General features: G+C 69.8%; 182 protein-coding genes, 1 tRNA gene, 1 other RNA gene and 3 pseudogenes (2 of these 187 running past the window's edge). 85 read left to right on the top strand and 102 right to left on the bottom strand.

Annotation, left to right across the window (positions count from 1 at the left end):
- From B9P64_RS03125 to B9P64_RS03160, 8 genes are all read left to right on the top strand, one after another.
- Positions 1-580 carry the end of a phage tail protein gene (locus tag B9P64_RS03125; RefSeq protein ID WP_085314801.1) on the top strand. 2,603 nt of this gene lie to the left of the window's left edge, so only the last 580 of its 3,183 coding nucleotides appear in the window; its start codon lies beyond the left edge, outside the window; it ends in the stop codon at positions 578-580.
- 21 nt (positions 581-601) lie between these two features.
- Positions 602-3,190, top strand: a complete 2,589-nt coding sequence (locus tag B9P64_RS03130; protein WP_085314802.1) for a hypothetical protein — start codon at positions 602-604, stop codon at positions 3,188-3,190.
- A 1-nt stretch (position 3,191) separates the two neighbouring features.
- Positions 3,192-4,517, top strand: coding sequence for a hypothetical protein (locus tag B9P64_RS03135; RefSeq protein ID WP_085314803.1), 1,326 nt, complete (start codon positions 3,192-3,194; stop codon positions 4,515-4,517).
- 67 nt (positions 4,518-4,584) lie between these two features.
- Positions 4,585-6,594, top strand: coding sequence for a hypothetical protein (locus B9P64_RS03140; protein WP_085314804.1), 2,010 nt, complete (start codon positions 4,585-4,587; stop codon positions 6,592-6,594).
- A gap of 10 nt (positions 6,595-6,604) precedes the next feature.
- Positions 6,605-8,767, top strand: coding sequence for an ATP-binding protein (locus B9P64_RS03145; protein WP_085314805.1), 2,163 nt, complete (start codon positions 6,605-6,607; stop codon positions 8,765-8,767).
- A 57-nt stretch (positions 8,768-8,824) separates the two neighbouring features.
- Positions 8,825-12,319: a phage tail protein gene (locus tag B9P64_RS03150; protein ID WP_085314806.1), complete on the top strand. Its 3,495-nt coding sequence runs from the start codon at positions 8,825-8,827 to the stop codon at positions 12,317-12,319.
- A gap of 25 nt (positions 12,320-12,344) precedes the next feature.
- The gene (locus B9P64_RS03155; protein WP_176256703.1) at positions 12,345-16,409 is read left to right on the top strand and encodes a glycosyltransferase family 9 protein; all 4,065 of its coding nucleotides are present in this window, start codon (positions 12,345-12,347) and stop codon (positions 16,407-16,409) included.
- Positions 16,410-16,498: 89 nt separating this feature from the next.
- Entirely contained in the window at positions 16,499-16,960 is a 462-nt protein-coding gene (locus B9P64_RS03160) for a CopD family protein (RefSeq protein ID WP_034410458.1), read from the top strand.
- A gap of 219 nt (positions 16,961-17,179) precedes the next feature.
- Here the strand turns inward: B9P64_RS03160 and B9P64_RS03165 are convergent, their stop codons facing one another.
- The 3 genes from B9P64_RS03165 to B9P64_RS03175 all read right to left on the bottom strand — a co-directional run bounded on the left by B9P64_RS03165 (position 17,180) and on the right by B9P64_RS03175 (position 21,213).
- Positions 17,180-17,851: a glutathione S-transferase family protein gene (locus tag B9P64_RS03165; RefSeq protein WP_028310505.1), complete on the bottom strand. Its 672-nt coding sequence runs from the start codon at positions 17,849-17,851 to the stop codon at positions 17,180-17,182.
- Positions 17,852-18,132: 281 nt separating this feature from the next.
- Entirely contained in the window at positions 18,133-20,247 is a 2,115-nt protein-coding gene (locus B9P64_RS03170) for a thioredoxin domain-containing protein (RefSeq protein ID WP_051378018.1), read from the bottom strand.
- A gap of 177 nt (positions 20,248-20,424) precedes the next feature.
- Positions 20,425-21,213, bottom strand: a complete 789-nt coding sequence (locus B9P64_RS03175; protein ID WP_051378020.1) for a YggS family pyridoxal phosphate-dependent enzyme — start codon at positions 21,211-21,213, stop codon at positions 20,425-20,427.
- 38 nt (positions 21,214-21,251) lie between these two features.
- Here B9P64_RS03175 and B9P64_RS03180 point away from each other — a divergent pair, with 38 nt between their 5' ends.
- Positions 21,252-22,295: a type IV pilus twitching motility protein PilT gene (locus B9P64_RS03180; RefSeq protein ID WP_028310507.1), complete on the top strand. Its 1,044-nt coding sequence runs from the start codon at positions 21,252-21,254 to the stop codon at positions 22,293-22,295.
- Between the two features lie 34 nt (positions 22,296-22,329).
- Positions 22,330-23,493, top strand: coding sequence for a PilT/PilU family type 4a pilus ATPase (locus B9P64_RS03185; protein ID WP_028310508.1), 1,164 nt, complete (start codon positions 22,330-22,332; stop codon positions 23,491-23,493).
- A gap of 90 nt (positions 23,494-23,583) precedes the next feature.
- On the opposite strand, the gene B9P64_RS03190 is transcribed toward B9P64_RS03185, so the two are convergent.
- Positions 23,584-24,654, bottom strand: coding sequence for a DUF2891 family protein (locus tag B9P64_RS03190; RefSeq protein ID WP_051378022.1), 1,071 nt, complete (start codon positions 24,652-24,654; stop codon positions 23,584-23,586).
- A gap of 109 nt (positions 24,655-24,763) precedes the next feature.
- Entirely contained in the window at positions 24,764-27,532 is a 2,769-nt protein-coding gene (locus tag B9P64_RS03195; protein WP_139826116.1) for a M16 family metallopeptidase, read from the bottom strand.
- A gap of 174 nt (positions 27,533-27,706) precedes the next feature.
- On the opposite strand from B9P64_RS03195, the gene argJ reads away from it, so the two are divergent.
- From argJ to B9P64_RS03210, 3 genes and pseudogenes are all read left to right on the top strand, one after another.
- The gene (gene argJ / locus B9P64_RS03200) at positions 27,707-28,933 is read left to right on the top strand and encodes a bifunctional glutamate N-acetyltransferase/amino-acid acetyltransferase ArgJ (RefSeq protein WP_028310509.1); all 1,227 of its coding nucleotides are present in this window, start codon (positions 27,707-27,709) and stop codon (positions 28,931-28,933) included.
- Positions 28,934-29,001: 68 nt separating this feature from the next.
- Positions 29,002-29,853 (top strand): annotated as a pseudogene (locus B9P64_RS03205) (ATP-binding protein); the annotation flags it as partial.
- A 296-nt stretch (positions 29,854-30,149) separates the two neighbouring features.
- On the top strand, positions 30,150-31,133 hold the full coding sequence (locus tag B9P64_RS03210; protein WP_268877132.1) for a Nudix family hydrolase: 984 nt from the start codon (positions 30,150-30,152) through the stop codon (positions 31,131-31,133).
- 37 nt (positions 31,134-31,170) lie between these two features.
- Here B9P64_RS03210 and B9P64_RS03215 read toward each other — a convergent pair whose 3' ends face one another.
- From B9P64_RS03215 to B9P64_RS03250, 8 genes are all read right to left on the bottom strand, one after another.
- The gene (locus B9P64_RS03215) at positions 31,171-31,359 is read right to left on the bottom strand and encodes a DNA gyrase inhibitor YacG (RefSeq protein ID WP_028310510.1); all 189 of its coding nucleotides are present in this window, start codon (positions 31,357-31,359) and stop codon (positions 31,171-31,173) included.
- Positions 31,360-31,372: 13 nt separating this feature from the next.
- Positions 31,373-32,128, bottom strand: a complete 756-nt coding sequence (gene zapD, locus B9P64_RS03220) for a cell division protein ZapD (protein WP_028310511.1) — start codon at positions 32,126-32,128, stop codon at positions 31,373-31,375.
- Between the two features lie 123 nt (positions 32,129-32,251).
- Positions 32,252-32,854: a dephospho-CoA kinase gene (coaE, locus tag B9P64_RS03225; RefSeq protein WP_028310512.1), complete on the bottom strand. Its 603-nt coding sequence runs from the start codon at positions 32,852-32,854 to the stop codon at positions 32,252-32,254.
- A gap of 10 nt (positions 32,855-32,864) precedes the next feature.
- The gene (locus B9P64_RS03230; RefSeq protein WP_176256704.1) at positions 32,865-33,725 is read right to left on the bottom strand and encodes a prepilin peptidase; all 861 of its coding nucleotides are present in this window, start codon (positions 33,723-33,725) and stop codon (positions 32,865-32,867) included.
- A 1-nt stretch (position 33,726) separates the two neighbouring features.
- Complete coding sequence (locus B9P64_RS03235; protein WP_028310514.1) at positions 33,727-34,950, bottom strand: type II secretion system F family protein; 1,224 nt, start codon at positions 34,948-34,950, stop codon at positions 33,727-33,729.
- 24 nt (positions 34,951-34,974) lie between these two features.
- A complete protein-coding gene (gene pilB / locus B9P64_RS03240; protein WP_034410462.1) occupies positions 34,975-36,708 on the bottom strand; it encodes a type IV-A pilus assembly ATPase PilB in 1,734 nt (577 codons plus the stop codon).
- Positions 36,709-36,911: 203 nt separating this feature from the next.
- Positions 36,912-36,988 (bottom strand) — tRNA-Pro (locus tag B9P64_RS03245).
- A gap of 6 nt (positions 36,989-36,994) precedes the next feature.
- The gene (locus B9P64_RS03250) at positions 36,995-37,963 is read right to left on the bottom strand and encodes a polyprenyl synthetase family protein (protein WP_028310516.1); all 969 of its coding nucleotides are present in this window, start codon (positions 37,961-37,963) and stop codon (positions 36,995-36,997) included.
- Positions 37,964-38,181: 218 nt separating this feature from the next.
- On the opposite strand from B9P64_RS03250, the gene rplU reads away from it, so the two are divergent.
- The 4 genes from rplU (at position 38,182) to proB (ending at position 41,121) form a co-directional block, all read left to right on the top strand.
- Complete coding sequence (gene rplU / locus B9P64_RS03255; protein WP_028310517.1) at positions 38,182-38,493, top strand: 50S ribosomal protein L21; 312 nt, start codon at positions 38,182-38,184, stop codon at positions 38,491-38,493.
- Between the two features lie 33 nt (positions 38,494-38,526).
- Positions 38,527-38,790 carry a 50S ribosomal protein L27 gene (rpmA, locus tag B9P64_RS03260; protein ID WP_028310518.1) on the top strand — a complete coding sequence of 88 codons (264 nt, stop codon included), beginning with the start codon at positions 38,527-38,529 and terminating at the stop codon, positions 38,788-38,790.
- 97 nt (positions 38,791-38,887) lie between these two features.
- On the top strand, positions 38,888-40,006 hold the full coding sequence (gene cgtA, locus B9P64_RS03265) for an Obg family GTPase CgtA (protein ID WP_028310519.1): 1,119 nt from the start codon (positions 38,888-38,890) through the stop codon (positions 40,004-40,006).
- Positions 40,003-41,121 (top strand): glutamate 5-kinase, encoded by a 1,119-nt coding sequence (proB, locus tag B9P64_RS03270; protein WP_028310520.1) that lies wholly within the window; start codon positions 40,003-40,005, stop codon positions 41,119-41,121. The genes cgtA and proB overlap by 4 nt, the downstream gene beginning before the upstream one ends.
- 157 nt (positions 41,122-41,278) lie before the next feature.
- On the opposite strand, the pseudogene B9P64_RS03275 reads toward proB, so the two are convergent.
- Positions 41,279-41,824 (bottom strand): annotated as a pseudogene (locus B9P64_RS03275) (RNA pyrophosphohydrolase); the annotation flags it as partial.
- A 201-nt stretch (positions 41,825-42,025) separates the two neighbouring features.
- On the opposite strand from B9P64_RS03275, the gene B9P64_RS03280 reads away from it, so the two are divergent.
- The 3 genes from B9P64_RS03280 (at position 42,026) to B9P64_RS03290 (ending at position 45,269) form a co-directional block, all read left to right on the top strand.
- A complete protein-coding gene (locus B9P64_RS03280) occupies positions 42,026-43,768 on the top strand; it encodes a proline--tRNA ligase (protein ID WP_028310521.1) in 1,743 nt (580 codons plus the stop codon).
- A 107-nt stretch (positions 43,769-43,875) separates the two neighbouring features.
- Positions 43,876-44,550, top strand: a complete 675-nt coding sequence (locus tag B9P64_RS03285) for a lytic transglycosylase domain-containing protein (RefSeq protein WP_139826118.1) — start codon at positions 43,876-43,878, stop codon at positions 44,548-44,550.
- A gap of 170 nt (positions 44,551-44,720) precedes the next feature.
- The gene (locus tag B9P64_RS03290) at positions 44,721-45,269 is read left to right on the top strand and encodes a hypothetical protein (protein ID WP_235839880.1); all 549 of its coding nucleotides are present in this window, start codon (positions 44,721-44,723) and stop codon (positions 45,267-45,269) included.
- A gap of 42 nt (positions 45,270-45,311) precedes the next feature.
- Here B9P64_RS03290 and B9P64_RS03295 read toward each other — a convergent pair whose 3' ends face one another.
- Together B9P64_RS03295 and ffh are read right to left on the bottom strand one after the other, a co-directional pair.
- Positions 45,312-45,761 (bottom strand): SWIB/MDM2 domain-containing protein, encoded by a 450-nt coding sequence (locus B9P64_RS03295; protein WP_028310523.1) that lies wholly within the window; start codon positions 45,759-45,761, stop codon positions 45,312-45,314.
- Positions 45,762-46,233: 472 nt separating this feature from the next.
- Positions 46,234-47,646 carry a signal recognition particle protein gene (gene ffh, locus B9P64_RS03300; protein WP_028310524.1) on the bottom strand — a complete coding sequence of 471 codons (1,413 nt, stop codon included), beginning with the start codon at positions 47,644-47,646 and terminating at the stop codon, positions 46,234-46,236.
- Between the two features lie 241 nt (positions 47,647-47,887).
- Between ffh and B9P64_RS03305 the strand changes: the two genes are divergently transcribed.
- On the top strand, positions 47,888-48,739 hold the full coding sequence (locus tag B9P64_RS03305) for a PPK2 family polyphosphate kinase (protein WP_051378026.1): 852 nt from the start codon (positions 47,888-47,890) through the stop codon (positions 48,737-48,739).
- A gap of 118 nt (positions 48,740-48,857) precedes the next feature.
- Here the strand turns inward: B9P64_RS03305 and B9P64_RS03310 are convergent, their stop codons facing one another.
- Genes B9P64_RS03310 through B9P64_RS03320 form a run of 3 tightly spaced genes read right to left on the bottom strand, consistent with a single transcriptional unit; the run spans position 48,858 to position 51,159 of the window.
- Complete coding sequence (locus B9P64_RS03310; RefSeq protein ID WP_051378030.1) at positions 48,858-49,703, bottom strand: ChbG/HpnK family deacetylase; 846 nt, start codon at positions 49,701-49,703, stop codon at positions 48,858-48,860.
- Positions 49,700-50,098 (bottom strand): GtrA family protein, encoded by a 399-nt coding sequence (locus tag B9P64_RS03315; RefSeq protein ID WP_028310525.1) that lies wholly within the window; start codon positions 50,096-50,098, stop codon positions 49,700-49,702. The genes B9P64_RS03310 and B9P64_RS03315 overlap by 4 nt, the downstream gene beginning before the upstream one ends.
- An 8-nt stretch (positions 50,099-50,106) precedes the next feature.
- A complete protein-coding gene (locus tag B9P64_RS03320) occupies positions 50,107-51,159 on the bottom strand; it encodes a glycosyltransferase family 2 protein (protein ID WP_051378032.1) in 1,053 nt (350 codons plus the stop codon).
- Between the two features lie 357 nt (positions 51,160-51,516).
- On the opposite strand from B9P64_RS03320, the gene B9P64_RS03325 reads away from it, so the two are divergent.
- Together B9P64_RS03325 and B9P64_RS03330 are read left to right on the top strand one after the other, a co-directional pair.
- Entirely contained in the window at positions 51,517-52,407 is an 891-nt protein-coding gene (locus tag B9P64_RS03325) for a DUF3047 domain-containing protein (protein WP_084544748.1), read from the top strand.
- A gap of 390 nt (positions 52,408-52,797) precedes the next feature.
- Positions 52,798-53,550: a GNAT family N-acetyltransferase gene (locus B9P64_RS03330; protein ID WP_407919676.1), complete on the top strand. Its 753-nt coding sequence runs from the start codon at positions 52,798-52,800 to the stop codon at positions 53,548-53,550.
- 766 nt (positions 53,551-54,316) lie between these two features.
- Here the strand turns inward: B9P64_RS03330 and treY are convergent.
- From treY to cas3g, 9 genes and pseudogenes are all read right to left on the bottom strand, one after another.
- The gene (gene treY, locus B9P64_RS27200; protein ID WP_028310528.1) at positions 54,317-57,649 is read right to left on the bottom strand and encodes a malto-oligosyltrehalose synthase; all 3,333 of its coding nucleotides are present in this window, start codon (positions 57,647-57,649) and stop codon (positions 54,317-54,319) included.
- On the bottom strand, positions 57,646-59,967 hold the full coding sequence (gene malQ / locus B9P64_RS03340) for a 4-alpha-glucanotransferase (protein ID WP_211238031.1): 2,322 nt from the start codon (positions 59,965-59,967) through the stop codon (positions 57,646-57,648). The genes treY and malQ overlap by 4 nt, the downstream gene beginning before the upstream one ends.
- A gap of 52 nt (positions 59,968-60,019) precedes the next feature.
- Positions 60,020-62,083: a malto-oligosyltrehalose trehalohydrolase gene (gene treZ, locus B9P64_RS03345; protein WP_084544752.1), complete on the bottom strand. Its 2,064-nt coding sequence runs from the start codon at positions 62,081-62,083 to the stop codon at positions 60,020-60,022.
- 1,109 nt (positions 62,084-63,192) lie between these two features.
- Positions 63,193-64,674 (bottom strand): annotated as a pseudogene (glgX, locus tag B9P64_RS30665) (glycogen debranching protein GlgX); the annotation flags it as partial.
- 106 nt (positions 64,675-64,780) lie between these two features.
- Positions 64,781-66,934, bottom strand: coding sequence for a 1,4-alpha-glucan branching protein GlgB (gene glgB / locus B9P64_RS03355; RefSeq protein WP_051378037.1), 2,154 nt, complete (start codon positions 66,932-66,934; stop codon positions 64,781-64,783).
- 4 nt (positions 66,935-66,938) lie between these two features.
- On the bottom strand, positions 66,939-70,643 hold the full coding sequence (gene treS / locus B9P64_RS03360; RefSeq protein ID WP_084544754.1) for a maltose alpha-D-glucosyltransferase: 3,705 nt from the start codon (positions 70,641-70,643) through the stop codon (positions 66,939-66,941).
- Positions 70,644-72,629: 1,986 nt separating this feature from the next.
- A complete protein-coding gene (gene csb2 / locus B9P64_RS03365) occupies positions 72,630-74,045 on the bottom strand; it encodes a type I-G CRISPR-associated protein Csb2 (RefSeq protein WP_028310531.1) in 1,416 nt (471 codons plus the stop codon).
- Positions 74,045-75,091, bottom strand: coding sequence for a type I-G CRISPR-associated RAMP protein Csb1/Cas7g (gene cas7g, locus B9P64_RS03370; RefSeq protein ID WP_051378039.1), 1,047 nt, complete (start codon positions 75,089-75,091; stop codon positions 74,045-74,047). Before cas7g ends, csb2 begins: the two co-directional genes overlap by 1 nt.
- The gene (gene cas3g, locus B9P64_RS03375; protein ID WP_034410472.1) at positions 75,064-78,555 is read right to left on the bottom strand and encodes a type I-G CRISPR-associated helicase/endonuclease Cas3g; all 3,492 of its coding nucleotides are present in this window, start codon (positions 78,553-78,555) and stop codon (positions 75,064-75,066) included. Before cas3g ends, cas7g begins: the two co-directional genes overlap by 28 nt.
- 220 nt (positions 78,556-78,775) lie before the next feature.
- Here cas3g and B9P64_RS03380 point away from each other — a divergent pair, with 220 nt between their 5' ends.
- The 4 genes from B9P64_RS03380 to B9P64_RS03395 are packed head-to-tail and all read left to right on the top strand — an operon-like array spanning position 78,776 to position 81,265.
- Positions 78,776-79,039 carry a type II toxin-antitoxin system TacA family antitoxin gene (locus B9P64_RS03380; RefSeq protein WP_028310532.1) on the top strand — a complete coding sequence of 88 codons (264 nt, stop codon included), beginning with the start codon at positions 78,776-78,778 and terminating at the stop codon, positions 79,037-79,039.
- On the top strand, positions 79,036-79,542 hold the full coding sequence (locus B9P64_RS03385; RefSeq protein WP_034410475.1) for a GNAT family N-acetyltransferase: 507 nt from the start codon (positions 79,036-79,038) through the stop codon (positions 79,540-79,542). The genes B9P64_RS03380 and B9P64_RS03385 overlap by 4 nt, the downstream gene beginning before the upstream one ends.
- Positions 79,543-79,586: 44 nt before the next feature.
- Positions 79,587-80,591, top strand: a complete 1,005-nt coding sequence (locus B9P64_RS03390) for an ROK family protein (RefSeq protein ID WP_084544831.1) — start codon at positions 79,587-79,589, stop codon at positions 80,589-80,591.
- On the top strand, positions 80,588-81,265 hold the full coding sequence (locus tag B9P64_RS03395; RefSeq protein WP_028310534.1) for an SAM-dependent methyltransferase: 678 nt from the start codon (positions 80,588-80,590) through the stop codon (positions 81,263-81,265). The genes B9P64_RS03390 and B9P64_RS03395 overlap by 4 nt, the downstream gene beginning before the upstream one ends.
- Before the next feature lie 57 nt (positions 81,266-81,322).
- On the opposite strand, the gene B9P64_RS03400 is transcribed toward B9P64_RS03395, so the two are convergent.
- The 5 genes from B9P64_RS03400 to B9P64_RS03420 all read right to left on the bottom strand — a co-directional run bounded on the left by B9P64_RS03400 (position 81,323) and on the right by B9P64_RS03420 (position 86,916).
- Positions 81,323-83,470: an alpha-1,4-glucan--maltose-1-phosphate maltosyltransferase gene (locus B9P64_RS03400; RefSeq protein WP_085314807.1), complete on the bottom strand. Its 2,148-nt coding sequence runs from the start codon at positions 83,468-83,470 to the stop codon at positions 81,323-81,325.
- Between the two features lie 223 nt (positions 83,471-83,693).
- Positions 83,694-84,170, bottom strand: a complete 477-nt coding sequence (locus tag B9P64_RS03405) for a ferritin-like domain-containing protein (protein WP_085314808.1) — start codon at positions 84,168-84,170, stop codon at positions 83,694-83,696.
- A gap of 180 nt (positions 84,171-84,350) precedes the next feature.
- Positions 84,351-85,358, bottom strand: a complete 1,008-nt coding sequence (locus tag B9P64_RS03410) for a DUF6976 family protein (RefSeq protein WP_085314809.1) — start codon at positions 85,356-85,358, stop codon at positions 84,351-84,353.
- The gene (locus B9P64_RS03415; RefSeq protein WP_139826120.1) at positions 85,355-86,158 is read right to left on the bottom strand and encodes a hypothetical protein; all 804 of its coding nucleotides are present in this window, start codon (positions 86,156-86,158) and stop codon (positions 85,355-85,357) included. The genes B9P64_RS03410 and B9P64_RS03415 overlap by 4 nt, the downstream gene beginning before the upstream one ends.
- Before the next feature lie 194 nt (positions 86,159-86,352).
- Positions 86,353-86,916: a histidine phosphatase family protein gene (locus B9P64_RS03420; protein ID WP_176256705.1), complete on the bottom strand. Its 564-nt coding sequence runs from the start codon at positions 86,914-86,916 to the stop codon at positions 86,353-86,355.
- Between the two features lie 65 nt (positions 86,917-86,981).
- Between B9P64_RS03420 and B9P64_RS03425 the strand changes: the two genes are divergently transcribed.
- The gene (locus tag B9P64_RS03425; protein WP_085314812.1) at positions 86,982-87,728 is read left to right on the top strand and encodes a YoaK family protein; all 747 of its coding nucleotides are present in this window, start codon (positions 86,982-86,984) and stop codon (positions 87,726-87,728) included.
- 77 nt (positions 87,729-87,805) lie between these two features.
- Here B9P64_RS03425 and B9P64_RS03430 read toward each other — a convergent pair whose 3' ends face one another.
- The gene (locus B9P64_RS03430; protein ID WP_085314813.1) at positions 87,806-88,537 is read right to left on the bottom strand and encodes a riboflavin synthase subunit alpha; all 732 of its coding nucleotides are present in this window, start codon (positions 88,535-88,537) and stop codon (positions 87,806-87,808) included.
- A gap of 94 nt (positions 88,538-88,631) precedes the next feature.
- Between B9P64_RS03430 and B9P64_RS03435 the strand changes: the two genes are divergently transcribed.
- From B9P64_RS03435 to B9P64_RS03460, 6 genes are all read left to right on the top strand, one after another.
- Complete coding sequence (locus B9P64_RS03435; RefSeq protein ID WP_085314814.1) at positions 88,632-89,258, top strand: sigma-70 family RNA polymerase sigma factor; 627 nt, start codon at positions 88,632-88,634, stop codon at positions 89,256-89,258.
- On the top strand, positions 89,252-89,452 hold the full coding sequence (locus tag B9P64_RS03440; RefSeq protein ID WP_085314815.1) for a zf-HC2 domain-containing protein: 201 nt from the start codon (positions 89,252-89,254) through the stop codon (positions 89,450-89,452). Before B9P64_RS03435 ends, B9P64_RS03440 begins: the two co-directional genes overlap by 7 nt.
- A gap of 175 nt (positions 89,453-89,627) precedes the next feature.
- A complete protein-coding gene (locus B9P64_RS03445) occupies positions 89,628-89,888 on the top strand; it encodes a BufA1 family periplasmic bufferin-type metallophore (protein ID WP_176256706.1) in 261 nt (86 codons plus the stop codon).
- 8 nt (positions 89,889-89,896) lie between these two features.
- Positions 89,897-91,579 carry a multinuclear nonheme iron-dependent oxidase gene (locus B9P64_RS23505; protein WP_176256707.1) on the top strand — a complete coding sequence of 561 codons (1,683 nt, stop codon included), beginning with the start codon at positions 89,897-89,899 and terminating at the stop codon, positions 91,577-91,579.
- Positions 91,545-92,003 carry a DoxX family protein gene (locus B9P64_RS03455; RefSeq protein ID WP_085314817.1) on the top strand — a complete coding sequence of 153 codons (459 nt, stop codon included), beginning with the start codon at positions 91,545-91,547 and terminating at the stop codon, positions 92,001-92,003. Before B9P64_RS23505 ends, B9P64_RS03455 begins: the two co-directional genes overlap by 35 nt.
- Positions 92,004-92,071: 68 nt before the next feature.
- The gene (locus tag B9P64_RS03460; protein WP_085314818.1) at positions 92,072-94,273 is read left to right on the top strand and encodes a PhoX family protein; all 2,202 of its coding nucleotides are present in this window, start codon (positions 92,072-92,074) and stop codon (positions 94,271-94,273) included.
- Positions 94,274-94,360: 87 nt separating this feature from the next.
- Here the strand turns inward: B9P64_RS03460 and secA are convergent, their stop codons facing one another.
- Positions 94,361-97,120, bottom strand: a complete 2,760-nt coding sequence (gene secA / locus B9P64_RS03465; protein ID WP_085314819.1) for a preprotein translocase subunit SecA — start codon at positions 97,118-97,120, stop codon at positions 94,361-94,363.
- 220 nt (positions 97,121-97,340) lie between these two features.
- Here secA and B9P64_RS03470 point away from each other — a divergent pair, with 220 nt between their 5' ends.
- From B9P64_RS03470 to B9P64_RS03510, 9 genes are all read left to right on the top strand, one after another.
- Positions 97,341-97,805 carry a hypothetical protein gene (locus B9P64_RS03470; RefSeq protein ID WP_085314820.1) on the top strand — a complete coding sequence of 155 codons (465 nt, stop codon included), beginning with the start codon at positions 97,341-97,343 and terminating at the stop codon, positions 97,803-97,805.
- A gap of 86 nt (positions 97,806-97,891) precedes the next feature.
- On the top strand, positions 97,892-99,007 hold the full coding sequence (locus B9P64_RS03475; RefSeq protein WP_085314821.1) for a hypothetical protein: 1,116 nt from the start codon (positions 97,892-97,894) through the stop codon (positions 99,005-99,007).
- 29 nt (positions 99,008-99,036) lie between these two features.
- A complete protein-coding gene (locus tag B9P64_RS03480; RefSeq protein ID WP_085314822.1) occupies positions 99,037-100,239 on the top strand; it encodes a toxic anion resistance protein in 1,203 nt (400 codons plus the stop codon).
- Positions 100,236-101,807, top strand: coding sequence for a vWA domain-containing protein (locus tag B9P64_RS03485; RefSeq protein ID WP_235839881.1), 1,572 nt, complete (start codon positions 100,236-100,238; stop codon positions 101,805-101,807). Before B9P64_RS03480 ends, B9P64_RS03485 begins: the two co-directional genes overlap by 4 nt.
- Positions 101,807-102,457 (top strand): hypothetical protein, encoded by a 651-nt coding sequence (locus tag B9P64_RS03490; protein WP_085314823.1) that lies wholly within the window; start codon positions 101,807-101,809, stop codon positions 102,455-102,457. The genes B9P64_RS03485 and B9P64_RS03490 overlap by 1 nt, the downstream gene beginning before the upstream one ends.
- 10 nt (positions 102,458-102,467) lie before the next feature.
- The gene (locus tag B9P64_RS03495) at positions 102,468-102,683 is read left to right on the top strand and encodes a CopG family ribbon-helix-helix protein (RefSeq protein WP_176256708.1); all 216 of its coding nucleotides are present in this window, start codon (positions 102,468-102,470) and stop codon (positions 102,681-102,683) included.
- Between the two features lie 7 nt (positions 102,684-102,690).
- Positions 102,691-103,059 carry a PIN domain-containing protein gene (locus B9P64_RS24895; RefSeq protein WP_085314825.1) on the top strand — a complete coding sequence of 123 codons (369 nt, stop codon included), beginning with the start codon at positions 102,691-102,693 and terminating at the stop codon, positions 103,057-103,059.
- Positions 103,060-103,317: 258 nt separating this feature from the next.
- Positions 103,318-105,240 (top strand): MerR family transcriptional regulator, encoded by a 1,923-nt coding sequence (locus B9P64_RS03505; RefSeq protein WP_139826122.1) that lies wholly within the window; start codon positions 103,318-103,320, stop codon positions 105,238-105,240.
- A 10-nt stretch (positions 105,241-105,250) separates the two neighbouring features.
- Positions 105,251-105,835 carry an RES family NAD+ phosphorylase gene (locus B9P64_RS03510; protein ID WP_085314827.1) on the top strand — a complete coding sequence of 195 codons (585 nt, stop codon included), beginning with the start codon at positions 105,251-105,253 and terminating at the stop codon, positions 105,833-105,835.
- 30 nt (positions 105,836-105,865) lie between these two features.
- Here B9P64_RS03510 and B9P64_RS03515 read toward each other — a convergent pair whose 3' ends face one another.
- From B9P64_RS03515 to B9P64_RS03545, 7 genes are all read right to left on the bottom strand, one after another.
- The gene (locus B9P64_RS03515) at positions 105,866-106,987 is read right to left on the bottom strand and encodes a hybrid-cluster NAD(P)-dependent oxidoreductase (RefSeq protein WP_085314828.1); all 1,122 of its coding nucleotides are present in this window, start codon (positions 106,985-106,987) and stop codon (positions 105,866-105,868) included.
- Positions 106,988-107,003: 16 nt separating this feature from the next.
- Complete coding sequence (locus B9P64_RS03520) at positions 107,004-108,272, bottom strand: aromatic ring-hydroxylating oxygenase subunit alpha (RefSeq protein WP_085314829.1); 1,269 nt, start codon at positions 108,270-108,272, stop codon at positions 107,004-107,006.
- 55 nt (positions 108,273-108,327) lie between these two features.
- Positions 108,328-109,107, bottom strand: a complete 780-nt coding sequence (locus B9P64_RS03525; protein ID WP_235839882.1) for an electron transfer flavoprotein subunit beta/FixA family protein — start codon at positions 109,105-109,107, stop codon at positions 108,328-108,330.
- Positions 109,100-110,260 (bottom strand): electron transfer flavoprotein subunit alpha/FixB family protein, encoded by a 1,161-nt coding sequence (locus B9P64_RS03530; RefSeq protein WP_085314831.1) that lies wholly within the window; start codon positions 110,258-110,260, stop codon positions 109,100-109,102. Before B9P64_RS03530 ends, B9P64_RS03525 begins: the two co-directional genes overlap by 8 nt.
- Positions 110,257-112,200: a DUF3483 domain-containing protein gene (locus B9P64_RS03535; RefSeq protein WP_085314832.1), complete on the bottom strand. Its 1,944-nt coding sequence runs from the start codon at positions 112,198-112,200 to the stop codon at positions 110,257-110,259. The genes B9P64_RS03530 and B9P64_RS03535 overlap by 4 nt, the downstream gene beginning before the upstream one ends.
- A gap of 1 nt (position 112,201) precedes the next feature.
- On the bottom strand, positions 112,202-114,265 hold the full coding sequence (locus tag B9P64_RS03540; RefSeq protein WP_085314833.1) for an NADH:flavin oxidoreductase: 2,064 nt from the start codon (positions 114,263-114,265) through the stop codon (positions 112,202-112,204).
- Between the two features lie 617 nt (positions 114,266-114,882).
- Complete coding sequence (locus tag B9P64_RS03545; protein WP_085314834.1) at positions 114,883-115,824, bottom strand: GlxA family transcriptional regulator; 942 nt, start codon at positions 115,822-115,824, stop codon at positions 114,883-114,885.
- Between the two features lie 191 nt (positions 115,825-116,015).
- Between B9P64_RS03545 and B9P64_RS03550 the strand changes: the two genes are divergently transcribed.
- Genes B9P64_RS03550 through B9P64_RS03560 form a run of 3 tightly spaced genes read left to right on the top strand, consistent with a single transcriptional unit; the run spans position 116,016 to position 119,475 of the window.
- A complete protein-coding gene (locus B9P64_RS03550) occupies positions 116,016-116,777 on the top strand; it encodes an SDR family oxidoreductase (RefSeq protein ID WP_085314835.1) in 762 nt (253 codons plus the stop codon).
- 47 nt (positions 116,778-116,824) lie between these two features.
- Positions 116,825-117,325 carry a (2Fe-2S)-binding protein gene (locus B9P64_RS03555; protein ID WP_085314836.1) on the top strand — a complete coding sequence of 167 codons (501 nt, stop codon included), beginning with the start codon at positions 116,825-116,827 and terminating at the stop codon, positions 117,323-117,325.
- Positions 117,322-119,475: a xanthine dehydrogenase family protein molybdopterin-binding subunit gene (locus B9P64_RS03560; protein ID WP_085314837.1), complete on the top strand. Its 2,154-nt coding sequence runs from the start codon at positions 117,322-117,324 to the stop codon at positions 119,473-119,475. Before B9P64_RS03555 ends, B9P64_RS03560 begins: the two co-directional genes overlap by 4 nt.
- A gap of 347 nt (positions 119,476-119,822) precedes the next feature.
- On the opposite strand, the gene B9P64_RS03565 is transcribed toward B9P64_RS03560, so the two are convergent.
- The 9 genes from B9P64_RS03565 to B9P64_RS03605 all read right to left on the bottom strand — a co-directional run bounded on the left by B9P64_RS03565 (position 119,823) and on the right by B9P64_RS03605 (position 130,527).
- The gene (locus tag B9P64_RS03565) at positions 119,823-120,344 is read right to left on the bottom strand and encodes a DUF5943 domain-containing protein (RefSeq protein WP_085314838.1); all 522 of its coding nucleotides are present in this window, start codon (positions 120,342-120,344) and stop codon (positions 119,823-119,825) included.
- A gap of 2 nt (positions 120,345-120,346) precedes the next feature.
- Entirely contained in the window at positions 120,347-121,315 is a 969-nt protein-coding gene (locus B9P64_RS03570; protein WP_085314839.1) for a dipeptidase, read from the bottom strand.
- Positions 121,316-121,332: 17 nt separating this feature from the next.
- Entirely contained in the window at positions 121,333-122,610 is a 1,278-nt protein-coding gene (locus B9P64_RS03575) for a serine hydroxymethyltransferase (protein ID WP_085314840.1), read from the bottom strand.
- A gap of 52 nt (positions 122,611-122,662) precedes the next feature.
- Positions 122,663-124,264, bottom strand: coding sequence for an L-serine ammonia-lyase (locus tag B9P64_RS03580; protein ID WP_085314841.1), 1,602 nt, complete (start codon positions 124,262-124,264; stop codon positions 122,663-122,665).
- Positions 124,261-124,905, bottom strand: a complete 645-nt coding sequence (locus B9P64_RS03585; protein WP_085314842.1) for a sarcosine oxidase subunit gamma — start codon at positions 124,903-124,905, stop codon at positions 124,261-124,263. The genes B9P64_RS03580 and B9P64_RS03585 overlap by 4 nt, the downstream gene beginning before the upstream one ends.
- Positions 124,898-127,924, bottom strand: coding sequence for a sarcosine oxidase subunit alpha family protein (locus B9P64_RS03590; RefSeq protein ID WP_085314843.1), 3,027 nt, complete (start codon positions 127,922-127,924; stop codon positions 124,898-124,900). Before B9P64_RS03590 ends, B9P64_RS03585 begins: the two co-directional genes overlap by 8 nt.
- Positions 127,921-128,223: a sarcosine oxidase subunit delta gene (locus B9P64_RS03595; protein WP_085314844.1), complete on the bottom strand. Its 303-nt coding sequence runs from the start codon at positions 128,221-128,223 to the stop codon at positions 127,921-127,923. Before B9P64_RS03595 ends, B9P64_RS03590 begins: the two co-directional genes overlap by 4 nt.
- A 43-nt stretch (positions 128,224-128,266) precedes the next feature.
- Positions 128,267-129,520, bottom strand: a complete 1,254-nt coding sequence (locus tag B9P64_RS03600) for a sarcosine oxidase subunit beta family protein (RefSeq protein WP_085314845.1) — start codon at positions 129,518-129,520, stop codon at positions 128,267-128,269.
- 539 nt (positions 129,521-130,059) lie between these two features.
- Positions 130,060-130,527 (bottom strand): nuclear transport factor 2 family protein, encoded by a 468-nt coding sequence (locus B9P64_RS03605; protein WP_028310564.1) that lies wholly within the window; start codon positions 130,525-130,527, stop codon positions 130,060-130,062.
- 107 nt (positions 130,528-130,634) lie between these two features.
- Here B9P64_RS03605 and B9P64_RS03610 point away from each other — a divergent pair, with 107 nt between their 5' ends.
- The 3 genes from B9P64_RS03610 to B9P64_RS03620 all read left to right on the top strand — a co-directional run bounded on the left by B9P64_RS03610 (position 130,635) and on the right by B9P64_RS03620 (position 133,163).
- Entirely contained in the window at positions 130,635-131,282 is a 648-nt protein-coding gene (locus B9P64_RS03610) for a TetR/AcrR family transcriptional regulator (RefSeq protein WP_084544762.1), read from the top strand.
- A gap of 120 nt (positions 131,283-131,402) precedes the next feature.
- Positions 131,403-132,251: an SPFH domain-containing protein gene (locus tag B9P64_RS03615; protein ID WP_139826124.1), complete on the top strand. Its 849-nt coding sequence runs from the start codon at positions 131,403-131,405 to the stop codon at positions 132,249-132,251.
- A gap of 150 nt (positions 132,252-132,401) precedes the next feature.
- On the top strand, positions 132,402-133,163 hold the full coding sequence (locus B9P64_RS03620; protein WP_028310567.1) for an SDR family oxidoreductase: 762 nt from the start codon (positions 132,402-132,404) through the stop codon (positions 133,161-133,163).
- A 744-nt stretch (positions 133,164-133,907) separates the two neighbouring features.
- Here the strand turns inward: B9P64_RS03620 and B9P64_RS03630 are convergent.
- The 5 genes from B9P64_RS03630 to B9P64_RS03650 are packed head-to-tail and all read right to left on the bottom strand — an operon-like array spanning position 133,908 to position 138,738.
- Positions 133,908-134,657, bottom strand: coding sequence for an ABC transporter ATP-binding protein (locus B9P64_RS03630; protein WP_085314846.1), 750 nt, complete (start codon positions 134,655-134,657; stop codon positions 133,908-133,910).
- Entirely contained in the window at positions 134,654-135,451 is a 798-nt protein-coding gene (locus B9P64_RS03635) for an ABC transporter ATP-binding protein (protein ID WP_085314847.1), read from the bottom strand. The genes B9P64_RS03630 and B9P64_RS03635 overlap by 4 nt, the downstream gene beginning before the upstream one ends.
- Entirely contained in the window at positions 135,448-136,644 is a 1,197-nt protein-coding gene (locus tag B9P64_RS03640) for a branched-chain amino acid ABC transporter permease (protein ID WP_085314848.1), read from the bottom strand. The genes B9P64_RS03635 and B9P64_RS03640 overlap by 4 nt, the downstream gene beginning before the upstream one ends.
- Entirely contained in the window at positions 136,631-137,551 is a 921-nt protein-coding gene (locus tag B9P64_RS03645; RefSeq protein WP_085314849.1) for a branched-chain amino acid ABC transporter permease, read from the bottom strand. The genes B9P64_RS03640 and B9P64_RS03645 overlap by 14 nt, the downstream gene beginning before the upstream one ends.
- 11 nt (positions 137,552-137,562) lie before the next feature.
- Positions 137,563-138,738 (bottom strand): branched-chain amino acid ABC transporter substrate-binding protein, encoded by a 1,176-nt coding sequence (locus B9P64_RS03650; RefSeq protein WP_085314850.1) that lies wholly within the window; start codon positions 138,736-138,738, stop codon positions 137,563-137,565.
- A 199-nt stretch (positions 138,739-138,937) separates the two neighbouring features.
- Here B9P64_RS03650 and B9P64_RS03655 point away from each other — a divergent pair, with 199 nt between their 5' ends.
- Positions 138,938-140,143 carry a GlxA family transcriptional regulator gene (locus tag B9P64_RS03655; protein WP_085314851.1) on the top strand — a complete coding sequence of 402 codons (1,206 nt, stop codon included), beginning with the start codon at positions 138,938-138,940 and terminating at the stop codon, positions 140,141-140,143.
- On the opposite strand, the gene B9P64_RS03660 is transcribed toward B9P64_RS03655, so the two are convergent.
- From B9P64_RS03660 to B9P64_RS03675, 4 genes are all read right to left on the bottom strand, one after another.
- The gene (locus B9P64_RS03660) at positions 140,035-140,979 is read right to left on the bottom strand and encodes a choline ABC transporter substrate-binding protein (protein WP_085314852.1); all 945 of its coding nucleotides are present in this window, start codon (positions 140,977-140,979) and stop codon (positions 140,035-140,037) included. The genes B9P64_RS03655 and B9P64_RS03660 overlap by 109 nt on opposite strands.
- A 181-nt stretch (positions 140,980-141,160) precedes the next feature.
- Positions 141,161-142,435: a GlxA family transcriptional regulator gene (locus B9P64_RS03665; protein WP_085314853.1), complete on the bottom strand. Its 1,275-nt coding sequence runs from the start codon at positions 142,433-142,435 to the stop codon at positions 141,161-141,163.
- Between the two features lie 245 nt (positions 142,436-142,680).
- Complete coding sequence (locus tag B9P64_RS03670) at positions 142,681-143,607, bottom strand: ABC transporter permease (protein ID WP_085314854.1); 927 nt, start codon at positions 143,605-143,607, stop codon at positions 142,681-142,683.
- Entirely contained in the window at positions 143,600-144,808 is a 1,209-nt protein-coding gene (locus tag B9P64_RS03675) for a quaternary amine ABC transporter ATP-binding protein (protein WP_085315090.1), read from the bottom strand. The genes B9P64_RS03670 and B9P64_RS03675 overlap by 8 nt, the downstream gene beginning before the upstream one ends.
- A gap of 288 nt (positions 144,809-145,096) precedes the next feature.
- On the opposite strand from B9P64_RS03675, the gene B9P64_RS03680 reads away from it, so the two are divergent.
- From B9P64_RS03680 to B9P64_RS03695, 4 genes are all read left to right on the top strand, one after another.
- The gene (locus B9P64_RS03680; protein ID WP_085314855.1) at positions 145,097-145,921 is read left to right on the top strand and encodes a TorF family putative porin; all 825 of its coding nucleotides are present in this window, start codon (positions 145,097-145,099) and stop codon (positions 145,919-145,921) included.
- A gap of 7 nt (positions 145,922-145,928) precedes the next feature.
- Complete coding sequence (gene betB / locus B9P64_RS03685; protein WP_176256723.1) at positions 145,929-147,392, top strand: betaine-aldehyde dehydrogenase; 1,464 nt, start codon at positions 145,929-145,931, stop codon at positions 147,390-147,392.
- Between the two features lie 63 nt (positions 147,393-147,455).
- Positions 147,456-149,126: a choline dehydrogenase gene (gene betA, locus B9P64_RS03690; RefSeq protein WP_085314857.1), complete on the top strand. Its 1,671-nt coding sequence runs from the start codon at positions 147,456-147,458 to the stop codon at positions 149,124-149,126.
- Positions 149,127-149,216: 90 nt separating this feature from the next.
- Complete coding sequence (locus B9P64_RS03695; protein WP_085314858.1) at positions 149,217-150,065, top strand: SHOCT domain-containing protein; 849 nt, start codon at positions 149,217-149,219, stop codon at positions 150,063-150,065.
- 30 nt (positions 150,066-150,095) lie between these two features.
- Here the strand turns inward: B9P64_RS03695 and B9P64_RS03700 are convergent, their stop codons facing one another.
- Positions 150,096-151,565 carry an O-linked N-acetylglucosamine transferase, SPINDLY family protein gene (locus B9P64_RS03700; RefSeq protein WP_085314859.1) on the bottom strand — a complete coding sequence of 490 codons (1,470 nt, stop codon included), beginning with the start codon at positions 151,563-151,565 and terminating at the stop codon, positions 150,096-150,098.
- A 154-nt stretch (positions 151,566-151,719) separates the two neighbouring features.
- On the opposite strand from B9P64_RS03700, the gene B9P64_RS03705 reads away from it, so the two are divergent.
- Positions 151,720-152,202, top strand: coding sequence for a hypothetical protein (locus B9P64_RS03705; protein ID WP_085314860.1), 483 nt, complete (start codon positions 151,720-151,722; stop codon positions 152,200-152,202).
- 22 nt (positions 152,203-152,224) lie between these two features.
- On the opposite strand, the gene lpxC is transcribed toward B9P64_RS03705, so the two are convergent.
- The 17 genes from lpxC to rnpB form a co-directional block, all read right to left on the bottom strand.
- Entirely contained in the window at positions 152,225-153,154 is a 930-nt protein-coding gene (gene lpxC, locus B9P64_RS03710; protein WP_085314861.1) for a UDP-3-O-acyl-N-acetylglucosamine deacetylase, read from the bottom strand.
- A 294-nt stretch (positions 153,155-153,448) separates the two neighbouring features.
- Positions 153,449-154,663 carry a cell division protein FtsZ gene (gene ftsZ, locus B9P64_RS03715; protein WP_085314862.1) on the bottom strand — a complete coding sequence of 405 codons (1,215 nt, stop codon included), beginning with the start codon at positions 154,661-154,663 and terminating at the stop codon, positions 153,449-153,451.
- 79 nt (positions 154,664-154,742) lie between these two features.
- Positions 154,743-155,984, bottom strand: coding sequence for a cell division protein FtsA (gene ftsA, locus B9P64_RS03720; protein ID WP_085314863.1), 1,242 nt, complete (start codon positions 155,982-155,984; stop codon positions 154,743-154,745).
- Positions 155,985-155,997: 13 nt separating this feature from the next.
- Positions 155,998-156,807: a cell division protein FtsQ/DivIB gene (locus B9P64_RS03725; RefSeq protein ID WP_085314864.1), complete on the bottom strand. Its 810-nt coding sequence runs from the start codon at positions 156,805-156,807 to the stop codon at positions 155,998-156,000.
- A 4-nt stretch (positions 156,808-156,811) separates the two neighbouring features.
- A complete protein-coding gene (locus B9P64_RS03730; RefSeq protein ID WP_085314865.1) occupies positions 156,812-157,819 on the bottom strand; it encodes a D-alanine--D-alanine ligase in 1,008 nt (335 codons plus the stop codon).
- Positions 157,816-159,219, bottom strand: a complete 1,404-nt coding sequence (gene murC / locus B9P64_RS03735) for a UDP-N-acetylmuramate--L-alanine ligase (protein WP_085314866.1) — start codon at positions 159,217-159,219, stop codon at positions 157,816-157,818. Before murC ends, B9P64_RS03730 begins: the two co-directional genes overlap by 4 nt.
- A 64-nt stretch (positions 159,220-159,283) precedes the next feature.
- Positions 159,284-160,363: an undecaprenyldiphospho-muramoylpentapeptide beta-N-acetylglucosaminyltransferase gene (gene murG, locus B9P64_RS03740; protein ID WP_085314867.1), complete on the bottom strand. Its 1,080-nt coding sequence runs from the start codon at positions 160,361-160,363 to the stop codon at positions 159,284-159,286.
- Positions 160,360-161,652: a putative lipid II flippase FtsW gene (gene ftsW, locus B9P64_RS03745; RefSeq protein ID WP_085314868.1), complete on the bottom strand. Its 1,293-nt coding sequence runs from the start codon at positions 161,650-161,652 to the stop codon at positions 160,360-160,362. The genes murG and ftsW overlap by 4 nt, the downstream gene beginning before the upstream one ends.
- Entirely contained in the window at positions 161,646-163,268 is a 1,623-nt protein-coding gene (locus B9P64_RS03750; protein WP_085314869.1) for a Mur ligase family protein, read from the bottom strand. Before B9P64_RS03750 ends, ftsW begins: the two co-directional genes overlap by 7 nt.
- A 4-nt stretch (positions 163,269-163,272) precedes the next feature.
- Positions 163,273-164,427, bottom strand: a complete 1,155-nt coding sequence (gene mraY, locus B9P64_RS03755; protein WP_085314870.1) for a phospho-N-acetylmuramoyl-pentapeptide-transferase — start codon at positions 164,425-164,427, stop codon at positions 163,273-163,275.
- Position 164,428: 1 nt separating this feature from the next.
- Complete coding sequence (locus tag B9P64_RS03760; RefSeq protein WP_085314871.1) at positions 164,429-165,865, bottom strand: UDP-N-acetylmuramoyl-tripeptide--D-alanyl-D-alanine ligase; 1,437 nt, start codon at positions 165,863-165,865, stop codon at positions 164,429-164,431.
- Positions 165,859-167,430, bottom strand: a complete 1,572-nt coding sequence (locus B9P64_RS03765; protein WP_085314872.1) for a UDP-N-acetylmuramoyl-L-alanyl-D-glutamate--2,6-diaminopimelate ligase — start codon at positions 167,428-167,430, stop codon at positions 165,859-165,861. The genes B9P64_RS03760 and B9P64_RS03765 overlap by 7 nt, the downstream gene beginning before the upstream one ends.
- Positions 167,430-169,172: a peptidoglycan D,D-transpeptidase FtsI family protein gene (locus B9P64_RS03770; RefSeq protein ID WP_085314873.1), complete on the bottom strand. Its 1,743-nt coding sequence runs from the start codon at positions 169,170-169,172 to the stop codon at positions 167,430-167,432. The genes B9P64_RS03765 and B9P64_RS03770 overlap by 1 nt, the downstream gene beginning before the upstream one ends.
- On the bottom strand, positions 169,169-169,450 hold the full coding sequence (gene ftsL / locus B9P64_RS03775) for a cell division protein FtsL (protein WP_085314874.1): 282 nt from the start codon (positions 169,448-169,450) through the stop codon (positions 169,169-169,171). Before ftsL ends, B9P64_RS03770 begins: the two co-directional genes overlap by 4 nt.
- Positions 169,447-170,433, bottom strand: coding sequence for a 16S rRNA (cytosine(1402)-N(4))-methyltransferase RsmH (gene rsmH, locus B9P64_RS03780; RefSeq protein ID WP_085314875.1), 987 nt, complete (start codon positions 170,431-170,433; stop codon positions 169,447-169,449). The genes ftsL and rsmH overlap by 4 nt, the downstream gene beginning before the upstream one ends.
- Before the next feature lie 3 nt (positions 170,434-170,436).
- Positions 170,437-170,865, bottom strand: a complete 429-nt coding sequence (gene mraZ / locus B9P64_RS03785) for a division/cell wall cluster transcriptional repressor MraZ (RefSeq protein WP_085314876.1) — start codon at positions 170,863-170,865, stop codon at positions 170,437-170,439.
- A 433-nt stretch (positions 170,866-171,298) separates the two neighbouring features.
- An RNA gene (gene rnpB, locus B9P64_RS03790) (RNase P RNA component class A) lies at positions 171,299-171,607 on the bottom strand.
- Positions 171,608-171,731: 124 nt separating this feature from the next.
- On the opposite strand from rnpB, the gene B9P64_RS03795 reads away from it, so the two are divergent.
- Positions 171,732-173,876 carry a protein kinase domain-containing protein gene (locus B9P64_RS03795; RefSeq protein ID WP_085314877.1) on the top strand — a complete coding sequence of 715 codons (2,145 nt, stop codon included), beginning with the start codon at positions 171,732-171,734 and terminating at the stop codon, positions 173,874-173,876.
- A gap of 11 nt (positions 173,877-173,887) precedes the next feature.
- A complete protein-coding gene (locus B9P64_RS03800; protein WP_139826125.1) occupies positions 173,888-174,691 on the top strand; it encodes a response regulator in 804 nt (267 codons plus the stop codon).
- A gap of 17 nt (positions 174,692-174,708) precedes the next feature.
- Here B9P64_RS03800 and B9P64_RS03805 read toward each other — a convergent pair whose 3' ends face one another.
- Positions 174,709-175,680, bottom strand: a complete 972-nt coding sequence (locus B9P64_RS03805; protein WP_085314879.1) for a 5'-nucleotidase — start codon at positions 175,678-175,680, stop codon at positions 174,709-174,711.
- 216 nt (positions 175,681-175,896) lie between these two features.
- On the opposite strand from B9P64_RS03805, the gene B9P64_RS03810 reads away from it, so the two are divergent.
- Positions 175,897-177,828 carry a PAS domain-containing sensor histidine kinase gene (locus tag B9P64_RS03810; RefSeq protein WP_085314880.1) on the top strand — a complete coding sequence of 644 codons (1,932 nt, stop codon included), beginning with the start codon at positions 175,897-175,899 and terminating at the stop codon, positions 177,826-177,828.
- Between the two features lie 104 nt (positions 177,829-177,932).
- On the opposite strand, the gene B9P64_RS03815 is transcribed toward B9P64_RS03810, so the two are convergent.
- The 16 genes from B9P64_RS03815 to B9P64_RS03890 all read right to left on the bottom strand — a co-directional run bounded on the left by B9P64_RS03815 (position 177,933) and on the right by B9P64_RS03890 (position 197,482).
- Entirely contained in the window at positions 177,933-178,118 is a 186-nt protein-coding gene (locus B9P64_RS03815) for a CsbD family protein (RefSeq protein WP_085314881.1), read from the bottom strand.
- A gap of 49 nt (positions 178,119-178,167) precedes the next feature.
- Positions 178,168-178,506: a BON domain-containing protein gene (locus B9P64_RS03820; RefSeq protein ID WP_085314882.1), complete on the bottom strand. Its 339-nt coding sequence runs from the start codon at positions 178,504-178,506 to the stop codon at positions 178,168-178,170.
- 259 nt (positions 178,507-178,765) lie between these two features.
- A complete protein-coding gene (gene epsI, locus B9P64_RS03825) occupies positions 178,766-179,479 on the bottom strand; it encodes an exosortase-associated protein EpsI, B-type (RefSeq protein WP_085314883.1) in 714 nt (237 codons plus the stop codon).
- Positions 179,476-180,360 carry an exosortase B gene (gene xrtB / locus B9P64_RS03830; protein ID WP_085314884.1) on the bottom strand — a complete coding sequence of 295 codons (885 nt, stop codon included), beginning with the start codon at positions 180,358-180,360 and terminating at the stop codon, positions 179,476-179,478. Before xrtB ends, epsI begins: the two co-directional genes overlap by 4 nt.
- Positions 180,357-181,376, bottom strand: coding sequence for an EpsD family peptidyl-prolyl cis-trans isomerase (locus tag B9P64_RS03835; protein ID WP_085314885.1), 1,020 nt, complete (start codon positions 181,374-181,376; stop codon positions 180,357-180,359). Before B9P64_RS03835 ends, xrtB begins: the two co-directional genes overlap by 4 nt.
- A gap of 30 nt (positions 181,377-181,406) precedes the next feature.
- Positions 181,407-182,873 carry a magnesium transporter gene (gene mgtE / locus B9P64_RS03840; RefSeq protein WP_085315091.1) on the bottom strand — a complete coding sequence of 489 codons (1,467 nt, stop codon included), beginning with the start codon at positions 182,871-182,873 and terminating at the stop codon, positions 181,407-181,409.
- A gap of 214 nt (positions 182,874-183,087) precedes the next feature.
- Positions 183,088-183,645, bottom strand: coding sequence for a MotA/TolQ/ExbB proton channel family protein (locus tag B9P64_RS03845; RefSeq protein ID WP_085314886.1), 558 nt, complete (start codon positions 183,643-183,645; stop codon positions 183,088-183,090).
- Between the two features lie 10 nt (positions 183,646-183,655).
- Positions 183,656-186,016: a TonB-dependent receptor gene (locus B9P64_RS03850; RefSeq protein ID WP_085314887.1), complete on the bottom strand. Its 2,361-nt coding sequence runs from the start codon at positions 186,014-186,016 to the stop codon at positions 183,656-183,658.
- A 53-nt stretch (positions 186,017-186,069) separates the two neighbouring features.
- Positions 186,070-186,819 (bottom strand): energy transducer TonB, encoded by a 750-nt coding sequence (locus tag B9P64_RS03855; protein WP_085314888.1) that lies wholly within the window; start codon positions 186,817-186,819, stop codon positions 186,070-186,072.
- Between the two features lie 4 nt (positions 186,820-186,823).
- Entirely contained in the window at positions 186,824-187,249 is a 426-nt protein-coding gene (locus B9P64_RS03860) for an ExbD/TolR family protein (RefSeq protein WP_085314889.1), read from the bottom strand.
- Between the two features lie 27 nt (positions 187,250-187,276).
- Positions 187,277-187,891, bottom strand: coding sequence for a MotA/TolQ/ExbB proton channel family protein (locus B9P64_RS03865; protein ID WP_085314890.1), 615 nt, complete (start codon positions 187,889-187,891; stop codon positions 187,277-187,279).
- Positions 187,892-188,082: 191 nt separating this feature from the next.
- Entirely contained in the window at positions 188,083-190,626 is a 2,544-nt protein-coding gene (locus B9P64_RS03870) for a TonB-dependent receptor (RefSeq protein WP_176256709.1), read from the bottom strand.
- A 332-nt stretch (positions 190,627-190,958) separates the two neighbouring features.
- A complete protein-coding gene (locus B9P64_RS03875; RefSeq protein ID WP_085314892.1) occupies positions 190,959-192,824 on the bottom strand; it encodes an ABC transporter ATP-binding protein in 1,866 nt (621 codons plus the stop codon).
- A gap of 10 nt (positions 192,825-192,834) precedes the next feature.
- The gene (locus tag B9P64_RS03880) at positions 192,835-194,265 is read right to left on the bottom strand and encodes an ABC transporter permease (protein ID WP_085314893.1); all 1,431 of its coding nucleotides are present in this window, start codon (positions 194,263-194,265) and stop codon (positions 192,835-192,837) included.
- Between the two features lie 7 nt (positions 194,266-194,272).
- On the bottom strand, positions 194,273-195,250 hold the full coding sequence (locus tag B9P64_RS03885) for an ABC transporter permease (protein WP_085314894.1): 978 nt from the start codon (positions 195,248-195,250) through the stop codon (positions 194,273-194,275).
- A 3-nt stretch (positions 195,251-195,253) separates the two neighbouring features.
- Positions 195,254-197,482 carry an ABC transporter substrate-binding protein gene (locus tag B9P64_RS03890; protein ID WP_085315092.1) on the bottom strand — a complete coding sequence of 743 codons (2,229 nt, stop codon included), beginning with the start codon at positions 197,480-197,482 and terminating at the stop codon, positions 195,254-195,256.
- 166 nt (positions 197,483-197,648) lie between these two features.
- On the opposite strand from B9P64_RS03890, the gene B9P64_RS03895 reads away from it, so the two are divergent.
- Positions 197,649-198,911, top strand: a complete 1,263-nt coding sequence (locus tag B9P64_RS03895; protein WP_085314895.1) for an MFS transporter — start codon at positions 197,649-197,651, stop codon at positions 198,909-198,911.
- 68 nt (positions 198,912-198,979) lie between these two features.
- Positions 198,980-199,477: a ribonuclease E activity regulator RraA gene (gene rraA / locus B9P64_RS03900; protein ID WP_085314896.1), complete on the top strand. Its 498-nt coding sequence runs from the start codon at positions 198,980-198,982 to the stop codon at positions 199,475-199,477.
- Between the two features lie 77 nt (positions 199,478-199,554).
- Here the strand turns inward: rraA and moeA are convergent, their stop codons facing one another.
- Positions 199,555-200,874, bottom strand: a complete 1,320-nt coding sequence (moeA, locus tag B9P64_RS03905; protein WP_085314897.1) for a molybdopterin molybdotransferase MoeA — start codon at positions 200,872-200,874, stop codon at positions 199,555-199,557.
- A 168-nt stretch (positions 200,875-201,042) separates the two neighbouring features.
- On the opposite strand from moeA, the gene B9P64_RS03910 reads away from it, so the two are divergent.
- Positions 201,043-201,978, top strand: coding sequence for a transglutaminase-like domain-containing protein (locus B9P64_RS03910; RefSeq protein ID WP_085314898.1), 936 nt, complete (start codon positions 201,043-201,045; stop codon positions 201,976-201,978).
- 12 nt (positions 201,979-201,990) lie between these two features.
- Here B9P64_RS03910 and moaA read toward each other — a convergent pair whose 3' ends face one another.
- Entirely contained in the window at positions 201,991-203,103 is a 1,113-nt protein-coding gene (moaA, locus tag B9P64_RS03915; RefSeq protein WP_085314899.1) for a GTP 3',8-cyclase MoaA, read from the bottom strand.
- A 155-nt stretch (positions 203,104-203,258) separates the two neighbouring features.
- Between moaA and fumC the strand changes: the two genes are divergently transcribed.
- Positions 203,259-204,656 (top strand): class II fumarate hydratase, encoded by a 1,398-nt coding sequence (gene fumC, locus B9P64_RS03920; RefSeq protein WP_085314900.1) that lies wholly within the window; start codon positions 203,259-203,261, stop codon positions 204,654-204,656.
- 69 nt (positions 204,657-204,725) lie between these two features.
- Here the strand turns inward: fumC and B9P64_RS03925 are convergent, their stop codons facing one another.
- On the bottom strand, positions 204,726-208,097 hold the full coding sequence (locus tag B9P64_RS03925; RefSeq protein WP_085314901.1) for an Rne/Rng family ribonuclease: 3,372 nt from the start codon (positions 208,095-208,097) through the stop codon (positions 204,726-204,728).
- Between the two features lie 714 nt (positions 208,098-208,811).
- Between B9P64_RS03925 and B9P64_RS03930 the strand changes: the two genes are divergently transcribed.
- The 4 genes from B9P64_RS03930 to B9P64_RS03945 are packed head-to-tail and all read left to right on the top strand — an operon-like array spanning position 208,812 to position 211,890.
- Entirely contained in the window at positions 208,812-209,828 is a 1,017-nt protein-coding gene (locus B9P64_RS03930; RefSeq protein ID WP_085314902.1) for an RluA family pseudouridine synthase, read from the top strand.
- Positions 209,821-210,498: an HAD family hydrolase gene (locus B9P64_RS03935; protein ID WP_085314903.1), complete on the top strand. Its 678-nt coding sequence runs from the start codon at positions 209,821-209,823 to the stop codon at positions 210,496-210,498. Before B9P64_RS03930 ends, B9P64_RS03935 begins: the two co-directional genes overlap by 8 nt.
- Complete coding sequence (locus B9P64_RS03940) at positions 210,495-210,899, top strand: Rieske (2Fe-2S) protein (protein ID WP_085314904.1); 405 nt, start codon at positions 210,495-210,497, stop codon at positions 210,897-210,899. The genes B9P64_RS03935 and B9P64_RS03940 overlap by 4 nt, the downstream gene beginning before the upstream one ends.
- Positions 210,892-211,890 (top strand): S49 family peptidase, encoded by a 999-nt coding sequence (locus B9P64_RS03945; protein WP_085314905.1) that lies wholly within the window; start codon positions 210,892-210,894, stop codon positions 211,888-211,890. The genes B9P64_RS03940 and B9P64_RS03945 overlap by 8 nt, the downstream gene beginning before the upstream one ends.
- Before the next feature lie 7 nt (positions 211,891-211,897).
- Here B9P64_RS03945 and B9P64_RS03950 read toward each other — a convergent pair whose 3' ends face one another.
- Both B9P64_RS03950 and B9P64_RS03955 read right to left on the bottom strand, forming a co-directional pair.
- Positions 211,898-212,641 (bottom strand): SAM-dependent methyltransferase, encoded by a 744-nt coding sequence (locus B9P64_RS03950; protein WP_085314906.1) that lies wholly within the window; start codon positions 212,639-212,641, stop codon positions 211,898-211,900.
- Positions 212,638-213,252: a Maf-like protein gene (locus B9P64_RS03955; protein ID WP_085314907.1), complete on the bottom strand. Its 615-nt coding sequence runs from the start codon at positions 213,250-213,252 to the stop codon at positions 212,638-212,640. The genes B9P64_RS03950 and B9P64_RS03955 overlap by 4 nt, the downstream gene beginning before the upstream one ends.
- A gap of 14 nt (positions 213,253-213,266) precedes the next feature.
- On the opposite strand from B9P64_RS03955, the gene B9P64_RS03960 reads away from it, so the two are divergent.
- The 19 genes from B9P64_RS03960 to nagZ all read left to right on the top strand — a co-directional run bounded on the left by B9P64_RS03960 (position 213,267) and on the right by nagZ (position 229,224).
- Complete coding sequence (locus B9P64_RS03960; RefSeq protein ID WP_085314908.1) at positions 213,267-213,821, top strand: YceD family protein; 555 nt, start codon at positions 213,267-213,269, stop codon at positions 213,819-213,821.
- Between the two features lie 143 nt (positions 213,822-213,964).
- Complete coding sequence (gene rpmF, locus B9P64_RS03965; protein ID WP_085314909.1) at positions 213,965-214,141, top strand: 50S ribosomal protein L32; 177 nt, start codon at positions 213,965-213,967, stop codon at positions 214,139-214,141.
- 50 nt (positions 214,142-214,191) lie between these two features.
- Positions 214,192-215,277 carry a phosphate acyltransferase PlsX gene (gene plsX, locus B9P64_RS03970; protein WP_085314910.1) on the top strand — a complete coding sequence of 362 codons (1,086 nt, stop codon included), beginning with the start codon at positions 214,192-214,194 and terminating at the stop codon, positions 215,275-215,277.
- A 25-nt stretch (positions 215,278-215,302) separates the two neighbouring features.
- On the top strand, positions 215,303-216,277 hold the full coding sequence (locus B9P64_RS03975) for a beta-ketoacyl-ACP synthase III (protein WP_085314911.1): 975 nt from the start codon (positions 215,303-215,305) through the stop codon (positions 216,275-216,277).
- Positions 216,278-216,307: 30 nt separating this feature from the next.
- Entirely contained in the window at positions 216,308-217,237 is a 930-nt protein-coding gene (gene fabD, locus B9P64_RS03980; protein WP_085314912.1) for an ACP S-malonyltransferase, read from the top strand.
- A 14-nt stretch (positions 217,238-217,251) separates the two neighbouring features.
- Positions 217,252-218,016 (top strand): 3-oxoacyl-ACP reductase FabG, encoded by a 765-nt coding sequence (fabG, locus tag B9P64_RS03985; RefSeq protein WP_085314913.1) that lies wholly within the window; start codon positions 217,252-217,254, stop codon positions 218,014-218,016.
- Between the two features lie 141 nt (positions 218,017-218,157).
- Positions 218,158-218,394, top strand: coding sequence for an acyl carrier protein (acpP, locus tag B9P64_RS03990; RefSeq protein ID WP_085314914.1), 237 nt, complete (start codon positions 218,158-218,160; stop codon positions 218,392-218,394).
- 162 nt (positions 218,395-218,556) lie between these two features.
- On the top strand, positions 218,557-219,789 hold the full coding sequence (gene fabF / locus B9P64_RS03995; protein ID WP_085314915.1) for a beta-ketoacyl-ACP synthase II: 1,233 nt from the start codon (positions 218,557-218,559) through the stop codon (positions 219,787-219,789).
- Between the two features lie 3 nt (positions 219,790-219,792).
- Complete coding sequence (locus B9P64_RS04000; RefSeq protein WP_085314916.1) at positions 219,793-220,248, top strand: hypothetical protein; 456 nt, start codon at positions 219,793-219,795, stop codon at positions 220,246-220,248.
- Positions 220,249-220,499: 251 nt separating this feature from the next.
- Positions 220,500-221,144, top strand: a complete 645-nt coding sequence (rpoE, locus tag B9P64_RS04005; RefSeq protein ID WP_085315093.1) for an RNA polymerase sigma factor RpoE — start codon at positions 220,500-220,502, stop codon at positions 221,142-221,144.
- Positions 221,141-221,698 (top strand): RseA family anti-sigma factor, encoded by a 558-nt coding sequence (locus B9P64_RS04010; protein WP_176256710.1) that lies wholly within the window; start codon positions 221,141-221,143, stop codon positions 221,696-221,698. The genes rpoE and B9P64_RS04010 overlap by 4 nt, the downstream gene beginning before the upstream one ends.
- Before the next feature lie 109 nt (positions 221,699-221,807).
- Positions 221,808-223,601: a translation elongation factor 4 gene (gene lepA / locus B9P64_RS04015; RefSeq protein WP_085314918.1), complete on the top strand. Its 1,794-nt coding sequence runs from the start codon at positions 221,808-221,810 to the stop codon at positions 223,599-223,601.
- A gap of 4 nt (positions 223,602-223,605) precedes the next feature.
- Positions 223,606-224,490 (top strand): signal peptidase I, encoded by an 885-nt coding sequence (gene lepB / locus B9P64_RS04020; protein ID WP_085314919.1) that lies wholly within the window; start codon positions 223,606-223,608, stop codon positions 224,488-224,490.
- 4 nt (positions 224,491-224,494) lie between these two features.
- Positions 224,495-224,848 (top strand): DUF4845 domain-containing protein, encoded by a 354-nt coding sequence (locus B9P64_RS04025; RefSeq protein ID WP_085314920.1) that lies wholly within the window; start codon positions 224,495-224,497, stop codon positions 224,846-224,848.
- A gap of 10 nt (positions 224,849-224,858) precedes the next feature.
- The gene (gene rnc / locus B9P64_RS04030; RefSeq protein WP_085314921.1) at positions 224,859-225,614 is read left to right on the top strand and encodes a ribonuclease III; all 756 of its coding nucleotides are present in this window, start codon (positions 224,859-224,861) and stop codon (positions 225,612-225,614) included.
- Complete coding sequence (gene era / locus B9P64_RS04035) at positions 225,611-226,516, top strand: GTPase Era (RefSeq protein WP_085314922.1); 906 nt, start codon at positions 225,611-225,613, stop codon at positions 226,514-226,516. The genes rnc and era overlap by 4 nt, the downstream gene beginning before the upstream one ends.
- Entirely contained in the window at positions 226,503-227,336 is an 834-nt protein-coding gene (recO, locus tag B9P64_RS04040; RefSeq protein ID WP_085314923.1) for a DNA repair protein RecO, read from the top strand. Before era ends, recO begins: the two co-directional genes overlap by 14 nt.
- Positions 227,333-228,082 (top strand): pyridoxine 5'-phosphate synthase, encoded by a 750-nt coding sequence (gene pdxJ, locus B9P64_RS04045; RefSeq protein WP_085314924.1) that lies wholly within the window; start codon positions 227,333-227,335, stop codon positions 228,080-228,082. Before recO ends, pdxJ begins: the two co-directional genes overlap by 4 nt.
- Positions 228,083-228,213: 131 nt before the next feature.
- Positions 228,214-229,224, top strand: coding sequence for a beta-N-acetylhexosaminidase (gene nagZ / locus B9P64_RS04050; RefSeq protein WP_407919674.1), 1,011 nt, complete (start codon positions 228,214-228,216; stop codon positions 229,222-229,224).
- 121 nt (positions 229,225-229,345) lie between these two features.
- Here nagZ and efp read toward each other — a convergent pair whose 3' ends face one another.
- Together efp and earP are read right to left on the bottom strand one after the other, a co-directional pair.
- The gene (gene efp / locus B9P64_RS04055; RefSeq protein WP_085314926.1) at positions 229,346-229,906 is read right to left on the bottom strand and encodes an elongation factor P; all 561 of its coding nucleotides are present in this window, start codon (positions 229,904-229,906) and stop codon (positions 229,346-229,348) included.
- 67 nt (positions 229,907-229,973) lie between these two features.
- Positions 229,974-230,686, bottom strand: partial view of an elongation factor P maturation arginine rhamnosyltransferase EarP gene (earP, locus tag B9P64_RS04060; RefSeq protein ID WP_085314927.1) — the 3' portion only. 370 nt of this gene lie beyond the right edge of the window; only the last 713 of its 1,083 coding nucleotides appear in the window; its start codon lies beyond the right edge, outside the window; it ends in the stop codon at positions 229,974-229,976.

Below are 230,686 nucleotides of genomic sequence, written 5' to 3' on the forward strand. Positions count from 1 at the left end.
CACCGACTGGACCGCCTACCTCGCCGCCAGCGCGCCCTGCGCACCGCTGCGCCGCCGCTGGCAGGACTTCCTCTCGCGCCGCTGGCGCCGCATCTCGGCGCTCAACGCCGCCTGGGGCACGCGCTGGCGCGACTTCGACCGCATCCCGGCGCCGGTCGCGCTGCCGGCCAGCGACGCCGCGCTCGCCGACTGGCACCGCTTCGAGTCGCGCGTGCTGCGCGGCCTGACCGGCGCGCACCGCTTTCGCGTGGTGCTGCCGCTGCCCGATACCGGGCTCGATCTCGACGACCTCGCGCGCCGCCGCGACGCCGTGCTGCGCGCGGTCGAGGCCGAGAAGCCCGCGCACACCGTGGCCGAAGTGCGCTTCGGCTTCGACCTGTTCCGCATCGGCGAGGCCCGCCTCGGGCTCGACACGCGGCTCGAAACCGGCCTCGCGCGCCGGCCCGAACTGGCCGCGCTCGGCTGGGGCGGCGGCAGCGTCGCGCCGGCCGTGCTGGGCCGCATCGACCTCGGCGGCGCCCGCCTCGCCCCGATCCGCCCCCTGCCGCCGGCCGATCGCATCGGCCTCGACCGCGGCTGAGCAACTTCACCGGAGACCCACATGGGCTGCTGCACTGGCTACAACTTCGCACCCGCGCCCGACGCCGCGCTCGACCCGGCCCAGCGCGTCAATTTCAGCTTCGGCATGGTGCTCGGCGTGGACGACTTCCGGCAGGAGCACGCCTACCTCGCCGCCCGCGACGAGCGCGCCCTGCGCGAGCTGATCGGCTACGGCGCCATCACCGGCCTGGGCGTGAGCACCGCCGTGACCGGCACCCAGGTTGAGGTGCGCATCGCGCCCGGCCTGGCCCTGCTGCCCGACGGCAAGCTCGTGGGCGTGGCGGTCGACCAGTGCGCGCGCCTCGACGAATGGCTGGCCGGCCCGGGCAAGGAAGGCGCCAGCGGCAAGACCGGCGCGGCGAGTGTGTACGTGGTGCTGCGCGCGGTGGAAGTGACCGGCACGCCGGTGCCGATCCCCGGCGAGCCCTGCCGCGACGAGGACTCGCTGGTCGCCGATTCGCGCATCGCCGACAGCTTTGCGCTCGACTTCGCGTGGACGCCGCCGGCCCAGACCGAGGACGCCGCGCTGCGCACTTTCGCCGCCTGGCTGCGCCGGGTGGAAGTGCGCGACGCGCCAGTGCCGGCGCCAGAGCTGGCCGACTTCCAGGCCGCCGTCGAGACGCAGGTGAAGGCCGCCATCGCCAATGCGGCGGCGGCCTTCGCCAATCCGCCGCTGTCGGCCACGCCCGCGCCCGACCCCGATCCGCAGCCCGACGAAGGCCCGCGCCTCGTCATCCCGCGCGAGCGCTATGCCGAGTTCATCGCCGCCGCCTTCGACGTGTGGACGCGCCGGCTGCGCGCCGATGCGATGGCGCATTTCGGCCCGGTGCCAGCGGCCGAAGACACGGCCGAAGCCGGCCTGCTGCTCGCCGCCATCGACATCGCGCTCGACGCCGGCAACCTGCAATTCCCGGCCGAGGCGGCCGACACCGCGGTCGCGCGCTGGCTCGGCCGGGCCGAGCTGGTGCATCTGCGGCTGTTGCAGGAATGGCTCATCACCAACGTGGAGAACGACGCGCCGCGCGAGGCCACCTATGTGCTCGGCCGCTTCGACGCGCGGCTGCCCAATGCCCAGGCGCTCGACCTCGACTTCTCAGCCCACGACCATGCGCTGACGCGCATCGACTTCATCGACGCGCCGACCCTCGACGACCCGACCGCGCGCAAGGCGGTGCTGCATCCGGCGGTCAAGTGGCCCGGCACCGCCGACAGCGACGTGGGCGGCCCCGACTACTACGGCCCCGGCATGAGCGCGCCGATCCCGGTCTCCGATGGCGGCACCGGCCAGAGCGCGGCGCCCGAGCGCGGCCAGCTGCTGGTCGGCGTGCCGGTCAGCGATGCCGGCCCGGCGCACTTCGAGCTGGGCCGCCTCGTGCCGGTCACGCACACGCCGACCGGCACCGATGCGCTGACGCAGAACCTCGTCGTCGACGTGGACAGCGCCGCGCCCGACATCCTGATCGACACGGTGCAGAACCTGGGCCCGCTCGACAGCCCCGAGTTCGCCGGGCTGACGGTGACCGGCGCGCTCGCGGCGGATTCGCTCGCGGTGACGGGCGACGGCAGCTTTGGCGGCACGCTGGCCGTGACCGGCGATGCCAGCCTCGGCAGCACGCTCGCGGTGACCGGCGATGCGACGGTCGGCGGCGCATTGGCCGTGACCGGCGCCACCAGCCTCGGCGGCGAACTCGCGGTGACCGGCGCCGCCAGCGTGGGCGGCGGTCTGGCCGTGACCGGCGACGAATCGGTCGGCGGCACGCTGAGCGTGACCGGCGCCACCAGCCTCGGCTCGGGTGTCACCGTGACCGGCGACATCGGCGCCAGCGGCGCGCTGGCCGTCGGCACCGATGCCAGCGTCGGCGGCGCGCTCACCCTCGGCACGCCGCTCGCGCCGGCCCAGGGCGGCACCGGCCTCGCCACGCCGCCGGCGCCGTTGCAGGTGCTGGTCGGCGATCCCAATGCCGCCGGCAACTACCTGCTCGCGCAATTGGTCGACAGCCCGACCGTGAGCGTGAACCTGAGCCAGATCGAGGCCAGCCCGCCCGAGCCCCAGGGCTGGCAGCTCAGTTTCAACGCCAGCGGCGGCAGCGGCCTGAGCCTGCCCATCACGCCGGCCCAGGGCGGCACCGGCCAGACCGGCGTGCCGGCGGCCGGGCAGATCCTCAATGGCGACGGCGCCGGCGGCTATGCCATCGGCGCGCTGCGGCCGGCGCGCGCCGGGCGTCACATCGCGGTGGCCAAGGTCGGCGACGACCTCACCGTCGACACCACGCCGCAGACCCACTGGGCGATGCGCGTGGTGACCGACATGACCAAGGACAACAAGCTGCTGCCGACCGACCATGTCGTCGTCATCCAGGCCGAGGGCGAGAAGCTGGCCTTCGACCTCGGCGCGCCCGAGGATCAGCGCGTGGTCATCATCAAGTCGCTCGCCACCAAGTCGGCCGTCACCGTGGTCGGCGACGGCATCAACGTGCTGCGGCCCAACACGCTGATCGACAACCAGGCCAGCCTGACGCTGGCGCCGCAGGCGGCGGTGACGCTGATCGGCCTGCGCAAGACGCAATGGCTGGTGATCGGAAGGGGCTGACATGACGACCACGCTCGGGCTCGACCAGCCGCGCATCGCCAGCGGCGAGGCACGCACCTATTTCTTCAACGGCCGGCTGCTGTCGGCCGAAGACCTGCAACGCGAGCAGACCGCGCGCGAGGCCGGCCAGCGCCGGCTGGCGCGGCTGGCCGGCTGCGGCATCGAGCGCGGCCTGGGCCTGCGCTGGCAGGGCGGCAGCCTGCTCACCATCGAGGCCGGGCTCGGCGTGACGCCGGCCGGCGACGTGGTCGAGACCGAAAGCTTCGAGCTCGACATTGCCGGCAGCGTGGCGGCCGGCGCGAGCGGCGGGCGATTTGGCGATTGCGCGGCGCGCTTCGGCAGCCTGGGCGCGCTGGCCGGGCTGCATCTGCTGGTGCTGACGCCGGGCTGGATCGGCGACGGTCGCGCGCCGACGCTGCTCGGCGAGGTCGGCGCCTGCAATCGCAAGCTGGAACTGCCCGGCGTGCGCGCCCGGCTGGTGGCGCTGCGCGCGCCGGCCGGCGCCAGCGCGACCGATCTGCGCAACCGCGTGGCGCATGCGCTGGCCGCGACCGCCGGCCTCGATGCCACGCGGCTACTGGGCTGGTGGCCGGCCACGGTGGCGCCCACGCTGCGCGCCGACGATCTGCCGCTGGCGGTGCTGGCCATCGGCGCCGGCGGCGCGATCGACTGGATCGATGTCGATGCGGCGCGGCGCCGGCTGGCGCCGCCGCCCGGTGCCGAGTCGGATGCGCTCTGGCCGCGCAGCGAGCGGGTGGCGATGGAAGCGCTGGCGCGCCAGTGCGCCGCCCAGCTGCGCGACAGCGCCACGCTCGCGCTGGCGCGCGCCGCCGAGGCCACGCCGGCCGCGTTTGCCCTGCTGCCGCCGGCGCTGCTGCTGGACGACGCGACCGGCGCGCGCTGGCAGGCGGTGTTCGCCGACGAACTGCCGCTGCCCGACGAGATCGCGCTCGGCCGGGCCGCGTTTGCCGCCGCGCTCGACCAGGCGCTGGCCGATGCGCCGGTGCCGCGCGACCGCGCCAGCCTGCGGCTCTACCGGCTGTGGCAGGCCGACGAAACCGCCGCGCCGCAATGGCTGCTGCGGCTGCGCGATGCCGACGCGCCCGACACCGGCGAGATCGATGCCGGCAGCAACTGGTGCGGTGGCGCACCGACCGCGCTGGCGACCGGCGAGCGCAGCTCGGCGCGGGTGGCGGCGCTGGCCGGCCGGGTGCTCGGCAATCCGCAGACCTCGGCCGAGGAACGCAGCCTGGCCGGCTCGGTGCTGACCCAGGCGCCCGACAAGCTGCGGCGGCCGGCGCGCAAGCGGCCCGGCAAGCCGGGCTGAGCCGGGTCGCCAGCGATGCACCTGCCGCCCAGCCGCCCGCGATGAACTCACCGCCCGCCCGCCGCCGATGAGCGCGCCGCCCGCCCTCGCCATCGCGCGGCTGCGCGCGCCCGGCGCTCCGCGCGACGCAGTGCTGGCGCGGCTCGCGGCCGAGACGCTGGCGGCCGAGGTGGCCGATGCGCTGCCGCCGTTGCCGCCGCAGGCGCTGCTGCTGCTGCGCCGGCTGGCGCTCGATCTGCCGCGCGCCGCGCTCGACCGTCTGCCCGACGCGCGGCTGCGGCTCGCGGTGGCGGGCCTGGCGCGCGGCGCGATCGCGGACGCGGCGGCGGTCGCGGCGCGGCCGGCGCTCGGCGCGGTGTCGCCGCAGGCGCAGGCGGTGCTGTTCGGCGACACGGCCGAGCTGCTCGCCTGCCTCGCGCGCGACGCGCTCGACGACCGGCTCGATTGCTGGTGGTGGCGGCAATGGCTCGGGCGCGCGCATCCGGACTGGACGGCGGGCTGGCGCGAGCAGGCGACGCATGCCGAGGCCGCGCTGCGGCTGCTCGCGCGCGCCGGATTGGCGGAGGCGGTACGGCCGGCGCTGGTCGCGCGCGGCGTGCTGGCTCCGGTGGCGGGCGACGGCGCCGCGCGACGCGGGATGCCGCCCGCCATGCGCGCCAGCTCTGTCCCGGTGGCGGAAGCGGGTGGCCGGCCTGACGCGCCGACCGGCTTGCCGCCCGATGCCGGCAGGCGCGCGGCCGCCGACACAAGCGCGGGCGGCACCACCGGCCTGCGTACCTCCTCGCCCTGCGACGAGACTGCCGCCGGCACCACCTCCCGGCCGCACAACGGCGCCGCGCAAAGCGCCCACGACAGCAGCCCCGACGCCCGCGCCACCGCGCCTGCCGGCTACCGTCGCGCGGCTTCCCGCGACGGTGCTGCCACCTCCCTCGACGACGCTCGCGCCGCCGCCCGCCCGCTGCCCGCGCCGACCGCGACGCTCGACCACCTCACGCGCCCGCGCCCTACCGCGTCGGGCAGCGCCGACGACGGCCACCGCCCCGCGTCCGCGCCGCAGACGCAGGCCTCTGCCCCGACCGCTCGACGCGCCGCCGCGCCCGATGCCACCGGCGCATCGAGCGACATCGCCCGGCCGACATCCGACTTCGCCGCCGATGTCGGCACATCGCCGACCACCGACCCCATGGACCCGGCCACCGCGCCCGACCGCACCGACAGCGACGCCCACCCGCAAGCCGACACCGACCGCGCCGCCGCGCACAGCCCCGCTTTCTTCGCCCCGTCACGCGCCGAGCCGCCGACCGCGCCCGCCGCCACACCGGTCCCGCGCTCGCGCGCCACCGACCTCGACCGCCCAGCCCGCGCAAGCCAGCCCACCGCCATCGCCGAGCCGCCCGCCGACGCAGCGCCCGCGCCGCCGCTCGATGCCGCGCCGCGCGTCGTCGTCACCCGGCATGCGCGGCTGCTGTTCCTGGTCAACCTGCTGCTCGGCGACGGGCTCTATCCCGACTTCACGCGGCCGCGCGATCCGCGCTTTCCGCTGCCGCTGTGGCGGCTGCTGGCGGCGCTCGGGCTCGGGCTGATCGGCCCGGCGCTGCGCGACGATCCGCTCTGGCCGCTGCTCGCGCGGCTGGCCGACGATGCCGAGAGCGATGCCGACGCCAACGCCAACGCCAGCCCGGCCGACGACCGCGCCGCCGCGCTCGACCGGCACTGGCCGGTGCCGCCCGCGCCGGCGCCGCGCCATCGGCCGCTCGCGCCCGGCCGGCGCCGCAATGCCGTCCGCAACGCCGCCGCGCTGCGCCTGCGCCACCAACCCGCGCGCGCCCTCGGCCGCTGGCTGGCGCGCTACCGCCACTCGCTGCGCTTGCGGCTTGGCGCGGCGCTCGGCATTGCGCCAGCGCTGCTCGGCCGCGCGCTGGTCGGGCCGCCGGCGCGGCTCTGGCTGTCCGAGGCCGAGCTGGTCGCGGTGCTGCCGCTCGACGGTCATCCGGTCGTCTGGCGGCTCGCCGGCCTGGACCGCGATCCGGGTCCGCTGCCCGGCGCCGGCCGCAGCCTGCGCTTCGTCTTCGAATGAAAGCCGCGCGATGAAACTCGACGACGCCCACCCGCTTCACCACGCCGCCGACGGCCCCACGCCCGATCCGGCGTCCGCCGCCAGCCACGGCGCCACCGGCCTGCCCGGCACCAGCACCTCGCCCGCCGCCGACGACCTCGCCGCCGCCTTCCGCCCGCTGCTGCTGGCCGCCGCCTGGCGCGTGACCGCCGCCGCCAGCGAGCGCCTGGGCGAGGACGCGGTCGCCGCGCGCTTTCCCTTCCTGCTCGACTACGCCCAGGCGCTGGCCGAGGCCGACGCCGACGTGCTGCATGCGCCGCTGCATGCGCTGGTGCAGGCCGCCGAGCTGCCGCCCGCCGCACTCGAAATCTGGCTCGTCGCCGGGCTGGTGGAGGAGGACGCGCGCTTCGGCCCGGTGTTCGAGGCGCTCGATCCCGACTGCGGCGAGCGCCGCCCCGGCAGCGCGCTGATGCAATCCTGGTGGGGCACGGCGCCGCGCGACGGCCTGCGGCCGGCCCTGCGCGCGCTTGCCGAGCTGGGCCTGCTGCGCGCCTGCCAGCCCGGCGCCAGCCGCGCCGACGCCACCTGGGAAGTGGAGGACAACTGCTGGTCGGCCGCGCGTGGCGAAGCGCCAGCCCGGCCCGCGCCCGGCCTGCGGCTCGCCGACGCCGCCGACGCGCCCGCGCTCGCCAGCCTGCTGCTCGACGCCGCCACGCGCGCCGCGCTCGGGCTCGACGCAGAGGACATCGGCGCCACGCCGGCCACGCCCGCCAACGCCAACGCCAACACCGAAGCCGAAGCCAGCGCCATCCGCCACGCCGCCGCCCACGCCTGCGTGCTGGTGCGCGGCGCCAGCCACAACGGCCGCAGCGCCCTGCTGCGCGCCCTGGCCCGCGCCGAAGGCCGCCCGGCGCTGCTCATCGACTGGCCACCCGACGGCACGCCCGCCGCCGACGCCGCCCGCGCCGCGCCGCCCTGGCTCGGCGCCTTCGCCACGCTGACCGGCGCGCGCCCGGTCATCCGCCTGCGCGCCACGCCCGGCGAACGCCTGCGCCTGCCGCCGCTCGCCGGCTATCGCGGCTGGATCGGCGTGGTCTGTGGCGACGACGACGCCATCGAGGACCTGCCCGCGCCGGCCCTGGTGCTGCGCCTGCCGCTGCCCGATGCCGCGCTGCGCACCGCCCTCGTCGCGCGCCACGCACCGGCCGCGACCGCGCCCGAAGTCGCATCGCGGCTGCATCTTTCCTCGGGCCATCTGGTGAATGCGCTGCGGCGCGCGGACGCAGCCGGCCTTGCCGCGCCGCCAGCCGGCAGCGCAAGCGCCGCCAACGCCACGCCCGCCACCCTCGCCGCCCGCCTGCGCGAAGCCGCCCTCGCCGGCGGCGCCGCCGAGCTCGACAACCTCGCGCGCCGCCTCGACACCCGTGGCGCCACCCGCGCCGCCCTCGTTCTCGATGCCGATGTCGAGCGCGACCTCGACACGCTCGAAGCCCGCTGCGCCCAGCGCGACCGCCTGCGCGAGACCCTGCCGCCGGCCTTCGCCGCGCGCCTCAACGCCGGCGTGCGCGCGCTGTTCGCCGGCCCGTCCGGCACCGGCAAGACGCTCGCCGCCCAGGTGCTCGCCGAGCGCCTCGGCCTGCCGCTCTACCGGCTCGATCTGTCGTCGGTGGTCAGCAAGTACATCGGCGAGACCGAGCGCAACCTGCACCGCCTGCTGTCGGCCGCCGAGGCGCTCGACGTGATGCTGCTGCTCGACGAGGGCGACGCCCTGCTCGCGCGCCGCACCGACGTGGGCAATGCCCACGACCGCTACGCCAATCTCGAAACCAACTTCCTGCTCCAGCGCCTCGAAACCCATCGCGGCCTGGTGCTCGTCACGACCAACGCGCTTGAGCGCATCGACACCGCCTTCCTGCGCCGCTTCGATCTGCTGGTGCAGTTCCGCGCGCCGGAATTTGCCGAGCGGCTGGCGCTGTGGCGCGCGCATCTGCCGCCCGACCACGTAGTGCCCGAGGCCGCGCTGGAGCGCATCGCCGAAGCCTGCGCGCTGGCCGGCGGCCAGGTGCGCAACGTGGTGCTCGACGCCGCCTCGGCCGCGCTCGCGCGCGAGCAGCGCCTGACGGAGCCGCTGCTCGCCGACGCCCTGCGGCGCGAATACCGCCGCGCCGGCGCGCTCTATCCGCTCGGTCGCTGAGCCCGCCATGCGCACGCCGCCCGCCCACCTCCGCCCGCCCCGCAAAAGCCGCTGACCATGTGCGCCCTCGCCCTCCGCACGGCCCCGCGCCGCGTCGCCAATGCCAAGGCCGATGCGCGCTTCGTCGCCGTGACCGACCAGATCAAGTCGGGCGCCGCGCGGCTCAAGAAGCACGCGCCGCCGAAGCAGAAGGCAAGCGAGGCGTCCAAGGCCGCCAAGGCGCCGCCCAACGAGCGGCTGGCCGGCGCCAAGGCCAAGGTGGTCGACGAGGTCAAGGACGCGCCCGCGCCCAAGCCCCAGCCGCAATCCTTCAAGGCGCTGCTGCGCGCCGAGATCGACAAGGCGATGCCCAAGACGCTCGGCGATACCGAGAAGTTCATGAACGGCGGCGCGGCCGGCGCCATCAAGGGCGCGCTCGACCACAACGTGGATGCGCAGAAGGACGCCGCCGCCGGCCCGTCCGAAGCCGCCGCGAAAAAGCCGCCCAACGAAGGCGCGGTGCCGGCCCAGCCCAGCAGCGCGCTGCCGCCCGAGCCCGCGCCCGGCGCGCCCGCCGTCGATGCCGCGAACGGCATGCCGCCGCCCGCCACGCCGGCCGAAGCCTCGCTGCAGCAATCCAAGACCGACACCACGCAGGCGCTGGCCGACGAAAAGATCAAGCCCGAGAGCCTGCAAAAGGCCAACGACCCGCGCTTCACCGCGCTGGCCGGCGCCCAGGGCGCGGTCGCAGCGCAAGCCGACAAGGCGCCGGCCGGTTTCCGCGCCAGGGAAGCCGGCGTGCTCGGCGCCGCCCGCGCTGCCGCCGGCTCGCGCGGCCGGCAAGGCGCGCTGCTGCTCGCGGGCACGCGCGGCGCCGGCAATGCCAAGGTGCTGAGCCGCCAGCAGCAGCAGGCGCTCAAGGAAGAAGCCGACCGCAAGAAGGTCGCGAGCGACATCGAGGCGATCTACGCCGACACCAAGACCAAGGTCGAGACCAATCTCGGCGCGCTCGATGCCGATGTGTCGGCGATCTTCGATCCGGGCGTCGAGGCGGCGCTCGCGGCGATGAAGACCTTCGTCGACGACCGGCTGTTTGCCTACAAGCTCGACCGCTATCTGAGCATTCCGCTGGTGGGTCTGGCGCGCTGGATCAAGGACCAGATCCTGAGCCTGCCCGACGAGGTCAACCGCTTCTATGTCGAGGGCCGGGCGCTGTTCCAGTCGGCGATGGACCGGGTCATCGACCGCATCGCCGCGCTGGTCGAAAGCCGGCTCGCGCGCGCCAAGGCCGATGTGGCCACCGGCCAGTCGCGCATCAAGGCCTATGTGGCCGGGTTGCCGGCCAATCTCAAGGCCACCGGCGAGCAGGCGGCGCAGGCGGTGGCCGAGCGCTTCAGCGAGCTGGAATCGGGCATCGAGAGCAAGAAGAACGAGCTGGCCACGTCGCTCGCGCAGAAATACAAGGAGGCCTTCGACAAGGCCGACGAGGCGCTCAAGCAGATCCAGGACGAGAACAAGGGGCTGGTGCAGCAGTTCGCGGAAAAGCTCGGCGAGGTCATCAAGGCGCTGCTGGAATTCAAGGCCAAGCTGCTCGGCATCATCAAGAAGGGGCAGGAGACGATCCAGCTCATCCTCGACGATCCGATCGGCTTTCTGGGCAATCTGATCGCGGCGGTGAAGGGCGGCTTCAACGCCTTCGTGGCCAACATCTGGACCCACCTCAAGGCCGGCTTCATGAAGTGGCTGTTCGGCGCGCTGGCCGGCGCCGGCATCGAGCTGCCGACCGATCTGAGCCTGCCGAGCATCCTCAAGCTGGTGCTCGGCGTGCTGGGCATCACCTACGCCAGCATGCGGGCCAAGGCGGTCAAGCTCATCGGCAACACCGCCGTGACGGTCATCGAAAAGGTGGTCGAGTACGTGAAGGAGCTGGTCACCGGCGGCCCGCAGAAGCTCTGGGAAAAGCTCAAGGAAGATCTCGCGAGCCTGAAGGAAATGGTCATCGGCGCGATCCAGGACTGGCTGATCGACACCGTGGTGAAGCAGGCCGTCGCCAAGGTGGTGTCGATGTTCAACCCGGCCGGCGCCATCGTGCAGGCGGTCATCGCCATCTACAACGTGGTGATGTTCGTGGTCGAGAAGGCGCAGCAGATCATGGCGCTGGTCGAGGCGGTGGTGAACTCGGTGCATGCGATTGCAACCGGCGCCATCGGCGGGGCGATCAGCTGGATCGAGAAGTCGCTGGCGAGCGCGATTCCCATCGTGATCGGCTTTCTGGCGCGGCTGGTGGGCTTGGGCGGCATCGGCGACAAGATCAAGGCCTTCATCCTCAAGGTGCAGACCAAGGTCGACAAGGCGATCGACAAGGCCATCGCCAAGATCGTGGCGGTGGTGAAGAAGCTGTTCGGCGCGGTGAAGGCCGGCGCGAAGAAGCTGCTCAACTGGTGGAAGAAGAAGAAGGGCTTCGCGCTCGAAGACGGCGAAAGGCACACGCTGCTGGTGCGCGGCGCGCCGGGCAGCCTCAACCTCGCCATCCGTTCCGACGAGACGCCCTACGGCGCGATGATCGACGCCGTCAACGCGCCCGAGGGCAACAAGGCGGCGGCGCGCGCCACCGCCAAGAAGATCGACGACCTGCTCAAGAAGGAAAAGGGCGGCCCCACATCCGAGGCCACCGAGAACGGCGCCGCCAACGCCGAAACGCTCGAAGCCCTGCTCGACACGCTGGCGGTGCAGACCGTGGCGCTGCTGCCCAAGGGCAAGACCGCCGAGACCACCTTCGGCGGCACGGTCAACGGCTTCGGCCGCTCGGCCCTCAAGACCATCAATCATCAGAAGGACTGCAAGGGCGGCACGCCCGCCGGCGGCGGCGGCAATGCCAAGTGGACGCTGCTCGCCAAGCGCAAGACCGGCGGCACGAGCTACTACATTCAGGGCCATCTGCTGAACGCCGGCCTGGGCGGCAGCGGCACCGACTGGGCGAACCTCACGCCGCTCACCACGCCGGCCAACAATTCCAGCGGCGCGAGCCACTACCACCAGTTCGAGAAGCATGTGGTGGCCGAGATGAAGAAGATCGGCGGCAACGCCTGGAAGGAGAAGGGCAAGTACCTGACCGTGAAGGTGGCGGCCATGTACGGCCGAGACATGAGCGGGCCGATCGCCAGCGTCGACACCGTGCTGGCCGACAGCGACGACGACTCGCGCAAGACGGTGAAGGACATCATGCAGGCCGAGACCGGCGTGCCGCAGTCGCTCAGCTGCACCGCGCAGGAAGTGACCGCCGCCGGCGCCCAGCGCACGATCAAGCAGGTGGGCGTGAGCAATCCGATCGACACCAACCCCAAGCACTACCTGCTCAAGTACGGCAAGAAGAAGCAGGTCAACCTCAAGAAGGCCAAGCCCGGCGACGTGGACCAGCTCACCGGCCTGAGCGATGTGGAGCGCGCCAAGGTCAAGGCCATCCTCGCGGCGAACGGCAAGTTCCCCAACAAGGAGCAGGCGCAGGCCGCGATCGGGGGCGACCTCTGGCACAAGATGATCAGCACCGCGGGCTACCGCGTGGTGGTGAAGTGAGATGACGCCCCGCCTGTCCTGCCTCATGCCCACGCGCAACCGGCATGCGCTGCTGCCGGCGGCGATCGCGCAGTTCCGCGCCCAGGATGTGGCCGATGCCGAACTCGTGGTCGTGAGCGAGGACGGCGTGCCGCCCGAGGTGGTCGAGCTCATGCGGGCCGACCCGCGCATCCGTCATGTGCCTTGCCCGCCGGGCCTGCGGCTGGGCGCCAAGCGCAACCTCGCCTGCGCGGCGGCGCGCGGCGAGCTGCTCGCGCACTGGGACGATGACGACTGGCAGGCGCCCGACCGGCTGCGGCGCCAGCTGGCCGCGCTCGACGCCGAGCCGCGCGCCGAGCTGTGCGGCACGAGCCGCGTGTTCTTCCGCGAGGTGGATGGCGCGGGCGCCTGGGAGTACCGCTATCAGGGGCCGCGCCGGCCCTGGGTGTACGGCGCGACGCTGATGTTCAGGCGCGCCTACTGGGCGCGGCAGCGCTTTCCTGAGCAGGACATCGGCGAGGACAACGCCTTCGTCTGGGCCGCGCGCCCGGAGCAGGTGATCGACCTCGACGAGCCGGCGCTGTGCGTGGCGAGCGTGCATGCGGGCAATTCGAGCCGCAAGGACACGCGCAACGCCTGGTGGACGCCGGTGCCGCGCGAGCGGCTGGAGGCGCTGGTGGCACGCACGCGGGCGGCGATCGACGCGATGGCGGCGGGGACGGGCGCCGCGACGATCGACGGCGCGGGCCGCACGGCCGGCGCGCCCGGCGTTGTCGCGCCCGAAGCCGCCGCCCCCGCCCCGCGTGCCCTGCTCGCGCTCGCGGGCGGGCTCGGCGACGTGCTGCGCTGGGCCGCGCTCGCGCCGGTGCTCGCGGCGGCCGGGTATCGCGTCGATCTGCTGGTCGCGGCCGACTGGCCCGATTGCGCCGCGCTGTTCGAGGGCGCGCCGGGCATCGACCGCGTGTTCGCCGCGCCGCGCGCGCTGCTCAAGGACGGCGCCATTCCGCTGCCGCCTGGCCTGCCGGTGCCCGCGCTGGCCGTGTTCTCGTACTGGGCGCAAACGCTTGCAAGCCGGCTGCCGGCCGCGCGCCGCTGGCTGCCCGCGCGCGGGCGCTGGCTGCGCGACGGCGATCCCGGCTGCTGCGCCGACATCGCGCGCGAACTCGGCTGGACCGCGCCGCTGCCGCTGCCGCCGCTCGCGCCCGGCCTGCGCGCCGCGCCCGGCGAGGTCGATGCCGGCGCACTGGCCATCCACGCCGGCTGCAAGCCCGACTGGCACTGGAAGCGCTGGCACGGCCATGCCGCCGTGGCCGAGGGCTACGCGCGGGTGCTGCGCCTGGGCACGGCGGCCGACGACGACGCGGGCGCGGCCTATTTCGCGCCCGACCCGCCGCGCTGGCCCGCGCACGTCACCGACCTGACCGCGCCGCGCCCGCTGGTCGAGACCACCCGCCGGCTCGCGCGCTGCGGCGCCCTGCTCGCCAACGACTCCGGCCTCATGCATCTGGGCGCCGCGCTCGGCGTGCCGACGCTGGGCGTGTTCGGCATCACCAGCCCGGCGCGCGAGGCCATGCCCTGGCCCGCGATGCACGCGATCAGCGCCGGCCTGCCCTGCGAACCCGACTGCCGCGCCGGCGCCTGGGGCCGGCGCGACTGCGGTCACCACCTCGCCTGCCTGCGCGAGCTGACGCCAGCGACGGTCGCCGCCCGGCTCGCGCGGATCGCGCCGGGGCTGGCGCGATCGGGCAACGGCGGGCCGGCACCGGCACCGGCACCGGCACCGACGCTGGCACGGCCCGCACCATCGCAGATGGCGCCGCGCGAGGCAGCGCCAGCGCGGCAAGGCGAGGTCGCGCCCGAGCCCGTCGCCCTCGCGGTGCGGCTCGGCGGCGGCCTTGGGGATCTGCTGTTCTGCGCCCGCGTGGCCGAGGCGATCCGCGCGCTGGCCGGCTTCGGCCCGGTCACGACCTACAACGACCGGCCCGAACTCGCGCGGCTCGCCTTCGGCGGACGCGGCCTGCTCGCCGACGCCCGCCCGCTCGCCGACTGGCCGCGCGCAGCCGGCCTGCGCGTCGAGCTGGACCAGTTCGCGCGCTTCGCCGACGACGCCGCGCGCTGGCGCGCCAGCCATCCGGCGCTCGCCGCGCTCATCGCGCGTTCGGCCGAGCGCATCGCCGGCGTGCGCGGCCTGGTCGCGCGCCATCCCCAGCTCGACGGCTACTGGGCGCGCTTCAACCTCGCCGCCGGCCGCGACCGCGCCACCGCGCTCGCGTGGACGGCGGGCTTCGACCCGGCGCCCGCCAGCGGCGACGACGCTTCCGCGGGCGCCGCCTGCCCGGCCGACCTGCGCGCTGACTCCCGCGCCGACCTTGGCGCCGACCTTCGCACCGACACCGTGCCGACCGGCATGCCGACGGGCGCTGGCGCCGCCACCGCCCGCGCCATCCTCGCCGCCCCGCTCGCGCTCGCCCTCGACGAGCGCCGCGCCGGCCCGCGCCAGCGCCTCGCCGCCGACGGCCGGCCCTGGATCACGCTGCACGACGGCTTCGACGCCGGCACCGGCCTGCGTCCGGGCGAGGCCGTGAAGTGCTGGCCGCTCGGCCACTGGGAAGACCTCGTGCGCCGTCTGCGCGCCGCGCGCCCCGACCTGCGCCTGGTGCAGATCGGCGGCCCGACCGCGCGCCGCATCGCCGGCGTGGACGACTGTCTGCTCGGCCACGCCGACCTCGCCGAGGCGCTCCAGGTGCTGGCTGGCGCGCAACTGCACATCGACGGCGAATCCGGGCTCGTCCACGCCGCCAGCGCGCTCGGCACGCCCGCGGTCGTGCTGTTCGGGCCGACCGACCGCGCCTTCTTCGGCCATGCCGGCAATCTCAATCTCGACGCCGGCGTCTGCGCGCCCTGCTGGTGGAGCACGCCCGACTGGCTCGGCCGCTGCCCGCGCGGCCTCGCCACGCCGGCCTGCATGCAGGCCCTCGCGCCCGCCGCCGTGGCCGAGGCCGTGCTCGCCCGCCTCGCCGAGCCGACACCCCGCGCCACGGCCCCCCCCCTCACCCGCGCCGCCGACGCGGCCGGCACCCGCCCCGATGCCGTGGTCCGCGCGGACAGCCACCGCGCCGCCGACCGCGACGGTCCGCTCGTCGCCCCCCGCCTGCTGCGCGCCGAAGCCTGGAACGCCGCACGCCCGCTCGACGCCAGTGCCGCGATCGCGCGCGCCTTCGGCCTCGTGACCGACGCCGACGGCCATGCGCGCCATCCCGTCACCGGCTGCCACATCCACGCCACCAAGCACTGGGAATACGCCTTCGCGCTCGACGCGATCGACGCCTTCGCGCGGGCGGACGCGCACGGCGACGACGGCCGCGGCGCCCGCCCCGCCACCCCGCGCGCGCCGACCGGACCGGCCCGCGCCGCCCCGCCGCCGCTGCGCATCGCCGACCTCGGCGGCGGACGCGGCGCGCTCGGCCCCTGGCTCGCGCATGCCGGCCATCGCGTGACCGGCTTCGACCGCGATCACGGCTGGGAGGCCGATGCCGCCACCGCCCGGCGCTTTCTCGGCTGGGCGGCCGGGCTCGGCCTCGTGCCGCGCGCCGCCGCGCTGCCGGCCCTGCCCGCGCCGGACGCGAGCTTCGACGTGGCGCTGCTGCTGTCGGTGCTCCAGCACCTCGCCGATCCGGCCGCCGCGCTGCGCGAGGCGCTGCGCCTGCTGCGCCCCGGCGGCCTGCTGCTGCTCAGCTTCGACCTCAGCGACGCGCCGGCGCGTCACGAGGACGCGCGCATGCGCCTCACCATCCCGAGCCCGCGCCGCCTCGCCGACTGGCTCGGGCTCGACGCCGCCCTGCCCGGCTTCGACCCCGCCGCGCTCGCGCGTTCAGCCGCCGAATTGCGCGCCGCCGGCATCACCGGCCTGCCCGACGGCCTGACCGTCGGCGCGCTCGCACTGCGCAAGGCCGGGGCGGACGCGGCCCGCGCCGCCACCGCCGAAGGCGCCGGCGTCGAAGGCGTCATCGAAGGCAGCGTCGCCGACACCGCCCCGGCCCGCGTGCCCGGCACGAGCGCGCACGACGACGCCCCCGGCGGCCGCGCGCCCCGGCGCGTGGCGCGCGGCTGAGCCCACCCGCCACGCTCGACAGCGCCCGCGATCTGCGGCACAACCCGGGCGCAGTCCCCGCCAACACAACCATTCCTCCGCGCGCAACCATGCTTCCCCACGCCCTGCTCCTGCTCGTCCACCTGCTCGCCGCCATCGTCTGGATCGGCGGGATGACCGTCATGCATTTCGCGGTACGGCCCGCCGCCGTCGCGCGGCTGGAGCCGCCGGCGCGGCTCGGCTTCATGGCCGATGCCCTCGGGCGCTTCTTCAACTGGGTGACGGCGGCGATCGTGCTGCTGTTCGCAAGCGGCCTGGGCATGGCGCTGCCGGCCGGCATGGCCCAACTGCACTGGAGCGTGCACGCGATGCTGGGCATCGGCTGCGTGATGACGGCCATCTTCGGCGTGATCCGGCTGTCGGCTTGGCCGCGTCTGGTACGGGCGGTGGCCGAGCGGCAATGGCCGGCGGGTGCCGCCGCGCTCGCGCGCATTCGCGTGCTGGTGACGGTCAATCTCGCGTTGGGCGTGCTGGTGATCGCGCTCGTGATCGTCGGGCCGGCATTGCGCTGACACGATCCGCCTGCACCCATCGGCCCGGGCGAAGCAACCGCTCCGCCCAAACCCGAAGCGGGTAACTACCGAGAAATGCCCGGGATGTTTTCCCGTTTGCGTGGCGGGCCCGGCTCGCAGAATCGAGCCGTGTGTACCTCCGACTGCGCCGCGCCGGGCCTGCCCGACGCGGCGTTTTTTTGCGCGCCCGCACCGTGGCGGCGGTCTCGCCGTCCCGCCTCAGCCCTTGGCCGCACGGCCGGCGCGCCAGGCTTCGACCTCGGCCAGCAGGCGTGCGTCCTGCTCCTGCGCAGCCAGCACTGCCGGACGCGCGGCGACGCGGGCGACATAGTCGGTCAGCACCGGCAACGAGGGCAGCAGCCCGAACCTGAGCGTCCAGGCCAGCGCCGAACCCCAGAGGATGTCGAGCGCGCTGAACCGGCCGCCGAGCATCCATGGCCCGCGCGCGAGCTGGCGCACGAAGCTGTCATACATGGTGTCGAAGTCGCTGTAGGGGCACATCCCCGGCGGTGCCGGCGTGCGCTGCTGGGCCCGATCGACCAGTGCCGGCTCGAAGCACGAACCGTAGAACGCGAGCCAGCGCAGGAAGGGCCCGCGCAGCGGATCGCCGATGGCGGGCGCGAGGCCAGCCTCGGGGAACAACTCGGCCAGGTACTGGTAGATCGCGGGCTGCTCGGTCACGACCGCGCCGGCATGGACGATGGTCGGCACCTTGCCCATCGGATTGATCGACAGGAAACCAGGCTCGCGGTTCTGGCCCGACTTGAGGTCGAGCAGGCGGATGCGGTAGTCGCGCCCCTCGACCAGGCCAAGCTCGTGCAACAGGCCGAGCACGCCGGTCGAGCGCGATTGCGGCGCGTGATGAAGGGTGAAGAAACGGGGGTCGGTCATGACGGGCCTCGTCGTGAGGGAAGCGGACGTGCGATCGGATCGCGCCACGTCGTCGCGCCCGTATCGGGCCAACAACCGCGGGCGCGGCCGGATCCATCTTCGCTCGGGGCGTGACGGCCTCGCCAGCAGCTGACGCAAGGCGAGGTGAAGCCACGGCTCGACGGGCTGGCGCCGGATCACCCGGCGAGGCCCCGGGCCGCTGATGACGTCAGCCCATGCCGGCCAAGGTTGCTGCCGCGATGCCCGCTCGCCGGCGATGCCGACACACGGCCGGCCACCGGCTACCAGGGCGTCGGGGCACTGCCGGTCGTGGCCGCACTGCCCAGCGCCGCCACCAGCGCCGGCAGCGAATCCACGGGCGGCCGGCACAGCGCGCCTTCGCAGACCCAGGCCTGCGCGCCCGCGCCGAGCGGCTTGTCGAGCGTGGCTGGCAGCGCAGCCTCGGCCGCTCGGCTTCCGGCGTCGGCCTTGTTCTCCACCGCCGCGCCCGCTTCGAGCGTTGCGCCCGCGCCGAGCGCGACGACCAGCGTGTGCGGCAGCCAGCGCCGGGCCAGCTCGGCCTGCCAGCGCGCCAGCTCGGCTTCCTGCCCGGCCGGCGCGCGCAGCACCACGGTGCGCACCGGATCGACGAACTCGCCGAGCGCGGTCGTGAGGCAGGGCATGTGCTGGCCGCCCTCGGCGATCGGGTCGTGGAAGAGCGCGAGCGCACGGCGTGCCGCATCGGCGAAGCGCATCTCGCCGGTGAGCGCTGCAAGCCTTTGCAGCGCGAGCACCGCGATGCCGTTGCCCGAGGGAATCGCGCTGTCGTCGGCCGGCTTGCCGCGATGGATCAGCCGCTCGTGGTCATGGCTCGTGAACCAGAAGCCGCCGAGCGTCTTGTCTTCGAAGCGCGCGAGCAGCGCATCGGCAAGCTCAAGCGCGAAGTCGAGATCGACGCGCCGGAAGCCGGCCTGCATCAATTCCAGCGCCGCGTCCACGACGAAGGCGTAGTCGGCCAGATAGCCATTGTGGCGCGGCACGCCGGCCTTCCAGCTCGTGTAGAGCCGGCCGTCCACCCACACGCGCTCGCGCAGGAAGTCCATCGCGCCCCGCGCGGCGGCGAGCCAGTCGGCGCGGCCGAACACGCGCGCCGCCTTCGCCAGCCCCTTGATCGTGAGCCCGTTCCACGCGGTGAGGATCTTGTCATCGAGGCCCGGGCGCACGCGCTGCTCGCGCGCCGCGAACAGCTTGCGCCGCGCCGAGGCCAGCCGCGCCGCCGCGTCGCCGAGGTCGATGCCGAGCTGGCGCGCCACCGCGTCGAGCGGCATTGCGATGCGCAGATGCCAGTGCGCGCCTTCGAAATTGGGTTCGCCGGCGAGGTCGTAATGCAGGCGCAGCACGGCGAACTCGCCCGGCTCGACGAGGGCGGCGATCTCGTCCGGCGTCCAGACGTAGAACTTGCCTTCCTCGCCCTCGGAGTCGGCGTCGAGCGCGGAGAAGAAACCGCCGTCGGGCGCGCGCATCTCGCGCAGCAGCCAGCCGACGGTCTCGTCGCAGACGCGCGCGAAGGCGGGGTCGCCCGTCATCGTCCAGGCCTCGGCATACAGCCCGAGCAGCGGGCCGTTGTCGTAGAGCATCTTTTCGAAGTGGGGGATGGTCCAGTGCGCATCGACCGAGTAGCGGAAGAAGCCGCCGCCGAGGTGGTCGTACACGCCGCCCTCGGCCATCTTGCCGAGCGCATGCAGCATCGCCTCGGGCAGCGGCTCCAGAAGGAAGCCCATGAGGTGGGGCTGCGGAAACTTGGGCGCGTTGCCGAAGCCGCCGTTCACGCTGTCGATGCGCGGGCGCAGCGCCTCGACGGCGGCGTCGATCGGCTCGCGCGTCCACACGGGCGCGACAGCCGGCGCCTGCGGATTGCCGGCGGTGAGCGCGGCGCGGATCGCGGCGGCCTGCTTGGCGATCTGCTCGGGCTTGCTCCGGAAGAACTGCTCGGCGCGCGTCAGCAGCTCGCGGAAGGACGGCAGGTTGTGGCGGGGCTCGGGCGGGAAGTAGGTGCCCGCGAAGAACGGCACCTGGGCCGGCGTGAGCAGCACGGTGAGCGGCCAGCCGCCGGCGCGGCGCGTCATGAGCTGGAGCGTGTGCTGGTAGATGTCGTCGAGATCGGGCCGCTCCTCGCGGTCGACCTTGATGTTGACGAACAGGCGGTTCATGAGCGCCGCCGTGTCGGCGTCTTCAAACGACTCGTGGGCCATGACATGGCACCAATGGCAGGCCGAGTAGCCGATCGACAGCAGGATCGGCTTGTTCTCGGCCACGGCGAGGTCGAGGGCTTCCTGCCCCCAGGGATGCCAGTCCACCGGGTTGTCGGCGTGCTGGAGGAGGTAGGGGCTGGTTTCGTGGGCCAGGCGGTTGGGCATCGCGCATGCTCCTTCGGGCTCTGAGGCTCTTGTTCGGGTTGCTGCGATGCAGTGTAGGCCGGACGGCGCGCGATGTCCGGGCACGGCGGTCGGGAATTGGCGGCGCGCGTCCGCCTCGCAACGCGCTTGCCGGTCAGGCCGCGCGGCGCGCTCGCGTCCCGCCCGCCAGCGTCCGGCTCAAGCGCCCGGCGCCGCCTTCGCAGCCCGCGCGCCAAAGATCGCCGTGCCCACGCGCACGATCGTCGCGCCTTCGGCGATCGCAGCCTCCAGGTCGCCGCTCATGCCCATCGACAGCTGGTCGAAGCGCGCCGCCGCCTCGGGCAGTTCGACCGCGAGCCGCGCGCGGATGTCGCCTGCAAGCGCTCGCAATGCGGCGAAGGGGCGATGCTGGCGCGCCGGATCGGCCTCGGGTTCGGGAATGGCCATCAGTCCGCGCAACTCGACATTCGGCAGCCGCGCGACCGCAAGACAAAGCTCGCCCGCCTCGGCCGGTGCGGCGCCGCTCTTGCTCGCCTCGCCGCTCACGTTCACCTGCACGCACAGCTGCAGCGGCGCGAGACCCGCGGGCCGCTGGGCCGACAGCCGCTCGGCGATCTTCAAGCGCTCGACGGAATGCACCCAGTCGAACAATTCGGCGACAGTGCGGGTCTTGTTGCTCTGCAGGGGGCCGATGAAATGCCATTGCGGCGCGCCGATACCGGCCGGAATCGCCGAATTGCCGGGGAGGCGATGACCTATTTCATCCGCGAGCAGGCGCCGCACGGTGACAATCTTGCTTTCCGCTTCCTGCACGTAGTTCTCGCCGAAGCCATGCGCGCCCGCGCGCCAGGCCTCGATGACGGACTCGGCCGGCTGGGTCTTGGAAACCGCGAGGATCATCACGTCCGACGGTTCGCGCCCCGCCGCGAGCGCGGCCTGCTTCACGCGGTTTCCGGTGTCTTGCCACTGCTGGAATATCGACAACATAATTTGTTTCACTTCACGCCTGCCCGGCGCTGCGACTGATGGATATCTCCGAACTGCTGGCTTTTGCGGTCAAGAACAAGGCTTCCGACCTGCATCTTTCGTCCGGGCTGCCACCGATGATCCGCGTCCATGGCGACGTGCGTCGTATCAACCTGCCGCCGATGGAGCACAAGGATGTGCACGGCATGGTGTACGACATCATGAACGACTCGCAGCGCAAGTTTTACGAGGAGAACCTGGAGTGCGACTTCTCGTTCGCCATTCCCGGTCTCGCGCGCTTCCGGGTCAATGCCTTCGTCCAGAACCGCGGCGCCGCCGCCGTCATGCGGACGATTCCCACCAAGATCCTCTCGCTCGAGGATCTGAACGCGCCCAAGGTCTTCACCGACATCGCGATGCAGCCGCGCGGCATCGTGCTCGTCACCGGCCCGACCGGTTCGGGCAAGAGCACGACACTCGCCGCGATGGTCAACCACGTGAACGAAAACGAGTACGGGCACATCCTCACGGTGGAGGACCCGATCGAATTCGTGCACGAGTCGAAGAAGTGCCTGATCAACCAGCGCGAGGTCGGGCCGCACACGCTCAGCTTCAACAACGCGCTCAAGTCGGCGCTGCGCGAAGACCCCGACATCATCCTGGTGGGCGAATTGCGCGACCTCGAAACCATCCGCCTCGCGCTGACCGCCGCCGAGACGGGCCACCTGGTGTTCGGCACGCTGCACACGAGTTCGGCCGCCAAGACGATCGACCGGATCATCGACGTGTTCCCGGCGGCCGAGAAGGACATGGTGCGGTCGATGCTGTCGGAGTCGCTGCGCGCGGTCATCTCGCAGACGCTGCTCAAGACCAAGGACGGCAACGGTCGCGTCGCGGCGCACGAGATCATGGTCGGCACGCCGGCGATCCGTAACCTGATCCGCGAGGCCAAGGTGGCGCAGATGTACTCGGCCATCCAGACCGGCCAGTCGCTCGGCATGCAGACGCTCGACCAGAACCTGCTCGACCTCGTGCGGCGCAACGTGATCTCGCCGTCCGAGGCGCGCACCAAGGCGCAGAACAAGGACAACTTCCCCGGCTGACGCGGGCTCACTCCTCGACCTGAAAGAACAAGAGATGGAACGCGAACAGGCCACCAAATTCGTCCACGACCTGCTGCGGCTGCTGGTCACGAAAAAGGGCTCCGACCTCTTCCTCACCGCCGATTTCCCGCCCGCCTTCAAGATCGACGGGCGCATGCATCCGGTGTCGAACCAGCCGCTGACGGCCCAGCACACGATCGAGCTGGCGCGCGCGCTCATGAACGACAAGCAGTCGGCCGAGTTCGAGCAGACGCACGAGTGCAACTTCGCGATCTCGCCGACGGGCATCGGGCGCTTCCGCGTCAATGCCTTCATCCAGCAGGGCAAGGTCGGGCTGGTATTGCGCGTCATCAACACGCGCATCCCGACCTTCGACGAACTGCAGCTACCCGACGTGCTGAAGGACGTGGCGATGACCAAGCGCGGGCTGGTCATCATGGTGGGCGCCACGGGCTCGGGCAAAAGCACGACGCTGGCGGCGATGCTGGGCTGGCGCAACGAGAACAGCTACGGCCACATCATCACGATCGAGGACCCGATCGAGTTCGTGCATCCGCACCGCAACTGCATCGTCACGCAGCGCGAGGTGGGCGTGGACACCGACAGCTGGGAGGTGGCGCTCAAGAACACGCTGCGTCAGGCGCCCGACGTGGTGCAGATCGGCGAGATCCGCGAGCGCGAGACGATGGAGCACGCGGTGGCCTTCGCCGAAACGGGCCATCTGTGCCTCGCGACGATGCACGCCAACAGCGCCAACCAGGCGCTCGACCGGATCATCAACTTCTTCCCGGAAGAGCGGCGCCAGCAGCTGCTCATCGACCTGTCGCTCAACCTGCGCGCGATGGTGTCGCAGCGGCTCATCCCGCTCAAGAACACCAAGGGCCGGGCGGCGGCGATCGAGGTCATGCTCAACACGCCCTACATCTCCGACCTGATCGCCAAGGGCGAGGTTTCGGAGATCAAGGAGCAGATGAAGAAGGGCCGCGAGCTGGGCATGAAGACCTTCGACCAGGCGCTGTTCGACCTGTACGAGGAAGGCCGCATCAGCTACGAGGACGCGCTGCGCAATGCCGACTCGGTCAACGATCTGCGGCTGAACATCAAGCTCAACTCGCGCAGCTCGATGAACCGCGATGTCGGCACCTCGACCGACCATCTCGACCTGATCGCGATGACGCGCAAGGCGAGCGGCGGCTGATCGGCGCCGGGCCGGGGCTCGGCGGTCAGGCGACGCGGCCTGCCCAGGCTGTCGTCAGGCGCGACCCCGGCGCCGCCCCGCCGGGACCGCTCACACGCCCAGGTCCACCACGCGACGCAGCCCGCCCGACGCGAGCCTGGCCGGGTCGACGATCGGTTCGGACAGCGCCAGCAGCCCGAAGCCGGCGCCCCAGCGCCTGCGCAGACGGCTGTCGGTATCGAGCCGGCGCATCGCCGCATGCAGATGCACCTGGGCCGCGCGGGCGAACAGTTCTGCCTGCGGCCCCACGTCGCGCGCGAGGCTGCGCAGGCACCAGGCACGCGACATGAGCAGGCCGTCGAGCCGCGCGACACGCGCATCGGGGCCGTCGGCCACATGCGGCGGATGGAGCCAGAACACGAGGTCGTCGCCGCGCGGGCAGAACTCGCGCCACCAGGCCGCGAATTCGCCACTGCCGCCGTGCAGGCGGCGCATCAACATCGCCTCCATCAGCCCGGGCGAGAGCACGTCCTCGCCGCCCGGCTCGAAGCGCGCCGGATAGAGCCGGTCGGTGCCGTACCAGGCAAGGCTTCGATCGCGGATGAGCGCCGACAGCGCGCTGTCGCCGACGGCGCCGGCCCATTCATGCGCGCTCAGCAGTAGGAAGGCGCTGTTGCCCTCGCCGCCTTCCCGCAGCGGCCAGGTGACATGGGCGAGCCAGCGCTTGAGCCGGTCGGCCAGCTCGTCGGCCAGCGGCGCGAGCGCGTCGTTCCACGGTCGTGCGTAAAGCTTGCTCTGGGCCAGCCGCTGCACTTCGGTGGCGAGACGAAACATCCAGGCCCAGCCCCAGCCACGGCCGAAGTCGTGGCGCGCCGGATGCCAGAGCGTGGTCAGTTCACCGACGATGTTCCGGGCGGTCAGGCGGACGTCCAGCCAGGCGTGCATCTCGCGCGCGAGCGGCAAGGCTGGATCGCGCCGCAGCAGGGCGACGAGCAGCCAGTGCATCTGCACGCAGCTGGCCCAGTCATCGGCGCCGTGGAAGGCCGGATGCAGGCGCGCGGGATCGCGCGGCTCGTCGGCGCCGAGCATGACCAGATCCGACTGCCAGGGAAAACGGACCGCGAGATTGTCCAGCGCGATCTGCGCGAACAGCGCCGCGATCTCGGCGCTCAGTGAGTACATCGGGAGAATCCAAGGAATTTGACCTAGATTCGCATGTCCTACCCGACGTCCTTCTGCCGTCCGGCGGGTCGATTCCACCGGACGGACGGCAGGCCACGATGCGAGCGCGTCACTGCGGCGGCAGGCTGCCCGCCACGCCGATCACCAGCCGCTTCAGCTCGATGGACTTGCGCAGCGCCGCGTTCACCTCGTCAAGCGTGATGCCGTCGCGCAGCGTCTGCACGCGGTCGAGGTAGTCGGGCCGCAGGTCGCGCTCTTCCAGCGACACGAGCACGCCGGCGAGGCTGCCGTCCTGCGCGCGCGACAGCGCCGCCGCCTGCCGGATCGCCGCCTTGGCGCGTTGCAGTTCCTGCGGCGTGAAGCCGTCGCGGCGGGCGCGCTCGACCTCCTCGTCGAAGGCCTTGCGCACGCGGGCCGTGTTCTGCGGCGCGAAGATCGCCTGCGCGCCCCAGGTCGCATGCGGCTCGAACTGGCCGCCGGCCATGAAGGCCGCGACGCCGTAGCTCAGCCCCTCCTTCTCGCGGATGCGGTCCCACAGCCGCGAGCCGTCGCCAGTGCCGAGCATGAAGGTGGCGAGGCGCAGCGCCTGGTATTCGCGGTCGGTCTCGGCCAGCGGCAGTTGCAGCTGGGCCATGAGCACGGCGTTCTGCTTGTCCTTCAGGTCGATGCGGAAGTCGGACGGCTGCACGTCGTACACCGGGCGCGACACGCGGCTGTAGGGCGTCGCGCTCTTCCAGTCGCCGAACAGCTGGCCGAGCTGGGCCTTGAGTTCGGCGCGGTCGAAGTCGCCCACGGCCGCCACCACAGACGACGAGGCGCCGAAGAACTTCTGGTGGAAGGCGCGCGCGTCGTCGAGCCTGGCGGCCTTGAGTTCGGCGAGGCTTTCGTCGGTGCTCATCGCGTAGCGCACATCGCCCTTGGGATAGGGATTGCCTTCGCGCTCCAGCCGCTCGCTCAGGCGCGCCTCGGGGTCGTTGCGCGCGGCTTCGAGGCCGGCGATGGCGGCGCCGCGCGCCTGATCGAATTCGGCCTGGTCGAAGCGCGGGCTGCGCAGCACCTCGGCCGCGAGCGCGAGCGCCGGTTGCAGGTTGGCGCGCTCGACCTGGAGCGTGAACACCGCGCCCTCGCTCGTCGCCGACACCTTCCAGCTCGCCTTGAGCTTCTCGAACTCGGCGGCGAGCTGCTCGCGCGTGAGCCGCGCCGTGCCGCGCCCGAGCAGCATGCCGAGCGTCGCGGCCGGCACGTCCTGGCCGAACAGCGATTTCTCGTCGCCGAAGCGCAGGCCGATCGTCACCACCGCCTTCTGGCCGCGCGTGCGCTTGTCGAGCAGCGCGAGCTTCATCGGCGCGCCGTCGCCCACGGCGATCGTCGTGAACTCGGTGCGCGCGCCGATGTTGGCCGGGCTCGGGTCGAAGGCCTCGCCGGCCGCCACGCCCGCGTCGCCCTTGTAGTCCTTGAGTTCGGCGGCCACGTCCACGCGCGCGGGCGCCGGCGCGCGCTGCGGCTCGGTCGTGGGCACGAACTGGCCGAGGGTACGGTTGCTCTGCACGAAGTACTGCTCGGCCACGCGCTGCACGTCGACGAGCTTCGCGTTGCGGATGCCGTCGCGGCGCCAGAAGGCGAGCCGCCAGTCGCCCAGCGCGACGAATTCCGACAGCTCGACGCCCACGCGCTCGGGGTCGGCCGTCAGCCGCTCGAAGCTGCGCAGCCACTGGTTGCGCGCGCGCTCCAGTTCCTCGGCGGTGAAGGGCTGGCTGCGCACGCCCTCGATGGTGGCGAGCAGCGCGTCGCGCGCGGCCTCGGGCTTCTGGTCGCTCTTGAGCGTGGCCGAGAACAGCGCATAGCCCGGCTCGGCCAGCGAATACACGCCCTCGTCGGTCTCGGCCGCGAGGTCGGTCTCGACCAGCGCGCGGTGCAGCCGCAGGCTCGGGCCGCCGAGGATGGTCGCGGCCAGTTCCACCGCCGCGAAGTCGGGCGAGCTGCCCGCCGGCACGTGGTAGCCGGCCATGAGGATGGGCGTGTCGCCGGCTCGGCGCAGGGTCACGCTGCGTTCGCCGTCCTGCGTCGGGTCGAGCGTCCAGGTCGGCTCCAGCGTGCGCTTCGGCTTCGGAATCACGCCGAAGCTGCGCGAGATGCGCGCGAGCGTGCGGGCGCTGTCGAACTTGCCGCTGACGATGAGCGTGGCGTTGTCGGGCTGGTAGTAGCGCCGGTAGAAGCCTTGCAGGTGCGGGATGTTGACGTTCTCGACATCGGCCCGCGCGCCGATCGTGCTCTTGCCGTAGTTGTGCCAGTCGTAGGCGGTGGACAGCACCTTCTCTTCGAGGATGTTGGCGGGGCTGTTCTCGCCCATCTCCATCTCGTTGCGCACGACGGTCATCTCGCTGTCGAGGTCGCGCTTGGCGATGAAGCTGTTGACCAGCGCGTCGCTCAGCCAGCCGAGATACCAGTCGAGGTTGCCGTCGTCGGCCGCGAAGCTCGCGAAGTAGTTGGTGCGGTCGAACCAGGTGGAGCCGTTGTAGCGCATGCCGCGCTTGATGAATTCGGCGCCGGGGTTGGCGTAGTGCGTCGAGCCCTTGAACATCAGGTGTTCGAGCAGATGGGCCATGCCGGTTTCGCCATAGCTCTCGTTGCGCGAGCCGACCCGGATCGTGAGGTTGACCGTGGTCGTCGGCTTGGACGCGTCGGGCATCAGCAGCACCTGCAGGCCGTTGGGCAGCCGGTATTCGGTGATGCCTTCGAGGCTGCGGACCTGGGTGGCGCCGGGCACGGTCTGGCCGGCGGCGAAGGCCGGCGCGGGCGCGAGGCCCAGTGCCGGAACCAGACTGACGGCGACTGCAAGCGCGATCACGCGCAGTCGCGGGGCGGGACGAAAGCTCACTCAACCTCCGGGCTTGTAGGACGCGGGCGATGGTAAGCCGCGCAAGCTGTCAGTCCGACACAGGCCGCTCGGTACAATCGTTTCGAGATATTCCCCGCAGTTCGATGCCGTTCGGCGCCTGATGGCGATGGCCGGCGCGCCCCTCTCCGCACACCCCACACACCCCGCACCGCGATGCCCGTCAACCTGCCCTATCCCAAGTCTGAAGACCTCCTGCCCGTTGCCGGCTTCGCGCTCGGCCATGCCGAGGCCGGCATCAAGAAGCCGGGCCGCCGCGACCTGCTCGTGATGCGCTTCGACACCGGCGCGAGCGTCGCCGGCGTGTTCACCACCAACCGCTTCTGCGCGGCGCCGGTCACGGTCAGCAAGCGCAATCTGGCCGCCGGCAGGATCGGCGCGCTCGTCGTCAACACCGGCAACGCCAACGCCGGCACCGGCGCGCCCGGCATGGCCAACGCCGAGCGCATGTGCGCCGCGACCGCCGCGCTGCTCGGCCTCGACGCCGCCCAGGTGCTGCCGTTCTCGACCGGCGTCATCCTCGAACCGCTGCCGATCGAGAAGATCGAAGCCGCCCTGCCCGCCGCCGTCGGCGCGCTGGCCGAGGACAACTGGTTCAACGCCGCCCACGCGATCATGACCACCGACACCCAGCCCAAGGCGATGTCGCTGCAGGGCACGGTGGGCGGCGCGGCCATCACGATCACCGGCATCAGCAAGGGCGCCGGCATGATCAAGCCCAACATGGCGACGATGCTCGGCTACATCGCGACCGACGCGGCCGTTGCCCAGCCGCTGCTCCAGTCGCTCGTGAGCGAGATCGCCGACGCCTCGTTCAACGCCATCACCATCGACGGCGACACCTCCACCAACGACTCTTTCATCGTCGTGGCGACCGGCAAGGCCGCGATGGCGCCGATCGAGAGCGCCGACGACGCGCGCTACGCCGAGTTCCGCGCGCTGCTGCTGACGGTCGCCGTCAAGCTGGCCCAGGCCATCGTGCGCGACGGCGAGGGCGCGACCAAGTTCATCACCATCGCCGTCGAGCAGGGCGCGAGCCGCGAGGAGTGCCGCAAGGTCGGCTATGCGATCGCGCATTCGCCGCTGGTGAAGACCGCCTTCTTCGCGAGCGACCCCAACCTCGGCCGCCTGCTCGCCGCGATCGGCTATGCCGGCATCACCGACCTCGACGTGAGCAAGGTCGAGCTCTACCTCGACGACGTGCATGTGGCGACCGAAGGCGGCCGCCACCCGGCCTACCAGGAAGCCGACGGCCAGCGCGTCATGCAGCAGAGCGAGATCACGGTACGCGTCGTGCTTGCACGCGGCGACGCCGCCGCGACGGTCTATACCTGCGACCTGTCGCACGACTACGTGAGCATCAACGCCGACTACCGGAGCTGATCCGGCCCTTCGTGGCCGGACCCGCCCCGGCCGCCGCCCAACCGCGACCGGCCCCGCGCCGGACCATGATGGACAGACTCGATTCCACCCTCGAACGCTTCGAACGCCTGCTCGCGCGGGCCGAAGCACTGCTGCCGCCCGCCCAGCGCGAGCCCGACTGGACCGCGATCGCCTGGCGCTGGCGCGTGCCGCGCACCACCGGCCGCGGCCAGCTCGATGCCGTGCGCCATGCCTCGACGATCACGCTCGACAGCCTGCGCAACGTCGATCGCCAGAAGGCGCTGATCGCGCAGAACACGCGCCAGTTCGTCGCCGGCCTGCCGGCCAACAACGTGCTGCTCACGGGCGCGCGCGGCACCGGCAAGAGCTCGCTCGTGAAGGCGGTGCTCAACGAGTTCTCGGGCCAGGGCTTGAGGCTGATCGAGGTGGACAAGGCCGATCTGCACGACCTGCCCGACATCGTCGATCTGGTCGCCGGCCGGCCCGAGCGCTTTCTGGTGTTCTGCGACGACCTGAGCTTCGAGGACGGCGAGGCCGGCTACAAGGCGCTCAAGGTCGCGCTCGACGGCAGCATCGCGGCACAGACCGACAACGTGCTCATCTACGCCACGTCCAACCGCCGCCACCTGCTGCCCGAACGCATGGCCGACAACGCCGGCTACAAGCATGACGACGAGGGCGAGCTGCACCCGGGCGAGGTGGTGGAAGAGAAGATCTCGCTGTCGGAGCGCTTTGGCCTCTGGGTGAGCTTCCACAGCTTCCGCCAGGGCGACTACCTCGACATCGCGCGCCATTGGCTCACGCAGCTCGGCGGCGAATGGAATGCCGAGGTCGAGCGCGAGGCGCTGCAATTCGCGCTCGGTCGCGGTTCGCGCTCGGGCCGCGTGGCCTGGCAGTTCGCGCGCGACCGCGCCGGGCGCGACCGGCTCGGCATGGTCGAGGCGATGGCCGCGCTCGCCGCGAAGCAGGCCGATCCCGAGGCGCTCGCCGCGCGCGCGCTCGCGCTCAGCGGCGATGCGCTCACCGACATCCCGGCCGGGGAGGACGAGCTGTGATACGCCCCTGCAAACGCTTGCAATCTCCCGACACCGGCCCGACCGGGGATGCCGCGCCCGCCGGTGGCACGGCCTCCGCGTCGGACGTGAACCCGTCCGCCGTCGGCGCAACGCCCGAACCCTCGACCCACACGCCCGCCGCGCCGAACGCGCCGCGCCGCATCGTCGAGGTGGCTGTCGGCGTGCTGCTGCGCGAGGACGGGCGTTTCATGCTCGGCTCGCGTCCGGCCGGCAAGCCCTATTCCGGCTACTGGGAGTTCCCGGGCGGCAAGCTCGAAGCCGGCGAAAGCGTGGCCGAGGCGCTCGCGCGCGAGCTGGAGGAAGAGGTCGGCATCACGATCGACGCCCACGATCCGCATGCGGTGCGGCCGTGGTGCACGATCGAGCACGTCTATCCGCATGCGCATGTGCGGCTGCATTTCATGCGCGTGGTGTCCTGGACCGGCGAGCCGATCGGCCGCGAGAATCAGACGCTGCGCTGGGTCGCGCTGCACGAGGCGGCGCCCGCGCCGCTGCTGCCGGCCGCCCTGCCCTGCCTGCACTGGCTGGAGCTGCCGCCCGTGCTCGCGCTGACACAGGCGGGCGCACTCGGCATCGGCGGCTTCCTGTCGAAGCTCAATGCGGCGCTCGCGCGTGGCCTGCGCTTCGTCGAGCTGCGCGAGCCCGGCATGGCCGGCGACGACTTCCTGCGCCTGTTCGACGCGACGCTCGAACGCACCCGCGCGGCGGGCGCGAAGCTGGTCGTGCATTCGTCGCACGGCATGGCCTTCGCGGCACGCGCCGACGGCGTGCATCTGACGGCCGCCGACTTCGCCGCGCTCGATTCGCGGCCGGATCTGCCGCTCGTGGGTGCCTCGGTGCATTCGCGCGCCGAGATCGATCGCGCGGCGGCGCTGGGCCTCGATTACGTGGTGCTCGGCAACGTGCTCGACACGCCGAGCCATCCGGGCCGACCGGGTCTGGGCTGGGAGCGGTTCAACGCGCTCGCGCTCGACGCCGGCCTGCCGGTGTACGCGATCGGCGGGCTGGATTCGTCGATGGTCGAGCCGGCGCAGACGGCGGGCGCGCACGGCGTGGCGCTGATGCGCGGCGCCTGGACCGACGACGCGCGCTTCCCCGAGCTGGTGGCGCGGCTGGAGGGCTGAGGCGGCGAGACTGCAAGGACGTCATGCCGCGTACGCCTCAGTCGCCGCCCTTCTCGCCGGGCGAGGAGGTGTCGTCGAGTGGCGCGCCCGGGATGACGTAGCGGTCGCTGGCCCAGGCGCCGAGGTCGAGCTTCTTGCAGCGCTCGGAGCAGAACGGGCGCCAGCGCGAGGCCTCGGTCCAGGGCACGGGGCGGCCGCAGGCCGGGCATTTCACTTCGGTAGTCATGGAGTGCGGCGAATCAGAGATTGCAGAGGCCGAGTTCGAACGGCACCTGGCCCTCGTAGGGACGCGGGCGCAGATCGCCGTCCTGCTGTGAGAAGCGCACCCACAGCATGTACTTGTTGGCGCTGATCTCGGGGATCGCGCCGTACGCGGGATCGACCCGCACCTGGAGCATCTGGAAGGGTTTGCCGCTCAGGCTCTGCTGGTAACTGCCGCCCACTGCGGTGACTTCATGGCGCCGCGCCGATTCGCGCAGCAGCTTCAGCACGATGGCGAGGCAATCGCCGAGCGGCACGAAGGGCGCCATCCAGCCGGCGAGATCGGCCTGACGCTGCTCGACCGGCCTGTGCTGCCAGGCGTGATACGACGGCAGGTCGAATTCGCAGGCGCCGCCGGGGATGATGGTGCGGCTGCGGATGCTCATCAGCCATTCGTGGTCGCGCAGATGCTGACCGGTCTTGCCGGGCACCGCGTTGAGCACGCGCGCGGCGCTTTCCATGTTGCCGAGGATTACGTCGAGCGCATCGGACGACACGTCGGGCGAATTGCGGAACTGGTTGAGCGCGAGGCGCTGGCGATCGAGTTCCTGCAGCAGGTCGGACTTGAGATCGGCGCGGCTGGCGACCTCGACGATCTCGAACAGCGTGGTGAGGGCGGCGTGGTGCTCGTGGCGATCGGTCTGGGCGACGAAGAAGCGCAGTCGCTCGAACAGGTCTTCGAGCCGGAGCAGGGTCCGCACGCGCTCGTTGAACGGGTACTCGTAGAGAATCAAGGCGCGCGACCGGACGTCGGGTAGGGAAAGGGACGGACGAAAAGGTGCGGGCGATTCTGACCGACCCCCCGGCAAAACTCAATTGCGCGGCGGCGCGTCATGCGGCCGTTGCGGCAATGCGGTTCAGCCGCGCGCGAGCTTGAGATAGCGCTGGTGCAGGGTGGCGATCTCGTGCTCGAGCGCGGGATTCGGGCCGGCGTTGTCGAGCACGTCGTCGGCGACCGCGAGTCGCGCGGCGCGGGTGGCCTGGGCCGCGAGGATGGCGCGCACCTGGGCTTCGGCCAGTCCATTGCGCGCGATGACACGGCTCAGCTGCTCGTCCTCCGGGCAATCGACGACGAGGATGCGATCGATCCGGTCGCGCCAGCGTCCGCCCTCGACCAGGAGCGGGATCACGAACACGAGATAGGGATGGCGGTCGGCGATCGCGGCGGCGGCACGCTCGACCTCGGCGCCGATCATCGGATGCAGGATGGCTTCGAGCCGGGCACGTTCGGCGGGGCGCTCGAACACGCGGGCGCGCATCGCGGCGCGGTCGAGCGCGCCGTCGGCCGCGCGGGCCCAGTCGCCGAAGGCGGCGACGATGGCGGGCATCGCCGCGCCGTCGGGCCGTGTGAGCGCGTGCGCGATGAGGTCGGTATCGATCACGCCTGCACCGAGCCGCGCGAAGCAGTCGGCGGCAAAGGACTTGCCGCTGCCGATGCCGCCCGTGAGGCCGACGATCACCGCCGCACCATCAGCCGATGCGCAGCCAGGTGGCGTTGATCGCCGGGCCGAAGAACAGCGCCAGCACGCCCGCGCCGGCGAGATAGGGGCCGAAGGGAATCGGCTGCTCGCGGCCATGGCGCGCGAACACCATAAGCGATACGCCCACCACCGCGCCCACCACCGACGACAACAGGATGATCGCCGGCAGCATCTTCCAGCCGAGCCAGCCGCCGAGCGCGGCCAGCAGCTTGAAGTCGCCGTATCCCATGCCTTCCCGGCCGGTCGCAAGCCGGAACAGCCAGTAGATCGACCACAGCGAAAGATAGCCGGCGGCCGCGCCGATCACGGCCTGCTCGAGCGGCACGAAGGCGGCTTCGAGATTGACCAGCAGGCCGGCCCAGAGCAGCGGCAGCGTGATCTCGTCGGGCAGCAGTTGGGTATCGGCGTCGATGAAGGTGAGCGCGATGAGCGCCCAGCACAGGCCGATCGCCGCAATGCCCGCGAGTCCGAAACCGAATTGCCAGGCGCAGGCACCGGCCAGCAGTCCGCCGAGCAGCTCCACCACTGGATAGCGGGCGCTGATGCGTGCGCCGCAACCGGCGCAGCGGCCCTTGAGCAGCAGCCAGCCGAACAGCGGCACGTTTTCATGTGCGCGCACCGGGCGCGAGCACTTCGGGCAGGCCGAGCGCGGCACGAACAGGTTGTAGGTGCCTTGGTCAGGCAATTCCTCGCCGCGGAACTCGGCCGCGTCCGCCGTCCATTGCCGTTCGAGCATGATCGGCAGGCGATGGATGACCACATTGAGGAAGCTGCCGACCACGAGGCCGACGACGGCAGCGGCAATCGCGAAGGTAAGCGGGTCCGACACCAGCAAATCTGTCACGCCCACCTCAGACCACTGCGCCGAGCTTGAAGATCGGCATGTACATCGCCACCACGATGCCGCCGACAAGACCACCGAGAATCACGATGATGAAAGGTTCGAGCAGGCTCGACATCGACGCGACCGCGTCATCGACTTCCTGCTCGTAGAAATCGGCCACCTTGCCGAGCATCGAATCGAGCGCACCCGATTCCTCGCCGATCGACACCATCTGCGTGACCATGGTCGGAAACACGCCAGCCTCCTGCATCGAGACAGTCAGGCTTGTGCCGGTCGCCACCTGCTGCTGGATCTTCCGGGTCGCATCGGAATAGACAATGTTGCCCGACGCTCCACCTACCGAATCGAGCGCTTCCACCAGCGGCACACCGGCTGCGAACATCGTGGAAAGCGTACGAGTCCAGCGTGCGATCGTCGCCTTGCGCACGATGTCGCCAAACACCGGCGCGCGCAGCAATGCACGGTCAAATGCCTGCTGGAACTTGACCGAGCGCTTAAAGCCCTGGCCAATACCATAGAACGCCCCGCCGATGGATCCGAAAATCACCGCCCAGTATTCGCGGAACACGTCGGAGATGTTGATGACGATCTGGGTCGGCGCCGGCAATTCGGCGCCGAAACTCGAGAACACGTCCTTGAATGCCGGCACCACGAAAATCATGATGACCGCAGTAATAATGAATGCCACCGCGAGCACCGAGGTCGGATAAAACATCGCCGACTTGATCTTCGCTTTGATGGCGAGCGTCTTTTCCTTGTAGGTCGCGAGACGGTCCAGCAGCGTTTCAAGAATACCGGCCTGCTCACCCGCCGCGACCAGATTGCAGAACAGCGCGTCAAAATAGAGAGGATGCTTGCGGAACGCAGTGCTCAGGCTGCTGCCGGTTTCGACATCGGCGCGAATATCATTGAGCAGTTTCGACACCGACGGATTGGCATGCCCCTTCGCCGTGATATCGAAGGCTTGGAGCAATGGCACGCCCGAACGCATCATCGTCGACATCTGCCGGGTGAACAGCGCGATGTCCTTCTCGGTGATCTTCTTGCCACTGCGGTAGGTCTGCTTCTTGATCTTGGTCGCGAGCACGCCCTGCTTGCGCAGCGAGGAGCGCACCACGTTTTCGCCCTGCGCGCGCATTTCGCCGCGCACGGTCTTGCCCGAGCGATCCTTGCCTTCCCAGGCGAACATCGGCTCCTTGGTCTGCTTGATCGCGCGCGTGCTGGTCGCCATGGTCTGATCCGTAATGATTCCGCGTTACTCGTTGGTCACGCCGAGAACTTCCTCGATTGACGTCAGCCCCTGACGAACCTTGAGGAGACCTGACTGCCGCAAGTCGCGCACGCCTTCGGCCTGCGCCTGCCGGGCAATGTCCATCGAATTGCCATTTGCCAGAATGATTCGCTGCATTTCTTCGGTGATCGGCATGATCTGATAGATGCCGACACGCCCCTTGTAGCCCGAATTGTTGCAGTGGTCGCAACCGACCGGACGATAAGGCTGCCACGTTCCGTCGAGTTCAGATTCCTTGAAACCCGCCTGCAACAGCACAGAGGTGTCAGCTTCATATGGCTGCTTGCAAACTGAGCAAAGTCGGCGTGCAAGACGCTGGGCCGTGATAAGGATGACCGACGAAGCGATATTGAAAGGCGCGATGCCCATGTTGAGCATCCGCGTCAGCGTGCTCGGGGCATCATTTGTGTGAAGCGTCGAGAACACCATGTGACCGGTCTGGGCCGCCTTGATCGAGATATCCGCGGTTTCCAGATCGCGGATTTCACCAACCATGATGATGTCCGGATCCTGGCGCAGAAATGACTTGAGCGCGGCGGCGAAGGTCAGCCCGGCCTTCTCGTTCACATTGACCTGATTTATGCCGGCCAACTGGATTTCGGCCGGATCTTCCGCGGTCGAGATATTGACGCCGGGCTCATTCAGGATATTAAGGCAGGTGTAAAGCGAAACCGTCTTGCCCGACCCCGTGGGGCCGGTCACGAGCACCATTCCATAGGGACGACGCACTGCATTCAGCAGCAATTCCTTCTGGTCCGGTTCATAGCCCAGGGCGTCGATACCGAGTTTTGCCTGCGAAGGATCGAGAATCCGCATCACGATCTTTTCGCCAAACAATGTCGGCAAGGTTGAAACCCGGAAGTCGATTGCCTTGTTCGGGCCAAGCACGAGTTTCATCCGCCCGTCCTGCGGAACCCGCTTTTCCGAAATGTCGAGCTTGCTGATGACCTTGATGCGCGCCGCCAGCTTTTCCTTGATCACCAGGGGCGGCTGGGAAATCTCCTGCAATACGCCGTCAACACGGAAACGGATCCGGTAGAACTTTTCGTAGGGTTCGAAATGCAGGTCGGACGCACCCATGTTGATGGCATCCAGCATCACCTTCTGCAGGAAACGCACGACGGGCGCGTCGTCGATCTCGCTGTCGGCTGACTGGGCTGCCGGCTCTTCGGTGATGGCGTCATCAAGCTCGAGCGACAGATCCTGCCCGGCCATCTCGTTGAGCTTGGCCTCCGTGGACTTGGCGAGCTGCGAGATTACCCGTGTCAGCTTGTCGGCCTCGACCACCACTGGCTCGACGAGCATCTGCGTCTGAAACTTGATCTGGTCAAGCGCCTGGAGATTGGTCGGGTCGGCGACCGCGACCAGCAGTCGGTTGCCGCGCTTGCGCAATGCCAGCGCGCGCAGGGTGATCGACAGCTTGGGATCGATGGTGTCGAGTGGCAGCCCGCCAATATCGACGGCTGCCAGGTCCATCAGCGGATGACCGAAAGTGCTGGCACAGAACAACGCCACTTCATAAGGCGTGAGTGCGCGCGCTGCCAGCAGCTCGTCTATGAAGGGAGTGTTGTTGGCGGCGGCCTTCTTGAGAAGCGCCGAGGACTGCTCCGGACTCAGCTTGCCTGCCTGAACCAGTACCCGAGCGAGGCCCGGCACGACCTGAGGCATTGAGGCGTTCTGAGTTGCTGGCGCTGCCATGCGGTCGGGATATCTATGAAAGAAGTAATCGCCTGCCGCTGAACCACAGGTTCAACCGCAAAAAGCAGCAAACGATGGTGCCTAGCGCCTCAGGACTTGTAAAGCCAAACCCGAGACGAATCCCTATTCAGCTGAGGATGATCAGCTGAATCGACATTCATGAAACTTTGGATTGATTGCGCAGAACGCGCGATGAAGAAAACTGGTCGGGGTGAGTGGATTCGAACCACCGGCCTCTACGTCCCGAACGTAGCGCTCTACCAGACTAAGCTACACCCCGAATCGGCTAAGCAGTGCGCTCAACCGCGAAAGCACATAACAATATCAGGCTCTGCTTGAATTGTGAAGAGGGAAGTTGCTCAATGCACTTCGCTGCAACACCTGCCTCGGCTCGCGCGCGCTGTCGCGTGTACTCCAGCGCGCCCGTAGAACGCAGCGCCTCGGTAATCGCGCCAATGCATTCGACATCGCCATTCACGATTGCCTGCCTCACCAACTCGCGCTGCTCTGGCGCGCCGTGATCTCGCAAATAGATCATCGGCATCGTGGGCTTGCCTTCGCGCAGGTCGTCGCCGAGGTTTTTGCCGATTTCGGCTGCATCCCCCGAGTAATCCAGTACATCATCAATGAGCTGGAAAGCAGTGCCGAGATGGCGCCCGAACGCCGCGCAATCGAGTTCAAGCCGGGAATCCGTACCCGCGAGAATGGCGGCAATCCGCGCCGATGCCTCGAACAGGCATGCCGTCTTGTACTGGACTACGCGCATGTACTGCGACTCTTCCACGTCGGGATCGTTGCAGTTCATGAGTTGCAGGACTTCGCCCTCGGCGATCGTATTGGTTGCATCCGCCAGGACACGCATGATCTGCATGTCGTCCGGCTCCAGCATCATCTGGAACGAGCGCGAATACAGGAAGTCGCCCACTAGCACGCTGGCGGCGTTGCCGAATGCGGCATTCGCCGTCTTACGCCCGCGACGCATCGACGATTCGTCTACCACGTCGTCATGTAGCAGCGTGGAGGTATGAATGAGCTCGACCACCGCTGCCATCACGTGATGCTGGGTGCCCCGGTAGCCGAGCGCACCGGCCATCATCAGAAGCAGGGCGGGACGCAGCCGCTTACCGCCCGACGACACGATGTACTCGGCAACCGTCTCGACGAGGGCAACGCCGGAATGCAGGCGATCGCGGATGACGCGATCGACCGCACGCATGTCTTCGGAGATGGGCGAGAGGATGTCGTGGACGCTCAAGGAAGTGACTGCGCTGTTGACGGGTTGCAGACCGGGAACGGGCTGAGGCTCTTGATTCATAAGGGGTTTGTTTTGACAGGCCTGCACGTGCCGGCTAGTATAGCCAGTTCCCGAAAGCGGTCCCTCGACTGCTTTCAACGCTCGGCGGCTTCGCGCGAAGCTGCCAATCGAGATGACTCCTGGTGGAGTCATCAGTTCTTTATTGGAACGAGGTCCAGATGTACGCGGTCATAAAAACCGGCGGCAAGCAGTACAAGGTCGTTGCCGGCGAGAAGATCAAGGTAGAACAGATTGCTGCGGACGTGGGCTCGGAAATCACCATCAGCGAAGTGCTCGCTGTGGGCGCTGGCGAACAGATCAAGTTCGGCGCGCCGCTGGTGACCGGTGCCAGCGTCAAGGCGACCGTGGTTAGCCACGGCCGTCACGACAAGGTTCGCATCTTCAAGATGCGTCGCCGCAAGCATTATCAGAAGCGCCAAGGTCATCGGCAGAACTACACCGAGCTTCAGATTTCGGCCATCGAGGCCTGATCGCTGCCGGTCTGATCCACAGGAGTCAATCTCATGGCACACAAAAAGGGCGGCGGCTCTACCCGCAACGGTCGCGATTCAGAATCGAAGCGCCTAGGCGTGAAGGCCTACGGCGGCGAACTCATCAGCGCCGGTTCGATCATCGTCCGCCAGCGCGGCACGCAGTTCCATGCCGGTGAAAACGTCGGCACGGGGAAGGACTACACGCTGTTCGCCAAGGTGGACGGCACGGTCGAGTTCCTGGTCAAGGGTCCGGCGCGCAAGTCGTTCGTGCGCATCGTTCCGGTCGAGGCCTGAGCTTCGCACCACGACGTTTCCGCAAGCCGGAAATACGAAGGGCCACGCTGGGCGTGGCCCTTTTCATTGCTGCGGGTGAATCCGTCGGGAGTCGAGCATGAAGTTTGTTGATGAAGCGCGTATCGAAGTGCACGCCGGCAAGGGCGGCAACGGATCGGCGTCGATGCGGCGCGAGAAGTTCGTGCCCTTTGGCGGGCCGGATGGCGGCGACGGCGGCCGGGGCGGCAGCATCATTGCGGTGGCCGACCGCAACATCAACACGCTGATCGACTTCCGCTACACGCGCATGTTCCGCGCGCGCAATGGCGAGAACGGTCGCGGCGCCGACTGCTACGGCAAGGGCGCCGACGACATCATCCTGCGCATGCCGGTCGGCACGATCGTGACCGACCAGGCGACCGGCGAAACCCTCGCCGATCTGACGCACCACGAGCAGCGTGTCGTCCTCGCCAAGGGTGGCGACGGCGGTCTCGGCAACCTGCACTTCAAGACCAGCACGAACCGCGCGCCGCGCCAGTTCACGCATGGCAAGGAAGGCGAGACGCGCGAGCTGAAGCTCGAACTCAAGGTGCTGGCCGACGTGGGCCTGCTCGGCATGCCGAATGCCGGCAAGAGCACCTTCATCACCGCGGTGAGCAATGCGCGCCCGCGCGTGGCCGACTATCCGTTCACGACGCTGCATCCGAGCCTGGGTGTGGTGCGCGTGGCGGCCGAGCAGAGCTTCGTGATTGCCGACATTCCCGGCTTGATCGAGGGCGCGGCGGAAGGCGCGGGGCTCGGGCACCAGTTCCTGCGCCATCTCCAGCGCACGCGGCTGCTGTTGCACATCGTCGATCTGGCGCCGTTCGATGCCGAGATCGATCCGGTCAGGGAAGCGAAGGCGATCGTCGGCGAACTCGAAAAGTACGACGCCGAGCTGGCCGCCAAGCCGCGCTGGCTGGTGCTCAACAAGCTCGACATGATTGCCGAGGCCGACCGCGCCAAGCGCGTGCGCGACTTCGTCAAGCGCTACAAGTGGAAGGGGCCGGTGTATTCCATCTCCGGCCTGACGCACGAGGGCTGCGCCGATCTCTGCCGCGACATCTGGCAGGACCTGCAACGCCAGCACGCCGCCGAACTCGCGCGGCTGCATCCCGAAGAATTCGATACCGACGTGCGCTTCAAGGCCGACCGGACCAACGTCGGCGACGCATCAACCCAGCAGGACAGCGAATGACATCCGTGGTCGCAGAGAGCCGCCGGCTCGTCGTGAAGGTCGGTTCAAGCCTGGTCACCAACGACGGTCGCGGTCTCGACCATGCGGCCATCGAAAGCTGGGTCACGCAGATCGCGGCGCTCGCGGCGCGCGGCAAGGAAGTGGTGCTGGTGAGTTCGGGCGCGATCGCCGAGGGCATGCAGCGTCTCGGCTGGACCGAGCGCCCGAAGGAAGTGGACAAGCTCCAGGCCGCCGCCGCCGTCGGCCAGATGGGTCTGGCGCAGGTATACGAGTCGCGCTTCTCGGCGCACGGACTGCGTTCGGCACAGGTGCTGCTCACGCATGCCGACCTGAGCGACCGCACGCGCTACCTCAATGCGCGCGCCACGCTCCAGATGCTGCTCGGGCTGGGCGTCGTGCCGATCATCAACGAGAACGACACGGTCGTGACCGACGAGATCAAGTTCGGCGACAACGACACCCTGGGCGCGCTCGTCACCAACCTGCTCGAAGCCGATGCGCTGATCATCCTCACCGACCAGCGCGGCCTGTACAGCGCCGATCCGCGCCGCAATCCCGATGCGCGCTTCATCGACGAGGCCGAAGCCGGCAATCCGGAGCTGGAGCAGATGGCGGGCGGCGCCGGCAGCTCGATCGGCAAGGGCGGGATGATCACCAAGATTCTCGCCGCCAAGCGCGCCGCGCATTCGGGTGCGCATACCGTCATCGCTTCGGGCCGCGAAACCGGTGTGCTCGTGCGGCTGGCCGAGGGCGAGGCGATCGGCACGGCGCTGATTGCCCAGACCACGCCGATGTCGGCGCGCAAGCAATGGCTGGCTGATCACCTGCAACTGAGCGGCCGACTCCGGCTCGACGCCGGCGCGGTGCGCGCGCTGGTGGAGGAAGGCAAGTCGCTGCTGCCGATCGGCGTGACGGAAGTGATCGGCGATTTCGTGCGCGGCGAGGCGGTCGCCTGCATCGACGCGGAAGGCGTGGAAGTGGCGCGCGGGCTGGTCAATTACTCCAGCGGCGAGGCAAGGCTGATCGCGCGCCGGCCGTCGAGCGAGATCGAGACAATCCTCGGCTTCGTCGAGGATCCCGAGCTGATCCACCGCAGCAATCTCGTGCTCGCATAGGCTGCGAGTACGCACTCGCCACAGGCCGAATCCGCAACGCAAGCGGCAGACCGAAGGCCGCCGTCTTGCCTCATCCGCCCTGCCCGCCCGGCGGCGCGACCTGCGCCTCGGGTGCCACGTTGCCGAACAGATCGGGGGCCTCATCCATCGGCTTGACCACCTGCCTCAGATAGCGCGCCTCGCGCGGACGCGGCTTGACCGCATGGGTCTGCGGCACCTGGAGCTGCGGCCCCTTGAACAGATGGCGCGCCAACTCGTTGAGCGCAAGCGAATACACCTCGCGCTTGAACTCGATGACCGCCTCCAGCGGCACCCAGTAGTCATGCCAGCGCCAGGCATCGAACTCCGGATGATCGGTGGCGCGCAGCGACACATCGCAATCGCGCCCCAGCATTCGCAACATGAACCAGATCTGCTTCTGGCCCCGGTAATGACCGCGCACTTCGCGCTTGATGAAACGGTCGGGCACCTCGTAGCGCAACCAGTCACGGGTCCGGCCGATGATCTTGACGTGTTCGGGCGTGAGGCCGATTTCCTCGTGCAGCTCGCGGAACATCGCCTGCTCGGGCGATTCTCCGTACTTGATGCCGCCTTGCGGAAATTGCCATGAGTGCTCGTTGACGCGCTTACCCCACCAGACCTGGTTCTTCCGGTTCACCAAGATGATGCCGACGTTCGGGCGGAACCCTTCCCGGTCGAGCATTTGGACACCTGCATTCCTTTAGAATTGAATCGATTATAGCGAGCTGCCTCCGGCGCTCGCTTTGCCGTGCAAGGTCTTGATTCCACGCACTTTTCGGCGGTTCGCACCGGCATCGGCGCGCTACCGTCCAACATACGCGCATGACATCCGCAGGCTTGCAACGAGCCTGTTTCAATGTCCCGAGCCGCTCCCCGCCCGCCCATGAAAGCCAGTCAGTTCTTCATTTCCACGCAAAAAGAAGCGCCCGCCGACGCCGACATCATTTCGCAGAAGCTCATGCTTCGCGCCGGCATGATCAAGAAGCTCGCCGCCGGCATCTACAACTACATGCCGATGGGCCTGCGCTCGATCCGCAAGGTCGAGGCCATCATCCGCGAGGAAATGAATGCCGCCGGCGCGACAGAGCTGCTGATGCCGGTCATCCAGCCGGCCGAGCTGTGGCAGGAGTCGGGCCGCTGGGACAAGTACGGTCCCGAGCTAATGCGCATCAAGGATCGCCACGACCGCGACTTCATCGTGCAGCCCACCTCGGAAGAGGTCATCACCGACATCGCGCGCCAGGAGCTGCGCAGCTACCGCCAGCTGCCGCAGAACTGGTACCACATCCAGACCAAGTTCCGTGACGAGCGCCGTCCGCGCTTCGGCGTGATGCGCGGCCGCGAATTCACGATGAAGGACGCCTACAGCTTCGACCGCAACACCGAGGGTGCGCTCAAGACCTACGACGCGATGTTCGCGGCCTATCTGCGCATCTTTGGCCGGCTCGGCCTGCAATTCCGCGCGGTCGCGGCCGATACGGGCTCGATCGGCGGCGACCGTTCGCACGAGTTCCAGGTGATCGCCGACGCGGGCGAGGATCTGCTCGTCTACAACCCCGAGACCGACTACGCCGCCAACATCGAGCTGGCCGAGGCCCTGCCGCTGTCGGCCGAGCGCGCCGCGCCCGCCGAGGAACTCACCCTCACGCTCACGCCCGGCACCGGTCGCTGCTCGGAGCTGGCCGACTACCTCAAGCTGCCGCTGTCGCGCACGATCAAGTCGCTCATCTTCGCGACCGAGGCGGAAGGCAAGCTCACCGGCATCTGGCTGCTGATGCTGCGCGGCGACCATGAACTCAACGAGATCAAGGCCGGCAAGCTGCCCGGCTTCGGCGACGGTTTCCGCATGGCGACCGAGGCCGAGATCATCGACCACTTCGGCTGCAAACCCGGCTTCCTGGGCCCGATCAAGACCGTCAAGCCGGTGCATGTGATCGCCGACCGCACCGTCGCCAACATGAGCGACTTCGTCGTCGGCGCGAACCAGGAGGACTATCACTACACCGGCGTGAACTGGGGCCGCGATCTGCCCGAGCCCGAACTCGTGGCCGACCTGCGCAACATCGTCGCGGGCGATCCGGCGCCGGACGGCAAGGGCGTGGTGGCGATCCAGCGCGGCATCGAGGTGGGTCATGTGTTCTACCTCGGCACCAAGTACTCGAAGGCACTCGACGCCACCTTCCTCGACGAGGACGGCAAGCCCAAGCATTTCGAGATGGGCTGCTATGGCATCGGCGTGACCCGCCTGCTCGGCGCCGCGATCGAACAGAACCATGACGCCAAGGGCATCGTCTGGCCGACCGCGATGGCGCCGTTCGAAGTGGTGGTGTGCCCGATCGGCGCCGACCGCAGCGAGGCCGTGCGCGAAGCCGCCTTCCGGCTGCATGACGAACTGGCCGCCGCCGGCATCGACGTGATCATCGACGACCGCGGCGAGCGCCCGGGCGTGATGTTTGCCGACTGGGAACTGATCGGCGTGCCCTACCGCGTCACGCTCGGCGACCGCGGCCTGAAGGAAGGCATGGTCGAGTTCCAGCACCGTCGCGACGAGGCCGCGACCAAGGTTGCGCTGGCCGGCATCGCCGCCACCGTCATCGGCCGCGTCAGGGCCGATCTGGCGGCCTGAGGCGGCGGGGCATGAGCGCACGCAACCCGTTGCGGAGAGCGGGCCTGCGCGGCCCCCTCGCCGCCATCGGCGCCGGCAAGCGGGTCGCCGCGTGCGAAGCCGTTCGCATGCGCCGATGCCTTGCTGCCCTGGGCCTGATCGCGCTGGCCGGCCACGCCCACGCCGGCGCGCAGAAGGAAGAACAGCTCGCCGACTCGGTGCGCAGCGCGCTGCACGCGAGCATCGCCGACAGCGCGCCGCCCGAGCCGCTGTTCACCCGCTTCGAGGACCGGCTCGACTATCTCGTGTGGCTCGGCGAGATGGGCAACCGGCTCGCGCGCAAGTCGCCCGACTTCACCTTCCGTCAGGAGCTGCTGAGATCGGTCTGGTACGAGTCGAAGCGCGCCGGGCTGGAGCCTTCGCTCGTGCTCGGGCTGATGGAAGTGGAATCGGGCTTCCGCAAGCACGCGATCTCGTCGGTGGGCGCGCGCGGCTACATGCAGGTGATGCCGTTCTGGTCGCGCCAGATCGGCAGCGGCGATCCGCGCGAGCTGTTCGACATGCGCGTCAACCTGCGCTACGGCTGCACCATCCTGCGCCACTACCTCGACCGCGAGGGCGGCGACCTGTTCCTGGCACTGGGCCGCTACAACGGCAGCCGGGGGCGCAGCGAGTATCCCGACGCGGTCATGGGCGCCGCGCGCCGCTGGGTGTTCAAGCCCTCGCCGGCGCGCACGCAATCGGTCGATGGCGCCACGCCGCCGGCCCTGCCCGGCAGCGCGGCCACGCGCCGCGCCGGCTGAACGCACGGGCCTCAAAGCAGGCACCGCACGCTGCCTTGCCGAACCAGCGGCGCGACCGGCGCAAGCTCGTCGTGCCCCTGTCGCCCGCCGGCATGCTGGAGTCAGTCCGAGTAACCACGCTTGAGCGCACCGGACACGCCGGCTAGGTTCGCTTCCAGGGAGGATGAACGATGGCCGCCAACGCCCAAGCCACCAACCACACCGAAGCCACCGACTGGGTCCTGCTCGACGGCGCGCCCGATGCCGCCGAACGCGGCCTGCCGCGCAGCCTCGACGAGATCGAACTCATCACCGAGCGCTGCCGACGCATGGTCACGCGGCGCGCCCTCGTGTCGAGCGCGGCGGCGATCGTGCCGCTGCCCGGCCTCGACGTGCTGGTGGACATCTCGATGCTCATGAAGCTGTTCGACGAGATCAACGCCGAGTTCGGGCTGTCGGCCGAGCAGGTTGAGCGGCTCGCGCCGCACCGGCGTGTCGTGGCCTATCAGATCGCGCTCGCGGCGGGCAGCGCCGTCGTCGGCAAGGTGGTCACGCGGGAACTGGTGGTGGCCGTGCTGAAGCGCCTAGGCGTGCAGATCACGGTGAAGCAGGCGGCGCGCTATGTGCCCGTTGCGGGCCAGGCCGTGTTGGCCGCGATCTCGTTCGCGGCGCTGCGGCAGGTGGGGCGGGCCCACATCCGCGATTGCGCCCGGGTCGCCGGGCAGATGATTGCCGGCTGACCCGCGCGCTACGGCCCGAGCGGGCCGCAGTGACTCAGACCCTCAGGTCAGGTTCGCCGAGACGAACTTGGCGAGGTCGAACATCGAGGCCGAATCGGCACCCGCGAACAGCGCCTTCAGCTTGGCATCGGCGTTGATGTTGCGACGGTTGGTCGCATCCTGCAGGTTGTGCTTCTTGATGTAGTCCCAGATCTTCTTGGTGGCGATCGGGCGGGCGATGGGCTTGTCGCCGACGATGGCGGCCAGGATGGCGCTCGGAGTCAGTTCCTTCATGAGCGCGGGATTGGGCGCGCGCTTGGCCGGGGCCTTCTTGGCGGCCGGAGCCTTCTTGGCGGCAGCGGCCTTCTTGGCGGGCGCGGCGGCCTTCTTGGCCGGGGCAGCAGCCTTGGGCGCGGGCGCCGGAGCGGCGGCGGCCTTCTTGACGGGCGCCGGGGCGGGGGCGGCTTTCTTCGCGACGGCCTTCTTGGCCGGGGCCTTCTTGGCAGTTGCCATGGTCTATCTCCTGGGGGCGCGAAAGGCGCCGTCGTTCGTGACCGAGCGAGAATCGAACACGCCTTTTTGGGTGTCAAGCCGATTCAATGAAAATGAATGCTCTGTCACGCACTTTCCCTAGGGACGAGCGGCAGAAATTCGCGGCAAGCGGCAACCCCGCGCAAGGGCTCGAAACACTGCCGAAACTGCATCTTGTGTCGCTCATCAATGGCGACACTACCTGTAGCGCTTCAAGACGGCAATTCTTTCCGCAGCGCATCAAGAAACGGTAACGCGCGTGCACCGTGGCTTCCTGGGGCGCCGCGCGGACGGGCGGAATCCCTCGCGGACCGACGGCAAGCCTGTTGCCCGCGACAAACACCCAGGCGGACACCTCCTGGCGCACCAGCCACACGCAATCCGCGCGCAAACAAGAAGGCCGCCCCGAAGAGCGGCCCCTGGAAAGCCGTTTAAGAAAGTGATGCGCCGGCGCTCAGCGCCCCCCGAAGGGATTCTTGCCGCCGAAGGGACCGCCACCACCCATCATTCCCTTCATGCTGCGCATGAGCTTGCCGATGCCGCCCTTCTGCATCTTCTTCATCATGGTCTGCATCTGATCGAACTGGTTCAGCAGCCGATTGACCTCCTGCACCGGCACGCCGGCGCCGGCCGCGATGCGGCGCTTGCGGCCCGCCTTGATGAGATCGGGCTTAGCGCGCTCGGCCGGCGTCATCGAGTTGATGATCCCTTCCATGCGCGCGATCTGCTTCTCGGCCTGGCCCATGTCGGCCTGACCGGCCGCGGCCTGGAACTGCGCCGGCAGCTTGTCCATCAAGCTGCCGAGGCCGCCCATCTTCTTCATCTGGCTGATCTGCGCCTTGAAGTCTTCGAGGTCGAAGCCGCCGCCCTTGCGCAGCTTCTCGGCCACCTTCTGCGCCTCGGCCATGTCGATGCCCTTCTGGGCTTCCTCGACGAGGGCAAGGATGTCGCCCATGCCGAGAATGCGCTGGGCCATGCGGTCGGGATGAAAGGCTTCGAGGCCGTCGAGCTTCTCGCCCACGCCCGCGAACTTGATCGGCTTGCCGGTGATGTGGCGCACCGACAGCGCCGCCCCGCCGCGCGAATCGCCGTCGAGCTTGGTGAGGATTACGCCCGTGAGCGGCAGCGCGTCGTTGAAGGCCTTGGCGGTGTTGACCGCGTCCTGGCCCGTCATCGCGTCGACGACGAACAGCGTCTCGATCGGATTGATCGCGGCGTGCAGCGCCTTGATCTCGTTCATCATCGCCTCGTCGATGCCGAGGCGGCCGGCCGTGTCGACGATGAGCACGTCGTGGTAGTGGCGCTTCGCCCAGTCGATCGCTGCGAGGCCGATGTCGACCGGCTTCTGGTCGCCGGTCGAGGGGAAGAAATCGGCGCCGACCTGCCCCGCCACCGTCTCAAGCTGCTTGATCGCCGCCGGGCGGTACACGTCGGCCGACACCACCAGCACCTTTTTCTTCTTCTGCTCCTTCAGCCACTTGGCGAGCTTGCCGACGGTGGTGGTCTTGCCCGCGCCCTGCAGGCCGGCCATGAGGATGATCGCGGGCGGCTGGGTGGCGAAATTCAGCTCCGCGTCCTTGCGGAAGGCTTCCGGATCGGCGCTGCCGCCGATGATGGCCGTCAGCTCGCGCTGCACCACGCCCACCAGCGCCTGGCCCGGCGACAGCGAGGTGATCACCTCTTCGCCGAGCGCCTTCTCCTTCACGCGCGCGATGAACTCGCGCACCACGGGCAGCGCCACGTCGGCCTCCAGCAGCGCGAGGCGCACCTCGCGCAGCATCTCGGCGGAATTAGCTTCGGTGATGCGGGCTTCGCCGCGCATGGTCTTGACGACCTTGGCGAGGCGTTGGGACAGGTTGTCGAACATGGATCGGGCCTGGAAGGGCGCGCGCCCCGGCGGGGCGATGCTGCGCGGAATGAGGATGGCGGCCGGCAGGCCGGCCTGTCGGCGCCACCGCGTCGCGCGCCCCGCGCGGCCGACTGGCGACGAAGCGCGCGGCAGCGGAGGCATCGCCCGGCGGCCCCGGACGTTACGCGCGGATTCTACGCGGCGCCCCGGTGCCCTCCGAGGCGCAGAATCTGCCGCTGATGCCACGCACGGATCGCCCATGACCACCAAGACCAAGACGCCGCGCCCGCCCTTCGGCCAGGGCAAGTCTCCGCTCAAGCCCTGGATCGCCGATGGCGACTTCCGCCTGCGCAACTTCGACCCGGCCGACCGCAGCCTGCGCGGCGCCGACAAGGCCGCCGGCCTGGCTAAGCTCGATGCGCTCAGCGGACGCCTCGACGCGCTCCAGAACCTGCTCTACGCCGGCCAGAAGCACCGCCTGCTCGTGCTGCTGCAAGGCATGGACACGAGCGGCAAGGACGGCACGATCCGCCATGTGTTCGCGCATGTGGACCCGCTCGGCGTGCGCGCCGTGCCCTTCAAGGCGCCGACGCCGCCCGAGGCCGCGCGCGACTTCCTGTGGCGCGTGCATGCCCAGGTGCCGGGCGGCGGCGAGACGGTGATCTTCAACCGCAGCCATTACGAGGACGTGCTGGTACCGGCGGTATACGGCCGGATCGACACGGCCGAGGTCGAGCGCCGGCTCGCGCACATCCGCGACTTCGAGCGGATGCTGGTCGAGACCGGCACCACGCTGGTGAAGTGCTTCCTGCACATCTCGAAGGACGAACAGAAGGCCCGCCTGCGCGACCGCCTCGACACGCCCGAGAAGCGCTGGAAGTTCGATCCGCACGACCTCGTGGACCGCGAGCGCTGGGACGACTACCAGGCCGCCTACGAACGCGCGATCGAGGCCACGACCACGCCCTGGGCGCCATGGCTCATCGTGCCGGCCGACTCCAAGACGAACCGCAACGTGATGGTGGCCACCGCCATCGTCGAGGCGCTGGAATCGCTCGACCTCCAGGTGCCGGTGAATCCGGCGGTGAAGAAGGGCATGAAGTTCGATTGAGGACGCGGCGGCGTTCGGATCGGCGCCGGGCCGGCAGGACGCCGGTCGCCCGTGCCGGCGAGCCGCCCTCGGTCACGCACGGTCGCTCCGGTCGCGCTCGGCCCCGCCCCGGTCGCGCTCAGCCGCCGAAGGGCACGAGCCTCGCGCCGGCGTCGGCCAGATCGGCGGCGAAGTCATCCGAGGCGAGATAGGCGTGTTCGCGCAGGCGGGCGGCGGCGATCGGGTCGGCGACCGACGCCAGCGCGGCGGCAGTCCCGGAAGCCGACAGCGCGCCCGCGGACGGCATGCCGCCCGCGCCGGTGGCCGGCGCCCCGGCCATGCCCGGATGGCACATCACCAGCCCGCCGTCACCGCAGCGCGCGAGCCAGCGCCGCATCAGCGCGCGATAGGGCTCGCGCTCGTCGAAGGCATACACGCCGTCGAAGTCGGCATTCATGCGCAGGCCGGCGCGGCGCGCCATGCGGCCGAGCGCGGCGGCGCCCAGACCCGCGATGACCGCCGCCTTCGCGCCGCGCCAGCCGGCCGGCCGGGTCGAGCGCAGCGCCGGCTTCCAGCCGCGCTCGGCCAGCGCGGCGAGCAGCGCCTCGCGCACGATCGGCAGCTGGTGCACATGCTGGTGGCCGTCGATGTAGTCGGGCGTGCAACCGATCGCGGCGGCACAGGCGTCGAGCTGGCGCGCGATGTCGGCGGCGATGGCGCGGCGGTCGAGTCGGCCGGTGTAGCTGCGCGCGATGACATCGCCGAGCGACCAGGCCAGCGCCCCCGGCAGCGCGTCGGTGAAGTTGAGATGCAGCCCGAGCGACAGGCCGCTCGCGCGCAGCCGCGGCAGCCAGCGCGCGAGCGCCGGGCCGTCGGTCATGACGCTCGTGGCGCTCAGGCGACCGCGCGCGGCCAGATCGACGATGGCGGCGCAGGCGGCATCGGTATAGCCGAAGTCGTCGGCGCAGAGGACGAGGGACTTCAACGCGCGAACACCCACAGCCGCGACAGCGCGAAGGTGAGCGCCGCGACCGCGCCCAGCACCAGGAACAGCGCGAGCTGGTACGACAGCGCGGTGAAGCGCAGCAGCGCCCAGAACATGCCCTCGTTCAGCACGAAGCCCGTCAGCGCCACCGCCAGGAATTGCGGCGCCGCGCGGCCGTGCGACTTGGTCGAGCCGAAGGTGAAATTGCGGTGGCCGAAATAGCTCACGCCCACCGCGACCAGGAAGCCGCCCAAATTGCAGGCCAGCTTGACCGCGTCGCCCGGCTCGTCGCCGCCGCCCGCGCGCAGCGCCTCGACCAGCGCGATCACCACGGCCATGTGGGTCGCGGCCGCGCCGCCGCCCACCATCACGAAACGGAAGACCTGCTCGAACATCGCGCGGCTCATCCGCGCGCGCCGATGCCGTTGGGCTCGAAGCCGGCGTGATGCGGCCGGCCGGCGAGCGGGCTGCAATCGACGCGGCGGCCGACGATGTAGGTCGGGCGGCGCTTGACCTCGGTGTAAACGCGGCCGAGGTACTCGCCGATGATGCCGATGGAAAACATCTGCACGCCGGCGAAGAACATGATCGATGCCGCCACCGTCGCGAAGCCCGGAATGGCCTCGCCCCAGCACACGCGCTCGAACACGATCCACAGGCCGTACAGCGCGGCCAGCACCGAGATGAAGGCGCCGGCCATGCGCACCGCCTTGAGCGGCAGGTCGGTGAAGGCGACGAGGCCGGTCATCGCGAGCCGGCGCAGCGCCTTGAAGTTGAAGCTGGACACGCCGCTCTCGCGCTCGCGCACCTCAAACTCGATCGATTCGCTCCTGAAGCCGACCCAGGCATAGAGGCCCTTCATGAAACGGTTGCGCTCGGGCAGCTGGAGGATAGCGTCGGCGACGCGGCGGTCCATGAGGCGGAAGTCGCCCGCGTCGGGCGGGATCGGCACGGCCGAGCCGCGCGACATCAGCGCGTAGAAGGCCTTGGTGCCGGCGCGCTTGGCCCAGTGCTCGTCGTCACGGTCGGTGCGCACGCCGTAGATCATGTCCACGCCGGCCTTCCAGCGCTCGATCATCGGGCCGATCGTGCCGAAGGGATGCTGGAAGTCGGAGTCGATGATGAGCACGCAGTCGCCGCGCGCGCCTTCGAGGCCCGCGGTGAGCGCGGCTTCCTTGCCGAAGTTGCGCGACAGGTCGAGCAGGCAGACGCCGTACTGGCCGGCGACGCGCTCGATCTCGGCGGCGGTGGCGTCGCGGCTGCCGTCGTTGATCGCGATGATCTCGACCTCGTCGGCGAGCGGCCGCACGGCGGCGTGCAGCTCGGCGATGAAGCGCGCGATGTGGCTGACCTCGTTATAGGCCGGGACGATGCAGCTGAGGGTGAAACGCGAGGGCCGGATGCCGGACGCGGTGGTCGCGGGCGTGGCCGCGGACGGGAAAGCAGGTGAATTCATCGCGGCGGGCGCAGTACGGAATCGCAGGGCGAAAGTGGCGGCGATTCTAGCCGTGCGCCTGCGCCGTCAGTCGGATGCCGGCCCTGACGGAAACCCGTGTCCGGGCAAAGCCCGAAACATTGCGTTTCGGGAGCCGGCCGGGCGGGGCGCGCCGTGACAGCCGGTCGCAATCCGCATCGGCGGCGCGACGGACGGTGTGCGCCGCGACGCGAGCCTTCGGGCAGCATTCGGCCCCGTGCCGCGAGACGAATTTATCCGACCGCGACGCCGAAGGCCGATAGCTCCGATTCCGGACGCAACGGCCGTCAATCATTCAGGCGGCCGCGCAGCGCGACCGCCGAAGCCGAGTTCTCCGCCATGCCTGCGTTCCAGCCGCCGTCTCACTCCCTTCTGTATCGCTTCGTGGGCGCGGCAGCGCTTCTGGCCGGCCTGCTCGGCGGCTGCGCCAGTGCGCCGGAAGTCAGCTCGATGCCCGGCGGCTCGGGGCCGATCGACACCAGCCTGCTTGACGACGAGGACAGCGACGCCGCACCGGCCCCGGGTATCGCCGTACCCGTCGGCGCCGTGCCCAGCCTGTTTTCCGCCGCCGCGAGCGGCCGCGACGGCCTGCCCGCCGGCTGGTCGCCCTTCATCCTGCGGCCAGACAAGCGCCGCACCGAATACCGCCTGGTGCGCGCCAGCGTGCCGGGCAGCGACGGCAAGGCAAGCCAACGCAACGTCATCCACGCCCGCGCCAGCAGCGCCGCCAGCGGCCTCGAAGCGCCCTGCGCGATCGACCTCGCGCGCACGCCCTGGCTGAGCTGGGACTGGCGCGCCGACCGCCTCATCGACGCCGCCGACAACCGCCAGCGCGAGACCGACGACAGCCCGAGCCGCATCGTCCTCAGCTTCGACGGCGACCGCGCCCGGCTCTCGATGCGCGACCGCATCCTCTCGGAGCAGGCGCGGCTGTTCACCGGCCGCGAGCTGCCCTACGCCACGCTCATCTACATCCGCGAGAACCGGCTGCCCGTGGGCACCGTCATTCCCAACCGTATCACCGACCGCATCCGCATGCTGGTGGTCGAGAGCGGCAGCGGCGGCCTCGGCGAATGGCGCCATCACCGCCGCGACGTGCGCGCCGACTTCATCGCCGCCTTCGGCGAGGAGCCCGGCATGCTGCGCGCCGTCGGCCTGCTGACCGACAGCGACAACACCCGCAGCGACATCGACGCCTGGTACGGCGACCTCCAGTTCGCGGCGAAGTGACGCGCCGGCGGCAGCGCGCCCGCCCGCAGCGGCGCAAGCACCTCCGCGCCGCCGGCAACGCCCGCGCCCGCGACGACTCCTTGCGCGGTTGCGCATGCTCACGCGCTGTCATCCGCGCGTAGTCGTGGCGTCGCGGCGCTGACATTTGCCGCCCCCAATCTCCGGCCCGTTGTGATGACTGCGTGACCAGGAACGTCACGCGACTGCCCCGGAGGATTCATGCGCAAGGACCACTTCCCCTCGCCGCTCTCGCCGCTGGTCGACGCCTTCGGCGAAAGCCGGGGAACGATGCGCGACATCTCACGCAAGCTGATCGGCCAGACGCTCGACAGCGCCCGCGCGCGCCTGCCCCAGCCCAGCCAGTTCGGCGCCGCCCTCGGACACCGCCGCATGCTCAAGAAGCTCGCGCCCCAGGTGGCCAGCGGCTTCACGCTGAGCTTCGCGCGCGGCGAGAACGAGATCCGCGAAGCCCAGCGCCTGCGCTACAAGGTGTTTGCCGAGGAAATGGGCGCGAGCGTGCCGCGCAACTTCGACAGCGAAGGCCGCCCGATCGACCGCGACATGTTCGACAAGTACTGCGACCACCTGATCGTGCGCGACAACGCCACGCAGCAGGTGATCGGCACCTACCGCATCCTCCCGCCGCACGCCGCCAAGAAGATCGGCTGCTACTACAGCGAGAGCGAATTCTTCCTGACCCGCCTGCTGCCGATGCGTCACAACCTCGTGGAACTCGGCCGCTCCTGCGTGCATCAGGACTACCGCAACGGCGCGGTGATCATGCTGCTGTGGAAGGGCATTGCCGGCTACATGAAGGCCGGTGGCTACGAGCATCTGATCGGCTGCGCCAGCATCAGCATGCGCGACGGCGGCCACACCGCCGCCTCGCTGTGGAAGAAGCTCGAAGGCGGCCTCGCCGCGCCCGAGTACCACGTGTTCCCGCGCCTCGCGCTGCCGGTCGAGAAGCTGGATTCGTCGCTGGATGTGGAAGCGCCGCCGCTGGTGAAGGGCTATCTGCGCGTGGGCGCCGAGATCTGCGGCGCGCCGGCCTGGGATCCCGACTTCAACTCGGCGGACTTCCTGATGCTCATGTCGCTGTCGAAGATGAATCCTCGGTATCGGAAGCACTTCTTCGGCGATTGAGGTTGCGGGTGGTTCGGGCACGCGCGCCGGGCGGGGGTGGCGAGGGCGGGCCTTCACGATCGCGCCGGCTGCTGCGCAGCCGGTTCCCCGGGGTTCCTACGGAAGCGGCAGGCTCGCCACGCACGGCGTGGCTCGACCCTCGCGGCTCCGCCACGAGGGCAGACCTGCCCTTCCTCGTCACCCCGGGCGCGATCAAGGCGGCCCGCCCTCGCCACCCCCGCCCGGCGCGCTTGTGAACGTGTTGGGGATGATCGGGGCTTCGGTGAGCGAGGTGCCTGGTTGCAGAGAAAGCACCCTGCGTAGCGGGTGGACGCTTGGGCTCACTGGCTCACTGGCTCACTGGCTCACTGGCTCACTGGCTCACTGGCTCACTGGCTCACTGGCTCCCGCTGCGCCGCCTCGCCGTACACGCTCGGTGCAGCGATGCGCCTCCCGCACAGCCGGCTCATCGAGCAGCCCTGATCCCATCCCCCGAGCGGCGCGGGTCGATCCGCACCGACGGCCGCCGCCTCTTCAATGAGCGCGTGGCGGGCGGGGCCTCGGGGTCCGGGCCGCCTCGGGTGCGCCCGAAGCGACGAGGAAGGGCAGGTCTGCCCTCGTGGCGGAGCCGCGAGGGTCGAGCCACGCTGTGCGTGGCGAGCCTGCCGCTTCCGAAGGAGCTTCGGGGAACCGGCTGCACAGCAGCCGGCGCATCCGTGAAGGCCCCGACCCCGAGGCCCCGCCCGCCGCGCGCGGCGCCTGAAGAACAGCCCCACGAGCAACCCGCTCAGCTCATCCCACCCTCAAGCACCGCCACCGGCAGCTCGCACAGCAGCCGATCGATCGCCGGCAGCGCGCTCCCGCTCATCGCCACCTCGCGCGGCGCCGCGCCCTGCACCGTCGCCATCGCCCCGGGCAGCGCGCGTCGCCAGCGCATCCCCGCGAACGCCGAGGTCAGCCGCAGCCACGAGCTGTTGGGCGGCACCGCGCGCGACGGCCGCAGCGCGACCGCCACCAGCACCGCCCGCCCCGGCACGCCGCGAATGAAGGCCAGCGCCTGCGTCGCCGCCGGCCCGTCGATCTGGACCGGCACATAGCCGCCCTCGGCGAACACGTCAGGCAGCTTCGCGCGCAGCGCGAGCAGGTCGCGCAGCAGGCGCTGCTTGATCGACGGATCGGGCCAGTGCGCGAGGCCGGCGGCGCCGAGCATCGCCGCGCGCGCGTCCCAGTCGACGGGGCGGCGGTTGTCGGGATCGACGAGGCTGAAGTCCCAGCCGTCGGCGCCCTGGTAGAGGTCGGGCACGCCGGGGCAGGTGCAGCGCAGCGTGAGCTGCACGAGGCTGTTGATGACGCCGCCCGGCACGACGCTGGTAATGAATGCGGTCAGGTCGGCCAGGAAGGCTGCGCTGATGTCCGGGTCGAGCAGCGCCAGCGCGAAGTCGCGGCAGGCGTCCTCGTAGGCCGGCACGGGCGCGATCCAGCCCGTGCGCAGCTTGGCCTCGCGCAGCGCCTTCTCCTGCCAGCGCACGACACGCTCCGCAAACGCTTGCAGGCCGACGCGGTCGTCGGCAGCGAGGCCGGGCGGCCAGGCGCCGACGAGGGTCTGGTAGAGCATGTACTCGTCGCCGGCCGAGGGCGCGTCGGCGGCCTGGCTGGCGGGCACAAGGCCGGTCGCCGTGCTGTCGGCCGGCCGGTTGCCGCCGTTGGTGGCGAAGCCGCCTTTCAGATGCCGGTTCATGCCGCGCCAGCGCCCGACGGCCGTCTTCCAGTCGTTGGGGACCTCGCTCAGCATGGCCAGCCGGGCGCGCACGTCCTCGCCGCGCTTGTGGTCGTGGGTGGCGGTGGTGAGCATCGCGTGCGGCCAGCGCTCGGCGCGCGCCTGCATCGCGTGGTGGAAATCGTCGGGGCCGAGCGCGAATTCCTCCGGCTCGAAGCCCACGTCGTTGCGCGACAGCAGCCGGCCGAAGCGGTAGAGCGCCGTGTCCTCGATGGCCTTGGCGGCAAGCGGCGCGCTGAGCTGCTGGAAGCGGCGCAGCGCCTCGGCGAGCGGCGCGCGGGCGTCGGCATGCTCGCCGGCGCGGTGGGTCGAGGGCAGGCGCTCGTCGTCGGGCGCCCAGGCGGCGCGGCTCGCCCGCGTCGCGCTCGTCAGGCCGGTGGCGGTGCGCGCGGCGGGCGCGGTGCGGTCCTCGCGGCGCGGCGGCGGATCGCCGTCCGCGGGCGCGGCGGCGCCGGCATCATCGCCCGCGAGCCAGCCGGCCAGCGTTTCCAGCATCGCGTGTTCGCTCGGGCGCAGTTCGGCGCGCGCGGCGGCGGCGGCCTGGGCGAGCACCGCGCGGTCCTGCCTCGATGCCTCGCCCACCCGCGAATACACCCTGTACACCGGGAAGTGCAGCAGCAGCGCCCGCAGCGCGCGGGTGATCGCATGCGCGCTCCAGTCACGCGATTCATCGCGGCCGCGCGCATGCCGGTGCAACGCGCCCACCGTGCCCGCGAACTGCGCCGCGAAGCTCAGGTCGAGGATCTCGGCGCGGGCGCCGCGCTTTTCCTCGGCGAACTCCGGCCGCCCGGCGATGTCGCGCCAAAGCCGGGTGAGCGGCGCCTCGCCCTCGGGCGCATGCAGCAGCGCGGCCACCTCCGACATGAAGTCGTAGCCGCTGGTGCCGTCCACCGGCCAGTCGGGCATCGGCTCGCCGGGCGCGAGGATCTTCTCCACCACGAGCCAGGTGCGACCCTGCCCGCGACCGCCTGGCCGCTCGGCCACGCGCACATCCGACGACGCCAGCGCGGCCACGCCCGACGCCGGATGCGCTGCGTCGGCCTGTGCCATGCCGAGTTCGGCGCGCGCCTCGACTGCCTGCGTCCGCGCCTCGTCGCGCGCCTGCTCGGCGGCGTCGAGCGCCGCGCGCAAGCGCTTGCAATAGGCCGCCGGATCGGTCAGGCCGTCGATGTGGTCGATGCGCAGGCCGTCGATCAGCCCTTCGCGCACCAGCCGCAGGGGCAAGGCGTGCACGGCATCGAACACCTCTGGCCGCTCCATGCTCAGCGCGACCAGCGTGTTCACGTCGAAGAAGCGGCGCCAGTTGATCTCGTCGGCGGCGGTGCGCCACCAGGCAAGCCGCCAGGGCTGGGCGTCGAGCAGGTCCATCCACGCCGCGCGCTTCTGCGGCGAGCCGTCCGGCCCGCCCCAGGCCGCGAGGCCGCGCTCGACGGTGGCGCGCAGTTCCTCGTCGACGAGGGCATCGGCGAGCGCGCGGCGCGCGGCATCGAAGGCGGCCGCCACACGCGCGGGCAGCGGATCGTCGGCCCAGGCCGGATCGAGTCCGCGCGCGGCGGTCCGGGGTGCGGCGCCGGAGGCCGCGGCCATGCCGCGCGTGCCCGCGCCGCGCGCTGGCAGAAAGGCATCCGCGCCCTGCGACGGCAGACCCGCATCTTCGGCACGCTCCAGCGCCAGCTCGTGCTGCGCATGCGCGATGCCGAGCGGCGCGTCGTCGTCGGCGAGGTCGGCCGCGTCGTCGAAGGCATCGGCCAGCGCCGCGAGCCGGGTCGTCAGGTGCGGCGCGCCGGGCACCGAGCGCAGCAGCGCGCCATAGCTGCCGAAGCCGACCGGAAAGCGGTTGTCGAAATAGCCGACGAACAGCTCGCCGGTCGCCGCGTCGAGCTTGAGGGCCAGTTCGCCGGCCGCCACCACCGCGCCTACCTGCCGCCCGAGCACCGGCAGCAGCAGCCGGCCGCGCAGCAGCGGGTCGGGTGACTGCCAGTCGATGTCGAACCAGTGCGCATGCCGGCTCGCCTCGCCGAAGCGCAGCACGTCCATCCACCAGGCGTTGTGCTCGCCGGTCGCCATGTGGTTGGGGACGATGTCGAGCACCAGTCCCATGCCGCGCGCGGCCAACCCGGCGCAGAGGCGGCGCAGGCCGTCCTCGCCGCCGAGTTCGGGGTTGATGCGCGTCGGGTCGGTCTGGTCGTAGCCGTGCGGCGAGCCGGGCACGGCCGCGCACACCGGCGAGGCGTAGAGATGGCTGATGCCGAGCGCGGCCCAGTCGTCAAGGCGCGCATGCGCATCGTCGAAGGTGAAGCTGGCGTGGAATTGCAGGCGCAGCGTGGCGCGCGGCAGGCTCATTTCGGCAGCTCCGCCTGGCGCACCTCGCGCATCACGGCCGCAAGGCCGGGCTGGGTGGCGCTCGGGTTCCAGGCGCCCTTGAGCGGCAGCACCAGCTGGCGCGCGCGGGCGGCGGTGAGCACGTTCAGACGCGCGGCGGCGTCGGGCGTGTCGAGCAGGCTGCCGCAGCTCACCGGCAGGCGGCGGCGCCAGTTGGGATGCTCGTCAACGGTACCTGGCAGGTTGGCCTGCTCGACGAGGCCAAGCAGATCCTCGGCCTGCACGACGGCGAGCGCGCAGCCCGATCGGCCGACGCGGTCGAAGGCCATGTCGGCGGGCGGCACCGCGAGGCCGCTGGCGTCGAGCGCGGGCGGTTCGGTGATGAGGGTGCGGTCGATCGCGCGCTCGGCGCGCTGGCGCTCGATGTCGGCCGGCGTGCCGATGCCGAGCTTCTCGCGCCAGTCGATGTCGCGTCCGGCCCACCAGCCGGCCACGGTCGGCAGATCGTGCGTGCTGGTGAGCGCCACCGCGCCGCGCGGCCAGCGCTCGGGGTCGGCGAAGCCGCCGCCGTCCTGCGCCGTCTCGCGCTCGAACCACAGCACCTTCATGCCGGCGATGCCGTGGTCGGCCAGCGCCTCGCGCAGACCGGCCGGCACGGTGCCGAGGTCTTCGCCGATGACGATGGCGCGATTGCGCCAGCTTTCCAGCACCACCAGCCGCAGCAGGTCGTCGAAGGGCATCTGGAGATAGGCGCCACCGCCGTCGGGCGGCGACAGCCACAGCCGGCGCAGCCCCAGCACATGGTCGATGCGGATGCCGCCGCTCGCGCGCATGACGGCGCGCAGCATGTCGATGAAGGCGCGATAGCCGCTCGCCGCCAGCGCCGCCGGCGAATACGTCGCCAGCCCCCAAGCCTGGCCGAGCGGATTGAGCAGATCGGGCGGCGCGCCCACCGACAGCCCGTGCAGCACCACGCCCTGGTGGCTCCAGGCCTCGCTGCCGCCAGGGTCCATGCCGACGGCCAGATCGCCGATCAGCCCCACGCCCATGCCCGCGCCGCGCGCCGCCGCCTGGGCGCCCGCCAGCCCGCAGGCCGCCAGCCATTGCAGGAAAAGGTGGAAACCGATCTCCGCTTCATTGGCCCTGGCGAACTCGGCCACCGCCGGCGAGGCCGGATCGCGGTACTCGGCCGGCCAGTCATGGAAGCCGCCGGTCTTCGGGCCGAGCAGGCGGCGGAAGTGGGCATGCAGTGCCTCGAAGCAGGCATGGCGCAGCAGCGGCTGGCCGCCATCGTCGAGAAAGGCGATGAAGTTGTCGGCCAGCGGCTGGTCGGCGGCGGCGCGCGCCTGCGGCCGGCCCTCGCTGAAGATGAACGTGTCCTCGTACAGCCGGCGCTGGCAGCCGAGCCTCACCTCGGCCACGCCCGGCCAGTCGATGAGCTGGGCCGCCTCCAGTCGCGCCGCCAGCTCGGCCACGCCCGCGAGCCGCTTGGCCTCGCGCACGCGCTCGCGGCCGAACACCAGCGCCGCGTCGGCATGCAGCACGTTGAGCCAGCGCCGGCTCGACGGCGAATACGGGCTGCACCGCGCCGGGTCGGCCGCGAACAGCGCGTGCGCCGGACTGACGGCCAGCGCCTGCGCGCCCTGGCGGCCGGCATGCTCGGCCACGCAGGCCAGGGCCGCGAAGCCGCCCGCCCCCACCAGCTCGCCGCGCGCGTCGGCACGCAGCGAATGCAGCTGCACCGCGAGGCCCCACCAGCGCTCGCCCGGCGCGTCGGCGCAGGCATCGTCGAGGGTCCAGGCGCGCTGGGGCGCGACCGCCACCACCGTCTGCACGCCGTCATGCTCGATGCGGTGATAACCCGGCACGCCAACGGCCGGAATGCGCAGCCAGCCGCCGGGCAGCGCCTCGATCGCGCAGTCGTAGCCGCGCCCGTCCTCGAGCGTGAGCCGGGCCGGGCCGGCGCCGTCGGGATGACCGCGCCAGACCACCGCCTCGCCCACGCGCGCCGTCACGAGCGGCGCATGCGCGGGGTGGCCGAAGGCATGCAGCCGGTCGGCGCTCTCGGCGACGCGCGCGGGCGTGTCGGCCTCGAAGCCGAGCGCGGACAGCAGCGCGCGCAGCGTGTCGGCCGGCACGGTCTGGGGCTGGCCGTAGGCATCGATCCATTCGGGCGCGATGCCGCAGTCGCGCGCGAGCCGGGCGAGGTCGGGCGGCAGGGACATCGCGCCGCGATCGTCAGGGCCGGCGACCAGATGGCCGAGCGCGGCGCCGGGTGGCAGCGCGGGCGTGGTGTGAAGATCGGCGACGGAAGGGGCGCGGGGCTGGGCGTCGGTCATGGCGATTCCGGTTCGGTCGGCGGGAGAGGCATGCCTGCGTGCGCGCTCGGCGTCACGGCGCCGCCGGGGCGGTGCCGTCGTCGGCGGCGCGGGCGGCCAATGCGCCGCCGGCGCCGCCCTGACCGGTCGCGTCGGCATTGACGGGATCGGTCGCGGCGGCTTCGGCCAGGTCCGCCTCGGCGCCGAGCGTCACGCGGGCGGCGGTCGCGTCGCCGTCGAGCCAGACCAGCGTCGTATGACCGGGCAGGCCGTCGAAGGCGAGATCGGCCGAGGCCTCGGCACGCGCACCACCCCGCCACAGCAGCCCTCCGGCCGGGATGGCGACCGCGAGCGGTTCGGCACCGAGGTTGCAGGCAATCGTCAGCAGCCTGCCATCGCCCAGTCGCCAGCGCGCGACGGTTGCATCCGGAGACAGCACCTCGGCGCCGGCGCTGCGCGCGCCGGGAATGCGCGGCGCGATCTCGGCCGCGCGCAGGGCCAGCAGCTCGCGGTAGAAGGCGCGCCAGTCGTCGGCATCGTCGGGCGCTTCGGGCACCGAGGCCTCGAAGGTGGATTTCGCGTTCGGGTCCGGAATGCGCTCGCGCCGCGCCGGGTCGGCAAACGCGGCGAACCTGGCGAACTCACGCCGCCGCCCTTCGCGCACCGCCGTGGCCAGCTCGGGCGCGGCAAAGCTCGTGAAGAACAGGAAGGGCGTGCGCGTGCCCATCTCCTCGCCCATGAACACCAGCGGGATGAAGGGCGCGAGCAGTTGCAGCCCGATCGCGGCGCGCAGCGCGGCCGGCTCGCACAGCGTGACGAGGCGGTCGCCGAAGGCGCGGTTGCCGATCTGGTCGTGGTTCTGGAGCGCGAACACGAAGGCCGTCGTGGGCAGATGGCCGCCCGGCGTGCCGCGCGGCGCGCCGCCCGCGTGGGCGCTCGGCTCGCCCTGGTAGATGAAGCCCTCGGCCAGCCCGCGCGCCAGATGCTCGGCGGGGCGATCGGCGAAGTCTTCGTAGTAGCCCTCGCGCTCGCCGGTGAGGATGCAGTGGATGGCGTGATGCAGGTCGTCGCACCACTGGGCGTCGAAGTCGCGTTCGAGCGGGGCGGCCTCGTTGCGCTCGTTCTCGATCACGAGATGCACCTGGCGGCCGGGCGTGGCCACTTCCACCGCCTCGCGCGCGGCGGCGGCCATCTCGTCGAGCCAGTCGGCTTCGGGGATGGCGTGCACCGCGTCGAAGCGGATGCCGTCGACGCGGTACTCGACCAGCCATTGCAGCACGCAGGCGCTGAAGAAGCCGCGCACCTCGGGCCGGCGGAAGTCGATCGCGCCGCCCCAGGGCGTCTGCAGGTCGTCGCGGAAGAAGTCGGGCGCGTAGGCGCCGAGATAGTTGCCGTCCGGCCCGAAGTGGTTGCAGACGACGTCGAGCATGACCATGAGGCCGAGGCCGTGGGCCGCGTCGATCAGCGCCTTGAGGTCGGCCGGGCTGCCGTAGGCGGCGTCGGGCGCGAACGGGAGCACGCCGTCATAGCCCCAGTTCCAGGGGCCGGCGAAGTCGGCCACCGGCATCAGCTCGATGCAGGTGAAGCCGAGCGCCGCCAGTTCGGGCAGGCGGTCGGCCACGCCGGCAAAGCCGCCGCACAGGCCGGCATGCACTTCGTAGATGACGGCCTCGTGCCACGGCCGGCCGGGCCAGTCGGGATGGCGCCAGTCGAAGTCGGGCGCGACGACGAGGCTCGCGTCGTGCACGTCGCCGGCCTGGGCGCGCGAGGCCGGATCGGGCACGAGCAGGCCGGGCTGAAGCCCGTCGCCGAGGCGGAAGCGATAGCGCATGCCGGCGCCGCCCGTCACCGTCACCGAGAACACGCCGCGCTCGTCGCGCGTCATCGGCTCGGGCGGGCGGCCGTCGATGCACAGGTCCACGCGCGTGCAGGCCGGCGCCCAGAGGCGGAAGCCGGTCGCGCCGCCGTCGGTGCGCGCGCCCCAGGCCGGCTCGACGGCGCGCTCGATCTCGGCGATGACGCGGGCCTCGGCGGGCGTGGGCGGCTCGGGAGCCGGCGACGCGGCGTCGGCGGGCGACGGGGCGGGGCCGGGCGGCGGATCGCCGGCGCCGGGCGCCGGAGGGCGGTGCGGAGTCATCGGATCACCTCGGGGACGAGCGTGGCGACCAGCAGCGCGGAGGCGTGCCGGGCGAGTTCGTAGGCGCGGCCGCCGGTCGCGGCCACCACGGGATCGACGGGCGCGAGCCGCGCCGCCGGCCGCGACGGATGGGCGCTGTCGAGCGCGATCTCCCAGTCCACGTCGGGCGCGGGCAGGCGGAAGGCGAGCGGCTCGGGCGAGCTGTTGAGCAGCAGCAGCGTGAGGTCGATGCGCCCGTCGGGCAGCGCGACCGCGCGCCGCAGCCCGAGCGCCCTGCCCTCGGGGTTGTTCCAGTCGTCCACGCTCAGGCCGCCGCCGCGCTCGTCGAACCAGGCGATGTCCGGCAGGCCGGGCGCGAGCTGGGTGCGCGCATGCAGGAACTGGCGCGCGCGCAGCGACGGATGCGCTTGGCGCAGCTCGATCAGCCGCGCCACATAGCGCGTGAGCGCACGGCCCGCGGGCGTCTGCGCGAGCGACCAGTCCACCCAGGAAATCTCGTTGTCCTGGCAGTAGGCGTTGTTGTTGCCTCGCTGGCTGCGGCCGAACTCGTCGCCCGCGAGCAGCATCGGCGTGCCGAGGGCGCAGAACACGGTCATGAGCATCGCGCGCTTGATGGCCTCGCGCCGGCGCGCGATGACGTCGAAGGCCTCGCGCCGCACGTCCCAGATGTCGTCGTCCTGGCCGGCGGCGGGCGCAGGGCGCTCGGGCAGCACGGGCATCGGCCGGTCGAAAGCCTCGGGCGCGCGGTTGATGGCGGCAAGCGAGGGGCGCAGCACCGTCACCGCGCCGAGCGGCAGGTCGGTGGCGGACGCGCGGGAGGCCGGCACGGGCGTGGCGGCCAGCGCCGACACGTTGGCGAGCAGCGCGCCGGGAATACCGCCCATCACCCGCGCGAAACCCGTGAGCGCCAGTGCCGGCGCGCTCGCGCCGCGCCCCGTGCCGGCGGGATCGGCCAGCCTCGGCCCCGGCATGCCGGCCGCATCGGCCGCCACACCGGCTTCACCGGCATGCGTGCCGTCAGGCGGCTCGCCCGCCACCGCCACGTCGCGCGCGCCGAAGCGGCGCAGGTACTCGTGCTCGGGCTCGCCGCTGCCGAGCGAGATCGCCACGCCCTCGAAGCCCCAGTTGGCCGAGCAGTTGTCGCCGTGGCCGTCGCGGTTGTCCTCGCCGTTGGCCTCGTTGTGCTTGTGGGCGTGGCTCACGAGGTCGTGCAGCGTGAAGCCGTCGTGCGAGGCGATGTAGTTGATGCTGGCCCAGGGCCGGCGCAGGCGGCGGTCCAGCAGGTCGCCCGAGCCGGCGAGGCGCGCGGCAAGCTCGGGCCGCTGGCTGCCGTCGCCGCGCCAGTAGCGCCGCAGGCTGTCGCGGAAGCGGTCGTTCCATTCGGCAAAGCCCGGCGGCAGGTTGCCGAGCTGATAGCCGCCCGGCCCCACATCCCAGGGCTCGGCAATCATCTTGATGCCGGCCAGTACCGGGTCCTGGCGGATCGCGTCGAAGAAGCCGGCGCCGGGGTCGTAGCCGTGGGCTTCGCGGCCGAGCGTCGTGCACAGGTCGAAGCGGAAGCCGTCCACATGAAAGCTCTCGACCCAGTAGCGCAGCGAGTCGAGCACCATCTGGAGCACGCGCGGATGTGCGAGGTTGAAGGCGTTGCCGCAGCCGGTGTCGTTCTCGTAGTAGCGGCGGTCGGGCGCGAGGCGGTAGTAGCTCGCGTTGTCGAGGCCGCGCCAGCTCAGCGTCGGCCCCAGTTCGCTGCCCTCGCAGCTGTGGTTGAACACCACGTCGAGGATCACCTCGATGCCCGCCGCGTGCAGCCGCCGGATCGCAATGCGCAGTTCGTCGGGCGAGGTGTCGCTGAGGTAGCGCGGCTCGGGCGCGAAGAAGCCGAGCGTGTTGTAGCCCCAGTAGTTCTTCAGCCCTTTCTCGACCAGGAAGCGGTCGTGCACGAAGGCATGCACCGGCATCAGCTCGACGGCGGTGATGCCGAGCCGGCGCAGGTGGTCGATGACGCGCGGATCGCCGAGCGCCGCGAAGCTGCCGCGCTCGTCGGCGCGAATCTCGTCGCGCAGCATCGTGAAGCCGCGCGGATGCAGCTCGTAGATGACGGTGTCGCTCCACGGCGTCTCGGGCCGACGATCGTTGCCCCAGTGGAAGCTGTCGTCGGTCACGACGGCCTTGGGCATGGCGGGCGCGCTGTCGCGACGGTCCATGCTGAGGTCGCCGCGCGGCGAGTTGACGCGATAGGCGAACAGCACGTCCGACCAGCGCAGCGTGCCCGCGAGCCGGCGCGCATAGGGGTCGAGCAGCAGCTTGCTCGGGTTGAAGCGCTGGCCGTTGGCCGGGTCGTAGGCGCCCCAGGCGCGATAGCCGTACACGAGGCCGGGCCGGGCGTCGGGCAGATAGCCGTGCCAGACCTCGTCGGTGCATTCGGGCAGCGTGCGCGTGGCGATCTGGCGCCGGCCCGACGGATCGAACAGGCAGAGATCGATGCGCTCGGCATTCGCCGAGAACACCGCGAAGTTGATGCCCAGCCCGTCCGAATGCGCGCCGAGCGGCCAGGGCTTGCCCGGCAGCAGGCGGTCGGGGATCAGCAGCATCCGGCATGGCCTCCCGTCGCGCGCGAGGCGCGTGTGCGATCCGCCGGGCCGTCGTGCGGCGCGGCGCGCGATGCGGTGGCCGCGCCGCGCGCGAGCCGACCGCCCCTCATTCCGGCGCCCTCAGCACCAGCCCGCCGAGCGGCGGCAGCGTGAGCACGAGCGATTGCGCTTCGCCGTGCGAGGGCCGGTCCTCCGCCGGCACCGCCCCGCCGTTGCCGAGGTTGCCGCCACCGTAGCAGGCGGCGTCGCTGTTGAGTACCTCGGTCCATTCCCCAGGCAGCGGCACGCCGATGCGGTAGCCATGGCGCGGCAGCGGCGTGAAGTTGAGCACCACCAGCACCACCCGCCCCTGCGTGCCGACCGGCTTGCGCAGGAAGGCGAACACCGAGTTCTCGCGGTCGTCGGCGATCACCCACTGGAAGCCGCGCGGATCGGCGTCGCCGGTGTGCAGCGCGGGTTCGTCCACGTACAGCCGGTTGAGGTCGCGCAGCAGTTGCTGGGCGCCGCGATGCAGCGGGTTTTCGAGCAGCCACCAGTCGAGTTCGCCGTCGTGGTTCCACTCGCGCCACTGGGCGATCTCGCCGCCCATGAACAGCAGCTTCTTGCCCGGATGCGTCCACATGAAGGTGTACGCGGCACGCAGGTTTGCGAGCTTCTGCCAGTCGTCCGCGCCCGGCATGCGGCCGACGATCGAACGCTTGCCGTGCACCACCTCGTCATGCGAGAGCGGCAGCATGAAATGCTCGCTGAAGGCATACACGAGGCCGAAGGTGAGCTTGTTGCCATGCCAGCCGCGCCACAGCGGGTCTTCGCCGAAGTAGCTCAGGCTGTCGTGCATCCAGCCCATGTTCCACTTGAAGTCGAAGCCCAGGCCGCCGGCCGCCGTCGATTGCGTGACGCCCGGCCAGGCGGTCGATTCCTCGGCGATGGTGATGGCGCCCGACGCCAGCGCATGTACGGCGTCGTTCATCTCGCGCAGGAAGGCGATGGCCTCGAGGTTCTCGCGGCCGCCATGCACATTGGGCAGCCATTCGCCGGGGGCGCGGCTGTAGTCGCGGTAGAGCATCGAGGCGACGGCATCGACGCGCAGGCCGTCGATGTGGAAATGCTCCAGCCAGTGCAGCGCGCTGGCGATCAGGAAGCCGCGCACCTCGTGCCGGCCGAAGTTGTAGATGAGCGTGTTCCAGTCCTTGTGGAAGCCTTCGCGCGGGTCTTCATGCTCGTAGAGCGCGGTGCCGTCGAAGCGCGCGAGGCCGTGGGCATCGCTCGGAAAGTGCGCCGGCACCCAGTCCACGATCACGCCCAGCCCGGCGCGGTGGCAGGCATCGACGAAGGCCGCGAAATCCTCCGGCGCGCCGTAGCGCGCCGTGGGCGCGAACAGCCCGAGCGGCTGATAGCCCCAGCTCCCGCCGAACGGGTGCTCCATCACCGGCAGCAGCTCGATGTGGGTGAACTCCAGCCCGCGCACATAGGGCACGAGTTCAGTAGCGAGCCGGCGCCAGTCGGGCGACTCGCCGTCGGGCCGGCGCCAGGAGCCGGGATGCAGCTCGTACACGCTGATGGGCGCGTCGTGGCGCTGGTGGGCGGCGCGATGGGCCATCCAGTCGTCGTCGGTCCAGGTGAAATCAGCCTGCTCGGGAACGATGCTGGCCGTGCCCGGCGCCGGCTCGAAGCGCTGGGCGACCGGGTCGGCCTTGAGCGGCAGCAGGTTGCCGTGGATGTCCTCCAGCTCGTACTTGTAGAGCGCGCCGGCCTCGACGCCGGCGATGAAGGTTTCCCAGATGCCGCCGCTGCGCGTGGTCATCACGTTGGCGCGGCCGTCCCACTGGTTGAAGCCGCCGACCACGCTCACGCGGCGCGCATTCGGCGCCCAGACCGCGAAGCGCGTGCCGATGCTGCCGTTGGGCGCGGTGACGACATGCGCGCCGAGCGCGTCGGCAAGGCGGCGGTGGCGGCCTTCGTTGATGAGGTAGAGGTCGAGGTCGCCGAGGCGGGTGAGGTCGGGCACGACGGCGGCGGACCGCGACGCGCCGTCGCCCGGGCGAGGCGTGTCGCCGTCGGGCGGCTGGGATTCGCGGTGGCTGACGGGCGTGTCGCCCGCGTCCACGGCGATGTCGTCGGCGGCCGAGTGCGCGGTGCGCTGGGCGCCGCCGCTCTGCTGGGCGGCGATGCGGGCGGTGTCGTCGTCGATGGGCCGGGCGGTGGCGTCGGGCGCGTCGGAGCCGTCGGCGCGCTTGCGCGTCGGGGTGGCGGTCGTCATCGGGTCACTCCCTGGTGAGACGCGCGAGCACGTCGTCGGCGATCGCCGCGAAGCCCCGCAGCGGAATGGCGAGCCAGTCGGGCCGGTTCGCGGCCTCGTAGCAGATTTCGTAGCCGGCCTTTTCCAGCAGGAAGAGGTCGAGCAGCGCAATGTCGGCCGCCGGGTCGCGCGGCGGGATGGCGCGGGCGGCGGTACCGGCCCTGACGCGCGACTGGGGCGACTGCGGCGCGTCGGCAACCGGCGCGGCAGCCTCGGCGGCCGAGGCGTCGATGCCCTCCTCCACCGCCTCGCCGGCATCTGCCGCATCGCTGGCGCGGGCGGCTTCCTCCGCCGCGCGCGCCGCCTCGGCCTGCGCATGCATCGCCTGCCGCAGCGAATGCCGGTAGGCCGCGACGAACGCGCTCTGCGACGCGGGCAGGAAGCCGTCGAGGATGCGCTGCTTGCGCTCGCAGGCGCTGGCGCTCATGTCGCCGGGGCCGCCGCGCGCGGCCATGCGCGCCACGTAGTCGAAGCTGCGCAGCAGGCCCGCCACATCGCGCCACGGACTGAGCTTGGCGCGGCGCTCGGCCAGCGGCTTGAGCGGCTCGCCCTCGAAGTCGATGAAATAGGCATCGTCCTGGGACACGAGGATCTGCCCCAGATGCAGATCGCCATGGATGCGCGTGCGCAGCGTGCCGACGCCCGCCGCCGCCAGCTTCGGCAGCGCCGCGAGCACCGCCTTGCGTCGCGCCAGCAGCGCGCGCGCCACCTCGGTCTCGGGCAGCTCGCCGTCGCAGGCGCCGATGCCTGTGCCGGCCGCAGGCAGCGTGCCGCCCGAGCGCGCGCCCTCGGCCACGCCGCCGTACACCGCATCGAGCGCGTTGAAGGCGGCTTCGATCTGCACCTTTGCCGCCTCGGCCCAGGCCTTGGTGTCGGCCGCCGTCGCCACCTCGGGCGCGAAGGCCGCGTCGTCGCAGGGCATCGCGAGCACCGCATGCAGCTCGCCCAGCCGCTGGCCGAGCCGCGCCGCCGAGCGCGCGAAGCCGTCGGGCTGGCCGCTCTCCTCGCGCGCCAGCCGCGCGGCCGGGTCGTCGTCGAGGCCGCCGTCGGCCGGCGTCATCGCCACCTGCTGCATCACCGTGTCGAGCCGCGCTAGCGTCCATTGCCAGGCGTCGCCCTGGTTGTGCATGAAGCCCTGCACCACGATCAGCGTGCAGGGCGTGCCGTCGGCGGCAAAGCGCGTCACCTCGCCCAGCATCGGCGCGATGTTGCGAAAGCCGCGCTCGGTCAGCACCCGGCCCATCTCGGCCTCGGGATGCACGCCGCAGCCCACGCGGCGGATGAGCTTGACCATCGCCACATCGCCCACGACGAGCGAGCTGTTGGACTGCTCGGCCGCCAGATGCCGCACCTCGGCGCTGCGGTCGAGCGCGAGGCTGTCGATCATCGACGTGGGGATGAAGCGGATCTGTCCGTCGGCCGTGTCGATGGCGCGGCGCGCGCGCAAGCCCTCCATCACCGCATGACCGAAGAAGGGCAGCGTGAAGCCGTCGGTGAGCGTGCCCACCTGGCGCCCGCGCCGGATGCGCGCGAGCGCGAGCTGCATCGGCAGCGGCGAGCCGGTGTCGACCGCCTCCTCGGGCACGGCGCCGAGCGGCAGCGTGTAGCGAGCGAGCGTCTTGGCGGTCTTCACCTCCAGCTCGGCCAGCACCAGCGGCTGCTTCGGCTCGCCGATGGACGCGAGCGACACGATGCTCACCTTGTCGATCTTCTCGTCCTTGGCCGCGAACCAGCGCCGCTTTGCCAGCCAGCCCGGCAGCGCGTCGGCCTCCAGCGGCTTGCGCACCGCCGCGTCGGCCAGTTCGGTGATGGACTTGCGCACCACCACCGTCACGAGGTCGGGCAGCGGCTCGGGCGCGGGCACATGCCAGTTGGGCATGCGCGCCTTGTCGGCCAGCACGAACCAGTAGAAGCCGTAGGGCGGCAGCGTGAGCAGATAAGGAAGCTGCCCGATCGGCGGGAAGGCCGAGCCGCCGATCATTTCCACCATCACGCGGCCCTGGTACTCGCTCAGGTCGAGTTCGACCGCCTGCGACGCGCGCGACACATTGGCCACGCACAGCAGCGTCTCGTCCTCGAAGCGGCGCACATAGGCGAGCACCTTGCGGTTGGTGGGGTAGAGCATCTTCAGCTCGCCCCGGCTGAAGGCGCGATGCTGCTTGCGCACGCCGAGCATGCGGCGCATCCAGTTGAGCGGCGAATGCGGATCGGCATGCTGGGCCTCGACGTTCACGGCCTGGAAGCCCCAGATCGGATCCATGATCGGCGGGCTCACGAGCCGGGCCGGATCGGCGCGCGAGAAGCCGCCGTTGCGATCGGGCGACCATTGCATCGGCGTGCGCACGCCGTCGCGGTCGCCCAGGTGAATGTTGTCGCCCATGCCGATCTCGTCGCCGTAGTACAGCACCGGCGTGCCCGGCATCGACAGCAGCAGGCTGTTCATCAGCTCGATGCGGCGGCGGTCGCGCTGCATCAGCGGCGCCAGGCGCCGGCGGATACCGAGATTGATGCGCGCGCGCTGGTCGGCCGCGTAGGTCTCCCACAGGTAGTCGCGCTCGCGGTCGGTCACCATCTCCAGCGTCAGCTCGTCGTGGTTGCGCAGGAAGATGGCCCACTGGCAGTTGGCCGGAATTTCGGGCGTCTGGCGAAGGATGTCGGTGATCGGGAAGCGGTCTTCCTGCGCGATCGCCATGTACATGCGCGGCATGAGCGGGAAGTGGAAGGCCATGTGGCATTCGTCGCCCACGGTGGCGCCGCTGGCCTCGTCGCGCCGGCCGCCGAAGTACTGCTGGGTGTCCTCCGGCCACTGGTTGGCCTCGGCCAGCAGCATGCGGCCCGGATAGCTGCGGTCCACCTCGGCGCGCAGCGCCTTGAGGATGGCGTGGGTCTCGGGCAGGTTCTCGTTGTTGGTGCCCTCGCGCTCGACGAGATAGGGCACGGCGTCGAGCCGCAGGCCGTCAACCCCGGCCGCGAACCAGAAGCGCATCACGCCCAGCACCGCCTCGACCACGCGCGGGTTGTCGAAGTTGAGGTCGGGCTGGTGGCTGTAGAAGCGGTGCCAGAAATACGCCTTCGCGACCGGGTCCCAGGTCCAGTTGGACGCCTCGGTGTCGCAGAAGATCACGCGCGTGCCCGAGTAGGCCTGGTCGTTGTCGCTCCAGACGTAGAAGTTGCGCGCCGCGCTGCCCGCCTTGGCCGCCCGCGCGCGCTGGAACCACGGGTGCTGGTCGCTCGTGTGGTTGATGACCAGCTCGGTGATGACGCGCAGGCCGCGCGCATGCGCCTCGTGGATGAAGCGGCGCACGTCGGCGAGCTTGCCGTAGTCGGGATGGACGTCGCGGTACTCGCTGATGTCGTAGCCGTCATCGCGGCGCGGCGACGGATAGAAGGGCAGCAGCCAGATGGCGGTGACGCCGAGCGAGGCGATGTAGTCGAGCCGCGCGATCAGCCCCGCGAAGTCGCCGACGCCGTCGTTGTTGGCGTCGAAGAAGGACTTGACGTGGAGCTGGTAGATGACCGCGTCCTTGTACCAGAGCGGGTCGGCGGCGGTGGCGGCGCCGGGCACGACGGTGGCGTCGGAAGCTGCGATGGCCGGGGCGCGGGTGGCGGGCGGGTCGGACTGGCGCAGCGCGGCGGCAGGCGGCGGGCGGTGGTCGTGCAGGCGGTCCATGCAGCGTCCCTCGGATGTTGGCGGCGAGGGGGTATTGGGCTGCGGACAGTGGTTGGCGGGATAGCGCTGGGGGGCGCGTGGGGGTGTGGGAGTGGGCTGACAGCGCGGGTTTCGCGGGATTCACCGGAGGAATGAAGTCGCCCCGGAGGGCGAATTGGGTGGATACCGCGAATGAAAGGCCAAAGATGTTGGCAAGGCTTCAATGGAGTCACGCCGTCTGGAGTGAATTCAGCCGGCATCATGCTGACGCTGGGCGGCACCACGTTCACGCTTCAACGAAGTCACTCCATTTGGAGTGACTTCAGCCCATTGTCTTTCGGTAATCCGTCAATCCACCACGTGCTTCAACGAAGTCACTCCATTCGGAGTGAATTCAGCTGTCTGCCGAGCAGGCCCGCGATTACCTCGCCCTGCGGCTTCAGCGAAGTCACTCCATTCGGAGTGAATTCAGCGCCGCGCTCGCGACTGCCGCCGTTCTCGTTTACAAGCTTCAACGAATTCACTCCATTCGGAGTGAATTCAGCTGTGTGCCTTTTCGAGGTCGCCCAGCACCTTGGTCCGGCTTCAACGAAGTCACTCCATTCGGAGTGAATTCAGCCCCGGCGAGGCGCGATTGCAGCCCGGCGAGACGCACGCTTGAACGAAGTCACTCCATTTGGAGTGAATTCAGCCGCGCCGGCTCAAGCACTGGGACAACGTGCGCAAGGCTTCAACGAAGTCACTCCATTCGGAGTGACTTCAGCTGCGGCAATCACGTCTGTGCCACCGACCCCATCGCAGCTTCAACGAAGTCACTCCATTCGGAGTGAATTCAGCGCATGCGGGCGTACCTGAGCGTCGATCGACGCGAGCTTCAACGAAGTCACTCCATTTGGAGTGAATTCAGCCCCGATCGCGTTCCTAGCTTTCCTGCCTGGGCTGGTGCTTCAACGAAGTCACTCCATTTGGAGTGAATTCAGCACGAGGTGCTCACGCGGCAGGACCGCAATCACCAGCTTCAACGAAGTCACTCCATTTGGAGTGACTTCAGCGCCGCGCCAGACCCACAGCACCCGGCCGATGATTGTGCTTCAACGAATTCACTCCATTTGGAGTGAATTCAGCAAATCGACGACCTCGTGCTGCTGCTCGAAACCCTGCTTCAACGAAGTCACTCCATTCAGAGTGAATTCAGCTCGTGGGCGTGGTGAAGCAGACCAACGCATGGACGCTTCAACGAAGTCACTCCATTCAGAGTGAATTCAGCCTCGCGCAACTGGGGCACCTCGTCGCGCATGCTGTTGCTTCAACGAATTCACTCCATTCGGAGTGAATTCAGCGAGCGATGCGCGCGCGTGTGGGCATCGCTGCCGGGCTTCAACGAAGTCACTCCATTCGGAGTGAATTCAGCCGCTCGACCTGCTACGCGTCCACCACCAGCGCATTGCTTCAACGAAGTCACTCCATTCGGAGTGAATTCAGCGTTGGCCGAGTCGCGCGTGACGCACAGCCGGTACGTGCTTCAACGAAGTCACTCCATTCGGAGTGAATTCAGCGACGCGACAACGGAGATGTCGAGGTACGTCGCCGGGCTTCAACGAAGTCACTCCATTCGGAGTGAATTCAGCTCGGCCCATTCGGTCGCGTCGTCGTTCGCGACGCGGCTTCAACGAAGTCACTCCATTCGGAGTGAATTCAGCCGCGGTGATCGACACCGAGCGCGGCAGCTCGACCCTCGCTTCAACGAAGTCACTCCATTCGGAGTGAATTCAGCTCGTCGGTGGTGTTGGCACCCATGCGGGCCTCCATGCTTCAACGAAGTCACTCCATTCGGAGTGAATTCAGCTCCTCACTTGCAACCACCTGATTCCCCGACGGTTTTCGCGCCACTTGCGCGAACCGCCGGGTATCGGGGCTGCGGAGCCATCGCGGCCGCCGTCACCCGGCCGCATTTCCCTTTGAAATCAGCTTGTTAAAGAGCGCGCGAACCTACTAGAGAACTGCCGTTCACTTGGGGTTCGCGCAAAACAGCCCGAGGCCGTAGTGCCGCCCGCGCCCGAGCACGAGCGGCCCGCGCACCGGCTCCCGAAAGCGCAGCCGCAGGTGATACAGGATCAGGCTGCGCGCCTGCCAGCGCTTGAGCCTCACTTCGCGCAGCGCGGGCGCCTGCCGGATCAGCGGCTGCCGAGAAAACTCGGCCCCCGCCAGCAGCCCCGGATCGATGCCCGATTCGCGCAGCGCCTTGTGCAGCAGCTTGGTCATGACGCGCAGATCGCCACCGCCGAAATCGCCAGGCAGCACCATCGGCGTGACCGTCACCCACTCGCGGGCTGCGTCGAGATAGGCCGGCAGCACCGGCTCGCCCGCCACGGCGATGGGCCGGGCAATCGCCCTCGCCTCGCCCGTGTCCTCGTCCACCAGCGGCACGCCGTCCTCGCCAAGGCGGGCGGCCAGCGACAGCAGCGGCGCATGGTCGGCGGCGCGCGCGATCCACAACGCACGCCGCGCGCGGCCGTCGGCATGCTCGGCGCCGACGGTCGGCAGCGGCACCCACGAGAGCCGGCAGTCGGCATTGCCTTCCGGCGCATGGCCGGCGGCAAAGCCGGCCACTTCGTCTCCGAGCGGTTGCGCGAGCTGCATGGCGGCGTGGCGGAGCATGCCGGCGACGACCACGGCATCGGCCGGCGCGAAGCGCGCCGTCCGCGCGGCGTCGTCGGGCCGAGTGAGGCGCAGCGCGAGCACGAGGCTGCGCGGCGCGGCTTCACTCGGCTGGTAGAGCCGCGTGCCGTGCAACGCGGCCCGCTGCACCGGCTGCGCCCAGCCCTGGTCGCCGGCCTGCAAGCGGCGCTGGAAGGCCTGGAAGCGCGCTTCGAGCGCCTGAAGCGAACCGGGCACCGGCACGCGCAGCCGCGCGCCGTCGGTGCCGGGCAGGAAGGCGGCGATGTCGTCGGCCACCGGCTGCCACAGCCGGATGTCGCCCGCGCTTTGCGGCGCGGCGCCGGCGATGAGGCCGCGCACGACGCACATGTCTTCGCCCGTGCCGAGGGTGTGGACCTTCTCGGCGCTGGCGATGAGCTGGTTGGCGGCGTCGCGGTCGGCGGCATCACGCAGCGGCCAGCAGTAGCGCACCGGGCCACGCACGAGGCGGCGGCGCACCTCGCGCATGGTGGTGGCGCCGCCGCTGTCGCCGGGCCGGGCGTTGTTAGGGATGGAGCGGCGGAAGTCGATCGGCGCCGAGGCGTCGGCGGCGAGGATGACGGGCGCGGGCTGGGCTTCGAGCCAGCCGAGGCCGGGCGCGTCGATGCTCCTGTTGCCGGCGACGATGGCCTGCATGAGCCGGAAAGGCGCGGGCGGCCATTCGCTGCCGCCGTAGCTGTCGCCGAGGAAGCGCGCTTCGAGCACGAGATGGTCGGCGGCAGCCATCACTTGGCCTTGGCGCCCTTGGCCTTAGCCTTGGCCTTGGCGGCGGTGACGCGCTCCTTCTGGAAGGTGGCGGCCAGCGGTTCGAGCGCCGGAATGCCGAAGGTCTGGGCGGCGGCGGTGGCATGGGCGAGCACGGCGTCGTGGTCGAGGGTGAGCGCGGTTTCCGAACCGTCGCGCGCGACCGCGACGAGCTGGCGCGCACCGGCCGGCACGAGCAGGCAGCCCTGGCGCAGGAAGCATTCGGTCGGCATCACGAGCGCGAGCAGGCCGAGGGCGTGGATGTAGGCGGCGGCGGGCGTGGGCGGCGTGGCGCGCCGCTGGCGGGTGTTGTCGCGCAGGGCGACGAGGTTGAGCGTGGCGGTGCGCAGGATGGGGCCGTCGGCCACGACGCCGCCGAGGCCTTCCTCGGCAGGCACGTGATCCAGACCAAGCTCCGAGAGCTTGTCGGGGAAGCCAAGTTCAGCCGACCCAAATGCGCTGTTGAACGTCGCCATGCGGCGGAGCTGGCGCACGTCGCGCGCGGTGATCGTGGCGCTGAAGGCGCGCGGGATCTTGAGCTGGCTGCCCTCGCCCCGGCTCTCCCAGATGCCGCAGATCAGGCTGGTGGGCGACAGGCGCGCGATGTCGTCCGGCCCGCTGGCGAAGCTGCGCATCGCGCGGTTGGCGTCGTCGCCGAGCGTCGAGAACTGGATGCCGGCGTCGGCGATGCGATGGCCGAGCTGGAGCATGTCGAGCGTGCGGGTCTCGCCGTTCGCAAGCGTGGCCGTGACTTCGACCTTGCGCACGAGGGCGCGGTAGGCGGGCTGCATCAGCGCTTCCTCGAAGCGGTTGGCCTGCGACTGCACCGAATCGACGGTGCAGAGGTTGCGGCCGTCGGTAAGCGGACTGATGCAGTAGGTGGGCTTGTTGCCCGCGCCGAGGTAGGTGGGCGGGAAGAAGGGCGTGCCCTCGCCGTCCACCGGCCGCAGCGTCTGGCGCGCGACGAGCGCGACGATGCCGTCGTCGGTGAGGAAGCGGTTCAGATCATCAGCAGGTGCGGCGGGCATGTCGGGTTCCTTTGCGGGACGGGTTGGGCGGGGAAGACGTCTTTCATCTTTCCGCTCGGGACAAGAGCGGCCTCGTAGGCGGGGCCGGCGCCGGGCAGCAGGCCGCGCGCAGCGGCGATGGCGAGCGGGCGCGGCAGCGGCTCGGGCCAGAGCCAGTAGCGATGGCTGGCGTCTGCCGGCGGTGGGAAGAAGTGCTGGAGGCCGATGGCGGACAGCAGCTCGACCCAGGGCCGGCTGCTCTTGAAGCGGGCGTGCTCGTTGAGCGAGAAGCCGGCGTCTTGCGCCGACCAGTTGGTGGCGCTGTCGAAGCGGAACTTGGAGGCGTCGGCGCCGACGCGCGCGCCGCCGAGGGTGGGCAGGTCGGCCGGGGTGAAGTCGGGCAGATCGAGGCTCGCGGCGCAGGACGCCACGAGGCTGTCGAGGATGACGGGAGCGCGGGTCTGGCCGGCGCCGAGCTTCCAGCCCGAGCCTTCGTCCAGCCCTTCGCCGAGCCAGGGGTTGAGCGGCAGCGGCGGCAGGCCGGCGAGGCGCAGCAGCAAGGGCGGATAGGCGGCGTCGGCCATCTCGGGACGCGTGGCTTCAGTGTCGGGCGCGACGGTGGCGCCGCGCAGGCTGGCGAGCAGCGCGAGCACGCCGTCGGCGTCGATGCCGTGCAGATGAAAGCCGCCGCCCGACCAGCTCGCCTCGACCACCCTGCCCGCATGCAGCGCGAGCGCGAACAGGCCGAGGCAGGCGAGGTATTCGCCGAAGTTGGCGGCATCGACGGGCAGCGAGAAGGCTTGCGGCGCGACGGTGGGGATGACGACTTCGGCGGGCGCGGGGGGCATGGCCCACGCGGGCTGCGCCGCGAAACGCTCGGCCTCCACCTCGGCGAGCACGTCGGCGGCCTTGAGCAGCGCTTCGAGATGGGCGAGCGCCCAGGGGCCGAGGCTGGCGCCGAGCGCGGCGTAATCGCGCGCCGCGCGATCGGCCAACGCCGCGCAGCCGGGCTTGTCGCGGGCATTGCCGAGAAACACCGGGCGCGCCCAGCCGTGATGCGAGACGACCAGATGCTGCTCAAGCCGCGTGAGGCCGTCGGCCGTCGGGCGCAGCAGCGAGCCGAGTTCGTGGCGGTAGCCGTCGTTGATGGCGTTGTCGAAGCGGGCGCCGCCGGACTTGGCGAGCGGTTGCGCGAGGTCGGCATTGCCGATGGCGCGCTGCCAGCGCGACTCGTCCTTGCCGGCGTCATGCGTGACGGCGGCGCGCGGATTCGCGGCGGCGAAGTCGGCGGGCAGCGACAGCGCGGCGGCGAGCGCGTGACCCGCTCGCGCGGCGAGCTGGAGGTGTTCGCCGAGAAGGCGCGGCCGAGGCGCCAGCGCCGCCAGATCACCGGCATCCGGCGCGTGGACGCCGGGGCGCGCCTGCCAGACGCGGACGCTCAGCTCGCATGGCGCGGCGGGCGCGATCGGGCAGTCATGGAAGACGATCTGCCAGCCCTCGCAACACGCGGCCAGCAGGCCGGGCAGCGTTGCGTCGTGCCGGTCGGCGCAGGACCAGACAGGCTGTTCGTCTTCAATGGCGAGCTTCACCGTGATGGCTTGGACCACGCCGCGCTCAAGGCCGTGGGCGTCGGTGCATTGGCCGGAAACGTCGGGCACTTCGGCCGTGGCATCGGCGTCGGGCTGCCCTTGCACCGACAGTCCGCCCGCCGCGCTGGCAAACAGCACCGTGCCGCCCGCCGGGAGGCGATCGAGCCAGCGCCAGACATGGGCACCGGGCATGAGCACGCCGCCCTCCGCGAGCTGGCCTTGGGCGTCGAGCAGCAACGCGAGCGGCGCGACGCCGGCGGGCGCCTTGAGCAGACGATCGACGATGAACTTGCGCGCCCGCTCGCGCGGCAGCCGCGCGAGTTCGGCCGTCACCAGCGGCCACGCATCCAGCCAGCGGCCGACGTCGGCATGGGCGGCGGGGAGCTGGCGCCATGCGAGCGTGATGTCGGCTTCCTCGTCCACGAGGCCCTGGATGTAGGTGGCGGGCGCGGGGCAGCGAAGCTGGCCGAGGCTGAGGCTGGTCATCGCGAACATGTCGATGACCTGGGGTTCGAGCGCGCGCATCGCGGGCGCCGGGTCGCAGGCGTCGGCATAGCCGGGCTGGTCGAGCAGCGCCGACAGCGCAAGCGGGCTGGCGTCGATACCGTCGGCATAGGCTGCAAGCGTTTGCAGAAGATCGATCGCGGCAAGGCAGCGCGGGCGCACGGCCTCCGGCGCCTCCTCGCCGTTGGCGTGGATGAGCGTGATCGCGCCCGCGCCCTGGCCTCGGCGGTTGATGCGGCCGGCACGCTGGATGAGGCGGTCGAGCGTGGCGAGGTCGAACAGGCCGATGTCGGCATCGATGTCAAGGCCGATTTCTCCGGCGCTGGTTGCGATGAAGAAGGCGCTGCCGTCGTTGCCGCGACGCTCGTCGCTGACGAAGCGCAGATAGGCCGGGCTGTCGAGCAAGGCCGTGCGCTCGTGGCCGCGCATCGTGCCGGTGAGCTGGACGATGCGCGCCGGGTCGATGCCCTTGCGGCCGAGGTCGCGCGCGATGGTCGCGGCCTGGTCGGGCGAGGCGACGAAGATGGCGACGGCGCGGTTGGCGTCGCGATGCGCCACGGCGGCATCGACGATGGCGGCCGCGATGGCGCCGCCGGCCTTGCGGCCTTCGGCCGCGATGGTCTTGAAGCCGAGCCGCTTGCGCGCCGACATGCGGGCGACGAGGGCGGCGTCGCTCGCGATGTCGCACACCAGCGGTTCGCCGCCCACGCCGGGACGCAGCGTGGCGGTCATCTCGATCACATGTATCAGCGGCCGGCCGATGGCGGCGGCATCGGCGGCGGCGCGCGCCTCGATCTGCCGCAGCAGGTGGCTGAACGCGGGCGCGAGGTGGGCCTCGTCGTGAACGACGAGCGTGTCGATGCCGAGCAGGCCGGCATGCGTGGCGGCGCGCGAGCGGCCGAGTCCGTAGCCACGGAACAGCAGGCGGCTGCCGAGCATGTCAGGCGTGGCCAGGACGATGGCGGGCGTGGACGGGTCGAGGCTCCATTCGCCGTTGTCGGCGAACTGGCCGCGCAGCGTCGAAATGGCGAGCGGTTTGCCGGTAACGGACAGCGAGGCAAGCGCATCGCGCAACGCGGGCAGCTCGCCCGCGTCGAGCAGTTCGCGGATGCGCACGCAAAGCCGGGTGGCCTCGTCGACCAGCACGCGGCGATTCACGGCAAAGGCCAGACGGCGCTGCGTGGCCGGCAGGCCGGCGCGGGCGCGGGTGGCGAGCGCCGCGACGAAGATGGCGACGAGCATCGTCTTGCCGGCGGCGGTGGGCACCTTGATCTGGCGCGGTGGCTCGCCCGCGACCATCCGCGCGAAGGCGCGCCGCTGCCAGTCGTAAGGCGCCCCGACCCCGAGGCGCGCAAACAGTTCGACCAGCAACGCATCGTCGATTCCAGGCATCTTCTCTTCCTTGCAAAAATGTTTGGAAAACGATGCATGCGCGTGCTCAGCCCGAACAGTTGGACAGTTTTGGGCGCAGCGAGTTGGTGTGCGCTACCGCACAAGTCATGACCATGTCGGCGAGCGACTGGAGAACGATGGGCATCAAGCCAATTTTGTATTGACACTGCCCACACAAACCGCAACGCTCCCCCGCACCACCACCGCAACGCCGCCCACCATGTCATCCACCACCATCAACGTCCGCGCCTCGCTCGAAGTGCGCGACCTCATCGACCGCGCCGCCACGCTGCAAGGCAAGACGCGCACGGATTTCATGCTCCAGGCCGCGCAATCGGCGGCGCAGCAGGTGCTGCTCGATCAGGTGTTCTTCACCGTGTCGCCCGAGCAGCTCGACGCCTTCGAGGCGGTGATGGCGCAGCCGCTGGCCGACGCCGACGCGCTGCGCGCGCTGCTCGCGCACAAGGCGCCGTGGGAGCAATGACGCGCGCGCCGCTGTCGGCGCCCGCGCTGCTCGACGCGCATCACGACTGCTCGAGCTTTGCTTGCGAGCACGAGGCGCTCAACGACTGGCTGCGCAAGCGCGCGCTGGCGAACCTGAGGGCGGGCGCGTCGCGCAGCTATGTGGTCTGCGCGGGCAAGCAAGTGGTGGGCTATTACGCGCTGGCGCCGGGTGCGCTGCTGCCGCAGGCGGCGACCGGCGCCGTGCGCCGCAACATGCCGACGCCGATTCCGGTGTTCGTGCTCGGCCGGCTGGCGGTGGACCGCGACTGGGCGGGCATGGGCATCGGCACCGGGCTACTCAAGGACGCGGTGCTGCGCTGCGTGCAGGCGGCGGCGATCGTCGGCGGGCGGGCGGTGCTGTGTCATGCCATCGACGAACGCGCCAAGGCCTTCTACCTGCGCCATTCCTTCGTGCAATCGCCCGTCGAGCCGATGACGGTGATGCTGCAACTCGACCGCGCGGCCGACCTGCTGGGCGGCTGAACTTCGCGATGCCGGCGCGCGCCGGCCGCCCCACCCCGATCACCATGCCCCCTCCCCTCCTCGCCGCCCTCGAAGCCGGCGGCACCAAGCTCCTCTGCGCCATCGGCACGGCCGACGATGCGGCCGCCCCGCGCTTCCTCTCCCGCGCCAGCTTCCCGACCGGCGACTCGCCCGCCCTCGCGCTCGGCGCCGTGGCCGACTGGTTCCGCGCCCAGCAGGCGGCGTTCGGCCCGATCGCGGCGCTCGGCATCGCAAGCTTCGGCCCGGTCGATCTCGACCCCGCCTCGCCCGGCTGGGGCCGCATCACCGCCACGCCCAAGCCGGGCTGGCGCGATGCCGATGTGGCGGGCGTACTACGCGCCGCGCTGCCGGGCATTCCGTTGGGCTTCGACACCGACGTGAACGGCGCGGCGCTCGGCGAGCAGCGCTGGGGCGCGGCGCGCGGGCTGGCGGAGTTCGTCTACATCACGATGGGCACCGGCATCGGCGCGGGCGGCATGGCGGGCGGACGTCTGCTGCACGGCCTCGTCCATCCCGAGATGGGCCACATGCGCCTGCCGCGCCTCGCGGGCGACGGCTTCGCGGGCGTCTGCTCCTTTCACGGCGATTGCTGGGAGGGGCTGTGCTCCGGCCCGGCCATCGCGGCGCGCACCGGCCGGCCGGCCGACGAACTGCCCGCCGACCATCCGGTCTGGGCGCTCTTGGCCGACACGACGGCGCTGGCCATCGGCAACCTCGTCTGCGTGCTGTCGCCGCGCCGCGTGATCCTCGGCGGCAGCGTGCGCAAGGCGGGCGGGCTGGGCGAGGCGGCGTTCTTCGCGCGGGTGCGCGCGACGTTGCGCGAGCGGCTGGCGGGCTACATCGCGCATCCGGCACTGGCCGATGGCATCGGCGAGTACATGGTGCCGCCGCTGCTCGGCGATGACGCCGGGCTGGCCGGGACGCTGGTGCTGGCGGAACAGGCGCTGGCCGCCGCCCGGACCGCCGTGGCAGGGTTGGCGCCCGTGCCGCCCCTTTGCGCACCTTCTTCCCTTTCCGCCACGCCATGACCCTCGACCAGATCGTTCCCTGGGGCCGCTCGCTGCGCGAGTACCGCTCGATGTTCTCCCTCACCGACGCCGACCTGGCCGTCCGCATCCTCGGCTGCGCCGACGGGCCGGCGAGCTTCAACGCCGAGGTCACGGCGCTGGGCGGGCGCGTGGTGTCGGCCGATCCGGTGTACCGCTTCGCGGCCGACGGCATCCGCGCGCGCATCGCCGAGGTCGCGCCGCGCGTGATCGACGAGCTGCGCCGCAACGCCGCCGACTACCTCTGGGACGAGGCCGGCGACGCCGATGCGCTCGGCCGGCTGCGCCTCGCGGCGATGGACGCCTTCCTCGCCGACTACGACGCCGGCCGCGCGGCGGGCCGCTACGTCGATGCCTCGCTGCCCGCCCTGCCCTTCGCCGACGGCGCCTTCGACCTCGCGCTGTGCTCGCACTTCCTGTTCCTCTACAGCGCCCAGGTGGACGCGGCCGCGCATCTGGCCGGCGTGCGCGAGCTGTGCCGCGTCGCGCGCGAGGTGCGCATCTATCCGCTCGTCGCGCTCGACAACCGGCCCTCGCCGCATCTGCCGGCGGTGCTGGCGGCGCTCGCGGCGGAAGGGCTGACCGCGAGCGTCGAGCCGGTCGCGCATCGCTTCCAGAAGGGGGCGACGGAGATGCTCAGGATCGTGCGGGGCTGACGGAGCGCGGGCAGCCCTGCCCGTGCGCAAACGGCGCGATTCGCGCGCCTGCCCGCCTCACCCCCGCGACACCCGCCAAACCCCATACGGCGCAAACCACGGATCGAGCCGGGTGTGCTGCATCTTCCCGGTCCATATCCACTTGTGCCCGGTCATCAAATCCTCGCCCGCCAGGCTCCCGTCATCCGGCAGGCCAAACAGCCATAGCGGCAATTCAAAGTCCGCTTCCTGCACGCGTTTCGGGTCGAGGTTGATCGCCACTAGAATGAAATTGCTCAAATCCTCGGTCGCCTTGGCGAAATACAGGATGTTGTCATTCCAGCAATTCAGGAATTGCGCGTTGGTGTGGGTTTGCAGCGCGGGGTTTTCGCGCCGCACGCGGTTGAGCGCGGCGATCTCGCCAATGATGTTGCCCGGCGCATTCCAGTCGCGCGGCCTGATTTCGTATTTGTCGGAGTCGAGGTATTCCTCCTTGCCGGGCACGGGTGCCGATTCGCACAGCTCGAATCCGGCAAATACACCCCACAGGCCCGAAAGCGTGGCGGCGAGTGCGGCTCTTATCAGAAATCCGGGCCGTCCCGAGTCGTGCAGGAATTTCGGATTGATGTCCGGCGTGTTCACGAAGAAATTGGGCCGGTACACGTCGCGCACCGGCGGCGCCGAAAGCTCGGTCAGGTACTGGATGAATTCGGCCTTGGTATTGCGCCAGGTGAAGTAGCTGTAGCTCTGGTTGAAGCCCACCTTGCCCAGCCGATACATCGGCTTGGGCCGCGTGAATGCCTCGCTGAGAAACATCGTTTCCGGATGCCGGCCGCGCACTTCGGCAATCAGCCATTGCCAGAACGGCAGCGGCTTGGTGTGCGGGTTGTCGACGCGAAAGATCTTCACGCCCTCCTTTACCCAGAACAGCACCACGTCGCGCAATGCGATCCACAAATCGGGCATGGCATCGCGCGCATAGAAATCGACGTTGACGATGTCCTCGTATTTCTTGGGCGGGTTTTCGGCGTGCTTGATGCTGCCGTCGGGGCGCCAGGCAAACCAGCCGGGATGCTGCTTGAGCCAGGGATGGTCGGGCGAGCACTGGATGGCGAAGTCGATGGCGAGTTCCAGGCCGTGGTCGGCGGCGGCGTCGCGCAGCTGGCGGAAGTCGTCGAGCGTGCCGAGCTGCGGATGGATGGCGTCGTGGCCGCCCTCCTCGCTGCCGATGGCGTAGGGGCTGCCGGGGTCGTCGGGCGCGGCCGTGAGCGTGTTGTTGCGGCCCTTGCGGTGGCTGCGGCCGATCGGGTGGATGGGCGGGAAATACAGCACGTCGAAGCCCATGGCGCTGATGGCCGGCAGCCGGCCGATCACGTCGGCAAACGTGCCGTGGCGCTCGGGCGAGTCGGTGATGCTGCGCGGGAACAGCTCGTACCAGCTGGCGAAGCGCGCGCGCAGGCGCTCGGCGTCGAGGGCGACCGGCGGCTCGGCGCGCACGAGGAAGGCGCGTTCGAGCGTGTCGTGGACGATGGCGCCGAGTTCGTCCGACAGCAGCAGGTCGAGCGCGGGCTCGGGCCGGGCGGCCAGGTCGGGCGCGGCCACGCCCTCGCCGGTCATGGCGGCGCCGGCGGTGCCGCCAGCCTCGGCGTGGTTGGCATCGGTGTCGGCATCAGCATCGGCGACCGGAGCCGCGCCCGCCGCCGCCGCGTCGGCCAGTGCGTCGAGCCGGGCGCAGGCGCGGTCGATGGCGTCGGCCTGGGCGCTGCTGGCGCCGGCGCTCGCGGCATCCAGCAGCGCGCGCGCTTCGGCCACTTCCACGCCCAGCGGCTGGCCGGCGGCACGCTTGCGCACGAGATGGTCGACCAGCGTGGCCCAGCGGTCCCACCAGGCTTCCACGGTGAATTCATGGCGGCCGAGGCGCCGGGGCACGAAGCTGGCGCGCCAGCGGTCGTTGGGCAGCGGCGTCATCGGCACGGCCTGCCAGTCGGCGCTGTCGGTGGCGCGCCAGAGCAGGCGGGCGGCGAGCCGGTCGTGGCCGTCGGCATAGATGTCGGCCTCGACGGTGACGGTGTCGCCGACGCAGCGCTTGATGGCGACGCAATCGGGGCCGGCGTCGGGGTCGAGGTTCTCGATGACGATGCGCGCCGCGCGGGTGGCGGCGAGCGCCGCCTTCTTGCCGCGCGCGACGGGCTGGAGGATGGGCTTGCCGGAGTGGGTGTCGAGCATGGAGCCGCCTTGGTTGCGCTAGCCCCGACTGGCCTGTGCGGGCGTCGGACTGCGCCGACGCGCCAGCCCCGCAAAGCGCGAAGCCCGGCGCGGGGCCGGGCTTCGGTGGGTTGCGGGACGCGCGCGGGCGTCCGATCTGATGCGGCGAGTGTGCCGGGCGCGGCGGGCGGCGCGCAGGCGCGATGCAAATGGTTGCCTGCGCCTGGCGACGCCGCGGCGCGGCTCAATCCACCGGCAGCGGCTCGCCCTTGCGATGCAGTTCGAGCCAGCGCTTCAGCTCGTTGACATGCTGGGTTTCCTCGTCGGCGAACTCGGTGGCGAAGCGGCGCAGTTCGGGATCGGTGGCGGTGGCGGCGATCGACTGGTAGTAGGCCAGGCTGGCCGATTCGGCATCGAGCGCGATTTCCAGCGCCTGCTCGCGGCCCACGAAGGGATCGGCGGCCCAGATGGCGGCGGTTTCGGGGCTTTCGATGTCGGGCCACTCGAATTCGGCGGCCTTGAGGTTGGGCACGTTGCGGTAGCCGCTGCGGTTGCGCGCGTCGGCCAGATGCATGCGCGAGTACTCGGCCAGCTGGCGGAACAGGCGCGAGACCTCGGTGTTGCCGGCGGTCTGCATGGCATCGGCGAGCTGGCCGAAGCGCAGCGCGGCGTCTTTCTCGAGTTCGATGGCGTAGGCCAGAAATTCTTCGACGGTTTGCATGGATGACTCCGGTGGAAATGGGCCGGCGACGGCAGGCTGACCCCGGCCCGCAGTGTGGTCCGCAGCGGCCGGAGCGCAAACCGGGAAAACCGGCGCCGGCGTCGGATCGGCGCGAAGCGGCGCGGACCGAATGCGCCCGGCTTGACCTGCATCAGGCCGGCGCGCCGGTTGCGCCGCCGCTCAGCCCTCGATCGAGACGTGGACCAGCGTCTGGTTGACCAGCTGGTAGGCGATCTCGCCGAAGGTGATCGGCCCGGTCATCGGCTCGGTGCGCTGGCCTTCGAGCCCGCTGTACAGGTAGTTGAGGATGCAGTTGCAGCTGAACGCGGGCGGGTCGGTGTCGCGCGGCAGGGCCGAGCGGAAGGCGCTCATGTAGTCGGCGACCGGCGCGGCGATGCGGTAGTCGACGCCCTCGAACACCGGCGCATACAGCTCGACCGTGCCGCGCGCGGCATCGATGCGCTTGATGCTGACGTTGATGCGCGCGCCGCAGTAGTCGGCCACCAGCGGCAGCCGCACGTCGATGCGGTGGCGGCCGAGCCAGCCGGCGAAGTTGACCGGCAGCCCGTCGACCTCGCAGCCGCTCACCAGAAAGCCCGATTGCGGGAAGCGGATGCTTTCGCCGGCGCCGGGCTGGAACACGTTGAGCGTGTCGACGCGGGCATAGCGGTCGGGCGGCAGGCCGATGTGCATGACCATCGCCGATTCGGTGTCGAAGGCGAGCGTGCGGCCATCGACCACCACCGGCGCGCGCTGGCCGATGTCGTCGAGATGCACGCCGGCGACCCAGCCGGCGAGCGGCTTGACGTACATGTCGGCGTACTCGGGCGCGTCGTGGGCGAAGGCCGAGTGCAGCGCGGTGAAGGCCGGCAGGATGATGAGCGACCAGCCGTGCTCGGGCGCATCGGTGCAGACGCGGGCAATGCTGCGCAGGTCGTAGCGGCGGATTTCCGGCGCGCCGCGATAGCCGCGCACCTCGGTCAGGAAGACCTTGTCGCGCGACACCTCGCCGCCGGCCGGCCCCATGAAGTAGGGAATGCTGCCGCCGATCCAGTTGCCGGCCGGCAGCTGGCGCAGTGCCGCTTCATCGGCGGCCACGCTGTGGAAGCGGCCGCTGCGCAGCCGTTCGGCGGCTTCGGCCACGCTCACCAGCATGCCGCCGCCGCGCGAGATGGTGGCGGGGATCATGCAAACCTCCGGGCCTGCTGGGCCAGTTGCAGCGTCTCGTGCGCGAGCTGGCGCGGGTTGCGCGCGAAGTAGGCATGCAGCTCGCCGGCGCGGCGCGCGCGCTCGGCCGGCGCTTCGTTGCCGTCGAGGCTGGCGCGCGCCTTGTTGAGCAGCAGCTTGAGGCCGAGCTGCTGGATGTCGATGTCGAGCTGGCCGCCGACCAGCGCGGCCCAGACCGGCGAGCTGGCGTCGGGCACGGCGGCCGGGCTGGCGGCGGCGACCGGCGCGCTGGCGGCGGTCGCCGTCTGGGCCGTGGCCGGCGCCTGCGGCAGGGTCGAGGGGCCGGCGGCGGTGTCGCCACCGGCAGCCACGGCTGCGCTGCGCGGCGCAGGTGCCGGCGCCCGCGCGGCGGCCGGCGCGAGCGGCTCGGCCAGCCGGGCAAAGCGGCGCACTTCCTCGGCCGGCAGATCGAGCAGCAGCGCGACGGCATCGGGATTGAGGCCGGCGCGCAGGCCGTTGGCCAGGCGCGCGGCGAGCGCCCGGGTAAAGCGCAGACCCGGCTCGCCGGCCCAGGGCGCGTCGGGGATGGCGGCATCGGCCGGCAGCGCCAGGGTGATTTCGCATTGCCAGCCGAGCAGGTCGACATGGCGCCAGCGCAGCTCGCGCGCGGTCTCGACTTCGCGCAGCTTGAACCAGCCGCGCTCGGGCTCGGGGCCGATGCGCACGCTGACCAGATGCCGCTCGGTATCGAGCCGGCAGTCGGTGGTGCGCCAGGGTTCGGCTACATCGAGCAGCCGCTGCAACATTCCGGATTCCAGCATGGTTGTCTCTCGTCCTCGTTCTGGGCGGCTACCCGGCAGTCGGGGCCGCATTGACGACGCACGCCGCCTGGACGTCCGCCGCTTGTTTTTTTGTGCGGCGGGATGCTGCCACGCAGGCCCGCAAAGCCCTTGCCGCCAGTTGGGGCGGCCACAGCCGGACGATGAAAGCCGTGACCGAAGTCACGAAAAACGCCTCAGTACGGTGCGCCTGACTCGAAGACTTCGAATTCGGCGTTGCCGATCATCGGCGCGTCGTAGAAGGCCTCGGGCGGCAGCGCACGCAGCAGCAGGTGCACCGCGCGCGCCACGAAGCCGTGCGCCACCAGCAGCACGGTCTCGCCGGCGTGCTCGGCGCGCAGCGCGGCCAGCGCCGCGTCCACCCGGTCGACGGCCTGGCGCATGGTCTCGCCGCCGGGCGGGCCGTCGTCCCAGTGGCGCGCGATGCGGCGCGCCCACAGCTCGGGATAGCGCGCCTCGATGTCCTCGCGGCTCAGGCCCTCGAACACGCCGTAGCAGCGCTCGCGGAACTCGCCCATCAGCAGCACCGGCAGGCCGTGGCTGGCGGCGACGATCTCGGCCGTCTGGCGCGCGCGTTGCAGCGGCGACGCGACGATGCGCGTGAGCCCGGCCGGCAATCGGCGCGCCAGTTCCTCGGCCTGGGCGATGCCGGCGGCGTTGAGCGGCGGATCGCTGCTGCCCTGGAAGCGCTGCTGCGCATTCAGATCGGTCTGCCCGTGGCGGGCCATGTAGAGCTTCATCGGCATTTCCTGCGTGATCCGTGGCGCGACAATGCACGCCTCCTCTGCCCTGCTGCGACGTCGCCATGCCCATCGCCTATCTCAGCACCCTCACCGCGCCCGAACGCTCGGCCCGCGCCAACCTGCATCTGGGCGTGACGCTCGCCTTCGTGGCCGGCGCGCTCAATGCGGGCGGCTTTCTGGCGATCGGCCAGTACACATCGCACATGACCGGCATGGTCTCGGCCGCCGCCGACAATCTGGCGCTCGGCAACGGCGTGCTGGTGCTGGCGGCGCTGCTGTCGATCGTGGCCTTCGTGACCGGCGCGGCGACGACGGCGGTGATGGTGAACCACGGCCGGCGTGCCGCGCGTCGGAACATCTACCAGCCGCCGCTGCTGGCCGAGGCGCTGCTGCTGCTGCTGTTCGGCTCGGTCGGCAGCCTGCTCAGCCCGCATGAAATCGTGAGCGTGTCGCTCGGCGCGGTGCTGCTGTGCTTCGTGATGGGCCTGCAGAACGCGCTCGTCACCAAGATTTCCAATGCCGAGATCCGCACCACGCATGTGACCGGGCTGGTCACCGACATCGGCATCGAGCTGGGCAAGCTTTTCTACTGGAACCGGCCCGGCGGCGCGCCCGGCGCGGCCGAGGTGCAGGCCAACCGGCGCCGGCTGCGGGTGCATTCGCTGCTGGTCGGCGGCTTCTTCGTGGGCGGAGTGACGGGGGCGCTGGGCTTCAAGCATCTGGGCTTCGGCGCGACGATTCCGCTCGCGCTGGCGCTGGTGGCGATGTCGGTTGCGCCGGCGTTCTCGGCGCCGCGCGCGGCGGGCTGAGGCGGCGGGCCGACACGGCCGCTCGCCGCCTGCACGAGCCGGGTCGCTGGCGCCCAGCTCGCCGCGCCGCGCCGCGCTCAGTCGCCCTTGCCCGGCCTGAAGTCGAGCGCCGGCGTGTCGATCGGCGCGGCCAGATCGCCGAGCGAGCCGCCGCGTTCGCGCAGGAAGGCTTCCAGCGCCGGCAGCAGCGGCCCGAGCCGGCGCTCCAGCGTGTCGTTGATCGTGTCGACCACCACCTGGGTGCCGCGCTCGATCTCCACGTTGAGCCGGTCGCCGGCCTGCTTGTGGCCGAAGGTGGTCATGCGCAGCGTCTCGGGGATGAGCCAGATCTCGAACCAGCCCTCGGCGCGGTTCACCTCGGCGATGGTCAGGCTGGCGCCGTTCACCGCCACATAGCCCTTGGGAAAGATGTAGCGCAGCCCCTGCTCGGGCACGGCGATGCGCAGCACGTAGTTGTTCTCGGGCTGGCGGATGCTGGCGAGCGTGGCGGTGAAATCGACATGGCCCGAGATCGGATGGCCGCCGATCTCGGCGCCGTCCCGGGCCGCGCGTTCCACGTTGATGCCGTCGCCGACCTTGAAATCGCCGAGCGTGGTGATCGCCAGGCTCTGCTGCATCACGTCGAATTCGGCCGATTGCGGGCCGGTGAGCCGCGTGACCGTCAGGCAGACGCCGTCATGCGCCACGCTCGCGCCGATGGCGAGGCCGTCGGCGAAGCCTTCGGGGAAGTCGATGGCGAAGGTGCGCAAGCCCGCGCGGTCGGTAATGGCCGCGACCTTCGCGACGCCCTGGACGATGCCGGTGAACATGGTGGTGGCTCCTGAAAACCGCGATTGTCCATGACTGCGCCGGCGCGCCCGGCGGTTCCCTGCCCCACCCGCCGCCGCCCGACCGAGACCGCCCATGACCGCGACCGCACCGCCGCCCGCCGGCGAACCCACCGCCGCCGACCTGCTCGCCGACCCCGGCTGGCTCGCCACGCTGCGCAGCAAGATGCAGCGCTTCGCCCGCCTGCAACTCGGCGACGACGGCGCCGCCGACGACGCGGTGCAGGAAGCCCTGGTCGGCGCGCTCACCGGCGCCGGCCGCTTCACCGGCCGCGCCGCCGTGCGCACCTGGGTCTTCGCCATCCTCAAGAACAAGATCGCCGACCAGCTGCGCGCGCGCCGGCGCAACCCGCTCGTGGCCGATCTGGCGCCCGCCTGCGAGGCCGACGACGACAGCCTCGACGAACTCTTCGTGGCCGACGGCCACTGGTCGCCCGAAGCCGCGCCGCGCGACTGGGGCGACCCCGAGGCCGCGCTCGACAACCGCCAGTTCTGGACCGTGCTCGACGCCTGCCTCGACGGCCTGCCGCCGCGCCTCGGCCGCGTCTTCCTCATGCGCGAAGTGGTGGGGCTCGAATCGCACGAGGTCTGCGCGGAACTCGGCATTGCGAGCGGCAATCTGTTCGTGATGCTGCATCGCGCGCGGCTGCGGCTGCGCGAATGCCTCGATCAACGCTGGTTTGCGGAGCGCCGCCCATGCTGAATTGCCGCGAGGCCGCGCGCCTCATGTCCGAAGCCCAGGACCGCAAGCTTGGCGTCGGCGAAACCCTCGGGCTGCGCTTCCACCTCGCGCTGTGCGAGAACTGCATGCGCTACCGCGAGCAGCTCGCCGTCATGCGCCGCGCGCTGCGCCGCTACCGCGACGACCGCCACGACGACGGTACCGACGCCGGTTGAAGCCGCGCCCGGACCGGCGCCACGGCCGGCCCGCCCCCGCGCGACGCCCCGCCAGAAAATTTTTTCGCCCGCTGTAAGTTCCCCGCCCCGCCAGACGATCAAGCCTCGGGACCGCGATTGCGGCCCGGGGGCGGCAAGCCAGCCGCCTCCTTCCATCCCTTGAAGGAGCTTCATCATGCGCAACCAATCCCTCGTCGCCGCCGCCCTTGCCGGTCTCATGCTCGCCGCCGCCCAGGGCGCCTCGGCCGCCGACGACATGGCCAAGAAGGACGCCAAGGAAAAGTGCTACGGCGTCGCCAAGGCCGGCCAGAACGACTGCGCCAACAAGAGCGGCACCCATGCCTGCCAGGGGCAGTCCAAGGCCGACAACGACCCGACCGACTTCAAGCTGGTGCCGGCCGGCAGCTGCGAAAAGATGGGCGGCAAGAAGGCCTGAGGCGCGCCGTGACGACCGCCCCTGGCATTGGCGGCGCAGTCCCGGTCGGCATCGGGCTGCGCGCGCCGCATCACGCGGCCTTCGCGGCCGGGCTCGGGCCGGAGCACGCCGCGCGCCGGCCCGACTGGCTCGAAGTGCATTCGGAAAACTACTTTGCCGAGGGCGGCGCCGCGCCGGCGCTGCTCGACCGGCTGCGCGCCGACTGGGCCGTCAGCCTGCACGGCGTGGGGCTGGGGCTCGGCTCGGCCTGCGGGCTCGATGGCGCGCATCTGGCCCGACTGGCGCGGCTGGTGCGGCGCGTGCAGCCGATGCTGGTGTCGGAGCATCTGTGCTGGGGCGCGGTGCCGGGGCGCCATCTCAACGACCTGCTGCCGCTGCCGCTCGACCGGGCCACGCTGGCGCTGATGGTCGACCGCGTGAGCGCGGTGCAGGACGCGCTGGGCCGCGGCATCGCCATCGAGAACGTGTCGGCGCTGCTGCGCGCCGCCGGCGACGAATACGACGAGAGCGGCTTTCTGGTCGAGCTGGCGCGGCGCAGCGGCTGCCGGCTGCTGGTGGACATCAACAATTACGCGGTCAACCGGCACAACCTGGGCGTGGATGCGCGCGCGGCGCTCGCCGCGATCCCGCGCGAGCTGGTGGCCGAGGTGCATCTGGCCGGGCATTCGGTGGTGGACGGCGTGGCCATCGACGACCACGGCAGCGCGGTCGGCGCCGAGGTGCTCGCGCTGTACGGCGAGTTCATCGCGCGGGTCGGACCGGTGCCGACGCTGATCGAGCGCGATTGCGCGATCCCGCCGCTGGCCGAACTGCTGGACGAGGCCGGCGCGGTGCGCGAGCTGGCGCGGCGGCGGCTCGCGGCCGGCGCGCCCGCATCGCCGGCGGTGGCCCGGCCCGCTGCTATCGCGGCCACCGCCGCAAGCGCGGCGGAGCGGCCGCCGCTGGCCGACTGGCAGCAGGCCTTCGCCGATGCCATCGTCGACCGCGACGCGACGCCGGCCTTCCTGCCGCAGTGCCGGCTGCATGAAGCGGGCGCGGCCAGCACGACCGACGCCGCCGCCCTCGCCCACCGCCTCGCGCTCTATCGCGGCAACCTCGCGGCCCATGCCGGCACTGCGCTGCGCGGTGCCTATCCCGCGATTGCCGAGGCGCTTGGCGACGATGCGCTCGACCGCATCGCGCGCCAGCTCATCCGCCAGCACCCGTCGCGCAGCGGCAATCTCGACGCCTGGGGCGAAGCGCTGCCGGGCTTCCTCGCCGGGCAGGCCGAGCCCGCGCTGGCCGACCTCGCGCGGCTCGACTGGGCGCGCCATCTCGCCTGGTCGGCGCCGGACGCGCCTGCCCTCGCGCTCGCCGACCTCGCCGCCGCCGACCCCGAGGCCGTGGCCGACTGGCGCCTCGCCAGCCACCCGGCCGCCGCGCTCGTCGCCTGCGACGACGGCTGCCGGCTCGTCGCGCGGCCGGCGCAGCACGCCGATGTCTGGCCGCTCGACCCGGCGCAGACGCGCTTCTTCCGCCAGCTCGCCGCCGGCACGCCGCTCGGCGACGCCGCCGCTACCGCCGGCCTCGACGCCGCCGCGCTCATGCAAACCCTCGCGCTCGGCATCGAGGCCGGCGCCTGGCTCCCGCCCCAACCTTCTTCGAAAGCCCTTCGCCATGACCGCGCTGCTCTCGCTCTGGATGCCGATTGACCGTCTGCTGGCCGGCTGGGGCCTGTCGCTCTGGCTGCTGGCGCTGCGGCTCTACGTCGGCTGGCAATTCTTCGGCTCCGGCCTGGTGAAGGTGCAGGACTGGTCTTCCACCGTCGCGCTGTTCGAGACCGAGTATTCGGTGCCGCTGCTGTCGCCCCAGCTGGCGGCGCTGGCCGGCGCGGGCGGCGAGCTGCTGCTGCCGCCGCTGCTGTTCGCCGGCCTGTTCACGCGCCCGGCGGCGCTGGCGCTGGCGGTGGTGAACGGCGTGGCGGTGCTGTCGTATCCGGCGCTGTTCGGCTTCGACTGCCCGGCCGCGATCCAGTCGCATGCGTGGTGGGGCGCGGCGCTCGTCGGGCTGGGTTGTGCCGGCGCGGGGCGACTGTCGGTCGATGGCTGGCGCGCCGGTCGGGCCGGCAGGGCTTAGTCGCCGCCTGTCATGAAGCCTTCAAACGCGGCCACCACCCTTCGCGCTCCTTTCATCCGGAGCCCACCATGAAGCATCTCCCCGAGCACAACGGCGCCGACCACGACGAAGACGCCGTCGTCAATCCTTCGGCCAATCCGCATTTCAACGACGTGCTCGGCGCGCGCCTGTCGCGCCGCGGCCTGCTCAAGGGCGGCGCGGGCGCGGCGGCCATGTCGATGCTGGGCGCCTTCACGCTCGCCGGCTGCAACAGCGACGACGATGACGACAAGGGCACCAGCCAGCCGGTCAGCGCGCTCGGCTTCACCGCCGTGGCCAAGAGCCAGGCCGACAGCGTCTCGATCGCCAGCGGCTATACCGCCACGCCGGTGCTCAAGCTGGGCGACCCGATGAATGCGGCCACCGCCGCCTACAGCAATGCCGGCACCGACAGCGGCGACTCCTTCGCCAACCGCGTCGGCGACCATCACGACGGCATGTTCTGGTTCGGCGTCAATGCCGCCGGCACCGGCTGGGACGCCAGCGTCTCGTCGCGCGGCCTGCTCGCGATGAACCACGAGAACATCACCCAGCTGTTCCTGCATGCCAACGGCCCCACCACCGTGAGCAATGTGCGCACCGTGGCCGACGAGTGCATCAAGGAAATGAACGCCCACGGCGTGTCGATCAACGAGCTGGTCAAGTCGGGCGACAGCTACGCGCATGTGGCCACGTCGAGCTTCAACCGCCGCATCACCGCGCTCACGCCCATCGACCTGTCGGGCCCGGTGGCGCAATCGGCGCTGGTCGTCACGCGCTACTCCACCAGCGGCGCCGCCACGCGCGGCACCATCAACAACTGCGCCAACGGCAACACGCCCTGGGGCACCTACCTCACCTGCGAGGAAAACTGGGCCGGCTACTTCAAGCGCGCCAGCGGCGACGACGCCCTGCGCAGCGCCGCCGAAGTCACGGCGCTCAAGCGCGTGGGCATTGCCGCCGGCGCCAACGGCAGCTACCGCTGGACCACCGCCACGCCCGCCGACGCCAGCGACACCCGCTTCGCGCGCTGGGATGCGAGCGTGACCGGTGCCAGCGCCAGCGCCGATTTCCGCAATGCGCCCAACACCTTCGGCTGGGTCGTCGAGATCGATCCGTTCGCGCCCTCGGCCGCGCCGCGCAAGCGCACCGCGCTCGGCCGCTTCGCCCACGAAGGCGCCTGGCTCGGCCCCGTCACCGCCGGCAAGCCGCTGGTCTGGTACATGGGCGACGACTCGCGCAACGAGTACGTCTACAAGTTCGTGTCCAGCGCCAACTGGGACGCCGCCGACATCGGCAAGGGCTATGCGGCCGGCGACAAGTACCTGAACAGCGGCAAGCTCTACGTGGCCAGGTTCAATGCCGACGGCAGCGGCCAGTGGATCGAACTCGCCTTCGGCAGCAACGGCATCGGCGCCACCTCGGCCAACTATCCGTTCGCCAGCCAGGCCGATGTGCTCGTCAACGCGCGGCTCGCCGCCGACGTGGCGGGCGCCACCAAGATGGACCGGCCCGAGTGGACGGCGGTCAACCCGGTCAACGGCGAGGTCTACGTCACGCTCACCAACAACAACGCCGCCAACCGCCCGGTCAGCGCCGTCGACGCCGCCAATCCGCGCCACTACAACGACAAGAAGACCACCGGCGCCGACCAGTGGGGCAATCCCAACGGCCACATCCTGCGCTGGCGCGAAGCCGGCAGCGACCCGGCCGCCACCAGCTTTGCCTGGGACATCTTCGTGTTCGGCGCCCGCTCCACCGCCGATGCGACCAACGTCAACATCTCGGCGCTGACGGCCGACAACGACTTTTCGAGCCCCGACGGCCTGTTCTTCAGCCGCGCCAACCCGGGCCTGCTGTGGATCGAGACCGACGACGGCGCCTACACCGACGTGACCAACTGCATGCTGCTGGCCGCCGTGCCGGGCAAGGTCGGCGACGGCGGGGCGCGAACGGTGGCCAACACCGGCAGCGACGGCAGCAGCAAGTCGGTCGCCACGCTGGTCGGCAAGGCGCCGGGCACGCTGCTGCGGCGCTTTCTGGTCGGCCCCAAGCAATGTGAACTGACCGGCCTGGCCGAAACGCCCGACGGCGAAACCCTGTTCGCCAACATCCAGCATCCGGGCGAGGACAGCGCCTCGGCCACCGACAGCGCCAGCTACGGCAGCCACTGGCCGGATGGCGGCACGGCGCGTCCGCGCTCGGCCACGCTGGTGATCCGCAAGACCGGCGGCGGCAAGATCGGCGTGTGATGGCGGGCGGCCGCCGCAGCGCGGCCGCCCCAAAAGCGGAACGGGCCGCCGAAGCGACCCGTTCCGTTCACCGCAAGCGCGTCCGGCTCAGCCGAGCTTGCCGTGGCACTGCTTGAACTTCTTGCCCGAGCCGCAGGGGCAGGGATCGTTGCGGCCGACCTTCACGCCGGACACCGGCTCGGCCACGGCCAGCGCCGCCGGCGCGCCCGCATCGCCGGCCGCCACTTCGGCCAGATCGTCGAACTCGGCATGCCGGCCCTGGGCATGCGCCAGCAGACCTTCGCCGGCCTGCTCGATGCGCTCTTCCGCCTCGACCACCTGCTCGGGGCTCTGCACGCGCACGCTCATCAGCATGCGGGTCACTTCCAGCTTCACCTTGTCGAGCATCTGGCCGAACAGCTCGAAGGCCTCGCGCTTGTATTCCTGCTTGGGGTTCTTTTGCGCGTAGCTGCGCAGGTGGATGCCCTCGCGCAGATAGTCGAGCCCGGCCAGATGCTCGCGCCAGGCGCTGTCGACGGCTTGCAGCATCACGCTGCGCTCGAAGCCGTTGAAGGCTTCGCGGCCCACCAGCGCCACCTTGGCCGCGTAGGCGTCGTCGGCCGCCGCGATCACGCGTGACAGCAGCTCGTCGTCGGTGAGCTTGTCGTCGGCTTCGAGCCACGCCGCCAGCGGCACGTCGAGCCGCAGGTCCTCGCGCAGGATCGATTCCACCGCCGGCAGGTCCCACTGCTCTTCGACCGCGTTTTCCGGCACATGGGCGCGGAACAGGTCGGTGATGACGCCGTGGCGCAGGTTGCCGACCATCTCGCCCAGATCGGCCTCGGCCAGGATGTCGTTGCGCTGCTGGTAGACCACCTTGCGCTGGTCGTTGGCAACGTCGTCGTACTCCAGCAGCTGCTTGCGGATGTCGAAGTTGCGCGCCTCGACCTTGCGCTGCGCGCCCTCGATGCTGCGCGTGACGATGCCGGCCTCGATCGCCTCGCCTTCGGGCATGTTCAGCTTGTCCATCACCGCGCGCACCCGGTCGCCGGCAAAGATGCGCAGCAGCGGATCGTCGAGCGACAGGTAGAAGCGCGACGCGCCCGGATCGCCCTGGCGCCCGGCGCGGCCGCGCAGCTGGTTGTCGACGCGCCGGCTCTCGTGGCGCTCGGTGCCGATGATCTTGAGGCCGCCCTCCTTCACCACGAGGTCGTGCTGCGCCTGCCAGTCGTCGCGCAGCTTCTGCGCCATCACGGCCTTCTGCTCGTCCGACACGTCCTGGCCGGTCACCGTCAGCTCGATCTGCTTCTCGACATTGCCGCCGAGCACGATGTCGGTGCCGCGACCCGCCATGTTGGTGGCGATGGTCACCGCGCCCGGCTTGCCGGCCTGGGCCACGATCAGCGCCTCGCGCTCATGCTGCTTGGCGTTGAGCACCTCGTGCGGCAGGCCGGCCTTGGTCAGCGCCGCCGACAGCACTTCCGAGTTCTCGATCGAGGTGGTGCCGACCAGCACCGGCTGGCCGCGCTTGTGGCACTCGGCGATGTCGGCAACGATGGCCGCATGCTTCTCGGCCGCGCTGCGGAACACCTGATCGTTGTAGTCCTTGCGCTGCGGCACGCGGTTGGTCGGGATCACCACCGTTTCGAGCGAATAGATTTCCTGGAACTCGTAGGCCTCGGTATCGGCCGTGCCGGTCATGCCCGAGAGCTTCTCGTACATGCGGAAGTAGTTCTGGAAGGTGATCGAGGCCATGGTCTGGTTCTCGGCCTGGATCTTCACGCCTTCCTTGGCCTCGACGGCCTGATGCAGCCCGTCGGACCAGCGCCGGCCGACCATCATCCGGCCGGTGAACTCGTCGACGATGGTCACCTCGTTGCCGCGCACCACGTAATGCTGGTCGCGGTGGAACAGGTAGTGCGCGCGCAGCGCCGCCATCAGGTGATGCATCAGCGCGATGTTGGCGGCGTCGTACAGCGACGCGCCCTCGGGCAGCAGGCCCAGGCGGGTGAGCGTTTCCTCGGCCTTGGCGAAGCCGGCTTCCGACAGCGTGATGCGCTGGGCCTTCTCGTCGAGCCAGAAGTCGCCGGCCGCCTCGGGCCCGTCGGGCTTGGGCTCCTCGGTCATGCGCACCATGGTCGGCGGCACGACGTTCATCTTGACGTAGAGGTCGGTGTGATCCTCGGCCGGCCCGCTGATGATGAGCGGCGTGCGCGCCTCGTCGATGAGGATCGAGTCGACCTCGTCGACGATGGCGTAGACGAGGCCGCGCTGAACCCGGTCGCCGACGCCGTAGACCATGTTGTCGCGCAGGTAGTCGAAGCCGAATTCGTTGTTGGTGCCGTAGGTGATGTCGGCGGCGTAGGCGGCCTGCTTCACGTCGTGCGGCATCTGCGACAGGTTGATGCCGGTGCTCAGGCCCAGAAAGCCGTAGAGCTTGGCCATCCACTCGGCATCGCGCTGGGCGAGGTAGTCGTTGACGGTGATGACATGCACGCCGCGCCCGCTGAGGGCGTTGAGATAGACGGGCAGCGTGGCGGTCAGCGTCTTGCCCTCGCCGGTGCGCATCTCGGCGATCTTGCCGTAGTGCAGCACCATGCCGCCGATCAGCTGCACGTCGAAATGGCGCATGCCCATCACGCGCTTGCCGGCCTCGCGCACCACGGCGAAGGCCTCGGGCAGCAGCTCGTCGAGCGTGGCGCCCTTGGCCAGCCGGTCGCGGAACTCGCCGGTCTTGGCCTTGAGCTGCTCGTCGCTGAGCGGCTGGATCGACGCTTCGAGCGCGTTGATGTCAGCCACCGTGCGGCGGTACTGCTTGAGCAGCCGGTCATTGCGGCTGCCGAAAATTTTCTTGACGAATCCGAGCATGGGGAGACACCAGAAGGTCCGCGCCACAGGGGGCGGGGCGGACCGCGCGACGCGGCGCTCGGGACCGGCGGCGCAGCGGGCAGGCTGCGCCAGACGGATCGAAGGACGCGCCGTGCGTGGGGAAATGGGACGGCCGTTCGATGTGTTGCGACTCTGGCGCGCGCCTTGAAAGCCGCTTGACGGGCGCCGGAAAAAACGCTGGGCATCTTAACATCGGGTCATGTCACGTCCGCGCGCACTCCCCCTCACCAACTGGCTGTCCGATGTGGAAGGCCTCGGCCCGCTCATGCCGTCGGTCGACCGGCTCATTCAATTGCAGGCCAGCGTCGACCGCTTCTGCCGCAGCCGGCGGCTCGGCGCGGTGTGGGTGCGCGAGACCGTCGGCCTCGCGCTCAAGCCGCGGCTGCTGCTGGTGGTGGGCATGCAGGCGCAGGCGGTCAAGCTCAAGAATGCGGCGCCCGGGCTGCTCGACCAGCTGCGCGCCGAGGGCTGGAATTTCCACGACATGCAGGTGCGCGTGAAGTACGGCATCGGCGAGGCGGCCTGGGCGCCGGCGCCGGATCACCCGCCCAAGCCGGGGCTGAAGGCGGAGCAGGTGGCAGGGTGGGAGCGGCTGGCCGACGAGCTGGATGAGGGGCCGCTGCGCGAGGCGGTGCTGCGGCTGGTGGCGCATCACCGGGGGTAAGCGGCAGGCTTCCATCGCCTTTCGGCCATCACCGCAGCGTCATCACACACCGTCATCATCGACGCGACTCCACAACGGGAATCGCGTTGGAAATCCGCAAGCTGGTCGCCCCTGCCTTCGCCGCGCTGCTGCTCGCCGGCGTCGGCGCCGGCATCTGGGTCTCGCATGAAAGCGTCGGCGTGCAGCAGGCCGCGCGCGTCGAGCAGGCGAAGCAGGTCAGCCTGCGCGGCCTGATCGGCTCGGAGAAGGAAGCCTTCTTCGCCGACCCGCGCGTGCAGCAGGCGCTCGCGGCGCAGGGCATCGCGGTCACGGTCGAGAAGGCCGGCTCGCGCGCCATCGCCAGCCGCTACGACGCGGCCAAGTACGACTTCGGCTTTCCGTCCGGCGCGCCGGCGGCTACCCAGTTGAATCGGCAGGCGAAGGCGGCGCGCGTGTTCACGCCCTTCTTCACGCCGATGGTGCTGGCGAGCTGGCGGCCGATCGCCGACATCCTGGTTGCCAACGGCATTGCGGCGCGCGAGGGCGAGGTGTTCTACGTCGTCGATCTGCCGCGCCTGATGACGCTGATGGCGCAAAGCACGCGCTGGCGCGACCTGAAGCAGAGCGCGGCCTTCGCCAGCGGCAAGTCGGTGCTCATCGCCTCGACCGATGTGCGCACGTCCAACAGCGCGGCGATGTATCTGTCGCTGGCCAGCTATCTGGCCAACGATCAGCAGGTGGTGCAGAGCCAGGACGACCTCGACCGCGTGCTGCCGGTGGTCGAGCCGCTATTCCTGCGCCAGGGCTTTCAGGAGCAGTCGTCGGCCGGGCCGTTCGAGGACTACCTCGCGCTCGGCATGGGCAAGACGCCGCTGCTGATGGCCTACGAGTCGCAGCTGGTGGAGTTTCTGCTGCGCCATCCGGAGCGTGCCAAGGCCGGCGACATGGTGCTGATGTATCCGAAGCCGACCGTCTTCTCCAAGCATGTGCTGGTGCCCTACACGCCGGCCGGCGAGCGCCTCGGCGTCGCGCTCGAAACCGATCCGGCGCTGCGCGAGCTCGCGCACGAATACGGCTTTCGCACCGGCGGCGAGGTGCGCGGCCCCGAGGTCTGGGCCAGGGCCGGCGTGCATGTGCCCGAGCAGCTCGTCGATGTCATCGATCCGCCGAGCCAGGAATGGCTCGAACGCATGACCGTCGCCATCGAGGCGCGGTTCCGCTAGTCCGCAGCAACACCATCGGGAGTCCGACCATGAGCAGCTCCGCAGCGCCGCAAGACTTCACGCTCGAACCGCCCGCGCCGGTCGCGCCAGTGCCGCTCGAATCGGCCGGCGGGCGCATCCGGCTCAAGCCCGAGGAGCTGGGCCAGCTCGACGAGCAGGTGCGCCAGTTCATCGGCGACATCACCGACTGCGACAGCCGCGACCCGAAGTTCAAGGCCGCCATCGAGCGCATCCATTCGATGGGCAACAAGGACATCGAGGCTTCGGCATCGATGTCGAACCGCATGCTCGACCGGCCGGTCGGCACGCTCAAGAACGGGCTGATCGACCAGGGCTCGGAGATCGGCGCCGGCCTGCTCGACCTGCGCCGCACGGTCGAGGAGCTGGACCCGTCGCGCCAGGGCGATCTGTTCAGCCCGCGCAAGCTGCTCGGCTTCATTCCGTTCGGCAACAAGCTCGTCGACTACTTCCAGCGCTACCAGTCGTCGCAAAGCCATCTCAACGCGATCATCGAGGCGCTGAAGCGCGGGCGCGACGAGCTGCTGCGCGACAACGCCGCCATCGAGCAGGAGAAGGCCAATCTGTGGACGCTGATGGAGCGGCTGGAGAAGTACGTCTACCTCGGCCGCAAGCTCGACGAGCAGCTCGAAGCGCGGGTCGCGGCGCTCGACGCGAGCGACCCCGAGAAGGCGCGCGTGGTGCGCGAGGAAATGCTGTTCTACGCAAAGCAGAAGCAGACCGATCTGCTCACCCAGATGAGCGTGAACATCCAGGGCTATCTGGCGCTGGACATGATCCGCAAGAACAACCTTGAGCTCATCAAGGGCGTGGACCGCGCGACGACCACCACCGTGTCGGCGCTGCGCACGGCGGTGATCGTGGCGCAGGCGCTGGCGAACCAGAAGCTGGTGCTCGACCAGATCGCGGCGCTCAACACCACGACCGGCAACCTCATCGCCGCGACCAGCGAAATGCTGCGCACCCAGACCGCCGCGATCCATCAGCAGGCGGCGTCGGGGACCATCGAGATCGCCAAGTTGCAGCAGGCGTTCCAGAACATCTACGCGACGATGGACGCGGTGGCCGATTTCAAGGTGCAGGCGCTGGCGTCGATGCAGACGACCGTGGACACGCTCGCGCACGAGGTGCAGAACGCGCGCGGCTATCTCGACCGCGTGCGCCGCGACGATGCCAAGCAGGCGCTGGCGGCGCCGACCGGCGTGCAGCTGTGAGCAAGCGGCGCGTTCTGCTGGCGCTGGCGGCGGTTGCGGTCGGCGTGATGGCGAGCCGCGCCTTGCGCCAGCAGGACACCGCGCCGGTCGCCGCGCCGGCGCAGACCGCCTTCACCGTGCTCGCCGGCTCGGAGCTGCGCGAGCTGGAGCCGGGCCTGGTCGACGCCGCGCGCGCCGCCGGCGTCACGCTCAGGCTGAGCTATGCCGGCACGCTCGACATCGTCGAGCGCATCAACGCCGGCGAGCGCTTCGACGCGATCCTGCCGCCGAACGGCGCCTATCCGGCGCTGGCGCTGGCCACGCCGCCGGTCGCGCGCGACAAGCTGTTCTATTCGCGCGTGGCCTTTGGCGTGAAGCCGGCGACGCTCGCCGCGCTCGGCTGGGACCGGCGCAATCCGGGCTGGGCCGACATCGCGCGCGCCGCCGGTGCCGGAAAAATCCGCTATGCGATGACCAATCCGGCCAGCTCCAACACCGGCATGAGCGCGCTGTTCGCGGTCGCGTCGGCCGCCGCCGGCAAGGCCGACGACCTGCGTGCCAGCGAGATCGACGCGCGCATGCTGACCAGCTTTCTCGCCGGCCAGAAGCTCACCGCCGGCAGCTCGGGCTGGCTCGCCGAGGCCTACGCGAAAGACCCGTCGGCGGTCGATGCGATGGTCAATTACGAGGCCGTGATCCTGCGCGGCAATGCGGCGCTCGCGCCCGCCGACCGCCTGACGCCGGTCTACCCGACCGATGGCGTGATCTCGGCCGACTACCCGCTGATGCTGCTCGACGGCACTCGCCGCGCCGACTACGACAAGCTCGTCGCGGCCTGGCGCGCACCGGCCTTCCAGCGCGACGTGGCGGCCGCCGCCTTCCTGCGCCCGGTGCTGCCCGAGGTTGCGCCCATCGCCGCGCTGCCGAGCGCGCCGGTCGCCGAACTCGGCTTTCCCAACCGGCTCGACGTGATCGATGCGGTGCTCACGTCCTATCAGGCCGACTGGCGCCGGCCGTCCACCTCGATCTTCGTGCTCGACACCAGCGGCTCGATGGAAGGCGCGCGCATGGACGCGATGCGCGCCGCGCTCAAGCTGCTGGCCGGCGCCGACGCGAGCAGCGCCAGCACGCGCTACGCCCGGTTCCAGAGCCGCGAGCGCGTGGTGCTGATTGCCTTTTCCAACAACGTGAGCGCGCCGGTGCGGCTCGGCTTCGACGCCGCAGCGCTCGACGCCGGCCGCCAGCAGCTGCGCGCCCAAGCCGACGCGCTGGTCGCGCACGGCGGCACCGCCATCTTCTCGGCCGTGCTCGCGGCGCAGGAAATCGCCGCCGCCGAGCAGGCCAGCGACCCGGACCGCTTCGTCAGCATCGTGCTGCTGACCGATGGCGAGAACACCGCCGGCATCCCGTTCGCCACCTTCCGTGAGCGCATGGCCGGCCGACCCGTGACGCGCGTGTTCCCGATCCTGTTCGGCGAAGCCAGCGTCGACGAGATGACCCAGCTTGCCGCGCTCACCGGCGGCCGCGTGTTCGATGGCCGCAAGGCCGCGCTCGGGCTCGTGTTCAAGGACATCCGGGGCTATCAGTGATGAACGCGGTCGCCGGCGCCCGGCCGCTGAAACTGCGGCTGCTGATCTTTCTGTACGGCAACGCCAACATCGGCGGCTGCGCGGTCGGGCTGCTCGGGCCGGCGCTGCTGCTTGCCGGCCTGATCGGCCCCGGCTGGCCGCTGATTACCGCCGGGCTTTACGGCGTCGGCTGGCTGCTCGGCAGCGCGGTCGGTGCCCATCCCGAGATCGCGCGCCGCATCGAACACGACCTCGACGCGGCAGAAATGCTCGACCGGCTCGACGCGCTCGCGGCCAAGGTCAGGCCGCATCTCGACTCGGCGATGAATGCGCGGCTCGCCGGCATCCGCGCTTCCGTCGCCGAAGTGCTGCCGCGACTGGCCAGCGCGCGCAGCCATGACGACGACCTGTACACGGTGCGCGAGACGGTGCTGAGCTATCTGCCCGCGACGCTCGCCAACTACGTCGCGCTGCCGCCGGCCTTCCGCGCCAGCCATCCGCTCAAGGACGGCAAGACCGCGCATGCGCTGCTGCAGGACCAGCTCGCGCTGCTCGACGACCAGCTGCGCGAGGTGGTCGCCAACGTAGCGCATGCCGATGCCCAGGCGCTGCTGGCCAACGGCCGCTTCCTCGAAGCGAAGTTCCGCCAGCCCGATTTCCTCGTCGGCTGAAGGCGCAGTCGTGGCCCGCACCATCGTCGAGATCCCCGATCCGCTGCTGCGCGAGATCGATGCGCTCTGCGCGCGGCTCGGCATCTCGCGCGCCGAGGCGGTGCGGCGGGCGCTGCGCGACTGGCTCCAGCAGCGCGACGCGGCGCCGGGCGATGGCTTCGGGCTGTGGGCGGGGCATATCGCCGACCGTGCCGAGCTGCATCGGCGCCTGCGCGATGCCGACTGAGCCGCCCATGCCGAACGCGCTGATCGATACCGGCCTGCTGCTCGACTACCTCGCCGGCGACGCCGCCGCGCGCGCCGCCATCGACAGCTGCGCGCATTGCTCGATCAGCGTCATCAGCTGGCTCGACGTGATGGCGCTCTGCCCGCCCGAGCTGCTCGACGAGACGCGCGCCTGGCTGCGCACGCTGGAGCGGCTGTCGGTCAGCGAAGCGATTGCGGATGAGGCGCATCGGCTGATGCTGAGCAAGCCGGGGCTGGGGCGGGCGCGGGCGCTGGTGTGGGCGAGCGCGGTGGCGAATCGGCTGGTGTGGCTGACCGGCGATGCGAGCGGGGTGGAGCCGGGGGACCGGAATGTGCGGGTGGTCGTCTTACAGTGAAGCCCAATGCGTTGTATCCGGCGTTGCTCCGGATGGGACTTGAGAGACTGGAAGTCGCACTGAACCACTGCCTGCATTGCTACTGGCGGCATCGCCAGCAACGTCGCAAGCGCTTCTATCGCACCCAGGCTTGGCTCTCTGTCAGCAAATAGCTACTTGACCACCTCATGCAGCGCTGGGATGCGCGCGTTGAAATGATTACAGTGGGTCGAAGACTTGCTGCTAGCCATCGTGAATTGCAGCCCCCACATTTTTGCCATGAGCTACCAACCACCCCGTCATCCGCTCGAAGTGCTCCGGGACATCCATCTCGCAGGTCCGATCGAGGACACCGATCCGCGCTATGTGCCGCTTGACGAGGCACGCGGCACCGAAGGGCTTGTCAAACAGTTGTCGCCGCTGTTCGGGCTCGACATCGTGCAGAAGGTGTTTTTTCCGACATCCGAGAGCCATGTCCTGCTGTTCAGCCCGATAGGCAGCGGCATGTCCACTGAACTGCTGCGCTTCTCCCACGCACTGCGTGACGACGGCAATGTGTGGCCAGTGCTACTCAACCTGCCAGACATCCTTCACATCCAAGATCTCAGCTACGGTGAATTGCTTTGTGCACTTGCGATGACCTTAGTCTCCGAACTCGACAAGTGCGGCATCGACCTACCCGAGGAGGTGCTCGCGCCGTTGAGAAATTGGTTCATCAATCCTGAGAACACGCACGGGAAAACGCAGGAACTCGCAGCGGGCATTGAGACAAGCGCGACGCCCCATGACGGCAGTCTTGCCGTCATGGGGTTTATGGCAAATCTCCCCGCGCGCTTCAAGAACAGCTCTAGTTCCAGGAACCTGCTGCGCGACGTAGCGCAGAAGACTTCCACCGAATTCACGGCACTGTTCAATGAACTCATCCGTGCCGCCGAGACCGGCATCAAGGCCGCTGGGCTCGGGTCACGGCTGCTATTCATCGTCGACGGCAACGACAGGATTCCGCCAGAAAACGCGCGGCAGCTCTTACTCGACGACTTAAAGCAGCTGCTCAGCGTGCGCGCATTCGTGCTCTTCACCGCGCCGATCAGCTTGAAGTTCAGCGACTTCGGCAAGTTCAGTGTCGACCAAGAGGTGTTGCCGATAGTCCAGCTCACTCTGCGCGACGGTACCCGGCATGCCCCCGGCTGGACAGCACTGCGTGAACTCGTCGCACGACGCATCGATACGAACGCTTTTGCTGCCCCAGCACTGATCGATCAGCTCATCGAATATAGCGGCGGCCATCCAGGTCAACTGCTGCTATTGCTACGTAAGGCCTGCGTCGAAGCTCGTGGCCCCGTGATTGACTCGAACGTAGTCGAGCAAGCGATCAATCGTGTCGCGGCGGATTTCCGCTACCAGCTCCAGCCCGCGCATTACCGGCTGCTCGCTGAAATCGACGCAGCGGGCGGCGCCAGTGTCGGCAACGATCCGCTTGCGCAGGATCTGCTGACGTGGCTTGCGCTGCTGCCGTACTGCAGTAACAGCGGGGTGTGGTGGTTGCCGAACCCGGCTATTCGGCGATTGGAGGGATATGCGGCGGCTGCGCAGGTATTGCTCAACAACGCACGTCAGAGTGTTACCGACGCCCTCGGCGACACACCCGCGACCGCATCAGCTGCGTCAACGGGCGACTTCGTGTTGCCCGCGCACGCCGGACCCTCCGGCGCGGACGAGCTATTGGCACTTGATGCCAAGCAAGACATTTTGGCTGGCTACGACCTCGACGACGGCCGCAATGTCATCCCTCCCCACCCTTCTTCCGACTACCTGCCGCCGTCCTATACCCGCGTACTGCTTGCACGCGGTCTAGCCAGACGCCTCGACAAGTTCGAGTTGGACACATTGATCTCAACCGAGGAGGCCGCCAAATTGCTCGGCACCTCGCGCGTCAAGGTGAATGCCTGGATCACCAAGGGACGCTGCATTGGCCTTGCGCAGACGAAGCGTGGCTTCCGATTGCCACGCTGGCAGTTCGAACCAGCCATCTGGGATGTGCTCCCGGAACTGTCGCAGGCACTCGGCGTAACCGACGGCTGGGCGCTGCTGGCCTTTCTCGAAACGCCCTTGGGGGCACTGGATGGTCGGACGCCGCGAGACGCTCTTTTCGTCGGGCAGGCACAGCGCGTGATCGCACTCGCGGCCGCAGAGGGAAACTGAAGGCACATAGATGAAGCCTCACGATCTAAAGTCCCTGAGCATCACAACCTTTCCCGCCGGCCAGATGCTGGCGCGAATTCAGCGTCGCCACGCCACGGATGGCAGCTCGCGCGTCAACGGACTTTTCTTGCCGCCAATTGACGACCAGCCCAAAGGCCGTTTCGACTTGGCGCACAAGCCGAGCTGCTATCTGGCCGAAACAGCGGAAACCGCTGTTTACGAAGCACTAGCGCGCCGGGAGGCGAGTCATCTAGCACTTGCCACGCTAAAAGACCGCGAACTGGTCACCGTCAAGACGCTGCGCGCTCTTGCCGTTGCGGATCTGCGCCCGCATGCACGGCCCTATCCCGTGCTCCAGTCGCTGCGCTATGCAGAGACACAAGAACTCGCGCTCAGCATTCACAACCAAGGCTGCGACGGCATCCTGTATCGCTCTGCTCAGCAAGCAGGCGCTGATTGCTGGGTCCTGTTCGGCGATGCAATCCGCGCATGCAAGGTCACTCGCCGCGCACTGCTAGCAGAGCCAGTGACCGGCGGCCTTCACCGCGTAATCGTCGAAGCCCTGCACGGGAGCCGCATTCCGCTCGTGCCGTAACCCAGCCGCCTACGGAACGCTAAGGCGCGATCAACGCTCGACCACCACATCGCTCGTCGGCACCGAGCAGCACAGCAGCCGCATCCCCGCATCGACTTCCTTCTGCCGGATGCCGCCGTTGGCTTTCATCTCGACACTGCCTTCCAGCAGCTTGGCCTTGCACGTCCCGCACACGCCCTTCGAACACGACGCCGGCACCGCCACGCCGGCCGCGCGCGCCGCTTCAAGCACGGTCTGCCCCGGCTGGCAGCTGAACTCGCGCCGCGAGCGGCTGAGCCTGACGGTGAAGGCAGCCGCCGCCACCGGCGCAGCCGGCAGCTCCGGCTCAACCTCGGCCGCACCCGCCGCCATCAGCGTCGCGAAGTCAAAGCTCTCCTCGTGGTACTGCGCCGCCGGCAAGCCGCCCGCTTCCAGCAGCGCACGCGCCGCCTGCATGTACGGCGTCGGCCCGCAGACGTAGACCTCGCGCGCCGCGTAATCGGGGCAGAGCAGCCTGAGCGCATCCAGGCTCAGCCGCCCGGTCAGCCCGGCCCAGCCCGCATCGCCCGCGCGGCTTTCCACGATGAAGCCGAGCGTCAACCCGGCATCGCGCCGCGCCAGCGCCTCAAGCTCGGCGCGGAAGATCAGGTCGGCCGGCGTGCGCGCGCTGTGCACGAAGGCAATGCTGCTGCCCGGCGCCAGGCCGTGCAGCGTGCGCGTCATCGCCATCATCGGCGTGATGCCCGAGCCGGCCGACAGAAAGAGGTATTTGGCATCCGGCTTTGGCGCCGGCAGCAGGCAGCTGAACTCGCCGCCCGGCCCCAGCGCGCCCAGCGACATGCCGGGCTTGAGGTGGTCATGCAGCCAGTTCGAGCCCGGCCCGCCCGGCACGCGCTTGACCGTGATCGCCAGCTCGTCGGGCGTGAGCGGCGACGACGAGATCGTGTAGCTGCGCGTGACCGTCTCGGCGCCGACCGGCAGGTCGAGCGTGATGTACTGGCCCGGCAACTGGCGGAACAGCCGCGGCGGCTCGGCGCGAAAGGCAAAGGTCTTCACATCGTGGGTCTCGTCGACCACGCGGGTGCAGACCAGCCGGTCGTCGGCCTCGCGGTCCCACAGCGGCGGCAGCGCGCCGCCGAGCACCGTCACTGCTCCATTGCCGTTGCGTTCCATCGCGCCCGCTCCCGCCTCAGCCCAGCGCCGCGTTCAGACGGCCCACGTACCAGCGCATGAACTTCTCGACCAGCCCTTCGGTGTATTCCGAGTAGGGGCCCGGCTCGTAGGCCGAGCTGGTCACGCCGCGCTGGGTCATCTCGACCAGCTTGCGGTCCTGGTCGTTGGTGGCGCGCCAGACTTCGGTCAGCGTGTTGACGTCGTAGTCCACGCCCTCGACCGCGTCCTTGTGCACCAGCCATTGGGTGCGCACGATGGTCTTGCCCGGCGCCACGGGCAGGATGCTGAAGCTGACGATGTGGTCGCTCATGAAGTGGTGCCAGCTGTTCGGCTGGGTCCAGAAGCTAAGGCCGCCGAGCGCGCGCTCGGTCAGGTCGCCGAGCAGCTTCTTGCAGGCCACTTCGGTGCTGATGGTCTGGCTCTCGCCGGCTTGCGTGAGCGGCAGGCGCTGGGTGCGAAAGCCCGTGGTGCGGTCGTCCAGATGGTCGATCTCGCGCGACGGCAGGCCCAGGCCTTCCCAGCGGCTGGCGCTGTCCTCGACGATGCGCTTGAACTCTTCCACCGCCTCGGTGTTGTTGCTGCCGGGCGCATAGCCAAAGCCGAATTCGTAGAGCGAGATGGTCAGCTCGGGATGGTTGGGCACGCAGTGGTAGCACTCGCGGTTGTTCTCGACCACCAGCTTCCAGTTGCCCTGCTCGACGATGTCGACCGACGCGGCGATCTTGCAATCCTTGAGCCGGTGCGGCGCGATGTACGGCGACATGATCCTGGCCAGCTCGTCGAAGTCGGCGGGCGCCTCGTCGGCCAGGCAGACGAAGATCAGGCCCTCGATGCTCTTGACGTGCACCGCCTTGAGGTTGTGCTTGCTCGCGTCGAAATCGCAGCCCATGTGGCCCGCATGCACCAGCTGGCCTTCGAGGCTGTAGGTCCAGGCATGGTAGGGGCACACCAGGTTGCCGACCGAGCCGTGCTTTTCCTCGCACAGGCGGGCGCCGCGATGGCGGCACACGTTGTGGAAGGCGCGCAGCTCGCCGTCGTCGTTGCGCACGACCAGCACCGACTCCGTGCCGAGTTCCACCGTGAGGTAGTCGCCGGCGTCGGGCACCTCGGGCTCCACGCCCACATAGATCCAGTGCTTGCCGAAGATCGCTTCGATGTCGAGCTTGTAGAGCGTCTCGTCGGTATAGAACGGCGCGTCGAGGCTGTGGCCCGGACGGCGGTTGGCAATCAGTTCACGCAGCTTGCCCGGCGTGGGCTGGAAGGTCAGGGCGGTGGTGGTGCTCATGTCGGGTGCAGGGAGTCGGTGTTGTCGAACGGCTGTGTCGTCGTTTGCGGGGGTGTCAGGTGCGTGTCGACCGCAATCCATGCTCTCCGAGGTAGCGCAGCAGGACTTGTGCTTTTTCGACAGAAGTCCCGTCGCTGACGACTTGGCCGCCGGCGCCGGCGGTATCGACGGCCGCGCTCATGCGCGCATGGCCGCTGCGCCGGTCCACCGGCTTGAGCCGGCGCGGCTTGCGCGTGGCGGCTTCCACCACCGGCGGCTGCCATGCGCTGGCCTGCGCGCCGACCGCTGCCGAGGCGACGACGCTGCCGGCCACCGCGCGCGCATGCGACCAGCGCGGCTCGCCGCCCGCGAGCGGATGCACGGCGACGATGGCCGGGCCCTGCACCGCCACGCGGCGGCGCCGGCCCTTGGGCAGGAATTGCAGCGCCTCGATACCGCCCGGTTTCAGCTCGACTTCGAGCGCCTGCGGCAGTACCGCGCAGCCCAGCGCCGCGCCGAGCAGATAGGGCAGCATCCCCGAGCCGAGGCCGTTGTCGCCGGCGCTGCCGCACAGCACCAGATCGACGCCGCGCAGCCGTGCCGCCAGCGCCGGCAGCGCATCGGCGCCGGCGGGCAGCGCGATGACCTCGACCTTGCCGGCACCGAGCGCGAGGTAGTCGCGCAGCGCCGGATTGGCCGCGTCGCCGGCATGGATCACGTCGAGCCTGGCCGCACCGTTGGCGACGAGCCTGAGCCCGAGCGCCAGCGCCGCCGCGTCGTTGCGGTTGCGGCGCCAGGCGCCGCTCACGGGATGGCGCTCGACCGAGACGAGCACCGCGATTCTTGCGTCAGCCACGGCGGCCTCCCTGTTCCTGCGCGATGGCGGCGCGCAGCGCCTGCATCACGGCTTGTGCATCGTCCACGAGCGTAAGCCCGGCGCGCTTGGCGATCGGCGCGCCCGGGTCGGTGTTGACGGCGATCACATGCCGCACGTCCTTGATGCCCTGCAAATGCTGCACCGCGCCCGAGATGCCGAAGGCGATGTAGCAGCTGGCGCGCACCGTCTTGCCGGTGGCTCCCACCTGGCGCGTGCGCGGAAACCGGCCTTCGTCGACCGCGACGCGGCTGGCGCCGACCGCCGCGCCCAGATCGGCCGCGAGGTCTTGCAGCAGCGCCACGTCGGTCACGCCGGCGCCGGCCGCGATGATGAAATCGGCTTCCTCCAGCGCGATGTCGGTCGCGGGCACGCGCTCCAGCGCGAGCGTGCGGATCGCGCCGGTCGCGGCGCTGGCGGCGTCGAGCGTCGCCGGCTCGTCGCGGCCAACCTCCTGAAGATTGGCGTCGACCGCATCGGGCGCCAGCAGCACGATGCGCGGCGCGCTGCTCACCGCATAGCCGCGCGCGCCGTCACAGGCGCTGCGCGCGACGAAGGCGGGCTCTGCGCCCTGCCCCTTCGCCAGCTCGACCACGCGCGTGGCCACGCTCGCACCCAGCCGCCCCGCCAGCCGCCGGCCCAGATCGGCGCCGCCATCCGGCGCATCGGGCAGAAAGATGTGCGCCGGCTGCCAGCGCGCAATCGCCTGCTCCACCCGCGCCAGATCGCGCGCCGGGTCCCAGCTGTCGGCCGCCGCATCGGGCAGGCTCACGACCACATCGGCGCCGCAGCCGGCCAGGCTTTCCTCGCAGCCGCCCAGCACCAGCGCAACCACCGCCGTGCGCGCGCCGGCCAGCAGCGCCGCGCCGGCAATCGTCTGGCGCGCATGACCGTCGAGCAGGCCGCGCTCGGCCTGCACCACCGCCAGCCAGAACTGCTCGGGCTCGGCACGCAGCCGCAGGCGCGGGCCAGTCGCATGCGCAGCCGTCGCCACGCCGCCCTCGCCCACCGTCGCGCCGAGCACGATGCGCTTGAGCCCCTCGGCGGTAATCACATAGGGCCGGCGCGGATCGATGCGCGGCACCGCGTCATCGTGTTGCGCGCCGGCGGGCTCGAATTGCACGGCTGCGTTCATTGCTTCACCTCCAGCGTGGCGGCCACCAGCTCGACCACGTCGATCACCTCGGGCCGGTTGCCGGTCACGCCTTCGAGCATGGCCGTGCATTGCGGGCAGGCCACGGCCACCAGCGCGGCGCCGCTGCCGCGCACATCGTCCATGCGCATGTCGGGAATGCGGCGCTCGCCCGGAATGTCGGTGAGCGGCGCGCCGCCACCGCCGCCGCAGCAACGGCTGCGCGGGCCCGCCCGCTCCATCTCGACCACGGCGATGCCGATGGTCTTGAGCAGCTTGCGCGGTGCCTCGTAGCCCGCGTTGTAGCGGCCGAGATAGCAGGGGTCGTGATAGGTGACGGTGCGGCGCTCGGCCGACTGGCCGGTCTTCAACTTGCCGCCGGCAACCAGCTGCTCCACGTAAGTCGTGTGATGCAGCACCTCCCAGCGCCCGCCGAGCGCCGGGTATTCGTTGGCCAGGCTGTGGAACACATGCGGATCGGGCGTGACGATGCGGGCAAAGCTCAGGGCGGAGATCGCCGCGATGTTGTCGCGCGCCAGCCGCTCGAAGGTGGCCTCGTCGCCCAGGCGGCGCGCGGTGTCGCCGCAATCGCGCTCGCGCGGGCCCATCAGCGCAAAGTCCACGCCGGCGGCTTGCAGCGTCCTGATGAAGGCGCGGAGAGTCCGCTGATAGCGCATGTCGAATGCACCTTCACCGGCGATCACGAGCACGTCGGTCTTGCTGCCCGGCTCGGCCAGCTTCACGCCGAGGTCGATGGCCCAGTTGGCGCGCGCGGCGTTGTCATGACCGCCTTGCGTCGCGGTCTCACGCAGGTTGTCGAGCGTCTCGGGCGCCTTGCCGGGAATGTCGCCTTCGACCAGCGCGCGGTTGCGGCGCAGCGAAACCACCGCATCCACATGCTCGATGAGCATCGGGCATTCCTGCACGCAGGCGCGGCAGGTGGTGCAGGCCCAGAGCGTCTGCGGCTCGACCAGCTGGCCGACGACGGGCGCATCGGGCGCGCCGACATGCGCGCCCACCTTCAGGCCCGGGCTCGGGCTGCCGGCATAGGCCGCATCGCTGCCGCCGGCCATGCCGACGACCAGGTCCTGGATCAGCTTCTTGGGATTGAGCGGCTGGCCGGCGGCAAAGGCCGGACAGGCCGCCTCGCACTTGCCGCATTGCACGCAGGCGTCGAAGGACAGCAGGCGGTTCCAGGCGAACTGCACCGGCTTCTCGACGCCGTATTCCTTCGCGGGCAGATCGAGCGGCGCAAGCGCGGTGCGCTCGCCCTGGCGCGCGGCCGGATCGAAGCGCGCCTGCCGCGGATGGAAGGCCAGATGCAGCAGCCCGGCGAACACATGCTTGAGCGGCCCGCCATTGCCGATGCCGAGCGCGAGCGGCAAGGCGCCGGCCAGCATCGGCAACAGCAGCAGCAGCGCAAAGCCGCCGGCCAGCGGCGACGCGACCGCGCCGTCCGCCGCCTGCGCATCGCTGCCAACGCCCCGCGCCAGCAGCAGCGTGGCGCCGGCCAGCAGCAGGCCCAGCGCCGTCACCAGCAGCAGCCTGGGGAAGCGCGCCCACGCGCCCTTCGACAGCCGCGCCGGCGCGTTCACGCGCCGCTTGACCGCCCGCACCGCACCCACCGTCATGAGCGCCGCGAGCGCCAGCAGCAGCCAGTCGAGCAGCGGCCAGTACAGCCCAAGCCCGTAGTTCAGCGCGATCACGCCAAACGAACCGATGGCGCCGCCCGCGACGAATACATGCGTGCGCGCCATCTCCGGCTCGCGCGCCACCACGTCGTGCAGATCGACGAAATAGCGCTTCGGGATCGTCGCCAGCAGCGCCCAGTCGAGCGGCGCCGGCGCGCCCGCGCGCCACAGCGCCGCGCGCTTCATCACGCCCGTCGCCACCACCGCGACGAGGCCCCAGAACGCGGCCGTGACCGCAACAGCGAGACTCATGTCAGAAGTCCTTCGCGAGGCGCAGCGCGTCGTAGATCGCGCCGTGGATGTTGTGCTGGCTGATGCAATCGCCGACGCGGAACATCAGGAAGCGGCCATTGCCGAGCGTCTCGCCGAGCGACGGCTGCGGCTCGCTGGCGAACAGCGCGCGCACATCGGTCTGGCCGCGATTCACCGCGCGGTCCTTGAGCGCCCAATAGATGTCGTCGTTGGGCAGCGTGCCGTTCTCGATCACCACCTGATCGACCGCGCGCTCTTCCAGCGCCTCGGTGTATTCGCTCTTGAGCACGGCGATGGTCTTGTCGCCCTCGCGGTACACGCGCTCCAGCCAGTAGTTGGGCGTGGCCACGATGCCGAGCGCATGCATGCGCCGGTAGAACACCGGAAAGGTCGTTCCGCCCACGTCGTCGGCCACCTTCACGTCGGGCGTCACCATCTCCACCAGGCTGCCACGCGAGGCGAGATAGTCGGCCACGCCGAAGCCCGCATGCGTGCTCATCGAGTCGTAGACCAGCGCATTCTTGCCCGGCGCCACCGCGCCCGAGAGGATGTCCCAGCTGCTCACGACCAGCCCTTCGGCCGCGCCCCAGCCGGGCACTTGCGTGAGGTTGGGTCGGCCGCCCGTGGCCAGCACCACGATGTCGGGCTGCTCGGCCAGCACCTCGTCGGCGGTGGCGCGCATGCCCAGGCGGCGATCCACGCCGAGGCGCTTCGTCTCCAGGTCGAACCAGCGCACGATGCCCGCCATCTGCTCGCGCTGCGGCGCCTTGGCGGCGAGCAGGATCTGGCCGCCGACCGCGTCGTTCTTGTCGAACAGCACCACGTCGTGGCCGCGCTCGCGCGCCACGCGGGCAGCTTCGAGACCGGCCGGTCCTGCGCCGACCACGACCACGCGGCGCTTGGGGCCGGTGCTCGGCTTGATCTGGTGCGGCATCGTCGCTTCGCGCGAGGTGGCGGCGTTCTGCACGCAGAGCACGTCGAGGCCGTTGTACTGGCGGTCGATGCAGTAGTTGGCGCCGACGCACTGCTTGATCTGGTCTTCGCGGCCGTCGCGGATCTTGTTGACCATGTGCGGATCGGCGATGTGCGCGCGCGTCATGCCGACCAGATCGACCCAGCCGTTGGCCAGGATGCGCTCGGCCTGATTGGGGTCGCGGATGCTCTGCGCATGCATGAGCGGAATGTCGATCACGCTCTTGATGCCGGCCGCCAGATGCACGAAGGGCTCGGGCGGCAGCGCCATCGGCGGCATGCAATTGACGATGGTGTTGTGCGTGTCGGCGCCCGAGCCGACCACGCTCAGATAGTCGACCAGACCGGTCTCGGCCATCGCCTGCGCAATCTCCTTCAGCGTCTCGTGGTCGAGGCCATCGTCGTGGAATTCATCGCCGCACATGCGCAGGCCCACGACAAAGTCGCGGCCCACCTCGGCGCGCACGGCTTCGAGGATTTCGCGGCCGAAGCGCATGCGGTTCTCAAGCGAGCCGCCCCATTCGTCGGTGCGGAAATTGGTGCGCGGGCTCCAGAACTGGTCGATGAGCTGCTGATGCGCGGCCGACACTTCCATGCCGTCCATGCCGGCGGCTTTCACGCGGCGCGCGGCCAGCACGAAGTCGTCGATGATCCGGCGGATTTCCTCGACCTCGATGGTCTTGGCATTGCCGCGATGCACCGGCTCGCGGATGCCGCTCGGCGTCATCAGATGCGGCCAGTGCTCGCCGTGCCAGGACGAGCGGCGGCCCATGTGGGTGGCCTGGATCATGATGAAGGCGCCGTGGCGGTGCATGGCTTCGGCCAGGCGCGCGAGCGGGTCGATGACCTTGTCGGTACTCAAGTTGACCGACTTCCACCAGCCTTGCGGGCTGTCGATCGACACCGGGCTGGAGCCGCCGCAGATGGCGAGCGCGAGGCCGCCCTTGGCCTTCTCTTCGTAGTAGCGGATGTAGCGGTCGCCGGGCAGGCCGCCGGGTTCGGCATAGACCTCGGCATGGGCGGTGCTGCACACGCGGTTGCGCAGCGTGAGGTGGCCCAGCTTGAAGGGCGAGAAGAGGTTCGGGTAGCGCATCGGGTCGGCTCTCTGTTGCGTTCGGGCGGCAGCGGGGTGGGCTGCTGTCGATGCGGTTGAGGTTGCCGGTGTGGCTGGCTGCGGACCATCGCTAAAACGACAGGGTTGCGGCGGGAAGCGGCTTGTTGCGCCGGGTGGGCTGGCGCGGGGCGGGGGGAGCGCGGTTCGCGGCTGCACGGCGCCGGCCGCGCCTGAACGGCGCGGCTGCCCTTCGCTGCCTTCGGTAGCCCGCGGGCCGGCAATCCAACTCAGCCCGCTGCGCGGGCTTCAAACAGGATTGCCTGAACGGCCTGCGGCCGTTCTCCCGCGTCTACCTCGTTCGCTCGGCGGCGCCGACAGCCGCGAACCGCGCTCCCCCCGCCCCGCGCCTTTTCGTCATGGGGGCGATGGGGCCGCGTTGCGGCCCTTCGGTGGTCGATGCCTCGCCGGAAATCGACGAACCTGTCCGGTCATGCGGAATGCTCAGGCGCTGCGGGCGCAATGGAACCGCACCCACTCGATCTAGTCCGGACAGCCAAGCGACGACAACCGCACAGGGCCGCAAAGCGGCCCCATCAGCCCCAGTAGCAGCACAAGTCGCGCCCCGGGCCGATCCCCGCCGCGCGACGGCGCTTCAATCAAACGCCGCCGCGCACCTCCCGCAGCACCACCTGCGGCGGCTTCCCCACCGCCCGCAGAAACGCCCGCCGCATCCGGTCCTCGTCGCCAAACCCGCTCTCCGCCGCGATCCGCCCGATCGAGTCGTGCCCGGCATCGATCAGCGCGCGCGCCGCCTCCAGCCTCAGCTTCTCCACCGCCTTGGCCGGCGAATAGCCCGTCTCGCTGCGGAACGCCCGGCTGAAATGGCGCGGGCTCCAGTGCACCACCTCGGCCAGCTGCTCCACGCTCAGCGGCTCGCGCAGATTCTCCTTGGCGAAGGCCAGCGCGCTGCGGATGCGGTCCGACGCCGGCTCCAGCTCGGACAGCGCCGAGAACTGCGACTGCCCGCCGCCGCGCCGGTGATAGACCACCAGCTTGCGCGCGATGGCCTTGGCCACCGCCGGCCCCAGATCGGCATCGACCAGCGCCAGCGCCAGATCGATGCAGGCGGTCATGCCGGCCGAGGTCCAGACCGCGCCGTCGGTGATGAAGATGCGGTCGTCTTCCACCTTTACCGCCGGAAAGCGCTGGGCCAGGTCGCGCGCGCGGGCCCAGTGCGTGGTCGCGCGGCAGCCGTCGAGCAGGCCCGCCTCGGCCAGCACGAAGGCGCCGGTGCAGATGCTGGCCACGCGCCGCGCCTTGGCCGCCGCGCGGCGGAGCTGGGTGTAGAGCGCCGGGTCGGCCGGCGCGGCGCCGAGCATGCCGGCGACCAGCAGCGTGTCGTAGGGCGTGCGGCGGAAGCCGCGCGTGAGCAGCGTGATGCCGGCAGAACTGGCCACCGGCCCGCCCTCGGCCGACACCAGCTCGATCTCGTAGACCGGCTCGCCGGCGCTGGCATTGGCCAGCTCGAACGGCCCGAGCGCGGCCAGGTCGAGCGACTGGAAACCGGGGAAGACGACCAGGGCGATGCGGCGCGGCATATGTCCTCTTTTGCGGGAAACGCTGTCGATGCGCCGCACTCTGGCATTGGCGCCCGGCGCCGGTCAAGACGGCAGCCGCTCTGGGGCAGGGCCGGTTCAGCTTGTCCGTAATTGCAGGCTGCATGTCATTTCCGCCATCGCGCATCTGGCCAGAATGAGGGCTCCAACACAGCACGACAACGGAGCCAGTCATGAACCTCAGCAACAGCACCATCCTCATCACCGGCGGCGCGTCGGGCATCGGTCGCGGACTCGCCGAAGCGCTGCATGCGCGCGGCAACAAGGTCATCGTCGCCGGCCGCCGGCGCGCGCTGCTCGATGAGGTGGTCGCGGCCAATCCGGGCATGTCGGCCGTCGAGATCGACATCGCCGATCCGGCCAGCATCAAGGCTGCCGCCGCCCGCGTGGTGGCCGAGCATCCCAAGCTGAATGTGCTCATCAACAACGCCGGGATCATGAAGTTCGACGACGCGGCCGGCGTCATCGACGACGAGGTTGCGCTGGCCCAGATCGCCACCAACCTGCTCGGCCCGATCCGGCTCACGTCGGCGCTGATCGGCCATCTGCGCAGCCAGCCCGACGCCACGATCATCAACAACACCTCGATCCTGGCCTTCGTGCCGCTCGCGGGCACGGCGGTGTACTCGGCCACCAAGGCCGCGCTGCATTCCTACACCGCGTCGCAGCGCTTCCTGCTGCGCGAGGCCGGCGTGCGCGTGGTCGAGATCGCACCGCCCTGGGTCGACACCGATCTGCTGGAAACCCGTGGCGATCCGCGCGCCATGCCGCTCGACGTCTTCATCGCGCAGACGATGGCGGCACTCGACGCCGGCGGCGACGAAGCCATCGTCGACGCGGTGAAGGGCATGCGCGCCAACCCTGGCCCCGGCGAACAGGCGTTCATCGACGGCTTCAACGAGTCGCTGCGCGCCAGCCCGGTCGAAACCGCCTGACCGCGCCGGCGGCTGCCAGCCCCACCCCACCTGAAGAGACGCCACCCATGGACAACATCGAAATCAACGGCAAGCGCCACGCCATCGACGTGGACGACGCCACGCCGGTGCTGTGGGTGCTGCGCGACGTGGTCGGCCTGACCGGCACCAAGTTCGGCTGCGGCATGGGCCTGTGTGGCGCCTGCACCGTGATGGTCGACGGCGTGGCGCAGCGCTCCTGCATCACGCCGGTCGAGGCGGTCGCGGGCAGGCATGTGACGACCATCGAGGCGCTGGGCGACGGCGCGATCGGCCGGGCGCTCCAGCGCGCCTGGCTCGATCTCGAAGTGGTGCAGTGCGGCTACTGCCAGTCGGGCCAGCTGATGCAGGCCGCCTCGCTGCTGGCGACCACGCCGGCGCCGAGCGATGCCGACATCGACAACGCCATGAGCGGCAACATCTGCCGCTGCGGCACCTATCCGCGCATCCGCGCCGGCATTCACGCGGCGGCGCGCGCGCTTGCCGCGAGCCGCGCCGCGCTCGAAGCCACCACCGGAGCAACAGCATGAGCGACACGCAAGCCACCCTCGCCTCGCCCGCGCGCCGGCGCCTGCTGCTGGCCAGTGCCGGTGCCACCGGCGGACTGGTGCTCGGCCTCGGCCTCGGGCCGGCGCCCGCCGCCGACGCGGCCGAACCCGGCTTCGCGCCCAACGCCTTCCTGCGCATCGCGCCCGACGGCACGGTGACCATGACCATGCCCTACATCGAGATGGGCCAGGGCACCTACACCAGCGTGCCGATGCTCATCGCCGAGGAGCTGGAAGTCGAGCTCGCCAGCGTGCGGCTCGAACACGCGCCGGCCGACGACCGCCGGTACGCCAACCCGGCGCTCGGCTTCCAGGTGACCGGCGGCTCCACCACCATCCGCGCCAGCTTCAACCAGCTGCGCGAGGCCGGCGCCAGCGCGCGGACCCTGCTCGTGAATGCCGCCGCGCAGCGCTGGAAGGTGGCGCCCGACAGCTGCCGCGCCGAACGCGGCGCCGTGCTGCATCCGGCCAGCGGTCGGCGCCTCGGCTACGGCCAGCTCGCCAGCGACGCCGCAAAGCTGCCGCTGCCCGACAAGGTCGCGCTCAAGCCGGCGAGCGAATTCAGGCTCATCGGCAAGCCGGCCAAACGGCTCGACACGCCGGCCAAGGTCGACGGCAGCGCGCGCTACGGCATCGATGCGCGCGTGCCGGGCATGCGCATCGCCACGCTGATGCAGGCGCCGGTATTCGGCGGCCGGTTGCGGCAGGTGGACGAAGCGCCGGCACTGGCGGTGCGCGGCGTGCGGCAGGTGGTCAAGCTCGACGATTGCATCGCCGTCGTAGCCGACCACATGGGCGCCGCCCGGCAGGGCCTCGCCGCGCTCAAGCCGGTGTGGGACGACGGTACCAACGCATCGCTGCAACAGGCCGACATCGTCGCCGCGATGGCCGCCGCCTCGGCGCGCGGCGGCGTGAAGATGCGCGACGACGGCAACGTGGACAGCGCGCTCGCCGGCGCCGCCGTCAAGCTCGATGCCGTGTACGAGCTGCCCTTCCTCATCCACGCCGCGATGGAGCCGCTGAACTGCACGGTGCATCTGCGCGCCGATGCCTGCGACGTGTGGGTCGGTACCCAGGTGCTGACGCGCGCCCGCGCCGCCGCAGCCGAGGCCGCCGGCCTGCCGGTCGAGCGGGTGACGGTGCACAACCATCTGCTCGGCGGCGGCTTCGGCCGGCGGCTTGAGGTGGACAGCGTCACGCTGGCGGTGCGCATCGCGCGCCAGGTCGACGGCCCGGTCAAGATCGTGTGGACGCGCGAGGAGGACATCCGCCACGACATGTTCCGGCCCTGTTTCTACGACGTGGTGCGCGGCGGCCTCGACGCGCAAGGCAGGCCGGTGGCCTGGCATCACCGCACCACCGGCTCGTCGGTCATCCGGCGCTGGGCGCCGCCGCTGTTCAAGGACGGCACCGATCCCGAGACCGTGGACGGCGCGCTGCAACCGCCCTATGCCTTCGCCAACCTGCGCGTCGAGTACCAGAACCATGAACCGGCGGTGCCGACCGCGTTCTGGCGCGGCGTCGGGCCGACGCACAACCTGTTCGTGGTCGAGAGCTTCGTCGATGAACTCGCGGCGGCGGCCGGCGCCGATCCGGTCGCGTTCCGGCTCGCCGCCGCGACCGACCCGCGCGCCATCGCGGTGCTGCGCACGGTGGCCGAGCGCTCGGGCTGGGGCCAGCCGCTCGGCCCGCGCCAGGGCCGGGGCGTGTCGCTCGGCTTCGCCTTCGGCAGCTGGATCGCGATGGTGAGCGAGGTGGAAGTGGCGGCCGACGGCACGGTGCGCGTGCGCCGCGTGACCACCGCCTTCGACCCCGGCGTGGTGGTCAACCCCGACACCGTCGCCGCGCAACTCGAAGGCGGCGCCATCTTCGGCATCTCGGCGGCGCTCTACGGCCAGGCCACGGTGCGCAACGGCCGCATCGAGCAATCCAACTTCCACGACGCGCCGGTGCTGCGCATGAACGAGACGCCGCAGTTCTCGACCCATCTGGTCCCGAGCGGCGCGGCACCGGGCGGCGTGGGCGAACCGGGCACGGCGGCACTGGCGCCCTCGCTGACGAACGCGGTGTTTGCTGCCACCGGCAAGCGCCTGCGCAAGTTGCCGGTGGACAGGACGCTGCTGGCGGCTTGAGCGCAAGCGGCAAGCGGCAAGCGGCAAGCGCAGCCTGACGGCTCGAACGCAAGCCGAAAGAGCAGCAAGGGCCGCAACGCGGCCCCATCGCCCCCCAGTAGCCGAACAAGTCGCGCGGCGGGGATTGGCCCGGGGCGCGGCTGTCGGTGCCGCCGAGCGCAGGAGGTAGACGCGGGCAAACGGCGCAGCCGTTTAGGCGTTCCTGTTTGAAGCCCGCATAGCGGGCTGAGTTGGAACGCCGGCCCGCGGGCTACCGAACGGAGCGAAGGGCAGCCGCCGCGTCCAGCGGCGGCCGGCACCGTCAGCCGCGTACCGGGCCGATCCCCGCCGCGCGACGACCGCCACCATCAAGCGACAGGCCGCACCACGTAGACGCACTCGGTGAACCCCTCCGAAGCACATTGCACCTCGCGCGACTCGGTCTTGTACGCAAACCCCAGGTTCTGCCCGACCCAATCCATCGCCCCGGCAAACCAGCCCTCGAACATGTAGCAGAGCTTGCCCGCCACCTCCGGCTGCTGAAGCACGAACACCGAATGCCGCAGCACGATGCGCGCCTCGCCGGTCTCGACATTCGCGCTCTCGAAGGCGAACAGCCCCCAGCCGCGCTGCGACAGCCGCTTGAGGTAGTGCTCGAACACTGCAAGCCCTTGCAGGCCATGCGTCGCCGCCTCCTTCTCGCACCAGTAGTAGGCGCTGCGATAGCCGGCCGGATAGAGGATTTCGCTGTACTTGTCGCGTCCGAGCGCGCCTTCCACCGCCGCGTGGTTGTTCACGAAAAAGTGCCGCGGCACATAGATCATCGGCAGGCCGTCGGTGGTCCACACGCCGGTGTCGTCGTTTACCTCGATGGGCAGTTGCGGTTGCATGTTCAGGCTCCCCACACTTCACTGAAGATTCGCAGCCAGTTCTGGCCAATGACTTTCTCGATGCGCGTCGCGCTCCAGCCGGCGCGTTCCATCGCGGCGGTCAGGTTCGGCATCTCGCCGATGGTCTGGATGCCTTCCGGGTTCTTGATGGTCCCGAAGTCGGTCAGGCGGCGGTAGCGGCCCTTGTCATGCGTGAGCCACTGGAAGAAGTCGCGGCCGTAGCCCTGAGTGAAATCGGTGCCGATGCCCACGCAGTCGTCGCCGACCAGGTTGATGACGTAGTCGATGGCCTCGACGTAATCCTCGACCGTCGCCTCGATGCCGCGCTTGAGGAAGGGCGGGAACATCGTCACGCCGATGAAGCCACCGCGATCGGCGATGAACTTCAGCTGCTCGTCGCTCTTGTTGCGCGGATGGGCCTTGAGGCCGCTCGGCAGGCAGTGCGAATAGCAGACCGGCTTGGTCGATGCCTCGATGGCCTCGGTGGAGGTGTTGCCGCCCACATGCGACAGGTCGACCATGATCCCGACGCGATTCATCTCCGCGATGGCTTCGCGGCCAAAGTCGCTCAGGCCGCCGTCGCGCTCATAGCAGCCGGTACCGATCAGGTTCTGCGTGTTGTAGCAGAGCTGGATCACGCGCACGCCCAGGTCGGCGAAGGTCTCGATGTAGCTGAGGTTGTCCTCGATGGCATGCGCGTTCTGGAAGCCCAGGATGATCCCGGTCTTGCCTTCAGCCTTGGCCTTGGTGATGTCGGCGGTGGTGCGCACCAGGCTCAGCAGATCGGCGTTGTCGCGGATCTTGCGCTTCATGTCGGCGATGTTTTCCACCGTCTTCACGAAGTTTTCCCAGACCGAGACGGTGCAGTTGGCGGCGGTCAGGCCGCCCTTCTTCATGTCCTCGAACACCGCGCGTTCGAAGTTGGCAATGATCAGCCCGTCGATGACGATGCTGTCGGTATGCAGGCTCATGCGGCTTCTCTCGTCGATCAGTAGATGGGGAACCGGTCGCACAGCGCCTTGACTTCGGCGCGCACGGCGGCTTCGGTCTCGGCGTCGCCTTCGGGCTTGGCGGCGAGCGAATCGAAGACCTTGAGAATCAGTTCGCCGACCTTGCGGAACTCGGCCTCGCCGAAGCCGCGCGTGGTGCAGGCCGGCGTGCCCAGGCGAATGCCCGAGGTGACCATCGGCTTTTCCGGATCGAAGGGAATGCCGTTCTTGTTGCAGGTGATGCCGGCCCGGCCGAGCGCCGCATCGACCTGGTTGCCCTTGAGGCCCTTGGGCCGCAGATCGACCAGCAGCAGGTGGTTGTCGGTGCCGCCCGTCACCAGGTCCACGCCGCCGGCGGTCAGCACTTCGCCGAGCACGCGGGCATTGGTCAGCACCTGATCGATGTAGCTCTTGAACTCGGGCCGCAGCGCCTCGCCGAAGGCCACGGCCTTGGCCGCGATCACATGCATCAGCGGGCCGCCCTGGGCGCCCGGGAACACGGCCGAGTTGATCTTCTTGGCCAGCGCCTCGTCGTTGGTGAGGATGGCGCCGCCGCGCGGACCGCGCAGCGTCTTGTGCGTGGTGGTGGTCACGATGTGCGCATGGTCGAGCGGGTTCTGATGCCGGCCGGCCGCGACGATGCCGGCGAAGTGGGCCATGTCGACCATCAGCAGCGCGCCCACGTCGTCGGCGATCTTGCGGAAGGCGGCGAAGTCGATGGCGCGCGGATAGGCCGAGTAGCCGGCGATCAGCACGCTCGGCTTGTGCTCGTGCGCGAGGCGCTCGACCTGCTCCAGATCGAGCCGCTGGTCTTCGCGGCGCACGCCGTACTGCACGGCGTTGAACCACTTGCCCGACAGCGCCGGCTTGGCGCCATGCGTGAGGTGGCCGCCCGCGTCGAGCGACATGCCGAGGATGGTGTCGCCCGGCTTGGCGATGGCCAGCATCACTGCCGTGTTGGCCGAGGCGCCCGAGTGCGGCTGCACATTGGCGTAGCCGGCATTGAACAGCTGCTTGATGCGGTCGATGGCCAGCGCCTCGACTTCGTCGACGCATTCGCAACCGCCGTAATAGCGCTTGCCCGGATAACCCTCGGCGTACTTGTTGGTCAGCACCGAGCCCTGGGCTTCGAGCACGGCGCGCGAGACGATGTTCTCGCTCGCGATCAACTCGATGCCGTCGCGCTGGCGGTTCATTTCGGCGTCGAGGCCGTCACGGATGGCCGGGTCGCTGGCGGCGACGCTGGCATGGAAGAAGGCGTGCAGATGGCTGCTCATGTCGGAGCTCCGGCGGTGAATCGGTTGGATAAGGTTCGCGGCGAATGCGGCTTCAGCACTCGACCACGGTGATCGCGAGACCGCCGAGCGCGGTCTCCTTGTACTTGGACTGGAGATCGATGCCGGTCTGGCGCATGGTCTCGATGCAGGCGTCGAGCGACACCAGATGCGAGCCGTCGCCTTGCAGCGCCAGTCGCGCCGCGTTGATGGCCTTGATCGCGCCCATGCTGTTGCGCTCGATGCAAGGCACCTGCACCAGCCCGCCGATGGGGTCGCAGGTCATGCCGAGGTGATGCTCCATCGCGATCTCGGCGGCGTTTTCCACCTGCTCGTTCGTGCCGCCGAGCACCGCAGCCAGGCCGGCGGCGGCCATCGAGCTGCTCACGCCGATCTCGCCCTGGCAGCCCATTTCGGCGGCCGAGATCGAGGCGTTCTTCTTGTAGAGCATGCCGATGCCGGCGGCCGTGAGCAGAAAGCGGATGACGGCGGCATCGTCGGCGCCGCGCTGGCTGCGCCGGTAGTAGGCGAGCACGGCCGGAATGACGCCGGCCGAGCCGTTGGTGGGCGCGGTCACCACGCGGCCGCCGCAGGCGTTTTCCTCGTTCACGGCAATCGCGAAGGCGCTCACCGTGTCCATCTGCGAGAAGTCGTCGCCGGTGGCGACGGCGCGGCGGTACAGCGCCGGTGCGCGCCGCTTGACGTTGAGGCCGCCGGGCAGGATGCCTTCGGTGACCAGGCCGCGTTCGATGGCGCAATGCATCACGCGCCAGATTTCCATCAGCCGCGCGTCGAGCGTGGCGGCATCGGTGCGCGCCAGTTCGTTGGCGCGCACGATGCTGGCGATGGACAGGCCGGTGCGCTTGCCGATGGCGATCAGCTCGGCGCCGCTCGCAAACGGATAAGGCAGCCTGGGCTCGGCAGCCACGGGCGCGGCCACCGGGCGCGGTGCCGGCGTCGGCTTGGGCGCGATGCGCTCGGGGCTGGCGAGGCGGTCGTCGATGTCGCCGGCCAGCGCCAGTTCCTGCTCGGCCACGGTCACGCGGCATTCGCGCGCCACCGCCGTGCGGCTGCGCACCGAGGGCAGGCCGCAATCGGCCGCGTCGCCGCAGCGGGTTTCGTCGCCGCCGCATTTCTCGCACTTGCCGAGCGCGGCCAGACTTTCGGCTTCGCGCCGGTCGATCTCGGCCTTGCTCAGCACCGCGCCGCCGCCGATGGAGAAATAGCTGTTGCGGTGACAGGCGTTGTGCTCGCGGTCGAAGGCCTCCAGCACCATGCCGTTCGGATGCTCGGGCAGCGACTCCTTCTTGTGGAACAGCAGATCGGTATCGGGATCGAAGTCGATCTCATGCCAGCCGCCGAGCCGCAGCCGGGCGGTGGCGCGGATCGCCGCCACCTGGTCCGCGACGCCCGCCGGATCGACCTTGTCGGGCACTTCGCCGAGCAGGCCGATCAGCACCGCATTGTCGGTGCCGTGGCCCACGCCGGTCAGCGCCAGCGAGCCGTAAAGATGCACGCGCACTGAACCTACGCCGCGATGCAGGCCGGCGCTTTCCAGCTCGGCCAGAAAGCGGCTGACGGCCAGCATCGGCCCGACCGTGTGCGAGCTGCTCGGCCCGATGCCGATGCGGAAGACGTCAAAGACGCTGATGTTCACGCAGCCACCTTCTCGCGTGCGGCGGCCGGTGCGGGTTCGAGCGTGCAGACGCCAAAGCCATAGGGCACGGCGGCGCGTTCGAGGTACTTCCACACGTACTCGGCAAAGCTGCGGCGGAACAGCAGCACATAGCCGGCGCCATCGCGGCGCACATAGGCCGACGACTTGCCGAAGGTCGAGCCGACCACGCGGCCGGCCTCCAGATGCGCGTAGTCGTACACGCTCACATGGGCCAGCACGGTGGCGGCCTGGGCGCCGCGCAGCACGGCCTGGGTGTAGCCGCCCGAGTTGTCGGCGACCTGATGATGGATGCCGGCAAGCGCGGCTTCGAGCGCGGCGACGAGGCCGGCCACGGCGGAATGGGCGCAGAGCAGCATCCATTCATCGGGGCCGAGCCAGAGCGCCTCTGCCTTGGGCAGCTTGGCGAGCGTGCACGGCACACCGGGCAGCGCGCCGCCGAGCACGCCGGCCACGGCCTGCGCAAAGGCCGCATCGGCCAGATTGCCGCGCAGGCTCACGAAGCCGCCGACCGGCAGTTCGTTGGCCCAGACGCCGCTGCGCTCGTCCTGCTTGCGCGCGCGCTTTGCCAGTTCCAGATGCGCGAGCGGCGAGCGCGCGACGGGCGTGAAGACCTTAGACATGGTGACGGGCTCCTTCCGGATCGACGAAGACGGGCGAGACGAGTTTCACGGCGGTGGAAGCGCCACCGTCCCAGGCGTAGAGGGTTTCGCCCTTGCGCTCGATGCCGCCCTTGACCACGGCCATCGCGATCGAGCGGCCGAGCGTCGGGCTGAAATAGCTGCTGGTCACATGGCCCAGCATGGGCACCGGCTTGCCGCCGACGCCGGGCGCCTGGGCCGGCGCGGCGATGATCTGCGCGCCCTCGGCCAGCACTTCGTTGGGGTTGTCGGTGAGCAGGCCGACCAGCTGCTTGCGGTCGGCGCGCGAAGTGTCGGCGCGCGCCATCGAGCGCTTGCCGATGAAGCTGAACGACTTCTTCATGCTCACGGCCCAGGCCATGTCGAGGTCGAAGGGCGTGACCGAACCGTCGGTGTCCTGCCCCACGATGATGAAACCCTTCTCGGCGCGCAGCACATGCATGGACTCGGTGCCGTAGGGCGTGATGCCGAACTCGGCGCCGGCTTCCATCACCGCTTCCCAGACGTGTTCGCCGTAGTTCGCATCGACGTTGATTTCATAGGCCAGTTCGCCCGAGAAGCTGATGCGGTACACCCGCGCCGGCACGCCGGCCACGGTGCCCGGACGCCAGTCCATGAACTTGAACGCGTCCTTGCCGAAGTCGATGTCGCCGCAAAGCTTTTGCAGCACGGCGCGCGCCTTGGGGCCGACCACCGAGGTGGTGGACCAGTGATCGGTGACGGAGGTGAGATAGACCTTCAGCTCCGGCCATTCGGTCTGGTGCCACTTCTCAAGCCAGTTGAGCACCTTGGCGGCGCCGCCGGTGGTGGTGGTCATCAGAAAGTGATCGTCGGCCAGGCAGGCGGTCACGCCGTCGTCCATGACCATGCCGTTCTCGTCCAGCATCAGGCCGTAGCGGCACTTGCCGATGGCCAGTTGCGTCCAGGCGTTGGCGTACACGCGGTTGAGGAATTCGCGCGCATCGGGGCCGCGCACATCGATCTTGCCGAGCGTGGACGCATCCATCACCGCCACGCCGGTACGCGCCGCGATGCATTCGCGCGCGACCGCCGCATGCATGTCTTCATTGCCCTTGGGGAAGAACCACGGACGCTGCCACTGCCCCACCACTTCAAACTTTGCGCCGCGCCGGATGTGCGACTGATGCGCCGAGGCGAAGCGCTCGGGATCGAAGGTTTCCTTGGCATGCGCGCCGGCCATCGTGCCGAAGGTGACCGGCGTGTAGGCCGGGCGGTAGGTGGTCGTGCCCACTTCCGCCATCGACACGCCGAGCGCCTCGGCCAGGATGCCGAAGCCGTTGACGTTGCTGAGCTTGCCCTGATCGGTGCCGAAGCCCAGACCCGTGTAGCGCTTCACATGCTCGACCGACTTGTAGTTCTCGCGCACCGAAAGATGGATATCGGATGCAGCTACATCGTTCTGGAAGTCGACGAAAGCCTTGGCGCCGTGGCCTTCCGGCTTGCCGTCGGGCACGCGGAAGATCTTGCGCGGCGCGCCGATGCCCGGCTCGTCGGTGCTCAGGCCCACGCCGCTGGCGGTGGCGCTGCTGAACAGGCCGCGCATCAGCTTCTCGGTCTGCTTGAGCGCATCGCGCAGCAGGAAGGCGCCGGTGATCGAGCCCACGCAGCTGATGCCGGCGCGCCCTTGCTCGGGCACGACAAAGGCTTGCGCCGCCGCATCCCAGACCGGGCGCGCGCCGTTGTGGCAGAACAGATGCACCGTCGGCGACAGGCCGCCCGAGCTCAGCACCAGATCGCCGCTCCAGTCGGGGCCGCTGCCCACGATGGCATTGCGGCTCGCATCCAGCCGGCCAAGCTTTGCGCCCTGCACCGCCTTGCCGCCCTTCACCGCCACGATGCCGTGGCCGCGCAGCACTTCCACGCCGGCCCGGGTGGCCGCCGTCAGCCAGTGCGAGCCCGGCGCATCGCGCAGGTCTGCCAGCGTGACGGCCACCCCAGCCTGGGCGAGATTGATCGCGCCGCGGTAGGCATGGTCGTTGTTGGTCATGACCAGCGCCTTGTGGCCGGCCGCGACCGCATAGCGGTTGAGGTAGGTGGTGGCCGCAGCCGAGGTCATCACGCCCGGACGGTCGTTGTCGGCGAACACCAGCGGCCGCTCGATGGCGCCGCTCGCCAGCACGACCTGCTCGGCACGGATGCGATGCAGCCGTTCGCGCGGCAGCTCGGCACTGCGCGCGATCAGCGGCAGATGGTCCTGGCGCAGCTCGATGGCCTGCACCATGTTCATGTCGTGCAGCGCATAGGCGGTGGTGCGCGGCAGCAGGGTCACATTGCTCAGGCCACGCAGCTCGGCGAGCACGCGGTCGAGCCAGAGCGCGGCGGCCTTGCCGTCCACTTCCACATCGGGCATCGACAGCAGCCAGCCGCCCAGTTCGTTCTGCTCGTCGACCAGCATCACGCGCTTGCCGGCGCGGCCGGCCATCAGCGCCGCCAGCAGGCCGCAGGCGCCGCCGCCCACCACCAGCACATCGACGTGGTGATGCAGATGGTCGTAGCGGTCGGGATCGGCCTCGGTCGGCACGCTGCCGTAGCCGGCGGCCTGGCGGATCACCTTTTCATAGGTGGGCCAGAGCGACATCGGCCACTTGAAGGTCTTGTAGTAGAAGCCGGCCGGCATGAACTTGCTGAACTTGCCGCCGATCGACTTGAGATCGAAGCCAAGCGTTGGCCGGCCGCTGGTGCGCCCCGCCACCAGCCCGTCGTAGAGCTCGACCTGCGTGGCCTTGAGATTGGGCACGGCGCGCGCGCCGGTCTCGATCTGCATAAGCGCATTCGGCTCCTCGGGGCCGGCGCCATAGATGCCGCGCGGCCGGCCGTACTTGAAGCTGCGCGCGAGCATGCCCACGCCGTTGGCGAGCAGGGCCGAAGCCAGCGTGTCGCCGGCATGGCCGAACATGCGCTCGCCGTCAAAGGTGAATCCGATTTCCTTCTTCCAGTCGATGCGCGCGCTGGAATGGCGCTTGACGCGGTAGCCGCTCATGCCGTCGCTCCCTGTTCAGCCAGATACGCCTTCTTGCCTTCTTCCAGCGTGAAGGTGGCGCCCAGTTCGAGCGTGGCGGTATTGCGCCGCGCCACGAAGAACTTGCGGCAGCCGGTCGTGTGCTGCCACATCTCCCAGTGCCAGCCCTTGGGGTTCTTGCGACAGAAAAGGTAGTCGCCCCAGTCCTCGTCGCTCGTGGCTTCGGGGTTGGCCGGCCGCGCGATGAAGGCTTCGCCGGCAGGGGCGAACTCCTCTTCCTCGCGCGCTTCCCGGCAATGCGGGCAGGTCAGCACATACATCGATGACTCCTGAAAATTCGGTGGGTGGACGAAGGCGCGCGCGTCAGTGCGCGACGGCGGCGGCGCCGTGTTCGTCGATGAGATGGCCGGTGTGGAAGCGGTCGAGCGCGAAGGCCGCGTTGAGCGGATGCGGTTCGTCGTGGGCGATGGTGTGGGCGAAGACATTGCCCGAGCCCGGCGTGGCCTTGAAGCCGCCGGTGCCCCAGCCGCAGTTGAAGTACAGGCCCTTGACCGGCGTCTTGCTGATGATCGGGCAGGCGTCGGGCGTGACGTCGACGATGCCGCCCCACTGGCGGTTCATGCGGGCGCGCGAGAACACCGGGAACATCTCGCAGATTGCAGCGGCGGTGTGCTCGATGATGTGCGGCGAGCCGCGCTGGCCGTAGCCCACATAGCCGTCGATGCCGGCGCCGATCACCAGCTCGCCCTTGTCGGACTGGCTGGCATAGCCGTGCACCGCGTTGGACATGACCACGGTGTCGAGCACCGGCTTGTACGACTCCGAGACAAACGCTTGCAGCGGATGGCTTTCGAGCGGCATGCGGATGCCGGCGAGCTTGGCCAGCACCGAGCTGTGACCGGCCGCCACCACGCCCACCTTGTCGGCGCGCAGCAGACCCTTGCTGGTCTGCACGCCGCGCACGCGGCCGCCCTCGATGTCGAAGCCGAGCACTTCGCAGTTCTGGATGATGTCGACGCCGAGCGCGCTGGCGGCACGCGCGAAGCCCCAGGCCACCGCGTCGTGCCGGGCCACGCCGCCGCGCGGCTGGAAGCTCGCGCCCATCACCGGATAGCGGGCGCGCGAGGAGCAGTCGAGCGCCGGAATGCGTTCGGCCAGCGTCTTGCGGTCGACCACTTCCACGTCCACGCCCTGCAGCAGATTGGCGTTGGCGCGGCGTTCGATGTCGCGCATGTCCTGCAGCGTGTGGCCGATGTTGTAGACGCCGCGCTGGCTGAACATGACGTTGAAGTTGAGGTCCTCGGTGAGGCCCTCCCACAGCTTGAGGCCGTGTTCATACAGCAGCGCCGCTTCGTCCCACAGGTAGTTGGAGCGGACGATGGTGGTGTTGCGGCAGGCATTGCCGCTGCCGATGTGGTTGCGCTCCACGACGGCGATGTTGCGCACGCCGTGTTCCTTCGCGAGGTAGTACGCGGTGGCGAGGCCGTGGCCGCCGGCGCCGACGATGATGACGTCGTAGGACGCCTTGGGCTTGGGGCTGCGCCACGCGGGCGTCCAGCCTTCGTGATGCTTGAGCCCTTGCTTGAACAGGCTCCAGAAGGAGTAGCGGTTTGTCATCGGTGTCCCTGGCTGGCGAGGTGGTGCTCGGAGTGGGGACGATTGTTGGGCTGACGGGTTTGCGCGGCTTGCTTGCAAGGGACGCGGGCTTTGCTGAATCCGACAACGGGCGTCGGATTGAGCGATGTCGGAATCAGGCAAGTGTCGGCGGCGGGGGTGGCATGGCAGGAGCCGCGTTGGAGACGGTGCGGCTGTGGTACCGGCAGCGGCAGCGCGCGGGCCGGCCCCCAGCGGCGCTTCACTGGCTGCGCCCCGCCGCGTCGCGGCGGGGTTCCCTCGCGCCTACGGGCGGCGCGGGCCGGCGATCCAACTCGGTCGGCTGCGCCGACCTCAGACAGGATCGCCTGAGCCGCTGCGCGGCTCACCCGCGCCGTCCTCGGGCTCGGCTGGCCAGAGGCGCGCCGCCGGGGGCCGGCCCGCGCGCTGCCTGGTGAAGTTGCGACGGCCGTTGGCGCGTGACGCAATCGCCCCGCCGGATGCAACGGCGCGGAAACCAGCGATCGGTGCTTGCCCAGCCAGCCGGCACCCGCCGGCGCCGCTCAGCAACCCAGCTCGCTCAACCTCGGATGATCGTCGGGGCGACGCCCCAACGGCCACCGGAACTTCCGCTCCCCCTCCGCGATCGGCAGATCGTTGATGCACGCGAACCGCCGCTCCATCAGCCCGAACCCGTTGAACTCCCAGTTCTCGTTGCCATAACTGCGGAACCAGTTGCCCGAGTCGTCATGCCATTCGTAGGCGAAGCGCACGGCGAGGCGGTTGTCGGTGAAGGCCCAGAGTTCCTTGATGAGCCGGTAGTCCAGCTCCTTCGCCCACTTGCGCGCGAGGAAGGCCTTGACCTCCTCGCGGCCGTTGACGAATTCGGCGCGGTTGCGCCAGCGCGTGTCGGGCGTGTAGACGAGGCTCACGCGCTCGGGGTCGCGGCTGTTCCAGGCGTCCTCGGCCATGCGCACCTTCTGGCGCGCCGTGTCGAGGGTGAAGGGCGGCAGGGGCGGACGGGATTCCATGGCTTGGCCTTTCCTGGCAGTGACGGCGCGCTCGCGCATCGGTGGTAGACAGCTTTGTCTACCTTCAGGCTGGCACAGGTGGAACGAGCTGTCTACACTCGCGTTCCATGACCTCACGCCCAGCCGCCAACCGCCGCGCCGCGCCGCCCGCGCCCGCCGACGCCCCGCCCTCCCCGCGCGAGCGCATCCTCGCCGCCGCGCACGACCTGTTCTACCGCGACGGCATCCGCGCGACCGGCATCGACGCGGTCATCGCCGCCGCCGGCGTCACCAAGGTGACGTTCTATCGCCAGTTCCCGAGCAAGAACGATCTGGTGCGCGCCTTCCTCGACCATCGCCACGACGTGTGGATGGCCTGGTTCGTCGATGCGCTCGGCCGCCACGGCGCGCGCGAGGGCGGCGGCACGGCGCCGCTGCTCGGCGCGCTGGAGGAATGGTTCTCGGCCGACGCCTATCGCGGCTGCGCCTTCCTCAACACCGTGGTGGAACTGGGCAGCGACCTGCCCGAGGTGCGCGCAATCGCGCGGCGGCACAAGGCCGACATGACGGAGGTCATCGCCGGGCTGCTGCCTGCCGGCGATGCAAGCGCTCTCACCGCCACGCCCAGCAGTGGCGTCGGCAACGGAGCGACCGGCGCAGCCGAAGCCATCGCCACCGCCGTCGACGGCGCGATCCTGCGCGCCCAGATGGACGGCGCGCCCGGCCCCGCGCTCGCCGCCCTCGGCCGGCTGCTTGCGGCACTCGACCTTTCCTGATCGGCTCCACCTGTCCTCGTCGGAGAAAGCTGATAGAAGGCAACCCCGGCCGTGCGGCGGGCGCCGCAGCGTCCGCGCATCGCGCCGGCCGCCACCGCCAACAACGACAGGGACACCCGCATGACGCTCGCCAGACTCGCCCTCATCCTCGCCGCCGCGCTCGCGGCCGGCTGCACCCAGGTGGACACCGGCAACATCGGCATCTCGCGCACCTTCGGCAAGGTCGATCCCGACCCGCTGCCGCCGGGCGTCTACCTCTCGGTCATCCGTCGGGTGGACGAGTTCACGGCCAAGGAAGTCAGCTTCTCGCTCATGGACATGACGCCCAAGAGCCGCGACAACCTGACGATGAAGGACGTGGACATCGACATCTACTTCAAGGTGTCGCCGGCCGCGATCCCGGCGCTGTACGTGAAGTACCAGGGCGACGTGGTGCGCCATGCCGACATCGTGCAGGGCGGCAGCCGCGACCTCGTGATCGCCTACAGCCGGGTGTCGCGCGAGGCGCGCGAGGCCGTGTACAAGTCCATCGCCCAGCTCGATGCGACCACGATGCACACCAAGCGCGTCGAGCTGTCGGAGATGATCCGTGTCGCGCTCCAGACCGAACTCGACGCGACCGACAAGGGCGCCTTCACGGTCACTGCCGTCAACGTGCGCAACCTGCTGACCGATCCGGCCATCGAAGCGGCGATCCGCCAGCGCGCCGAGACCGACCAGGCCATCGAGCGCAAGCGCAAGGAAGTGGAGCTGGCCAAGGCCGAGGCCGAGCGGCTGATCGTCGAGGCCGAGGGCCAGGCGCGCGCCAACCGCATCATCGCGGAGAGCATGACGCCCGCGCTGCGCGACATCCGCATCGCCGAGATCCAGCGCGAGGCGGCGGTGGCGCTGGCGTCCAAGCCGGGCAACACGGTGGTGGTGGGCAGCGGCGCGGCGACGCCGATCGTCAATCTGGGCGGAGCCCGCTGAAGACGCGCCGGGTCGCGCGCGGCGCGGCCCGACGACGCGCGCGGCCCGCACGCGCCGGCCGCCAGCGGCGCGACGGGCGCGCCGCATCGCTCACAATCGCGCGGTTCCGGGCGTCGCAGGCGACGCCCCAACCTTTCCGCAGGACCGCGCATGACTTCTCCCGACCCCAGGACCATCCTCATCACCGGCGCGTCGCGCGGCATCGGCCGCGCCGTGGCCGAGGGCTTTCTCGTCGACGGCTGGCGCGTGGTGCTCGCCGCGCGCGACCAGGCCGCGCTCGATGCCTTCGCCGCCGAGGCCGCAGCGCGCGGCCAGCTCGCGCTGCCGGTGGCCTGCGACGTGGCCGACGAAGCCTCGGTCGATGCGCTGTTCGAGCGCGTCAGGGCCGAGTGCGGCCGGCTCGACGTGCTGTTCAACAACGCGGGCGTGAGCGCGTTTGCCAGCACGCCCGACGAGCTGAGCGTGGCCGACTGGAAACGCGTGGTGGACATCAACCTCACCGGCAGCTTCCTGTGCACGCGCGCGGCCTTCGCGCTCATGAAGGCGCAGTCGCCCCAGGGCGGCCGCATCATCAACAACGGCTCGATCTCGGCGCATGCGCCGCGCCCGCGCAGCGTGGCCTACACCGCGACCAAGCACGCGATCACGGGCCTGACCAAGAGCACCTCGCTCGACGGCCGCCCATTCAGCATCTGCGCCGGCCAGATCGACATCGGCAACGCCGCGACCGAGATGGCGCAGGCGATGGCGCGCGGCATCGTGCAGGCCAACGGGCAGGTGATGGTCGAGCCGCTGCTGGACGTGAAGCATGTGGTGGATGCGGTGCGCTACATGGCGGGGCTGCCGCTCGGGGCGAACGTGCAGAACATGACGGTGCTGGCGTCATCGATGCCGTTTGTCGGGCGCGGCTGAGGTGCGTTTGCTTTGAGGCTGCGGTCCGGCGGCTTTGCTTCGCGTGGCGCGGCGGGGTGGTGATGACGGGCTCCAAGGCGGCGGTCGGCCCGACGGGCCGACTTCCCCCGAGATTGCGCGGCGGCCGGGCCCGGGGCGGAAACTCGCCGCTGCGCGGCTCAGACAGCCGCCCCTGAGCGCTGCGCGCTCACCCGGCCACCACGCAATCCCGGGGCGCCGCCAAGTCGCCCGCCATCACTACCCCGCCACGCCCCGCCGATCCGGAACGGTTCGACGAGGCTCGGGCGAGCGTCGGGCACAGGACTCGAAGCTCGAAGCTCGAAGCTCGAAGCTCGAAGCTCGAAGCTCGAAGCTCGAAGCTCGAAGCTCGAAGCTCGAAGCTTGCAAAGGATTGCACCGCCAGCGCCGCGAAGCTAGGCCATCGATCCACACCAACTGCCCACAACGACGCCCCAAGCCCGAAGCCTGCCCCTCCCCAACGTGCCGGCCTGCCGGCACGCATCGGCCCGTGACGGCGCCCGGGTGGCGCGGGGCGAGGGTGGCGGGCGACTCGGGAGCGCCTCGGCGGCGGCGCGTGGCCGGGTGAGCGCGCAGCGCTCAGGGGCGGCTGTCTGAGCCGCGCAGCGGCGAGTTTCCGCCCCGGGCCCGGCCACGCGCCGCCGCCGAGGGAAGTCGGCCCCTCGGGCCGACCGCTCCCGTCGAGCCCGCCACCCTCGCCCCGCGCCACCCCGGCGCAAAGCCCCTTCACCCGAAGTACGCGGCCTTGACCTCGGGATCCTCCTTCAGCTCCGCCGTCGAGCCGCGCGCCACCACCCGCCCCTGCGCGAGCACATAGCCCCGATGCGCAACCGCCAGCGTCTGGTGCACGTTCTGCTCGACCAGCAGCACGGTGATGCCCATTTCGTTGATGCGCTTCACCACCGCGAAGGTCTCGGCCACGAACAGCGGCGACAGCCCGAGCGACGGCTCGTCGATGAGCAGCAGCTTTGGCGCCGCCATCAGCCCGCGGCCGATCGACAGCATCGCCTGCTCGCCGCCCGACATCGTCCCGCCCAGCTGGGCGCGGCGCTCGGCCAGGCGCGGGAAGATCGCGAACACCTCGTCCATGCGGCGCGCGACCTCGGCGCGGTCGGCGATGCCGAAGGCGCCGATGCGCAGGTTCTCCAGCACGGTCATCCTGCCGAACACCTTGCGCCCCTCGGGGATGCAGGCGATGCCGGCGCGGTTGACCAGATGCGTCGCCAGCCCGGTGATGTCGCGCCCGCCGAAGCTCACCTTGCCCGCGCGCGGCGGCGTGAGCGACAGGATGGCGCGGATCAGCGTCGACTTGCCGGCACCGTTGGCGCCGAGGATGCAGGTGATCTCGCCCGGCTCGACCTCGATCGACACGTCGGTGAGCACGTCGGCCTTGCCGTAGGCGGCGTACAGGCCCGACACCACCAGCCGCGAAGATTCATCGGCGCTGCGGGTTTGCGCGACGGGCACGGCGCTCATGCAGCCTCCCGCGCGGCGATGTCGGCGCCCAGATAGGCGCGCTGCACCTCCGCGTCGGCGGCCACCTCGCGGTAGCTGCCCTCGCAGAGCTTGCGGCCGTAGTTGAGCACCACGCAGCGGTCGGTGATGCGCTCGATCATGCCCATCTCGTGCTCGATGATGACGATGCTCAGGCCCGGCATGCGCTCGCGCACCGCGAGGATGTCGTCCATCAGCTGGCGGCATTCCTCATGCGTCATGCCGGCCGAAGGCTCGTCGAGCAGCAGCAGGCGCGGCCGGCTGACCAGCGCGCGGCAGACCTCGATGCGGCGCCGGTCGATCATGCTGACCGCGCCGGCCGGTTCGTCGAGCCGGCGGCCGAGCGTGGGGCTGAAGCTGCTGGCCAGCTCCTGCGCCAGCGCGCGCGCCTCGGCCATCTGCCGCGCCAGCCCGCGCCGGTTGAACAGGTTGAAGCCGAGGCCGTGATTAAGCGCGCGGTGATGGCCGACCATGATGTTGTCGAACACGCTCAAGCCCAGGCTCAGCCGCGAGCGCTGGAAGGTGCGCGTGATGCCGGCGCGGCACACCGCCTGCGGCGACAGCCCGAGCACCTCGCGGCCCTCGAAATCGATGCTGCCGGCGCTGGCGCGGTAGACGCCCGTGACCACGTTGAAGAAGGTGGTCTTGCCCGAGCCGTTGGGCCCGAGCAAGCCCAGCACCTCGCCGTGGCGGATGTCGAAGCCGAGCCCGTCGAGCGCGACCAGCCCGCCGAACTTCATCGTGAGGTCCTTGCACACCAGGATGGCGCCGCTCATGACCGGCCTCCGAACACGCGCACCCGGCGCGGAAACAGCCCCTGCGGGCGGAACAGCAGGATGGCGATGACCGCCGCCGCATAGAGCAGAAAGCGGTATTCCTGAATGGCCTGCAACTTCTCGGGCAGCAGGATGACCACCAGCGTCGCCGGCAGAATCCCCCACAGATTGCCGAGGCCGCCGAGCACCAGGATCGACAGCATCACCAGCGAGTCGCCGAAGTTGAAATTGTTGGGCGCCACGAATCCGGTCATCAGCGCGAACAGCGCCCCGGCCACGCCGGCAAACGCATTGCCGATGAGGAAGGCGGTGATCTTCCAGCGCGCGATGTCGATGCCGAAGCAGGCGGCGGCGATCTCGTCGCTGCGCACCGCGTCCAGGTTCAGGCCGATCCACGACCGCTCGATGCGCCAGGTGAGCACCAGCGCGCCGAGCGCGATGGCAAACGCCACCGCCGCATAGCCGGCATAGAACGACACGGTCTGGCCGAACAGCTCGATGTCGTCGTTGAAATCGTGGCCGAACATCGACAGCCCCGGCAGCTTCATGCCCTGCGAGCCGCCGAAGGTTTCGTTCACCTCCATGAAGCTGCGGAACAGCACCGCGAAGGCCACCGTGACCAGCGAGGCGTAATGCCCGCGCGTGCGCAGCACCGGAAACAGCAGCACCGCGCCCACCAGCGCCGACGCGCCTCCGGCCAGCGCCAGCACCGCCAGATGCGGCAGCGTGGGCTGGGCATTGGTCAGCCAGGCCGCCGCATAACTGCCCACGCCAAAGAAGGCCATGGCCGAGAAATTGACCACGCCGGCATAGCCGATCTGGATGTTGAGCCCGAGGCAGACCGTGGCGTACAGCAGCAGCGAACACAGGATGAGCAGCGCGAAATGCTCCTCGCGCAGCACGCCCACCAGCGCCACGAAGCCGAGCGTGCCGGCCAGCGCCAGCGTGCCCGGTGCCGCCGCGCACGACGCGCCAAAGCGCTGCGCCACGCCGGCATGCGCCGCGCCCCAGCCGAGCAGCCCGGCGCCGGCCAGCAGGCCGAGCAGCAGCCACTGGTTGTCGTTGCCGAGCAGCAGGCCGAGCAGCGCGGTCAGCGCCGCGACGCCGGCAAACACCAGCCAGCGCGCCGGCCGGCGTGCGCCGGACTGGCTTGCGGCGAGCGCCGGATCGGCCGCCATGTCAGACGCGCTCATAAGCCCGCTCCCCGATGAGGCCGGTCGGCTTCAGGCCGATCAGCAGGATGACGCCGGCAAACGCGACCACGTCCTTGTATTCGCTCGCCAGCGGCAACGCCACGACCGCCAGCATCTGCAAGGCCGCGAACAGAAAGCCGCCGAGGATCGCGCCGTAAAGATTGCCCAGCCCGCCCACCACCGCCGCGCTGAAGCCGATGACGCCCAGCATCAGCCCGGTGCCGAAGTTGACCTCGCTGTAGTACAGCCCGTCGATGAGGCCGGCGAGCGCCGCCAGCCCCGAGCCGAGCGCGAAGGTGAACAGCACCACGCGCGTGAAGTCGATGCCCATCACGCGCGCGGTCTCGCCGTCCTGCGCGACCGCGCGGATCGCCAGCCCCAGCCGGGTGCGCGTGATGAGCAGATGCACCGCGCAGATGGTGCCGAGCCCGGTCGCCAGCAAAATCAGACTGTCGAAGCGCAGCGTGAAGCTGCCCAGCTCGATGCCGCCCGCCGGCAGCAGATGCGGAAACGACTGCGGATTGGAGCCGCCCGGATAGAACAGCCGGATCGACTCGCGGATGACCGTGCCGACCATCAGCGTGACCAGCAGCACGATGAAGGACGGCGCCTCGCGCAGCGGCAGGATGAAGGCGCGCGCGATCAGCGCACCCAGCGCCGCCATGCTGCCCACGCCCACCAGCAGCGCCGCCGCCAGTTGCAGCCACGGCGATTGCACGCCGGCCGCCTGCAAGCCCAGCGCCGTCGCCAGCGCCGCGAACACGCCGAGCGTGAGCACGTCGCCGTGCGAGAACTTGATGACGTCGAGCACGCCGAAGAACAGCGTGAAGCCCACGGCCACCATCGCGTAGATGGTGCCCAGCATCACGCCGTTCCACAGCTGCTGACCGATGAAGCCGGCATCCATGGCGCAGCGCCTCAGCGGCCCGCGAGGTGGCGCTTGCCGCTCGCGTACTCGCTGTCTTCCCAGGCCAGCCACTTGCCGTCCTGCACCACGTACTTGGTGGTGGTCGGGTTGATGTTCTGGCCGTAGTCGTCGAAGGTGATCTTGCCGACCACCGAGTCGTAGTCCTTCACCTTGCCGAGCGCATCGATGAGCGCCGGGCGCTTGGGGCCGGACTTCTCGATGCTGTCCATCACCAGCGCGGTGGCGGCGAAGGCATAAGGGCCGTAGGCCTCGGGCGCCTCGCCGAATTTCTGCGCCGCATAGGCGTCGAGGAAGGCCTTGCCGCCCGGCAGCTTCTCGATCGGCGGCATGTCGTACATCGCCACCGTGCCCTCGGCCGCCGCCGCGCCCAGGCCGGCGATGAAGGCGTCGCCGACGATGCCCGAGGTGCCCTGGAACACCGCCTTGATGCCGAACTTTTCCATCTGCTTGGCGAGGCGCACGCCGAGCGGCGTGAGGCCGCCGAAGTAGACGACCTCGGGCTTCAGCTCCTTGATCCGGGCCAGCTCGGCCGAGAAGTCCTGCTGGTCGGCGCCGACGCCAAAGCTCGCCAGCATCTCGCCCTTGTTGTCGGCCAGGTACTGGCTGAAGTACTTGAACATCGACTTGCCGTAGTCGGTGGTGTCGTAGACCGCGACCCATTTGCCGAACTTCATCGGCCCGGTCAGCCATTGCGCGGCGACCTTGTTCTGGTTGATGAGCGTGGCGCTCACGCGATGCATCTCGCGCGTCTTCTGGCCGTAGATGATTTCCGGCAGCACGGCGGCCCAGACCACGGTCGGCACCTTGAAGCGCTTGTAGACATCGACCGTGGCGATGGCGACCGACGAGCAGTAGTGCGGAATCACCGCCGCGATGCTGCTGTCGGTGGCGGCCTTGGTGGCGACCTGCACGCCCACGTTGGGCTTGCATTCGTCGTCGAGCGCGACGAGCTCGAAGTCGTACTTCGACTTGGGATCGGCGTTGTGCAGTCGCACGGCGGTCTCGGCCGAATTGCGGCCGCCCAGGCCATGCGCCGAGTTGGCGCCGGTGAGCGGGCCGATGAAGGCGATCTTCACCACATCCTTGGCCGACGCGGCCGGCGACAGGGCCAGCGCGAGCGCTGCGGTGAGGGCGGACAGGGTCAGGCGCGAGAGGCGAGGGGTCATGGGCGTGGATTCCGTTTCTGTCTGGCTGGGCAGTGCCGCAGGAAGCGTGCAAGCCCATTTAGCCAAGCAGTTCCCGCCGCGCCGGACACCGGACGGACATCGGCTTGCCCATGACGGCCGCCTTTCATCTGGCGCGATGGCTTGGACCTTGCATCCAACGCCGGCCTGTCCCCAGCCGGCTTTTTGCAGGAGTACCGCCATGTCCGCATCCGCCGCCACCGCGCGCGCCGAGCTACGCGTCGGCTTCGTGCTCGCGCCGAATTTCACGATGCTGGCGCTGTCGGCCTTCGTCGACACGCTGCGGCTGGCCGCCGACGAGGACGACTGGAGCCGGCCGATCCATTGCGACTGGCGCGTGCTCAGCGACGACACGCGGCCGGTGCGCGCCAGCTGCGGCCTCGACGTGACGCCGACCGCGCGCTTCGGCGATCCGCGCGATTTCGACTACATCGTGGTGGTCGGCGGCCTGCTCGACGGCAGCCGCATCAGCCGCGCGGCCGGCGAGTTTCTCAGGCGCGCGGCGGCGGCCGGCGTGCCGCTCGCGGGCGTGTGTACCGGCAGCTTCGCGCTCGCGGGCCTGGGTCTGCTCGACGACCGCCGCGTGTGCGTGAGCTGGTTCCATCACGACGATTTCGCCAGCCGGTTTCCCCAGCTCGCGGCCAGCTCGACCGAGCAGTTCATCGAGGACCGCGACCGCCTGACCTGCGCCGGCGGCACGAGCGTGATGCATCTGGCCGCGCATCTGGTGGCGCGCCATCGCGGCCGCGCGGCGGCGGCCAAGGCGCTGCGCATCATGCTGGAGGACCTGCCGCGTGCCGGCGACGCGCCCCAGCCGGCGCCGGTCGACGACCTCAGCTCGGACGACGCCCGGGTGCGCCGCGCGATGCTGCTGATCGAGCGCCATGCCGACGGGCACTTTCCACTCGACGAACTGGCGCGCGAGGTCGGCGTGAGCCCGCGCCATCTCGGGCGGCTGTTCCAGCATCAGATCGGGATGACGCCGACCGCCTATGCGATGCGGCTGCGACTGCGGCGCGCGCGCGAGCTGCTGGAAAAGACCCGTCAGCCGATCGTCGACATCGCGATGCAATGCGGCTTCGTGAGCAACTCGCACTTCTCTCGCGCAGCTTCCGCAACGTGTACGGCCATCCGCCGAGCGAGGCGCGTGCGGGGTGATCCGCGACTGGTGCAAGGGTTTGCGCGTCGCGGTACCGACGCCGCGCGCAAGCGAAAACGGCGCCTCGCGGGGCGCCGTTTCATTGCCGGCCCGCCGTCGCGCGGGCCGTGCGGCCAAGGTCAGAGACCGATCGCCTTCTTCACGCCAGCCGCAGCCTCCGGCTTGCCGTCAAACGTCGTCACGCCATCCAGCCACTTGTCGAGCAGCGCCGGATTGGCCTTGATGTAGTCCTTGGCCACCTTCACCGGATCCTTCTTGTCCATGATCGGCGCCATCAGGCGGTTCTCGATGTCGGTCGTGAAGTGCAGGTTGTTGACCAGCCTGGCCACGTTGGGGCAGCGCGTGGCGTAGTCGCTCGGCAGCGCGGTGTAGACCTTGGCCTCGCCGTAGTTGGGGCCGAAGCTGTCGTCGCCGCCGCTGAGATAGACCATCTTGTGCTGCACGTTCATCGGATGCGGTTCCCAGCCCAGGAACACGATGGCCTTCTTGGCCTTCTCGGCGCGGCCCAGTTCCACCAGCATGCCGGCCTCGCTCGACTCGACCAGCTTGAAGTCCTTCAGACCGTACTGGTTGGTCTTGATCATGTTGGCGATGATCTGGTTGCCGTCGTTGCCCGGCTCGATGCCGTAGATCTTGCCGCCCAGCTCGTCCTTGAACCTGGCGATGTCCTGGAAGCTCTTGAGGCCGGCAGCCGCAAGGTACTCGGGCACGGCCAGCGTGTACTTGGCGCCGACGAGGTTGGGCTCGTCGAGCACCTTGACCGAACCGTCCTTGACGAAGGGCTCGACGATCGGCGTCATCGACGGATTCCAGTAGCCGAGGAAGACGTCGATCTGCTTCTTCTTGAGGCCGGCGAAGGTGATCGGCACCGACGCGATCTGCTTGCTCGGCTGATAGCCGATGCCGTCGAGGATGGCCATCGCCACGCCGGTGGTGGCGGTGATGTCGGTCCAGCCGACATCGGCAAAGCGCACCTTGCGACAGGCGGCGGGATCGGCGGCAAAGGCCGAGCTGGCGGTGACGGCGGCCAGCGCTGCGGCTGACACGAGCTTGCTGATTCTCATTGGGGGCAACTCCTGAAGGTCTGCGGCGTGAAGGGGCACGCAGCAATCTTGGAGGCGCCACCGGTGCGCGATCAGCCGAAATGCGACCCGCGCTTGGCGTGGAACGTCGCGGGCCGCCGGGCTGCGCCGGACGGCCGGCATGCCGGGCCGCGAGCGCAAGCGCCACGAAAGCCGGCGCCGGTCAGACGTGGCGCGCCTGCAGGTTGCGCTTGCCCGAGGCGGCGGCGGCATGCGCCGGCAAGGCGGCCCGCTCGGCCAGACGCGGCGCGCGCGGCTTGGCTTCGGGCGCGGCGGGCTCGGCCGGCAGCTCGCCATCGAGCGCCAGATCGTCGCTGCCGGCAGCGAGCGCATGACCGGGCTGGGCCAGCGTCTCGCGCACGTCGTCGATCTTCTTGCGCCGGCGCTCGGTGCTCGGCGCATAGCCGAAGCGGCAGCGGTAGCACTTGCTGAAATGGCAGGTGGATTGAAAGCCGCAGGCCACCGTGATGTCGGTGACGGTCATGTCGGTTTGCAGCAGCAGCTCGCGCGCGCGGCGCAGCCGCAGGTTGAGGTAGTACTGCGTGGGCGTGACGCCCAGAAAGTGCTTGAACAGCCGCTGCAACTGGCGCTGCGACAGACCGGCCAGCCGCGCCACGTCCTCCAGCGACAGCGGCTCCTCGATGTTGGCCTCCATGAGCGCGGCCACCTCGACCAGCGATTTGCGGCTGTAGCCCACGCGCGCCACCATCGGCATGTGCTGCTGGTCGCGGCTGTCGCGCACCCGCTCCAGCACGAACTGCTCCGAGATCTGCGCGGCAATGGCGTCGCCGAAACGCGCGCCGATGAGGTGGATCATCAGGTCGAGCGGCGCGCTGCCGCCGGTGCAGGTGTAGCGGTCGGCATCGATGACGAACAGCTCGGTGGTGAAGCTCACGCGCGGGAATTCCTCCTGCAGCGCAGCGAGGTTTTCCCAGTGGATCGCGCAGCGGTGGCCGTTCATGAGGCCGGCGCGCACCAGCGCATAGGCGCCGGTACAGAGCGAGCCGAGCTTGACGCCGGCCGCGCCCAGGGTTTGCAGCAGAGAAAGATGCGCCGGCGTTACCGCTTCGCGTACATCGACGCCGCCGACGACGAAGGCCACGTCGGGCATGTCGCGCGGATCGAGCGGCGCGCAGGGCGACAGCGCGAGGCCGTTGCTGGCCGAGGCCGGCTGGCCGTCGGGCGTGATGATCGACCAGCGGTACAGAGTGCGCCGGCTCACGTAGTTGGCCATGCGCAGTGCCTCGATGGCGCTGCTGAACGCGATCATCGTGAAGCGCGGCAGCGTGACGAAGGCGACATGCACAGGCTTGCATGCACCAGCGTCGTCGGCCGCCGCACCGCCACGGCGCGGCTGCACCTCGGCCGGCGGGCGCGGACGGCCGTCGGAGGCGGACGAATGGAGACCATCTTCGGGCGCGACATTCTTGCTGGACATGCGGATTCCTCGTGGCATGACTGTCGACGCCGTGGCGGGCCTGCAAACCCGTGTGCGTCGGACTTGTAAGTCGAAAACAGGATGGTTCCGCTGGCAGCAAGAAGAGTGCCGGATAGCCGCATTCGGAACGGATTTCGCCGCAGATGGCGGCAGCAGGCTGCAAATGCAAAAAAGGCCGCACGCGTTTTGGCGTGCAGCCAGATGCCCCTCGCGGGACAGGAGAAAAGACCGCGTCGGGCCCGGGCTCAGCCGGCGGTGCGCGGCGCCTCGGGCGCGGCCACCGGTGCCGAGCCGCGACCGCTGCCGAACACCCGCTTCATGCGCTCGCCGACCGTGGCGCGCTTGCCGCCACCGCCGCCAAAGCTTTCGGTGATGCGGTCGAGGATGATCGCCAGCAGCACCACGCTCAGGCCGCTTTCGTAGCCGAGGCCGATGTCGAGCCGCTGGATGCTGGCGAGCACTTCATTGCCCAGGCCGCCGGCGCCGACCATCGACGCGATGATGACCATCGACAGCGCCATCATGATGGTCTGGTTCACGCCGGCCATGATCGACGGCAGCGCGTTGGGCAGCTGCACCTTGAAGAGCAGCTGGGTCGGCGTGCAGCCGAACGACAGCCCCGCTTCCACCAGCTCATGGTCGACCTGACGGATGCCGAGCGCGGTCAGGCGCACCGCCGGCGGCATCGCGAACACCACCGTCGACAGCACGCCCGGCACGATGCCCAGACCGAACAGCATCGCCGCCGGAATCAGGTAGACGAAGGCCGGCATGGTCTGCATGAAGTCGAGCACCGGGCGGATCACCATCGCCACATGCTTGCTCTTGGCCGAGGCGATGCCCACCGGCACGCCGAGCAGCAGGCTGATGACCGTCGCTGCAAGCGTTTGCGCCAGCGTCACCACGGTCTGTTCCCAGAGGCCCATGCCGTAGATCAGGAAGAAGCACGCGGCCGAGAAGCCGGCGAACAGCGCACCCACGCGCCACAGGCCGAGCACCGCGAACACGCCGGCCAGCAGCCAGACCGGCAGCCCGAGCATGCCGTCCTGCACCGCGACGGTGAAGGTCTCGATCACATGACCGGCCTGCTCGAACAGGCCGTCGTCATGGGCGAGGACGAACTGGGTCGCTTCGTTGACCCAGTCGCCGAGCGGAATGAAGGCATCAGCCATGGAGCGCCCCTCCCTTTGCCGCGAGCCGTCCGAGCACGGCGCGCTTGTTGATGGCGCCGCGATAGCGGCCGTCGTCGTCCACCACCGGCAGCGGACCGGCGCTGCGCATCAGTTGCGGAATGATCTGGTCGAGCCGGCAGCTGCCGCGCACCGGTTCCACATGCACCAGGCGGCGCGGCGCAATGCCGGCGCGCCAGCCGCGCAAGGTGGGCACGTCGAGCGCGCCGCTCACGCGACGGTCGCGGTCGAGCACGAAGCACCAGCCGCGCTCGTCCGAGAACAGTTCGGCGAGCAGGCCGTCGGCGTCGAAGTCGAGGCTGTCGTCCTGGCGCGTGAGCACCGGCACCGCGTCGGCCTGGAGCAGGTCGGCGGCGGTGAGGTAGCGCGAGGTATCGAAGCCGTCGAAGAAGGCGCGCACGTAGTCGTTGGCCGGGCTTTCGATGATCTGGCGCGGCTCGCCGAGCTGGATCAGCCGGCCGCCTTCCATGATCGCGATGCGGTTGCCGATGCGGAACGCCTCCTCGATGTCGTGCGACACGAAGACGATGGTGCGCTTGTGCACCGCCTGCAATTGCAGCAGCACGTCCTGCATCTCGCGGCGCTTGAGCGGGTCGAGCGCCGAGAAGGCCTCGTCCATGATCATCAGCGACGGGTTCACGGCCAGCGCCCGCGCCAGACCCACGCGCTGGCGCATGCCGCCCGACAGCTCATGCGGATGCTTGCGGGCGAAGGGCTTGAGGCCGACCTGCTCCAGCACTTCCATCGCGGCGCGCTCGCGCTCCTTGCGACCGACGCCGGCCACTTCCAGCCCGAAGGCCGCGTTGTCGAGCACGGTGCGGTTGGGCAGCAGCGCAAAGCTCTGGAACACCATGCTCATGTCGCGCCGGCGCAGGTCGCGCAGCTTGCCGGGCGCGAGGCCGACCACGTCCTGACCGTCGATCAGCACGCGGCCGTCGGTCGGTTCGACCAGCCGGTTGATGAGGCGGATGAGGGTCGACTTGCCCGAGCCCGACAGGCCCATCAGCACGAAGATTTCGCCTTCGCGCACGGTAAAGCTCACGTCGCAGACGCCGACCGTCACGCCGTGCTCGGCCATCAGCCTTTCCTTGCTCCAGCCGGCTTTCATGAGCGCCAGCCAGCGCTCGGGCTGCTCGCCGAAGATCTTGGTCAGACCCTCGACGACGATCTTGTCCTTCGCCATCATCGCGCCCCCCGGCGACATCGCGCGCCGCTGAATTTGTGGGTTGTTTTCACGCTTGAACTCCCGGTGATGGGACCGAACGATAAGCGGCGCCCCGATGGCGTTCCGGTCGCCAAACGACACGCGGTTGCCTGTGAACGACAGCCGCCCGTCGCTGTCGGGAAAGCGATTGTTCCGGTCGCTTCCATGCACGGTGACTTGCCGGGCCGCCTCGAATAATCCCCTTGCCGAAAGCCCGCCGGCGCGCTTGCGGGCCCTAGAAAACTCCGTTCTCCAGGGGAAGTCGTCGTGAACTCCAAGAAACAACTCGCCGCACTCGCCTTCGTTGCCGCTGGCGGCTGCCTTGCCGCTCATGCCGAGGAAGCGCCGGCCGAAGCGCCCGTCGCCGAGGCGCCCGCGCTCACCACCAACGTCACGCTCGCGTCGCAGTACGTGTCGCGCGGCTTTCGCCAGACCTGGGGCAAGCCGGCGCTGCAGGGCGGCATCGACTATGCGCTGGGCAACGGCTTCAGCATCGGCAGCTGGATGTCGAGCGTGAGCAACCGGTTCATCGAGGACGGGTCGGTCGAATGGGATCTGTACGGCGGCTGGACCGGCGCGCTCGACGACATCACCTACGGCGCGCAGCTCTACTACTACGTCTATCCGGGCGCCAAGCTCAAGTTCGCCGACGCCAGCTACAACTACGGCGAGTTCGTGCCGCAGGCGAGCTGGAAGTGGTTCAGCGCCAAGTACTGGCTGACCTACACCAAGGACTACTTCGGCTACAACAGCCGCTCGCTGCTCGCCGACGGCGACAAGCACAGCCGCTGGTCCGGCTACCTCGACCTCAACGCCACCGTCGACCTCGGCGAGGGCTTTGGCGCCACGGCCCACTTCGGCCAGCAGCGCGTCAGCAACTTCAAGGACGCGGGCTGGAAGGACGGCAAGATCGCCGTCACCAAGGCGCTCGACGGCGGCTGGCTGCTGAGCGCGGCGGTCACGCGCGGCTGGGGCAACAAGAGCGGCTACTACGACAAGTACACGACCGGCGCGACCAACTCGGCCGGCTTCGTCGAGACGTCGAATCCGATCAAGAGCACCTTCTTCGTCAGCGCCACGCGCACTTTCTGAACGGGACATCGACGTGCAGCGACTCCTCAACTACATCGGCGGCGGCTATCGCGCATCGGCCTCGGGCGAATGCTTCGAGAAGCTCAATCCGGCGACCGGCGCGCCGCTGTGCCAGGTTGAGCTGGCGCTGGAACCCGAGGTGGAAGCCGCCATCGCCGCTGCCCGCGAGGGGCAGCGCGAATGGGCGGCGCTCACCGGCGCCGAGCGCGGCCGCGTGCTGATGCGCGCGGTCGCCCTGCTGCGCGCGCGCAACGACGAACTGGCCCGGCTCGAAGTGCTCGACACCGGCAAGCCGCTGCAGGAAGCCATCGCGGTCGATGTGGCGAGCGGTGCCGACTGCCTCGAATACTTCGCCGGCATGGCCGCGACGCTGCACGGCGACCAGTACCCGCTGCGCAATGCCTTCGCCTACACGCGGCGCGAGCCGCTCGGCATCTGCGTGGGCATCGGCGCGTGGAACTATCCGATCCAGATCGCGCTGTGGAAGAGCGCGCCGGCGCTCGCCTGCGGCAACGCGATGATCTTCAAGCCGAGCGAACTCACGCCCAACACGGCGGCCAAGCTGGCAGAGATTTATTCCGAGGCCGGCGTGCCGGCCGGCGTGTTCCAGGTGTTGCAGGGCGACGGCCGCACTGGTCGCCTGCTCAGCGCGCACCCGGAGGTGGCCAAGATTTCCGTGACCGGCTCGGTGCCGACCGGCAAGCGCGTGATGGCCGCCGCCGCCGAGACGCTCAAGCGCGTGACGATGGAACTCGGCGGCAAGTCGGCGCTGGTGGTGTTCGACGATGCCGACATCGAGCAGGCCGTGACCGGCGCGCTGCTGGCCAACTTCTATACCCAGGGCGAGATCTGCACCAACGGCACACGCGTGTTCGTGCACGAGGCGGTGTACGACGCCTTCGTGGCGCGCGTGGTCGAGCGCGCCGGCAAGCTCAGGCTCGGCGATCCGCTCGACATGGGCACGCAGGTCGGCGCGCTGATCTCGCGCGCGCATGCCGACAAGGTGCTCGGCTACATCGCCAGCGGCAAGGCCGAGGGCGCGCGCTGCGTACTCGGCGGCAGCGCGCCGGCCGATGCGGCGCTCGCCGCCGGCAACTACGTGCTGCCCACAGTCTTCGCCGACTGCACCGACGACATGACCATCGTGCGCGAGGAAATCTTCGGCCCGGTGATGTCGGTGCTCAGGTTCACCGACGAGGACGAGGTGGTGGCGCGCGCCAACGGCACCCGCTTCGGTCTCGCGGCCGGCGTGTTCACGCGCGATCTGGCGCGCGGCCATCGCATGGCCGGCCGGCTGGAAGCCGGCGTGTGCTGGATCAACAACTACAACATCACGCCGATCGAGATGCCTTTCGGCGGCATGAAGGAATCGGGCATCGGCTCGGAAAACAGCCATGCCGCCATCGAGCACTACACGCGGCTCAAGAGCGTGTACGTGGAGCTGGGCGCGATCGCCGATCCCTACGCCTGACCAGACCAATAACAAGTACGCCCGCTGCCTCTTTTCGCGCCTGCCTTCGACGGCGCCACCGCCATGACCCAAGAAGCCTTTGACTACATCATCGTCGGCGCCGGCTCGGCCGGCTGCGTGCTCGCCAACCGGCTGACGGAAGACGCCGACGTGCGCGTGCTGGTGCTCGAAGCCGGCCCGGGCGACGCCAGCATCTTCATCCACATGCCGTCGGCGTTTGCCTACCCGCTCGCCAACGACAAGTACAACTGGTTCTACGACACCGAGCCCGAACCCGGCATGAACAACCGCCGGCTGCACTGCCCGCGCGGCCGGGTCATCGGCGGCTCGTCGTCGATCAACGGCATGGTCTACATCCGCGGCCATGCCTTCGACTACGACGGCTGGGCCAAGGACCCGGCGCTGGCCGACTGGTCCTATGCCAACGTGCTGCCCTACTTCCGCAAGAGCGAGACGCGCGAGAAGGGTGGCGACGCCTATCGCGGCGACAGCGGCCCGCTCCGTGTGACCACCGGCGCCTGCACCAATCCGCTCTACACCGCCTTCATCGAGGCGGGCCGGCAGGCGGGTTACCCGGTCACGCCCGACATGAACGGCCAGCAGCAGGAAGGCCTCGGCGTGATGGACATGACGGTCTACAAGGGCCGGCGCCAGAGCGCGGCCGTGGCCTATCTCAAGCCGGCGATGAAGCGGCCCAACCTCGTGGTGCGCTCGCGCTGCCTGGTCACGCGCGTGCTGTTCGACCATGACGGTCGCGGCAAGCGCGCCATCGGCATCGAGTACGCCCACGGCGGCCGGCGCCATGCGGTGACGGCGAAGCGCGAAGTGATCCTGAGCGGCGGCGCGATCAACTCGCCGCAGGTGCTGATGCTGTCGGGCATCGGCCCGGCCGATGCGCTGCGCAAGCTCGGCATCCAGGTAGTCCACGACGCGCCGGGCGTGGGCCAGAACCTGCAGGACCACATGGAGTGCTATGTGCAGGTGGCCTGCAAGCAGCCGATCACGCTGTACAGCGCGCAAAGCCTGCTCGCCAAGGCGAAGATCGGCGCGCAATGGCTGCTCGACGGCTCGGGCCTGGGCGGCACCAATCACTTCGAGAGCGGCGGCTTCATCCGCAGCGAGCCGGGCGTGCTGCATCCCGACCTGCAATACCACTTCCTGCCGATGGCGATCAGCTACGACGGCAGCGCCAGCGCCACCGAGCACGGCTATCAGGCCCACATCGGCCCGATGCGCCCGACCAGTCGCGGCAGCATCACGCTCAAGTCGGCCGACCCGAAGATGCATCCGCGCATCATCTTCAACTACATGACGACCGAGCAGGACCGGCGCGAGATCCGCAACGGCATCAAGCTCACGCGCGAGATCTTCGCGCAGGCTGCGTTCGCGCCCTTCCGTGGGCCGGAGCTGGCGCCGGGCCCGGGCAGGACCAGCGACGCCGACATCGACGCCTTCGTGCGCGAGAAGGCCGAGAGCGCCTATCACCCGTCGTGCAGCTGCAAGATGGGCAGCGACGACATGGCGGTGGTCGACGGTCAGGGCCGGGTGCACGGCGTGCAGGGCCTGCGCGTGGTCGATGCGTCGATCATGCCGGCGGTGGTCAGCGGCAATCTCAACGTGCCGACGATCATGATGGCCGAGAAGCTGGCCGACGCGATCCGTGGCCGCAAGGCGCTGCCGGCGTCGAACGCGCCGGTCTGGGTCAATCCCGACTGGCAGACCGCGCAGCGCTGAGGCTTCTCCCTGCGGCGGCATGGGGCGGGCGCGGTGCCGTCATGCGCATGCGCTACCCTGCCCTGCCTTCAACGCTGCGCGGAGACCGCCATGCAACTTCTCACCCCGGCAGGCGATCAGGCCATCGCCGACCTCGCGCGGCGCTACGGCGTCAGCACCGATGCGGTCCGTACCCTGCTCGACGCCGTCTCGGCCGGCAACGGCGGCATGGCCCAGTTCTATCACTCCGAACTGGGCGGCAACGGCCAGTGGATGCGCGGCGGCATGACCATGGTCGGCGACATGTTCAACAGCGGCCTGCAATCGACCGTGAGCGGGCTGTGCTCGGAACTGTCCTCGCTGCTGGCCTCGACGCAGGTGTACGCACCGCTGCCGCAGGGCTCGTCGAACAACGGCGGCTTCATGAGCATGAACAGCGGCAACAACTGGTGGCCGGCCGATCTGGGCAGCCCGAGTTCGAGCGGCGGCCAGAACGATGCGCGCTATGCGGTGTTCCCGGGCACGCGCCGGCTGGCGGTGTCGCGCAACGGGCAGGTCACGGTCTACGACACGCTCGACCACAACATCGGCGGCGTGCAGCAGCAACAGGGCGGCTGGCCGGGCTCGGTCACGTTCAACAGCCAGTACGGCAGCTTTGGCGTGGACAGCCTGCCGATCGTCGGCGGCCTGCCCGACAGTTCGGCGGCACCGGCCACCAGCCAGCCGCAATCGCCGCCGCCGGCGCAAGCGTGGAATGCCGAGCCGGCGCCGGCCTGGAACGCGCCCGCGCCGGCCTGGCAGGCACCGGCACCCGCCTGGGCGCCGCCCCCGGCGACCGACAACGGCGCCCAGACCGACATCCTGGCGACCATCGAGCGCATGGCCGAGCTGCATCGCAAGGGCATCCTGTCCGACGCGGAATTCGCGGCCAAGAAGTCGGAGCTGCTGTCGCGGCTGTGATCGCGGCGCAATGACGCCGCGCCGCGCCGGTCAGCGCGCGGTCGCGCTGGCGATGCGGGCCGCCAGCGGTGCCGCCACCGGCACCGGACCGATGTCGATCGGCGCGATCGCCGGCAGCAGCAGCGCCTCGGCCGCCAGCGGCACCGCGCCAAGCGGCGCCGGCGGCAGTCCGGCCTGCTTGCGCGCCCACATGCCTTCGTAGAGCGCCTCCAGGTCGCGGGTGTACTTGGCCACGTTGAACAGCGGCGCGGTCGGCCCGGCCGCGACCAGCCGGGCGCGGGTCTCGATCAGCCGTGCCGGATCGGTGGCCAGCGCCAGCGCCAGCTCGAAATAGTCGTCGAGGTTGTCGGTGATGAGCTCGCCGAGGCCCACGGCATTGAGCAGGCTGCCGGCCACGCGCGACGCAAACGTGGCGCCGGCGCAGGTGACCAGCGGCACGCCGGCGCCGAGCGCATCGCTGGCGGTGGTGTGGGCGTTGTAGGGCGCGGTGTCGAGCACGATGTCGGCCAGCGCCAGCCGCGCCAGATGTTCGGGCTGCGGGCAGTCGGGCGCGAATACCAGCCGGTCGGCGGCGATGCCGAGGCCGAAGGCCGCATTGCGCAGATTGGCCTCGGCGGCCGGATCGGCGAGCAGCCACAGCACGCTGTCGTCGACCATCAGCAGCAGCTGGCACCAGACCGAGAACACTGCCGGCGTGATCTTGTAGGCCTGGTTGAAGCAGCAGAACACCACGCCGCTGGCCGGCAGCCCGGCCTGGGCGCGGGTCGGCGCGGCGTCGGGCGTGCGGTAGCGCGCATGCGGCTGGTAGCTGTGCGGCAGATAGGCCAGCGCCTCGCTGTAGTCGGCGGCGCTGCCGTCGGGCGTGAGGAAGGCGTCGGTGATGAGGTAATCGCAGCAGGCCAGCCCCAGCGTGCCCGGATAGCCGAGGAAATTCACCTGCACCGGCGCCGCGCCGAGCAGCAGGATCGCGGTGCGCGTGGCATGGGTGTAGCCCTTGAGATCGACCAGGATGTCGATGCCGTCGGCATGGATGCGCGTCGCGGCGGCGGCATCGTCGAGCGCGCTGATGTCGGTGAAATGCTCGACCGCGCGGGCCACGCGCTGGCGCATCGCGCCGTCCACGCTGTCGGCGCCGTAGCTGTAGGCAAACAGTTCGAAGCGGCCGCGGTCGTGCGCTTCGAGCGATTCGATCAGCAGCAGCGCGGTGGCGTGCTGCTGGAAGTCGGCCGACAGATAGCCGATGCGCAGCCGGGGCCGGTCGGCCAGATCGTGCGCAAAGCGCAGGCTGTCGCGCAGCGGCTGGGCGTCGGCCACGCGCTGATGCATCCACAGTTCGGCGCCCCGGCGCTGCTCGGCGGCGCTGATGCCCTCCATCGACAGCAGCAGGAAGGGCGGGATCTGGCGCAGATCGCCGGCCACGAGGCTGGCGCGGGCATGGTCGAGGCTGGCGCCAAGTTCGGTCCAGTCGCACATGCGCTGGTTGCGGTCGTGCTGCTTCATTGCGGGGCGGCCTTCATGCTGGGTGCATCGAAAGGCTTGCGGCCGCGTTTGTACGAAGCTCGACAGACCTGGGGACTGGGCCGGGGGCACGCAATATCCCTGCCTTGCGCGGGTGTATGTTTGCGCACTTCCCCCGCCCTGCCCGTACCGCGCCATGCCCACGCTCTTCCTCGACCATCTCACGCTGCACGACGGCCGCTCGCGCCGCGCCTGGCTGCATGAAGTGCAGCCCCAGCTCCTCGAACACCTGCGCTACTGGCTGGCCGACGCGCTCGAACGCCAGCATTCGCGCATCCCGTGGTCGCGGCCCATCTGCGACATCGTGGTGCGCGATCACGGCGAGGGCTGGCTCTACGCCAGCATCGCCAACGAGGAAGAGATTCCGATCGCCACGCTGGCGGTAGCCGGCAATCCGCAGGAAGCGGGCCGGCTGTGGGCGGCGCTGCATTCCTCCGCCAAGGTCGAGCTGAAGAGCGACCCGGCCGCGATGCCCGCCGGCGCCTGGCTGGCGGTGCGACGCGAACCCGGCATGCGCTACGTGCCCGACACCGAGTTCTGGTTGCCCGACTTCGCGCGCTGCCTGGCCTTTGCCTATCTCAACCAGCGCCCGGCGGCCGAGGAAGACGAAGCGGCCTGAGCGACGGAACGCGGCACGGCGATCAGAAAGCCGTCGCCGCCCCGATCGACAGTCCCGCGTGCGCAAACGCCGCCGGCGCCTTGGCGTCGTCGGTGAAATCGACGATGTCCCAGGCGGTCTCATCAGCCAGCAGCGCGCGCAGCAGCTGGTTGTTGATCGCATGACCCGACTTGTTGGCCGAATAGGCCGCGAGCAGCGGCTTGCCCAGCACGTACAGGTCGCCGATGGCGTCGAGCAACTTGTGCTTCACGAACTCGTCGTCATAGCGCAGGCCGTCCTGGTTGAGCACGCGGTACTCGTCCATGACGATCACGTTGTCCATCGTGCCGCCCTGACCCAGGCCGGCGGCGCGCAGCGCCTCCACATCGCCCATGAAGCCGAAGGTGCGGGCGCGCGCGATTTCCTTCACATAGCTCGTGCTGTCGAAATCGATCTCGGCGAACTGCCCGGTCGAGTCGATGGCCGGATGGTTGAAGTCGATCGCGAAGCTCATCTTGAAGCCGTGGAAGGGGCTGAGCCGCGCCCACTTGTCGCCCTCGTGCACCTCGATCGGCTTGGTCACGCGCACGAAGCGCTTGGCCGCCGGCTGCTCCTCGATGCCCGCCTGCTGGAGCAGAAAGACGAAGGTGCTGGCGCTGCCGTCCATGATCGGAATCTCGGGCGCGCTCACGTCGATGACCGCGTTGTCGATGCCCAGGCCCGCCAGCGCCGACATCAGATGCTCGACCGTGGCGATCTTCACGCCGTCGCGGTCGAGCGTCGTGGCCATGCGCGTGTCCTTGACCGACAGCGGATCGGCCGGCAAGTCCACCGGCGGATCGAGGTCGACGCGGCGGAACAGGATGCCGGTATTGGGCGCCGCCGGCCGCAGCACGATCTCGACCTTGCGGCCCGAATGCAGGCCGACGCCGGTGGTGCGGACGATTTGCTTGAGCGTGCGCTGCTTGAGCATGGGGGACATCGCCAGTGACGGCGCCAGGGACATTGGGTGGCGCCGATTCTAGCGCCGAAGCTTTTGCCAATCGTTTGCTGGGAAACAATAGTCAACAAAAAGCTGCGCGCGATTCCATCGCGTGCAAATCGTTTTTTGCCATGCGAATTGCGATTGCGTCCGGTGCTGGCCGGCAAGGCTTCGACACCGTCGTGCGGCAAGTCCGTGCGCGGCACGCGACGCCTGTCACGCGCCGCGCACGGACCCGTCGGCCGGGTCGGAGGGGACGCATCCTCCGGCCCGGCCAACGCGACATCAGTCGGCCTGCTTGCGCAGGAAAGCCGGGATGTCGAGCCGATCCATGCCGTTCTCTTCCAGCGCCGAGACGCGCGCGGCGGCCGAGCGCGGATCGCGCCAGATCGACGGCGAGTCGTAGTTGCTGTAGTCGGCGCCACGGCCGGCCGGGACGGCGCCGCTCGCGCCCGCCATCGCCGCGACCGCGAGGTTGTCGGTGCCGGTGCGCAGCTGACGCTCGTTGTGCACGACCATCACCGGCTTGGCGACCGCCGCCGCGCGGCCGAGGCCGGTGGCGACCACGGTCACGCGCATCGCGTCGCCGAGGTTGTCGTCCCACACCGTGCCGAAGATGATTTCCGCATCCTTGGCCGCGAAGTTGCGCACCGTGTTCACGGCTTCGGAGGTTTCACGCAGCTTGAGCGTGCCCTTGGAAGCGGTGATGTTGACCAGCACGCCCGAGGCGCCCGACAGGTCCACGCCTTCGAGCAGCGGGCTCGCGACGGCCTGTTCGGCGGCCACGCGCGCGCGGTCGGTGCCGCTCGCCTGACCGATGCCCATCATCGCCTTGCCCTGCTCGCGCATGACCGTCTTCACGTCCTCGAAGTCGACGTTGACCAGGCCCGGCACGGTGATGATCTCGGCGATGCCCGAGACCGCGTTGTGCAGCACGTCGTCGGCGGTGCGGAAGGCCGATTCCATGGTGGCGTCGTCGCCGAGCACCTCTTGCAGCTTCTCGTTGAGCACGACGATCAGCGAATCGACATTCGCGGCCAGCTCCTCGAGGCCGGCTTCGGCGGTGCGCAGGCGCTTGTTGCCCTCGAACTCGAAGGGCTTGGTGACCACGGCCACCGTGAGGATGCCCATGTCCTTGGCCACGGCCGCCACCACCGGCGCGGCGCCGGTGCCGGTGCCGCCGCCCATGCCGGCGGTGATGAACACCATGTTCGCGCCCTGAAGCTGCTCGCGGATGCGCTCGCGCGCTTCCTCGGCGGCCATGCGGCCGGCTTCGGGCTTGGCGCCGGCACCGAGGCCGGTCTTGCCGAGCTGGATGGTGCTGGCATCGAGGATGCGCGCCAGTGCCTGCGCATCGGTATTGGCGGCGAGGAAATCCACGCCCTGCACATTGCGCGAAATCATGTGCGAGACGGCATTGCCGCCCGCACCGCCCACGCCGATCACCTTGATGACGGTACCGAGCTGTTCGGCCGGCGCATCGATCATTTCAAAACCCATTTGCGTCCTCCTGGTTGCTTGCTGCACTGCTGAACTATCGACTTCACCTAGCTGCAAAGGCGGTTGCCGGCCCGAAGGCTCAGAACCACTTCGCCGAATTGGCAAACCACTCGCGCATCGCGCCGAGCGTCTGCTTGAAACTGCCGGTCTGGGACCGCACCACGCGACCCCGTTCGTTCTGAAGTTTGGCCTCGGCGAGCAGGCCCATGACGGTCGAATAGCGCGCGCTCTTCACCACGTCGGCCAGACCGCCCTTGTAGTCGGGCAAGCCCAACCGTACCGGCTTGAGAAAGATGTCCTCGGCCAGCTCGACCACGCCGGGCAGCTGCGACGAGCCCCCCGTCAGCACGATGCCCGAGCCGATCACCTCCTCGTAGCCCGAGGCGCGCACCACCTGCTGAACGAGCGCAAACAGCTCTTCGACGCGCGGCTCGATCACCGCCGCCAGCGCCTGCTTGCTGAGCGTGCGCGGACCGCGATCGCCGAGGCCCGGCACCTCGATCTGCGCATGCGGATCGGCCAGCGCCTGCTTGGCCACGCCATGCTGGAGCTTGATTTCCTCGGCATCGGCGCTCGGCGTGCGCAGCGCCATCGCCACGTCGTTGGTGATCTGGTCGCCGGCGATGGGAATCACCGCCGTGTGCCGGATGGAACCGTTGGTGAAGATCGCGATGTCGGTCGTGCCGCCGCCGATGTCGACCAGCACCACGCCCAGATCCTTCTCGTCCGGCGTGAGCACGGAAAGGCTGGACGCAAGCGGTTGCAACATCACCTCCACCACCTCCAGCCCGCAGCGCCGCACGCACTTGACGATGTTCTGCGCCGCGCTGACCGCGCCGGTGACGATGTGCACCCGCACCTCCAGCCGCACGCCGCTCATGCCGAGCGGCTCGCGCACGTCTTCCTGGCCGTCGACGATGAATTCCTGCGGCAGCACATGCAGGATCTGCTGGTCGGTCGGGATGTTGACCGCCTTGGCGGTCTCCATCACGCGCGCCACGTCGGCCGGCGTCACTTCCTTGTCCTTGACCGCGACCATGCCGCTGGAGCTGAAGCTGCGGATGTGGCTGCCGGCGATGCCCGTGTACACATGGGTGATCTTGCAATCGGCCATCAGCTCGGCTTCTTCGAGCGCGCGCTGGATCGACTCGACGGTGGCGTCGATGTTGACCACCACGCCCTTCTTCATGCCCTTCGAGTCGGCCTGTCCCATGCCGACCACCTCGAAGCGGCCGTCGGGCAGCAGTTCGGCCACGACCGCCACCACTTTCGAGGTGCCGATGTCGAGGCCGACGATGAGGTCCTTGTTGTCTCTGGCCATGGTGTCCTGTGGGTCAGCGCCTGGCGCCGACCGCTTTCGTATTCGTGTTCGTGTCGTTGAACTTGAGCCCCGGCACCTTGAGGGCGAAGCCGTTCGTGTAGCGCAGGTCGACCCGCTCCGGCAGCGCGCCCCAATAGGCCCGCACCCGGTCGAAGGCCGCGACGAAGCGCGCCGCGCGCTGCGCCAGTGTCTGTTCGCCATCCTCGCGGCCGAGGTCGAGCGTCATCGGCTTGCTGCCGTCGGGAGCATTGTCCGGCAGCAGCTCGACGCTCCACGCATAGCGTGCCGACAGCTTGATGCCGGTCACCCGCATGCCGAGCCGGTCGAACCAGTCGCGCGCCTCGGCCAGCCGCGCCACCACCTGACGCTCGCTGCCGTCGGGGCCGTCGAGCTGCGGCAGATCGTCGTATTCCTCCAGCTCGCCCTCGTTGACGACGAACAGCTCGCCGCTAGCATCCACGCCGCGCCCGTCGCCCCAGACGCCGATCGGCCGATGCTCTTCGAGCTCGACCACCAGCCGGCTCGGCCACTGGCGCGAGACCGCCGCGCGCCTGACCCAGGGCACGGCCTCGAAGGCCTCGCGCGCCGCCGCCAGATCGATGGTGAAGAAGTTGCCCGCCAGCTGCGGCAGCGCCACCGCGCGCAGCAGCACCGGATCGACATGGCGCAGCGGCTCGCGCGTGGCCGGCCGTACGGTGATGCCTTGCAGATCGAAGGCGCGATGGCGCACGCCCCAGACCGCGAGCGTGCCGAGCGCGAGCAGCACCACCAGCGCCAGGCAGGCACCGGCGGCGTAGTTGAGCGCGCGGACGTCGTTCCACATGGCGTCAGCCGTCCCGCCGCTTGCCCAGGCCGCCCTTGAGCGCGGCGCCGGCCACCAGTTCGAGCACCAGCTGCTCGTAGCCGATGCCGGCCGCGCGCGCCGCCATCGGCACCAGCGAGTGGTCGGTCATGCCGGGCGAGGTGTTGATTTCGAGCAGCGTGGGTTCGCCCCAGGCGCCGTCGCTGCCGGGCAGCATGAAGTCGGCGCGGCCCCAGCCGGCGCAGCCCAGCGCCTCGAACGACGCCACCGCCAGCTCGCGCACGCGCTGCTCGACGGCGTCGGGCAGGCCGGCCGGGCAGAGGTAGCGCGTGTCGTTGGTCAGGTACTTGTTGTTGTAGTCGTAGTTGCCCTCGGGCGCGACGATGCGGATCGCCGGCAGCGCCACTGCCCGCCCGGCGCGCTCGATGACGGCGCAGGTGAGTTCGGCGCCGTCGATGAATTCCTCGGCCAGCACGATGTCGTCGTAGCGCGCCGCCAGCTCGAAGGCTTCGGTCATCTCGCTGTAGCCGCGCACCTTGCTCACGCCGATGGTCGAGCCCTCGTGCGGCGGCTTGACGAACAGCGGCAGGCCGAGCGAATCGGGCACGCGGATCAGGTTGTCGCCGCGCTTGAGCACCGCGTACTTGGGCGTGGGCAGGCCGTGGGTCTGCCAGATGCGCTTGGTGAAGATCTTGTCCATCGCCACCGCCGAGGCCATGACGCCGCTGCCCGTGTACGGCAGGCCGATCAGCTCCAGAAAGCCCTGGATCGTGCCGTCCTCGCCGCCCCGGCCATGCAGCGCGATGAAGGCGCGCGCAAAGCCGCCGGCCGCAAGCTCGGCGAGCGGCTGGGTGCCGGTATCGAACAGCGTGGCGTCGGCGCCCGAGCGCAGCAGCGCCGCATGCACCATCGAGCCCGACTTGATCGACACCTCGCGTTCGGCCGACGTGCCGCCGTACAGCACCACCACCTTGCCTAGCGAGGCCGCATCGACATGCAGCGGGCCGTTGACCTGATTGCGCGTCGTGCTCATGCCGCCAGCTCCTGTGCGAGTTGCCCCGCAATGGCGCCGATGCTGCCGGCGCCCATCGTCATCACCACGTCGCCGGCACGCGCGGTCGCACGGATCTGCGCCGTCATCTCGGCAATGCTTTCGACGAATACCGGCTCGACCTTGCCGGCCACGCGCACCGCGCGTGCCAGCGCCCGGCCGTCGGCCGCCACGATGGGCTGCTCGCCGGCGGCATAGACCTCGGCCAGCAGCACCGCGTCGGCGCCGGACAGCACCTTCACGAAGTCTTCGAAGCAGTCGCGGGTGCGCGTGAAGCGGTGCGGCTGGAAGGCCAGCACGATGCGGCGATCCGGGAAGGCGCCGCGCGCCGCGGCCAAGGTGGCCTGCATCTCGACCGGGTGATGGCCGTAATCGTCGATGAGCGTGAAGGTGCCGCCGCCCTGCGCCGGCAGCTCGCCATAGCGCTGGAAGCGCCGGCCCACGCCCTTGAACTCGGCCAGCGCGCGCTGCACCGCCTCGTCCGGAATGCCCAGCTCGTCGGCGATGGCGATGGCCGCCAGCGCATTGAGCACGTTGTGCCGGCCCGGCAGATTGAGCGTGACCGGCAGCGGCGGCGGCGTGTGGCCGTTGGCCGGGCGCAGCGCCGTGAAGTGCATGCGGCCGTCCTCGGCGCGCACGTCCACCGCGCGGAATTGCGCCTCGGCGCAGAAGCCGTAGCTCAGCACCGGCTTGCTCAGGAAGGGCAGGATCTCGCGCACGTTGGGGTCGTCGATGCACAGCACCGCCGAGCCGTAGAACGGCAGCCGCTGAAGGAAGTCGACGAAGGCCTTCTTGAGTTGCGAGAAGTCGTGGCCGTAGGTCTCCATGTGGTCGGCGTCGATGTTGGTGACGACCGCCATCACCGGCAGCAGATTGAGGAAGGACGCGTCCGACTCGTCGGCCTCGACCACGATCCATTCGCCGGTGCCGAGCCGCGCATTGGCGCCGGCGCTGTTGAGCCGGCCGCCGATGACAAAGGTCGGGTCCATGCCGCCGGCGGCGAGCACGCTCGCGGCAAGACTCGTGGTGGTGGTCTTGCCGTGGGTGCCAGCGATGGCGATGCCGCGCTTGAGGCGCATCAGCTCGGCCAGCATCAGCGCGCGCGGCACGATGGGAATGCGACTGGCGCGCGCGGCGATGACCTCGGGGTTGTCGCCCTTGACCGCGGTGGAGGTGACGATGGCCTGCGCGCCCTCGATGTTGCCGGCGGCGTGGCCCACATGCACGGTCGCGCCGAGCGAGCGCAGCCGCTGCACGGTCGCGCTCGCCGCGAGGTCCGAGCCACTGATCGTGTAGCCGAGATTGAGCAGCACCTCGGCGATGCCGCTCATGCCCGAGCCGCCGATGCCGACGAAATGGATGTGCTGGATGCGGTGCTTCATTTCCTGAACTGTTCCTGGTTCGCGCTGCGGCCGACGTCGGCGCGCGCGTTGATGTTGTGCCCGGTCATGCCGCCACCTCTTCGATGAGGTCGGCCACGGCCCTGGCGGCGTCGGCCTTGGCCAGCGTGCGCGCCTGCGTCGCCATCGCGGCCAGCCGCTCGCGCGTGAGGCCGCCGATCAGCTCGGCCAGCGCCGCCGCCGTCAGCCCGGCCTGCGGCAGATGGATGCCGGCGCCGGCGCGCTCGATCAGCTCGGCGTTGTGCTGCTGATGGCTGGTGGTGCTGACCTTGAGCGGCACCAGCACCGAGGCCACGCCGCCGGCGCACAGCTCCGACACGGTGATGGCGCCGGCGCGGCACAGCACCACATCGGCCTCGGCATAGCGCCGCGCCATGTCGTCGATGAAGGGCAGCACCTCGGCGGCGATGCCGTGGCGCGCATAGGCGGCGCGCACCGAGTCGGCCTCGATGCGTCCGGTCTGATGCGCGATCGCCGGGCGTTGCGCCGCCGGCAGCAGCGCCAGCGCCTCGGGCAGGGTTTGGTTGAGCACGCGCGCGCCAAGGCTGCCGCCGACCACCAGCAGACGCAGCGCGCCGCTGCGTGCGGCATAGCGTTGTTCGGGCGCCGGCAGCGCGGCGATCTCGGCGCGCACCGGATTGCCGGTCCAGCGCTCGCTCGCGGCGGCGGTGCGACCGGTGGCCGGAAAGCCGGTCGCCAGCCGCGTGACGAAGGGCGCGAGCAATTTCGCCGACAGCAGCAGCGCCGCATCGGCATTGAGCAGCACCAGCGGCCGGCGCCCGAGCCGCGCCATCAGCCCGACCGGCACGCAGACATAGCCGCCGGTGCCGAACACCACCCGGGCGCGACGCTGGCGCAGCAGCTTCAGGCTCGCCGCCATCGCGCCGATGAAGCGCAGCCCGCCCTCGATCATGTGGCGCGGGCCCTTGCCGCGCATGCCGGTGAAGGCGATGCGGTCGAGCGCGATGCCGCGCGCCGGCACCAGCTCGTTCTCCATGCCGGTGGTCGTGCCGATCCAGCTCACGGTCCAGCCGCGCGCGCGCATTTCATCGGCCACGGCCAGACCGGGCATCACATGGCCGCCGGTACCGGCCGCCACCACCACCAGATGACGCGGGCCGCTCATATGCGCTGCCCCCGCATCATCCGGCGGGTTTCCCAGTCGATGCGCAGCACCATGGCCAGCGCGACGAGGTTGACCAGAATCCCGGAGCCGCCATAGCTCATCAGCGGCAGCGTCAGACCCTTGGTCGGCAGCAGGCCCAGGTTCACGCCCATGTTGATGAAGGTCTGGGCGCCGAACCACACGCCCACGCCCTGCGCCACCAGCCCCTGAAAGGTGCGGTCGAGCGCAATGGCCTGACGGCCGATGTCGAAGCAGCGGCGCAGGATCAGATAGAACAGCCCGATCACCAGCGCCACGCCCAGAAAGCCCAGCTCCTCGCCGACCACCGCGAGCAGAAAGTCGGTATGCGCCTCGGGCAGGTAGTGCAGCTTCTGCACGCTGGCGCCCAGGCCCACGCCGGCCCATTCGCCGCGACCGAAGGCGATCAGCGCCTGCGTAAGCTGATAGGCCTTGCCGAGCGCGTTCTTCTCGCTCCACGGATCCCAGAACGCCAGGATGCGGGCCGCGCGATAGGGCGACAGCTCGACCAGCCCGATGAAGCCGACCACCAGCGCACCCAGCAGCGCGATGAACAGCATGCCGTTGAGTCCGCCGATGAACAGGATGCCGAAGGCGATCGCCACGATGACGATGAAGGCGCCCATGTCGGGCTCGAGCTGGAGCAGCAGGCCGACCAGCATCATCACCGCCGCCATCGGCGCGAAGCCCTTGCTGAGCTTGTGCATCCACTCCTGCTTGCGCACCGTGTAGTCGGCCGCGTAGAGCACGCAGAACAGCTTCATCAGCTCGGACGGCTGCATGTTCATCACGCCGAGCGGAATCCAGCGCCGCGCGCCGAGCACGCCCTTGCCCACGCCCGGGATCAGCACAAGCACCAGCAGCACCAGCCCGCCGATGAACAGCAGCGGCGCATTGCGCTGCCACGCGGCGCTCGGAATCTGGAAGCAGAACGCCGCCGCGAAGCTGGCCACGACGATGGCGCCGATGTGGCGCACGACAAAGAAGGTCGGCGTGAGATTGCCGTAGCGGTTGGAATCGGGCAGCGCGATGGTCGCCGAATAGACCATCACCGTGCCGAGCAGCAGCAGGGTGACGGTGGCCAGCACCAGCCAGTGATCGTGGGTCGCCATGCCGCGCACATGGGTCGGCGCGCCGCCCACCGGGCCAACGCCGGCAGCGCCGAAGGCGAGGTTGTCGCCGGCCGGCACGCGCGCGCGACGCGGGCTGCGCGTGCCGCTGTTGGGCGCGGCCTTGCCGAGCCCGAGCTTGTCGAGCAGGCGGCTCAGCATGGCTCACCCCGGTCGAGCGCGATGTCGGTGAGCGTGGCCGCGAACACTTCGGCGCGATGCGCGTAGTTGCGGAACATGTCGAGGCTGGCGCAGGCCGGCGACAGCAGCACCGCGTCGCCGGGTTGGGCGAGTTCGGCGGCGCGCGCGGTGGCGGCTTCCAGGCTGTCGAAGCGCTCGATCGGCGCATCGATGCCGGCGAGCGCATCGGCGATGCGCGCGGCGTCGCGGCCGATGAGCAGCACCGCGCGGGCCCAGCGGCCGACCGGCGCGCGCAGCGGCGCGAAATCCTGGCCCTTGCCGTCGCCGCCCGCGATGAGCACGACGCGACGCTTGAGCCCGTCGAGCGCGGCCACGGTGGCGCCGACATTGGTGCCCTTGCTGTCGTCGATCCAGTCCACGCCGCCGAGCGAGCGCAGCGTCTCGACGCGATGCGGCAGGCCGGCGAATTCGCGCAGGCCGTGCAGCGCCTGCGCCATCGGGATGCCGGCGGCGCGCACCAGCGCCAGCGCGGCCAGCACGTTGGCGAGGTTGTGGTCGCCGGTCAGCGGCACGGCGTCGGCCGGCATCAGGCGTTGCACGCGCACCGGCACTTCGCGGTTGCGGCCACGGCCGGTGGCTTCGTCTTCGAGGCCGTCGGCATTGGCGAGCCAGCGCAGGCCGCCGTCGTCGAGCAGGCCGAAGTCGCCGGGCGCGACCGGCGCGTCGAGGCCGAAGCTGACGTGCGGGAAGTAGACCGGCTCGATGGGCTTGGGCGCGCGGCGCGGCCGGCCGGGGGCGGCGGCTTCAGGCGGCGTGACGGTCTCGGCCGACTCGGCCATGTCGGCCACCGGCGCCGGGAAGGCCAGCGCCAGCGCGGCCGCATCGCCGCGCGCCAGCGCCACCGTCGGGCCGTCGGCGCGGTTGGCTATGCGCAGCCCGGCGTGGGCATAGATGCGCCCCTTCGCCTCGGCGTACTGCGCCATCGACGGATGCCAGTCGAGATGGTCCTCGGTGATGTTGAGCACCACCGCCGCGTCGGGCGCGAGCGAATGCGTGGCCTGCAACTGGAAGCTCGACAGCTCCAGCACCCAGACCTCGGGCAGCGCGTCGGCGGCGAGCGCGTCGGCCAGCGCATCGAGCGCGGCCGGCGAGATGTTGCCGGCCTTGATGACCGAACGCCCCGCGTGCTCGCACAGATGCGCGGCCAGCGTGGTGACCGTGGTCTTGCCGTTGGTGCCGGTGATGGCGAGCAGCCTGGGCGCGTAACCGCGCGCGGTCCTGAGCGCCGCCAGCGCCTCGGCGAAGAACTCGATCTCGCTCCACACCGCGATGCCGCGCTCGCGCGCCGCCGCCATCAGCCCGGCGACCGGCGCGTGGAACGGCGACAGGCCCGGCGAGATGCCGACCACATCGATGCCGTCGAGCAGGGCCGCGTCGAGCGTGGCCGCGCCGGTCAGGATTTCAGCGTCGGGCGCGATTTCGCGCGCCCGCTCGGCCAGCGCCGGATTGGCGCGCGTGTCCACCAGCCGCAGCGCCGCGCCCTGGGCGACGCACCAACGCGCCAGCGCCAGCCCCGATTCCCCGAGGCCCAGCACCAGCACGCGCGGCGGCGTGGCAAAGCTTGCGAACAGGCTCATGCGCTCACCTCAGCTTCAAGGTGGACAGGCCGAACAGCACCAGCATCATCGTGACGATCCAGAACCGCACGACCACCTGCGTTTCCTTCCAGCCCGACAGCTCGTAGTGATGGTGCAGCGGCGCCATGCGGAAGATGCGCTTGCCGCCCGACCACTTGAAGTACGCCACCTGCAGCATCACCGACACGGTCTCGGCGACGAACACGCCGCCCATGATGAACAGCACGATCTCCTGCCGCACGATGACCGCGATGGTGCCGAGCGCGCCGCCGAGCGCGAGCGCGCCCACGTCGCCCATGAACACCTGGGCCGGATAGGCGTTGAACCACAAAAAGGCCAGCCCCGACCCCGCCATCGCGCCGCAGAAGATCAGCAGCTCGCCCGAGCCCGGGATGTGCGGGAACAGCAGGTACTTGCTGATGACGGCGTTGCCCGTGACATAGGCAAAGATGCCGAGCGCGCCGCCCACCATCACCACCGGCATGATCGCGAGGCCGTCGGCGCCATCGGTGAGATTCACGGCATTGCTGGTGCCCACGATCACGAAGAACGTGAGCACGATGAAGCCCCAGACGCCGAGCGGATAGCCGATGTGCTTGAAGAACGGCACGATGAGGTCGGCCTTGGACGGCAGCGCCATTGCAAAGCCGCCGTGCACCCAGGCCATGAACAGGTCGTAGGCGCGCTGATTGGTCTCGGCACCCACGCAGAAGGCCAGATAGACCGAGGCGCCGCCGGCGATGATGGCCTGGCCGAACAGCTTCTCGCGCGGCGTGATGCCCTTGGGATTGCGATGCACGACCTTGCGGTAGTCGTCGATCCAGCCGATCCAGCCGTAGCCGAGCGTGACGATCAGCACCACCCACACGAAGCGGTTGCCGAGGTCGGCCCAGAGCAGCGTGGAGATGGCGATGGAAATGAGCACCAGCACGCCGCCCATGGTGGGCGTGCCGGCCTTGACCAGATGGGTCTGCGGGCCGTCGCTGCGCACCGCCTGCCCGATCTTCCAGGCCGTGAGCCGGTTGATGACCGCCGGCCCGGCAAGCAGGCCCATGACCAGCGCGGTCATGGTCGCCAGCACCGCGCGCAGCGTGAGGTAGTTGAAGACCTGGAAGGCGCGCACATCCTGCGACAGCCATTGGGCGAGGAGCAGCAGCATGTCAGTGCGCTCCCGTCGCGGCTTCGCCGCAGAGCGCGGCGACCACGCGTTCCATGCGCATGAAGCGCGAACCCTTGACGAGGATGCTGCCGCCGCTGCCGGCGGCCAGCGCGGCCGCGTCGGCGGCGGCTTCGGGCGATTCGGCGAGCGGCTGCGGATGGCGCGGCGCGGGCAGGCCGGCATTGGCAAACGCAGCCAGCGCGGCGCGCGCGAGTTCGCCCATCGCGATCAGCGTGTCGATGCCGCGCTCGCGCGCGGCTGCGCCGACTTCGGCATGGAACTGCGGGCCGTTGTCGCCGACCTCGCCCATGTCGCCGAGCACCAGCACGCGCGGCGCCGGCAGGCTGGCCAGCACGTCGATGGCGGCCAGCACCGAGTCGGGATTGGCGTTGTAGGTGTCGTCGAGCACGCGGGCACCGGCGGCCGGCGCGAGCGTGGCGGTCTTGGCTTGCAGCCGGCCACGCACCGGGCGGAAGGCCGTGAGACCGGCGCGGATCGCCTCGGGCGCAATGCCGGCGGCGGCGGCGCTGGTGGCGGCGGCCACCGCGTTGAGCGCGTTGTGGCGGCCGAACAGATGCAGCTCGATGCCGGCGACGTCGACCGCGCCGGCGAGCGCCAGTGTCCAGCCGTGCTCGGCGGGCGTGGCGTGGCCGATCACGTCGGCCGGCGGCGTCGCGGACGTGCCGGCGGCGGCCGACTCATCGGCGAGCGCAAAGCCGAGGCAGCGCCGGCCACCGGCCAGATCGCGCCACAGCGCGTCGAACTCGGTGCCGGCCGGAAACACCGCCACGCCATCGGCCGGCAGCGCGGCAAACACCGAGCCGTTCTCCTGCGCGACGGCGGCCACGCTCTGCATGAATTCCTGATGCTCGCGCTGGGCGTTGTTGACCAGCGCGACGGTGGGCTGCGCGATGCGCGCGAGCTGGGCGATCTCGCCCGGATGATTCATTCCCATTTCGATGACGGCCAGCTGATGGCCGGAATGCAGCCGCAACGTCGTGAGCGGCGTGCCGATGTCGTTGTTGAGATTGCCGGCGGTCGCGAGACGCGCGCCCTCGCCGGCAGCGGCGGCGAGGATCGCCGCCAGCATTTCCTTCACCGTGGTCTTGCCGTTGCTGCCTGTCACGCCGATCACCGGCAGCGCGAAGCGGCGGCGCCAGCCGGCGGCCAGCAGACCGAGCGCCGCGCGGGTGTCGGGCACCAGCAGCGCATTGCCGGCAAAGCCGTCGGGCAGCGCTTCGGCCAGCACGGCGGCGGCACCGCCCGCGATGGCCTGCGCGACGAAGCCGTGGCCGTCGAAGCGTTCGCCACGCAGCGCGACGAACAGGTCGCCGGCGCGCAGGTCGCGGCTGTCACTGCTCACGCGGGTGAACACGGCCCGGCCGTCGCCCGCGAACGGGCAGCCGAGGATGGCGGCGGCGGCGCGCAGGCTCAGCATGCGGCGCCCTCGCCGGTGGTCGATGCGTCGCGCCCGGCGCGCCGCGCCAGCGCGGCCGCCACCTGCTCGGGGTCGTAGAACGGCAGCTTCACGCCGCCGATGTCCTGGGTGCGCTCATGGCCCTTGCCGGCCACCAGCAGCACATCCCGCGGCGCGAGGCCGGCGATGGCGCCGGCGATGGCGCGCGCGCGGTCGGGCTCGACGCGCACGCGGGCGCCGGCCGGCACGCCTTGGGCCATGTCGCCGAGGATGGCTTCGGGCGCCTCGCCGCGCGGGTTGTCGCTGGTGAGCCAGACGGCATCGGCCAGCTCGGCGCCGATGCGCGCCATGACCGGGCGCTTGCTGCGGTCGCGGTCGCCGCCACAGCCGAACAGCGCCACCAGCCGGCCGCCGCGCACGCGGGCGATGGGCCGCAGCGCGGTCAACGCCTGTTCGAGCGCGTCGGGCGTGTGGGCGTAATCGACCACCACCAGCGGCTCGCCACGGCCGTCGGCGTCGAGCGCGCCGCCCTGCATCTGCATGCGGCCGGGCGCCGGGCGCACCGCGCCGAGCGCCGCGAGCACTTCGTCCACCGGATGGCCCGAGGCCAGCAGCGCGCCGGCGCAGCCGAGCCAGTTGTGGATGTTGTAGAGCCCGGGCACGCCGAGTTCCACCGCGTGCGCCGCGCCCTGCCAGCGCAGCTCGAAGGCCATGCCGGTCGGGCGCGCGACGATGGCATGCGCGAACAGCTCGGCGCTGGCGTCGCTGCACGAGGTGCGCAGCAGCCGCACCGCCAGCGCATCGGCGCGCTCGCGCACCACGTCGGCAAACCGTTCGCCGGCCGGGTCGTCGATGTTGATGACCGCCGCGCGCAGTCCGGGCCAGTTGAACAGCGCGTACTTGGCGCGCTCATAGGCCGCGAACGAGCCGTGATAGTCGAGATGGTCGTGCGTGAGATTGGTGAACACCGCCACGTCGATGCGCAGCCCGTCGAGCCGGTGCTGCTCCAGGCCGATCGACGTGGCCTCGATCGCGAGCGCATCGGCGCCGGCCGCATGCAGATCGGCGAGGCGGGTTTGCAGCTGCACCGCATCGGGCGTGGTGAAGCCGGTCGCGGCCACCTCGGCAGCCTCGGCCGATACCAGCCCGGCGCCCAGCGTGCCGATCATGGCCGCGCGCCGGCCCAGCCGCGAAAGCGCCGTGGCGAGCCACAGCGCGCAGGTGGTCTTGCCGTTGGTGCCGGTGATGGCGACCGTGGCCATGCGCGCATTGGGATGGCCGTAGAACTGCGCCGCCAGCTCGCCGCTGTGACGGCGCAGATCGGGCACGGCGATGAACGGCAGCCCGGCCGGCGGCGGCTCGGCACCGCGCGACTCGACGATGGCGCCGGCCGCGCCCAGCTCCAGCGCGGCGGCCAGAAAGCGCCGGCCGTCGGCATGGTCGCCAGGGAAGGCCACGAAGATGTCGCCGCGCCGCAGCTGGCGGCTGTCGGACACCAGCCGGCCCTGCGCGCCCGCATGCGCGAGCGCCCAGCGCGCCGCGACGGCGAGCCCGGAATCGAGCGCTGCGGGATCGAACACCGCCATCACATGCTCTCCTCGACCGAGGCGGCGGGCGCGATGACGCTGGCCTTGAACGGCGCATCGGGCGCCACGTTCATCAGCCGCAGCGCGGTGCCGGCAATCTGCGAGAACGCCGGCGCGGCCACGTCGCCGCCAAAGTAGATGCCGCCCGACGGGTCGTCGATCATCACCGCGATCACGATGCGCGGATTGGACACCGGCGCCATGCCCACATACGACGAGATGTACTTGCCGGCCGCATAGCCCTTGCCTTCCTGCTTGCGCGCGGTACCGGTCTTGCCGCCGACGCGATAGCCGACCACCTGCGCCTTGGGCGCGGTGCCGCCCGGGCCGGAGGCCAGCTCCAGCATTTCGCGCATCTGCCGCGCCACCTCGGGCGAGACCACGCGCGTGCCCTGGGCCGGCTGGCTGGTGCGCAGCATGGTGATCGGGATGATGTCGCCGTCGCGCGCGAACACCGTGTAGGCGCGCGCCATCTGCAACAGCGAGACCGAGATGCCGTGGCCGTAGGCCATGGTCGCCTGCTCGATCGGCTTCCAGCTGTTCCACGGCCGCACCCGGCCGGCGCTCGCGCCCGGGAACGGAATCTTGGGCGCCTGACCGAAGCCGACCGAGCTGAAGAACTCGTACATCTCCTTGGGCGGGATCGGCATGGCGATCTTCACCGTGCCCACGTTGCTCGACTTCTGGATGATTTCGCGCACCGTCAGCATGCCGTGGGCATGGCTGTCGCCGACCGTCTTGCCGTCGATGGTGATGTGGCCCGGCGCGGTGTTGTAGGGCGTGTCGGGCGTGACGCGCTTGGTATTGAGCGCGAGCGCGACCGTGAACGGCTTCATGATCGAGCCGGGCTCGTACTGGTCGGTAATCACGCGGTTGCGCAGCTGCTCGCCGCGCAGATGGCCGCGATCGTTCGGGTCGTAGGTGGGGATGTTGGCCAGCGCCAGCACCTCGCCGGTCTGCACGTCGAGCACCACCGCCGCGCCGGCCTTGGCCTTGAACTGCTCGACCGAGGCCTTGAGCGTGGCGAACACCACGCTCTGGATCTTGCTGTCGATCGACAGCGCCAGCGTCTCGCCGTCATAGGCCGAGCGCTCCAGCGCGCCTTCGGTCACCACGCTGCCGAACAGGTCCTTGATGACGCGCCGCTTGCCGACATGGCCGGTGAGCTGGTCGTTGTAGGCGCGCTCGATGCCTTCCTGGCCCACTTCCTCGATGTCGGAGAAGCCGACCACATGGGCCAGCGTCTCGCCCTCGGGGTAGTAGCGCTTGAACTCGGTGCGCGCATGGATGCCCGGAATGCCGAGCGCCAGCACGCGCTGGGCCTGCTCGTCGGTGAGCTGGCGCTTGAGGTACATGAACTTGCGGTCGTCGTCGGCCAGCCGCGTGCGCAGCACCGAAGCCGGCATCGCCAGCAGCCCGGCCAGCTCGCCCAGGCGCGGATTGTCGGGATCGACCTCCTCGGCCCAGATCGCCTTCACCGGCAGCGACGACGCCACCACGCTGCCGTTGCGGTCGGTGATCTTGCCGCGCATGGCCGGCAGGATCACGGTGCGCTCATAGCGCTGCGCGCCCTGCTTCTGCAGGAAGGCGGTGGTGATGCCCTGCAAGTACAGCGCGCGCCCGAACAGCGCCGCGAACGCCAGCGTGATGAGCGCCAGCAGCAGCCGCGAACGGCCGCTCGGCAGGCGCACCGCCAGCACCGGACTCGATGCGAATCCCACTCCCTTGGCTCCGGCTCTCATGGCTTGGCTCCCTGGGCGGCGGCGCCCGGCGACAGGAATTGCGTGCGATCGGGCGAGACCGGGCGCATGCCGATCTGGCGCGCCGAGGCCTCGATGAGGCTGTGCTTGCCGTACAGCGTCTGGTCGGTCTGAAGCTGCGACCACTCCAGCGTGAGCGAATGCTCCTCATGCTGGAGCCGGTAACTTTCATCGACCGCGCGGCGCATGCGCTGCTGCGCCGTCACCAGCGAGAAGGCACTGGCCATCAGCAATCCGATGAGCACGATGCGCAGAATCATTTGCGGCCCCTCGGCTCGGGTGCGCGCGTGCCGCCGGCGGGCAGCGGCACGGCGGTGCGGGTGGCACTGCGCAGCACCGCCGAGCGCGAGCGCGGATTGCGCGCCACTTCCTCGTCGGACGGAAAGCTGCGCGCCACGTCAGCCAGCAGCGGTTGCGGCAGCTGGTCCTCGCGCAGCGGCAGCCGCGCGAACGACTCGGGCACCCGCGTCTGCGCCTGCACGAAGCGCTTGACGATGCGGTCCTCGAGCGAATGGAAGGAAATGACCGCCAGCCGGCCGCCCGTGGCCAAGGCCGCGAGCGCCGCATGCAGCGTCACTTCAAGGTCCTCCAGCTCGCGATTGACGTGAATCCGTAGAGCCTGGAAGGTGCGCGTGGCCGGATCCTGGCCTTTCTCGCGCGTGCGGACTGCGCCAGCCACGACTTGCGCGAGATCGAGGGTGCGGAGGAAAGGCTGGCTCGCGCGGCGAGCCACAAGCGCCTTTGCAACCGGAAGAGCAAACCGTTCTTCCCCATGGTCGCGGATCACCCGTGCGAGTTCGGCCACCTCGGCCGTGTTGACGAAGTCGGCCGCCGACTCGCCGCGCGTGGGGTCCATGCGCATGTCGAGCGGGCCATCGTGGCGAAAGCTGAAGCCGCGTTCCGGCTCGTCGATCTGCGGCGAGCTGATGCCGAGGTCGAGCAGCACGCCGTCGACGCGCTCGATGCCGCGCGCGGCAAGCTCGTCGGCCAGCATCGCGAAGCTGGCATGCGCGATCGCAAAGCGCGGGTCATCGATGGCAGCAGCGGCAGCGATCGCGGCCGGGTCCTTGTCGAAAGCCAGCAGCCGGCCAGCCGGCCCCAGTTGCGCGAGCAGCGCGCGGCTGTGACCGCCGCGGCCAAAGGTGCCGTCGACGTACACGCCGTCCGCGCGGATGCGCAGGGCTGAAAGAGATTCTTCGAGCAGCACGCTGACGTGCTGCCCGGTGTCGGGACGATCGGCCATGGGTCAGAAGGAAAAGTCACCGATCGAATCCGGAATCCCTGCCGCAAGCGTCGCCTCTTCGGCGGCGTCATGGCTGGTGCGGTCCCACAACTCGAAGTACTGCCCCATGCCCAGCAGGATGACCTCGCGGTCGAGCTTGGCGAACTGGCGATGCTCGGGGCTGACCAGGGCGCGCCCGGCGCCGTCCAGCTCCACTTCCTGCGCATTGCCGAGCAGCAGCCGCTGGAAACCGCGCGCCGACGCCGGAAACGCCGCGATCTGGGCCCGCTTCACCTCCCAGACCGGACGCGGATAGATGAGCAGGCAGCGGTCGGGCGAACGGGTGATGGTGATCTGCGCATTGCCAAGCGAATTCAGGGCGTCCCGATACCGGGCAGGCATGGAAAGCCGCCCTTTCGCATCGAGAGTCAACGCCGAATTGCCTTGGAACACGCCTGCCGCCTGGAGTCGAATCGACCGGGAGAGCCCCGGACCGAGGCCGCGCAAGCTACTTGGGGAAGCGCGACTTAGGCCGGATTTGGCCTTCTTCGTTCCACAAAAGCTCACTTTTTTGCACTTTTTCCCACTCTAGAGGAGGGCCTGTTACTGGTCAAGGCGAGCCCCGGTGAATTACCTAATCGGAACAAGCACTTAGACCTCGGTGTCCACCCCCGCCGGAGCGGAAAAAGCTCATGGAATTAGGGCGTTGCGCGCTTTTCCGCAAGTGCGGAATCAAACAGGGGAATTCCGCCAGACGGCAGATGGGAGTTGCTGGACGATTTCTGGCCGCACATACGCAGCCGCATGGCCGCCGACGCTGCCGGGGCATTCCGGCGCCGGCAGTGGGAAATCGTGGGACGCGCGCCGGACGGCGCGGAAGAAGAAAGTGCGAAGCGGATCTGTAAGCCGGATTCTGTGACGGCCGGTTGCCCGGCCCTGACAGCCATTCCTCTAGGCGACGCGTCGCCGCGCCGCTCAAGCCACCTACCCGCGGCCTCCCCGAGCAGGGTCGACGGCCGCCTATTTGGTGTTGCTCCGCGTAGAGATTGCCCGTTTCACCCGAACTGAATCGGCTCGTCTCTGTTGCTCTGATCCGCGCCTTGCGGCGGGCAGGTGTTACCTGCTACGCAGCTCTGTGGAGTCCGGACTTTCCTCCCGGCCGGCAAGCCGACCCGGCGGCTGTCCGATCCGCTTCGCGGGGCGCAGTGTACCTAGCGCGGCGCGAATTTCGTCCAAGGGCAGCGATTGCAGGCGGGTGTGAACTTCTGGCTTGAAGCGCTGTTGCAGAATATGACTTCTGATGACTCGCCGCCCCGGCCATGGCCTCGCCTCCCTCCGACATCCTTCTGATCGACAGCGATAGCGCCACGCTTGCGCGCACCCGCTTCGACCTGGAGACGGTCGAGTACAAGGTGCGGACGGCGGCCGACGGCCTGCAAGGGCTTGCGGCAATCATGATGCGGCCGCCGATGCTGGTGATCGCCGGACTGACCATGCCCAAGATGGACGGCATCGGGCTGGTGAAGGCGGTGCGCTCGAATGAGCGCATGCGCCATCTGCCGGTGATCCTGCTGGGCGAGCGCAGCGACAGCGATCTGGCGGCGCGCGCCCGCGCCACCGGCGCCGACATCGTGCTGGCGCGCCCGGTGCCGCGCGAGGTGCTGCTGCTGGCGGTCGGCGAGATGCTCGGCGATCACAGCAAGCTCGCGGCCACCACGCTCACCGGTCTCACGCTGTCCGGCAATACCCAGGGCGGGCTGACCGCGATCGAGCCGGCGCTGCCGCCCGGCAACGCGCTCACGCGCACCGATCCGCGCGGCATGTGGCGGCCGCCCAAGCTCGAGCAGCACACGCTGCCGGCCAACTTCGCGCAGTTCATCGACCAGGCGCCCGAAACGCTCATCAACGAGTCGATCCTCGACCCGGATGCCGAGCTGGCCGCGAGCGCCATGATTACCAAGCGCACCACCACCGGCACGGTGCTGTTCTCGGACATCCGCAACTTCACGTCGATGTCGGAGCAGCTGGAGTCGGAGCAGGTGGTCGAGCTGCTCAACGCCTATTTCGCCCGCGCCTGCGAGCCGATCCAGCGCCAGCACGGCTGGGTGGTCAAGTTCCTCGGCGACGGGCTGGTGGCGCTGTTCGAGTCGCCGCCCGATCACCTTCAGGACCATGCCGAGCGCGCGCTCAAGGCCGGGCTGCTGATGATCCTGGCCGCGACCCGCTTTCGCACCTGGATCGCCGACCGCCATCCGGGCCGGCAGCTGCCCGAGTTCTGCGTCGGCGTCGGCATCCATACCGGCGACGTCACGGTCTGCAAGATGGGCAGCCACGACACGGTCGAGACCACGATCATCGGCGACACGGTCAACACCGCCGCCCGCCTTGAGGAAGCCACCAAGGCGCTGCAATGGAGCGTGGTGGCGAGCCAGCCGGCCTTCGACGCCGCCGGACCGCGCCTGCGCGCCGGCCGGCGCAGCCAGCTCAGCCTCAAGGGCCGGGTGCAGCCGGTCGACATCGTGGAAGTGGTCGGCCTCGATCCCAAGCTGCGCGCGTCCGACCATGAACGCCGCTTCTACGAGGCGGTGGCGAGCGCGGTGCAGACCAACAGCGAACTCATCCGCAAATGGCCGTCGCGCCGCACCACGCACAACGGCAGCGGCGTCGGCGCCGACGGCCAGCCCGACATCCCGGGCTACCGGCTGGTGCGCAAGCTGGGCGAAGGCGGCATGTCGCTGGTCTACCTGGCCGAGCGCGAATCGGACGGCAGCGAGGTGGTGCTCAAGCTGCTGCCGATCAACGACAAGACGCTCGGCGAGACGCTGCAACGCTTCATCCAGGAGTACTCGACCATCTCGCAGGTCGACCATCCCTGCGTGGCGCGCATCTTCGAGCAGGGCTTTACCCAGCGCTATGCCTACATCGCGATGGAGCATTTCCCAGGCGGCGACCTGCGCGGAATGATCAAGGCCGGCATGACGCCCGAGATGGCGCAGAGCACGCTGATCCGCATCGCCGGCGCGCTGGCGGCGATCCACAAGCTCGGCATCGTCCACCGCGACATGAAGCCCGACAACGTGATGCTGCGGCGCGACGGCGCGCTGGTGCTGGCCGACTTCGGCATCGCCAAGCATCTGGAAAACGCGCTGATGAAGACCCGCCACGGCGAGGTCTACGGCACGCCCTACTACATCTCGCCCGAGCAGGCGGTGGGCGGCGCGGTCGACACCCGCAGCGACCTGTACAGCCTGGGCGTGATGCTTCACGAAATGCTCACCGGCAAGAAGCCCTACTACGCCGACAATGCCCAGGGCCTGCTGTACCAGCATGTCCATGCCCCGATCCCCCGGCTGCCCGCCGCCCTCGCCCGCTTCCAGCCGCTGCTCGACCGGCTGATGGCCAAGAAGCAGGCCGAGCGCTATGCCAGCGCCAGCCAGGTGATCGAGGCGGCAATGCAACTCTGAACCGCTCCCCGATGCCCTCTGCCCTTCCCGTCCCTGCGCGGGTCCTGCCCGGTCAGGCGCTGCGCGTGCGCATCCTCGGCTTCAGCCCCACCGAGCGCATCGCGCTCGCAACCATCTTCGAGTACTCGGATCAGCGCGCCCAGCGCTACACGCTGGCGGCGCGCGGCGAGGCCTGCGACCTGCTGCTGGTCGATACCGACGATCCGCGCGCCATCGCCGCCTACCTCGCCGACCGTGGCGTGGCGCGGCTCGGCACGGTGGTGGTCGGCGACGGCGCGGTGCCGGGCGTGCCGCCGCGCGTGGCCCGGCCGCTGGTGTGGAGCGCGGTGTTCGCCGCGCTCGACGGCACGGCGCGGCGCAGCAATCTGCTGCCGGCGGTGATTGCCGGGCTGCCGTCGGCGGTGCGCGCCGCGCTGCCGCGCGCCGACGGCCCGATCGCGCGCGTGCTGGTGGCCGATGCCGACGCCGCCAATGCCGAGTTCATCCGCGCCGCGCTCACGCCGTTCCGCATCGACACCGGCTTTGCGCCGCATGCCGCCCAGGCCTTCGACATGCTGGGCCTGACCCATTACCGGCTGCTGTTCGCCGCCGACGACCTGCCCGGCGGCGGTCTGCGGCTGCTGCGCCATGCGCGCCGCGTGGGCGCCGGCGATACCGCCATCGCGCTGATGACGCGGCACGACAACCTCGGCGTGCGGCTGCGCGCCTTCATCGCGCGCTGCGACGCCATGCTGGTCAAGCCGGTCGATCCGACCGAGCTGGTGACCACGCTGGGCCAGGCGCTGAGTCGCGGCCGCGTCGCGCCGCTCGGCTGAGGCCGGCCCCGCCCGCGCTAGTCCGCCAGCGGCGGCGGCAGCAGATTGGCGATGCCCGACACCACATGGCCGGTCGGCGCATGGGCGGCGGCCGAATCGCAATGCCGAGTCTGGTCGTCGAAGAAGAAATCGGGCTCGAACTCGCGCAGGAACGGCCCCTTGTCGAGCCCGCCGAGGAACAGCGCCTCGTCCACGCCCACATTCCAGTCCATCAGCGTGCGGATCGCGCGTTCATGCGCCGGCGCGCTGCGCGCCGTGACCAGCGCGGTACGGATGCGCATCGGCGGCGCGCCGTCGGTGCTGCGCGCGGCGGCCTGGAGCGCATGCAGCGCGCGCAGCAGCGGCGCGAACGGCCCCTCGGGCAGCGGCCGCGCCACATGCTGCACCTCGTGCTCGATGAAGCGGTGCAGCCCGCCGGCCTTGTAGATGGCCTCGGCCTCGTCGCTGAACAGCACCGCATCGCCGTCGAAGGCAATGCGGATCTCGTCCGGATGCGACTGCGCCGCCGCGCGCGACGCCGGATACACCTTGGCGGCCGGAAAGCCGGCGGCCAGCGCATCGCGCACATCGGCCTCGTTGGCCGACAAGAACAGATTGGCCTTGAGCGGCGCCAGATAGCGCATCGGCGAGCGGCCGCGCGTGAACACGCCGCGGTCGATGGCCAGCCCGGCCTGGCGCGCCGAGCGGAACACCCGCAGCCCCGAGACCGGATCGTTGCGCGACAGGATCACCACCTCGACCCGGCGCCGGTGCTCGTCGCAGCCGGCGTTGAAGGCCAGCAGCTTGCGCACCAGCGGCGCGGCCACGCCGTCGCGCGCCGGCTGCTCCAGCCGCTCGAACTGGAGCCGCATGTAGGCCGCGTCGTCGGCCTGGGTGTCGAACATGCGGTTCTCCTCCTCGAAGTCGAACAGCGCGCGCGAACTGATCGCCACCACCAGACGCGGAACGACATCGGCGGGCGGCGCGGCAAGGGTCGGAAGCTGGGTCATGGCGGGCGAAGCGGAAGGTGGCGGATCGGGGGCCGGCGCGGCGGCGGACGGCAGCGGCCGGGCGAGCATAGCCGGCACCCGGCGCGGCCTGCGGGCCGTCAACCCGGTGCCAGCACTGCGGTGTAAAAAAGCGTCAGCCCGGTCGAAGCCACCGACAGCGCCCCTCACGCTGGGTCCACGCCGCCACCGCAAGCCCAAAGAAAACTCAGTTCCAGCATGCCGCCCGACCCACAACGTCTGCCTGCGCCGGTCGCGCCGCCATCGTCCGCGACCGATGCCGTCTTCGCGGCCCTGCCCTGGCCGGCGCTGCTGCTCGATGCGGCCGACAGCGTCGTCGCGGCCAATCCGGCCTGCGGCGCGATCGCGCCGGCCAGCGGCTTTGTCGGCGCGCCGGCCGTGGGGCTGGCCGCCACGCCGGTGCTGGGCCGGGCGCTGCTGCGCGCGCTGGCCCAGGCGCGCAGCGACGGCGAGGTGAAGCTCGACGGCTTCAGCCTGCGCAACGGCATCGCGCACGACCTCTGGCTGCGCGCCCTGCCCGGCGCCGATGGCCGCTGCCTGCTGCTGCTGCTGCCCTGCGCCGAGCCGCAGGCCCGCATGCAGGCGCTGGAGCAGGCCAACCGCGAGCTGCGCGCCGCCGTGCTCATCAACGGCAAGCTGGCCCAGGTCGCCGACCACACCAACAGCGCCGTCATCATCAGCGACCGGCTGCGCCGCGTGATCTGGACCAACCGCGCCTTCGCCCGCATCACCGGCCACGACGGCGCGCTGGCCAGCGGCCAGCCGCAGGCCGAGTTCATCGGCGGGCCCGGCACCGATCCGGCCACGCTGCGCCACATCGATGCCGAGCTGGCCGCTGGCCGCGCGGTCGACTACATCGAACTGCTCGCGCACCGGCGCGACGGCGCGCCCTACTGGGCCTCGGTCAGCATCCAGCCGGTCGCCGGCGACGACGGCCTACCCGGCCGCCACATCACCGTGCTGCACGACATCAGCGCCAGCCGCCAGGCCGCCGACGCGCGCCACGCCATGCTCTATGCCGAGGCCGCGAGCCATGCCAAGACCGACTTCCTGGCGCGGCTGGGCCATGAGATGCGCGCGCCGCTCAATGCCGTGATCGGCCATGCCGAGCTGCTGCGCCACGACGCCAATCTGAACCTGCACGGCCAGCCCGGCCGGCTGGTGAGCAGCATCGGCAGCGCCGCGCGCCAGCTGCTCGGCATGGTCGATCAGGCGGTCGATCTGGCGCGCACCGAGCGCGCCACGCTCAGGCTGCGCTGGGCCGAGGTGGACTGCGTGCGCACCGTGCGCGACGCCACCGACATGATCGATCCGGCGCTCACCCGGCGCGACGTCGAGCTGCGCATCCGGCCGCCGCTCGGCGCGCCGGTGATCGCCTGGGCCGACCGCGAGCGGCTGGAGGAAATCCTGATCCAGCTGCTGTCGAACGCGGTGCGCGACTGCGCCGACGGCGGCGTGGTCGACGTGACCACCCGGCTCGATGGCGCCGGCGCCCAGGCGCGCATCGAGATCGACCATCCGCTCGCGCCCGGCGATGTCGGCGCCGACCGGCTGGCCGACTCGCTGGAGCCGCGCGCCGATGCCGCCGCGCCGGCGCCGCGCGAGCTGGGGCTGTCGATCGCGCAATGGCTGGCGGTGATGATGAACGGCCGCATCGATGCGCGCCGCGACGCCGCCGGCCTGCATCTGAGTCTGGCGCTGCCGCTGCCCCAGCCGGCCGCGCGGCGCGGTCACGACAGCCGCGCGCCGGCGCGCGAGCCCGGCCCGCTCACCCTGCTCTATCTCGACGACGACGCGCTCGACGTGGCCCTGCTCGAAGCCATGCTGGAGGCCTATCCGACGGTGCGGCTGCATGTCGCCAGCCAGCGCGACGAGGCCATCGAGCTGATGCGCCTGCTCAAGCCCGACCGGGTGCTGCTGGCCGATCACATCGCCGGCAGCCGGCCGGCCGACTTCGTGCAGCGGCTGGTGGCGGCGCGGGCCGCGCCGGCTGCCGCGCCGCGCATTGCGCTGATCGCGCCGGCCGGACGCCAGACCGAGTCGCTGCCGGCCGGCAGCAGCCTGCGGCTGGTCAAGCCGCTCACGGTGCAGCAGCTGCTGCAACTGCTCGACGCGCCCGCCGCCAGCTGACGCCGGCCCACGCGACAAGGCCCGCCAACGTCACGGAAGACGCGGGCGGGCCCTGTTGCGTGGGCCGGGCGACGGTCCGAAGACCGCCGCCCGGCATGCCTCGATCAGCTGCGATCGATCACGTCCTTCACCTTTTCCTTGGCATCGCCATAGGTGGCCTGGGCGCGGCCGGCGGCCTGATCGATCTTGCCTTCGGCGCGCAGCTTGTCGCTGTTGACGGCCTTGCCCACGCCTTCCTTCACCTTGCCCTTGGCTTCCTCGACACGGCCCTTGAGTTGATCGCTGTTCATGTGGAACTCCCTTCGCTGATGACGATTGACGGACAACGGCTCGCGCCGCTCACTTCGACGCCGCGGTACGCAGCCGCACGTCGTTCTTCACGCTGACCACGCCCTTGACCTGGCGCGCCAGCATGGCGGCCTGATCGATCTCGGCCTGGCTCTTGGCAAAGCCGCTCAGCTGCACCGTGCCCTTGTAGGTCTCGACCGAGATGTCGGTCGCGTCCACCGTCTTGTCCTGCACGAAGGCGCTCTTGACCTTGGTGGTGATGACCGAGTCGTCGACGGTTTCGCCGAAGCTGGCCGAGTTGGGCGACGAGGCGCAGCCGCTGGCAAAGACAGCGCCGGTACCCAGGATGGCGACGATCAGACCGCGGGCGATGAGGTTGTTGGCTTGCATGGCTTGTTCTCCCGAATCCGCATGACGTGGACCGGGCCGCGCACGACGCCGGTCGCGGTGTCTGCCGGGATTCGTGTCTCGGCGACGACCGCGAAGCCAATGTAGCCAGCGCCGCACGGCGCGCCTGTCGTCCGGCGGGCGGCCACGGGGTCAGGCCCGGGCGGGCCCGGCTGTAGGACTGGGCGCGACAGCGGCGGCCGACCGGCCGGCCATGCCGGGCGGTCGGCCGCGCCGCTGGCGGCCGCCGGCGCGGCGCGACTCAGAAGCCGGCCAGCCGCAGCCGCAGCGCCGGCGGCAGGTTCGCCAGCAGATCGGCGACGAACTGGCGCTGCACCGCAAACGCATGCGCGCTGTCGCGGTCGATCGACGACACGCGGAACAGCAGCCCGTCGGGGATGGTGCCGTGCAGGCCGTAGCGCATCTCGGCCAGCTTCTTGTCGATGCCGCCGCGCACCGCCAGATCGCCGACCGTGGTCCAGTAGGTCACCGGCTCGAAGCGCCGGTTGCGCAGCACCGTCTCAAGCTGGCGCGCCGGGATGCTGCCGCCCGGCAAGCTCAGGGTCACATCGCGCTTGGCGACGATCTCGAAGCCCTGGGCCGGATAGCAGACCTCGGGGTAGTGCAGTTGGAGGCCGTCGCGCTGGTCGTTGCCGTAGGCGATGGTCAGCATCACCCGGTCGCCGCGCGCATTGGCATAGCTGCGCGCCAGCACCTCGGCATAGATGCGGTCGAGCAGCTCGCGCGCCGGCGGATTGACCACCTGCACCGGCGCCGGCTCCAGCTGCCAGCCGGCAAAGCGCGCCGGCAGACTGGCGTCGAGCCGCGGCGGGCCGATGACGTCGGCGCGGTGCAGCCGGGGCGTGAGTGCGGCGGTGCCGAGCGCGGCGGCGCTCATCAGCAGGCTGGCGACGACGGCGCGGCGCAGCGGCGCCGGCCCGCTGCCGGCGGCGGGTGGCAGTGGCGGCGCGCTCATGCGCGGCCCGCCGCATGCAGCGCCGGACGGCCCGGCAGCAGCCGGCGCAGCAGGCTGTCGGCCGCGATGATGAGCAGCAGCGCGCACAGGAACAGCAGCATGCCGGCCAGCCCGTGCAGAAAGCCCTGCCCGGCCGCATCGCCGAGGTGGAAGGTGACCAGCGCCAGCACCGCCACCCGCACCACGTTGGCCACGAAGCCGATCGGGAACACCAGCAGCGCCAGCGCCACGCTGCGCGCGCGCGACGGATGGCGCACCTGATCGAGATAGAGCAGGCCGAGCGATTCGAGCGAGAACAGGGTTTGCAGGCCGGCGCAGGCATCGGCCACCAGCAGGTCGTACTGGCCGATGGAAATGATGACGCCCGAGCGCGCCACCGGATAACCGAGCGGCTGGAGCAGCGCCACCACCGCGCCCGAGACGGCCGACTTCATCGGCTGGGTCAGCGCCGCGACGACCGCGCCGGGCAGCGGGATCATGAACAGCAGAAAGCACAGCGGGAACACGAAATGGCGCAGCGTGCGCAGCCCGCGCAGCAGCACGATGGCCGCCGCCAGCAGCACGATCAGCGAGCCCAGCTCGAACACCAGAATGCCCTGCGAGCGGCCGAGCGCGTACAGCGCCAGCCCCAGCGCCAGCAGCGGCCAGCCGGGCCAGACCGCGCCACCGTCGGCCGGCGCGACGGCCGGCAGCGCACGCCAGCGCTGCGCCAGCAGCCAGAGGGCGACCGCGAGCACCAGCGGCCCCTGGCTCTGCTCGCTGCTGTCCCACAGGCTGCGCGACAGATCGAGCAGGCTCGGCACATAGAGCGCCGCAAAACCGATGCCGAACGCCGCCAGCGGCAGCACCGACGGCCCGCCGGCCGGCAGCCGCGCGCTCATGGGCGGCCGGCGGCCGGCGCCGCGCCGGGCAGCGCCGCCTCGCCGAGCGCCGGCCCGGCGGCCGGGGCGCCGAGCGCATCGGCCGGCGCGGCAGCGCCCGGGGCGAGGACGGCCGGCGCGGCACCGCCGGGCGGGCTGGCAGCGGCACCGGGTGCAGCCGTCGCGCCCTTGCCGTTGAGATCGGCGAACTGGCCGAAATACTCGATCCTGGCGCCGCCGCGCAGCGCATTCAGCTCCTGCTGCTCGACCCGCGCGAGGCGTTCGCGCAGCAGCCATTGCTCGATGGCCGGGCGCGCCTGATCGAGCGAGACCGGCGCCGGCGTGGCCGAGGCCAGCCGCAGCAGCGTCAGACCGCGCTCGCCGGCGATCACCACGCTCTGGCCCGGCGCCAGCGCCTTGACGCTGGCCAGCGCCGGCGGCGGCAGCTGCTCGGCGCCGCGCCGGCCGCTGCGCAGCACGAAGCCGGCACCGCGCGCCGTCAGCCAGTCGGCCAGCGCCGCCACGGTCGGCTTGCGCGCGACCAGCGCATCGAGTTCGGGCGCCAGGCCCGGCGCCGGCTCGATCGAGAATTCATCGAGCGCATAGACCTGACGCTGGCGGAACAGCGCCGGATTGGCATCGAAGAAGGCCGTCACCTCGGCCTCGTCGGGCTTGCGTTCGAGCGCGCGGCGCTGCTCCAGATAGGCGCGCACCAGGATCTGCCGCCGCGCCGCCTCGACGCCGCGCACCACGCGCGGATCGTCGTCGAGCTTGGCCTTGCGGGCGCGCTGCACCAGCAGCTCCTGCGTCACCAGCCCGTCGAGCACGCGACGCGCGGCCGGCTCGGTCTGCTCGGGCGTGAGCCGGCCACCGGCCTGATTGAGCACATCGTTGATCTGGTGCACCGAGATCTCGGCGTCGTCGACCCGCGCCGCGACCTGGGTCGGCGCCTTGGCCTGCTGGCCGCAGGCGCCGAGCAGGCCGGCGAGTGCCGCCGCGATTAGGGAAAGACGGACCCGCGCTGCAATGCGACTCATGCCGCTCCCAAGCTGTTGCCCCGGAGGGCTTCAGCTGAAGAACAGCGTCGCCAGCCCCAGGAAGATGAAAAAGCCGCCCGAATCGGTCGTGAAGGTGAGCAGCACCGACGAGCCCATGGCCGGATCGCGGCCGAGCTTCTTGAGCAGCATCGGCACCGCCATGCCGACCCCGGCGCCGACAAGCATGTTGAGCACCATGGCCAGGAACATCACCCCGCCGAGCGTCAGCACATGCGGCGAGTTGAAGTACAGCAGCATCGAAAACAGCCCCGCCACCGAGCCCCAGACCACGCCGTTGGACAGCGCCACGACCAGCTCCTTGAGCGCCAGTCGCCGCACATTGCCCGGCGTCACCTGACCCAGCGCGATCGAGCGGATCAGCAGCGTCATGGTCTGGTTGCCCGAGTTGCCGGCAATCCCGGCCACGATGGGCATCAGCGCCGCCAGCGCCACGATCTTCTCGATGATTCCTTCGAAGTTGCCGATCACCCGGCTGGCGAAGAAGGCCGTGCACATGTTCACGCCCAGCCACAGCCAGCGATTCTTGGCCGATTCCCAGACCGAGGAGAACAAGTCCTCCTCTTCGCGCAGACCGGCGGCGGAAAGCACCTGCTCCTCGGTTTCCTCGCGGATCACGTCGACGATCTCGGCGACGGTCAGGCGGCCGATCAGCCGGCCGCGCCGGTCGATCACGGGCGCCGACACGAAGTCGTAGCGCTCGAAGGCCTGGGCCGCGTCGCCGGCGTCGTCGTCGGCATGCAGGGTGAAGATTTCGGTCTGCATCAGGTCGGCGACCGTCTCGTCGGGGTCGTTGACCAGCAGGGTGTTGATCGACAGCGCGCCCTTCAGGTGCTCGTCGCGGTCGATGACGAAGACCTGATCGGTGTGATCGGGCAGCTCGTCGAACAGGCGCAGATAGCGCAGCACCGTCTCCAGCTTCACGTCGTCGCGGATGGTGACCATCTCGAACACCATGCGCGCGCCGACCGAGCCTTCCTCGAAGCTCATGGCGGCGCGCAGCTCCTCGCGCTCCTCGGTGCTGAGGCTTTGCGTCACCTCGTCGATGACGCCCTGCGGCAGCAGCGGCGCCAGATCGGCGAGCTGGTCGGCGTCGAGCGCGGCGGCGATCTGCACCAGCCGGTCGTGGGCCAGCGCGCCGATCAGCGATTCGCGCACCGCGTCGCTGGCTTCGAGCATCACCTCGCCGAGGGTCTCGGGCTCGGCGCCCTCGGGCGCGACCAGACTCCAGACCTCGGCCCGGTCGACCGGCGGCAGCGCCTCAAGCACATAGGCGATGTCGGCCGGATGCAGATCGACCAGCACCGCGCGCAGCTCGGCCTCGTGCTGCTTGTGGGTGAGCTTGGCGACCAGCTCGTGGCGCGCGTCGTCCTCGGCGAAATGCTGGCGCTCGGTGATCTGCTGGACGATGTGCTGGCGGTGCAGCAGCCGCTGCACCTGGGCCAGCGCGCGCTGGGCCACGTCGGGGTCGCGCGGCATCGGCTCGTGCGGATGGTCGTCGGGCTCGGTCTCGCCGGCCGGCGCGGACGCGGTGTGCGGCGCGCGCGCGTCGGCGGCCGCCGGGTCCGGCGCCTGGGCGCTGCCCGGCGGGAGTTCGGGCGGATCCTGGCGGGCGGGGTCGGTCATCGCGGTCGGTTCCTGTGGCGGCGGGCGGGCGGCCGATGCTAGCGCAGCCCGGCCGCCCGCCGTCGGCTCAGGCCGCGCCGGCCTGTTCCAGCGCCATGAGCTTGAGCTGGTCGTTGACCCGCTCCACCCGCTCCAGAAAGAAGTTGTTGAACACCAGGCAGAACACGGCGATGCCGATGCCCGCGCCGGTCGCCACCAGCGCGGTGCCGATGCCCCGGCTGACCGCCTGCGGATCGGACACGCCCTCGGCCGCCAGCGCCGTGAAGGTGTCGATGATGCCGAGGATGGTGCCGAGCAGGCCGAGCAGCGGACTGAGCGTGATGGCGGTATCGACCACCCACAGCAGCCGCCGCACCGACGCCTGCTGGGCCAGGTAGAGCGCCTGGATGCGCAGATCGGTGCGCTCGGCGCTGGCGCCGCCGGCGCGCAGCGCCAGCACGCCGGCCAGCATCTGCGCATGCGGGCCGGCATTGCCGGCGACCGCCTCCGGCGCCGCCAGCAGCCGCCGGCGCAGCCGCTCCACCTGGGCAAAGTAGAGCAGCCGCTCGACGATGACCGCGAGTGCCAGCGCCAGCACCGCGCCCATGGCCCAGAGCACGACTTCGTGCAGCAGGGTGAAGTTCATGCCGCCCCGCTCAGAAGTCGGACTGGAGCGTGACGCTCGCGAAGCGCGGCGCGCCCACGTAGTAGCTCGGCTGGCTGGCATTGGCGCCCACCGAGTTCACCGTGATGTTGGAACCGCTGCCCGAGTTGAGGTTGAGGTACTGCTTGTTGAACAGGTTGCTCAGGTTGAAGCGGACCAGCGGCTTCTTGAAGAACTCGAAGTTGGGCAGCTGCCAGGCCAGGTTGAGGTCGGTGACGGTGAAGCCGCCAGCGTACTGGTCGTTGGTGAGCGTCGAATAGCGCTTGCCGGTGTACTTGGTCTGCCAGTTGGCCAGGAACGGGCCCCAGGTGTACTGGAGCGCGCCGCCCAGCATCAGCTTGGGCGTGTCCGGGAACTGCTTGTCGGCCGTGGGCTGGGTCACGATGGCCGTGGCCGTGCCGTTCTGCAGATCGTTGTCGAGCGTGCTCCTGGTGTAGCTGGCCGACAGATAGCCGCTCACGCCGGCCACGGGCACGGTGCCCAGTTCAAGCTCCAGCCCCTTCACCTTCGAGCCGCCGACATTGATGTCGTAGAAGCCGCCCGAGGCCGGGTCGTAGCCGCGCGCGATGCGGTTCTGGAAGTCCACGTAGAACAGCGTCGCCGAGGCGTTGAGCGCCGCGCCGGCGAAGCGCGTGCCCAGCTCGTAGTTGTTCGACACCTCCTGCTTGATGCGATTGGCCGCCGAGTAGATGACCGTGCCGCCGACGGGCTGGCCGTTCACGTAGCTGGCGCCGGTCACCAGCCCCTGGTACTCGAAGTTGCTGGGCGCGCGGAAGTTCTTGCTCGCCGAGGCAAAGCCCTGCACCTGCTCGGTCACTTGCAGTTTGGCGCCCACGCTCGGCAGCCATTGCGAATAGCGCTTGTCGATCTTGTAGTCGATGCCCGAGGCGGCCGAGTTGTTGGCGTAGTTGCTGAAGTCGCGCTTGATCTCGCGGTAGCTGATGCCGGTGGTCACCGACAGCCGGCCGCCCAGATAGTCGGCCGTGTCCTGCACGAAATAGCTGCTGCCGGTGCTCACCGTCATCTGGTCGCGGCCCTGGTAGAGCGAGCCGTCGGCATTGGTGAGGAGCGAGCCCTTGAGCCAGGGATCGTCGGCGCTGCCGAGATTGCTGACGCGGGTCGCGGGCTGGGTCTGGCGATGGCGCGCGCGCTCGTACCAGACGCCGGCGTAGAGCCGGTGATCGTCGAACGCCCAGCTGGTGCTCAGCGTCACGCCGGGGCGATGGGTTTCGGTGACCGAGCCGCGATAGACCAGCACCGTGTCGAGCGTGTCGCCGTCGCGGTTGATGTCGGCGATGCCGCCATGAAAGCGCGTGCTGCCGCTCGATTCGGCCAGCGAGGTCTGCTGCACGCCGCCGGTGCCGTAGCCGTACCAGAAGTAGGGCGCGATGCTGACCGTGCCGTTCTCGGCCACGCGCAGCTCGGCCTTGCCGGTGACCAGGTAGTTCTCGAACGGGTTGTTGGCCAGGTTGTAGAACGCGGTGGCGCTGGCGAGGCTGGCCTCGTTCTGCGCCGTGCCGTTGACGCCGGCCAGATGCTGCGGCGCCGTCGAGCTGAAGTCGGCGCCGTAACCGCCGGCCGCCAGCTGGGCCTGCGACAGGCTGCGCAGGTTGTTGGTGAAGGCGCGGTTGTACTTGAGGCCGCCGTCGAGCTTGAGCGGGCCGGCATCGCCCTGGATCTTCAGTTCGACGTGATCGCGGTCGGCCGAGCCCTCGCCCTTGAACTTGTGCACATACGACTTGGAGTAGGACACATAGGCCTTGTAGCCGCCGAGGTTGCCGGTGTCGTAGCGCAGATAGGTGCGGCGGTAGTCGAGCTGGCCCAGGCTCTGGGCGAAGCGCACGCGGCGCTCGTCCTCGGGCGCGCAGCTGGTCAGGCCCACATTGCCGCCCGAGGCGCCGACGTGCGGCGCCTCGGTATCGGTCGCGCCTTGCGTCACGAAGGTTTCGCAGAGGTTTTCGCTGTCGGTGTACTCCTGCGGGTACACGGCAAAGTTGCCCGAGTCGTTGACCGGCGCGCCGTCGACGGTGAAGCCCATCTGGTCGCTGTTGAAGCCGCGCACCCGCAGGTTGCCGCCGAACAGGCCGGTGGCGTCATAGCTGCTGGCATTGACGCCCGGCGCCAGGTTGAGCAGCTGGAACGGGTTGCTCGACGGCCGCGCCTTCTCGATCGCGGCGCGCGTCACCGTGCTCTTGGCCTTGGGCGTGTCTTCCTGGATGAGCTGGCCGGTGCCGAGCTTGTCGCCCTCGCCGGTGACGGTGATGGTGCCGACGCTGGTGGTCTGCGCCTGGACGTGGAGCGCGCCGAGCGACATGACGGCGAGGGCGAGCGTCTTGAGCCTGATGTTCTTCATGCGAGAGCCTCTGCGGGTTCTGGGGCTGGTAGGCGAAGGAGGGAAAAGAGCGGTCAGCCCTCGACGCGGTAGTCGAGATCGACGGTGAAGCGGTGGGTCGGCGCGCCACCGAAGGCGTCGGCCGGGAAGGCGGGATAGCTGCCGTTGCGCACGGTGCGGCGCGCTTCGGCGTCGAGCGCCAGCGCGCCCGAGCCCTGCTCGATGCCGCAGTCGACCAGCTGGCCGCTGCGGTCGATGACGAGCCAGAGCCGCACCGTGCCCTCGGGCCGCGACTGGCGCGCCTCGCGGCTGCTGGGGTAGCGCTTGATCGATTCGAGATAGGCGCGCAGCTGGGCGGTGTAGCTGGCGTCGGCGCCGGCGCTGGAAGGGCGCGCTGCGGCGGCGGATTGCGGCGCCGCAGGGGCGGGCTGGGGCGCGACCGGAGGCGCCGCCGGAGCCGGTGCCGCTGCGGCGGCCGCTTGCGCGGCGGATGACGCTGGCGCCGCCGACGCGGCCTGCGCCAGCGGGAGCGGCGCCTGGACCGGCGTTGCAGCCGGCGCCGGGCTGGCAACCGGCCGCGCCGCAGCGGCCGGCACGGGCGGCGCGGCGGGCGGCACAGGCGGCACGGCGGCGGGCGGTGGCGGCATGGCAACCGGCGGCGCCGGCAGCGCGGCTTCGAGCCGCACCACCATCTCGGGCGCGGCCGCCGGCCGCAGCGGCGCCGGCGGCCGGACCGAGCGCAGCCAGCTCATGCCGCCGGCCAGCAGCGTCAGCGACAGCAGCACCGCTACCGGATCGCGACGCGCAAACAGCCAGTCGAACATCGCCTCAGCCCGACTTCTTGGCGGCGAAGGTCACGGCCTCCACGCCGCGCGCGCGCAGCGCATCCATCACCTCGACGATCGCCTGCCAGCGCACCGCCTGGTCGGCATTGACCAGCACGCGCTGGCGGGCGTCGCCGGCCACGGCCTGGGCGATGCGCTCGGCGATGTCGGCCAGCGGCAGCGCATGGCCGTCGAGCGCGGTGGCGCCGTCCTCGCGCACGCTGACCACCAGCGGCGGCCGTGGCTCGGCGGCGCGGGTGGCGGTGCTGCTCTGCGGCAGCGCGGTCCTGATGCCGAAGGCCGGGATGACGTTGAGGCTGATGAGCACGAAGAACACCAGCAGAAACATCATCACGTCGATCATCGGAATGATCTCGATGCGCGCGCCGTGCTCGCCGCCGAAGTAGTGGCCGCGGTGATTTCTTGCCATTGGAATACTCCTTCAAGGCAAACCGGTTCAGGCCGCAGCGAAGCGCGTGATGAGCATCGACTTGATGAGGTCCATCTGGTTGACCAGCATGCGGATGCGCTTGTTGAAGTAGTTGAGGAAGACCACGCAGACGATGGCGATGCACAGGCCGACGGCGGTCGCCACCAGCGCATGCGAGATCGGGCCGGTGACCGAATGCGCGTTCTGGCCGCCGGTGGCGGCGAGCGCGCTGAAGGCTTCGATCATGTGGATGATGGTGCCGAGCAGGCCCATCAGCGGCCCGAGCGTCACGCAGGTGTCGAGCACCCATAGGTTCCGGTCGAGCTTGGGCATCTGGAACATGATGGTTTCCTCGACCTCGCGGTCGAAGGCCTCTTCCGGCTTGCCCTGGGCCGCCAGCGCCGACTTGACCAGCTCGCCCTGCACCGTGGCGCCGTAATGCGTGGCCACCGTCTGCGCCTTGGCGCTGTCGCCGGCCGCCACCTGCTTGAGGTCGTATTCGAGCGTGGCGCCGGCCTGGATGCTGCGCTGGAAGAAGAAGAAGCGCTCGACGATCACGGCGATGCCGATGACGAGGACGAGCATGAGCAGCGGAATGAGACCCCAGGAGTCCTTGGAGTACTGAATGATGGTGTCGAGCACGGTTGAAAATCCCGAGGAGAACAAGGCGTAATCGGAAGGGGCGCCGACGTTTGGCGGCGCGTGCTGCAAGCGTAAGTCATGCCCGTGTCAGCGTGTCCCGCCAGTCCGGTTGCGGCGATCGACGGATCAAAATGCACCGGGGCCCGGCCGACGGATCGGACGGGCCCCGGTGCAACGATCGACCGGCGCGATCACATGAAGCGGTAGCTGACCTTGCCGTAGAAGAAGCGGCCACGGATCGAGTACAGCTCGGCGAAGCCCATCTGCGAGTACGTGTTGTTCAGCGCATTGGTCAGGCTCAGCGGCGGCTGACGATCGAAGACATTTTTTACGCCCACGTCGATGAACACGTTCTTGATGCCGCCGAAGCGGCCGGTCCAGTCGACCTCGGTATAGGGCGCGACGCGGTTGACGCCTTCGGCGATGGGCTTGGGCTCGTCGGTATCCCAGAAGCCGCCGGTGGTGCGCACGACGAACTGCGTCGAGTACTCGTTGCGGTCGAAGCCGGCGGTGACCACGTTGCGGTACTTGGGATAGATGTAGGTATCGGCGTACTCGTCCGTGCCTTCGGCGGTCTTGATGCGGTTCGACTTGGTGTACGTGATCGACTCGCGCAGCGTGAAGCGGCCCAGGCCATTCACCGGGAAGCGCCCTTGCAGATCGAGGTCGACGCCGTTCACCGCGCGCTGCTGGTAGTTCTGCAGGTTGGTGAAGATCAGGAACTGGTTGGTGCGCTCGTCACGACCGACCAGACCGCTCTCGATCGCCTGCGTGATCGTCGGCGTGTTGATCTCGTTGGTCTTGTAGACCCACCAGAAATCGAGCGAGCCGCTGAACATCGGCGTCGGTTCGAAGATCGCGCCGACGTTGTAGGTCTTGCCCTTCTCGGGCTTGAGCGAGGGATTGGAGCCGTTGACCTGATAGGCCGAGATCAGGCAGGTGGTGCCGGCCGGGATGCCGAGCAGATCGCACTGATGCTGGTCGCTGATGGTCAGCGCGCCCTGCTCGCTGGCGCCGAACAGCTGCTTGAGCGCCGGCGCCTTGAAGCTCTTGGCCACCGAGGCGCGGAACGCCAGTTCGGGCAGCACGTCGTACTTGAGCGCGAGCTTGGGGCTGGCCGCGCTGTACTCGCTGTACTTGTCGTAGCGCACCGCGATCTGGCCTTCGAGCTTGGCCAGGATCGGCACGCTCAGCTCGCCGAACACCGACTTCACGGTCTGGTCCGCCGACACCGCCGACTGCTGGATGCTGCCGACCACATTGCCGGCCTGGCTCAGCGGATCGGGCTTGTCGCTCAGCGTCTCGCGGCGGAACTGGGCGCCGACCGCAAAGCCGAGCGCGCCGGCCGGCAGCTGGAACAGGTCGCCGCGCAGCAGCGTGTTGACATAGGTGGCGATGGAAATGCCGTCGCGGCGCGGTCGCACCTTGAGGCTGTCGACGAAGGCCTGATCGTTGGTGGTGACGGTCGGGTCGAGCGCGCCGCTCTCGGTGGCGGCAGTCCAGAGCGTGGCGTCGTAGTAGTTGCTGTCGTTGTTGGTCACGCGGCTGGCGGCGCGGCCCACGTCGACCTTCCATTCGTACTCGCCGAGCATGCCGTTGGCGCCCACCGCCGTGCTGGTGAGGATGGACTTGCGGTCGGTGATGCGCGGCCCGCCCTGCATGAAGCGGCCGGCGATCAGGCCGGTGCCGCTCGGCACGGTGAAGTAGTCGGGGACCGGATGGCTCTCGAAATGGTTGATCGACTGCGAGTAGATGAACTCGCCGGTCAGGTTCACCTCGCCGGCCTTGAGCGCGCCGAGCAGCATGGTGTTGAGCCGGTCGGCGCCGTTGTAGGCGGTCAGCAGGCTGGAGTTGAAGTCGTAGCGGCAGATGCCGCCGCTCAGGTTGGCGGCCGGGCAGGGCAGGACCGAGCCGCCGGTGAAGGCGCCGGTTTCCGGATCGACATAGTTGCCGTAGGGCGAGAAGCCGCTGCGCGCGTCGCGGCCGCCGTAGCGCCGGAAGTCGACCGACTTGCTCAGCTCGCGGTCCTTGCGATAGATCGGGTCGCGCTTGAAGTAGTCGATCGACGCGGTGATGTTGTAACCGTCCTCGGCGACGCTGCCCTTGCCGGTCACCAGGCCGTAGCGCTGTTCCTGGCCATCCTGCCGGCTGCTGATGCCGTAGTTGGCATAGACCTCGGCGCCCTGGTAGTCGCTGCGCGTGATGATGTTGACGACGCCGGCGATGGCGTCGGCGCCGTAGATGGCCGAGCCGCCGTCCTTGAGGATTTCGACCCGCTCGACGAGCGCGATCGGAATCATGTTGATGTCCACCGAGGCGCCCGCACCCGACGAGTCGTAGAGCGCATTCACCGGCAGCCGGCGTCCGTTGATGAGCACCAGCAGATTGGTGTCGTCGAGGCCGCGCATGCGAAAGCTCGCCGCGCCCGAGCCGGCCGGGCTGTTCGACGTGAGCTCGCCCTGATCGAAGATGTCCATCGAGGCGATGTTGCGCACCAGCTCGTTGAGCGAGGTGGCGCCGGTCTTCTCGATGGCGTCGCGGCGCAGGATTTCGACCGGCGCCGGGCCTTCCACCTGGGTCCGCTTGATGGCGGAACCCGTCACTTCGACACGATTGAGCTGCTGCGCCGGCGCGGTGGTCTGTGCCTGCGCCGAATGCAGGGGGGCGGTCAGCGACACGACGGTGCCGGTGATGGCAAGCGTGACGCCCAGGTTGATGGGCCTGAATCGGAACATGGATGAATCCCCAGAGATGGACAGGAGATCGGTCGCTCGCGCCGCACGGCCGCGGATGACGGACTGGCGCGGCTCGAAACGATCGCTCATGCGGGCGTGCATAAGCTCACCGAAGTTCACGATTCTTGTGGTTTTGGCAGTCAATCAGCAATGTCTGTGACATCTCTCCTGAGTGACCGTTGTGTCCTATGGACAGAAGAAATCGATTGGTGCGGCGATGCCCGCAGACGGTGACCGGCGAGCGCTTGCAAGGTGCATGAAATGCATCAGCCGCATGAAAAACGGCGCCGCCACGGTTTGCCCGTGGCGGCGCCATGGACTTGCAAGCGTTGTCAGGCCGCGCGAACCGGTACCGGCGGAACCGATGCGATGAGGGTGCGGGTGTAGTCGCTGGCGGATTGCCGCAGCACCTGGGCGGCGGAACCTTGCTCGACGATCTCACCCTTTCGCATGACGGCAACCCGCTCGGCCAGGTACTCGACCACCGCGATGTTGTGGGTGATGAACAGATAGGCCACGCCCAGCTCGGCCTGCAACTGCTTGAGCAGGTTGAGGATTTGCGCCTGCACCGACACGTCGAGCGCCGAGGTGGGTTCGTCGCAGACGATGAGGCGCGGCTCGACCGCCAGTGCGCGCGCGATCGCGATGCGCTGGCGCTGGCCGCCCGAGAACTCGTGCGGATAGCGCAGCCGCGCGTTGCGCGCGAGGCCGACCTGATCGATGAGCGCATCGACGCGCCGGGTGCGCTCGGCGGCGTCGAACTCGGGCCGCAGGCTGAGCAGGCCTTCCTCCAGGATTTCACCGACGCGCATGCGCGGGTTCAGCGAGGCGAACGGGTCCTGGAAGATGATTTGCGCATCGCGTCGCGCGCGCTTGAGTGCCGCGCCGTTGGCGCTCATCAGCTCGATGCCGTCGAGCTCGGCATGGCCGCTGGTCACGGCCGTGCCGCGCAGCAGTTGCAGCAGCGCCTTGCCGGTGGTCGTCTTGCCGCAGCCCGATTCGCCGACGAGGGCCAGCGTCTCGCCGGCGCGCAGCTCGAAGCTCACGCCGCGCACCGCATCGAAGCTCGCCGCCGCGCGCCGCAGCAGGCCGCTGCGGATCGGGAAGCGCACCCACAGCTCGCGCACCGAGAGCAGCGGCCGGCCCGCGACCGGCGCAGCGGCCGCGCCGACCTCGAAAGCCGTCTTTGCAAGGCCGCTTTCAGGTGGCGGAATCTGGCGCCGCACCAGCGGCAGCGGACGGCTCGGCTCGAAGCCGAAGCAGCGCACCGCGCGCGCCTCGGCCGGTTCGTACAGCGCCGGCACGCCCTCGCTGCAACGGTCGGCGGCAAAGCGGCAGCGCGGCGCAAAGCGGCAGCCGGTGAAGTTCTGGTTGAGCGCCGGCACGCTGCCCGCGATGGCTTCGAGGCTGCGGCCGCGCTTGCTGGTATCGGGCAGCGCGTCGAGCAGCTGCGCCGCATAGGGATGGAGCGGCCGGGCGAAGAAATCCTTTGCGGTTGCCGTCTCGACGAGCTGGCCGGCATACATCAGCGCCACGCGGTCGGCCACCTGCGCCACCACGCCGAGGTCGTGGGTGATGAGCAGGATGGTCATGCCCTGCTCGCGCTTGAGCTGCATGAGCAGATCGAGGATCTGCTTCTGCACCGTCACGTCGAGCGCGGTGGTGGGCTCGTCGGCGATCAGCAGCTCGGGTTCGAGCGCCAGCGCCATCGCGATCATCACGCGCTGCTTCTGGCCGCCCGACAGCTGGAACGGATAGCTGCCAAAGCGGCGCTCGGGCTCGGGGATGCCGACCCGGCCGAGCCAGTCGATGGCCCGGGCCTTGACCGCGTCGCCGCGCAGTTGGGTGTGCGTCTCGATGGCCTCGCAGATCTGCCGGCCGACGGTCATGACCGGGTTCAGGCTGGTGGCCGGCTCCTGAAAGATCATGGCGATGCGCTTGCCGCGCACGGCGCGCATCAGATGCTCGGGCAGGTCGACGAGGTCGGTGTCGCCGTCCATCACGCTGCCCTGCGAAATCCAGGCGTTGTCGGGCAGCAGGCGGGCGATGCTGAGCGCGGTCACCGACTTGCCGCTGCCCGATTCGCCGACGATGGCGAAGGTTTCGCCGGGGCGCAGATCGAGGCTGACATCGTCGACCGGCACGACCGCGCCGTGCTCGGAAGCGATGCGCGTGCTGAGGTTGCGGAGCTGGAACATGGCTGGGCTTTCAGCGGCGCACCGAGCGCGGATCGAAGGCATCGCGCACGGCATCGGAGAACAGGTTGGCCGACAGCACGAGCGTGAACATGAAGGTGAAGGCGGTCGCCAGCGTCCACCAGATGGTCGGGTCGCGCGACAGCTCGGTGCGCGCGGTGTTGATGAGGCTGCCGAAGCTGGCCATCGACGGATCGACGCCGACGCCCACATAGGTCAGCACCGCCTCGGCCAGCACCAGTCCCGAGAAGCTGATGACGATGTTGATGAGGATGAGGTGCATCACGTTGGGCAGCAGGTGCGCGGTCATGATCCGCCAGGTGCTGGTGCCGAAGGCCTGCGCGGCCTGCACGTATTCGAGCTCGCGCAGCTTGAGCACCTCGCCGCGCACCAGCCGGCACAGCTCGGTCCAGCTCGTCATGCCGAGGATCACGCAGAGGAAGAACAGCCGCGCATCGGTGCGCTCGGCGGCGGTGGCGAACATCGCTGCATTGCGGTCGATGAACAGCAGCAGGATCAGTACCGACGCGGCGATCAGCAGCACATAGGGGATGGAGTTGATGACGGTGTAGACGTACTGCACCACCTCGTCGACCCAGCCGCGCAGATAGCCCGCGAGGATGCCGAGGCCCACCGCGATGGGCAGCGTGACGAGCGTGGTCATGCTGCCGATGACGAGCGCGGTGCGGATGCTCTTGAGCGCGAGCAGCAGCAGGTCCTGCCCGGTGCGGTCGGTGCCGAGGACGTGGTAGTGGCCCGCCAGCGCCGCGACCGGCCCGGCGATCAGCGCGACCACCGCCAGCGTGGCGATGACGGCGCGTACCGGGAAGGCGGTGCGGCCGGCGGCGATGTCGTCCCAGGCGGCGGCGATCGGCGTCTGGCCCGGCGTGCCGACGCCGCTGCCGGCGCGGCGCCGCGCGACCCACGCGGCAGTGAGCGCGGCGATCAGCAGCGCAGCGAGCGCGCCGAGTGCCAGCCCGCCGAGCGCGCGGCGCAGCACGTCGCCGGTCCATTGCGCGTCGGGATTCTTGAGATGGGCGCCGCCGTGGTCGAGCCGCGGATAGTCGCGCGTGGCCTGACCGTCGGCACCGACCGTCGCCTCCTTCTGGAAGCCGATCCAGGCCAGCGGCGCGGAATAGGTCTTCTCGCGCGAATCGACCAGCGGCTTGAGCAGCGCATCGAGCACCGAGTAGGTGACCGGCGCATAGACCGGCGCGCTTGCCGAGGCATTGGCCAGCAGCGGCCGGTAGTGCAGCGAATCGGCCAGACCCACGGCCACGAACAGCGCCAGCAGCGTGGCCGTGACCGCGCCGGTGGTGTTGCGGAAGGCGCGGCGCCAGGTCTGCGCCAGATGCGGCGTGGCGCGCACCAGCGCGGCATACCAGAGCACGGCGATCACGAGCGCGAGCATGACCGCGTCGGTCCAGAGGATGACGATCTTCATGTGCGGCTCAGTGCAGGCGGATGCGCGGGTCGGCCCACGAATACGCGATGTCGGTGATGAGGAAGGCGGCCACGTAGAGCAGCGAGCCGAAGAACACCATGGCGCGGACGATGTTGAAGTCCTGCGTGTTGATGCCCTCGATGGTGAAGCTGCCCAGACCCGGAATCGAGAAGAAGCTCTCGGTCACGATCGAGCCGACGAACAGCGCCGGCAGCAGCAGGCCCGACGCGGTGATGATCGGGATCAGCGAGTTGCGCAGCACATGGCGCAGCAGCACCTTGCCCTCCGACAACCCCTTGGCGCGCGCGGTACGCACATAGTCCTTGCCGAGTTCTTCGAGATAGATCGAGCGGTAGAGCCGCGAGTCGGGCCCGAGCCGCGCGAGGATCATGCAGACCACCGGCAGCAGCACGAAGGCGAACATCTCGGCGCCGGGCGCGAAGCCCGACGACGGCATGAGCCGCAGCATCTTCGAGAACACGTACTGCCCGATGATGATGAAGAACAGCGACGAGATCGACATCAGCGCCACCAGCGTCACCACGCCCACCGAGTCGAGCCGCGTGCCGCGCAAAAACGCCAGCAGCAGCGCAAACAGGATCGACACGCCGACCGTGACCAGGAACACCGGCGTGGCGATCGCCAGCGATGCCGGCAGCCGCTCGACGATCTGGCGCCGGATCTCGCGGCCGTCGTTGGCATAGCCGAAGCGAAAGCGCGCGCTGTCGGCCGAGGTGTCGAAGAAGATGGTCTCGGTGAACTTGCCGAGGCCAGTCGCGCCGGGGTTGAAGTAGGTCGGCTTGTCGAAGCCGCGCTCGGCCTTCCAGAGCGCCACCGCCTCGGAGCTGACGCGGCGCTCGCCGAGCGTGAGCCGGGCCATTTCGTCGGGCGAGTTGACGCTGAAGAACAGCACGAAGGTGAGCAGGTTGACGCCGATGAGCACCAGCACCGCATAGAGGGCGCGGCGGACGATGTAGGCAAGCATGGTTCAGCCTCGCAGTGCGGAGATGTCGACGGCGGGCTGGCGGCCGGTGGCGTTCTCGCGCCGCTTGAATACCGCCCAGGCCGGCCAGGCCAGCAGCGCCAGCAGCAGCGCCAGCACGGCCAGCGGCCACAGTTCGGGCCGGTTCCACTCGGTGACGAGGCGGGCCCGCAGCGCCGGATCGACGCGCAGATAGAGCAGGGTGTTGCGGTTGATGATGGTCGGAAAGCCGTTGTAGACCCAGGTCTGGTAGTTGCCGGACGACGCCGGCCACAGGCCCCACATCCAGGCCGCGTCGTCGCGCACGAGGGTCACCATGCGGTCGATGACGGCCTGCTTCTCGGGGCCGTCGGTCATGGTCGACATCTGCTCGAACAGCCGGTCGAAGGCCGGGTTGGCGTAGTTGGTGTCGTTGTCGCCCTCGTGCTTGACCTTGCCGTTGGGGCCGTAGAGCAGGAACAGGAAGTTCTCGGGATCGGGATAGTCGGCATTCCAGCCGCGCCAGAAGATCTGCACCTGCCCCTGCCGGATGCGGTCCTGATAGCGGTTGTAGTCGGTCGGCCGCACTTCCATCTGGATGCCCAGACGCGCCGCCTGCTTCACCTGCCAGTCGAGCCGCGCCTGAAACCCCGGGCCGACGCCGCTGCTGTCGTAGTAGAGGACGAGCGGCCGGCCGGTTTTCGTATCGATGCCGTTGGGATAGCCGGCTTCGGCCAGCAGCTTCTTCGCGTCTTCGAGCGGGCGGCGTTGCGCGGCGCCGTTGACCCACACATGGGTGTGCGGATCGATGCCGGCCTCGCCGTCGCGGTAGCCGAACAGGCCGGGCGGCACCGGGCCCATGCCGGTGCGCGCATCGCCGTAGATGTCGAAGAACACGCTCGCGTGCTCCTCCCAGTTGGTCGAGATCGACAGCGCGAGCCGCAGCTTGCGGTTGCGCTCGGCCTGGGCCGGATTGCTGCCGTCGCCGACCACCGGATCGAGCATGTTGAAGCCCAGATACCAGACCGTCGGGTCGAAGGACGACGGCAGCTTCACGCCGTGGTCGCGCAGCGTTTCCCATTGGCCGCTCTTTTCCATCATCTGGCGCTGGAACTCGAAGCCGCGATCCGAGCGGTCGATGTCGAGCACATCGGCATAGCCCTGGATGAAGCGGGTGTTGCCGGGCTCGCGCTCGCGCTCGTTGGTCGACACCACGCGGTCGACGAAGGGCATGCGCTTGCCACAGTCGTCGAGCAGGCCGGCTTCCTTGTCGCCGGGCTTGCCTTCGCAGGGGTAGAGCTCGCCGCGATAGTTGGGATTGCGCACCATCACGTTCTGGTTGGGGCGCTGGCTTTCGATCATGAACGGGCCGGTACCGACCGGCCAGGTGTTGAGCGACAGGCTGTGCTCGGCCATGCCGCGCTGGGCATAGAAGCGCTCGGCTTCCCAGGGCACCGGCGCAAAGAAGGTCATCGCGAGCCAGTAGCGCGTCTGCGGGTACTTGCCGACGATGCGCAGCTCAAGCGTGTGATCGTCGATGGCGCGCGCGCCGGTGAAGGGCGCATCGCGCAGGTCGTGCCAGGGCTGCCAGCGCTCGGTGCGCGGATTGGCCTTGTCCTCGGCGGCCTGCTGTTCGCGCAGCTTGTTGCCCAGGTCGCGCAGGCCCACCACGAATTGCGCAATCACCGGGTAGAAGCGCGCCGGCGTGGCATTCCAGGGGCTGGCGTGGCGCTTGATGCCGTAGACGTAATCGGCGGCGGTGAGTTCGCGGGTGCCGGTCTGCTCGAAGTCCCAGGGCGAGTACTTGCCGGTGAGCTGATCGGGCGTGAGCGAGTGGTAGAGGTAGTTGCCGGCAGCGTCGCGCGCAAACGCCGGATGCGGCGCGTACATCACGCCCGGCTTGAGGTGGATGACGTACAGGCTCTCGGCCACTTCGCTCGCGGGCGGATCGCCGGCCAGCTCGCTGCCATCCTTGGCGAAGTAGCGCGGCACCGGCAGGTCGAGCGCGGTCTTGGGTTCGAGCGTGTAGGGCCGCTTGAGGTAGTGGTACTGGTACAGCGGCTCGAACACGCCATAGGTCCACGGAGTTTCGTTGGTGCTGTAGGAGCTGATCGGATCGAAGTACTTGGGCCGTTCCTGGAAGGTGGTGAACAGGGTGTTGCTCCTGATCCAGCTTTCCGGATAGGGCGCATTGCCGGTGCAGCCGGCAAGCAGGAGCAGGCTGGTGCCAAGGGCAAGCGCGAGGCGACGAGGCATGGGCGAGGTCTTGTCGGAGGCAATCAAGGCGGACGATGGTGCCATGAACATTTAGGATTCCGGCTCGCGCTTGCGGTTTCCGTGCCAGACCGGGCGGAGGCTTCGCCAGCGGTTGCAAATGGTTTGCGCGCTTGCTTGCAGCGCCGCGAGCCGGACGGGAATTTCGATGTCAGCCACTCTTGCAGCGCCCCCGGCGGCGCCCAGCCGCGATGCGGCCGTGATTGCCCTGGTGGGTTTCGCGCATGCCGTATCGCATTTCTTCCATCTGCTGCTCGCGCCGCTGTTTCCGTGGCTGATGCCGGCCTTCGGCATCGGCTTTGCCGAGGCGGGCTTTCTGGTGACGCTGTTCTTCGCGGTGAGCGGTACCGGGCAGGCGCTGGCCGGCTTTGTCGTCGACCGGTTTGGCGCGCTGCCGGTGCTGCTGGCCGGCGTGAGCAGCTTTGTGCTGGCGGCGCTGGCTCTGGCGCTGGCCCAGGGTTATGGCGGGCTGATGCTCGCGGCCGGCCTCGCCGGGCTGGGCAATTGCGTGTTCCATCCGGCCGATTTCGCGCTGCTCAACCGGCGCGTGCTGCCGGCGCGACTGGGCCATGCGTTCTCGATGCACGGGCTGGCGGGCAATCTGGGCTGGGCGGCGGCACCGCCGCTGCTGGCCGGCGTGGCGGCGCTCGCGGGCTGGCGCGCGGCGGCACTCACGGCGGCGGCCGTGGCTGCGCTGGCCTGGCTGGCGCTGTGGTTCGGGCGCGGCCTGCTCGATGATCGGGCGGCGCTGGCGCGGCAGGCGGCGGCTCCGGTGCCGGCAGCTGCGACGGGCACGACCGGCCGGTTCGGCTTTCTGGGCGTGCGCGCGGTCTGGCTTTGCTTCGCCTTCTTCCTCACGTCGGCGGCGGCCTTTGGCCTGCTGCAGAGCTTTGGCGCGCCGACGCTGGAGCATGTGTTCGGGCTGGCGCGCGCCACGTCCACCTTCGCGATCACGCTGTTCCTGCTGGCGGGGGCGGTCGGCACTTTCGTGGGCGGCTTTGTCGCCTCGCGCACCGAGGACAACGACCGGCCGGTGGCGGTGGCGCTGCTGGGCTCGGCGGCGGTGGCGGCGCTGCTGGCCACCGGTCTGCCGCCGGCCTGGGCGGTGCTGCCGATGCTGGCGGCGATGGGCTTTGGCGTGGGCGTGGCCGGGCCCAACCGCGATCTGCTGGTGCGGCGCGCGGCGGCCGGCCGGTTTGCCCAGGCCAGCTACGGGCGGGTTTACGGCTTTGTCTATTCGGGGCTCGATCTGGGGCTGGGCGCCAGTCCGCTGCTGCTCGGGCCGGCGCTCGATGCCGGGCGCTTTCGCACCGTGCTGGTCTGCGTGGCCGTGGCCCAGGCGCTGGCGGTGCTGAGCGCCTGGCGCGTGGGCAGCGGCCGGCGCGCGCTGGCGACGCCGCAGCCGGCGTAAGCGCGGCGTCGGCCAGCGCGGGCACAAAGCCGGGCCGGCCCTCAACCCTCACTTCAGGAGAACGCTTCATGACCCATCCCGCCACCACCGATCTTTGCGATGCCAACGAAGACCGCATCGCCGCCGGCAGCCTGCGCGTGCTGGCGCCGGGCTGGCGCAGCTTTGGCGGCCGTACCGGCTTTGCCGGGCCGGCAGTCACGCTCAAGGCGTTCGAGGACAACACGCTGGTGCGCGCCATCCTCGGCGAGCCGGGCGAGGGCCGGGTGCTGGTGGTCGACGGCGGCGGCTCGCAGCGCTGCGCGATGGTCGGCGGCAACCTCGGCGTGCTGGCGGCCAGGAATGGCTGGGCCGGCGTGCTGGTCAACGGGCTGGTGCGCGACACGCGGGAACTGGCGGCCTGCGACGTGGCGGTGTTTGCGCTCGGCACCCATCCGCAGAAAAGCGTCAAGCTCAACGGCGGCCAGCGCGACATCGCGGTGCAGTTTCCGGGCGGCGTGGTGCGCCCGGGCGACTGGGTTTATGGCGACGAGGACGGCGTGCTGGTCAGCGACGTCAAGCTCGGCTGAGGCGCGACGGCTGACGCCCGGCGCTGGGCGCGCCACGGCCGGTGGCGCGGCAGCTGCGTCGCACGCCCGGCCGCCAGTCAGACCAGCGCCTCGAACGGCAGCACGTCGACCAAGTCGCCGGCCGCGAGGCTGCCCTGGTGCTGGGCCAGCACGATCAGCCCGTCGGCCTCGCTCATCGACCGCAAGATGCCCGAGCCCTGCGCGCCAGTCAGATGCGCGCGCAGCACGCCGTCCTCGCCCGCGACCAGCCGCACGCGCTGGAATTCGGTACGGCCGGGCTTCTTCTTGACTGGCGCGGCGAGCGGCAGCTTGAAGCGCGGCAGCGGCTTGACCGCCTCGCCGGCCAGCGTGAGCAGCGCATCGCGCACGAAGCAGTAGAAGGTGACCATCACCGCCACCGGATTGCCCGGCAGGCCGAACATCACCGCGCCAGCGCCCGCGCGCGCATCGTCGGCCCAGATGCGGCCGAAGGCCATCGGCCGGCCCGGGCGGATCGACATCTTCCAGAACGCCACCTCGCCGATGCGCGCCATCACCTGCTTGGTGAAGTCGGCCTCGCCCACGCTCACGCCGCCCGAGGTGATGACCGCATCGGCCTCGCCGGCGGCGCGGCGCAGCGCGGCTTCGAGCAGCGCCGGGTCGTCGCCCACGTTGCCGTAATCGAGCGCCTCGACGCCGAGGCGCGCGAGCATCGCGCCGAGGGTGGTGCCGTTGCTGTCGTAGATGGCGCCCGGCGCGAGCGGCTCGCCGACCGGCGTCAGCTCGTCGCCGGTGGAAAAGAAGGCCACGCGCAGCTTGCGTTGCACCGCCACCTGCGCAATGCCGAGCGAGGCGAGCAGGCCCAGATCGGCCGGGCGCAGCCGGCGGCCGGCGGCAAGCGCGCGGCTGCCGGCGGCCAGATCCTCGCCGCGCAGCCGGCGGTTGTCGCCGGGCTTGAGCTGCTTGCTCAGCTCGGGCGACACGCGCATCACGCGGCCTTCGGGCGTGTCGGCCAGCTCGCAGAATTCCTGCGGCACGACGGTGTCGCAGCCGGCCGGCATGACGGCGCCGGTCATGATGCGCAGGCACCGGTCGGGCGCGGGCAGGGCGGCCGGCGCATCGCCGGCATGCAGCGTGGCGCCGAGCAGCAATTGCAGCGGCGCGTCGGCGGCGCGCGCGGCCAGGGCGCTGCCGGCAAACGCATAGCCGTCCATCGCCGAGTTGTCGTGGCCCGGCACGTCGATCGGGCTGGTCACGTCGGCGGCCAGGATGCGGCCGAGCGCGGCGCGCAGCGGCACGGTTTCCACCGCGTCCACCGGCCGCACGAAATCGAGGATGGCGGCGCGCGCCAGGTCGGCGTCGAGCGCTTCGGGGTCGTAGCCGTTGAGGCAGGAGGTGATCTGTTCGAGCGTCTTCAAGGTCGTGTCCGGGAACGGGCGTCGGCTGGCACCGACAGCGGTTGTCATCGTCGGCCGACGCCGGCCGCGCAAGAGGGCGCCTAGCATAACCAGCATCGCAAATGGCCCTTCGGGGCGGGAGTTCGCCATGGCAATGCACGCAATCGCCTTGTATCGGACGGAGCTGTCATGACCGAATTCGAGCTGCGGATCGGCCTGGATTACGAGGTGACCGACCATGCGAGCCTCATCCTCAACATCGCGCCGGCGCGCACCGCGGCGCAGATCGTGACCGGCGAGACGCTGGCGCTGACCGGCGCCGAGCAGAGCGACTGGTTCGTCGACCGCATGAACGACAACCGCTTTCTGCGCGTGAATGCCGGGCGCGGCGCGCTCACGGTCGAGTACGCCTGCCGGCTGGCGATCGCGGCCGATTTCACGCCAGTCGAGCGACTGGTCGAGCGGCCGGTGGCCGAGCTGCCGGTGGACAGCGTGCGCTTTCTGCTGCCGAGCCGTTATTGCCAGTCGGACCGGCTCGGCGAGTTCGCCCAGGCCGAGTTCGGCCAGCTGGCGCCGGGCTTTGCGCGGGTGGAGGCGGTGCGCGACTGGGTCAACCGGCATGTGCGCTTCCAGCCCGGCTGGACCAATGCCTCGACCTCGGCGGTGGACACGCTGGTGGACCGGCGCGGCGTCTGCCGCGATTTCGCGCATCTGATGATTGCGCTGTGCCGGGCGCTGTCGCTGCCGGCGCGCTTCGTCACCGGCATCGACTATGCCGACGGCGAGCGCAGCGATCCGATGGATTTCCACGCCTATGCCGAGGTGTGGCTCGGCGAGCGCTGGTATCTGTTCGATGCGACCGGGCTGTGCGCCACGACTGACCTGATCCGCATCGGTACCGGGCGCGATGCGGCCGACGTGGCCTTCGCGAGCATTTTTGGCGCGGCCAAGTGCAATGCGCCGCGCGTGGCGATGCAGCGCGTGGCCGGCGCCCGGCCGACGCCGTTGCCGCCCGGTCATGCCGCCTCGACCGCCACCTATCTGGCGAGCGATCGGGGCGCCGACATCGAGGCGACGCGGCCGCCGGTGCTGCCGACCTCGGGTCCGGCGCTGGCGCTGGCCTGAGCCGCAGCCGGCTCAGCCGCCGATGAAGCTCATCTCGACCCGGCCGTCGCGCGGCTGGCTGCCGGCGCCGCGCAGCTGCGAATAGCGGTCGGCACGCGCCCACCAGGCGCCGGCGATGGCGCCGACCAGACTGTCGTCGTCGGCGCCGTTGCGCAGCAGGCCGCGCAGGTCGTGGCCGTCGCTGGCGAACAGGCAGTGGAACACCCGGCCGTCGGTGGCGAGCCGGGCGCGCGTGCAGTCGGCGCAGAAGGCGCGCGTGACGCTGGAAATCACGCCGACCTCGCCGGCGCCGTCGCGGTAGCGCCAGGATTCGGCTGGCGCGGCCGGATCGTCGCGGCCGATGGCGTCGAGCGGGAATTCGGCGGCGATGCGGCCAATGACTTCGGCGCTGGGCAGCACATGGTCCATGCGCCAGCCGTTGGTCGCGCCCACGTCCATGAACTCGATGAAGCGCAGGATGTGGCCGCTGCCGCGAAAGTGCCGCGCCATCGGCAGGATCTGGTCGTCGTTGGTGCCGCGCTTGACGACCATGTTGACCTTGACCGGCGCCAGGCCGGCGGCGGCGGCCGCCTCGATGCCGGCGAGCACGTCGGCGACCGGATAGTCGGCGTCGTTCATCGCGCGGAATACCGCATCGTCGAGCGCGTCGAGCGAGACGGTGATGCGCGCCAGCCCGGCCGCCGCAAGCGCTTGCGCCTTGCGCGCCAGCAGCGAGCCGTTGCTGGTCATGGTCACTTCCACCGCCGCGCCGTCGGGCGTGACGAGTTCGGCCAGCATCGCCACCAGCTTTTCCACGTTCCGGCGCAGCAGCGGCTCGCCGCCGGTCAGCCGGATGTTGCGCACGCCGAGCTGCACGAACAGCCGGGCCACGCGCGCGATCTCCTCGAAGCTGAGCAGTTCGGCATGCGGCATGAAGTCGTGGTCGAGCCCGAACTTGTCGCGCGGCATGCAGTAGGTGCAGCGGAAGTTGCAGCGGTCGGTCACGCTGATGCGCAGGTCGCGCAGCGGCCGGCCCAGGCGGTCGAGCAGGGCGCTGCCGGCGGGCGGCGCGATGGGCTCGACCGGCGGCGCGGCGGCGTGCCCGGCGGCGGTCAGCGCGCGGATGGGAATGAGTCGACGATTCATGGTCGGTCGAGTGTAGCGGCGACGCAGCGCAGCAAATTTCACGGAAGTGGACCGCTGCGCTTTGCCATGCAACACGATGCTTCGCATGGCGGATTCGCTTCGGTGAAGACGGGACAATCGCGCCAGGCCGGGCAGGTGCCGGCAGGGAGCCGTGAATGCAGGATTTTTCTAGTGAAGCCAAGCGCACCGAAACCGATTCCTTCGGTCCGATCGAGGTGCCCGACGACCGGCTCTGGGGCGCGCAGACCCAGCGCTCGCTGCACCACTTCGCGATCGGCGACGAGCGCATGCCGCGCGAGATCGTGCGCGCGCTGGCGCTGGTCAAGCGCGCCGCCGCGAGCGTGAATTGCGCGCTCGGCCAGCTGCCGGCCGACAAGGCCTCGGTGATCGTCGAGGCCGCCGACGAGGTGATCGCCGGCCATCTCGACGACGAGTTTCCGCTCTCGGTCTGGCAGACCGGCTCGGGCACGCAGACCAACATGAACGTGAACGAGGTGCTGGCCAACCGCGCCAGCGAGCTGCTCGGCGGCGAGCGCGGCGAGGCGCGCAGCGTGCATCCCAACGACGAGGTCAATCGCGGCCAGTCGTCGAACGATGCCTTCCCGACCGCGCTGCACATCGCGGCGACCCAGGCGCTGACCCAGCGCGTGCTGCCGGCGCTGCAAACCCTGCGCGCCGCGCTGGCCGACAAGAGCCAGGCCTTCGTCCACATCGTGAAGATCGGTCGCACGCATTTGCAGGACGCCACGCCGATCACGCTGGGCCAGGAGTTCTCGGGCTATGTGGCCCAGCTCGATTTCGCGCGCCGTGCCATTGAGGCGACGCTGCCCGGGCTGCATGAGCTGGCCATCGGCGGCACGGCGGTCGGCACCGGGCTGAATGCGCATCCGCAGTTCGGCGAGCGCATGGCGGCCGAGATCGCGCGCGTGACCGGGCTGCCGTTCACCAGCGCGCCCAACAAGTTCGCGGCGCTGGCGGGCCATGAGCCGGCCAGCTTCGCGCACGGCGCGCTGCGCACGCTGGCGGTGGCGCTGATGAAGATCGCCAACGACATCCGCTGGCTGGCGAGCGGGCCGCGCTCGGGCCTGGGCGAGCTGAGCATTCCTGAGAACGAGCCGGGCAGCTCGATCATGCCGGGCAAGGTCAATCCGACGCAGTGCGAGGCGCTGACGATGGTGGCGGCGCAGGTGATGGGCAACGACGTGGCGCTGGGCATCGGCGCGGCGAGCGGCAATTTCGAGCTGAACGTGTTCAAGCCGCTGATCGCGCGCAATTTCCTGCACAGCGCGCTGCTGCTCGGCGATGCGATGGAGTCGTTTGCCGAGCATTGCGTGGTCGGCATCGTGCCGAACGAGGGCCGCATCACCGAGCTGCTGGAGCGCAGCCTGATGCTGGTGACCGCGCTCAATCCGCACATCGGTTACGACCGCTCGGCGCAGATCGCCAAGAAGGCGCATGCCGAGGGCACGACGCTGCGCGCGGCGGCGCTGGCGCTGGGCTTTGTCACGGCCGAGCAGTTCGATGCCTGGGTGGTGCCGGGCCGCATGGTCTAGCGGCGCGCAGGGACGAATGAAAAAAGGGCGATCCGAGGATCGCCCTTTTTGCTGCCGCCGACCCTGAGGTCAGGCTTGCGCCGGCGGCTGGTTGTTGCTGCGGGTTTCGACCAGCACCAGCGGACCGGTGTCGGCGACGACGACCGGCTTGCGCTCGCGCGGCACGCGGACCGGTGCCGGTTGCGGCGCACTGGCGGCGGCGAGCTTGCTGCTGTCGGTCTCGACCAGCGTCATGCCGGCATTGGCGAGCACTTCGCGCAAATTGCCGCCGGTCTGCGGCGCCGGCGCGGCGGCCGGGGCTGCCGCAACCGGTTCCACGATGGCGGGCGGCGGGGTTTGCGCGGCTTCGGCGGTTTCGACGACCGGTTCGGCAACGACGCTGCCAGGTTCGGCTTGCGCTGCCGGTTCGGCGGCCACGACCGGTGCAGCTTCGGCGACCGCTGCCGGCGTTTCGACGACTGCCGGTGCTGCTTCGGCAGCCGGCGCCGCCAGTTCGGGCGCGGCGACGGCTTCCACTGCCGGTGCGGCGGCGACGGGCGCGGCCGGTTCGGCGGGGATGGCCGGCGCGGCGGCTTCGGCGACCGGTGCTCCAGCGACGGGCACTTCAACGACCGCTGCTTCGGCGACCGGTGCTTCGGCGACCGCTGCTTCGGCGACCGGCGCGACCGTTTCGGTCACGTCGGCGACCGGCTCGGCCGGGCTGGCGGCGGCGATCGCCTCGGGCTGGACCGGGCTGTCGGTCGGCGCGACGGTCTCGGCGACCGGCGCAGCGGCGGCGACTGCCGGCGCCACCTCGGCCGGCGCTTCGGCGTCGGGCGCTGCTGTGGGCTCGGCCGGCGCGGTGCCGGCTTCGAGGCTGGCGTGCGCGAGTTCGAGCGCACCGGCCTGGGCCGGCGACAGCTCGGCGGTCGGCGCAACGCCGTCCTCGCCGGTGCCGCCATCCTCGCCGCCTTCGCGACGCTCGCCGCGACCACGACCGCCACGGCGGCCACGGCGACGCCGGCGCACTTCACCGTCGCGGGTCTCGCCCGCCTCGCCGGTCTCGTCACCGGCCAGCGCATCGGCGCTGGCGTCGGCGGCGATCGCTTCCTGCTCGCTGGCAGGCGGCGCGACCGGCTCGGCCGGCGGCGTCAGCGCCGGCGCGGCCAGGGCGATGGACGCCGGCACCACCTCGGTCGGCGGCGCGGCTTCGACCGCATCGCCGGTCTCGACGCGCGGCGGACGGCGTTCGCCACGCCGACCGCGACCTTCGCGTTCGCCGCGCGGCTCGCGCGTCGGCTGGTTTTCGAGCGCCGGACGCGATTCGCGCTCGCCGGCCTCGCGTTCGACGCGCGGTTCGCGCTCGGCCCGCGGTTCGCGTTCCGGGCGCGGCTCGCGCGGCGCACGCGGCTCGCGGGCGGCCAGGGCTTCGCCGTCGGCACGCGGTTCGCGCTCGGCGCGCGGCGGACGTTCGCCGCGCGTGCCCCGCGATTCGCCGCGCGCTTCACGCGGCTGGCCGTCGGCGCTGCGCGCTTCGCGGCGCGGGCTTTCGCCTTCGATCCGCTCGCGCCGGCCACGACCGTCGCGCGGCGGCTGAACGCCGCGCTCACGCGAGCCGGCTTCGCGCGTCGGCGCGACGGCGGCCGTCGGCGCGGGCGCCGGGCTCGGCACCGGTGTCAGCGCGCGCACCGGTTCGGGCGCCGGCGCCGGCCGACGGAACCAGCCGAAGATGCGGTCGATCAGGCCGGCCGGTTGCGGCGCGGGCGCGGGCTGGATCACCGGCGCGGCCACGACGGCCACCGGTGCCGGCACTTCGACCACTTCCTCGACCACGGCCGGCGCGGGCGCGCTCGGTGCCGGCTGCTCGGGCAGCACGCCCTTGACCACGGCTTCCTGGCGCGGCTTGGCCTCGCGCTCCTCGCGCTTGGCATAGCCGGTCTGCTCGGGCTCGACCACCAGCTCATAGCTGGCCTTGCCGTTTTCCAGCCGCGCGTCGTCATGACGCAGCCGCTCCAGCGTGTGATGCGGCGTCTCGAGATGCTTGTTGGGGATGAGAACGATCTCGACCTTGTGCCGCGCTTCCACCGCCGAGATCTCGGCGCGCTTCTCGTTCAGCAGAAAGGCCGCGACATCGATGGGCACCTGGCAGTGGACCGCCGCGGTGTTCTCCTTCATCGCCTCTTCCTGAATGATGCGCAGGACATGCAGCGCGCTCGAATCGGTATCGCGGATCACGCCGGTACCGTTGCAGCGCGGGCAGGTCACATGGCTGCCTTCCGACAGCGACGGGCGCAGCCGCTGGCGCGACAGCTCCATCAGGCCGAAGCGGCTGATCTTGCCCATCTGCACCCGTGCGCGGTCCACGCGCAGCGCGTCCTTCAGGCGCTGTTCCACCTCGCGCTGGTTCTTCGCCGCCTCCATGTCGATGAAGTCGATGACGATCAGCCCGCCCAGGTCGCGCAGCCGCAGCTGGCGCGCCACCTCGTCGGCGGCCTCCAGATTGGTGTTGAGCGCGGTGGTCTCGATGTCGGAACCGCGCGTCGCGCGCGCCGAATTCACGTCGATGGCGACCAGCGCCTCGGTATGGTCGATGACGATCGCGCCACCCGACGGCAGGCGCACTTCGCGCGCATAGGCCGTCTCGATCTGGTGCTCGATCTGGAAGCGCGAGAACAGCGGCACGTCATCGTGATAGCGCTTCACACGCTGGATCAGGTCGGGCATCACCACCGACATGAAGCTCTTGGCCTGCTCGAAGATCTCGTCGGTATCGACCAGGATTTCGCCGATGTCGGGCTGGAAGTAGTCGCGAATCGCGCGCACTACCAGGCTCGATTCCAGGTAGATGAGGATCGGCGCGCGGTTTTCCTTCGACGCCGCCTCGATCGCGGTCCAGAGCTGGAGCAGGTAGTTCAGGTCCCAGCGCAATTCCTCGGCGCTGCGGCCGATGGCCGCCGTGCGCGCGATGATCGACATGCCTTCGGGCACCTCGACCTGATCGAGCGCCTCGCGCAATTCCTGCCGGTCCTCGCCTTCCACGCGACGCGAAACGCCGCCGCCGCGCGGGTTGTTCGGCATCAGCACCAGATAGCGGCCGGCCAGCGAAATGAAGGTGGTGAGGGCTGCGCCCTTGTTGCCGCGCTCTTCCTTCTCGACCTGGACGATGAGTTCCTGGCCTTCGCGCAGCGCTTCCTTGATCGAGGCTTCGCGCGGATTGACGCCATCACGGAAGTAGCTGCGCGCCACATCCTTGAATGAGAGAAAACCGTGGCGGTCTTCCCCGTAATTGACGAAACAGGCTTCGAGCGATGGCTCGATGCGGGTGATGACACCCTTGTAGATATTGGACTTGCGCTGTTCGCGCCCGGCCGTCTCGATGTCGATGTCGACGAGTTTTTGTCCGTCGACGATCGCGACGCGAAGCTCTTCGGCTTGCGTCGCATTGAATAGCATGCGTTTCATGGCTCCCCTCGGTTGGGGCAAGCCTCGTCGTCGTCGCTCGGTGGGCCGCCGTTGCCGGGCGTGCCGGGTGCGCTGGCAGGCGGGAAAGGGCGATGAACCCAAATCCGCAGCCATTGGGTCGGAGTCGATGCGAAAAACGGAGCGCGACTGGACAACGGAACCCGCGACGCCGGAAAAGGCGTCGTGACTGCCGTCGCGGAGCAACGAACGGCTCGGGAATCGCACATGCAGCCTTCACGGACGCGGCGGAAACTCCCGGCGGTGCATTCATGCGGACGGCGTGGGGTCCTGGCAATCCAGGGGCGACCATGCAACGCAGCCGATGCAGCCATGACGGCGCATCGGAGACAACCTGACCTTTGCGGTAACCATCCGGTACGCCCGCAGCGCGCAAGACGTCGTACACGACGCCCCGCGTCCACGCGGACGCCAAACAAACGGGCTTGCTAAGTTAATCTCGTTCTTTGCGGTGAACGACCCGGGCCGCTTGATCGCTGGGAACGGGCCTACCCAATTGCTCTTCTTGTTTGCATTTGACTGGGCGCCCTGAGCGGCGAATCGGCGGGGCAATTACGCGGACCGCGCGAATCCAGCAGTGCTGCCAACCGTTGAAGACAAGTCGGCAATTCGGCGGGTTTCGGCTTTGGCGGGTTCCGCCTTCTCGCTAGCAAAAGGCGTTCTAGGCGCAGAGGCAACCGGCAAACTATAAGGTAAATGAATCACTTGGGCAAAAGTCAATCGGAGCCGGGCGGAACCCCGGTCGGCGGCGCGGAATTGCGTGCCGATCAGGTCAATCTGGTCGAAATCGGCGGCGAGGATGAAGGGCAGCGCGTCGACAACTATCTGCTGCGGGTTTGCAAGGGCGTGCCCAAGAGCCATGTGTATCGGGTGATCCGCGACGGCGAGGTGCGGGTGAACAAGCGTCGCGTCAGCGTCGATTACCGGCTGGCGGCCGGCGATCTGCTGCGGGTGCCGCCCATCAGGCTGGCGGTGCGGGCGCCGCAGGTGGTGCCGGGCGCCGAATTCCCGGTGCTGCATGAGGACGCCGAGCTGCTCATCGTCAACAAGCCGGCTGGCGTCGCGGTGCACGGCGGCTCGGGCGTGAGCTTTGGCGTGATCGAGCAGCTGCGCGCGGCCCGGCCGCAGGCGCGCTATCTGGAGCTGGTGCACCGGCTCGACCGCGAGACGAGCGGCATCCTGATGCTGGCCAAGAAGCGCTCGGCACTGGTCAATCTGCATGAGCAGTTCAAGGCCGGCACGACCGACAAGCGTTATCTGGCGCTGGCGGGCGGCAAGGTGCTCAACGAGCGCCAGCATCTCAGGATGCCGCTGTTCAAGTTCACCGATGCCAACGGCGAGCGTCAGGTGCGCGTGACCGATGCGGCCGATCCCAATGCGATGACCGCTCACACCATCGCGAGCGTGATCGAACGATTCGCCGCGCTGCCGGTCGATCCTGCGACTGCCACGCTGGTCGAGTGCCAGCTCAAGACCGGGCGCACGCATCAGATCCGCGTGCATCTGGCGTCGAGCGGCCATCCCATCCTCGGCGATCCGAAGTACGGCGATTTCGCGCTCAACAAGCTGCTGTCGCGCCACGGACTCAAGCGCATGTTTCTGCATGCGGTGCGCCTGAGCATCGACCACCCGGCGACGGGCGAGCGGCTGGCCATCGAGGCGCCGCTGCCCGCCGACTGCCTCAAGTATCTGGAGAAGCTGCGTCATGCCTGAAGCGAGCGCCGGCCGTCCGAGCCGCTATGAAGTGATCGTGTTCGACTGGGACGGCACGCTGATGGACTCGACCGCGACCATCGCGCAGAGCATCCAGCTCGCCTGCCGCGACCTCGGCCTGCCGGTGCCGCCGCGCGAGCGCGCCGCGCATGTGATCGGGCTCGGGCTGCACGACGCGCTGAAGTACGCCGTGCCCGAGCTGCCCGAGGCGCGCGTACCCGAGCTGGTCGAGCGCTATCGCCATCACTATCTGAGCCGCGACCACGATCTGGTGCTGTTCGACGGCGCGCGCGAGCTGCTGGTGCGGCTCAAGGAGCGCGGGCTGTTTCTGGCGGTGGCGACCGGCAAGTCGCGCATGGGATTGAACCGCGCGCTCGGCGTGGCCGGCATCGCGCCGCTGTTCGATGCGACCCGCTGCGCCGACGAGAGCTTTTCCAAGCCGCATCCGGGGATGCTGCTCGACCTGATGGATCAGCTCGGCGTCGAGCGCGACCGCGTGCTGATGATCGGCGACACCACCCACGATCTGCGCATGGCCGAGAACGCGCGCGTCGACGGTCTCGGCGTGGCCTGGGGCGCCCATCCGCGCGAGGAACTGGCGGCGCTGCCGTCGCGCGGCGTGCTCGGCTCGATGGCCGAGCTGTCGGCCTGGCTCGACGCAAACGCATGAGCGCCCCCGACTGGATTGCCATCGCGCCCGAGTCGGCGCTGGTCGACGGCGGCGCGGGCATCCGCTTCGATCTGCGGCTCAAGCTGCCGCGCGGGCCGGAGCCGGCCACCGGCTTTGTCGTGCGCCATCGCGGGCGGGTGTTCGGCTGGCTCAACCAGTGCCGCCATGTGCCCGTTGAGCTGGATTGGGTGCCCGGCCAGTTCTTCGATTCGGCCGGACTTAACTTGCTATGCTCGGTTCACGGTGCCGCCTACGCTCCCGACAGCGGGATTTGCATCAGCGGCCCCTGCGCGCGTGATCGCCTGCAGCCGGTAACCGTCGAAATCCGCGACGGCATCATCGGCTGGATCCCGCGCGGCAGCCTGCTTCCTCCGACCACAACAACAACTAGCCATGACTGACGCGAACGAGTCCTCCTCCGGCCTGCCGTCGGCGCGCGATCCCCAATGGGAGCGCTCCGTGCTCGAAAAGCTGGTGCTGGCCACGCTGGCCGAGCAGCGCGCCACGCGGCGCTGGCGCATCTTCTTCCGGCTGGCCACGCTGGCCGTGGTGGTCTGGGCGGTTTCGGCCGGCATCCGCAATGCGCACATGCCGACCACGCTCGAATCGCCCACCACCGAGCACACGGCGCTGGTCACCATCGAGGGAGAGATCGATTCGAACGGCCGCAATTCGGCCGACCGGCTGATCGAGGCGCTCGACGATGCCTTCGACAACAAGTTCGCCAAGGGCGTGATCGTGATGATCAACAGCCCGGGCGGCTCGCCGGTGCAGGCCGGCATGGTGGCCGACGAGATCAAGCGGCTGCGCGGCCTGCATCCGGACAAGCCGGTGCATGTGGTGGTGCAGGAGATGTGCGCCTCGGGCGGTTACTACATCGCGGTCGCGGCCCAGAACATCTATGTGGACAAGGCCAGTCTGGTCGGCTCGATCGGCGTGATCATGGATTCGTTTGGCGCGGTCGAGCTGCTGAAGAAGCTCGGCGTCGAGCGGCGCGTGTACACGGCCGGCGCCAACAAGGATTTCCTCGATCCGTTCGCGCCGGTCAACGATGTGCAGCGGGCGCACATCCAGTCGATCCTCGACACCGTGCATCAGCAGTTCATCGGCGTGGTGCGCGAAGGCCGCGGCAACCGGCTGAAGGAAACGCCGGAGATGTTCTCGGGGCTGGTGTGGAACGGCGCGCAGGCGGTGGAACTGGGGCTGGCCGACGGTTACGGCACGGTCAATTCGGTGGCGCGCGAGGTGTTCAAGGCCGAGGACGTCATCGACTACACCGTGCAGGAGAGCCCGTTCGACCGCATCACCAAGCGGCTCGGCGCCGAGATGGGCACCGCGATCGGTCAGGTGCTGGCGCGCACCTCGGCGGGTTCAGGGCTGAGCTGGCGCTGACCGGCGCCTACTGCGCCAGGAACAGGAACACCGTCGGCTTCTTGTGGAAGGCCGGCTTGCGGCCCTTCCAGGCCGGCGCGGTGCGGGTCTCGATGCTTTCGTCGGGCAGCGCCAGATGGGTGGCGACGCAAAGCAGCGTGCTCTGCGCGAGCGTGGCGCTCAGCGCGTCGAGCAGCGCCTGATTGCGATAGGGCGTCTCGATGAAGACCTGGGTCTGGCCTTCGTTGCGCGAACGGGTTTCGAGTTCGCGCAGGCGCTGGGTGCGCGCGGCGGGATCGGTCGGCAGATAGCCGTTGAACGCAAAGCTCTGGCCGTTCAGGCCGCTGGCCATCACGCCGAGCAGGATCGAGCTGGGGCCGACCAGCGGCTTCACTGTCACGCCCTTGGCATGGGCCAGCCGCACCAGCGTCGCGCCCGGGTCGGCGACCGCCGGCACGCCGGCTTCCGACACCAGTCCGGCATCGCGGCCCGCGAGCAGCGGCGCGAGCAGCGCCGGCAGCGCATTGGCCGGCGTGTTGATGTTGAGTTCGGCGATCTCGATTTCCTGGATCGGCTTCTGCGTGCCGACCAGCTTGAGGAAGGCGCGCGTCGACTTGGCGTGCTCGCCGATGTAGTAGTCGAGCCGTGCGGCGGTTTCCATGACGCCGGCCGGCAGCAGGCTCGCAAGCCAGGCGCTGCGCGCGGCGTCGTCAAGCGCCGGTTCGGGCACGCCGAGCGTGTTGGGGACGAGGTAGAGCGTGCCGGTCGTCATGCCGCCGCGCCGAAGAACGGGTAGCCGGCGGCGCGCAGCATGCTCACCACCGTGATGAGCGGCAGACCGACGAGCGCGGTCGGGTCATCGGAGGTCATGCGCTCGATGAGCGCCACGCCGAGGCCTTCGCTCTTGGCCGAGCCGGCGCAGTCGTAGGGTTGCTCGATGCGCAGATAGGCGTCGAGTTCGGCGTCGGGCAGGTCGCGAAAGCGCACGGCGGTGCTGACGATGGCGTGCTGCACGCTGTCGCTGCGGGTGTCGTGCAGGGCGACGGCGGTGTGGAACAGAACGTCGCGGCCGCGCATCGATTGCAGCTGCGCGAGTGCGCGGTCGTGGCTGCCGGGCTTGCCGATCTGCCGGCCATCGAGCGTGGCGACCTGATCGCTGCCGATGACCAGTGCATTCGGGCTGCGCTCGCCGATGGCGCGGGCCTTGGCGATGGCCAGCCGCAGCGAGGTGGCTTGCGCGTCTTCACCCGGTAGCGGCGTTTCGTCGACCTCGGGCCGTGCGGTATCGAAGGGGAGCTTCAGCCGGCCGAGCAATTCGCGGCGGTAGGCGGAGGTTGAAGCGAGGATCAGGCGGGGCAGGGCGGAAGCGGTCTCGGGAAGCATGGGAAAATTATGTCATGGCAGATTTGACGATTCCGGATATCGCCGCCTTCGGGCGCGCACATGAAACCCTCAGTGGAAGCACGGCGGTCGCCGACTTGCCGCGCGTGGCCGAGGATGCAAGCTCGCCCGAACCCGTCGAATGGCGGGTCGAGGGCGAGGTCATCACGCGGACCGAGGCGCCCGAATATGCCGATCACATCGGCCTGCGCCTGTTCGTGACGGCGGCGCTCGACGTGCCCTGCGCGCGCTGCCTGGAGCCGCGACGCGCGCTGATCGACATCGACAGCAGCTTCGTCGTGTTCGACAGCGAAGAGGCGGCCGATGCCGCGCCGCTCGACGACGACCGCTTCGATCCGATCGTGGCGCAGCGTTCGCTCGATCTGCGCGAGCTGCTCGAGGACGAGCTGCTGCTGGCGATCGATCCGGCCGGCACGCACGACATCTGTTCGCCCGAGGCGCTGCGCCGGCTCGGACTCACGCCGGTCGGCGAAACCGTCGCGCGCATCGAGGACAAGCCGTCGGCTTTCGACATCCTGCGCAGCCTGCGGAGCGACGGTGGCGAGAAGTGACCGTCGCTGGCGCAGTTCAATGCTAGAATCGACGGTTATCTTTTTCAGAATTCCTGCGCCTTCGTGCAGATGGCCGAAGGGCCGGGAATTCCTGGCGTCGAGCGCAACCGCTTCAACGCCGATCCATCCGTAGGGAGCTTTTCATGGCCGTTCAGCAAAACAAGAAAACGCCGTCGAAGCGCGGCATGCACCGTTCGCACGACTTTCTGACCAACCCGGCGCTGTCGGTCGATCAGAACACCGGCGAAGTCCATCGTCCGCACCACATCAGCCCCAACGGCCTGTATCGCGGCAAGAAGGTCGTCAAGACGAAGGAATGATGGCCGGTGCCGTCGGCACTGCTCCGCATTCACTTCTCCCCAGACTGCCCTTGGCGATCACACTGGCCGTCGATTGCATGGGCGGCGACCACGGTCTCGTGGTCACGCTGCCCGCAGTCACGCAATTCCTCTCGCGCGAGCCCGAAGCTCGCTTCGTGCTGGTTGGTCAGCAGGCCGCCATCGAGGCGGCGCTGCCCGCCGCCTTGCGCGCCGATCCGCGGATCACGATCCATCACGCGTCGGAAGTCGTGGCGATGGATGACGCGATCGAAGTGGCCCTGCGCCGCAAGCGCGACTCGTCGATGCGCGTTGCCGTCGAACTCGTCAAGAAGGGTGTGGCCGATGCCGCGATCTCGGCGGGCAACACCGGCGCGCTGATGGCGATATCGCGCTATGTGCTCAAGACGCTCGACGGCATTGACCGCCCGGCAATCGCCTCGCTGATGCCGAACGCGATCGGTGGCGCGACCACGGTGCTCGATCTGGGCGCCAACGTCGATTGCACCGCCGAGCATCTGCTCCAGTTCGGGATCATGGGTTCCGCACTGGTTTCCACGCTCGAAGGCAAGGCAAGGCCGACCGTCGGCCTGCTCAACATCGGCGAAGAGGTCATCAAGGGCAATGACGTGGTCAAGCAGGCCGCCGAATTGCTGCGCGCCTCGAACCTGAATTTCTTCGGCAATGTCGAGGGCAACGACATCTTCACGGGCCGCACAGACGTCATCGTCTGCGACGGCTTCGTGGGCAATGTCGCGCTCAAGACCAGCGAAGGTCTGGCCCAGATGATCGGCGCCTTCATCCGCGAGGAGTTCACGCGCACGCTGGGCTCCAAGCTGGTGGCGCTGCTGGCCAAGCCGATTCTTTCGCGCTTCAAGAAGCGGGTCGATCACCGCCGCTACAACGGTGCGGCACTGCTCGGCCTGCGCGGCGTGGTCATCAAGAGCCACGGTTCGGCCGATGCGTTTGCCTTCGGCTGGGCGCTCAAGCGCGGTTTCGATGCCGCGCGCGGCAAGCTGCTCGAAGGCGTGGCCGACGAACTGGCCAGTTACCGCGCGGCCCATCCCGACGCAACCGCGCCGGCAGCCGTCGTGCTGCCGCCTGCCGATCCGGCTTCCTCGCACTCCGCCGCCGTCTGACGGTCCGGCGCCAACGACAACGACGATGAGCTTCACACGCATTGTGGGTACCGGCAGCGCCTTGCCCAGGCGCTGCGTGACGAACGAGCAGCTCGCGGCCGAACTCGCGACGCGCGGCATCGAGACTTCCGACGCCTGGATCGGCGAGCGCACCGGCATTCGCCAGCGCTATCTGGCCGAGCCCGATGAATCGAGTTCGACGCTGGCCATCGCCGCAGCGCGCAAGGCGCTCGAAGCGGCCGGCCGCGAGCCGGGCGACATCGACCTGATCGTGCTGGCCACGTCCACGCCCGACATGATCTTTCCGAGCACGGCCTGCATCGTGCAGGCGGCGCTCGGCATCAAGGGTGGTCCGGCCTTCGACGTGCAGGCGGTGTGCAGCGGCTTCGTCTACGGGCTGGCGACGGCCGATGCGCTGATCCGCACTGGCACCTACAAGCGCGCGCTGGTCATCGGCGCCGAAGTGTTCTCGCGCATCCTCGACTGGAACGACCGCACGACCTGCGTGCTGTTCGGCGACGGCGCGGGCGCGGTGGTGCTCGAAGCGGCCGAGGCGCCGGGCGTGCGCGCCACGCGACTGCATGCCGACGGCTCCTACGCCAAGATCCTCTGCACCGCCGGCGGCGTGTCGAACGGCGCGGTCACCGGCGACCCCTTCCTGCGCATGGAAGGCCAGGCGGTGTTCAAGCTGGCGGTCGGCGTGCTGGAACAGAACGCGCGCGAGCTGCTCGACATGGCCGGCCTGACCGCCGACCAGCTCGACTGGACCATTCCGCATCAGGCCAATCTGCGCATCCTGCATGCGACGGCCAAGCGCCTCGGCCTGCCGCTCGACAAGCTCATCGTCACGGTGGACAAGCACGGCAATACTTCGGCCGCGTCGGTGCCGCTGGCGCTCGACGTGGCGGTGCGCGACGGCCGCATCAAGCCGGGCCACAACGTGCTGCTGCAAGGCGTGGGCGGCGGCTTCACCTGGGGCGGCGCGATCGTCAGCTTCTGACCGCGACCCCTTCGTCACAGGACACATCCCATGAAACTCGCCTTCGTGTTTCCCGGCCAGGGCTCGCAGAGCGTCGGCATGTTCAACGGCTTCGCCGGCAATGCCGTGGTCGAGGCCGCCATCGCCGAAGCCTCGCAGGCGGTCGGCGTCGATCTCTGGAAGCTCGCGGCCGACGGCCCGGCCGAGGACCTGAATCTCACGACCAATACCCAGCCGATCATGCTGGCCGGTTCGGTCGCCTTCTTCCGCGCCTGGATCGCGGCGGGCGGCGCGGCGCCGGAAGTGGTGGCCGGTCACAGCCTTGGCGAGTACTCGGCGCTGGTCGCGGCCGGTTCGCTGACGCTGGCGCAAGGCGCGGCGCTGGTGCGCTTTCGCGCCGAGGCGATGCAGACGGCAGTGCCGGTCGGCGTCGGCGCGATGGCCGCGATCCTCGGCCTCGACGGCGCCAGGGTTGCCGAGGTCTGCGCCCAGTCGGCCGAGGGTGAAGTGGTCGAGGCGGTCAATTTCAACGACACGGCCCAGACCGTGATCGCCGGCCACAAGGCGGCGGTCGAGCGCGCCTGCGTGGCGGCCAAGGCAGCCGGCGCCAAGCGCGCGCTGCCGCTGCCGGTGTCGGCGCCGTTCCATTCCAGCCTGATGAAGCCGGCCGCCGAGCGGCTGGCCGGGCGTCTGGCCGAAGAGAACTTCGCCGCGCTCAACGCCGCGCTGGTCAACAACATCGATGTCGCGGTCGAGACCGACGCCGCCCGCATCAAGGATGCGCTGGTGCGCCAGGCTGCCGGCCCGGTGCGCTGGGTCGAGACCATCAAGCAGTTCGAGACGCTCGGCGTGACCCATGTGGTCGAGTGCGGTCCGGGCAAGGTGCTGGCCGGCCTGGTCAAGCGCATCGCGCCGGGCCTGCAAACCTTCAACATCTTCGACGCCGCCTCGCTCGACGCGACGCGCGCCGCCCTCGCCTGAGACAGGACAACGCCATGACCATCGAGAACCGTTCCTCGCTCGCGGGCCAGATCGCCCTCGTCACCGGCGCCTCGCGCGGCCTCGGCCGCTCGATCGCGCTCGAACTCGCGCGCCTGGGCGCCGTTGTCGTCGGCACCGCCACGTCGGAATCGGGCGCTGCCGGCATCTCGGCCGCGCTTGGCGAGGCGGGCGCCGCTGCCGGCTCCAAGGGCGTGGTGCTCGACGTGAACGATGGCGCCAAGTCGCAGGCGCTGGTCGACGAGATCGTCGCCTCGCTCGGCGCGCTGAACGTGCTGGTCAACAACGCCGGCATCACGCGCGACACGCTCGCCATGCGCATGAAGGACGACGACTGGGACGCCGTCATCGATACCAATCTCAAGGCCGTGTTCCGCCTCGCGCGCGCCGCCCTCAAGCCGATGATGAAGCAGCGTCAGGGCCGCATCATCAGCATCACCTCGGTGGTCGGCGAGTCGGGCAATCCGGGGCAGGCCAACTACGCCGCCGCCAAGGCCGGCGTGGCCGGTCTGTCGCGCGCACTGGCGCGTGAAGTCGGCAGCCGCGGCATCACCGTGAACTGCGTGGCGCCCGGCTTCATCGCTACCGACATGACCAAGGATCTGGGCGAGAAGCAGACCGCTGCGCTGCTCGGCCAGATTCCGCTCGGCCGACTCGGCCAGCCCGAAGACATCGCCGCCGCCGTCGCCTTCCTGGCCTCGCCGGCAGCCGCCTACATCACCGGTACGACGCTGCATGTGAATGGCGGCATGTACATGTGAGCGTGTCGTAGCCGGTGACACGCGACGCAGACTGTTAAAATCCGGCGGTTAGATTTGGCTCGCATTTCCCGGGGATTTCCCCCTGCAAGCCGTACTGCAAGCACCGTTTCAGGTCTTGCCGTTCCACATTCAGGAGAGCAAATGGACGACATCGAAATCCGCGTCAAGAAGATCGTGGCTGAACAACTCGGCGTTGCCGAAGCGGACATCAAGAACGAATCGATCTTCGTCGACGACCTCGGTGCTGATTCGCTCGATACGGTTGAACTCGTGATGGCCCTCGAAGACGCCTTCGAAACCGAAATTCCCGACGAAGAAGCCGAGAAGATCACCACCGTTCAGCAAGCCATCGACTACGTCCGCGCTGCCAAGCAGTAATCAGCGGACTGTTCCGCGCGGCAGTGCCGGCCGCGCCAGGGCGCCCCAGTGGCAACCCGATGCGCACCGGCCGCCGTCCGACCATCCTCCGGTCCGACGGCAGCGCGCGATCCCGCCGCACCGCCCGGTGCCGGCGTTCTCCCTAGTTCTCCCAAGCCCAGCATGTCTCGACGCCGTGTAGTAGTCACAGGCCTCGGCCTCATCTCCCCGGTCGGCAATACGGTTGCCGAGGCGTGGACGAATCTCGTTGCCGGCCAGTCCGGCATCGTGCCGATCACCAAGTTCGATGCCACCAACTTCTCGACCCGGTTCGCCGGCGAGGTGAAGAACTTCGAGCTCGAACGCTATGTGCCCGCCAAGGAAGGCCGGCACATGGATACCTTCATCCATTACGGCATGGCGGCCGGCATCCAGGCCTTCCAGGATTCCGGTCTGGTCGTGACCGAGGAAAACGCCGAGCGCATCGGCGTGGTCGTGGGCTCGGGCATCGGCGGTCTGCCGCTGATCGAGGACACGCATGCCGACCTCGTCAACAAGGGACCGCGCCGCATCTCGCCGTTCTTCGTGCCGGGCTCGATCATCAACATGATCTCTGGGCATCTGAGCATCCGTTTCGGGCTCAAGGGTCCGAACATCGCGATCGTCACCGCCTGCACCACCGGCCTGCATTGCATCGGCGAGGCCTCGCGGATGATCGAGTACGGCGATGCCGACGTGATGATCGCCGGCGGCGCCGAGGCCACGGTGTCGCCGCTCGGCATCGGCGGCTTCGCGGCGGCGCGTGCGCTGTCGCAGCGCAACGACGATCCGGCGACCGCCTCGCGCCCCTGGGACAAGGACCGCGACGGCTTCGTGCTGGGCGAGGGCAGCGGCGTGATGGTGATCGAGGAGTACGAGCATGCGAAGGCGCGTGGCGCCCGCATCTATGCCGAGATCGGCGGCTACGGCCGCAGCGCCGACGCCTATCACATGACGGCGCCCAACACCGATGGCCCGCGCCGCGCGATGGTCAATGCGCTGCGCAATGCCGGGCTCAATCCGGATGCGGTGCAGTTCGTCAATGCGCACGGCACCTCGACCCCCCTCGGCGACATCAACGAGACGCAGGCGATCAAGCAGGCGTTCGGCGATCACGCCAAGTCGCTGGTGGTCAATTCCACCAAGTCGATGACCGGGCATCTGCTCGGCGGCGCAGGCGGGCTGGAGTCGGTGTTCACGGTGCTGGCCATCCACAACCAAGTGGTGCCGCCGACCATCAACATCTTCAATCAGGATCCGGAATGCGATCTTGATTACTGCGCCAACACCGCGCGCGATGTCCGCATCGACGCGGCGCTGAAGAACAACTTCGGCTTTGGCGGAACCAACGGTTCGCTGATCTTCAAGCGCATCTGACCGATGACGCGGCGGCCCTGGCCCGAACCGTTCGAGTTCGTGGCCGGGCCGCCCCTGCGCCTGCATCGGCTGGCGCAGGTCTTCCTGCTGGCGGCGGTTCTCGTCGCCGGTCTTGCCGGGCTCCACTACCTTCGCATCGCCGGCGCCGACGCGCGTTTCTGGCGCGTGCAGGCCGCGATGGGGCTCGCACTTTCCCTCGCATTGCATTCTCGCCGCCGGCGCCGCACCGCCAGCCTGCACATCGCCGTGGGTGTCGACGGCCTGCTGCGCATCGACGGCGTCGCCGTGCTGCCGGCTGCCGCGCCGCTTGCCTGCGGCCGCTGGCTCTGGTTGGCGCTGCATCCGGTCGACGTTCCTGCCCGGCGCGTCCATCACATCCTTGAATTCGACTCGGCGGCCGACACCCGTCAGGCCCGGTTGCGACGCTGGATGTGCTGGGCGCTGCCGCCTGGACACTGACCATATTTGTTCAGGACGAATGTGCATTTGTCCGCCTGTGTTCCGTTGTAACCGCCTATTTGTCCAGGACAGAACTGATCTAGACTCCAGCCTTCACGACTGGAAACGGGTTGGCTGTGATGACTGCGAAGATCGCTCCGATGTTCGACCAAGGCCTGGGGCAGGCATTGCCATGCTGGACGACGCGGGAGCCGGCAGTCGTCGCGCCACGCGAGGTCGAGGCCGATCCGGCGGCCGATGTCGACGAAGCCATGCTGGCCGAGGCTGTCGCCGCGCTGCCCGGCGCGGTCGTCCACAGCAGCGAGCGCGCGGCCGACCAGTTGCTGGTCGAGCGGGTTCAGGCCGGCGACAAGCGCGCATTCGAGCTGCTGGTGGTGAAGTACCAGCGCAAGGTGAACCGGCTGCTGAGCCGCTTCGTGCGCGATCCGGTCGAGATCGAGGACATCACGCAGGAGGCTTTCATCAAGGCCTATCGCGCGCTGCCCCGGTTTCGCGGCGACGCGGCCTTCTACACCTGGCTGTACCGGATTGCGGTCAACACCGCCAAGAACTTTCTGGTGGCGCAGGGCCGGCGTGCCATGACCATGGCCGACAGCAGCGTCGAAGAAGCTGAAACTTTCGAGGACGCGAGCCAACTAAGAGAGACCGCGACGCCCGAGGCTGAGCTGATGAGCAAGCAGATCGCCGAAACGGTGAATCAGGCCATGCTCGATCTGCCCGAGGATCTGCGCACCGCGATCACGCTGCGCGAGATCGACGGGCTCAGCTACGAGGAGATCGCGCAGTCGATGGGCTGCCCGATCGGCACGGTACGCTCGCGCATCTTCCGCGCCCGCGACGCGATTGCCGCGCGTCTGCGCCCCCTGCTCGACACTTCCAAGGAGAAACGCTGGTGAAGCCATCCGGTATCGATCGCGAGGACGACGAACTGCTGTCGGCCTTCATCGATGCCGAGTTGCCCGCCAGCGAGGTCGAGCGTCTGCTCGACCGGCTCAGCTCGGAAGAAGACCTGCGTGCGCGTTGGCTAGAGCTGATGCAATGCCGCGAGGCCTTGCAAGGCAATCCCGCGCCTGACGTCGACGACATGGCGGCGGCGCGGGCGGTCATGCAGCGCATCGACCGGCTGGAGCCGTCTGCCCAACCGCCGGCGCCTGCCGCGCGCCGCCTGTGCAATTCGCGCGCGCCGCTGCTGGCCGCGCTGAGTCTGGTGCTCGCGGCAATCGGTGGGGTGCTGGTGTTTCTGGCGCAGTCCGAACGCTCGGTGCTGGCCGGCGCGGCAAGGCAGCTGGATAGGCCGACGGGCGCTGCCGGCCTGGCGGCAGGGCCGCCGCGCGGCATCGCGCCGGTCATGCTGATTGCCGACAATCCGGCGCTGCCGGCGGCGCTGTCGCCGCATCCGGCGGCCCTCGACGATCCGGCGCCGATGCAGGATCGGCCCGCGCACCGATGACCGGCTTGCGCTGCCTCGCCCGGCCGGCGGTGCCGTTCGGCGCAGAGGCCATCGGCTAGAATCGCGGGTTGTCTCCGCGCCCGTCGGAGCGCCCAATCCGCGAGTCTCGATGCAGCACATCCGCAATTTTTCCATCATCGCCCACATCGACCACGGCAAGTCCACCCTGGCCGACCGGATCATTCAGCGCTGCGGCGGCTTGTCCGACCGCGAGATGGAAGAACAGGTGCTCGACTCGATGGACATCGAGCGCGAGCGCGGCATCACCATCAAGGCGCAGACCGCCGCGCTGAGCTATACGGCGCGCGACGGCAAGGTCTACAACCTCAACCTCATCGACACGCCCGGGCATGTCGACTTCAGCTACGAAGTCTCGCGCTCGCTCAGCGCCTGCGAAGGCGCGCTGCTGGTGGTCGACGCGTCGCAGGGCGTCGAGGCGCAGACCGTCGCCAACTGCTACACCGCCATCGAGCTGGGCGTGTCCATCGTGCCGGTGCTCAACAAGATGGACCTGCCGCAGGCCGATCCTGATCAGGCGCGCAGCGAGATCGAGGATGTGATCGGCATCGACGCGACCGATGCGATCCCCGCCAGCGCCAAGACCGGCATGGGCATCGACGACATTCTCGAAGCCGTCATCGCACGCATTCCGGCGCCGTCGGGCGCCGTCGACAAGCCCTTGCAGGCGCTCATCATCGATTCCTGGTTCGACAATTACGTCGGCGTGGTGATGCTGGTGCGGGTGGTGAATGGTTCGCTCAAGCCGAAGGACAAGATCCTTTTCATGGCGACCGGCGCCAATCATCTGTGCGAGCAGGTGGGCGTATTCACGCCGCATTCGCGCCAGCGCGATCGCCTGAATGCCGGTGAAGTGGGTTTCGTGATTGCCGGCATCAAGGATTTGAAGGACGCCAAGGTGGGCGACACGCTCACCATCGTCGGCAAGGCGGCGCCCGAGGCATTGCCCGGTTTCAAGGAAGTCAAGCCGCAGGTGTTTGCCGGCCTGTTTCCGGTCGAGGCCAATCAATACGATGCGCTGCGCGATTCGCTCGAAAAACTCAAGCTGAATGACGCCGCGCTGCAATACGAGCCGGAAGTTTCGCAGGCGCTCGGCTTTGGCTTTCGCTGCGGCTTTCTCGGCCTGCTGCACATGGAAATCGTGCAGGAACGGCTGGAGCGCGAATTCGACATGGACCTGATTACCACCGCGCCATCGGTGATCTATCAGGTGCTGCTGACCGATGGCACGGTCATCGAGGTGGACAATCCGTCCAAACTGCCGCCGCCCGACAAGATCACCGAAATCCGTGAACCGGTCGTCGAGGTGCATCTCTACATGCCGCAGGAGCATGTGGGATCGGTCATCACCCTGGCCACGCAAAAGCGTGGCATTCAATTGAACATGCAGTATCACGGCCGGCAAGTGATGCTGACCTATGACATTCCGCTCGGCGAGATCGTGCTCGATTTCTTCGACCGGCTGAAAAGCGTGTCGCGCGGCTATGCCTCGATGGATTACGAGTTCAAGGAATATCGCGCTGCCGATGTGGTGAAGGTCGACATGCTCATCAACAGCGAAAAGGTGGACGCGCTGTCGATCATCGTGCACCGGGCCAATTCGCAGAATCGCGGCCGCGATGTGGCCAGCAAGATGCGTGAACTGATTCCGCGCCAGATGTATGACGTGGCAATTCAGGCCGCGATCGGCAACACGATCATTGCGCGCGAGAACATCAAGGCATTGCGCAAGAACGTGCTGGCCAAATGCTATGGCGGCGACATTTCACGCAAGAAGAAGCTGCTCGAAAAGCAGAAGGCCGGCAAGAAGCGCATGAAGCAGGTCGGCACGGTCGAAATCCCGCAGGAAGCCTTCCTCGCCATTCTCCAGGTCGAAGACAAATAAATTCATGAATTTCGCCTTGATTCTTTTCGTCCTCTCGATTGCGAGCGGGATGGTCTGGGCCTTTGACCGCTGGCATTTGCGCGGTCGGCGTCTTGCAACCGCACGCACTGCGCTCGACGAATTCGATCGGCGTGCCGCCAGTGCCACTGGCAATGCCGATGCGCTGGCCAAGGAGCGCGGCGCGCTGCGCGAGCGGCTGCTGCGCGAGCCGGTCTGGGTCGAATACACCGGCGGCTTCTTTCCGGTCATCGTCACCGTATTCCTGCTGCGCTCTTTCGTGGTCGAGCCGTTTCGGATTCCGTCCGGCTCGATGATCCCGACGCTGCTGGTCGGCGATCTCATCCTGGTCAACAAATTCAGCTACGGCGTGCGTTTGCCGGTCATCAACAGCAAGGTGATCGAAACCGGCAAGCCGGAGCGTGGCGACGTGATGGTGTTTCGTTATCCCAAGGATGAAAGCGTCGATTACATCAAGCGTGTGGTCGGCGTGCCGGGCGACGAGGTGGTGTATCGCGACAAGCGGTTGACGGTAAATGGCCAGCCGTATGCCACCGAGCGGGTCGACGACTATTTCGATGGCGACCGGGTTTCCTATCTGCAGCAATTCCAGGAAACCACCGGCACGGTACAGCACCGCATTCTGGTGGATGAGCGCCGACCGTCCGAGGTAATGCCGGAAAGTTTCGCCGGCCGTGAAAATTGCAGCTATGACGTGCACGGATTTCGCTGCAAGGTGCCGGCCGGTCATTACTTCATGATGGGCGACAATCGCGACAACAGTCTCGATTCGCGCTATTGGGGTTTTGTGCCGGATGCCAATATCGTCGGCAAGGCATTCTTCGTGTGGATGAATCTTTCCGATCTGACCCGTATCGGTCGTTTCCATTGACATCATGAACAAGCACAAGCAGCGCGGAATCGGCCTCATCGGCTTGCTGGCGGTGGCGGCAATTGTCGGTCTGGTGGCAGTCACCGGCATGCAATTGGTGCCGTCCTTCATCGAATTCCAGGCGATCAAGCGGGCAGTGGCGCGCGCGGCTTCGGGCAGCACGCCGGCCGAAGTGCGCGACCTGTTCAGCAAGCAGGCCATGGTCGACGATTTCACTGCCGTCACTGCACGCGATCTCGAAATCACCAAGGATGCGGGCGGCAACGTGGTCGTGGCCTTTTCCTATGAAAAGAAGCTGCCGCTGTTCGGTCCGGTCAGCCTGCTGATCGATTACGCCGGCAGCAGTTCGTCGCGATGATGGGTTTCTGATGCTCGATCCACGGCAATTTGCCCAGCCGATCGCCTACGAATTCCGCAATCCGGCCCTGCTGGTGCAGGCATTGACGCACCGGAGCTTTGCGGCCGAACACAATGAACGCCTCGAATTTCTCGGCGATGCCGTATTGAGCTGCGCGATCGCGCGGCTGCTGTTCGAGCATTTCCGGCATATCGACGAGGGCGATCTGTCGCGCGTGCGCTCGAATCTCGTGCGCCAGCAGACGCTCGCCGATATCGGTCAGCAATTGCATCTGAGCGATTACCTGCGGCTCGGCGAAGGCGAATTGAAAAGCGGCGGTGCGAGCCGGCCATCGATCATTGCCGATGCGCTCGAGGCGGTCTTTGGCGCGGTGCTGCTCGATGGCGGTTTCGACGCCGCGTATTCGGTGATTGCGCGGCTTTATCAGCCGCTCGTCGACCAGCTCGGCGCGACGGCGATCCGCAAGGACGCCAAGACCGAGTTGCAGGAGCAGTTGCAGGGCCGTCATCTGCCGCTGCCGGTGTACAAGGTGCTGGCCACCCACGGCGCGGCGCACGACCAGTTGTTCGAGGTCGAATGCACGATTGCGCGGCTCCAGATCCGGGCCGTCGGGCGTGGTGCCAACCGGCGCGCGGCCGAGCAGGATGCGGCGCAGGATGCGCTGGCGCAGATCGCCACCGCGCTGCCGGCGCGCAATACCCGCACCCGGCGCGTCGCCGGCGAACCCAATGCCACCGGTGCCACCGACGAGCGGAGAAAGTCATGAACCAGGAAGTTTCGAGCGCCTCGCGCGCCGGCCATGTGGCCATCGTCGGTCGGCCCAATGTGGGCAAGTCCACCTTGCTGAATGCGCTGGTGGGCCAGAAGGTGAGCATCACGGCCGACAAGGCGCAGACCACGCGCCACCGCATTCTCGGCATCGACACTCAGCCGGGCGTGCAGTTCGTGTTCGTCGACACGCCGGGCTATCAGACCAAGCACAGCAATGCGCTCAACCGTGTGCTCAACCGCGCGGTCACCTCGGCGCTGAGCGATATTGACTGCGTGCTCTGGGTCATCGAGGCGCTGCGCTGCGGGCCCGAGGATCGCAAGCTGCTGTCGTTGCTGCCGGCCGACAAGCCGGTGATCCTGGTGCTCAACAAGGTCGACCGGGTCGAGCGCAAGAACGATCTGCTGCCCTTCGTGGCCGAGGTGAGCAAGCTGCGCGATTTCGCGGCGGTGGTGCCGGTATCGGCGACCAAGCCGATCCAGCTCGACGTGCTGCGCGCCGAGACCGCCAAGCTGCTGCCGCTCGGCGAGCCGATGTACGCCGAAGACGAAGTCACGGACCGCAGCATGCGGTTCATGGCGGCCGAACTCATCCGCGAGAAGGTGTTCCGGCTGATCGGCGACGAGCTGCCCTACGAGAGCACGGTGGTGATCGAGAAGTTCGACGAGACCACCCAGCCGGGCCGCATCGAGGTGCATGCCAATCTGCTGGTGGCGAGCGAAAGCCAGCGCGCGATCATGATTGGCGCCGGTGGCGAGCGCATCAAGCGCATCGGCACCGAGGCGCGCAAGGGCATGGAGGCCATGTTCGAGCGCGGCGTGCATCTGGAGCTGTGGGTCAAGGTCAAGTCGGGCTGGGCCGACAACGAAGCCGGGCTGCGCGCCTATGGCTACGACTGAGGCCGGCGAACCGCTCTCATCGCCGGTCGCCGCCGAGCCGCTGAGCCGCGCCGCCGGCGTGCCGGCCGCCAAGCGCGCGCGCCGCGCCAGCAGCAGCAGCGAGCGCCCGGAGCGCATCGCCAATGCGCCGGGCTATGTGCTGCACGCCACGCCCTACAAGGAAACCAGCCTCGTCATCCAGACCTTCACGCGCGATCACGGTCGCGTGGCGCTGGTCGCCAAGGGCGCGCGCCGGCCGCATTCGGCGCTGCGCACGGTGCTGGTGTCGATGCAGCCGCTGCTGCTGGCCTGGACCGGGCGTGGCGAGGTCAAGACGCTGACCGGCGCGGCCTTTGTCGGCGGCCAGCCGGCGCTGCGCGAGACCGCGCTGCTGTGCGGCTTCTACATGAACGAGCTGCTGCTCAAGCTGCTGGCGCGCGAGGATGCCCATCCGGCGCTGTTCGGCGGCTATCTGCTGGCGCTCAACGAGCTTGCCGCCGGCCTGGCGCAGGACGCCGTGCTGCGCCGCTTCGAACGGCTGCTGCTGCGCGAGATCGGCTATGGCGCGGTACTCGACCGCACGCTCGCCGGCGCGGCGGTGGAACCCGGCCGGCGCTATGTGGTCATGGCCGGGCTGGGCGTGCGCGAGCTCAGCCACGGCGACAGCCACGATCTGCTCGTGGCCGACGGCAAGACCCTGCTCGACATCGAAGCCGACGACTATTCCGATCCGCGCACGCGCCAGCAGGCCAAGATGGTGATGCGCCATCTGCTCGCCGGCGTGCTCGCGGGCCGGCCGCTCAACTCGCGCCAGATCCTCACCGAACTCCAATCCCTATGATCGAACTCGGCGTCAACATCGACCACGTGGCCACCGTGCGCAACGCGCGCGGCACCGTCTATCCCGATCCGCTCGAAGCCGCGCTGCTTGCCGAGGACGCCGGCGCCGACGCCATCACGCTGCACCTGCGCGAAGACCGGCGCCACATCCGCGACGCCGACGTGCGCGCCATCCGCGCTCGCTTGCGTACTCGCATGAACCTGGAGATGGCCGTCACCGACGAGATGACCGCCTTCGCGCTCGAAGTGCGGCCGCACGACGTCTGCCTGGTGCCCGAGCGGCGCGAGGAGCTCACGACCGAAGGCGGCCTCGACGTGGCCGGCCAGTTCGAGCGCGTGCGTGCCGTGACCGCCGCGCTGACGGCGGCCGGCGTGCGCGTGTCGCTGTTCATCGACCCCGACGAACGCCAGATCGAAGCCGCGCATGCGGCCGGCGCGCCGGTCATCGAGCTGCACACCGGCCGCTATGCCGATGCGCATGACGACGCAGCGCGCGCGCAGGAATTCGAGCGGGTGCGGGTCGGTGTCGCCGCCGGCTTGCGTGCGGGATTCGACAAGGTGAATGCCGGGCACGGGCTCAACATCGACAACGTCGGCCCGGTCGCGGCGCTCGACGGCATCGCCGAGCTGAACATCGGTCACGCCATCGTCGCGCGCGCGCTGTTCATCGGCTGGGCGGCGGCGGTGCGCGAAATGAAGGCGCTGCTGATTGCCGCGCGTCCCGGTGCCCGGTCGCTCGGCGGCTGAACATCCGGCAGTCGCCGGGCGATGCAATGCTTTGCTGCCCAGTGCTTTCCCGATAGAGTGCTCGATTCCTTTATTACTTCTTCATGTCTGCCAGCACGATGAGTTCCTCAATTCCCGCGCTTGGGCCGGTCATGATCGACATCGAAGGGCTGGAAATCAGCGAGGCCGATCGTCGGCGATTGCTCCATCCCAATACCGGCGGCGTCATTCTTTTTGCGCGCAATTTCGAAACGCGGGCAAAGCTGATGGCCCTGACTTCCGCCATTCGCGAATTGCGACCCGAATTGATCATTGCCGTCGATCATGAAGGCGGACGGGTCCAGCGTTTTCGTTCCGACGGATTCACTTCGCTGCCGCCAATGCGCCGCATCGGCAAGCTCTGGGATCGTGACGATTCGCCCAGCAAGCTCGAAGCGGTACGCGCAGCGAGTGCCGTCGGCTATGTGCTGGCCAGCGAATTGCGCGCCTGCGGCATCGATCTGAGTTTTGCGCCGGTGCTCGATCTGGATTGGGATCATTCGGAAGTGATCGGCGATCGCGCCTTTCATCACGATCCGCGTACCGTCACGCTATTGGCGCAGGCGCTCACGCACGGCATGGCGCTGGCCGGCATGGGCAATTGCGGCAAGCATTTCCCCGGGCATGGCTGGGCGTCGGCCGATTCGCATCTGGCGTTGCCGCTCGATGAGCGCTCGCTCGACACCATTCTCGAAAACGACGCTGCGCCCTACGGCTGGTTCGGCATCGGGCTGGCGGCGGTGATGCCGGCGCATGTGGTCTATCCCGAGGTGGACAGCCTGCCGGCCGGGTTCTCGCCGATCTGGCTGCAGAAGGTGTTGCGCCAGAAGCTGGGCTTCCTCGGCGTCATCATCAGCGACGACCTCAACATGGAAGGCGCACGCGTGGTGGGCGATGTGGTCGCCTCGGCGCATGCCGCGCTGCGCGCCGGCTGCGACATGCTGCTGGCCTGCAACAAGCCCGACCGGCTCGACAAGTTGCTCGATGGCATCGAGCAGCCGCTGCCGGCGGCCAGCGTGGCGCGGATTGCGGCGCTCAAGCCCACGGCCGCCGCACCCGAATGGGAAGCCTTGCGCGCCAGCGACAAATACGCCGCCGCTTTCAAGATTCTCAAATCGCTTTGAGCAAGCGGCCAGATCCACGGATTTGAGCCGCTCAAAACAAAAAGCCGTCGTGCGATGAACACGACGGCTTTTTGTTTGTGCAGCCCGAATTGAATTCGGGCTGCCATGCGCTTGCGGCGAATCAGCCCTTCACGCGGCTGCGATATTCATGGGTGCGGGTATCGATTTCGATCTTGTCGCCGATTTCGACGAACAGCGGCACCGGAATCTGGAAGCCGGTGGCGAGCTTGGCCGGCTTGAGCACCTTGCCCGAGGTATCGCCCTTGATGGCGGGTTCGGTATAGATGACTTCGCGCACCAGCGAGGTCGGCAGTTCCACCGAAATGGCGCGGTCGTTATAGAACACCACGTCAGCCGGCATGCCTTCTTCGAGATAGCTCAGGGCGTCGCCCATGTTCTCGGCTTCGATTTCGTACTGGTTGTATTCCGCGTCCATCCACACATACATGGGATCGGCGAAATACGAGAAGGTCACTTCCTTGCGGTCCAGCACCAGCACGTCGAACTTGTCGTCGGCCTTGTAGACGGTTTCGGTGCCCGAGCCAGAAAGCAGGCCCTTCATCTTCATCTTGACGACGGCGGCATTGCGGCCGGATTTGTTGTACTCGGCCTTTTGCACGACCATCGGCTCGGTGCCGACCATGATCACGTTGCCGGCGCGCAGTTCCTGAGCGGTCTTCATACGGGAAACCCTGCGGGTAAGGCGCCCGCAAAACGCGTCGGCGCCAGAGTTGACAAAGCCGGCGATTCTAACCCGCGACGTTGACAGCCGCGAGTTGACTGCCGAGATCGGGCAGAGCCAGCAGCCGGTCGCGCCAGCGCGCTGCATGCCGCGCCAGCGCAGGCAGCGCGGCGAGCAGCGCCGGCCAGTGCGGCGCCACGGCGCCATTCGTGTTCCACGCCTGCTGGAAATCGATCCAGGCCCGCGCGACGGGCGGCGGCAGATCGCGGGCGTAAAGCGCTTCGAAGGCGGCGAGCTTGGCCAGATGCGCGTCGTCGTCCTGGCGGTAGATGTGCCAGACGAAGGGCCGACCGAGCAGCTGGGCGCGCACGAAGGAATCCTCGCCGCGCACCAGGCAGAGATCGGCACTGCGCAGCCAGTCGTCGAAGGCGGGCTGAGCCACCGGCGCGAGCCGCTCGATGGCGACCTGCGGCGCGCGCGGCAGCGGCGGTTCGGCGCGGCCGGGCGCGAGCGCCAGCACGCTCGGGCGCGATGTGGCATCGAGCGCAGCGACCAGGCTGGCAAGCGCGGGCGTCGGATAGGTGAAGACGAACAGCCGCAACGGGGCATCGCTTGCCGCTTCCGGCGCACTGGCGCCAGCGTGATTGCGCAGCGCGGGCTCGACGATCAGCCCGCCACCGCCCGCCTCGAAGCCCGGGAAATGGAAATGCTTGACCAGCGGCAGGCGCGGATGCGGACTCGGCAGGCCGTGCCAGTCGCGCGCGAACGGCTCGGCGGTCA

This window comes from Derxia lacustris (assembly GCF_002105195.1).
In the GTDB taxonomy this organism is placed as follows: domain Bacteria; phylum Pseudomonadota; class Gammaproteobacteria; order Burkholderiales; family Burkholderiaceae_E; genus Derxia; species Derxia lacustris.

Excerpts from the sequence above, each read along its gene's own strand:
- B9P64_RS03130 (WP_085314802.1), top strand. The coding sequence starts at position 602 with ATGGGCTGCTGCACTGGCTACAACTTCGCACCCGCGCCCGACGCCGCG.
- B9P64_RS03135 (WP_085314803.1), top strand. The coding sequence starts at position 3,192 with ATGACGACCACGCTCGGGCTCGACCAGCCGCGCATCGCCAGCGGCGAG.
- B9P64_RS03140 (WP_085314804.1), top strand. The coding sequence starts at position 4,585 with ATGAGCGCGCCGCCCGCCCTCGCCATCGCGCGGCTGCGCGCGCCCGGC.
- B9P64_RS03145 (WP_085314805.1), top strand. The coding sequence starts at position 6,605 with ATGAAACTCGACGACGCCCACCCGCTTCACCACGCCGCCGACGGCCCC.
- B9P64_RS03150 (WP_085314806.1), top strand. The coding sequence starts at position 8,825 with ATGTGCGCCCTCGCCCTCCGCACGGCCCCGCGCCGCGTCGCCAATGCC.
- B9P64_RS03155 (WP_176256703.1), top strand. The coding sequence starts at position 12,345 with ATGCCCACGCGCAACCGGCATGCGCTGCTGCCGGCGGCGATCGCGCAG.
- B9P64_RS03160 (WP_034410458.1), top strand. The coding sequence starts at position 16,499 with ATGCTTCCCCACGCCCTGCTCCTGCTCGTCCACCTGCTCGCCGCCATC.
- B9P64_RS03165 (WP_028310505.1), bottom strand. The coding sequence starts at position 17,851 with ATGACCGACCCCCGTTTCTTCACCCTTCATCACGCGCCGCAATCGCGC.
- B9P64_RS03170 (WP_051378018.1), bottom strand. The coding sequence starts at position 20,247 with ATGCCCAACCGCCTGGCCCACGAAACCAGCCCCTACCTCCTCCAGCAC.
- B9P64_RS03175 (WP_051378020.1), bottom strand. The coding sequence starts at position 21,213 with ATGTTGTCGATATTCCAGCAGTGGCAAGACACCGGAAACCGCGTGAAG.
- B9P64_RS03180 (WP_028310507.1), top strand. The coding sequence starts at position 21,252 with ATGGATATCTCCGAACTGCTGGCTTTTGCGGTCAAGAACAAGGCTTCC.
- B9P64_RS03185 (WP_028310508.1), top strand. The coding sequence starts at position 22,330 with ATGGAACGCGAACAGGCCACCAAATTCGTCCACGACCTGCTGCGGCTG.
- B9P64_RS03190 (WP_051378022.1), bottom strand. The coding sequence starts at position 24,654 with ATGTACTCACTGAGCGCCGAGATCGCGGCGCTGTTCGCGCAGATCGCG.
- argJ (WP_028310509.1), top strand. The coding sequence starts at position 27,707 with ATGCCCGTCAACCTGCCCTATCCCAAGTCTGAAGACCTCCTGCCCGTT.
- B9P64_RS03215 (WP_028310510.1), bottom strand. The coding sequence starts at position 31,359 with ATGACTACCGAAGTGAAATGCCCGGCCTGCGGCCGCCCCGTGCCCTGG.
- B9P64_RS03235 (WP_028310514.1), bottom strand. The coding sequence starts at position 34,950 with ATGGCGACCAGCACGCGCGCGATCAAGCAGACCAAGGAGCCGATGTTC.
- pilB (WP_034410462.1), bottom strand. The coding sequence starts at position 36,708 with ATGGCAGCGCCAGCAACTCAGAACGCCTCAATGCCTCAGGTCGTGCCG.
- rplU (WP_028310517.1), top strand. The coding sequence starts at position 38,182 with ATGTACGCGGTCATAAAAACCGGCGGCAAGCAGTACAAGGTCGTTGCC.
- rpmA (WP_028310518.1), top strand. The coding sequence starts at position 38,527 with ATGGCACACAAAAAGGGCGGCGGCTCTACCCGCAACGGTCGCGATTCA.
- cgtA (WP_028310519.1), top strand. The coding sequence starts at position 38,888 with ATGAAGTTTGTTGATGAAGCGCGTATCGAAGTGCACGCCGGCAAGGGC.
- proB (WP_028310520.1), top strand. The coding sequence starts at position 40,003 with ATGACATCCGTGGTCGCAGAGAGCCGCCGGCTCGTCGTGAAGGTCGGT.
- B9P64_RS03280 (WP_028310521.1), top strand. The coding sequence starts at position 42,026 with ATGAAAGCCAGTCAGTTCTTCATTTCCACGCAAAAAGAAGCGCCCGCC.
- B9P64_RS03285 (WP_139826118.1), top strand. The coding sequence starts at position 43,876 with ATGCGCCGATGCCTTGCTGCCCTGGGCCTGATCGCGCTGGCCGGCCAC.
- B9P64_RS03290 (WP_235839880.1), top strand. The coding sequence starts at position 44,721 with ATGGCCGCCAACGCCCAAGCCACCAACCACACCGAAGCCACCGACTGG.
- B9P64_RS03295 (WP_028310523.1), bottom strand. The coding sequence starts at position 45,761 with ATGGCAACTGCCAAGAAGGCCCCGGCCAAGAAGGCCGTCGCGAAGAAA.
- ffh (WP_028310524.1), bottom strand. The coding sequence starts at position 47,646 with ATGTTCGACAACCTGTCCCAACGCCTCGCCAAGGTCGTCAAGACCATG.
- B9P64_RS03305 (WP_051378026.1), top strand. The coding sequence starts at position 47,888 with ATGACCACCAAGACCAAGACGCCGCGCCCGCCCTTCGGCCAGGGCAAG.
- B9P64_RS03315 (WP_028310525.1), bottom strand. The coding sequence starts at position 50,098 with ATGTTCGAGCAGGTCTTCCGTTTCGTGATGGTGGGCGGCGGCGCGGCC.
- B9P64_RS03320 (WP_051378032.1), bottom strand. The coding sequence starts at position 51,159 with ATGAATTCACCTGCTTTCCCGTCCGCGGCCACGCCCGCGACCACCGCG.
- B9P64_RS03325 (WP_084544748.1), top strand. The coding sequence starts at position 51,517 with ATGCCTGCGTTCCAGCCGCCGTCTCACTCCCTTCTGTATCGCTTCGTG.
- B9P64_RS03330 (WP_407919676.1), top strand. The coding sequence starts at position 52,798 with ATGCTCAAGAAGCTCGCGCCCCAGGTGGCCAGCGGCTTCACGCTGAGC.
- treY (WP_028310528.1), bottom strand. The coding sequence starts at position 57,649 with ATGAGCCTGCCGCGCGCCACGCTGCGCCTGCAATTCCACGCCAGCTTC.
- malQ (WP_211238031.1), bottom strand. The coding sequence starts at position 59,967 with ATGACCGACGCCCAGCCCCGCGCCCCTTCCGTCGCCGATCTTCACACC.
- treZ (WP_084544752.1), bottom strand. The coding sequence starts at position 62,083 with ATGACTCCGCACCGCCCTCCGGCGCCCGGCGCCGGCGATCCGCCGCCC.
- glgB (WP_051378037.1), bottom strand. The coding sequence starts at position 66,934 with ATGACGACCGCCACCCCGACGCGCAAGCGCGCCGACGGCTCCGACGCG.
- treS (WP_084544754.1), bottom strand. The coding sequence starts at position 70,643 with ATGGACCGCCTGCACGACCACCGCCCGCCGCCTGCCGCCGCGCTGCGC.
- csb2 (WP_028310531.1), bottom strand. The coding sequence starts at position 74,045 with ATGGCTGCCGCCGACCATCTCGTGCTCGAAGCGCGCTTCCTCGGCGAC.
- cas7g (WP_051378039.1), bottom strand. The coding sequence starts at position 75,091 with ATGCCCGCCGCACCTGCTGATGATCTGAACCGCTTCCTCACCGACGAC.
- cas3g (WP_034410472.1), bottom strand. The coding sequence starts at position 78,555 with ATGCCTGGAATCGACGATGCGTTGCTGGTCGAACTGTTTGCGCGCCTC.
- B9P64_RS03380 (WP_028310532.1), top strand. The coding sequence starts at position 78,776 with ATGTCATCCACCACCATCAACGTCCGCGCCTCGCTCGAAGTGCGCGAC.
- B9P64_RS03385 (WP_034410475.1), top strand. The coding sequence starts at position 79,036 with ATGACGCGCGCGCCGCTGTCGGCGCCCGCGCTGCTCGACGCGCATCAC.
- B9P64_RS03390 (WP_084544831.1), top strand. The coding sequence starts at position 79,587 with ATGCCCCCTCCCCTCCTCGCCGCCCTCGAAGCCGGCGGCACCAAGCTC.
- B9P64_RS03395 (WP_028310534.1), top strand. The coding sequence starts at position 80,588 with ATGACCCTCGACCAGATCGTTCCCTGGGGCCGCTCGCTGCGCGAGTAC.
- B9P64_RS03400 (WP_085314807.1), bottom strand. The coding sequence starts at position 83,470 with ATGCTCGACACCCACTCCGGCAAGCCCATCCTCCAGCCCGTCGCGCGC.
- B9P64_RS03405 (WP_085314808.1), bottom strand. The coding sequence starts at position 84,170 with ATGCAAACCGTCGAAGAATTTCTGGCCTACGCCATCGAACTCGAGAAA.
- B9P64_RS03410 (WP_085314809.1), bottom strand. The coding sequence starts at position 85,358 with ATGATCCCCGCCACCATCTCGCGCGGCGGCGGCATGCTGGTGAGCGTG.
- B9P64_RS03415 (WP_139826120.1), bottom strand. The coding sequence starts at position 86,158 with ATGCTGGAATCCGGAATGTTGCAGCGGCTGCTCGATGTAGCCGAACCC.
- B9P64_RS03420 (WP_176256705.1), bottom strand. The coding sequence starts at position 86,916 with ATGAAGCTCTACATGGCCCGCCACGGGCAGACCGATCTGAATGCGCAG.
- B9P64_RS03425 (WP_085314812.1), top strand. The coding sequence starts at position 86,982 with ATGCCCATCGCCTATCTCAGCACCCTCACCGCGCCCGAACGCTCGGCC.
- B9P64_RS03430 (WP_085314813.1), bottom strand. The coding sequence starts at position 88,537 with ATGTTCACCGGCATCGTCCAGGGCGTCGCGAAGGTCGCGGCCATTACC.
- B9P64_RS03435 (WP_085314814.1), top strand. The coding sequence starts at position 88,632 with ATGACCGCGACCGCACCGCCGCCCGCCGGCGAACCCACCGCCGCCGAC.
- B9P64_RS03440 (WP_085314815.1), top strand. The coding sequence starts at position 89,252 with ATGCTGAATTGCCGCGAGGCCGCGCGCCTCATGTCCGAAGCCCAGGAC.
- B9P64_RS03445 (WP_176256706.1), top strand. The coding sequence starts at position 89,628 with ATGCGCAACCAATCCCTCGTCGCCGCCGCCCTTGCCGGTCTCATGCTC.
- B9P64_RS03455 (WP_085314817.1), top strand. The coding sequence starts at position 91,545 with ATGACCGCGCTGCTCTCGCTCTGGATGCCGATTGACCGTCTGCTGGCC.
- B9P64_RS03460 (WP_085314818.1), top strand. The coding sequence starts at position 92,072 with ATGAAGCATCTCCCCGAGCACAACGGCGCCGACCACGACGAAGACGCC.
- secA (WP_085314819.1), bottom strand. The coding sequence starts at position 97,120 with ATGCTCGGATTCGTCAAGAAAATTTTCGGCAGCCGCAATGACCGGCTG.
- B9P64_RS03470 (WP_085314820.1), top strand. The coding sequence starts at position 97,341 with ATGTCACGTCCGCGCGCACTCCCCCTCACCAACTGGCTGTCCGATGTG.
- B9P64_RS03480 (WP_085314822.1), top strand. The coding sequence starts at position 99,037 with ATGAGCAGCTCCGCAGCGCCGCAAGACTTCACGCTCGAACCGCCCGCG.
- B9P64_RS03490 (WP_085314823.1), top strand. The coding sequence starts at position 101,807 with ATGAACGCGGTCGCCGGCGCCCGGCCGCTGAAACTGCGGCTGCTGATC.
- B9P64_RS24895 (WP_085314825.1), top strand. The coding sequence starts at position 102,691 with ATGCCGAACGCGCTGATCGATACCGGCCTGCTGCTCGACTACCTCGCC.
- B9P64_RS03505 (WP_139826122.1), top strand. The coding sequence starts at position 103,318 with ATGAGCTACCAACCACCCCGTCATCCGCTCGAAGTGCTCCGGGACATC.
- B9P64_RS03510 (WP_085314827.1), top strand. The coding sequence starts at position 105,251 with ATGAAGCCTCACGATCTAAAGTCCCTGAGCATCACAACCTTTCCCGCC.
- B9P64_RS03515 (WP_085314828.1), bottom strand. The coding sequence starts at position 106,987 with ATGGAACGCAACGGCAATGGAGCAGTGACGGTGCTCGGCGGCGCGCTG.
- B9P64_RS03520 (WP_085314829.1), bottom strand. The coding sequence starts at position 108,272 with ATGAGCACCACCACCGCCCTGACCTTCCAGCCCACGCCGGGCAAGCTG.
- B9P64_RS03530 (WP_085314831.1), bottom strand. The coding sequence starts at position 110,260 with ATGAACGCAGCCGTGCAATTCGAGCCCGCCGGCGCGCAACACGATGAC.
- B9P64_RS03535 (WP_085314832.1), bottom strand. The coding sequence starts at position 112,200 with ATGAGTCTCGCTGTTGCGGTCACGGCCGCGTTCTGGGGCCTCGTCGCG.
- B9P64_RS03540 (WP_085314833.1), bottom strand. The coding sequence starts at position 114,265 with ATGCGCTACCCGAACCTCTTCTCGCCCTTCAAGCTGGGCCACCTCACG.
- B9P64_RS03545 (WP_085314834.1), bottom strand. The coding sequence starts at position 115,824 with ATGCCGCGCCGCATCGCCCTGGTCGTCTTCCCCGGTTTCCAGTCGCTC.
- B9P64_RS03550 (WP_085314835.1), top strand. The coding sequence starts at position 116,016 with ATGAACCTCAGCAACAGCACCATCCTCATCACCGGCGGCGCGTCGGGC.
- B9P64_RS03555 (WP_085314836.1), top strand. The coding sequence starts at position 116,825 with ATGGACAACATCGAAATCAACGGCAAGCGCCACGCCATCGACGTGGAC.
- B9P64_RS03560 (WP_085314837.1), top strand. The coding sequence starts at position 117,322 with ATGAGCGACACGCAAGCCACCCTCGCCTCGCCCGCGCGCCGGCGCCTG.
- B9P64_RS03565 (WP_085314838.1), bottom strand. The coding sequence starts at position 120,344 with ATGCAACCGCAACTGCCCATCGAGGTAAACGACGACACCGGCGTGTGG.
- B9P64_RS03570 (WP_085314839.1), bottom strand. The coding sequence starts at position 121,315 with ATGAGCCTGCATACCGACAGCATCGTCATCGACGGGCTGATCATTGCC.
- B9P64_RS03575 (WP_085314840.1), bottom strand. The coding sequence starts at position 122,610 with ATGAGCAGCCATCTGCACGCCTTCTTCCATGCCAGCGTCGCCGCCAGC.
- B9P64_RS03585 (WP_085314842.1), bottom strand. The coding sequence starts at position 124,905 with ATGTCTAAGGTCTTCACGCCCGTCGCGCGCTCGCCGCTCGCGCATCTG.
- B9P64_RS03590 (WP_085314843.1), bottom strand. The coding sequence starts at position 127,924 with ATGAGCGGCTACCGCGTCAAGCGCCATTCCAGCGCGCGCATCGACTGG.
- B9P64_RS03595 (WP_085314844.1), bottom strand. The coding sequence starts at position 128,223 with ATGTATGTGCTGACCTGCCCGCATTGCCGGGAAGCGCGCGAGGAAGAG.
- B9P64_RS03600 (WP_085314845.1), bottom strand. The coding sequence starts at position 129,520 with ATGACAAACCGCTACTCCTTCTGGAGCCTGTTCAAGCAAGGGCTCAAG.
- B9P64_RS03605 (WP_028310564.1), bottom strand. The coding sequence starts at position 130,527 with ATGGAATCCCGTCCGCCCCTGCCGCCCTTCACCCTCGACACGGCGCGC.
- B9P64_RS03610 (WP_084544762.1), top strand. The coding sequence starts at position 130,635 with ATGACCTCACGCCCAGCCGCCAACCGCCGCGCCGCGCCGCCCGCGCCC.
- B9P64_RS03615 (WP_139826124.1), top strand. The coding sequence starts at position 131,403 with ATGACGCTCGCCAGACTCGCCCTCATCCTCGCCGCCGCGCTCGCGGCC.
- B9P64_RS03620 (WP_028310567.1), top strand. The coding sequence starts at position 132,402 with ATGACTTCTCCCGACCCCAGGACCATCCTCATCACCGGCGCGTCGCGC.
- B9P64_RS03630 (WP_085314846.1), bottom strand. The coding sequence starts at position 134,657 with ATGAGCGCCGTGCCCGTCGCGCAAACCCGCAGCGCCGATGAATCTTCG.
- B9P64_RS03635 (WP_085314847.1), bottom strand. The coding sequence starts at position 135,451 with ATGAGCGGCGCCATCCTGGTGTGCAAGGACCTCACGATGAAGTTCGGC.
- B9P64_RS03640 (WP_085314848.1), bottom strand. The coding sequence starts at position 136,644 with ATGAGCGCGTCTGACATGGCGGCCGATCCGGCGCTCGCCGCAAGCCAG.
- B9P64_RS03645 (WP_085314849.1), bottom strand. The coding sequence starts at position 137,551 with ATGGATGCCGGCTTCATCGGTCAGCAGCTGTGGAACGGCGTGATGCTG.
- B9P64_RS03650 (WP_085314850.1), bottom strand. The coding sequence starts at position 138,738 with ATGACCCCTCGCCTCTCGCGCCTGACCCTGTCCGCCCTCACCGCAGCG.
- B9P64_RS03655 (WP_085314851.1), top strand. The coding sequence starts at position 138,938 with ATGTCCGCATCCGCCGCCACCGCGCGCGCCGAGCTACGCGTCGGCTTC.
- B9P64_RS03660 (WP_085314852.1), bottom strand. The coding sequence starts at position 140,979 with ATGAGAATCAGCAAGCTCGTGTCAGCCGCAGCGCTGGCCGCCGTCACC.
- B9P64_RS03665 (WP_085314853.1), bottom strand. The coding sequence starts at position 142,435 with ATGTCCAGCAAGAATGTCGCGCCCGAAGATGGTCTCCATTCGTCCGCC.
- B9P64_RS03670 (WP_085314854.1), bottom strand. The coding sequence starts at position 143,607 with ATGGCTGATGCCTTCATTCCGCTCGGCGACTGGGTCAACGAAGCGACC.
- B9P64_RS03675 (WP_085315090.1), bottom strand. The coding sequence starts at position 144,808 with ATGGCGAAGGACAAGATCGTCGTCGAGGGTCTGACCAAGATCTTCGGC.
- betA (WP_085314857.1), top strand. The coding sequence starts at position 147,456 with ATGACCCAAGAAGCCTTTGACTACATCATCGTCGGCGCCGGCTCGGCC.
- B9P64_RS03695 (WP_085314858.1), top strand. The coding sequence starts at position 149,217 with ATGCAACTTCTCACCCCGGCAGGCGATCAGGCCATCGCCGACCTCGCG.
- B9P64_RS03700 (WP_085314859.1), bottom strand. The coding sequence starts at position 151,565 with ATGAAGCAGCACGACCGCAACCAGCGCATGTGCGACTGGACCGAACTT.
- B9P64_RS03705 (WP_085314860.1), top strand. The coding sequence starts at position 151,720 with ATGCCCACGCTCTTCCTCGACCATCTCACGCTGCACGACGGCCGCTCG.
- lpxC (WP_085314861.1), bottom strand. The coding sequence starts at position 153,154 with ATGCTCAAGCAGCGCACGCTCAAGCAAATCGTCCGCACCACCGGCGTC.
- ftsZ (WP_085314862.1), bottom strand. The coding sequence starts at position 154,663 with ATGGGTTTTGAAATGATCGATGCGCCGGCCGAACAGCTCGGTACCGTC.
- ftsA (WP_085314863.1), bottom strand. The coding sequence starts at position 155,984 with ATGGCCAGAGACAACAAGGACCTCATCGTCGGCCTCGACATCGGCACC.
- B9P64_RS03725 (WP_085314864.1), bottom strand. The coding sequence starts at position 156,807 with ATGTGGAACGACGTCCGCGCGCTCAACTACGCCGCCGGTGCCTGCCTG.
- B9P64_RS03730 (WP_085314865.1), bottom strand. The coding sequence starts at position 157,819 with ATGAGCACGACGCGCAATCAGGTCAACGGCCCGCTGCATGTCGATGCG.
- murC (WP_085314866.1), bottom strand. The coding sequence starts at position 159,219 with ATGAAGCACCGCATCCAGCACATCCATTTCGTCGGCATCGGCGGCTCG.
- murG (WP_085314867.1), bottom strand. The coding sequence starts at position 160,363 with ATGAGCGGCCCGCGTCATCTGGTGGTGGTGGCGGCCGGTACCGGCGGC.
- ftsW (WP_085314868.1), bottom strand. The coding sequence starts at position 161,652 with ATGCTGAGCCGCCTGCTCGACAAGCTCGGGCTCGGCAAGGCCGCGCCC.
- B9P64_RS03750 (WP_085314869.1), bottom strand. The coding sequence starts at position 163,268 with ATGAGCCTGTTCGCAAGCTTTGCCACGCCGCCGCGCGTGCTGGTGCTG.
- mraY (WP_085314870.1), bottom strand. The coding sequence starts at position 164,427 with ATGCTGCTGCTCCTCGCCCAATGGCTGTCGCAGGATGTGCGCGCCTTC.
- B9P64_RS03760 (WP_085314871.1), bottom strand. The coding sequence starts at position 165,865 with ATGCTGAGCCTGCGCGCCGCCGCCGCCATCCTCGGCTGCCCGTTCGCG.
- B9P64_RS03765 (WP_085314872.1), bottom strand. The coding sequence starts at position 167,430 with ATGGCGGTGTTCGATCCCGCAGCGCTCGATTCCGGGCTCGCCGTCGCG.
- B9P64_RS03770 (WP_085314873.1), bottom strand. The coding sequence starts at position 169,172 with ATGAGAGCCGGAGCCAAGGGAGTGGGATTCGCATCGAGTCCGGTGCTG.
- ftsL (WP_085314874.1), bottom strand. The coding sequence starts at position 169,450 with ATGATTCTGCGCATCGTGCTCATCGGATTGCTGATGGCCAGTGCCTTC.
- rsmH (WP_085314875.1), bottom strand. The coding sequence starts at position 170,433 with ATGGCCGATCGTCCCGACACCGGGCAGCACGTCAGCGTGCTGCTCGAA.
- B9P64_RS03795 (WP_085314877.1), top strand. The coding sequence starts at position 171,732 with ATGGCCTCGCCTCCCTCCGACATCCTTCTGATCGACAGCGATAGCGCC.
- B9P64_RS03800 (WP_139826125.1), top strand. The coding sequence starts at position 173,888 with ATGCCCTCTGCCCTTCCCGTCCCTGCGCGGGTCCTGCCCGGTCAGGCG.
- B9P64_RS03805 (WP_085314879.1), bottom strand. The coding sequence starts at position 175,680 with ATGACCCAGCTTCCGACCCTTGCCGCGCCGCCCGCCGATGTCGTTCCG.
- B9P64_RS03810 (WP_085314880.1), top strand. The coding sequence starts at position 175,897 with ATGCCGCCCGACCCACAACGTCTGCCTGCGCCGGTCGCGCCGCCATCG.
- B9P64_RS03815 (WP_085314881.1), bottom strand. The coding sequence starts at position 178,118 with ATGAACAGCGATCAACTCAAGGGCCGTGTCGAGGAAGCCAAGGGCAAG.
- B9P64_RS03820 (WP_085314882.1), bottom strand. The coding sequence starts at position 178,506 with ATGCAAGCCAACAACCTCATCGCCCGCGGTCTGATCGTCGCCATCCTG.
- epsI (WP_085314883.1), bottom strand. The coding sequence starts at position 179,479 with ATGAGCGCGCCGCCACTGCCACCCGCCGCCGGCAGCGGGCCGGCGCCG.
- xrtB (WP_085314884.1), bottom strand. The coding sequence starts at position 180,360 with ATGAGCGCGCGGCTGCCGGCCGGCGGGCCGTCGGTGCTGCCGCTGGCG.
- B9P64_RS03835 (WP_085314885.1), bottom strand. The coding sequence starts at position 181,376 with ATGAGTCGCATTGCAGCGCGGGTCCGTCTTTCCCTAATCGCGGCGGCA.
- mgtE (WP_085315091.1), bottom strand. The coding sequence starts at position 182,873 with ATGCCGCGCGACCCCGACGTGGCCCAGCGCGCGCTGGCCCAGGTGCAG.
- B9P64_RS03845 (WP_085314886.1), bottom strand. The coding sequence starts at position 183,645 with ATGAACTTCACCCTGCTGCACGAAGTCGTGCTCTGGGCCATGGGCGCG.
- B9P64_RS03850 (WP_085314887.1), bottom strand. The coding sequence starts at position 186,016 with ATGAAGAACATCAGGCTCAAGACGCTCGCCCTCGCCGTCATGTCGCTC.
- B9P64_RS03855 (WP_085314888.1), bottom strand. The coding sequence starts at position 186,819 with ATGTTCGACTGGCTGTTTGCGCGTCGCGATCCGGTAGCGGTGCTGCTG.
- B9P64_RS03860 (WP_085314889.1), bottom strand. The coding sequence starts at position 187,249 with ATGGCAAGAAATCACCGCGGCCACTACTTCGGCGGCGAGCACGGCGCG.
- B9P64_RS03870 (WP_176256709.1), bottom strand. The coding sequence starts at position 190,626 with ATGTTCCGATTCAGGCCCATCAACCTGGGCGTCACGCTTGCCATCACC.
- B9P64_RS03875 (WP_085314892.1), bottom strand. The coding sequence starts at position 192,824 with ATGTTCCAGCTCCGCAACCTCAGCACGCGCATCGCTTCCGAGCACGGC.
- B9P64_RS03880 (WP_085314893.1), bottom strand. The coding sequence starts at position 194,265 with ATGAAGATCGTCATCCTCTGGACCGACGCGGTCATGCTCGCGCTCGTG.
- B9P64_RS03885 (WP_085314894.1), bottom strand. The coding sequence starts at position 195,250 with ATGCTTGCCTACATCGTCCGCCGCGCCCTCTATGCGGTGCTGGTGCTC.
- B9P64_RS03890 (WP_085315092.1), bottom strand. The coding sequence starts at position 197,482 with ATGCCTCGTCGCCTCGCGCTTGCCCTTGGCACCAGCCTGCTCCTGCTT.
- B9P64_RS03895 (WP_085314895.1), top strand. The coding sequence starts at position 197,649 with ATGTCAGCCACTCTTGCAGCGCCCCCGGCGGCGCCCAGCCGCGATGCG.
- rraA (WP_085314896.1), top strand. The coding sequence starts at position 198,980 with ATGACCCATCCCGCCACCACCGATCTTTGCGATGCCAACGAAGACCGC.
- B9P64_RS03910 (WP_085314898.1), top strand. The coding sequence starts at position 201,043 with ATGACCGAATTCGAGCTGCGGATCGGCCTGGATTACGAGGTGACCGAC.
- moaA (WP_085314899.1), bottom strand. The coding sequence starts at position 203,103 with ATGAATCGTCGACTCATTCCCATCCGCGCGCTGACCGCCGCCGGGCAC.
- fumC (WP_085314900.1), top strand. The coding sequence starts at position 203,259 with ATGCAGGATTTTTCTAGTGAAGCCAAGCGCACCGAAACCGATTCCTTC.
- B9P64_RS03925 (WP_085314901.1), bottom strand. The coding sequence starts at position 208,097 with ATGAAACGCATGCTATTCAATGCGACGCAAGCCGAAGAGCTTCGCGTC.
- B9P64_RS03930 (WP_085314902.1), top strand. The coding sequence starts at position 208,812 with ATGAATCACTTGGGCAAAAGTCAATCGGAGCCGGGCGGAACCCCGGTC.
- B9P64_RS03935 (WP_085314903.1), top strand. The coding sequence starts at position 209,821 with ATGCCTGAAGCGAGCGCCGGCCGTCCGAGCCGCTATGAAGTGATCGTG.
- B9P64_RS03940 (WP_085314904.1), top strand. The coding sequence starts at position 210,495 with ATGAGCGCCCCCGACTGGATTGCCATCGCGCCCGAGTCGGCGCTGGTC.
- B9P64_RS03945 (WP_085314905.1), top strand. The coding sequence starts at position 210,892 with ATGACTGACGCGAACGAGTCCTCCTCCGGCCTGCCGTCGGCGCGCGAT.
- B9P64_RS03950 (WP_085314906.1), bottom strand. The coding sequence starts at position 212,641 with ATGACGACCGGCACGCTCTACCTCGTCCCCAACACGCTCGGCGTGCCC.
- B9P64_RS03955 (WP_085314907.1), bottom strand. The coding sequence starts at position 213,252 with ATGCTTCCCGAGACCGCTTCCGCCCTGCCCCGCCTGATCCTCGCTTCA.
- B9P64_RS03960 (WP_085314908.1), top strand. The coding sequence starts at position 213,267 with ATGGCAGATTTGACGATTCCGGATATCGCCGCCTTCGGGCGCGCACAT.
- rpmF (WP_085314909.1), top strand. The coding sequence starts at position 213,965 with ATGGCCGTTCAGCAAAACAAGAAAACGCCGTCGAAGCGCGGCATGCAC.
- B9P64_RS03975 (WP_085314911.1), top strand. The coding sequence starts at position 215,303 with ATGAGCTTCACACGCATTGTGGGTACCGGCAGCGCCTTGCCCAGGCGC.
- fabD (WP_085314912.1), top strand. The coding sequence starts at position 216,308 with ATGAAACTCGCCTTCGTGTTTCCCGGCCAGGGCTCGCAGAGCGTCGGC.
- fabG (WP_085314913.1), top strand. The coding sequence starts at position 217,252 with ATGACCATCGAGAACCGTTCCTCGCTCGCGGGCCAGATCGCCCTCGTC.
- acpP (WP_085314914.1), top strand. The coding sequence starts at position 218,158 with ATGGACGACATCGAAATCCGCGTCAAGAAGATCGTGGCTGAACAACTC.
- fabF (WP_085314915.1), top strand. The coding sequence starts at position 218,557 with ATGTCTCGACGCCGTGTAGTAGTCACAGGCCTCGGCCTCATCTCCCCG.
- B9P64_RS04000 (WP_085314916.1), top strand. The coding sequence starts at position 219,793 with ATGACGCGGCGGCCCTGGCCCGAACCGTTCGAGTTCGTGGCCGGGCCG.
- rpoE (WP_085315093.1), top strand. The coding sequence starts at position 220,500 with ATGCTGGCCGAGGCTGTCGCCGCGCTGCCCGGCGCGGTCGTCCACAGC.
- lepA (WP_085314918.1), top strand. The coding sequence starts at position 221,808 with ATGCAGCACATCCGCAATTTTTCCATCATCGCCCACATCGACCACGGC.
- lepB (WP_085314919.1), top strand. The coding sequence starts at position 223,606 with ATGAATTTCGCCTTGATTCTTTTCGTCCTCTCGATTGCGAGCGGGATG.
- B9P64_RS04025 (WP_085314920.1), top strand. The coding sequence starts at position 224,495 with ATGAACAAGCACAAGCAGCGCGGAATCGGCCTCATCGGCTTGCTGGCG.
- rnc (WP_085314921.1), top strand. The coding sequence starts at position 224,859 with ATGCTCGATCCACGGCAATTTGCCCAGCCGATCGCCTACGAATTCCGC.
- era (WP_085314922.1), top strand. The coding sequence starts at position 225,611 with ATGAACCAGGAAGTTTCGAGCGCCTCGCGCGCCGGCCATGTGGCCATC.
- recO (WP_085314923.1), top strand. The coding sequence starts at position 226,503 with ATGGCTACGACTGAGGCCGGCGAACCGCTCTCATCGCCGGTCGCCGCC.
- pdxJ (WP_085314924.1), top strand. The coding sequence starts at position 227,333 with ATGATCGAACTCGGCGTCAACATCGACCACGTGGCCACCGTGCGCAAC.
- nagZ (WP_407919674.1), top strand. The coding sequence starts at position 228,214 with ATGATCGACATCGAAGGGCTGGAAATCAGCGAGGCCGATCGTCGGCGA.
- efp (WP_085314926.1), bottom strand. The coding sequence starts at position 229,906 with ATGAAGACCGCTCAGGAACTGCGCGCCGGCAACGTGATCATGGTCGGC.